We start from the raw sequence: 173,882 nt of genomic DNA on the forward strand, positions 1-173,882 counted from the left end.
CGACTTGTCGATTGCGGCGATCAGATCGGTTGTTTCCTCACCCGGAACACCGAATGCACAGGCCACGCCGTTGGCTTCCAGGCAGGCAACCAGCAATTCGGCGGCGGTTTGGGTATGGACGGCATCTTTCATAGAGCTTTGAACCTCGGGGTACTGTTTCAGGGAATGGGGATGCGCGGGGGCTCACCCACGGATCAGCCGCAAGATCAGCGAACCGATGAACAGGACCAGAAAGATCACGAAAAGGATCTGCGCAATACCGGCCGAGGCCGACGCGATGCCGCCAAACCCGAAGATGCCAGCAACGATAGCAAGTGCGAAAAAGATCAGCGCCCAGGACAACATGGGATTTCCTTTCATTTCTGTGGCTACTGACGGGTTAACGCTTGGAACCCCAGATTGGTTCCGGGTCATTTTGGTGGAACCTTTGACGAGCGCCCGCGTTGGGTCGATGAAAGGAGATCTGACATGACACAGAAAACGGCGAAAAAGGCCCCTCAGGACACTCCGCATGTGGAGATGGCGGCGCGGATCGAAGAAGTGGCCAAGGAGGCCAAATCAGCGTTGGAAGATGGCGTAACCGCAACGCGTGACACGTTGAAGACGGCGCGCGACGAGGCGCAAAAGCAGCTGACACTGACATCCGAGAAAAGTGCCGCATTCGTGCGCGAGAACCCGGGTCTGGCTATGGTCGGAGCGTTGGGCGTGGGTGTCCTGCTGGGCCTCGCGTTGCGCAAGGCGGACCGCGGTTAGAACACGCGATACTTCGCGACCGATATGGGCATCGAGTACGTATTGCCGGCCATGCTCGGATTGGGTTTGGCCGGTCTACTGATCTGGTTCTTCATCAGAAATCGCTGACAGCGCTATTCGTCACTGCCACGCCAACCAACCCGCCATCCCAAAGGCCCAAAGCACCTCAGGCGCGCTTTGGGTCTTCTTCTATTTCGGGTTTGATCTGGGCGTAGGCCAGCATCGTGAAGACAGCGGTTCCTCCGATGATGTTGCCGGCCAGAACGGGCAGGAAAAAGCTGAAAACGGCTGCGCCTGGTGGCAACTGCCCCTGAAGCATCAAAACCGCCATTTCCACCGATCCGGCAACGACGTGGGTATAGTCACCGGCCGCAATCATCCAAGTGAAGATTACGATGACCAGCACCTCGTTGTTCTGTGCCGAAGGCAGCATCCAAACGATCGCCGCAATCAGGATCCCCGCCGGTATTCCGCGCAGAAAGCCAACCCAGGCGCCCATGCCGGTGGCGTGGTGGCTCAGGTCGTTGATGACCGCGACGAGTTGGGGCGACAACACCGGCGTATGGATCAGGAAGGCAGATATCGCAAACGCCCCCAGCACATTGGAACCCAGAACGATTGCCCACAGCCTGGCGGTTTTGGTGAAGCACGCGACGGACGGATTTATCATGGCTGGAACGACGGTCGTTATCGTGTTCTCTGTGAACAACTGCATCCGCCCCAAAATGACCAGGACAAAGCCGAGGGAATAGCCCAGGTTCTCGACCAGGAAGCGCCCGCTGGTTTCGGGCAGATGTGCCCGCAAGATCGCTTCACCCAGCACCGAAAAGCTGATCAGCACTCCAGCGGCAATCCCGGACCAGAACAACGCTTTGGTCGGGCGGTCCAGTTCCTCCTCGCCGTTTTGGCGGATGGTCTCGAATATCAGGCGCGGAGACAGGCCGGACGCTTCTTCGACCGCTTCGCGCTCGCTCTCTTTCTCGACAAGATCTTTTCGCGGCGCGTTGTGTGTATTGGACATTTTGACCCCTTGTATCGACCTTCAAACCCAACGTTCTGCCGGTCGTTTTGGTTCCATTAGGTGCAAAAATCCTCAAGCCTCGTGCGAGAGCTGGGATTACACCCAGATCTTTGTCGGGAACTTTTGGCCACCTATCGCGTTGTGTCCTTGTAGGAACAACGACAAGTAACTCGAAAGGAACTTCGGTATGGTGGAAGTGTATGGCATTGGCGGTCTGATCGTCCTGGTTTTGTCGATCTGGGCCATTATCTCGATCATCGGCTCGTCTGCGACGACCGGTGCAAAAATCCTGTGGGTCCTTTTCGTTCTGTTGCTTCCGGTCGTCGGCTTCATCTGCTGGCTGATCTTTGGCCCGAAGGCAGCGCGCAGCGCGATCTGATCAGCGCGGAGATTGTCGGTACAAAAAAGCGCGGCATCGGCCGCGCTTTTTTTGGTTCAAGGATCTGGGGGGCACAATGCACCCTTCGCCGTCTCACCCAGGATCAGAACCGATCTTCAAGCCGTTCCCACTAAAATCCATGGCTGCGATCTTGCGGGCAAGATCTGCGGCCGTAAAAGGCCGTATCAGTGCCGCACATTCAAATTGCGCTTGCACCTCGGGGGACGGGTCCAACAGCAACAGCGCACTGCCGCGCTCGGCCAACAGCCGCGCGACGGCGTCAAATGACGTCTCACTTCTGCGATAGCTCAGAACGCTCAAGGCCGGGGCGAATTTGGGCTCCTGCCAGAAATGCCCGCCCGCGTGCAGCTCGCGGATATGGACAATGCGATCGGTTGGAACTCCGGGGATGGCGTCACTGATGTCCGCTGCTTCGATAAAGTTTTCCGTAACAATCAAAACATCTGCTACGCTGTGGGAAGAGGCTTCCATAAATACCATCCTGAAATCTGTTCGATGCCACCCTAGGGCAATCCCACAGCGCCGCAATAAACTATGACACAGCAACGAAAAAATTCTCTAATCGCATGTGCGGACTGTCCGCTGAGGCAGATGGACGTCTTCCTGCCGTTCTCGGAAGACGACCTGCGATTCATGCAGAGGTTCAAAACCGGCGAGATGCAGGCCGAACCCGGAACGCAACTGTTCATCGAGGGTGCGAAATCCGCGCATCTGTTCACGGTTCTGAGCGGGATGGGCGTTCGTTATAAAACGCTGGAAAATGGTCGCAGGCAGGTCATCGGCTTTGTGCTTCCAGGCGATCTCGTCGGGCTGCAGGCTGGGGTCATGGGCGAGATGCGGCACTCCGTCGAAGCGACAACCGCGATGCGGCTGTGCGTGTTCAATCGCTCGCGGCTGTTCGAATTATATCAGAACCAGCCTGATCGCGCCTTTGACCTGACATTCCTGGCCGCCGTCGAAGAGCATTTTCTGGGCGACGCCCTGACAACCGTTGGCCAGCGCGGCGCGATCGAGAAGATCGCGTGGAGCCTGCACCGGTTTTACACACGGTCGCAGGCCGTCGGATTGGCAAAAGGCTTGCGGTGTCCGCTGCCCTACCGGCAGCAGGATCTTGCGGATGCGTTGGGCTTGTCTCTGGTTCACACGAACAAGACCCTGCGCCGACTGAAGGATCTCGGCTTGGCCGAGTGGTCCAACAATGTGCTGCAGATTAACGACCTTGAGGGTCTGGCCGAGCTTGGCTTGGTCGAAATCACCGAAGCCGTTCCGCGCCCGCTGATCTAAACGTGGCGGATGGACAGGAATTGAAAAACCGCCGACCGAAAAATCGGCCGGCGGCTTGATCACGAGTTTTGCGATTGAAGAGCCGGTTTACGACCCTTCGTAGGCCGGCATATCCTTCAGCATCTCCTTGTCGGCATGAACGAAGGCATAGGTGGTGTCACCATCGATTTCACGCATCAGCGACACGCGCGAGAAATCGATCAGAACATCCTTTTCCCCCAAGCCGAGGAACCCGCCGACGCCAATCACGGCCCCATCAACCGATCCGTCCATGTCGACGACAACCTCTTCGATCTCACCGATCCACTCTTGCGAGACGTCATAGACGCGCATGCCGGTCAGATCTTTGGCCGGGATGGTGCCTTGGGCAACGGGGACATAGCCCGTGATGTCGATGGTGGTTGGATCAACTGCATCGGCCATCTGTCCGGCTTTTTCGCTGATGTACTCACCAGTTGCTTCGGCTGCCTGGTCGACGTCTTCCGCCGTGTTCCGGGCGGCGTTCTTGATGTCCTGCGCGGTATTGGACAGCGCATCACCGGCTGCCTCGGCTGCCTCTTCCAGGTTCTTGCCGACTTCTTCGACATTCGAGCTTTCTGCATAGGCCGATGCCGACATCACCAGAACGATCGAAGTTGTGGTCAGAAAACGTTTCATAGCTCACTCCTTTGGTCTGTTCTGACCGCATTTCCCGCGGTCTTATTGAACAAACGAATGACGCCGCGACTTGTTCCCAGAAAAGTGCAAAAATATCTGTTTTAAAAAGAAAAAAACCGCGCAACTGCGCGGTTTGACAAGCCGTGGTCAGACCTTCAGACCGGGTGCAGCGGATCGGAAGATGTGGACAGAACCATGTAGTGTTCGTCGTCGGGAATATTGCGTAACTCAGCGAACGGAAAACTCAGGATATCTGGTCGCCCGTCGATCAAGAGAAACCGCAGAACCTTGGTGTCAGGGTCGAACTCAATATCCTTTAATTTGCCCAACTCACCAGTAGCGTCAAACACGGGGTTGCCCCGCAACTTCGTAAACCATCGGAAGTTGCTACCAGGTGGCGTGGGTTGCGGGCGTTGGCGGAGAGCGTCATTCAGGACCGCCCCCATCACAACCGGCGCAATCGCGTTGCCGAACGGCCCTACGACCAGGGGCGGTAGGCCTTTGATGTCCACTGCAAGGGGATCTTCGTCTTCTTTGCGCTGGCGAAGGTGATGCAATTGCTGATGGGAAAACGCGCACTCTATCACGCTTGCACCAAGTTCGAGCGTATCGGCGGTGAAAGCCACCGGGTCATTCCCTCCGGCCACGCTCAAATTGACCAAGACGTACTCCAACTCGGTCTGCCCAGCGCTAATAGCGATATCGGAAACGCGACCAATCGCGTGGTCGGTCCCAGCTGGGACAACGGGCTTATTGATGAGGTCAGACAGTTTCATAGCGGTGGTGATTACCTTTGGGGTCTATCTTGGGAGTGCGTGGGGCGCCCCCGATTTGACGCCACCCCACACAATATGGGCATCCACCTTTGGGCTACATGTCCTTGATCAGGCGATCCACGATTTCCCGAACGTCTTCTTTCGAATCTCCGTATTTCTTTTGGATGATGCCTTCCAGTTGCTCGCGATCGCCGCGGGCTCGCTCGATCTCATCATCGGTCAAATCGCCGAAACGCTCGATCAGCTTGCCTTTGAATTCGGTCCAGCGCCCAAGAATTTGGTCCCAGTTCATCGTAAATTCCTTTCGATTGCTTCGTCGCTGCCAGTGAAACGCACCAAACTCGAACTGGTTCCGGGCACCGGCGATATTTCTGCGTTGGCCCGAAAAATGGGGGTTCGGGCAGATACCGAACTGTGTCCTCAGTGGTGTTCGAACTGGTCTTGGGAACAATCTCGCCTTCCATGCGTTGGGGGACCGAGACCTCAACACAGGAGATCGAACCATGCCACGTCAAACCGAGACCACGGAGAAAGCGAAAGCCCATGCCCAGGATCTGGCCGGCAAGGTCAAGGACACCGTGACCGCCGAGGCCTCGGCCCGGGCCGAATCACTGAAGGACAGCGCAGCGCAGGAGGTTGAGAGCGCCGCTCACGCAGCCGACGCCGCTGCCGATGCATTTCCCGACCAATCGGTGCAGCATCAGGTCTTGTCGAGGATTGCGGACAACATGGAAGCTGTGGCTGGGCAAGTCCGCTCTGCCGACTTGGCCAGTATGAGCCGAAAGGTGTCTGAATTCGCCCGCGAAAACCCGCTGTTGTTCGTCGGATCGGCTGCCTTGGCCGGGTTTGCTGCAGCCCGTTTCCTGAGCGCGCGCAATACGGGCGCGGCCCAATCCGCATCTTTTGGGGCAGATCCTTGGGATATTGATCCGTCGCTGCTGCATGGGGCCTCGGTCGATACGTCGGGCCACACCAGCGCGCTGGCGCGGATGAATGGTGGCCGCGATGCATAACCCCAACGATCTGCGATCTGCACCGAGGCTTGTGGCAAACGCGCTCAAACATCTGTCGGGTTTGCTTCAGGCTGAGGTAAAGCTTGCCAAGGAGGAGTTGTCCCGAAACCTGACGCGAGCGGGCTTAGGGCTGGCCTGCATTGGCATTGCTCTGATCCTGTTGATGATCGCGCTGAACCTCATGGCCACAGCCCTGGTCGCGTATGTCGCCGCCAATGGACTGTCGGTGGGTATGGCCTCGTTGCTCGTTGGCGCGGGTTTCGTTCTGGTTGCTGCGTGCCTGGCGCTTTTTGGCCGGTCCCGCCTGTCCGCCACCGCGCTGGTCCCCGAGCAAACCATGAAAAACCTGCAGCGCGACATCGAAGCGATGAAGGAGTCGACCCATGTCTGACCTGACACCTCTTGAAACGCAGATCGCATACGAACGCAGCGCTCTTGCACGCTCGCTGAATGCTCTGTCGGATACGCTGGCACCGCCACGCCTGGCAGACGAGGCGAAATCGACGCTCGAAGCCTTTGGCGGGCAGATCGGTGCGCAACTCTGGTCCGCGGCTCAAAAAAATCCGGCCGCCTTTGCTCTGCTCGGTGCAGGAGCAGCCCTTTTGGTTGCGGGTCCCGGGTCTGGCGCAAAAAGAACTCAATCCCCGCCCCAGGCCGTAACTCCGCAGCAGGCCTTCGACGGGTTTGACCGGCGTGTCGCCGACGCTGACAGCCGCATGAAACAGGAGATGACAGGAATGACTGAAAACAGCCAATCTGCCAGCGTGTTGTCCGCCGCCTTGGAACGTGGTCTGGACAAGCTCTCACCCCAAGCCCGTGCCCGTGTGATCGAAGCGCGCAAGGCCGCACTCGGTGCGCAGCAAGCGGTCGAGAAGCGTGCGCGGAAGGCGGCGAAGGCCTCGCAGACCTTCGTCCATGATCAGCCGCTGGCGGCCGGCGCATTGGCGCTGGGCGTAGGTATTCTGGCTGGCGCTCTGCTGCCCAACACTCGCAAAGAGGACGAGCTGCTGGGCCATCGGAGCGATCAGCTGATGCGTCACGCCCAAAAGGTTTTGAACGAAGAACTGGACAAGCTGCATGCCGCGGCCAATGTACGGCTGGATGACGCGGCAGATCGGGCCTCTGGCGCTTTGCGCAGTCAGTGAAGCGCGCCCATGCCAACTGCTTTCAGCTCTCCATCGGCCTTGCGTGCAATGCTGGCGATCCTGACCGGGATCGCCAGCATCACCGCTTTGTACCTGGCCCGGTCCATCGTCGCTCCGATCACATTCGCTTTGGTTTTGGGGGTCGTGGTCGCCCCGCTTGCCGACAAGCTTGAGAAGGTCGGTTGCCCGCGTGTGATATCCGCCTCGGCACTGCTGTTCGTGACCAGCACCGTCATTGTCGCGGCGTTCCTTCTGCTTGAACCGTTGCTGTCCACGCTGGTCGAACAGTTGCCCGCCATCAAACGCGAGTTGCGCTCTTGGGTCGCCGCGATGTCCGAGTTCATTCGGGGCATCGAAACGCTTGGACGCGAGATCGAGGAAACCGTCGGCGCCGATGGGGCAGCGGAAACGGAGTCCGCCCTTCCGTCAGTGATGGATGCCTTGTGGCTGGCGCCCAATTTCGGATCAAAGATCCTGATTTTCATCGGCACGCTGTTCTTTTTCGTTTTGACCCGGCCCGAGCTCTATGCCGCAGCCGGTCCCCTGAAAGAGCGGCTGTATCTGGCTGACCGCGCGGTCTATCGCTATTTCGCTGCCGTGACGTTGGTCAATATCGGCCTTGGGACTGTTACGGCTGTGGCCTTGGGGCTGATCGGCATCAATGACGCCGTAATCTGGGGGGTGGCCGCCGGCCTTCTGAATTTTGTGCTGTATCTCGGCCCGCTGATGATCCTGACCGGCCTTCTGATCGCCGGTTTAACCCAGTTCGGTGGAGCCGCGGCCCTGTTGCCTCCCCTGGTTTTCCTGGCAATCAATCTTTCTGAAGCACAATTCGTAACACCCGCCTTCGTCGGCCAACGTCTGCAGGTGAATCCGCTGGTCGTGTTCATCGCCATCATCTTTGGGCTTTGGCTTTGGGGGCCGGTCGGCGCCATCGTCGCGCTGCCGATCTTGCTGTGGTTCGGCGTGTTGATGAACCCCAAGGTCATGAGCCCGATCACAACCAGCTAGACGATGTTTTCAGTTACCCCGGGCAGCGGTTGCCGCATGTCGCGCGCAACGTCGGCGTCATGCGGGACGAGGAAGCCGCTGCGCGCTTCGGGGCGCCGCACACCGTTGGCCTGAACCTCTCGCCCCCACCACGCGAACATGGCATCGGGCTCGATCTGTTTGCTCAGATCATCCGAGAACCACCAATGGTCCACCAAGGCTTGCCGCAGAACCGCCACCCGCTGCCGGTCGGTGACCCGAAGGGCGACTTCTGTGTCCCACCGCAAAGACCGTCCGTTCAGGTTGGCGGACCCGACCAAGGCATGATTGTCATCCACCACCAGAACTTTGTTGTGAACGTGAATTATCGGAGACCCGCTCAGAACCTCGGCGCGGTCATCGGCCCCGCTTGCGGAAATCGGCTGGACCGGGGTCGAAAGCGATGCACGGTCTTGGAACCCCTGCTGGATGATCTCCAGGCATTTGGCTTGAAGGTCCAACCCGAATTGCGCGTCCAGTCCGTCATGCCCGCCAAAGGCCACTTCCTCGGGTAAAGCTGGCAGAACAAGCACCAGTTTCAGGTCCTGCTTGTTAAGGCCCGCCTCAGCCAGAGCCTCGGCCAATCGAGTCGATCTGAAATACTGGGTCTCGATGTGCAGAAGTTGCCGCGCGGCTTGAAAGGCGGCTATGTGCTCATCCTCGATCTCATGCGCGATGGTCTTTGGCGACAGCCGCCAGAACGCAAACCGGCTCGGGCTGGACAGGGTGCGGCGCAGGTGGGTTGCCTGAGGGTCCGGTTGTCCGGTTGCGATTTCATGTTCGAACCGGTCGATATGGCGCGCGGCCTCGGCGGCCTCGGGTCCGCGGACAAGCAACTGAACGTCTGACCAGGTGTTTTTGGCCAGACGATCGTGATCCGGTGTGTCAAAGCGCCTTTCGTTCAAGTCCAATCCGCCGAGGTAGCAGATCTCATTGTCGATCACGGCGACTTTCTGATGGTGCGACACGGTGTGAAGCCGGGGTAACGTGTCCGACCCCAGCCGAACTGCCTGCCGTTCGCGTCGTTCGCGGGACAGCTTCTGAATCCGCTGCGCCTTTTTCCGAAGAACCGCCGGCAACAGCGCGGCCCACGGCAATGCGCCAGCCTGCGCCGGGTGCATGGACACGCGAACGGTCAAGCGCGAGGCGATTTCTGGACCCAGGATTTCCGCCAGCGCAACCGCCTGCCGTTTCGTGCGCCAGCTCAGCTCGTGCAACTCGGTCGCGAAGATCGGATCGAAATCGCTGATGACCAAATGAAACGTTACACCCTTGCGAATGACATGCTCGATCAGGTCAAACCAGGTTTCCCCAATCTGGCGCGCCTCGTCGCTGCGCAGCCGTGTCATGAAATCGAATATCCGAAAACTTGCCTTGATCTGGTGCCGGGCCTCAAGAACCGCTTTTTCCAAGGCGGGCCAGGCTTGCTCGGCCGTGATCAGGACCTCAAAGTCATTCTGCTGCGGCACGGGCATCACCGCCTCTCTCATCCGCAATGGACTGTGGTTCGCTATCCGCTTCTACTTCGGAGATTTCGAACGTCACCTCATACACATAAAGCGATGACGTCTCGGTTATGTCTTCGGAACCGTCCAATTGGCGGAGGAAGGCCTGCATCAGCCGCTGACCGATCCCGCCGCTATGGAACATATCCGCACCGTCGTCCGACTGCCCGCGCGTGTTGGAGATTTTCAGGTGCAGGGTGTTCTCCTCGGGTCGGGTCAATTCCACCGAAATTGTCGGCGGTCCGTTCTGCGGAACGCCTACGTATTTGACCGCGTTCGTCAGTGCCTCGGCCACCAGCATCGACAGCGTGACTGCCTGATCCTGCCCCAGTTCGACAGGCGCGATCCGGCAGTCAACCTCGACCACCTGACCCAGAATTGGCGGTCGATGCGCCAGTTCGGCGACCAAATGTCCGATCAGTGCCTCGGTGTTGATCGTCGTCATCTGCGAGTTCTGGTTCAAGCTCTGGTGCACCATGGCCAGGCCGCGAACCCGACGCTGCAACTGTTCCAGCAAGCGCCGGGCCTCGGTGGTTTCGGCCTTGCGCAAATGCATGTTCATGATCGAAGCGATCAGTTGAAGATTGTTTTTGACGCGATGGTGTACCTCGCGCAACAAGAGCGTTTTTTCGACAAGGTCGCGTTCGTGCTGCGCCTCAGCCTCGCGGATCAACAAGACCATGCGGTTGAATGCAGTCTGTATTTGCTGAAACTCCTGCGGGGCGCCTGCGAGGCTTTCAATCGGGTCGCGCTCGCCCAACGCGAAACGACGCACGGCCGAACGCAAGCTGTCGAGATGCCGGATCACCAATCGATGCAGGCCCCACAAGGCAACTCCCAGACCGGTCACCCACATCAGGATCGGAAAAGCAATGGTCAGGGCAGTGCTGCCTGCACCGACAGAGGCCAGCGCCGCCTCGCGTGGCCAACTGCCAATCACGGCGACTTCGCCCGGAATGATGCTGGCAACTGCAAAAACCCGATCCTCTCCGTCGGCCGTTTTAGCCGAAAATGTTTTGCCGGAACTGGACAGAACCAACAGGTTTTCTTTCGCGGGCGGTAGGAATGGTTTGACCTCATCCAAGCCCACATTTGATGACAGCACTTCTCCGGTCGCGTCGAACAGGGCGATGACCACGTCACTACCAATGTTGCCAACATCCATGGGCGTGCGCGCCAGCGCATGAGGTATCGAGATGGAGACGAACCCCATAAGCTCGGTCCTGTTCATGACCGGCTGGGTTACGATGATCACTGATTGCCCTGTCGCCGCCCCGGCACGACTGACAGAAAAAGTAAGCTGCGGATTTTCCGAGATCTGCCCGAAACCGGGCGCGTCCGACAAATCGATGTCCTTCTCGACGGTCGAGCAGGCCATAATCCCATTTGGCTGGATGAATCCGGCAAATACGAACTCGGGCTGGCGTTCAACGAACCGGCGCATGAGGTCCGAACAAGCAGCATTGTCCAGGCTTCCCTCCGCAAGCGCGGCTGTAAGTCCCGAACTGGCACCAACAGCTTTCTGCAGAAGCTCCCGTTCGCGGGTGGCAGCTTCGATCGTGCGCGCCAAAACCGAGGCCCGAGATCTTTCGTCGGCCTCGGTAATCACAGCGCGTGTCTGCAATACCGCAATCAGCCCCAAAGGCAAAAGCGCCAGGGTGACCAGCGCGGCAAGATAGACGGTCAGGCTGCGCGGTTTCGCACCCATCGATGGTCAGGCCGCCGGTTGCGTCTGAACGATCGCCGCCGTCACCGCATCAGTCAATTCGATGGGTTCGTCATCTTCCAAACCCATCAGTTCGGCCAGTTGCGCGCGGGCCCGGTTCACCCGGCTTTTGATCGTTCCAAGGGCGACGCCACACATCTCGGCAGCTTCCTCATAGGAAAACCCTTGTGCACCGACCAGCACCAACGCTTCGCGCTGTTCATCCGTCAGTTGGTCAAATGCAACCGCAAAATCCTTCAACGCCAGCCGTCCGTCATGGTCGGGCTTTTGCGACAGGCTCTCGGCCATGGCGCCATCCACATCCTCGACTTCGCGCTTGCGCTTGCGGTGCAACGAAAAATAGGTGTTCCGGACGATGGTGAACAACCACGCCCGCATGTTGGTGCCTTCCTGGAACGAGTCGATATTGCTCCATGCCTTGATCAATGCGTCCTGCACGATGTCATCGGCAGTGGCCCCGTTTCGGCACAGGCTGATCGCAAAGGCACGCATCGCACCAATATGTTCGACAAGCTCTTCTCGCGGATCAACCATCCGAGCCTCCCGTGTCACCGCTTTTGGGAACACTGGTCTGATTGCGAAGTTTTTCAAGAAGATCGACGAATCGATCCGGAACCGGTTCGTTGGCTACCTCATCGAAAGCCCGCTTGAGGTTCTCGTCGATCCTTTGCTCTATTTCTTGCCGATGGCTTCGGCTTGGCTGTGGTTTTGTCATGGCATCATCAAAAATTTTTACTTTTGCTGGAACCATAACGCCCCAGTATGCGTTTGGTTCCCGAGTTTAGAGAAAAAAATGAGGAAATCATAGATGACCGAGCTGACCGGAGTTTCCGTCGCAGATAAAATTGGCCCGCTCTTGCCGTTTCTGCGCCGTTATGCCCGTGCCCTCACCGGCTCACAGGACAGTGGCGACGCCTACGCCGCTGCATCGCTTGAAGCGATCCTTGCAGATCCCGCCCAGTTCGATGCCGATCTCGCGCCGCGGGTCGCGCTGTTTCGTGTTTTTCACGGTATCTGGTCAACGTCGGGAATGCCCGTTGACGCCGATGGCGGCAGTTCTGACATTCAATCGCGCGCTCACGCCCAGTTGGCACGCCTGACGCCCAATACGCGCGAGGCCTTGCTGCTGCGCACGGTCGAAGAGTTCTCGGTCAGCGATATCGCCGCAATCATGCAGATAGAACCCGCCGAGGCTCAGAAGCTGATCGATATCGCCTACGAGGAAATGGCCCGCCACACTTCTGGGCGCATTTTGATCATCGAAGATGAAGCAATCATCGCGATGGATCTTGAAACGATGGTGACCGACCTGGGCCACCGGGTCACAGGGGTCGCACGCACCGAGACGGCCGCCATTGACTTGGCCGAGCGCGAGCCGTTCGACCTGATCCTGTCGGACATTCAACTGGCGGACAAGTCCAGCGGAATCGATGCCGTGAACCGCATCATTGCCCAGCACGGCGATTGCCCCGTCATTTTCATCACCGCCTTCCCCGAGCGCCTACTGACGGGCAAAGGGCCCGAACCGGCCTTTTTGATTTCCAAACCCTACACCGAAGAACAGGTCAAATCGGCCGTCAGCCAGGCCATGTTCTTTGCCTCTAGCGCCGTGATCGAGGTCTGACGCGGCAGGACCGCGCTGCAAGAAAAAAACTCAGGCGATGAAACACGAGGAACACCATGGAAAACGAGATTGCACAGACCGCAGAGACCGTGACGAACACCGTTTGGGCCAAACTGTCACAAGTTCTGAATACCGAGCTGTATGACGGGAAATCGCTGAGCGACCTGCTGACGCTCGAGGCCCTTCTTGGCCTCGTCGCGAACGCGATCGCGGCGCTGATTCTATTGGTTCTTGGGATTGTGATTTCAAGATATGTCGGCCGGAAGATCCGGGGCGTCGGTGAAAACTCGGAACGTCTGGACGACACGCTTTTCAACTTTCTTGGCAATCTGGCGCGCTATACGATCCTGGCGTTTACGGGGCTGTTCATTCTGAATACGTTTGGGGTGCAGACGACGTCGATCATCGCGCTGATCGGTGCCGCGGGTTTGGCCATTGGTCTTGCCCTGCAAGGCACATTGTCCAACGTTGCAGCCGGCGTGATGATCATCCTGTTCCGACCGCTCAAGATCGGCGATTTCGTTGACGTGAATGGCGTGCTCGGAACCGTAAAAGATATCACCCTGAACTACACCGAAATTGCGGATATGGGGAACGTCAAGGTTATCGTTCCCAACGCCGAGGTGTGGGGAAACACCATCAAGAACTATTCCGTCTACGAGACCCGTCGTGCCGAGTGGACGTTCGGCGTTGGATACGGCGTCAACTTGGCGGAGGCCGAGCGCGTCATTCGCGAGACGATCATGTCGGACGCCCGTTCGCTGGCTGATCCCGAACCGTTCATCCAGGTGAACAATCTTGGCAGCAGCAGCGTCGATTTTCTTGTCCGCGTGTGGTGCAAGTCTTCGGACTACTTCCAATACCAGGCGGACATGAAGCGCAAAGTCAAAGAGGCGCTGGACGAAGCCGATATCAATATTCCGTTCCCAACCCGCACGCTGCTGATCGAAGACGTCGAGAGACGGCAAGAGAAGGCGATCGCGGCAGAATAACCTTGACTGTTGAACCTGGGGTCTGAAGCCAGAGCTCATCGGACAGATGTAGCGTTTTGAGCAATTGAGATGCGGTCATCGGCTGGGACGCTGCAATGATTGCAGCGACTTAAACAACAAAATGGGATGGCCATGAACTTACTATGTGAGACTGGATGTATCTGGTGAAAAAACTGCTACTTGCGTGATCGACGAGACCAGGGTCGTTGAGAAGGAACTCTCGTCGCAAAGCCTGTCAATGAGCATTCAATACTGACCGGGTTTTGGAGCGCGCCCCTTTTTGCTCCGAAATTGAAACAGGCCGCTACAGTCATATCCGATTTCCTGGAAAGTTGAGAGGCAGAGCCTGCAGTAGAGCCGCAATGTGGCTTGCTGCAGGCAATCAAACGGGCCGTTTTGCAACTTTTTTGCGCAACGACCGCCAGGTGCCGGATACTCCGCAAAATCGCTGCTTTGGCTGTCCTTGGCAGCATGCGCAGCGAATGGCAGCGAGAATCACAGGTTCTTGGGTCGTGCAGCGAGCGGCGATTTGGGTCTGGCCCAGTTGTGTTTCAACGCCAACACGTCACGACAGCCGATAGAAAGACCGTGAGACATCGGTCTTGTCGGGTTTCAACGCGCTGCCAGTCTTTTTGTCTGCCGAACGTTTTCGCGCGGCACGGATCGCCGCATATCGGATTTCACACGCGACTTGCGCTTTTTGCGGCCCGGGATACTGGCGCATATCCCGTTGCCTATCAACGCGCCTGTAAACCAGAGACAGGCAAATTCTTTGGCCGAATTGTCCAGCGCAATTTTGGGGATTGCCGCCAAATGGTCACTGCACCCTATGGAAGGTGAGGTCGTTGCCTAGCCGGAGCCCAAAATCGCTTCAATCTTTGACAGGGTTGCGGAGTTCACTGCGACACCCGCTTCGCTTGACGAAAGCCGGCTCTTGCGGCGGCCATCGCCGGGCAGATGCGCGCCGTCCTGAGCTCTGATCGACTCAACCAGAGTTGCCATGGCATTTGAAAACAAACCTGCAGAGGACGCCACGGGATCAATCGCAATGAAGAACTGCCCTGTCTTCGGGGGGCCACCGGCCGTTCCGGAAAAAGGCGATGCGTTCAACCCAAGTGTCGATCCGGTAAGGGCAGCGGCCATGACTTCGGTCAGCAAAGCAACACCCACGCCCTTGTAGCCGCCCGAGGGGGCCATGCTGCCTTTCAAACCAACGTCAGGGTCGGTTGTCGGGTTGCCGTCAGCGTCCAGCGCCCATCCGACAGGAATGGCCTTGCCTTCTCTTGCATGCTTCATCACTTCGCTTTTGGCGATGGTGCTGGCGCTTTGATCTATCAGCAGCGCGGGTTGACCATCCGTACCCGGTGCAGCGATCGAGAACGGATTGGTCCCAACAACAGGTTTCGATCCGCCCGAGGGTGCGATGGATGCTGGCGCATTGGTGAACCCCAATCCGACCAGCCCTGCCTGGGCCAGCCGATACGTGTGATAGCCCAGCACACCGCAATTGTAGCTGTTTGTAATCGCCAATGCGGCGATGCCCTGTTCCCGTGCCGCAGGGATCAGCGCCTCGAAACCCAGATCGATGGCCGAATGTGCAAACCCGGTTTTGGCATCGACGCGGATGAGGCCCGGACGCGGGGTTTCAAGGGCCGGTTTTGCGTGACCGTTCACCTTGCCGCATTGAACATGCTCGCAATAGATCGGGATATACGCCAGCCCATGGCTGGCCACGCCGTCCGCTTCGGTCGCGGCTGTGGCAACAGCCAGAGGGCGCGCGTTTTCTTCGCTTGTGCCGGCGGCAACCAGCGCATTGAATGACAGCTCTTCGATTTCGGCAAGCGAGAGGGTTCTGGTTTCGGTCATCGGGTGGTCCTTCAATCGTTGTCTGACAAGCCTGCACCAGCGCCAAGCAGCCGGGATTCTTCAGTTGCGGGGGCATAGGTGCGATGCGCCACAGTGTTGAGGAATTGCCACGCCCCCGGATCCGGGTCAGCGCGGCTGTGCAAGGAACGGGTGGGTCTGATGTTGCCGGCTTCGGTTATCCCGACGCGGTTTGCCCTCTCCATTCCAAAATCTTCACAGCTGAGATGAACACCATCAGTGGTCGCGGAAACCCCGTCCAAAGTGATTTCCACAGTCGATTTCCGCTTTTTCGCCATGGTGGCGACAAAGGGCAGCAACAGAAGAGGTGCGGCAACATTGGAAATCAGAACTTTGCCTTGCGACAGGGCGTCCGGGCAATCTGATAGCGCCGATCCGGTCATAAGGGGGCACAGATCCCGGGCGCCGGCCCACATGCCGTCCCGGGCCTCTGGGATGTGATGTTCCAGGTGCGGCGCAAATTCTAGCTCAAGCAACTGGGACAGGATCGCAGGCCCGTCAAACCCCTGGACGCAAAGCCATCGGGTTGCTTTCGCGGCCTCCTCCGCCACACCCCAGGCATATCCAGCCCCACGGGTTGCGCGTTTGGCGGTGGCTTCCACTTCGTTCAACGAGAAGGTCATTGCACAACCTCCGGATAAACCCAAAGATCGGCGTTCGCGGTGTTCAGCTCTTCCGGGTAGGGCGCGCCCGCATACATGCAGATACGCACCCACCGATCCGAACGCGGGTCGAAATGCGTCGCCCCAAAGAAGGACAGTTTGGCGCGCAGCATATCAATGGGCATCACCTGCGCGCTGATCGTGTTGTCTCGAATTTCACCGTAGGGAGCGATACGGCTGATTTGCGCGCGGCGCACGCTGTGGCGGTGTTCCGGATGGCGCAACAGAAACTCTGCTATCGGAGCGTCATCAGGCCAGTTCTGCAACGCTTCGAAAGCCAAGGTTGCATCCCGCGCCGGTGCAAGAGGTTGTTCATAATCCGAGATCGGCTCCTCGAACCGCTCGCCCAGCCGGGGTTCCAGCTTTTCTTCGGATACGTACCAGGCCCGCGCGCAGTTTTCGGCGGCGGCCCAATCAAGGTTCAAAGCCCAGTCAAAACTGTTCCGGATCAAAGCGCGCACCGCTGATACCGGCATGGTCCCATCAATCACCTGTGCAGAGGCGTCGGTGTCTGCCATGCAGCTAGCAAGCCCGTCAACAAGCGCGCCATAAGGTTCAAGGATCAAAGAGGCCAGCAGCTCCTGACCTTCTTCGGTCAGCGCGGCTTCGGACCAAAGGATCAGTCGGTTCCAGGGGTGATCCTGTGTCAGATCATCCTTGGCCAGGTATTTCTCGATTTCTTGCAGATCCGAATTCAGCGCCGCCAGCTTTTCCATCTGCACCGGGTGTTCAGATCGCCACCAGGCGATTGACTGTTTGCAGCGTGCAAAGACATCGCAAAAGACACGTGCTTCATCTTCCGAAGCCGCATCAATGGACCGAACGCGCGAGATCGCCTCCTCGCGCACCATGATCCAGTTGTTGAACAGCACCGGGTGATTGACGATGAACGGCGCCATGCCCAGGCCGGTCGAATTCCCGATGCCCAGCCAGCGCGCGATGTCCGGATCAAGCTCTGCGGTCTGGTCTTGGCCTTTGACCCGCGCCATGTGCTGCACCAGATCGCGCACAAAGGCGCGGGTCAGATAGACCGACAGCATCTCGATCTGGAACGGACCGCTGACTTCGGCCCGGCCGGCTGTCTTTTCGCGGTCCGCCGCGCCGAATTTGCCCGAACCATAAACGGCCGTGGTCCGCATCAGATAGCCGACCTTGTAGATCTGTTCGAGGTCGGGTTGCCGCCCCGCAGCAAGCTGATCCACCACATGAGCCCAAAGCCGCACGGAACGGTTCGCCCGCGACAGGGACAGTTCGGCTTCGCTGACGCGTCCGGCTTCTTGCAACGGAACATTCTGCGACAGACGGTCGATATCCTCTGACGTTGGAATGCCGTCAAACAAGGTAAAGGTGGCATCCCAGGCCTCAGCAATCACCCGGTCCGATCGTTGATCGGGTGGCAGGTCATGGGCAAAAGCGACCAGCGAATAAGCCCGATCGGGGCCTTGCGCAGTATAGACCGCATGGCCCACACCCTTGTTGTCAATTTCGAACGCGGGGCGCGAAAAGCTCCAGTTTTCCTCGGCCATGCGACGCGTCAGCTGCCGCATAAAGCTGAGCCGACATTGGTGCAACGATCCCAAACGTGACAGCCGCATGACCGTGGATGGGTCACGTCTGGCGATCTCTGTCTGCGCGTGTGGTTCCATTTGGTTACCTTTGTGGGACGAAGTTCTCGGCAAAGAACCGATACCAGTTCCCGCCCATGATCCCGGCCACTTCGTCATCGTTCAGGCCGGTCGCGCGTAACCCTTCTTCGATGTTGCCAAAGTCTCGGTTGTCCTGAAACCAACCCGGCATCGGTGGGAATCCCGGAGCCGAGGCCGAGCCTTCGCCATAGTCGATCTCTTTTGTCCAACGCCCCACACGCATCCATTCCACGACGCTGTCGGGCTGATCCTGACACAAGTCAGTGCCAATCCCCAGATGTTCGGCCCCGTGTTTGTCAGCAGTGCGTGCGATCATTTCGCAAAAGCTTTCCAGCGTGCAATCGGACTTGTTTTTCAGATGGTGAGGGTAGACCGAAAAGCCCAGCATCCCACCTTTTTCCGTTACCGCACGGATGACGTCATCCCGCTTGTTGCGCAGGGCCGGGGACCATTCGTGCGGATTGGCGTGTGTAATCGCGATGGGCCGGTCCGAGATTTCAGCCGCCTCGATCGTGGAACGGTCTGCCGAATGGCTCATGTCTACCACAAGGCCCACGCGGTTCATCTCTTTGATGACCTGCTTGCCCATGCGGGTGATGCCGGTGTCTTCGGCCTCGTAGCAACCTGTCGCCAGCAGGGATTGGTTGTTGTAGGTCAGTTGCATGAACCGCGCGCCCAGATCGTGCAGGATTTCGACCAGCCCGATATCGTCTTCAATGGGCGACGGGTTCTGAAACCCGAAAAACACGGCGGTTCGGTCCGTATTACGGGCCGTGTCGATATCGCTGGCCCACCGGCCTTTCATGATCAGATCCGGGTATTGCTCAAACCAGCGGTTCCATTTCTCGAAATTCAGTACCGTTTCGCGGAAATTCTCATGATACGCGATGGTGACGTGGATCGCATCCACGCCCCCTTCGCGCAACTGGCGAAAGATCTTTTCCGACCAGTTGGCATATTGCAGGCCATCGATCCGCATCAGACGGGGCCTGCGCTGATATAGGCGGTTTTGACGGTCGTGTAGAATTCAGCCGCCGCCTTTCCCTGTTCGCGGGGTCCGTACGAGCTGTCGCCGCGGCCACCGAAAGGCACGTGGTAATCGGTGCCCGCGGTGGGCAGGTTCACCGTCACCACGCCGGTGCGCGCGTTGCGGCGGAAATGGGTGGCGCGGGCCAGCGATTTGGTCACGATGCCCGAGGTCAGGCCGAAATTGGTGTTGTTCACAACGCTTAGCGCCTCGTCATAGCTGCCGACCTTGATGACGCTGGTCAGGGGCGCAAACATTTCTTCGCGGTTGATGCGCATGTCGTTGGTGGTGTTCAGGAACACGCCCGGCGACATGTAGAACCCGTCATGGGGCATCTCCAGGCGCTGACCGCCACAGGCCAGCTCGGCCCCTTCGGATTTGCCCAGTTCGACATAGGCGAGGTTTTCATTCAACTGCTGCTGGCTGACGACGGGGCCCATCTGCACGCCCGCTTCCAGCGCGTGACCCACTTTCATTGCCTGCGCACCGGCAACCAGTTTCTCGACAAAGGCATCATGGATGCCCGCGTGAACCACCAGACGCGACGAAGCCGTGCACTTCTGACCGGTGCCGCCGAATGCCCCGCCCAGCGCCAGAGTTACCGCCAGATCCAGATCGGCGTCGTCCATCACGGCCAGCGCGTTTTTGGACCCCATTTCCATCTGCACCTTGGTCAGGTTCTGGATCGCGGCGGCGGCGATGCCTTTGCCCACGGGCACAGACCCGGTGAAGGAAATCGCATTGACCTTGGGGCTTTCCACCAGCCGCTGACCGATGGAACGGCCCGAGCCCATCACCAGGCTGAACAGACCTTTCGGGATGTCCTGCCGTTCGATGATTTCGGTTAGGGCCACGGCCGAGGCAGGGGTGATGTTGGCGGGCTTCCATACAACCGCGTTGCCATAGCACAGCGCCGGGGCAATCTTCCACGAGGCGGTTGCAGTGGGGAAGTTCCACGGGCTGATGATGGCAACCACGCCAACAGCTTCGCGGCGCACGTCCACCTCGATATCGGGGCGCACGGAATCGGCGTTCTCACCGATCTGTCGCAGGCATTCGGCCGCATAGTAAGTGAAGAACTGACCGGCGCGGTAAACCTCGCCCTTGCCCTCGGCCAGCGGCTTGCCTTCTTCACGGCTCAGCAAAGTACCCAGCTCTTCGGCGCGGGCCATCAACTCGTTGCCGATGGCGTTCAGGACGGCCTGTTTGCGCTCGAGCCCGTAGGCGGCCCATTCGGCCTGCGCGACGCGCGCCTGATCCAGGGTCGCCTCAAGCTGGTCGGCGCTGGCTTGTGTGAACATGCCGACCAGATCGCTCAGATCCGATGGGTTGCGGTTTTCGATTTCGCTTTCGCCAGCCAGCCATTCGCCGGCAATCAGATTCAGTTTGGTCACGTCAGGCCCCAAATTCGCAAATTTCAGTTTGCGAAAGAATGGAACTTGCTGACGACATCAGTCAAACTCAAATAACTTTAGAAAACTTCAGAAAGATTGAAGCATGGCCGTGAAAATAGAGATGCTGCGGTGCTTTTGCACCGTGGCCCAAACCGGAAATCTTGCCGAGGCAGCCAGCCGTTTGGGCCGCACGCAATCCGCGGTCTCAATGATGTTGAAACAATTCGAAGAGCATCTTGGCAAGAAACTGTTTGAAGGCGAACGGAAAAACCACCTTACTCCGCTCGGTCAGCAAGTTCTCGACCTTGCGCTCAAACAGGTGCGGGATTTCGATCAGGCTGTTCAGAATATTGAACTGGCGGCACAGGCCGAGCACGGGTTGATCCGGATCGTATCCGTGCCGTCCGTGGGGGCGCTGGTCTTTCCTGCCCTGCTGGGCCATATGACGTCTCGTTTTCCCGGCCTGAAGATCGAGCTGCGAGACGGAGATTCGCAGCAGGTTCTGGATGCGGTCGCCGGGGATACGTCTGATATCGGCATAGCATCCGGCCATTTTCCGCTGAACGGGGTCAGTGCAGAGCCGCTGTTTCAGGACCGTTTCGGCTTGGTTGCAGCGTCCGATCATCCGCTGATGACACGGGCGGAACCGCCAGCCATTTGCGATCTGGTGGCTCAGCCTTTCGTGCGAAACGCCCTGTGTGACTTTATCGAGTCCGCGCCTTTCCGAGAAATTCTGGACAGGGCCGAGGTTACCATCCACAACACGCATTCCCTGATCACGACTGTCAGGGCAGGCCAGTGGATCACGGTCCTGCCGCAGACCGTCGCGCAGTTCATCCCGGACGCAGTCGCCTTTCGTCCGATTTCGGATTTGCCGGACAGGCGCGAGGTGTATCTTTATGTGCGGGAAAGGTCGCGATTCCGAGAAATCTCGGAGGCCTGTCGTTCATTTGTCCTGTCGAGTGGGTTTGGAAATTCAAGCCTGTGAATGCATCAAAAGGGGATTAACCCTGCTCAAAATCACAAATTAATTTGGTTTTTGCAGACTCACGCCCGATGCCATGCTAGGTTCTCGCTTGAAGTGGGGGACTTCAGAGGGGCGATATGTCTCAAGATCTGAGGGGCTGGTTGAGCGCAAATGGATTAAACGAGTACGCGCAGGCCTTCATTGATAATAAGATCGACTTTTCCATTCTGCCTGATTTGACGGCCGAGGATCTGATCGAAATCGGTGTGACCGCTGTCGGCGATCGTCGGCGGCTTTTGCGTGCCATCGAGCAACTTGATTCCGCGCAGATCGCCGCAGAGCCTGAACCCGCAGCGCCGCACGAACCTGCGCGGCGGCAGGTCACGGTGATGTTTGCGGACCTGACCGGGTTCACGAAAATGTCCAGCAAGCTGGATGCCGAGGACCTGCACGCGCTGCTCAACCAGTTCTTCAGCAAAGTGGACAATGTGGTCGAAAAATACGGCGGCCGCATCGACAAGCATATCGGTGATGCGGTCATGGCCGTTTTCGGAGCGCCGATCTCACATACCAATGACACGGAAAGGGCAGCACGGGCGGCAGCTGAAATTCATGCGGTTCTTCCGACGTTATCACCGCCGCTGTCCTGTCATATCGGTATCTCTTCGGGTCAGGTCATCGCCAGTACGACAGGCAGCCAGTCGCATACGGAATATACGGTGACAGGGGATGGGGTGAACCTGGCGTCTCGGCTGACAGATATCTCAGGGGGCGGCGAGACTCTGGTCTCACATGACATTCAACGCGCGCTGGGCCCGTTGTTCGTGGGCGACTCCATCGGGGTCAAGGCGATCAAGGGGTTGAACGAGCCGGTTGAGGTCTGGCGTCTGGACCGGCTGGCCAGGAACATTCGGACGAGACGGCACAAATTCATCGGGCGCGAGCGTGAGATGTCGATTTTCTCGGCCACATTCGACCGATGCCAACGCCATGGAAAAGGTGAAGTGCACATCGTTCTGGGCGAACCCGGAATTGGAAAAACCCATCTGTCCGAGCAAGTGGCGGAATTGGCGACCAGCCTGTCCTACACGATCCACAACGGCGTTGTGATGGATTTCGGCGCGCGCGAAGGTCATTCAGCCATTCAGACCGTTGCACGCAGCATTCTGGGGCTTGAGGCGTCGGACGGGGCGGAAACCGGGGCGGCCGTTGCAAAAGAGGCCATTACCAAGGGCTGGGTCAGCCCTTCCAACGCTGCGCACCTCAATGCTTTGCTTGAACTCGAGCAGGATCCGGGCCTGTCCGAGGTCTATGCGGTGATGGACAACAAGACCCGTCTGCGGGGGCGGCGTCAGGTGCTGGAGGAGCTGCTTTCCGCCAGCAGTCGGGAATCGCCCCTGCTTATTCAGATTGAAGACATCCACTGGGCGACGCCCGACATCCTGGCGGCGTGTTCTCATATCGCCGCGGTGACGCGGAACACGCCCTGTGTTTTGATGATGACCAGCCGGGCCGAGGGCGATCCGATCGACAGGAACTGGCAGATGGCCACGGATGGCGCGCTGGTGTCAAAACTGGAACTGGCACCGATGGGAGAAGAGCACGTCAGGCAATTGGTCGAAGAGTTCCGGGCCATCGATCGCGACTTGCTGGAAACCTGCGTCCAGCGCGCCGGTGGAAATCCGTTGTTTCTGGAGCAGCTGTTGCGAAACACGGATGTGCTCAAACAGGAAACTGTGCCGGGCAGTATTCAGGGTATCGTTCAGTCGCGATTGGACGCGCTGGATCGCGCCAGCCGAACCGCCATTCAGGCCGCATCGGTTCTGGGTCAACGGTTCTCGCCCGAAGTTCTGAATTTCATTCTGGGTGAAGGGCATCTGGATACCAGCAACCTTATCCGCTCGGCGTTGATCCGAGAGGCAGGGCCCGATTTCATGTTTACCCACGCGCTGATCCGGGACGGGTCCTATGCAACACTGGTCAAATCCGAACGCGCCCGCCTGCACCGGCAGGCGGCTCAGTGGTTCGAAGACAAGGATGCAACCTTGCGCGCCCAGCATCTGGACCGGGCCGGGGCCAATAACGCGGCGCAAGCCTATCTGGAAGCAGCCGACAAATTGATACAAGCCTTCCGGTTCGACGATGCCAGCCCGCTGATCGAGCGTGCTTTGGAATTGCCGTCCCCGGCGGGTGTCCGATTTGACCTGCTGTGCGCGCGGGGCGAAACCCATCGGTTGCAGGGGTTGTCAAACGAAGCTTTGGACGAGTTCAAAGACGCCGCCGGTTTGGCTGAAACAGACGAACAAATCGCCCGGGCCCATATCGGGCTTGCGCAGGCGGCGCGGCAAGCAAGCTTGTATCAGGACGCGCTGGAAGCGCTCGACACGGCCGAGGCAGCAGCACAGCGCTGCGGGTCCGAGGAAGATGAGGCCCAGATAAGCTATGTGCGCGGCAACGTCTATTTCCCGCTGGGCCGGAACAAAGAAGCGCTGAAGGCCAACGAGCGGGCGCTCTCGCTTGCCCGCAAGCTGGAATCCCCGCGCCTTGAGGTTGGGGCGCTGAGTGGATTTGGCGACGCCAATTTCATGAAAGCCTCGATGAAGACGGCAACGGGGTTCTATACCCAAGCCGCTGAAAGGGCGCGCGAAAAAGGACTGGTTCGGGACCTTGCGGCCAATCTGCACAATCTCAGCGTGGCGCGCAGCTATACTGGCGATGTCGGGCAGGGCCGAGCAGATGCCAATGAGGCGATTGAAATCTCGCAGACCTATTTCGCCTTCGTTCCGGAATGTGTCGCGCAAACATGCCTTGGTGTGGCCGAGACCTTTCTGGGCAGTCTCGACCGTGCGCTGGAAGCCTTTGGCGTTTCGGCCGAAATCGCAGAGCGCGTGGGCGCAAAACGCCTTGAAGCGCAGGCGTTGGAACATTTGGCCAGAACGCAGGTTTATGCCGGCCAGGTCGGGCGCGCACGTGAAACCGGTCTGCGAGCAGTCGAAATCGCGCTTGAACATGGCCGGAACTTTGTTGGACCCAAGGCCCTGTCAGCCCTGGCGATGGCCGAAACGGACCCGGATGAGCAAACGCGCCTTTTGAAACTGGGTTCCGAGATCATCGCCGAGGGATGTGTTGGCCACAGCCATCTGCACTTCTTCCCCGATGCCAGCGCCGTCATGCTGGCGCGTGGTGATTGGGATGCCGCAATGGAGTATGCGGATGGCCTTGCCGCGTTCACTAGGAACGAGCCGTTGCCGATGGTGGACCTGTCCATTCGTCAAACACGGCTGTTGGCCGAGAGCGGAAGGCAGAATATTCCACCGTCAGAGCATAGCGGTTTTGCCGGTATGACCGAGCATTTTGCCGCGATGGGCATTACCCAATCCTTGCTGGGCCGCGCGGATTTTCTGACCAGTTAGGCGGCAAGGCAGGAGGCTGAATGAGCGTCGAAAAAAAGGTTTGGCTTATCTCTGGCCTGCTGACCTTTGGGTTGGCCGCCTTGTTGCTCAAGCTTTGGATCGAACTGAACCATTTCGAGGAAGACCTGACGCAGCTGCCCGATCAGGCTTCGGTAGATGCGTATCTGTGCAGAATGGACGTGGCGCCGGACTATCGTTTGAGAACGGGGATTTTCATAAAGTCGTTCAGCTTTCTGGGCGCCAGCGACGTGCGGCTTACCGGCTATATCTGGCAGCACTACAAGGCAAAGGAACATGATGCGATCCTTCCCGCCGAAGGTGAGGTTGGATTTCTTCTGCCCGAAGCGGTCGATACCGCAAGCGGCCTTGTTGAAGAGGCATACCGCTTGTCACAACCCGACGGCGTCTTGATTGGTTGGTATTTTGAACAAACCCTGCGCCAGAGCTTCGACTACACCAGTTATCCCTTCGATCACAAAACGGTTTGGGTGCGGTTCTCACCCGCTTCTTTCGAGGTCAATATCGCGCTGGTTCCTGACTTCGAGGCTTATCCGGCGACCGGATCGGATGACATTTTCGGGATCGACAACCGGATCGTGATGGGCACGTGGGAGCGAGAAAACACCTATTTCGACTACAAGCTGTCGAAACTGGATACGACGCTGGGCATCCGGCAGAACGCTTACCAGACCAACACGCCCGAGTTGCATTACAACTTCGTCATCAAACGCAATTTTGCAAACGCGTTCATCGTTCACATGATCCCGTTGCTCGTCGTGGTGATGCTGCTGTTCGGTGCAGTCATGACCGTCACGCGCCGCGAGGGGTTGGTCGAGCGGCATGACTTCAGCACGTCCAGCGTGATCGGCACCTGTTCGGTTTTGTTCTTCGTGATCCTGCTGGCCCATGTGCAACTGCGCGAAGGATTCGCCGGATCGCCCGTGATCTATATGGAGTCATTCTTTTTCCTTATGTATTTCATGCTGTTGGCGGTTTCGATCAATACGTACCTGTTCGCCTCAGAGGCGGTGCCGTCGCTGCGGATCATCCATTATCGGGACAACCTGATCCCAAAGGCCAGTTTCTGGCCCTTCGTGCTGCTGTGTATGGTGGCGATCACGGCCTATAACCTCGGCATCAAGGACAGCTCGGAACCGCCACCGATCAGCACGCGGGATTGTTAGGCCACGGGTTCAAACCCGGGTTTGGGTTCGCCCTGCGCCATGTCCAGCGTGTAATCGCTCACCACTTCGGATGTACCCTCGCGCCAGCTTTTCAGGTATTTTTCCGGATCAGCGATCACATAGGCATATGCGGGTTTCATCGCACCCTCGATGACGACGTTGATTTTCTTGCGCACATAGACATTCTCGGGTGAGCCGGGGCCGTAATACCCTTCCAGCCTGTCCAGTTCGCCGAGGCCGGATTCGGTGACACGGTAGACCTCTCCACCCACTTGCTTGCCCATCCCCTGCTGATCCACAAGGGTTGCCATGCGATGCAGATACCCACAGTTGGGATTGTCGCAGAATGGTTCCTTCGGGATGATCAGGGGCATTGGTTGCCGGGTGCGCGCCGTTCCCACGAATTCATTCAGGACCGCGCTGTGTGCGTCATGATTGGGGAACCCCTGCTTCAGTGATCCATAGGTGAAATACAGGTAAGAGGGTTCGTTCACCGCCACGAAGCTTTCGTCACGCCCCTGTTCGGGGTCTGCCATCCTCAGGTTGTGATCTTGCGCCCAGGCGTCCAGCATGGAACGGATTTCCGGTTCGATCTGCATGCTTTGAACGAATTCGATGCACGAGGTCGCATCCATGTCTTCGGCCCGCAGCAGGATTTCCACCATCTTCGGTGCCTTGTTCATCACCGCCACATGCAATGCGCTGAATCCGTGATCGTTGACAATGTTGACGTCGATACCCCTGTCGATCAGGTTCTGGGCGGCCTCATAATCCGGCTTGCCCAGATCATGGCCGCTTTCGCCCAGTTCGCCTTCACCGCCTGCTGCATAGTGCAACAGTGAATCTCCATGGGCCTCGTCCACGATGTTGACCCCGACAACCCCTTCGTCGATGGCGCGGAACACGCGCTTCCATTCGTTGATGTCATCGGCGGCAGCGGCCTCGCGCGCCCATTTGCAGACGCGATACTTCTGGTCGTCCAATTCCTCGAACGCATCCGCCAAAGCTTCCATGATCTGGTCCGGCGTTGCCATCATGCCGATGCCCATCCGGCCGTTCGACAGGCGACCTTCGCGCGGTCCGACGAAATCGACCCCAAGCGTCTTAAGCTTGTCGACGTTGTTCTGCGTGGTGATATTGTTCCACATATTCGTATTGCATGCGGGGCAGAGGATCACGGGTTTCTTCTGGTATTGCCATGCCACGAAGACCGAGGTCAAAAGATTGTCGGCAATGCCATTGGCAACCTTGCCCATCGTGTTGCAGGTGATGGGGGCCACTATGACGCAATCTGCCCAGTCACACAGTGCCAGATGCGAGGCGCGCACCGGCATGTCGAAATTCAAATAGCGGAAATTCCACTCGTCATCGTCGCGGTAATAGTCATTGTGGGTGATCTTGGCGTCGATCCGTTCGGCGCCGAAATCCCGAAAGAATTTCTCGGCCGAAACAGACGGGATCAGTTTCACGTTATGCCCCGCGTCGACAATGCGTTCGACAAGCTCGGGGATCTTGTCCGCCGCCGATGACCCGCAGGCGCAGAGCAATACGTTTCGCTTTCCGGCGTTTACTTGATTCATCACCCCCTTGGGATAGCCGAACGGGTTCTTCTCAAGGCTTGGGGTTTCATTCAGTTCGGATACCGGCAGCCCTTCCCTGCGCATTCTGGCTTGCAATTCACCGGCCTGGATCATGTCTACGATGTCTTCCAGCTTTTCACTTTTGCTGATGCATTTTCCTTTGAAAAACAAATACGGCACGTCCGGTCTTTCGCCCAGCGTCACCAGTTGCCGCCGCATCCTGATCATATTGGGATCGCGCCCGCCCACGTCGATCTGCTTGACGGTCGTTGCCCCGATATTCGAAAGAATGCTGCGCAACATATAGGACCACGGGTCCTCGTCCTCGTAGAACAGAACCATCGTATTGTGCTTGATGATGCTGGCAACATCGCTTGGGTTTTCGGGCGGCTCGACCTCTTCGATCACCAACAATGCAGGGTCTTCGAGATCCCGCAGACCGCGGAAGATGTTGCCCCGCGGCGCTTGCCAGACCTGCGAGGTTGCCGGACTCATATCGACTATGGTCACAACGTCTTCATCCTCGTCATAGTCTATGCACAGGCACCAGAACTCTTCGAGCAACGCAGTTTCCCGGAACACGTTGTCCGGCGGGCGGATCGCCTCGATCCCGGTGACGCGATTGAAGTCGATGTTGATCATCAGGTGACGGTTGCTGTCGGGGGTCAGGCTTTTCAACTGCGCCTTGAACCAGTCTTCGGGGGTTTGGATTGATTTGTCGTCGCGGGTCTCAAAGCTCTGGAACGAACTGCTCAGATGCAGGTTCTCGGATTGTCTGATATACTTTTCGACCATGTCGTGCATGTCTTTGGCGGTGGCGACCCGGCGGACAGTATCCGTGAACGACACCTGGGCCGCCCGCAGCAACTCGTCCTCGTCCACCCTGTAGTCGCCGTGAATGGCGAGGCTTTCCACCAAAACGCCGATCGAGTTCATGTTGGGCGTTGCCCGGCGGAACAGGTTGCGGCGTTTCTTGGGATCTTTCGCCAGATAACGTGTGCTGTCGACGTAATTGCACCGCTGCTTGAAGGTCTTCAGGTGCGTCTTGACCGCGGCACGTGCTGAAAACCGCAAAAGGCCGCGGGACCGCATCGAGGTTCCGTCACGATCCGACATGGCTTGCCACAACCGTTCGACGGTTGTCACCCAAAGCTTGCCGTATTTCTCAGGGTGCACATCCATCATATGCACCAGCCCCGTGCTTGGATTGCACTTGGCGATGACGGCAAAATGGCCGCCGGGCATAGTCTTGTTGCCATGGGCAAGACCGACCTGGAAATTAGCGACCAGAATGTCGTTGTCACCGCCCAGCCGGTTGGATTCGTCGATCGCCTCAAGCAGCAGCGGCACACTGGTTGTGTCTGCGTCCATGAAATAGGCCTGAACCTGAACCCTCTCGCGCAGCCCCTGCGTGTGAATGTAGGTGCAGGCGACGTCAAAAAGCTCGCCCAGCGAGATTCCGTCGTTCACGACAAAGGACGAGGGCAATGCGCATTCGCGGAAGATGTCATTCACTTCGCAGCTGAACCCCAGCGCCGACATGCTGAGAGCGGCCGCCGTGACACTGCAACAATTGATCGGCTGCTGAAAATTCTGCAACTGAACGCTGACCAGATCACCAAACATCGTTGCAAAACAGGGTTGCCGGACGCTCTCTGGTATCTGAAGCCAGTTCTGGCTGGACAGATACGCCAACCGGGTTCCATCCAGCGCAAGCGCTTCTAGGCTGACAGGGATATCCGAGATCTGAAGGTGTTCTTCATAGAAGTAATCGCCGACATCCGCGCTGGCCAATGGATTTCCGTTCTGGCGCAGCTGAACCACGCCACGCAGCACGATATACATGCCGTTCGCTGGCAGAACCGCGTTTCCGGTCACCTCGATACATTCGAATTGTGGGTTGATGACGGCTGGGTCGGCGATCTGAGCCTTGCCCGGAAGGACATCATATATCATCTTCCAGTCTGCGTCGCTTGGGGTGTAAGGTCTGGATTTGGAAATTTGATCTATGGTCACAACTGTGTCCCCCCGGAGTTGCGTTGCAATATTTCAATCTTCGGTCCGCCAGCGCCTCTGGTTCTTCGAAGCTCGGACAACGGTCATTCAGAATAAAAGACCTGCCTGTTTTCAGTGTTTGTTTCTGGCAAGGGCCGTGTTTCTGATGGAAAAAGTATGAACAAAATGGCCCAATTGGCTGCACAGTATCCGATAATTGAATAAAAATCACGAGTGCAGTTGCAGCGGCAGCGGCTGCCTTGCATGGCGGAACACTTGCCATCCGCGATTTGGATTGCGCGGGTCACGGGTGCCAGCCTTCGGGCAGACAATCTGTGAAGGGCTTTGGGGATCAGTCGAGGAAAAGGTAATCCAACTGCATGACGGCTTGGGCTTTGTCTTCACCAACCCCAAGAAACTTGGCAATAACCGCTTCATTGTCGGCGCGCGGGGCCGTTTCCCGCAGGCGCAGGTAATTGTCCAGCCGGGCAGCGCGGATCCGTTCGGATTCATAGCCCAGATCGTTGCGAAGGGTCGGCAGCAAGGAAGCAACGGTTTCCGTTGGGGTGTTGTCTCCGGCCAGCCCGACCCGACGCGCGTGGCCGATCAGATAGTCGTCCGAGTATTCGCATTCGATCTCAAGCACGTGGGTTTTGGCCTGGCCGCCGCAGAAATCCTCGAGCGCGTCAAGATTGGCCGGGTCAAGGCACAGCACCAGCTGATCCGACCCGAAACTGTCGAACAACAGGCGCAGAACGGCACGCCGGTGACGAGAGCGCTTGGTCAGTGTGGAGTCGATCCCGCCCAGATCCGGCAGCAACGTATTTTCTTCGTTGAACAGGTATTCAACGCAAGGAATATCCGTTTCAGATGCGATCTGATCGACAAGACGTTTGGCGACATGCCATTTCTTGCAGACGATCACGAACAGTTCCCGTTCCGGGCCGAGTACGCTCCCGGCTTCCCAGAAGCGTTGTCCGAACCGGCGGCCGATACGCCCGCGACCAGTGAGAAACGCGTACAGATTGCGCCCCTCGTTCGAGATCGGGAAATCGACGCCCTCACTGGCATAGAGCGAGCCGAGCCGGGCCTTCAACTCATGCGCCTCGGCGCTGATCTTGCGTGCGAACAGATAATCCTGGCCCAGCAACATGTCATAGTGGTCATTGTAGAACGTGACCGGCATTCCATAGTCCGAGAACATCAGGAATGTCGGCGTTCGGTTTTCAATCTCGTTTTTTGGGATCAGGTGACGCACCAGCGTCTGAAAAAAGGTTTCATCAGGAATCCACGTGGTCGAAAAAAAACGGATCACATCCCGGCGCTGATGCAGGAAATCCAGTATCATTTCGACAGTTCTGCGACGCAGGCACCACCATTGGCTGCCGATCATCATCTGAATGTCCTGGGGGATGTCCCGCGTCAGACCGAGGCGCTTTTGCAATTCATAGGCGGCATAGAACAGCTTGGACTGCGTGCGCTCGTTGAAGTAGTGGCGATAGATCAGCCGGTCTTCCTTCATGCCGGTCTTGATCCAGTTGCTTTCAAAGAAATCGTGGCTTTCGATGAAATCCTTGTCGTTATCGTCGAGGTAACGGTGCGTGTATTCAGCGGTTTTGATCGCCATGCAGTCACCAGACAGCATGTAGAAATGTGTGGCGCGGGGGAAATTTTCCACGGCGGCTTCCAGGGCGTTCAGCGTGGCCCGGACCAGCGACCATTCTCCCCAGCCGCATCTGACGCGTTTTTTTGCAAAGGTCACATTGGGGTTCTGATCCAGTGCGGAACGAATGCGCTCATAGGCTTTGGCGCTGGCGCTGGCGTCAAAATGGATGGCCATGCAATCGCCGACAGCGGTCAGTTGTTCGGCCTGTGCAATGATGGCTTCAGGGTCCTTGTGACACAGCAATATATAGGCGACTTTTGCCATTGAGATTACGCAATATCCGTTTTTGCCTGATTTCAACCGTGATACTGAGGATGAGCGATTGAATAAACAGAATAATTTTGGTTCTTTGTTACCAAAAGCTGGCGTATCGCATCGAGACCTGGCCAGCGCAGGAGGCACAGCAGATGGGGTTTCCCGGTACCTGGATGACCGAGAGCGAAAGCATGGTGTACCGCGTGGTGCCCAAATGTGCTTGCTCGACCATTGGTCAGATCATGTATTTCTCGGATCATGGTCAGTTCTTCGACGGTGATATCCATGATGCCAAGGACGGCATGCACAAATGGGCATTTGATCAGAGCCAGAAGCTGATCTCGAACAATGTGCGCAATCACGCGTCCTATTCTTTCACTTGCGTGCGCAATCCCTACACCCGCATCCTCAGCTCATTCTTTGACAAGATCTGCGGCATTCAGCGCAACGGCAAGAGATACCGCGGCAATCTGGTGCCGACGCTGATCTATAACTACGGGATCGAAGTGGGCGGCGACGACGGCAAGGGAGAGTTTGACCAGATCGCCAGCTTCCGCCGGTTTCTGCTGTTTGCGCGCGATACGATCCGGTGGCGGCGCCCGATGGACCCGGACATTCACTGGTCTGCGATGTCAGGCCACGTGTCTACTTTCATCGTGAACGGCGGTCACTATGACCGGATATTCTGGACAGAAGCGTTCAATGACGGGATGCAGGATGTTCTGGACAATGTCGAGCTGAAGCACCCGGTCAAATTGTCCGAGATTCCACGGTTCAATGAATCCGAAGGGCACGGGCCAAAACGTGCGCATCCGGTCGAGGACTACTTTGACGATCTGTCAATGCATCTGGTCTACGAGATCTACAAGCAGGATTTCGAGCTGTTCAAATACGACTTCGAAAACCCGGCGAACAAGATGCCGATCAGTGAAATCGATTTGGACGAAATCCACGCCAAGTTGGGCGACTGACGGTGGGGGTGCTCCCGCCTGTCGTCGATATTTCTTGCGAAACATCTCCTCCGGTTGGGCCCGGCGCCGCGCGCTGCGCGGCGCCGGGCCCAAGGTCGAACGTGGCATCGGCGAAGCCGATGGTACGGATCGGGCGCGGGATCTCTTGAGGACGGTTGATTACCCGGCTCGCCGCCTCGGCAAGCCGGTCGCGTATGTGCTTAGACTTGGCGAACAGCCCCTTTTGCTGCGCTGGTCGTCAGCTTGGCATAGGCCTTGAGCGCGGTGGACACTTTACGTTTGCGCGGCGCGGCGGGCTCCCACCCCTTTGCGTTCTGTTCAGTGCGGCGGGCGGCCAGCTCTTCATCCGAAACTGCCAGATGAATGGTGCGGTTTGGGATGTCGATCTCGATCGTGTCGCCATTCTGAACCAGACCGATCTCACCGCCTTCGGCCGCTTCGGGCGAAACATGGCCGATCGACAGGCCTGATGTGCCGCCCGAGAAGCGACCATCGGTCAGCAACGCGCAGGCTTTGCCCAGACCCTTGGACTTCAGATATGACGTCGGATACAGCATTTCCTGCATCCCCGGGCCACCGCGCGGGCCTTCATAGCGGATGACGACCACATCGCCTTCTTTCACCTTGCCGGTGAGAATGTCGTTGACCGCCTGATCCTGACTTTCGCACACGTAGGCCGAGCCGGTGAATTTCAGGATATTGGCGTCCACGCCAGCAGTTTTCACGATACAGCCGTCGCGAGCGATATTGCCGAACAGAACGGCCAGACCACCATCCTGGCTGAACGCGTGTTCTTTCGAGCGGATCACGCCGCCTTCGCGGTCGGTGTCCAGTTCCTTGTACCGGTTGGACTGGCTGAACGCCTGTGTGGTGCGCACACCACCGGGGGCGGCCTTGAACAGCTCCTGCGCCTTTGGATTGTTGGCGACCTTGATGTCCCAGTTGGCGATCGCTTCACCCATTGTGGCCGAATGTACCGTGTTGCATTCCTCGTGCAGCAGGCCTGCGCGGCTGAGCTCTCCGAGGATCGAGAAGATACCTCCGGCGCGGTGGACGTCTTCCATGTGCACATTTTCGGTGTTGGGCGCGACTTTGCACAGGCAGGGAACGCGGCGGCTCAGGCGGTCCATGTCGGACATGGTGAAATCAACGCCACCCTCATGCGCGATGGCCAACAGATGAAGCACCGTATTGGTGGACCCGCCCATGGCGATGTCGAGGCTCATGGCGTTTTCGAATGCTTCGAAGGTGGCAATCTCGCGTGGGAGAAAACCTTTTTCATCCAGATCATAATGGCGCTTGGTGATCTCAACGATGCGGCGGCCTGCCTCAAGGAACAGCTCTTTGCGGTCGGCATGTGTCGCCAGTGTCGAGCCGTTGCCCGGCAGGGCCAGGCCCAATGCTTCGGCCAGGCAGTTCATCGAGTTCGCAGTGAACATGCCAGAACAGGAGCCGCAGGTCGGGCAGGCATTCTCTTCGATGTGTTGAACCTGTTCGTCGGTGAATTTGTCGTCCGCCGCGGCGACCATGGCGTCGACGAGGTCGATTTTCTTGGCCTCCAGATCGGCGATATCGATCTTGCCGGCCTCCATCGGCCCGCCCGAGACAAATATGGCAGGGATGTTCAGGCGCATCGCGGCCATCAGCATGCCGGGGGTGATCTTGTCGCAATTCGAAATGCAGACCATCGCATCGGCGCAATGGGCGTTGACCATGTATTCGACCGAATCCGCGATCACTTCGCGCGAGGGCAGCGAATACAGCATCCCGTCATGGCCCATTGCGATGCCGTCATCCACCGCGATCGTGTTGAATTCTTTGGCCACACCGCCTGCAGCCTCGACCTCGCGCGCAACCATCTGGCCCAGATCCTTCAGATGCACGTGGCCCGGGACGAATTGGGTGAACGAGTTGACGATGGCAATGATCGGTTTGCCAAAATCATCGTCTCCCATGCCGGTGGCGCGCCAAAGGCCGCGTGCGCCAGCCATGTTGCGGCCATGGGTTGAGGTTCTGGATCGGTACAATGGCATGATGCTGTTTCCCTTTTGCCTCGGGTTGCATGTCTTGGGGTTCGTACGTTATAGCGCACGTACCACATGTGCGCTATAACGCACAAGAGGATTCGCGGGACGATGAGATGGACTCTGACGATATAACGCTGAAACTGCGAGACGTGCGTGCGGCATCGGGCCTGAGCCTGTCGAAAGTGGCCGAGATGACTGGCGTGAGCAAAGCCATGCTGGGGCAGATCGAGCGCGGTGAATCCAGCCCAACCATCGCAACGCTGTGGAAAATTGCCAAGGGGTTTCAACTGCCGCTCAGCGCGCTGATCGATACGATGAACGGGGACCCTTCGGTTTTTCAGACCGTAACTTTCCCCGGCACGATCGAGGTCAAGATCGTCTTTCCATTCGATCCCGCTCTGGGGGCCGAGACATTCCACGTCAACCTCAGGCCGAATCAAAGCCACGAGTCGCCAGCCCACGCGACAGGCGTGACCGAAGAGGTCTTTGTTCTGAGCGGCACGCTTGAGATCCTGCGCGGAGACGAGTGGGTTTCCCTACAAGCCGGGCAGGGGTTGCGTTTCGCGGCCGATCTTCCGCACGGGTATCGCGCCGGCCCCGAGGGGGCGGCCTTTCTGAACATGCATCATTACGCCCAACACACCGAATTTGTAGAGAACGGCAAGGCCCATTCATGACCGCATTTTTCGACAGCCTGACCATCGTCGACGCCATCGGCTCTTTCGGGGCTCTAATCGTGGTCGCCGCGTATTTCGCAACACAGATGCGGATGATGAACTCGGATGATCTGGCCTTTCCGGTGATCAACCTGCTGGGCTCGGTGCTGATCGTCTATTCCCTGCTCCAGAATTTCAATCTCGCATCAATGTTGATCGAGGGGTTTTGGATTCTGATCAGCCTCATTGGGATTATCCAACATTTCCGCCTGCGCAGCGCCAAGTGAGCGCTATCCAGCCTTGAACCCCTATGCCGCCGGGTATAGGGAAAAATCAAGCGCGCTTAGGGGAGGCTTTGATGCAGGACGATCCAAAAACCCTCGTATCCACCGAATGGCTGGCCGCGCATATGAAGGATCCGGATCTGCGGATTCTGGACGGGTCGTGGTACTTGCCCGCGCAAAATCGTGATGCACGGGCGGAATATGACGCAGGCCACATCCCCGGGGCGCGGTTCTTTGACATAGACGAGATATCAGATCGCCGTTCCGACTTGCCGCATATGGCGCCTCCGGTCGAGAAATTCATGTCGCGCCTGCGCGCGATGGGTGTGGGCGACGGTCATCAGGTCGTGGTTTACGATGGCGCTGGGCTGATGTCGGCTGCGCGCGTCTGGTGGCTGTTCCGTCTTATGGGGCAGGAAAACATCGCGGTTCTGGATGGTGGATTCCCCAAATGGCAGGCGGAAGGGCGCGAGGTCGAAGACCTGCCGCCGGTCATCCGTGATCGTCATATGACCGTCCGGGTGCAAAATCAGCTTGTCCGGGACGTCACGCAAGTTTCCGCCGCCGCCAAGCTGGGTGATCATGAGATCATCGACGCCCGCTCTGCCAGCCGGTTTTCCGGGGCCGAGGCCGAACCGCGCGAGGGTCTGCGCTCGGGGCATATTCCGGGTTCACGCAATGTCCCCTTTGGCCAGTTGCTGAACGCCAATGGTACCATGAAGTCGCCGGAAGAGTGCCGCGCCATATTCGAGGCCGCGGGCGTCGATCTGTCGAAACCGGCGATCACCTCGTGCGGGTCTGGCGTGACCGCCGCGATCCTCAGCCTTGCGCTTGAACGCATGGGCAAGAAAGACCACTCGCTTTATGACGGCTCATGGGCTGAATGGGGCGCCTTCCCGACCCTGCCCGTCGCAACCGGAGAGACCTGATGTTCGAGAACCTTAAACCGCAGCCTGCCGACAAGATCCTGGCGCTGATGCAGATGTATCGCGAAGACCCGCGTGATCAGAAGATCGATCTGGGCGTCGGCGTCTACAAAAACGCGGAAGGCATCACCCCGGTCATGCGCGCCGTCAAAGCGGCCGAGCAGCGCGTCTGGGAAGAGCAGGAAACCAAAGCCTATACCGGGCTGGCCGGCGATCCGGCCTATGCGGATGCGATGATCGGGCTGATCCTCGGCACCTCGGTTGAGCGCGGCAATATCGCCGCCGTGGCGACACCGGGCGGCACCGGCGCCTGCCGTCAGGCCTTCGAGATGATCCGTATGGCCAACCCGTCGACCCGCGTCTTCGTGTCGAACCCGACATGGCCGAACCACTTGTCGATCCTGAACTACCTGGGGATCGAGACGGTTCCATACCGCTATTTCGATGGCGACACACGTGGCGTCGATTTCGACGGCATGATCGAAGACCTGAAGACCGCAAAAGCGGGTGACGTGGTTCTGCTGCACGGTTGCTGCCACAACCCGACCGGTGCCAACCTCAACATGGTTCAATGGCAGGAGGTCGTGAACCTGATCAACGCGCTTGGCCTCGTTGCGATGATCGACATCGCCTATCAAGGCTTCGGCGACGGCCTGGAAGAGGATGCGCAAGCGACACGTCTGGTCGCGTCTTCGGTCAAGGAATGTCTGATAGCGGCGTCATGCTCGAAGAATTTCGGCGTGTATCGCGAACGCACCGGTTTGCTGATGGCCATCAGCGCCGATGCCGGGCAGACCGCTTTGAACCAGGGTACATTGGCATTCCTGAACCGCCAGAATTATTCCTTCCCGCCCGACCACGGCGCGCGTGTTGTGACCACGATCCTGATGGACGAAGCCCTGCGCGCCGACTGGATGGCCGAACTGGAAGAGGTGCGCCTGTCTATGCTGGGCCTGCGTCGCCAACTGGCCGACGAACTCCAGCGTCTGAGCGGCTCGGACCGCTTTGGTTTCATCGCCCAGCACCGCGGCATGTTCTCGCGCCTGGGTGCGGCCCCGGAACTGGTCGAGAAACTGCGCGTTGAACACGGCATCTACATGGTTGGCGATAGCCGCCTCAACATCGCCGGTCTGAACGCCAACACCGTTCCGATCCTTGCGCAGGCGATTGTCGACGTCGGCGTCTGATTTTCGGGCATTGCCAAACAAGAAACCCGGGCACGAATGCCCGGGTTTTTTTGTTTGGGTGGAAGTGGGATCAGCCTTTCGAGAATTCGGGATAGGCTTCCATGCCCAGTTCGCCCATGTCGAGGCCGTTGATCTCTTCTTCCTCGCCAACCCGCAGGCCGACGGTGGCCTTGAGGATCGAGAACAGGATGAAGCTGACTACGAAGACGAAGATCCCGATAGCCGCGAAGCCGATGATCTGGGTCACGAAGGACGCATCACCGTTGGTCCAGGCCACGATGAAGGTGCCCCAGAAGCCTGCGATCAGGTGAACCGGGATGGCGCCGACCACGTCATCAATCTTCATCTTGTCCAGCAGCGGCACGGTGTAGACCACGATCACGCCGCCGATGCCGCCGATGATCAGCGCCTGAAACAGCGACGGTGCCAGCGGTTCGGCGGTGATCGAGACCAGCCCGGCCAGCGCGCCGTTCAGAACCATGGTCAGGTCGACCTTGCCATACATCACCTGCGTCAGGATCAGGGCGGCAACGGCGCCGGCGGCGGCGGCCATGTTGGTGTTGGCGAAGATACGGCTGATATCGGCCATGTCACCGATCGTGCCCATGGCCAACTGCGAGCCGCCGTTGAAGCCGAACCAACCCAGCCACAGGATGAACGTCCCCAGGGTTGCCAGCGCCAGGTTCGAGCCGGGGATCGGCACAACTTTGCCTTCCTTGTTGTATTTACCGATGCGCGGGCCCAGTACGATGGCACCGGCCAGAGCTGCGAAGCCACCTGCGGCGTGCACCAGGGTCGAGCCGGCGAAGTCGCTGAAGCCCATCTCGGACAACCAGCCGCCGCCCCACTGCCAGGACGCTTCGATCGGGTAGATGATGCCTGTCAGAACGATCACGAAAAAGAAGAAGGGCCACAGTTTGACGCGCTCGGCCATGGTGCCCGATACAATGGACGCGGTGGTGGCGCAGAACATCAGCTGGAAGAAGAAGTCCGAACCGACCGACGCATAGGACAGATCGGTTTCGACGCCATCAAGGCCGACCGGTTCCAGCGAGGTGGGCGAGAAGGCACCCAGAATGCCGGTGATGGTCCAGCCGTCGCCCGGATACATCAGGTTGAAGCCGACCAACCAGTACATGATGGCGGCAAAGGAAAACAGGCCGATGTTCTTGACCAGCTGCATGGCCACGTTCTTGGAGCGCACCAGACCGGCCTCGAGCATGGCAAAGCCCGCGGCCATCCAGAACACCAGAAAGCCGCCCATCAGGAACAGCAGCGAGGTCAGGATGTATTGTGTATGCTGCGCGGTTTCGCCGGTTGCGGCGGCCTCCTGCGCCAGGCCCATCTGCGGCAGCGCGACGATCGCGGCGGCAGGGATGAGGGATTTCATCAGGTTCATGTTCAGTCCTCGAATGATTGTCGGTCGCGGCGCCTTACAGCGCCTCTTCGTTGGTTTCCCCGGTCCGCACGCGCAGGGCCTGCTCGACATCGAGGACGAAAATCTTGCCGTCGCCGATCTTGCCGGTCTTGGCGGTTTTGGTGATGGTCTCGACGATCTGGTCGGTCATCGCGGCAGGCACCACGATTTCCAGCTTGATCTTGGGCACGAAATTCACCGCGTATTCGGCCCCCCGATAGATTTCGGTGTGGCCGGATTGCGAGCCGAAGCCCTTGATCTCGGTCACCATCATGCCGCGCACGCCGGCCTCGGTCAGTGCCTCGCGCACCTCCTCCAGCTTGAACGGCTTGATTGTCGCAATGATCAGTTTCACGTCTTTCCCCTCTGGTTCTCCGGTGGAACCGGTTTGTTTGCACCTGCAGAAAAATGCGCGACGGATCGCGGTATGAAACGGCTCTTGGGGGTCAAAGGGCTGCCAAATGGCGGAAGATTGCACATTTTTTGCACAACTTGGTCGCGTTGATTAAATAATGGGCAGTGTTGTGAGGGGAATTTTAGGAAATTCGGACCTCTACATACTCGGATCACCGGGGTATGGTGGCGCAAAAGAAAACCCGGGCAGAGTTTGAGCATGACTGAGTCCAAGCGACGCAAGCCGAAATTGGTTGCGGACAAAAGGTACCCGTCAAAGGGTCGTAAACCGTCGGCATCCAAGCGCCCGGCGGGCAAGAAGGCGACGGCTCGCAAAACCACCGCACGCAAAACTGCGCGCAAAAAGACGCGCAAGAGATCGGGGGGCAAAGGCGGCGGCATCCTGCGTCGTTTTTTCCGCTGGGTCTGGCGCATGGTCTGGGGGCTGACCTGGCGGGTCGGAGCGGTCGTGGCCATCCTGATCGCCCTGGCGGTGGGTGTCGTCTATTCCTCGTTGCCGGACTTGGATGCCTTGTTGGACGGCCGTGCGCGCGGGTCTGTCACGCTGCTGGACCGCGACGGCAAAGTGTTTGCCTGGCGGGGCGACCAGTTTGGCGGGGTGATCACTGCCGATACGGTGTCGCCGCATCTGAAAAACGCCGTCATCGCGACCGAGGACAAACGGTTCTATCGCCATTTCGGGGTGAGCCCGCGCGGTGTGGCAAGCGCCGTTCGCATCAACCTGAGCGAAGGGCGCGGCCCGTTGTCCGGGCATGGCGGGTCAACCATAACGCAGCAAACGGCCAAATTGCTGTGTCTGGGCGTGCCTTATGATCCGACTGAATGGGAATCAGAGGCCGCCTATGAAGCCGATTGCCGACAGGGATCGCTGTTGCGCAAGGCCAAAGAGGCCATTTATGCAATGGCGATGGAGGTGAAATACTCCAAGGATGAGGTTCTGACGATCTACCTGAACCGGGCTTTCCTTGGTGCAGGCGCGCGCGGGTTCGAGGCCGCAAGCCAGCGGTACTTTGGCAAGTCCGCCGCCGAAGTCTCGCCGGCCGAGGCAGCGATGTTGGCCGGGCTGTTGGTTGCGCCCACACGTTATGCACCGACGAACAATCTGCAACGGTCGCAGGACCGGGCCCGCCTTGTGATCGGTCTGATGGAGGATCAGGGCTATCTGACCGCCGCGCAGGCCAGCGAAGCGCGGGCCCGCCCAGCCCAACTGTCCGAGGCGGCGGCTGCACGGGCCGGGGGATATTTTGCGGATTGGGTTATGGCCAGCGGGCCCGAGTTCTTTACCCGCAACACGACCGAAGATGTGGTGATCCGGACCACCCTGGATCAGCGCATTCAGACCTCTGCGGAAGAGGCGCTGAAATTCATCTTTCAGGAAAAAGTGCGCGAAGGATCAAAGGCGCAGGCGGCCATTGTGGTGATGTCGGCCGACGGTGCGGTGCGCGCGATGGTTGGTGGGCGCAAGACACGCGTGTCTGGCGCGTTCAACCGGGCGACGCAGGCGTTGCGACAGACGGGATCATCGTTCAAGCCATTCGTCTATGCCACCGCGCTGGAACTTGGGTATTCGCCGCTGGATACGGTGATGGATGAACCCTATTGCGTCGATATTCCGGGGTCAGGCCAGTGGTGCCCCAAGAACTACACCAACAAGTATTATGGGCGGGTGACCTTGGCGGATGCGCTGAAAAACTCGCTGAACATACCGGCGGTGAAAGTGGCCGAGATTTCCGGCCTGGACAATGTTCGGACGGTTGCCAGCGGCTTCGGGATTGCCAGCGACCTGGCACAGGGGCCTGCGCTGGCGCTTGGTGCATCGGAAAGCACGTTGATCGAGATGACCGGGGCTTATGCAGGCATCCTGAATGGCGGGTCGCAGGTTGAACCTTATGGGCTGACCGAACTGAAGCTGCTGGGCGACGAAACACCCGTCATGGTCACGACGACCGGTATTGGCGAGAGGGTCATCAATGAAAAGGCTGCCAAACAGCTGACCTGGATGATGGAGCGCGTGGTCTCTGAAGGGACCGGCGGGCGGGCCAAATTGCCCGGCTGGCAGGTGGCGGGCAAGACCGGAACGACCCAGGCCGCGCGCGACGCGTGGTTCATCGGGTTCACGGCGGATTATGTGACCGGGGTCTGGATGGGGTATGATGACAACACGCCCTTGTCCGGCGTGACCGGTGGTGGCTTACCGGCCGAGATCTGGAAAGAAACCATGCTGCGCGTGACCGAGGGGATGACGCCCACCCCGTTGCCGATGATGGCGCCGGAACCTCCGGTGCAAACGGCGCAGCCGCAGCAACAACGGCGAAAGAAACAAACCGGGTTGGACCGGGCTATAAACAACCTGTTGAACAATATCTTCGGGAATTGAGCAGGCAAAAAAAGGCGGTGCGCTGGGCACCGCCTTTTGTTTTTTCATTCTTTCGTTTCTTAGACGCTTGCGTCCAACGCTGAAAGGATCGCGTCGCCCATTTCGCTGGTCGAGACGGGCTGAACGCCCTGATCCGCAAGCAGGTCGCCGGTGCGAACGCCGTCGGCCAGAACTTTCTCGATCGCAGCTTCCAGCCGATCCGCTTCCTCGCCCTGATCAAAGCTGTAGCGCAGAGCCATCGCAAAGCTGAGGATGCAGGCGATCGGGTTGGCTTTGCCCTGACCCGCGATATCGGGGGCAGACCCGTGTACGGGCTCGTACATTGCTTTGGGGCGTCCATTGGCCATTGGCGCGCCCAGCGACGCCGACGGCAGCATGCCCAGAGAGCCGGTCAGCATCGCGGCGCAGTCGGACAGGATGTCACCGAACAGGTTGTCGGTCAGGATCACGTCGAACTGTTTCGGCGCGCGCACCAGCTGCATGGCACCGTTGTCGGCGTACATATGGCTCAGCTCAACTTCGGGGTAGTCAGCGGAAACGCGGTTGACCACTTCGCGCCACAGAATGCCCGATTCCATCACGTTGGCTTTTTCCATCGAGCACAGCTTTTTGTTCCGGCGCATCGCCAGTTCAAAGGCCGAACGCGCGGCGCGTTCAATCTCGGATTCGGTGTAACGCTGGGTGTTGATGCCGACGCGTTCATTGCCTTCCTCGAAGATACCGCGTGGTTCACCGAAATAAACGCCCGAGGTCAGTTCGCGCACGATCATGATATCCAGACCCGCAACGATGTCTTTCTTCAGCGACGAGAAATCAGCCAGCGCGTCAAAGCACTGGGCCGGGCGCAGGTTCGAATACAAGTCCATTTCCTTGCGCAGGCGTAGCAGGCCGCGCTCGGGCTTCAGGCTGAAATCCAGATCGTCGTATTTTGGGCCGCCGACAGCGCCCAATAGAACCGCGTCGACCTCTTGCGCCTTGGCCATCGTCTCATCGGACAGAGGCTTGCCGTGGGCATCATAGGCGGCACCGCCGACCAGATCCTCGCTCACGTCAAATTGAAGACCGCGATTGGCGCCGAACCAATCGATGATTCTGCGCACTTCGGCCATGACTTCCGGGCCAATTCCGTCTCCGGGCAGGATAAGGAGCGAAGGGTTGGACATGAAGGGTCTCCTTGCGTTTTGTTGCACAGGGCCTAGCGTCTGCGTTGCATCGGGTCAATGAGACGAACCTGCCAAAACAGAAGGAAAACACATGCTGACACCTGGAAATCCGGTTCCTGCGCTGAAAATCGAAACTGTTGCCCATGGCAGCTTCGATCTTGACGCGGACAAGGGCGAACACGGGACGCTGGTGATTCAATATCGCGGGCTGCATTGCCCGATCTGCATCAAGCAGATGACCGAGGTCGAAGCGGCGCTGGATGACTTTGCGGCGCTGGGCGTCGAGGTCATCATGATCACCACCGATACAGCCGAGCGCGCGGCGGAAGCCGCCGAAAAAGCCGGAGCGTCGCGCCTGCGTGTGGGCCACAGCCTTCCCCTGTCCGCTGCGCGGGATGATTGGGGCCTTAACATCTCGACCAAGCGCGAAGGCAGCGCCGAACCGGACCTGTTCGCAGAGCCGGGGCATTTCTACATCGCACCCGACCGGACGCTGTACTATGCATGGCAACAGACCACGCCTTTCGGTCGCCCGTCCATGTCGGATATTGCGGGTGGTTTGAAATTCACACTGGGCAACAACTATCCCGCGCGCGGAACTTATACCGGCCCGCTTTGACCCTCAAAGAGCGGCTTTGAGCCCTTCTGCCAACAAATCCCAGACCCTGCGGATGCGCGGGGTCTGGCGCATGGCCTGGGGTGCGGCCAGCCACACGGGTAGAATCGGGATGTCCACATCCAGCGGTAGGATTTCCACGTCGGGGTCGGCTTGGGCAACCTGTACCTGGCTGAAGCCTATGCCACAGCCCGCCCGGATCAGTTCCCAATAGGCGCTTTGCAGGTCACAGCGGGTGGCAAAACTGTCGCGGCTGGCTGGCCACCCCTTTTCACGCATGGCTTTGATGATCTCCTGGTTCGCGTCAAACCCTACCAGATCATGCGTAAACAGTTCTTCGGGTGTCTTGGGGCGCCCCTTCCGGTCCAGATAGGACTTTGCCGCACAAAAACACAGCGGCACATCCCCGAGATAGCGGGAAATGAGATCCACCTGCGCAGGGCGATACATCCGCACGGCGATATCCGCCTCGCGATAGAGCAGATTCTCGGTGGTGTCAGTGGCCACCAGTTCAAGCTGGATCGTGGGCTCTTGCCTGCGGATGGACGCCAGTATCGGTGGCAGCAGGTGATGCGAGGCAAAGACAGATGCGGTGATGCGCACCGAACCTTCAAGCTGTTGCGATTGCCCCGCGGCGGCAAGACTGAACGCGGTCATGGCGCTGTGCATCTGCTGGGCCAACGGCAAAAGCTGTGAACCCGCTTCGCTGAGCTTCAGACCACGCGCGTGGCGATCGAAAAGAGAGACACCCAGCTCGTCCTCGAGGTTTTGGACCTGCCGCCCCAAAGTGGGCTGGCTGCGATTCAGGTGTCGTGCGGCGGCGGACAACGATCCCGTCTCGGCCACGGCCAGAAAGCATTGGATCAGAGACCAATCTGCATGTGTCAGAGCTTTGTCCATTCAGAAATGAATACACGTTCTGCGAATTGCGGCAATTCCTTGCGCGAAGTGAATGGGTAGATTGACCTCAGACAGGAGGCAAACATGGCACAATCTGCACTGGTACTGGGCGCAACAGGTCGTTTTGGACGCAACGCAGCCCTGGCGTTCAGGCGCGCGGGCTGGGATGTGACGGAATTTGACCGCAGGTCTGATTCGCTGTCACAGGCGGCGCGCGGCGTGGACGTCATCGTGAACGGATGGAATCCGCCCTATCCCGATTGGGCACGCGATGTGCCGGTACTGACCAAACGGGTGATAGATGCGGCCTCAGATACGGGGGCGACCGTGATCGTACCGGGCAATGTCTACGTATTTGGTGGGAATACGCCGGGCCCATGGTCGGGCGGGACGCCGCATCGAGCCACCAACCCTTTGGGCCGGGTTCGGATCGAGATGGAAGAGGCCTATCGCGCGTCAACCGTGCGCACCATCCTTTTGCGCGCCGGGGATTTCATCGACACCAATGCATCCGGAAACTGGGTCGATCAGGTCATGATCAAGCGTCTTTCGCGCGGTCAGTTCGTTTATCCCGGTGATCCGGACGCACCGCACGCTTGGGCCTTTCTGCCTGATCTGGCCCGCGTCGCCGTCGCGCTGGCTGAGATGCGGCAAGACCTTCCCCGTTTCTGCGATGTTCCATTTGAAGGGTACACTTTGACCGGGACGCAGATCGCTCAATCGCTTTCGCAAGTCACCGGCCGGCCGGTTACAGTGCGGCGTATGAAATGGTGGCCTCTGCAATTGGCCCGCCCATTCTGGCGCATGGCCCCTCATTTGATCGAGATGCGGTACCTCTGGCACGTGCCGCATCAATTGGATGGCGGTTATATGAAAGAATTGCTGACCTCTTTTTCTGAAACGAAGCTGGAGGATGCCTTGCGTTCCGCCATTTCGTCCCAACGTGCCGCTTCATCGGCGACGGCCGGGAACAGGGGCGAGGTTCTAGGGTAGGATTATGTCAACCCAGACCAGTCGATGCCTGCTGGCGCGTCGGGCACTGTCGTACAGCGTGTCACCTTCCACGGGCCAGACAATGCCGGTTTCCGAGATTTGCAGATCACTGGACGGCAACACATAGTCAACGCGCATTTCCCCGGTGGCTTTCCATTCGACCGTTGCTGATGAACCCGATGGGTCCTTTGGCATCGGATCCTGCACATGGGGATCGGCCAAAAGCGCGCGAATGGCCTGCTTGTGGCCTTCTCCGCGGGTCGGGTCGAGATTGGCGTCCGCGGCCATCACGAAGGGGCCTTGAGGAACTGGCCCCAGGCCGCCATTCAGCAAAACCGACCACAGGCGAATCTCGTCCCTGTTGCGCAGACCGTTGCGATCCTCGGGTCCGTCAAAAACCGGTGGGGCAGCGTGAAAGGTCATCAGGCTAAATCGCCCCTGCGGGGTTTCGATCGGAAGCACCCAATGCACGGTCGAGGACAGGCGCTGAATGTCGTGCGCAGCTTCAGACGGGAAGGGGAGCCCATCCCTGAATGGCAAATCAGCCCCAGGCAGGTCTTTCCACCGCAGATTGGTGTAATCCTGAACGTCTTCGGTCATGATTTCGAAACGGGACAACACCGCCACCCCTCCGTGGCCGGTGAACTTCCCCCAGCCCTGCGCGTCGCCGGGGCCTTGCGTTTGGCCATCTCTGTCCAGATCCAGCGGCGTTTCCAACCCAGCATTTGGTTGGGCGGAAAAGTGATATGGGAAATCCAGGCCCGCCTCGCGCAGTTTCTCGGACAGGGCGCTCAGGGCCGCGCCGTCCAGATCCCAGTCGATGCCTTGCAGGGCAATGACATCAGGCCGCGCCGCAGCAATGACCTCGACAACGGCTTCAACCTGCGCATCATCCCGCTGGATGTCGCGCAGCAGCAGGCCGGGGCCGTTTCTGCTGAGTTCAGTGTTGTAGGTGGCGATGCGATAAACCTCTGCCTGTGCCGAGAAAGGCAACAGCAGCAGAGCAAGGGCACGGATCATGCGGCTTGCGTTGTCTCGTTTGTCGAATAGGCGCGGCGCTTTTCCACGATCAGACCCGCGATGCGAAGCGTCGCCATGCCGCGCATGATCATGCTGGCGGGCAGGAAGGCCCAGGCGCACATGGTCCAGATCAATGTTTGCGGATTGCTCAGCGAGATCGGGGCAACGACGCTGCTCATGAGCTTGATGACAGCCGGAATGAGGAAGGGGAGCAGAACGCCAATGCAGATATTCAGGCGACCATCACGTTGCAGGCGGGTGACAACATCGCCGCCCTTGGTGGGATCAAACAACGGCAGATTGGTCCATACGTTGAAGGCGCCATTGCCCGTGGGCCAGCCGCGCACTTTGACCGCATAGGCAAAGCTGGCGACGGTGACCAAGGCAGCCACATAGGCCACACTGGCTGCGATCCGAACCAATTCGATCAACGGCTGACCGGCATCCAAGGGTAGCATCAGCACGATCAACCGAACCGGGGAATAGGGAAAGTCCGCAACATTCGCGACGGCCAGACCTGCGGTGTAGGCGAACGCGGTCAGTTCAGTCGGCTCATAGGTGTTTTTGCAAACCAGTGTCAGAAAGGTGACCATCGACATCAGCCCGACAAACCGCAGACGGTTCACCGGCGGCGCATCGCGAAATTCAATAAAACTGGGAAAAGCAGAATTGTACTCGGCGAATGTCAGGATGAACGCGAGAATCGCGAGGAAGACCAGAATCTCGGTCCCGTTCGTCGATGATACAGGCAGGTACAACGCGGGTGTCAGCACCATCAGTGCCACAAGTATTCCGCGTATCGCCGCCCCTGTTGTGCGCGCAATCACTATCCGAACCCTTTTTCAAACCGGATAAGTCGATCTTCGCCGACTTACATTCCAACTTGTGCCCATCGTCTCGAGTTTTTGACGGATGCCTCTTTAGCGCCAACATGGACGATAAGCGGCATTTCGCTCAAGACAGGGTGCAGAAAACACGTGATTTCGGGCAAAATGATGGCGCAACTGGTGCGGGATTGCATCATTTTCGACGCAAATCCGACGTGTATCTCAATATGAGACCAAGATGTTGTGGTTTTGCGAAAATCAACCCCAAGAATGAGAACGGGGCCGCATTGGCGACCCCGTTAGGTTGAGTGTTCAAAGAATCGCTTGGGCCTTACACCCAGGGGCGGGCCTGGCTGGCGTGTTCCTCAAACTTGTCGATGTGGTGATCTTTCTCCATCGTCAGGCCGATATCGTCCAGACCGTTCAGCAGGCAGTGTTTGCGATGCGGGTCAATATCAAACTCGATCACGACACCATCCGAAGTGGTGATCTGCTGATCTTCCAGATGTACCGTCATGCGGGCATTCTCGCCTTTATGCGCGTCTTCCATCAGGATCGCGTGATGCTCTTCTTCGACCACGATCGGCAGGATGCCGTTCTTGAAGCAGTTGTTGAAGAAGATGTCGGCAAAGCTGGTCGAGATCACAACCTTGATGCCGAAATCCTTGATCGCCCAGGGTGCGTGTTCGCGCGACGAGCCGCAGCCGAAATTGTCTCCGGCGACCAGAATTTCGGCCTCGCGATAGGCGGGTTTGTTCAGGACGAACTCTTCGTTCTCGCGCCCGTCATCATGATAACGCATTTCGTCAAACAGCACGACGCCGAGGCCGGACCGTTTGATGGTTTTCAAATGCACTTTGGGAATGATCATATCGGTGTCGATATTGATCAATGGCATCGGGGCGGCCACTCCGTGGACTTTTTCAAACTTATCCATGTTCACACTCCTGCGGGAGAGGGCCGCGCCCAGGCCCCGCGTTAAGCTTGTTTCGTTTCTTTTGGTGCGTCCTTGACGAAGAACGCCATGAAGACAAGGCCGAGCCCGTTAAAGATCATCTCGATCCCCAGCAGGATGCCCAGCAATTGCAGCAGCACCGAAGGGTCCATTGCGGCAAAGCGCCAGATCAGGATCGCCAGTACAATCGACATGATGCCCGAGACCAGCGTCGCCCAGAAATATTGCGTTCCGCGCATCTGGAACGACAGGATCACGCGGGCAATGCCGCCAGCCATGAACAGGATCAGGCAGACAGTTGCCAGTGTCAGCGTTCCTTGCAGTGGGTGATCCAGAAAGGACCAGCCCAGAAACAGCATCACGACACCCATGATAAGTGACAGTATCTTGTTGCCGGCCCCATCGACGGTGAAGCCGCCAACAACCTGTAACGCGCCTGAAATCAGCAGCAATACACCTGTGACCACCGTCACGGTGATTGATGCCACGACCGGTGCGCCCAGCACAAAGATGCCGAACACTATGGACAGAAGTCCAAGCAATAGCCATTTGACCCAGTCACTCATTTGTTCAATCCCTCAAATATCTAGATATGAGGGCACCTTACAACAATTCACGGACGTCTGTCAGCCGTCCCGTGATTGCCGCTGCGGCAGCCATTGCCGGGCTCAGCAGATGTGTGCGCCCGCCCCGGCCCTGACGGCCTTCGAAGTTGCGGTTCGAGGTTGCGGCACAGCGTTCGCCCGGTTGCAACTGGTCGGGGTTCATCGCCAGGCACATCGAACAGCCTGCCAGACGCCATTCGAACCCGGCCTCTTTGAAGATGTCGGCCAGGCCTTCTTCTTCGGCCTGAGCGCGGACCAGCCCCGAACCCGGCACCACCATCGCGCGCATCCCGTCCTTGATCTTCTTGCCTTTCAGGATCTCGGCCGCGGCACGCAGGTCTTCGATACGTCCGTTGGTGCAGGACCCGATAAAGACGGTGTCAATCTCGACATCGCTCAGCTTCTGACCGGCTTTGAGACCCATATACTCGATTGACCGGCGGGCCGCTTCGACCTTGCCGCCTTCGAAATCCTCGGGGTGCGGCACGGTTGCCGTGATCGGCAGAACATCCTCGGGGCTGGTGCCCCAGGTGACGACAGGCGCGATGTCTTCGCCACGAATCGTGACAACCTTGTCGAAATGCGCGCCTTCGTCGGTGTAGAGTGTTTTCCACCAATTCATCGCGGCTTCCCACTGCGCACCTTTCGGCGCATGCGGACGGCCTTTGACATATTCGAACGTGGTCTCATCCGGTGCAATCAGCCCTGCGCGTGCACCGCCTTCGATGGCCATGTTGCAGACGGTCATGCGGCCTTCCATCGACAGGTTGCGGATGGCTTCACCGCAATACTCGATGACATAGCCGGTGCCGCCGGCGGTGCCGGTTTCGCCGATCACGGCCAAGGTGATGTCCTTGGCGGTCACGCCCGGCTGCAATTTGCCGGTGATTTCCACCTTCATGTTCTTGGATTTCTTCTGGATCAGGGTCTGCGTGGCCAGAACGTGTTCGACCTCGGACGTGCCGATGCCGTGGGCCAATGCGCCGAATGCGCCATGGGTGGCGGTATGGCTGTCGCCGCAGACGACGGTCATGCCCGGCAGGGTCCAGCCTTGTTCGGGGCCGACGATGTGCACGATGCCCTGACGGACGTCATTTACCGGGTAATAGTGAATGCCGAAGTCCCGGGCGTTCTTGTCCAGCGCTTCGACCTGAATGCGCGATTCCGGGTTTTCAATACCGTTCACCCGGTCAGGTGTGGTCGGAACGTTGTGGTCCGGCACGGCAATGGTCTTTTCCGGCGCGCGCACCTTGCGGCCCGCCATGCGCAGGCCTTCGAACGCCTGCGGGCTGGTGACCTCGTGGACCAGATGGCGGTCGATATACAGCAGGCAGGTGCCATCATCGGCTTCGTGCGCGACATGGGCATCCCAGATCTTGTCATAGAGTGTTTTGGGGGACATGTGTCCTCTCCCGTATGTAATGAGAAATAGCTGGCGAGTTGGCTCAGGCGACGGGTGGGCGCGCCAGGACCGTGCGGGCAGCCCCAAAGAACCGTTCGCGCAGACGCGCGCGGTCTTCCAGATTCTGTTCTTGGGCCACATTGAGTCTCATGCGGTTCAGATATACCGCGCGTTTGCTGCAATCAAGGTTCAAATCCGGTGTCAGGCTTGCATCGCCTGGCATTGCTGTCCAAGCTGCCGTGCAGGAGGCGCGTATGAACCAAGACCTGATCCCCAGCTCGCTGACAGACCTTTACAACAACATGGTCGCGGGGTTCTCTTCCGAGCTTCAAGAACTGGTCGAGTTGGTGGTTACGCCGGGCTGGCGGCAGTATCAGTTGGTCATCATCCTTTTCCTTTGGGCGCTGGCTTTCCTTCTGAAAGTTCTGACACAGCCACGATGGGATGCCTGGACGCGCGCACGCACCGGATGGCCGAAATGGCGGCTTCGCACCATGGTACAGCTGATGCAGCGGCTGACACTGGTCTATTTCGTGCTGCTGTCCTGGCTCTTGTATCAGGTTATGCAGCATGTTACCTGGCCGTCGCGCAGTTATCTCATTGGGATCATTGCAACTCTGGCAACTGCGTGGCTGGCGATTGCACTGGTCGCGAGGCTTGTCCGCAACCGGACGCTGCGACGGATATTCAAGTGGGCAATGTGGGTCTATGCAACGCTTGTTGCTTTGAATCTGACGGATGACGTGGCCAAATTCCTTGATGGGGTCGCGATTTCCGTCGGTGACCTGCATATTTCCTTGCTGGGCATTCTCAAGGCCATCCTGCTGATCGGGGTCCTGTTGACGCTGGCCCGCATCGGCACCCGCGCGGCCGAGCGTGGATTGCAGAGCAATGACGACATCACCCCATCCATGCAGGTGTTGTTGGCCAAGGGAATTCAGGTGCTGCTGTACGGCGCGGTCTTTCTGGCTGCGATCCGCACGCTGGGCTTCGATCTGACCGGCATTGCGCTGCTGTCGGGCGCAATCGGCGTCGGCATCGGGTTTGGCCTGCAAAAAGTGGTGTCAAACCTCATATCGGGGATCATCATCCTGATGGATCGGTCGATCAAGCCAGGCGATGTGATCTCGCTGGGCGATACGTTTGGTTGGATCAATGCGCTGGGCGCACGCTACGTCTCGGTTGTCACGCGGGACGGGCGGGAATACCTGATCCCGAACGAGGACCTGATTACCAACCAGGTGGTGAACTGGTCGCATTCCGACAAATTCGTGCGGTTGGATCTGGATTTCGGCACCAGCTATGAGGATGACCCCCACAAAGTGCGCGCAACGGCGATCCGGGCTGTAAAGGCAGTGACCCGCGTATTGAGTGGCGGAAAACATGAACCGGTATGCCATATCACCGGTTTTGGCGACAGCAGCGTGGATTACGTTCTGCGGTTCTGGATCAGCGATCCGACCAAAGGGCTGACCAATATCAGGGGAAATGTCTATCTTGCGCTGTGGGATGCGTTTCAGGACGAAGGCATCTCGATCCCCTTCCCGCAGCGCGAGGTTCGGCTTTTGTCGGAAAACGCAAACATGCAACAAATCGCAGAAGAGTGATCACCCCTGCGCGGAGCCGGACGCGCTTTCATTGAAATGTTGCATTCCCCTTGCTACCTTATTAATACCCTGGCGCCGGGGTTTCACGGCGCGCAGCAAAGGAGGACTATGTCCTGTCTCTACATACACAGGCGGGTTTGCCCGCCGAAGACGGGTCCCGTGTAATGGCCCACTCTCAGTCAATCAGCGACAAGCTGCTTGAGCGTATCCTTTCCTCACTTTCCGATGACAAGGCCGAAGACGTCGTGCAGATCAACCTGCAAGGCAAGTCGTCTGTCGCGGATCACATGGTCATTGCTTCGGGTCGGTCGACCCGTCAGGTCTCGGCCATGGCGGAAAAGCTGACGGATCGCATCAAGCAGGAATTCGGTTTCTCCTCGAAGGTCGAAGGCAAGGATGCCGGCGATTGGGTGCTGATCGATACGGGCGACGTGATCGTCCATATCTTCCGCCCCGAAGTGCGCGAATTCTACCAGCTGGAAAAGATGTGGCTGCCTCAGGGCGGCAGCGCCTCGGCGAACTGAGGCGCCATCCCGGCCCGTATTAAAGGGCCGGAGGCGAGAGAGATATGCGTATCAGCATAGTTGCGGTCGGGCGATTGCGCGCCGGACCGGAGAAGTCCCTGCTTGATGATTACCTGACCCGCTTTGACCGGACCGGACGTGCGCTGGGCCTTGGTCCCGCGCGGGTGATCGAGGTCGAGGACAAGAAAAACGCAGGCATGGGGGCCGAAGCCGCGTTGCTGCGCAAGGCGCTGCCCAAGGGCGCGGTGATCTGTACGCTGGACGAACGTGGGCGCGTGATGTCCTCGCCCGATTTTGCCAAGAAACTGGGTAGTTGGCGCGATGCCGGGCGGCAGGATCTGGCGCTGATCATCGGCGGAGCGGACGGAATAGACCCTGCTTTGCGGGCGGAAGCCGACTTTTCCCTCTCGTTGGGGTCGATGGTCTGGCCTCATATGCTGGTCCGTGTGATGCTGGCCGAGCAACTGTATCGGGCCGCGACCATTCTGTCAGGTGGCCCCTATCACCGGGTCTGACATGGCGAAGCTTCTGATCGTTTACCATTCGCGCACAGGTGGCGCCCGGCAGATGGCCGAAGCGGCGGCTGAATCGGCGCGGGCTGAGACCGAGGTTGAACTTGTGCCTGCGGATCAAGCGGGGCCGGAGGATGTGCTGGCCGCCGACGGCTACATTTTCTGCGCGCCAGAGAATCTGGCGGCGATCTCGGGCTTGATGAAGGAATTCTTCGATCGCTGCTATTATCCGGTTCTGGGACAGATCGAAGGTCGTCCATATGCGCAGATGATTTGCGCCGGATCAGACGGAGAGAATGCAGCCCGCCAGATCGCACGGATCGCCACTGGCTGGCGGTTGAAAAAGGTCCAGTCGCCGCTGATTGTCTGCACGCATGCGCAAACGCCCGAGGCCATTCTGGCCCGGAAAACCATTCCTGAAGATCAGCTGGATCGGTGTCGCGAGATCGGCGCCGCGCTGGGTGCGGGCCTGGCCATGGGGATTTTCTGAAGGTCAGTTCAGTTCGACCAATGTCGTGTCTTCGTTCCAGCCATCCACATTGCACCGGGCCTGAATCTGCACCTGTGACACGTTTTCCGGAATCACCACGCCACCAAGCGAGCGGGTAAAGGGTTGTTCTGTCTCGTGCGGGTGGTGCAGCACCCGCATTCCCAGTTCATTCCCGTCCATGTCCAAAACGCGCCAGCCGTCGGCGTAATGATCCCACCCTGTATCGGGATGCCGGATCGTCACATCGAACCGCCATGTGTCACCGGTGGCACTGGCGCGGACCTGTTCGATTGTCGGCGGGTCGGCAAGGGCAGGTGCAGCCAGAAGGGCGCTGAGAATCACATATCGCATGGTTCGAACCTAGGGTTTAATGTCGCGCTTGGGGATCACGTCTCTGTGTTCGACGTTTGGGCCATGAGGATCGCGCGGGAATGCGATGCAAATTCGCGGCGATACAGGACACCGAATGTGATCATTGTGCCCAACACCAATGCCATCGGCCCGAGAAACCACGCCAGCGAAGCAAGGGCGAAATATGTGGCGCGGAGACCGCGGTTGAAGCTTCGGGCAGCGGTCACGCAGATCTCGGCCGCCTGACCGGCCCGAGGATAGGCGTTTGGGTCTTCAGGATCGTTTGGAACCGAGGCCATCAAAACGGCGCAATACCCAAAAAGGCGATGTGCCCAGACGTATTTCAGAAAAGCATTGGCCAGCAGCAGGACAACCACAAGTATCTTGATTTCCCAGACCATCGCCGGTGCGCTGCCGATGGCAAGATCCGTCGCCACCCCGGCCAATCGCTCGGTATTGCCCAACAGGGCCAGACCGCCCCCGATGGCAATCATCGTGGTTGAGGCGAAAAAGGTGCTGCCTTGCCGCATGGCAGCCACGACCTGCGCATCGAACATCCGTGGCTGGCGCGTCACCATCTCGTGCATCCAGTCGCGGCGGTAGCCATCCATCACAAGGGCGACGGACGGTTTCTGTGGTGACGGGTGTTCGATCTTCCATCCGATCCATAGCCACGCACCCAGCAATATCGCCATGGCAGCATAATCCAGAAGGGAAAACAGGGCGGCACGTTCGATCCAGGTCATGGCGCGACAGTAAGACCGGACATCGCAACTTGCCAGAGTGGTAAATTGGTAATATTATTTTACCAAAGAGAGGAAGGGGAGGGATGCCATGGAAATGCCAAAGCCAAGCCCGGACGTACTGAACCGGAAAAGCACGATCGTTTCGCGGCTGTCGCGGGTTCTGCCAGATACGGCAATTATCCATGATCCGGCTGAAACCCGAGCCTATGAGTGCGATGCCCTGACGGCTTACAAATGCCCGCCGATGCTGGCCGTGCTGCCGTCGAGCACGCAGGAAGTCTCGGATGTTTTGCGCATTTGCCATGAAGAAGGCGTGCCGGTCGTGCCGCGCGGTGCGGGTACGTCGCTGGCCGGCGGGGCATTGCCAACGGCTGATTGCGTCATTCTGGGCGTTGCGCGGATGAATGAGGTTCTGGAAACGGACTATGACAACCGTTTCATTAGGGTGCAGACGGGCCGCACCAATCTGAGCGTGACCGACGCGGTCGAGGAAGAAGACTTCTTTTATGCGCCTGATCCTTCCTCGCAACTGGCCTGTGCCATTGCCGGCAATATCGCGATGAATTCAGGTGGCGCCCATTGCCTGAAATATGGCGTGACAACGAACAACCTTCTGGGCGTGACCATGGTGATGATGGATGGCAGTGTTGTCGAGATCGGCGGCGCGCATCTGGATGCACCCGGTCTGGACCTGTTGGGCGTCATTTGCGGCTCGGAAGGTCAGCTGGGCGTGGTGACCGAAGCAACACTGCGCATTCTGCGCAAACCCGAAGGCGCGCGGCCGGTTCTGATGGGGTTCGACGACAACGAAGTCGCGGGTCAGTGTGTTTCTGACATTATCAAATCGGGCATTCTGCCGGTCGCGATCGAGTTCATGGACACGCTGTGCATAAAAGCCTGCGAAAACTTTGCGCACGCTGGATACCCCGATTGCCATGCGCTGTTGATTGTCGAAGTGGAAGGGTCTGAATCCGAAATTGACCATCAATTGGCGAAAATCACCGAGATCGCCAAACGACACAACCCGGTCGAACTGCGAGAAAGCCAGTCAGCCGAAGAAAGTGCAAAAATATGGCTTGGTCGGAAATCCGCATTCGGCGCCATGGGGCAGTTGAACGACTATATGTGCCTTGACGGTACGATCCCGGTGTCGGCCCTGCCGACGGTGCTGCGCCGTATCGGCGAGTTGAGTGAAGAATTCGGTCTGCCTGTTGGCAACGTATTTCACGCAGGGGATGGGAACATGCATCCGCTGATCCTTTTCGATGCCAACAAACTGGGTGATCTGGAAAAATGCGAGGCATTCGGGGCCGAAATTCTGAAATTATGCGTGGACGAAGGCGGTTGTCTGACCGGTGAGCACGGCGTGGGTATCGAGAAGAGGGATCTCATGTCGCATCAATATGCGCCTGCCGATCTTGAGGCGCAGATGGCGGTCAAGGACGTTTTTGACCCCAAATGGCTGCTGAACCCTGCCAAGGTGTTTCCACTGAACGTTTCGGAAACCCGTCGCCACGCGCAGATTGCTGCCGAGTAACGGGCTCTAATAACGGATTTTGCCATGAAACCTGAATCAGAATCTGAACTGGCCGACATGGTGGCCGGATTGAAAGACCCTGTTTGCATCATCGGTGGCGGCACGCGCGCGATCACCGGTCCCGAAGCGAATATCGAAACCGGGGCTCTGCGTGGCATTTCGCTTTACGAACCCGGAGCACTTACTCTTGTGGCCAAGGCCGGGACACCATTGGCAGAGATCCAGGCCGTGCTGGAGGCGGAAGGTCAGCAGCTGGCGTTTGAGCCGATGGATCACCGAAGTTTGCTTGAAACTCAAGGTGAACCAACGATCGGCGGTGTCGTCGCGGCCAATATCTCGGGCCCGCGGCGGATTCAGGTCGGTGCCTGCCGGGATTTCCTGCTAGGTGTGCGTTTCGTCGACGGGCGCGGACAGGTGGTCAAGAACGGTGGGCGAGTTATGAAAAACGTCACCGGTTATGATCTCGTTAAATTGATGGGTGGGTCTTGGGGAACACTGGGAATTCTGACCGAAGTGTCGTTGAAGGTGCTGCCCAAGCCGGAAAAAGCGGCGACTTTGTCCGTCGCCGTTCGGGATGCCGGCAGAGCGGTGGAAGTTCTTTCCGCTGCGTTGAAATCACCTTTTGAAGTGACGGGTGCCGCCTATGACCCGGCGGGTGGCAATGCCCTGCTTAGGGTCGAGGGGTTTGCAGAATCGGTGACGTACAGGATCGGTCGTTTGACCGCCTTACTGGCAGATTTTGGTGAGGTGACAGACGAGGGAGACGCCGCAGCGCCTTGGACCGGGATCCGCGACGTTCACCCATTTCAGGGAAAGGACGGGGACGTCTGGCGGCTTTCGGTAAAACCGGGTGACGCGGCAGAGATTTCGGCGCGCGCCGAAGCGGATCAAGCGCTGTTTGACTGGGGCGGCGGTCTTGTCTGGCTGCTGGTCCCGGCTGGCACGGATGTGCGTGCCCGGCTTGGCGCGTTTTCAGGTCATGCCACTTTGGTACGATCTGACCACGACACGATCAGAAAACTGGGGCGATTTCATCCGGAGCCCACATCAATATCGGCACTGACAAAGGGCTTGCGTGCGAAATTTGATCCTCGGGGTTTGTTCAACCCGGGGCTGATGGGATAGGGCGATGCAGACAACATTCACTGATGAGCAATTGCAAGACCCGGCCATCCAGCGCTCGAACGAGATTCTGCGAAACTGCGTCCATTGCGGATTTTGCACGGCCACGTGCCCGACATATCAGGTGCTGGGAGACGAGCTGGACAGTCCGCGTGGGCGCATCTACCTGATCAAGGACATGCTGGAAAACGAGCGCGTGCCCGACGAAAAGACGGTCAAGCACATCGACCGCTGCCTGTCCTGTCTGGCCTGCATGACCACCTGCCCGTCAGGTGTGCATTATATGCATCTGGTCGATCATGCGCGCGAATATATCGAGGCCAACTACAAGCGCCCGCTGACGGATCGCGTGTTGCGCTGGGTTTTGGCGCAGATCCTGCCTTATCCGATGCGGTTCCGTTGGGCCCTGATCGGGGCCAGGCTGGGCCGTCCTTTCCGGTTCCTGATGCCTGATGCCCGGCTGCGCGCGATGTTGGAGATGGCGCCCAAGCATATCCCGTCTGTCAGCCGCAACGATGATCCGCAGAGTTTTGCGCCCGGCGGTGAACGAAAAATGCGGGTGGCGCTGATGACGGGCTGCGCACAAAAGGCGCTGAACACCGATATCAATGACGCCACGATCCGCCTGCTGACACGGTTGGGGTGCGAGGTCGTGATCGCTGACGGTGCCGGGTGTTGCGGAGCTTTGACCCATCACATGGGCAAAGTGCAAGACAGTCATATGGCGGCAACCGCCAATATCAGAGCCTGGAAACGGTTAATGGAAGGTGATGGGTTGGACGCCATCGTCATCAACACCTCTGGCTGTGGCACCACCGTGAAAGACTATGGGCATATGTTTCGCAATGACCCGCTTGCCGAAGATGCGGCGCGTGTGTCTGCAATCGCCATGGATGTCAGTGAACTTCTGATCCAGCTGGACTTGCCGGCGGGGGAAAACCAAAATCTGACCGTCGCCTATCATGCGGCCTGTTCATTGCAGCATGGGCAGAAGATCAAATCCTATCCCAAAGATTTGCTGAAACACGCGGGTTTCACGGTTGTCGAACCCGCCGACAGTCATTTGTGCTGCGGCAGCGCGGGAACGTACAACCTGATGCAGCCGGAAATATCAGGCCAGTTGAAACAGCGAAAAGTCAAAACTCTTGAGGCGAAACAGCCCGATATCATTGCTGCCGGCAATATCGGGTGCATGATGCAAATCGGTTCTGGTACGCAACTGCCGATCGTTCACACGGTAGAGTTGCTGGACTGGGCGACGGGCGGGCCAAAGCCACCGGCCTTACAGAGAACAGCGGATCCGGTTCCCGTCTTGCGGTAAATCATGCTGATGCCAGCGCGCATCATTTTCCAGGGAAATACCTTTGGTGCATGACCGCCCTATTTTCGCCCAACGCGGCACGTAGGACAAAAGCTTCAAAGTGAGTCTCGGAGAACCGCGTGCGTAACTGGATCAAGGCGATCGTGCTCTGTGTCTTGCCATTGGCGGCCACGGCGCAGGACACCAGGCTGGAAAGCCTGGATACGTCGGATTCCGGGCGCGAGTGGATGGCTGTCGGGCGGTTGGATATCGCCGGCGCAGGGTTTTGCACCGGAACGCTGGTGTCGCCGACGCTTGTACTGACAGCGGCGCATTGCCTGTTCGACAAAAGATCAGGACAACGGATCAACCCTGCGGATATCGAGTTTCTGGCTGGGTGGCGTTTGGGGCGTGCGTTGGCCTATCGGACCGCGCGCCAGGCTGTGATCCATCCGGACTACCAATATGGCGTCGATTCTACGGCCGACCGGGTAAGCGCGGACGTGGCTTTGATCGAGCTGTGGCAGCCGATCCGTAATACCGCCGTCATTCCATTTGAGTCGGGCGATCAGCCCAAACGTGGCGCTGAAGTGGGCGTTGTGTCTTATGCGCATGACCGGTCAGAAGCTCCGTCGCTGCAACAGGTCTGCTCGGTCATGAACCGGCAGGCCGGGGTTATGGTCATGTCCTGCGATGTTGATTTCGGGTCTTCGGGGGCACCCGTTTTTTCTTTCTCGGGCGCGCGCCCTCAGATCGTATCGGTGGTTGCGGCCAAGGCCAGTATGGACGGCCAGAGTGTTGCAATTGGAACCGCGGTTGAGCATTCGCTGCAATTGCTGCGTGACGAACTTTCTGCGGGGCGGGGATTTGGGCTTTCCTCGTCCGGATCGGGAACGAACAAGAACATAGGCGCAAGGTTCATTCGACCATGATGAGAGTCTTTTGGAGCTTGTTATTGGGCCTGAGCGTCTTGGCAACAGCGCCGCAAGCGCAATCCAACAAGCGCAAGCTGACCGACCGGGATGACCTTTATGGTTGGGAGGCTATCGGTCGACTGGATGTCCGCGATGCCTCGTATTGCACCGGCACGTTGATCGCGCAGGACATGGTACTGACCGCAGCCCATTGTGCGGTGGATCGTCGAACCGGGAAGACATATGTGCCCGAAGACATCACGTTTCGTGCAGGCCTCAGCAACGGCAACGCTTTGGCCGAACGTCAGGTCACGCAAATCGCCCTTCATCCCAGCTATGGGGTGCAGAACCCGCTGTCGCACGAAGGCGTCCAGTTGGACGTGGCCCTGATGCGGCTGAATGAGCCTATTCCGTATTCGGTCGCCGACCCTTTTGCGCTGCACAGCGGCCATGTTCCGGGCAACGAGATCAGCATTGCCTCGTATGGGCGGGGACGGTCCGAGGCGATCACCCGAGAACGGTCGTGCCGTATCATCGACCGCAGGCAGGGTCTGATCACCTTTGATTGCGACATTACTTTCGGGTCTTCCGGGTCTGCAATTCTGGCGAAAAACGGTGCGCGCTGGCAGATCCTGTCCGTGGTATCGGCGGTAGGCACGAACGGCCGTAGAAAGGTGGGGTTTGGCATGGAGCTTGACGGGATCGTCGCCGAGCTCAAGGCCATCATGCGGCGCGACGCACCTCAGCCCAAGGCTTCGATCCGCCGATTGCAGGTCGGGTCCGGTAAGTCAGGATCTGGTGCGAAATTCATCAGTTCTGGCGGGGGTTGAACTCGGCGAAATCGCTACCCATGTGATGTGTATCGGACCGCCACAACGGGGTCCGGTACCTGAAATCGCCCGTCCAGTCGGAGGGCGCTTATCGCAAATCGCTCAAGAATGAGGATATGACACATGCGTACGTTTGATTTTGCACCGCTGCACCGCGCCACCATTGGCTTTGACCAGATTGCCGACATGATGGATCGCGTTCTGACCAATGATGGGGCCCAGCCCAGCTATCCACCCTACAACATCGAAAAAACTGATGTCGACACCTACCGGATTTCGGTGGCCGTTGCCGGTTTTTCGGAAAACGACCTGACCGTGGAAGTGAAAGAGAATTCACTTGTCGTGGCAGGTAAGAAAGCCGCCGAAGACAAAGAGCGCACCTATCTGCACCGTGGCATCGCCACCCGCGCGTTCGAGCGTCGGTTTGCCTTGGCGGATCATGTCCGCGTCACCGGTGCGAGCCACGAAAACGGTATGCTGAACATCGAACTGAAGCGCGAGGTTCCTGAGGCCCTGAAACCGCGCCGGATCGAGATCACCTCGGCCAAAGCCATCGAGAAGGATGTGATGGACGCCAAAGCCGTGAACTGAGGCTTCTGAATATCCCGCGGCAGTTCACTCCTCCCGGACTGCCGCAACACACGCCCCGCGTTCCTCCAGACGCGGGGCGTTGTGTTTTGGGCGTTTGCGAAAACTGGTTCCCAGCAAATTATCCGCCTGATAGTCTTCGGTATTATGGAAAGCCGACCAAAACGTCGACTAGCAGCTATCCTGGCAGCCGACATCGCCGGCTACTCAAGATTGGTTGGTCTGGACGAAGAAGGTACCATCGCAAGGCTTCGCCTGATCCGCAGCGAAGTGATAGAGCCGGCGATCGCCCGGCATTCAGGGCGCATCGCGAACACTGCGGGAGACAGCTTTGTGATCGAATTTCGCAGCGCCGTCGATGCGGTTCACGCTGCCGTGGAAATTCAGGCCGACCTTGCAAAGAGAAACGCGGGCACCGATCAAGATAGCGTCTTCACGTTTCGGGTTGGCCTGAATGTCGGCGATGTGGTTTCGAACGGGGATGACATCCTTGGCGACGGGGTGAACGTTGCCGCGCGGCTTGAGGCACTGGCAGATCCAGGTGGTATCATTGTTTCACAATCCATAGTCGATTATGCGCGCAACAAAGTGCCCTATGGTTTTGCCCCGATCGGGCCACAGAACGTCAAGAACATCGCAGACCTGGTTCAGGCCTTCCGCGTAGAAGCGGAAATTTTGCCTTCCCCGCGAAAAAGCCGCACGCAGAGGACATCCCGCTGGCTGCCACTGGCGGCTCTGCTGGTGATGCTGGCAGCTGTTGGGCTTTTTCTGACGAAACCGTGGAAGACGGGCCAATTGCGCGCCTCAGAGGCGCAGATGGTTTACCCTTTACCGGATCTGCCTTCCATCGCCGTGTTGCCGATTGCGAATTACACCGATGACGCATCCAAGGAGATGCTGATCAACGGTATCTCTGAGGATTTGATCACGGACCTGTCCCGAATATCCGGATTGTTCGTCATCGCCGGGAATTCATCCTTCGCATACCGCGACAGAAACATAAATATCGCACGTTTCGCCGAAGAACTTGGGGTTCGCTACGTCGTTGACGGCAGCGTGCGACGTGCGGATGAAGATTTCCGGATCAACATTCGCCTGACCGACACATTGAGCGGGCGATTGATCTGGGCGAACAGGTTTGATGGCGCGATTGATGACGTCTTTGAAGTGCAGAAAACCATTGTTCTCGCAATTGCGCAGGAGCTGGATCTTCCGCTCGACCCTCAAAGCCGGCAAGCCATCGAAAGCGTGGAAACCCAGACCATTGCGGCACGCGAAGCCTTCCAACGCGGGTGGGAGTTGTATTCGCAGTTCAACGAACAGGACAACCTTGCGGCAATTCCCCATTTTGAAAAGGCCGTGGAACTGGACCCGGATTATGGGCGTGCCTGGGCGACGCTTGCCCTGGCGCATTTGCGGCCGCACATCTTTCATCATTGGAATGGGTTTGCAGAGTCAGGCGCGCAAATGCATATCGGCCTGTTTTACAGATATTACCGGGATGTGATGGAGCAGGATACCGCCCTGGTGCACGTTATCCGGGCTATTGTCAGTCTCAACCTTCCGGATTGGGACAGTAACCTACGGGTAGGTCGGGGGACGGAAGAAGCCAGACGAGAAGCAGCGAAAGCCATCGCGCTGCAACCCAGCGACCCCGAGGCGCATCTGACGATGGGATGGGCGCTGATTGCAGCCGGTGAGCCAGAGGAAGGATTGGCCTTTGTACAAGCTGCGACCCGGCTGGATCCCAATTCTCCCAGCCACTACGCGCTGTTCGAAGCGGCGGCTCTTTACGCATTGAATGACCTGACGGGCGCGGCAGATGTGATCGAGAAAGAGTTGAGCAGAAATCCGCAGGCAACCGAGCTGATGCCATTTGCAGCCTCGGTTCTGGCCCTGAATGGAGATCGCCGTGCGGGCAGGGCCATCATCGACCGATGGCAAAAGGGCAAGCATGCCGGTGTCATACAGGACGCTGTTCAGAATTACTTTTTCATCATTCGCTGGGTCGGTGAGAACCAGCAGTTGAACGCCCGGCTGAACGACGGGCTGCGTCTGGCGGCGTTGCCTCCGGAAAAAACCATAGCAAGTCTGAGGGCGGATCTGTCACGGGGGGATGCCAAAGATCAGAGGACGGCAGCTCAATCGCTGGCCCTGTTTGGTCCCGAGGCAGAGCCAGCGGTGCCGGAATTGATCGCGCTTCTTGAAAGCCCGTCGGTGTTTGTCCGCAAAGAGGCAGCTATTGCATTGGGGAAAATAGGTGGCGCGGCGTCCTCTGCATTGCCCGCGCTGGAAGCCATGGTGGACGGTTCGTTGCAGGGAAAGTTCGCGACCCGTGCAATCGAACAAATCCGCGACAAATCCGCAGAATAGCCGTGTCAGCGTCGACTGGGCCGCCGCCATGAACAGTCAATAGACGACGCGATTGCGTTTCCGGACGCGGGGTCTCTGCCCACCGCAATGGGACAGAGACCGTATTGGATCAGACCGACATGCAGACGTATTTCATTTCCAGATAGTCTTCCATGCCGTGATGGCTGCCTTCGCGGCCCAGACCGGATTGCTTGACGCCGCCGAACGGGCCCAGCTCGGTTGAGATGATGCCGGTGTTCACGCCGACGATACCGTATTCCAGCGCTTCGGCCACCTTGTAGACGCGGCTCAGGTCCTTGGCATAGAAATACGAGGCCAGACCAAAAATCGTGTCATTAGCCATGGCGATCACGTCGTCTTCGTCCTCGAATTTGAACAGCGGGGCCAGCGGGCCGAAGGTTTCGTCCTGCGCCACCAGCATGTCCTGCGTCACGCCGGTCACGATGGTTGGCTGGAAGAACGTGCCGCCCAGATCATGGGGCAGGCCGCCTGTCAGAACCGCGCCGCCCTTGTCGGTCACGTCCTTGATATGTTCTTCGACTTTGGCGACCGCGTCGGCATTGATCAGCGGGCCGGTGGTGGTGCCTTCGGTCAAACCGTCGCCGATTTTCAGCGCTTCCACTGCCGCTTTCAGTTTGGCCGCGAACGCGTCATAGACACCGGCCTGCACATAGATTCTGTTCGCGCAGACGCAGGTCTGACCGTTGTTGCGGAACTTGCACAGCATCGCGCCTTCGACGGCGGCATCCAGATCGGCATCGTCGAACACGATGAACGGCGCGTTGCCGCCCAGCTCCATCGAACACTTCATGACCTGATCTGCCGCCTGCCGCAGCAGAATGCGCCCCACTTCGGTCGAGCCGGTAAAGGTCAGCTTGCGCACGCCGGGGTTTTCGCAGAACTCCTTGCCAATCTCACTGGCCTGTGACGAGGGCACCACGTTGAACACGCCCGCGGGTACGCCGGCCTGTTCCGCCAGAAGCGCCAGTACCAGCGCCGACAGGGGCGTTTCAGTGGCCGGACGCGCCACAAAGGCGCAGCCGGCGGCCAAAGCCGGGCCTGCCTTGCGGGTAATCATCGCGTTGGGGAAATTCCAGGGCGTGATCGAGGCCGCAACGCCGATCGGCTGCTTCATCACCATGATCCGCTTGTCGCGCTGATGGCCGGGAATAGTCTCGCCATAGACGCGCTTGGCCTCTTCGCCGAAGAACTCAATGAAAGACGCGCCATAGCCGATCTCGCCGATGGCCTCTGCCAGGGGTTTGCCCTGTTCAGCGGTCAGGATCTTGCCCAGATCCTCGGCGTTTTCCATCATCAGATCGAACCAGCGCCGCAGGATGGCTGCACGTTCCTTGCCGGTCAGCTTGGCCCATTCTTTCTGCGCGGCTTCGGCCTGTGCGATTGCTCCGGCGACCTGAGCGCGGCTGACGTCTGCCACCTCGGCGACCACATCGCCCCGAGCGGGGTTTGTGACTTTGAACGTGCCATTGTCACCGTCCACCCACTGACCGCCGATATAAGCTTTGGTTACAAGCAATTCGGGGTTCTTCAGGATTGACTTCAGATCGGTCGTTGCGTCCAGCATGATAAGCCTCCGGCGTGAATTGGGTTGTGCGCACCCAAACAGGTGATGTCTCAATTGTCTATGGCCACTCTGGATGTGGAATCAATCCAGATTTGATCAAAAAATTACTTAACAAGTTAATTTAATCGAGTCACCCGAAATCTGCGCGTTTCATTGTCCGGTCTCGCCTTTCTTTTTGCCAAGGAGTTTGCCAAAGTCTGGGTGAATTTTGAGACCCAGGGGATGTAAATCAGTGTAACATTTCCTATCTTATTGGGTAATAGAAGAAAAAAGGGATAGAAGCGATGTCGAACCAGCAATTCGAAGCGTTGATAGACGAGACTCAAGCCAAAGTGCGCGAAAGCCAGTCTCAGATCGAAGGGCTGACCTCGCGCATTGAAGCGGCCCGCGCCAAGATCGGCACTGCCGAGGCCGATATCGACATCGAAAACGCCACGCTCGAAGATGTGCATGCCCATACCGAGGTGATGAATGCCAATATCGCCGAGCTGATCATGGGGCTGGACGACGTCACCAGCGCGTTTTCCAAGGATTTTGACGAGATGCGCTCGAAAACCGGGTGGGAGTCGTTTGTCGGCATCTTCTCGAAAGGTAAATCCGAGTCGATGCGGCAGGAGCGGATGCGCACCGCCAATATCGACGACAAGTTGCAAGACCTGATCGCCAAATCCGACGTGATCGTCAAACTGCTGCAAGGGCAGTTGGCCGTGCTGGAGGAACAACGCGTCAAGGTCGAGGACAACCTGACCGTCACGCTGGACGATCGCGAGGCGACCGTGGCGGAACTCGAGGCGCTGCGCGCCGAGATTCAGGGTATGGATCCGACGATCATCACGCTGGAAAACAAGATCAGCGTCGAACAGGACGCCGCCGCGCGGACCCAGTTAGAGACTGAATTGGCAGAGCTGAACAAGCAATACAACGCCAAGGTTCAGGAAGAGCAGGTCAAGCTGGCCAAATCACAAACGCTGGAGCGCTATATCGAAAAGGGCAAGACCTGGGTCGATTCACTCCAGAACCAGGCGGCGACGCAGATGGTGCTGATCAACAAGCTGCAGACAGACACGCAGCAGCGCGTGGTGCTGTATGACGCCCTGACCAAATCACTAAAAACCGCGCAGCAGCAGGACGTGGCCCACCGCATCAACGAGATCGGCGTGCAGACCGACCAAGAGGCGCAGACGGCCATGGCCGCCATCGGCACCGCGACCAACCAGAAAATGGCCGACATGCTTGAGGCGCATGAGGACCACATGGTCTTTGCCCGCGATGTGCTGGAGAAAAAAGCCAAGGCGGATGAGCGATTTGCCCGCCGGTTTGCCTCGATTGTCGAGAAGCATGATAAGAACTTGTATGGTGGGTGACAAAGCTAGCGAGATCTGTAGTGTTCAAAGCCGCGCTTTTAATACTCGCCAAAATGATGGCGGTTTGTTTGTGTCTACTCGGAGCAATGAATGTAACGTATTACATATCGCTTCGATTTCTGAGCGACCATGAGTTTTTGTTTGTTCTTGTGAACTTGTCTCTGGGGTTAGGTGGCCTCTTCATCCTCGCGTATTCTGGCGGTGTGTTCAAAGCAGATTACGAGAAAGCTGAAAGACGTTACCGACCATGGCTTTTTGACCAGTTCGGGAACCGCAAATGAACGATCCCACCCAAGACCATGTCGGCCTGACCGACACCTTCGTCTCGCGCCGCTATTTCCGCAAATTCGAGGTGATCACCGTCCACCTCCTGCGCGTGGCCGCGACGATGGAGGCGGAGGGCGCGATCTCAAAGCAAGAGGTGCGGATCGTGTCGCGCTACCTTTCGGGGCTGCTCTACACCTTCCGCGCGCTGTCCATGAAATACCTGCTGGTCGGGCGCGATACGGGGCGGTTCTTTGGCAGCCTCGCCATGGACAAGCGCGACAGCGGGTTTCCGGTGGCGGCCGAGTTGTTGACCATGGCCAATGACGCGCAGCAGGCGCAGGTGCATCTGGCGAACATGCCCTCGGAAGAGGATCTGAAAACCGACATGGTCCGGACCATCATTGGCGATCAGGACATCCCCACCAAGCTGCAATTCGCGCTGTCCCAAAGGCTCTATTACGAGGAATTGTTGAAAGGTCAGCTGTTCTGGGCCCGCAACGATCCCGAATGTCACTGGATCGGGAATGAGGGCGAGCGGCGCAAGTTCCTGATCCATTGGGCGGTCTATGACAGCCAGATCAACCTGCCGGTCATTTACCTGATGCAGTTGGAGGACAGCGGCAAAACTGCCCTGCCCAAGGACCAACGCCGCTGGCCCGAGGTGCAGGCGCATCTGATGGCGCAAAGCTTAGGCGGTCTGAAACTGGTGACGATTGCCAAGGGCTTCGATCAGGATTTCGACGACCTGCATCCCAAACACCTGCGCCGCATCCATGTGGGGCCGATGTATTCTTCGGCCTATACCGAGCAATCCGGCCCCCTGCGGCAGGTGTTGGAGGACGCACAGGCGCCCGAAGGTCAGGATTGGGCGCTGGCTTGGACCACTGAGGAGCTGGAAAGCGAAGAGGTGATCGAAGAACGCGCCGGTTGGTTTTCAACCGTCGAGCGCGAGGTTTTTGCGCTGGACCCGTTCGGCGGGCAGGGGGCCGAAACCGGGGCTACGCGCACCCAGCGGTCGATCATCCTGCCACAGCGGCCGTTTCAGGTGCTGGCCGAGCGCAACCCGCCAGGCTTTGCCGATGTGCGCAAATTCGTGGTCAGCAAGTCGGGGCAGGTGTTGCGGTATTAAAGCGGGTGGCGGGCTAAAGCCCGCCCTACGCGACAAAAGTAGGCCGGGCTTCAGCCCGGCATTGCGAGGAAGAAAATGAATTTGACGTCAGATCAGATGGAATTGCGCGAGGCGGATATTCGCAAGCACTATCCGGCAGCGACCGCCTTGCTGAACGGGTTCGAGCACGCGCCACGGATTGCCAAACCGGTTGAAGCTGCGGTTGAACGGTCGCCCGGCGTGTCAACGGGGCGGCGGTTTCGGTCCACCACGCCCGGGCTGGTCACGCGCCGGGTGGCGCGGGCAGATGGCGTACATCTGGTCGACCGGATTGAGGCCGCAGATGATGGCGATACGCTGGTCTCTCCGCCGCAAGCAACCACGCAGCAGGCGATCCGACGCGCCATTGCCATCGCTCTGGCCGTGGCCGAGGCCTATGCGGAACAGACCCCGCTGGCGGATCTGAAACGGGCCAATCTGGCCGGGGATCTGCCCGCCGCCCGCAAGACGGAATTCTCGGAATTGCTGACGGCTGAGGCCATGATTACGTCGCACGTGTTCGGCAATGCGCTGGCTTACCTGATGTCCTCGCATCTGGGCGAAACCACCGTCGATATTGGTGAGGTCGAAGAGGTCCTGACCGACAATGGCCAACTCGCCCTGCATGGTGCTTTGTGGGAGCTGGACCAGACGCTGGCCAAACACGCCCCCGACGATGCCCACCTGATCGCTGCCACCAGTGCCTATGCCGAGCAGTTGATGGACAAGGCCGCCCTGCGTGCCCAATCCGCAGGTCATCTGGCCCCGTTCCGGAACGCCGCCTGGCATATCGAGGCTGATGACCTGACGATCCGGGGGTTTGAACCGGCCTCAAAGGCCAAATCCACCACCCTGACCATGACGTTCAAGAAACCGAACGAGGTGGTGGGCAACCATATCGCCAAGTATCAGGCGATGAAGCTGGCCAAGATGGTGATGGCCTATGATTTCGACCGCCGCCTGAACCCGTTCGCGGAACTCGGCGGGTTCATCTTTACCTTCATGGGCGACGGCAAGCCGGGTACCGGCAAGACCACCCTGATCCAGATGATGGCCGGGCTGATCAACGATTATTGCCAGAACGCGGGCTATCCGTTCCGCTATCAGAACCTGAGTACCGACAATATCGACAGCTATCAGGGGAAATCCGGTCAGAACGCCAAGGCCTTTATCAACACGATCATCGACCCCTCGGTCATCGGCTTTGGCACTATCGACGATATCGACCAGCTGGCAGGCAAACGCGGCGACCGGCAATCGTCAGCCGGGCAGCTGGAAATCACCGCCGTACTGATGGAGAGCTTTGCCGGTGCCAACACAGTCGTGCGTGGCAACTGCACCTTTGGCATGTTCTCGAACTACCCTGAGAATGTGGACGACGCCCTGCGCCAGCGCGCAGGCGCGCGGTTTCTGGTGGACGGGCCGCAAACGCGAGAGGATTACATCGACATCCTGCACCTGCTGATGGGCCGCAACCACGACATCCCGCTGGGCGAGCACGACCCCTATGCCGCGCAGGAAATCAAAAAGGCCGTCGCCGCCAGTTTCGAAAGCCATTCCCGCCCGCATGAGGATGCGCTGCTGCAGGTCTATGACCGGGTGTCCGGCGATATCGGCCAGATGGACACGATCGCCAAGCTGGGCACCTACCTCAAGGCGATCCAACAGGCGGATGAGCGCTTTACCGGTCGCGCGATCAAGAACATCACCGACGCGGTCAAGGTCCGCGCGATGGATTTCGAACTGCCCGACGAATGGATGGAGAACCCCGACCTGTTCCTGTTCCGCGACTACGACACTAAGAAAGCGATGATCGAGGACCTTCGCCAGCCGATCACGGTTGAGATGGTGACGCAGGAAATCAACCGCTATGCCGACAGCGAGTTCCGCTATGCCGACAAGAGCGACGAGGTCGCCATCGAAAACGCGGTGCGAGAGATGGGCCGGATGGAAGAGGCCAAGCGACGGTATCTGGAGGGGAAAGGGTGAAGTCGACGCGAATTGAACCGAAATTTTGGAAAGAAGCCCCGTTCTTGGTTGGGTGCCTGTTAACCGCATTTGTCCTCGTTGCGTTCTTTTATTCGATGACATTTTTGCCGGTGTTTGTGGAAGGAAAACTGTATTCCTCAAAATGGGCATACTTAGGCTCAGCTGCGCCTAACGAGTTCGGCGATACATTGGCTGGGATCGCCGGTAGTTTGGCATTCGTATGGTTGGTTGTGACAGTAATTATACAGGCCACTGAGTTACGCGAGCAAAGACAAGAATTTGCGAAAATGTCAGAAGCTCAAACAGAACAAGTCAAGCTACTGGTTAAACAGGGAGAGATATTTGAAGACGAGCAAAGGCAGAGAAAAGAGCAATACCACAAAGAGTTAATCGACCAGTACCTGCTTGAAATAAGAAACATCTTGCTAGCCAACTCTGTTACCTGGAGTCTGGAACCAAACCCCGAAAGCGAGATGTTTATGTCTAGCCATTCGCTTTCCTTACTTGATAACTCAGCGGAAGAATTGAAGGGCTTGGATTCAGACGAGTTTGTCCGAGTAGCTACTTCTGAAATTGGGCTAAACTACGCGGAGCTTTGCAGCCAGATTAGCGACAAGAAGGTGCGGGGAGAGTATCCTTGCAACTATCCAATGCACAGACTTCTAAAACTGTTTGGAAGATTCAAAGAATTTGAAGAGCGTATTGGCGCGATTCAACAACAAAGATTGCATGCGATAGGTTTTTTTGATCTCCGGCACAATTTAGTAGCGTTGTCCATGCTGGATGTTTGGGATGAAACGGATTTTGGGCCAACATGATACGTCTCATCGAAAATGGCCTGATGTTTGGCAACCTCGTCCACATCTCCAGCCCGGCTCTGGTCGAGCGGTATAACCGCGCGTTGCAGCATCTTGCGGGCACGACCACGGCGCTGACGGATTTCCATGTCGATATCTCGGGCTATTCGCCGGAGGTGGGGATTGAGTTGGACGACCCGCTCTACCTCAACCCCAACGGGGTCAACCGGCAGTTCATTCTGCTAACGACCGAGCAGAAACGCGCGCCGCTGCTGAACGTCAAATTCTCGACCTCGCGCGATATCCTGCGGGAATTCATCGAGATGAACGAAGCGCAGTTGTTTGCCCTGACCGCCACCGATGCGGTGGCCGGAGAATTGGTGAACTCGGTCATCAAACTCAGCACGCCGCGCGATCTTCTGAACCTGCGCAAGATTGAGATTGAGGCTGACACCGCAGGCGGCACCCTGCGCAAGGCCGAACAACTGGCGGGCATGGTCGAGCGGTTCAAAACCGAAGAGGACGCCTGGTTCGACGATGTGCTGATCGCCAAGATGATCGAAACGGCCAGGGAAACCGGTGACGTGACCCGAAACCCCGTCCGCTTGCGCCATACCGCGTTCGAGCAGCGCAACTTCTGGACAGCGCATTTCGGTGGGCTTTATCTGTTCCCGGATCTGGATCACCCGGCCGCAATTTGTATGGAAGACGTACCAGACGATCTTCCGCTGAAACACGTCTTTCAAAAGGCGCAACGTAATCAGATCGCCAAATTCCTTGGGCTGAACAACCTTGTCGAAACGATCATCGAAGCGCGGGGCGTGAACTCGAGCGCGATCCTGCAACAGAAGATGGATTTTCTGACGGTTTCTGCTGCTGCGGATGCGGGCGTGGATATGGCGGGTCTGGATCGCAGCGATATGCGCCGGTTGGCGCGCAACCATGCCGACCGCCTGCCCGAAGCCTATCACGGCCTTGCGCAATTGCTGCGCTGGGCAAAGGATGGCGGACCTTGGCCGCGCATCACCTCGGATCACCCGGCCTACTTCTACACCTTGCGGGCGACCGATACACCGAACCGTGATCTGGTGAACATGCTGTTGTCCGAATTGGCCCCGCTGGACCCGCGCCAGATGTTCATCTGCCACAAAGAATTGTTCTACCGAACATATTCGGGCTGGCCCGAGAGCAAGAAGGCCTATGTGGCCGACTTCCTTGCGCGCGAATATCAGGTGGACAAGCAAGGCGCCCGCGCCGCCCTGTTCGGACATGAGCCGGATATGAGCGGCGACGATCGCGTCAGCGATGACATAATTGCCCGGGTTGGTCCGTGGGGTTCGGTGAGGAAAGGTTGAAATGATTGGATTATTGCGCCTTTTGCTGATCTTGCTGGTGATCCAGACGATTGCCTATGTCGGGCTGTCTTTCTATTCGCGCGGCATACGCCGGCGGAAACTGGAGAACTGGTGGGACGAAAAGGGCAAGACGGGCAACAAAGAAGCCTTTGTCGAACGCGGATTGCATGTGTATGACAACTCGTTTCGGCGTAAACTGATCCTGGGTGTCTATATTGTGCCGTGGGTGGCGATTGGCGCGCTGATCTACATCGTGAATTACATGTGAGGGTTTAGGCATGGCCTATGTGAAATGGGCGTTCATTATCATTTTCTGGGGTACGATTGCCGTGATCCTGCAATATTCTCTGCCCCAGCATGACATTGTGCGCATCGTCAACACCTATGAAGAACGGCAGGATCTGAACGACTGGACCCGGATCTTCTGGTCAGAGCCGGAAGATCAATCCACCAGCCTGTCCAACCGGGATGTGCAGTTCATTCAGGCAGTGCGGGCCAACGGAAAACCCATCGTGTACCGAAATGAGGATACCGGCTGGGGATGGCCCCCGTATTTCAAGTTCGACACTGCGAACCTGTACACCGAGGCCAATGATGCGAAATCCACCAAGGAAAACCCGAAATGGGTGGTCGTAACCCATTACGGGTGGCGCAACGAATTCATGTCGATCTTTCCCAACGCCATTTTCATCAAAGACGTTGAAGGGCCGGATGTTCGGATCATTCCCTGGTTCAATATCATCTTCCTGACGATCTTTGCGGCGTTCGTCTGGGCGATGTGGGTGCGTTGGCGCAGGTTCCGGCAAGCACGGATTGATCCGATGATCGAAAACGTGGAAGACGGCCTTTATGCGGCGGGTGACGCCATAGAAGAGCGACACAACAGATTTCGGCGCTGGCTGGACAGCTGGAAATCGAAATAGATACAAGCTTTGGCGGGCGTGCCAGCAGCACGCCCATCCAACTGGCGGTGCCCTTCACCTGACGATGAATTCCGCATGCAGCGCGCCTGCTGCCTTGATCGTTTTTAGAATGTCGATCATGTCCTGAGGCGAGACCCCAAGCGCGTTCAGACCTGCCACAACCTCGGACAGGGTGGTGGCTTCGGGGATTTCGGCGAGGCCGGTTCCCTCTTCTTCCTCGATCCCTGCGATTGTACGTGGCACGACCACTGTTTCACCTCTGGCGAACGGGTTGGGCTGCACCGCAATCGGTGCTTCCTGAACCGTCAGAGTCAGGTTGCCTTGAGACACCGCAACACGCGAAATTCGGACCTCCTGCCCCATGACAATGGTGCCAGAGCGCTGATCAACAACAACGCGCGCTTTCGATTCAGGTTCGACCAGAATGTTTTCGATACGCCCTATGGCGTGGGCTGTCGAAACCGCCTGCGTCGCCGCGACGTTGATCTCAACCGTGCCGGAATCTCGCATGATTGCCACGGTTCTGTTGAACTCGGTGTTTATCGCGGTTTCGATGCGCGCGGCTGTTGTGAAATCGGGCTCTCTGAGTGCAAGGCGCATCTGAGTGAGAGTTGACAAGTCGAAGTCAATTTCACGCTCGACCCTGGCACCGGATGGGATCACGCCCGAAGTTGGCACTCCACGCACGACCGAGGCTGCCTCTCCTTCAGCCGAAACGCCACCTGCAAGGATTGTGCCCTGCGCGACCGCATAAATTTGGCCATCGGCTGCGTTAAGCGGGGTCATGATCAATGTTCCACCCAACAGGTTGCTTGAATCGCCTATGGCTGAAACCGTTACATCGATTTGACCACCCACCCGTGCAAAGGGCGGCAGGCTGGCCGTGACCAATACCGCTGCCACGTTTTTGGGCCGGAAATCCTCACCTGTGACGTTAACGCCAAGACGTTCGAGGATATTGGACATGATTTCTTCGGTGAAAGGCGCGTTGCGTAACCCATCGCCAGTTCCGTTCAAGCCGACCACCAGGCCGTAACCCACCAGATCGTTGCCCCGTACACCGTCAAAATCCACGAGGTCCTTGAGACGGATTGTCCCTGCCCAAGCCATGCCGGGAAGGAGAAGCAGGAGAAATATCAGCGCCCTCATCTCAGAAAGTTCACCAGCGACAGGTTCGCATTGCGAACGGTTACGGAATACAGGCTTTCCAACTGAAATTGCACCGTTTGCAGTTTCGCTGCCGTCTCATAAGGATCGGCCGCGATCAGTTCGTTCCGGCTGAATTCCAGGCTGGTTCGGGCCGAGGAATTGCGTGTTGCCGCCTCTTCGATGCGGGCTTCGGCCGCCCCGACCTTTGCCCGGAGCTTGACGGTGGCATCCTGTGAGTTGGCCAGATCGACCCCTAACTGCGTGAACAAAGCGGTGCGTTGATCGGGCGAAAGTGCCAATGCGCTGTCGGTGGCCAGCGCCGCAACGGCGACGTCCCTGAGTGCGGCCTTGAATGCCGGGTCCGTTGCCGTGATCGGCAGCGTGACGCTTTCGTTTTCCGAAATCTGCATCGGAGACAGGGTGCCGTTTGACCCCTGATAAATCACGGCGTCGAAACCGGCTGGGTCATTGAACCAGTTTTCTGCCGCCAGCCTGATATCAGCGACCGTCGCAAGCCCCGTCAACTGCGATTTCAGCGCCGTCAAAAGATCGTTCGAAGATTGCAGGGGCGACACATCGGTGGCGGTACCGGAAAACAGGCTGCGCCCTCCTACTCGCGTGTTCAGTGCCGAGATCATCGTGTCCAGCTCATTCTTCGCCTGTTGGGACGCTTGTTCATGATTGACGGGCTGATTGGCGGTTCCGTAAGCCAGCAAAGACGCGGTCATGTCTCCGACCGAATCTCCGAAGGTTTTCAGGCTCAGTTGCATGGTATTGGTGAACAGGGCCGCTTCGGACGTTGCGATGCCAAAGGCGTCGAGTCTGGCGAGGCTGCGGTCGAGATCCAGAATTTGCGAATAATCCCCGCCAAGCCGCCCCGAGACGTCCTGTACCCGCCCGGTGGACATTTCATAAGACAGGGTTTCGATCTGGGTTTTGATATCTGTTGCGCGGGTTCGTAAGGTCATTCCTCGCGCCAAATCGCCGATAGAAGTGATATTCATGGTCACAACCTCAGAAGAGTTTCCATAAGCTCGTCAACAACCGAGATGACACGAGCGTTTGCGGCATAAGTCTGTTCGACCTGCATGAGCCGCTGTAGTTCCTGATCGGTATCCACGCCCTGCGCGGCCTCGATCTGCGCCATTTGCTGCTGGAAGCTGTTTGCAAAAGTCTTGCGTTGATCTGCGGCATGGGCGTGTGCGCCCGCTTTCGACAACAGGGCCTCGGTCAACTCGGCAGCTCGCATGTTTCCCGTGCCGAACAGCCCGCCAGGTACCGGACGTGCGTCGTTCAATATGTGCCCGAACGCGCGCAATTGAGCAGCCAGCCCAGGGTCACCCGGAGTTGCGGCGCCCAGACCCGCGCGCAGTTTCCAACTGTCCCCGCCATTGTCAGGGTCCACGGTTGAATTGAGTGAGATCCGTGATGCAAGTCCGACAACAGATGCAGGATCAAATCGGTTGCCATCGTCGGTGAACAGACCAGGATCTGTCACAAGAGCCGACGAATCCAAACCGGGCGTTTCAAATCGTTCAATCAGGTCCCTTGCAACCGTGTCGAGCTGAACCTGCGCCTCGACTGCCAAGTCGTCGCGGATGGTGAACTGCGCCATCAGTGCCCCGCCGCGGATTTGAGCGTTATCTCCGCTTGTCCGTACCGGGTTTCCGTTCATCTCCAGACTGGACAACAGACCATTTGCCACAGTCATATGAGGCTTTGTTTCGCCCGTCGTGGAAAAAGTGAACTCCGAGGCCGTGCCTTCCAACAGGATCAGCCCGCCCTCCGAGTACAGGGATACCTGATCATTGGCGCGAGGCACGACATTGACCGGGATCAGGGTATTGACTTGGTCGATCAGGACGTGCCGCTGATCCAGCAGGGCACCGATGTCACCGCCAGAGTTTTGAATGGCGGGAATCTTGGCGTTCAGGTCTTCGATATCTTTCAGAGTCTGATTCAGGGTATCGATCTGGGCGCCAATTTTTCGATCGGCATCCGAGCGTGCCTGGCGTACGCCTTCGGACGTCGCGTTCAGCTCGTTGGTCAGATCGCGGGCCGAGCGCGCAACCTGATCCAGCCGTTCGATCGAGTCAGGCAGACTGGCCGCCGTGATAAAGGCGTTTTCCAACGAGGACAGACGGGTAGACAGCGAAGGGCCGTCATCAGGAGACCCCACCAGTTGTTCGAACCGCGCGTGAAAATCTGAAACGTCCGACCGAAAGGCGAGTTCGGCATCAGACGAACGTCTGTTGGTGGTCAAAACCGGATCCTGATGCCGGATCACGCCAACGGTGCGTACGCCATTTCCGGATATAGGACTTGTCGCAAGTTCCAGGGACCGGCGCGCATAGCCGGGGGTTAGCGCATTCGCGATGTTCCCGGACACCACAGCGGCCCCGCGACTGGCCGCAGTCAGCCCGCCCAATGCGTTATTGAGTGCTGTCGACATGTTCATGAGGCCGCTCCTTTCTTTGGGTCAGAGCTGGATTAACGTTTCAGGTTTGTCGTTTCCTGCAACATCTCGTCCACTGTCTGGATCACCGTGGCGCTGGACGAGTAAGCACGTTGCGTCTGAATCAATGAGGTCAGCTCAGTCGCTACATCCGTGGTGGATTCCTCACGCGCGAAAGAAACAAGATCCCCTGTCGGGCCTTCGCCGGCATTCCAAAGAAAGAACGTACCGCTTTCTCGTGACGGCTCGTAGGTTTGGCTGTCCAGCGCGGTCAGGCCGTTAGGATTGGGAACGTCAGCAAGCGGGATTTGGAACATGCGGCGGTTGACACCTGTATCATAGCGCGCGTAGACATAGCCGTTTTCGTCCACCTGAACGCTGGTCATGGTTCCCACGGCAGAGCCATCGCGTGTGATTGAAACCGGCGCAAAGGTGTCGGATAGCTGGGTTATGCCGTCGGTATCCCCGATCTGGCCGATATTGATCTCCATCGGTCCGCCGGCGACGTTGACCATGACACTGCCCGTTGCTGGATCATAAGCACCACCTGAAATAGGTGTCACGCTTGCGAGGGTTCCCCCGGCCGTTCGGTTGTCGGTGAATGTCAGCCTGTATTCCCCCACGACGGCCCCGCCAGAGGCTGAATCGCGCAATACCATCCGCCATTCATTGCTGCTGCCGGTTGCGGGAACGGTCGGAATCAACTGGATATCGACGCTTTCAGACTTGCCGAGATTGTCGAAATACTTGACCGACAAAGGCTGAATGTCGCCCGGCGCGCCCGCATCTGTTGCCGTGGCCGGAAGGTTCATACGCAGTTTCATTTCCGTGGTTGGAGAACCCGACAGCTGATTCACGCTGAGCTGAATGGGTACAAGCGCGGAGGGTGTGTCGCGCGAAACCGGTGGAATAGTGCCATCAGATGCCGCGGGCCACCCCAGAAGAACGAGGCCGGATTCGGTAACCAAATACCCTTCTTCGTTGGTGCGGAACGACCCGGTTGTTGTCAGCAGCATCTCGTTCGAATTATTCCCGATCTGCGAACTGGGGCGCACAGGCAACATGCCGCGCCCGCGAACTGCCAGATCGGTTGAGTTGCTGGTCGTGACCAAGGGCCCGCGTTGGTCAATCATGCGCTGGCTTGTCGTCCGCACGCCGCCTGCCGAATAGCTGCCACCCTGGCCCGACGTGACCATTGAATGAAAATCCGTCTCGACCCGTTTATACCCGTAGGTTGAAGAATTCGCGATGTTGTCGGAAATCGTCGCCAACCTGTTGGCATTGGCTTTCAGCGCCGCCACACCGGCATTGAGCGAAGAGGAAATGGTCATGGGTGCGCCCTTCTGTTGCGTCCGTCTTTGATGCAACAGGTAACGCGCTGCCCCTTAACAGCGCGCTAACATGTAAAATACGCTCTATCATTTAGGGCTGGCGCAGAAAGATCACTTCGATCCTGTTGTTTCGCGCAGCCATGGGATTGTCGGCGAACAATTCTCGGTCTGCATGGCCCGTAACACGATCCATTCTTTGTGCCGCAACGCCCTTGTTCTGTAGCAACTGACGCAATTTTTGGGCCCTTGCCGTGGACAGTTCCCAGGCTGTGTTGCGCGCCTGCACAACCGGAGACGCGCTGACATGCCCTTCGACAGCGATCGAATTGACGACAAGATCCGAGGCTCGGGCGATGATCAGGGCCAGGGACCGCAGAAAGCTGGTTGGCTTGTCAGAGCCCGATTCGAACAATGCCTGATCGTCGGTGTCAAACAGTTCCACCACCAGTCCCTCATCCGTGACTCGTGTGACGATATGCTTGAGCAGTTTGTCCGAGATCTCGCTTTCACCCGTGCGCCCCAGCAGTTGCGCCTCCAACGTAGAGAAATCTTCCTTGTCTCCTTTGCCGCCGCCCTCGGCATTCACTCCGATCGAGCCACGGGCCTGATGCGATTCAGTCGGGTGAGTGGTCGTGGCACCCTGACCGTCCCGCAGCAGTACTTCTTCAGACAGCATGCTGTCGCCGCCAAACGCCCCGTCCCCGCCGCCGGATTCCGGGCTTAGCGGGATTGTCGGTGCGAAATAATCCGCCAACCCTTTTCGTTGCTGTTCCGTTGTTGCGTTCAGCAGCCACATCAACATGAAGAAGGCCATCATGGCCGTCACAAAGTCGGCATACGCGACTTTCCACGCGCCACCGTGATGGCCATCGCCACCCGATACACGCTTCTTCTTGATGATGATTGGCGCCGCATTGGTTTGCGCACCCATCTCCACCACCTTTTTATCACCCGGCTATCGGGATAGCAGCGTAGGTCTTAAGGCGGCCTTAATACTTAAAACTGTTCCGAGTTCACTAACGCGGCAGGCCGGCCGAGGCGCGGCGCAGAATCAGGGACAAGCGGTTGAAGCTGTTTTCAATCCCTTCGGAATCGGGTTTGCCGAAAAACGCGTCCAACTCCTCATGAACGCGCACGGCCTGATCCAAGAGCGGATCTGATCCTTCTGAATACAGCCCGGCCTTTATCATGACTTCGGATTGTTCGTAGCTGCCAACAAGTTTGCGGGTTTCGTTGATCATCTGGTTCTCGGCCTCTGACGCGGCCTCTGGAAGGCTGCGGGATACGGATTTGCTGAGGTCGATGGCCGGGAAGCGCCCGCGTTCGGCAATCTCGCGGCTGAGTACGATATGCCCGTCCAACACACCGCGCAGAATGTCGGCGATGGGTTCATCCATGTCGGACCCCGCAACCAGGACGCTGAACACGGCGGTGATATCACCCTGCTCCTGCGTGCCGGGGCCTGCGCGTTCACACAGGTTGGCAATCAGGGGGGTGACAGAGGGCGGATAGCCTCGGAGTGACGGGGCTTCGCCCATGGCAACGGCGATTTCACGGTGCGCTTCCGCGAAACGGGTTACCGAATCGGCCAGAAACAGGACGTTCAGCCCCAGATCCCGCAGGAATTCTGCCGCCGACATGGCCGACCACGCGCACCGTCTGCGCGCCAATGCAGACTGGTCGGACGTCGCGGCGACCACGATCGTGCGCCTCATGGCTTCCGGACCTATGGCGCGGGCAACAAACTCGTTCACTTCACGCCCACGTTCGCCGACAAGAGCCGCCACAACCACGTCAGCCTGCATGAAGCGCGCCAGCGTCGACAGCAGCGTCGATTTCCCTACACCTGATCCCGCAAACAACCCAACGCGTTGACCGCGTACAATCGGCAGCATGGTGTTGAGAACAGATAGTCCGGTGGCCATCCGCTTTCCCAATGGCTTGCGCGCCACCGCAGGCGGCGGGGCTTGCATGATGTCGCGATCCTGTGGCCCGTTCAGCAGAGGTTTTCCGTCCAGCGGTTTGCCAAACGGATCAATGACGCGTCCAAGCCAGTGCAATGCGGGCGCGAAACCCGGCGAGGGATCAAGGTACACACGATCCCCGAGGCTGACACCGTCAGGGGCGGAACCCGGTATCATGTGGATATGGTCTGCACCGACATGCAGCACTTCACCGGCCAGATCGGGCCCTGCGCGCCGCCGCAATGTAAGCAAGTCCCCGATTCGCGCATGTTCGTTCAGTCCACTGATCTCGATCAACCCTTGCGCGACGCCGCTGACCAGGCCCACGTGGCGGATTGAAGTCATCCGATCGAATTCATGTTTCAGAAGCATCGGGTCGAGATCAGACATCTTGGGTTCTCCAATTGGGTTCTGAAAACGGTTTCTAAAGGAATCGGGGTTAAGCCTTGATTGAAATTGATCGAGGGAGAAGCCCCGATGTTCTATGACTTGAAGGTCCTAAAGACCGCGTACGCAATGGCAACCCATGCCGGGCAACGGCAGGCAGTGATTGCGCGCAACATGGCCAATGCGGATACGCCGGGCTACCAGCCGCGCGATATCGAGCCCTTCCATAAAGCACTTGAAACCTCGGGACGCGAAGTGACCATGATGGCCACGCGGCAGGGTCATCTGCACGGCGGTACAGGTGCGCAGCCCTGGGCAGAGCACCAGGCCGCTTCGTCGGGTGATCCAAATGGCAACGGCGTATCGCTTGAAGAAGAAATGCTGAAATCGGTCGATGTCAAACGACAGCACGACCGCGCGTTGGCGATCTACAAATCCTCGATGAACATCCTTCGCACCAGTCTGGGGCGTGGATAAGGAGGCCGGGGATGAGCGATTTTTCCCACTCACTTGCTGCATCCGCCAGCGCCCTGCGTGCGCAGGCAGCCCGTCTGCGTCACGTGTCCGAAAACATATCGAATGCGGATACACCCGGGTACCGGCGCAAGACGGTGCCGTTTGAGACCATGGAAAAAGAGGGTCGGAACGTGGTGAAAGCTGGCCGCGTAAAGCTTGATCAACGCGACTTGACACGAATTTTCGACCCCGGTCACCCGTTGGCAGATGCCAGTGGTCACTATCTGGGATCGAATGTCGATCTGATGATCGAAATAGCCGACGCGCGTGAGGCGCAGCGGAGCTACGAAGCCAACCTCAAGATGTTCGATCAAACACGGCAAATGTCGTCGTCATTGATGGAACTGCTTAGAAAATAAAGGACAGCCAGAATGGACATCCGATCCTTGACCGCCGCGCAGAATTATGCCGGCGCCCGTCCTGCAACCCAGGCCGACCCAGATCACTCGGGCATGGTGCAGGGGCTGAAGGCAAGTTTTCAGGACTTTGCATCCACGTTGAAACACAGCGAGCAGATGTCGCAGACCGCGATGGTAGGGCAGGCCGACCCGCACGCGCTGGTGCAGGCGCTGGCACAGACCGAACTGGCCGTCGAGACAGCTGTGATCGTGCGCAACAAGGTGGTCGAGGCCTATCAGGAAATCCTTCGGATGCCGGTCTGATACCATGCTGAGCGAAGGTCTTTTCTATGACATCGTGCGTCAGGCTCTCTGGATCGCCGTCATCACATCGGTCCCGATTCTGGCAGTTGCTCTGGTGTCAGGCCTGATCGTTGGTCTGTTTCAGGCCCTGACGTCGATACAGGAAATGACACTGACCTTTGTTCCCAAACTGATCGCCATCGTCGTCGTGTTCTGGATCTCGATGGGGTTCATGACTCAGACCCTTGTTACGTTTTTTACCGGTACGCTTGTTCCATTGATCGCAGGAGGTCGCTGATGGACACCGCCTATGTCACCCTGTCCCGCCAGTCCGGGCTGATGAATGAAATGCGCCTGGTGGCGAATAACATCGCAAATGCCAACACGACCGGCTATCGCCAGCAGGGGCTGGTGTTCTCGGAATACATTCGAGATATGCCGAACAGCCCCTCCCTTTCCATGAGCAGGGCCGAGGCGCGAAATTCGTCAACGCAGCAGGGTGTGCTGAAGCAAACCGGCGGGCAATTTGATTTTGCCATCGAGGGCGACGGGTTCTTCATGGTCGAAACCGAGAACGGCAACCGGCTGACGCGGGCTGGTAGTTTTTCTCCCAATGCCGATGGCGATCTGGTTTCAATGGATGGTGCGCGCGTGCTCGATGCCAATGGCGCGCCTGTGTTCATCCCGCCTGATGCCGCGTCAATCGATGTCGGCAGCGACGGAACGCTGAGTGTCGATGGTCAACTTCTGGGTCAGCTGGGCGTTTTCAACGTCGCCGACACGAACGAACTTGTACGCGAAGGAAACACTCGTTTCCGCACCGACGGTGCAATCGAGCCGGTCGACGAGCCGGTGGTTTTGCATCGCTTTCTCGAAGGGTCAAACGTGAACGCGATTCAGCAAGTGACCCGTTTGGTGGAAATCCAGCGCGCCTATGAGCTGGGGCAAAGCTTTCTTGAGAGTGAAGATGAGCGCGTGCGTGGAGCACTCAAGGCGCTGATGCGCTGATTTGGATGAGGAGAGTTAGACATGCGGGCCCTTAAAATTGCCGCCACCGGGATGACAGCGCAACAGATGCGGGTCGAGACGATCTCGAACAACCTCGCGAATATGAACACCACCGGCTACAACGCCCGACGGGCCGAATTCGCCGACCTGCACTATCAGCAGATGGCGCGGGCCGGCACCGTGAACGCGTCGGACGGAACGGTTCTGCCCACGGGTATTCAACTGGGTCTCGGTGTGCGACCGGCAGCGGTAACAGTGCAATTGGAACAAGGAGCCTTGTCGGCCACCGGGAGCGATCTGGATGTTGCAATCGAAGGTCGCGGATATCTGGAGGTGACCTTGCCCAGCGGTCAGGCCGCTTATACGCGCGACGGCAGTTTGAAGCGGTCGGCAGAAGGTCTGATCGTCACCTCTGACGGGTTTGCGGTTTCGCCGGAAATCACCATCCCCGACGATGCGCGTTCTGTTTCGATCAATGCGTCGGGCGAGGTCTATGCATATTTTGACGATTCCCCCGAAGGTCAGTTGCTTGGGGAGTTTACGCTGGCCAGTTTTTCGAACGCAAAGGGCCTGGAAGCCGTCGGAAGCAATCTGTTCAAGGAAACCGAAGCTTCCGGCGCTCCGGTACTAGGTACGCCGGGCGAAGACGGTCTGGGAACTTTGCGGCAGGGTTATCTGGAAGACAGTTCGGTTGACGCCGTTCGCGAAGTTACCGAGCTGATCGAAGCGCAACGCGGCTATGAGATGAATGCCAAAGTCATCACGGCGGTGGACCAGATGATGAGCGCGACAACGCAGGTACGGTGATGCGACATCTGGTTCTTTCTCTGGTGCTGCTGGCGCCAATTGCCGCACAGGCTGACATTGTGGTGCCGACACGCACGATACGGGCCAAGGAAGTCATTTCTGCGGCCGATCTCGAGCTAAAGCCAACAGATGTTGCCGATGCAATTTCAGACCCTGATCTTCTGATCGGACAAGAGGCCCGGGTGGCGCTCTACCCCGGTCGGCCAATTCGCGGCTCTGATGTCGGGCCACCTGCCATCGTGGATCGAAACGATCTGGTCGTGCTGGTGTTCAGTAGCCAACCCTTGTCGATCACCACAGAGGGCCGGGCCTTGGGGCGCGGCGCGGCGGGGGATCGCATTCGGGTCATGAACCTTTCATCCCGAACAACCGTAACAGGCCGAATCCGTCCGGACGGTCAAATCGAGGTACAGTGATGCACGGATTGCCAAAAACCCTTATCCTGACGGCTTTTGCCTTGTCCGCATGTGGTCGAATGGATCATTTGGGCAAACCGCCAAGTTTCACACCCAACGAGGATTCCCCGGAACAGGTTGCAATGTTGTGGCCGGGTTTGCCATTGCACACCCAACCCCAGCGAAACGTCGACCGATCCTCTTTGTGGAGCGGCGGGCAGCATTCATTGCTGGGCGACCAGCGGGCGATCAAGAAAGGCGACATCCTGACCGTTGTCATCGAGCTGGACGAGAAGGCAGAAATTTCGAACAACACCAGACGATCCAGATCTGGTTCCGAGAATCTCGAAGTACCCAGCCTCTTCGGCCTGCCTCAGCGCGTGCAAAAGAACCTGCCCCAGGGCGCGTCACTGGATGAAGCCGTTTCGATTGAGGCGGATTCCTCGAGCTCTGGCCGGGGATCCGTCAGGAGAAACGAAAAACTGACTCTGCGTGTTGCCGCAACAGTGCTGGATGTGTTGCCGAACGGAGTTCTTTCAATATCGGGATCCCAGGAGTTGCGGGTCAACTTCGAACTGCGAGAGCTTCTTGTGACGGGATATGTCCGCCCGCAGGACATCTCGCGGCAAAACGAAATAACCTATGACAAAATCGCGTCAGCGCGCGTGTCATATGGCGGCAGAGGGCAGATAACGGATGTCCAGCAACCCCGCTATGGTCAGCAAGTTCTTGATTCCCTTTTGCCGTTCTGAGGTGAGATCGTGGTCGCGAAATTGATTCCCGTGATTTTTCTGATTGTTGGACTCGGTGCGGGTATTGGCGCGAGTCTGGTTCTTGCACCTGCAAAGAAACCTGAAACTGCCGTTGCCGAAAAAGAAGCAGTCAAAGAGGACAAGGCGGCCGGCAAAAAAACAGGGAAATCAAAGGAAAAAGGCGAGGGGGAGAGCTTTGGTTATCTGAAAATGACCAAACAATTTGTCGTCCCCGTTGTAAAAGATGACCAGATCGAAGCCATGGTAACGCTGTCGCTGAGCCTTGAGGCGAACCCGGCCATTACAGAAACCTATTATGCAATCGAACCTAAACTCAGGGATGGATTTCTTCAGGTTCTTTTTGACCATGCAAACACGGGTGGTTTTGACGGGGCTTTTACAGAATCCGGGAACCTGGATGTATTGCGGAATTCCTTGTTGGAAGTGGCGCGCAAAGAATTTGGCGACGACGTGTCCAAAGTGCTGATCCTGAGTGTAAACCGACAAGATAGCTGACACTAATCGGCCCGATACTCCGGGTCGGTCAAGCTATGGCCCGAAGTGTTTTCTGGTTTTTGCTTTTCGGTTTGCCTGCTGAACTTCCTTCCGCAATGTTTCCACCGCTTGTTTTCGCCCAAAGGCAGCACGTAAAGCTTCCATTCCGGCCAGTTTCTGCGCGCGCGTTCGTGCCAGTTGCAGGTTCAATTGTCTCCGGGTCGCGGACTCCCAACTATTCCAGAGAACGTCGGTCCCTGAAACCTGATAGCCTTCGACCTTGGTGCTGTCTTGGCGCGCCTGACGGAGTTGACCGTCCAATCTGGCAAGTTGCTGCTTGATCCGTGCCTCGGCCTCCAAGATCGGTCGCAGCGCTTGAAATTGCTTCTGAAACGCTGCGTTGGTCACTTTTTCCAGATCGGGTAATTGCGTATGAGTCATCGAACTTGCTCCTTCGCGCGTTTTCGCATCGCTTCGGCAAACCGGATCGCGGCGGCAACAGGACGATAGTGCTCTTCGTCGATCTCCTGACCTATGTCCACGGTCGCGTGAAGGGCGCGAGCTGTGGGAGGGTCTGAATGGATCGGAACGCCTGCTTCTCCTGCGGCGGATCGGATGGTGGCGGCGATTTCGTCCACCCCTTTGGCAACGCAAACCGGGGCGCTGCCCGCAACCCGTGTCCATTTAAGCGCCACAGCATAATGGGTGGGGTTTACGATCACGACATCCGCGCCTGGAACACCTGCCAACATTTGGTTGGTTGCGATTTCCTGTGCACGCTGGCGCCGGTGTTGTTTGACATGAGGGTCGCCCTCGGCATCCTTGGTTTCATCCATGATCTCCTTGCGCGACATACGGTTCTTGCGCATTTGTTCGGCATATTGCCAAAGGAAATCGACAACCCCGATGGCCAGTGCGATAGCGATCACGATGAACAGAAAGCGAAACAGCAGGTTCATCATCAGCAGAATGGATGACTTTGCCGGCGCCGCGCTGGCAGACAAAATTTCGGTTAGATTGGCTTTCAGAAAAAGCGCAAGGCAGGTGCTGTAGATCAACAGTTTGGTGGTGTTTTTGGCAAACTCGAACAGGCCGCCCCGCCCGAACTTGTTCTTAGCGTTCGAAATCAGAGAGATACGCGAAAGTTTTGGTTTCAATTTGCTTGGGGCAAAGATCAGCGCGCGCTGGGCGATCAAGTTCAGCAGAACAGCCGCGGCAGGAAGGCAGAACAGCAAAGCAACAGGCAGCAGGGCACTTTTTAAAACCCCTGCAACCGGAGCATGCGATGGCCCATCCGTCAGAAGCCGTGCAAAAGCGTCGGACTGATCGATCAGAACCATGAACCCGGTGCCCATGTGCTCGACGCTGTATTGACCGACTGTAAGCAGGGCGATCAGAAACCCGGTATATGCCGCCACGACCGACAAGTCGTTGGATTTTGGAACCTCACCCTTCTCGCGCGCCTTCAGCAGCTTTTGCGGTGTCGGCTCGTATGACTTGTCGCTGTCGTCATCACCTGCGCTCATCTTTGCGCTCCCATCGGGTTGGTGAAGAAGGCGACCAGCGCGTCCGCCCACACGGACAGGATCAGCGGTGTGCCGGCGAACAGCAGAAACAGCCCGGCGAAGGTAATTGCAGGAGCACCCACGAAGGCCACCATCAGCTGGGGCATTGCCCGGTTGATGACCCCAAGTGCCAGGTTGTAAATCAGAGAGGCAATGACGAACGGCGTTGCCAGTGCAAAAGCCAGCCCAAAGCTGTTGGCGACCTGATGCAATCCCCAACGCGACGCATCCGCGGCACCGGGTGCCAACCCTATTGGAAACAGGGCATAACTCTGGATCAGGAACTGCGCGGCCCGGATGTGCAGGTCCATGATCACGGCAAGTGTCAGCCCTGCCAGGGTCAGCAGGTATCCCATGGCGGGGACCGGATCGGCCGCCGCGCCACCCAACAGTTGCGACAATGACGTGGACTGAGCCGCAATAGACCCCGCGGTTTGCAGCGCGAGAACGAACAGGCGCAGGCCTATCCCCAGGACAAGCCCGATCAGGACTTCGGTGCCGACCAGTTGCACGGTCGCCCAAAGGCTGGGATCAATTCTGACGGGGGGCGCAGCGGGCAGTATGATCAGCGTGAAAGCAACGGAAGCACCAAGCTTTACCCGTGTCGGAATACTGCGCTCACCGAAAGCTGGAAGCAGCGAAACAAGAGCGGAGACGCGCAGAAACACGACAAAGGCGTGCCAGATTGCTTCGGCCAGCTGCGACAGCATTTCTGGCGGCAGGGCAATCACGCTGCAACAGTTCCGACCAAGGCAGGTTTGGCTTCCAGCCCGATTTCTTCGAAGGACAACACCGGGTTGGACACGCCGCGTGCCTGCATGACTGTGCGCAGCAACCGACGGCGCCGGGTCGAGGTCACGACGGCCGGAAACAGACCGTTGTCAGCGGAATTGGCGATGGTGCTCACAACTCCGTCGGCCAGTTTGTTGAACACGTTTGGGGGCAGCGCGACATCCATGCCGGTATTTGGGGCGTCGATCTGGTAAGAGGCAAAAGTGTCCTCCCATTCCGGGGCCAACTGTATCAGAGGGATCGAACCATCCTCGCGCTTCATGTCCGCGACCAGCTGAAAGCCAAGACGCTGACGCACAAGTTCACAGATGCCTTCGGGCTGGGTTGTGGTCAGCCGCGCCTCGGCGAGACTTTCAAGGATCAGCGCCATGTTGCGGATCGACACACGTTCGTCGAGCAACAGGCGCAGAACAGCGTGCAACGTGTCGATCGGCACTTTGTCGGGGATCAGTTCATCCAGCAGCTTGCGGTTGGCTTCGGCGCGTACCGGGTCGCTCAGGCGGGTCATTTCCGACAGCAGGCGCCGGAGGGATTTCAGTGTCAGCAGGCGCGAGAAGTTCTGTTTGATGATCTCCAGCAGATGGGTGGCAAGAATCTCAGGCGGTGAGACTATGGTGGCGCCGCTCAGCGCGGCGTCCTCCTGATCTTTCGGCAGGATCCAGCGCGCCGGAGCACCATAGACAGGCTCGGTCACGTCATTGCCCTCCGGCAGCAGGTCAAACCCGTCCTGCACGAGCGCCAGGACCAGATCGGGATGCAAGACACCGCGTGCCTGTTCGACGCCCTGAACCTTGATCACATACGTTCCGGTCGGCAGGTCGGCGCGGTCGGTCAGGCGGATCTCGGGCAGAATCAGGCCAAAGGTCGACGCCACATAGGTCCGCATATTGGCAATACGGGCGTCCAGCCCCGTGCCAGGGTTCAGAACCATGCTGACCAGATCCGGCGCGAACTCCAGATGGACATCATCCAGGTCCAGGATGTCGCCGATAGCCTGGTATGACGGCGCTTCGGTTTCGGTCGAGGGCAGGTTTGCCGATGCCGCCGCATCTTGCTGCTTTCGGTGAACATTGTAAGCCGCATATCCCAGAATGGCCGCGCCAAGGATGAACGGCAGAAAAGGGAGACCGGGCACCAGAGCGAACAGGACCATGAGCACCGCGACAGTCGACAATGCTGCGGGGTGGCGGCCAAGTTGAGAAAAGATGGCGTTGTCTGTGGCCCCTTGCGTGCCGCCCCGTGCCAGCAGAAGGGCAGACGCTATGGAAATGATGACGGCGGGAATTTGGGACACCAACCCGTCGCCGACGGTCAGAATCGCATAGGTTTCGAACGCCGAGGCCACGGGCATTCCATGTACGACGACGCCCATGACCAGGCCCATGACAAGGTTCAGCAACGTGATCAGAAGCCCGGCGACAGCGTCACCTTTCACGAATTTCGACGCGCCGTCGAGCGAACCGAAGAATGTCGTCTCCTGCTGTTCCAGCTCTCGCCGTTCCTTGGCCTGCTGATGATCGATTGCCCCGGCGGACATGTCGCTGTCGATCGCAAGTTGTTTGCCGGGCATCCCGTCCAACGCAAAGCGCGCGCCGACTTCGGCCATGCGGGCGGCGCCTTTGGTGATGACCATGAAATTCACGATCAGCAGCACGCCGAACACCACCAGGCCAAGAAAAATACTGCCGCCCATGACGAAACTGGCAAAACCTTCGATCACGTCTCCTGCCGCATTCGGGCCGGTGTGCCCCTGCCCGATGATCAGTTTCGTCGACGACACATTCAGCGACAGGCGCAACATCAAAGACGCCAGCAGAATCGTCGGGAAGGACGAAAAGTCCAGCGGGCGTTCAATGAACAGGGTCAGGGTGAAGATCAGGATGGCCAGGGCAAAGGAGGCCGCCAACCCCACGTCCAGAACCCAGGCTGGCATGGGCAGGATCATCATGACGATGACTGTCATCAGCGCAATCGCCAGCAGGACAGTAGGCGAAAACAGCGACTGGATGTTTACCTTGGGCACGCGAAACTCCTAGTTGAAGGCGATAAACGCGGTTGCGGCGCCTGCGGCCGGCACCAGAGACCCAAGCGCGCCGGTGCGGGGCGAGGCCGTCGGAATGGGGATCAAGGGGAGTCCGGCTCCGGTGAACGGATCCCGAGACGTGCCCGCAACCCGGGTTCGGGGGGCCCCTTCAAGCTGTGCCAGCACCTTTTGAAACCGCTCTTTGTAAGCTTCGGCAAGGGGTGTCGTGCGGGAATGATAAGCCCCCGCGGCTGCGGGCCACGATCCAAGCTCGGCATGGAGTTCATTCAGGAACCGGGCGGCGTAGGTCGCGTTCTCATCCGGATCGAACATCGCGTCGATCGAACGGAAGGCTCTGCCGTGCCAGCGATAATTGATCTGAAAACAGCCGACATCAAAGCTGCGGGCGCCCGATTTGAAGATTTTGAACGCATAGGCCTTGGCTTCGACCTCGGACTTGAACCAGTATCCCTGACCGCCGACGTTGATCGTCCAGGGCCAAGGCTGCAACCGGCCGTCCAGCCTGCGCCCGGTTTCAACGCGCGAGATGGCGCGCAGCACGTCCAGGGGCACGCCTTCGGACAAAGCGGCGCGGCGCGCGGCATGATCGCACAGGTCACCGGTTTTGGCATCTGGCATGGCAAACCCTGCCTGCGCCAAAAGCACATGCACCAATATGAGTAACAGCGGGAACTTCTGATTTGGCATTCTGCCGGTCCGGGATTCTGATCTCTCCCGGCCAAGCTAGCCAACGATCGGTTTACAGAGAGTTATCGCCGTTTCAGTTTCGATCTATCCTGCGCCCGAAAACAACGCTGGTATTGGTGCGCAAGACACCGGGAATTTTCGCCAGGTCATCGACCAGAATGTCCAGATCTTCCAGCCTTGGGGCCTCTGCCGACAGCATAAGGTCGAATTCTCCGTTGATCGACAGGCACAGTTTGACTTCGGGGTAGGCTTCGAGCCGCTTGATGATCCGGCTGGTTTCCTTTTGCTGCACTTCGAGCATGACGATGACCTGCACTTTCGGCGTGTCTTCGGTGGACCCGAGGCGCACGGAATATCCTTCGATCAGGCCGCGCTGTTCCATCCGGTTAATTCGCTCGTGCACGGTTGTCCGGGCCACACCCAGCGTGGTCGCAATCTGCGTGGTCGAGGCGCGTGCGTTGGCTTGCAGGGCGGCGATGATGCGACGGTCAAGCTGGTCCATTGGGGCTCTGATTCATGGTCATTCCGGGTTGAGATCAGGTCGAAGCGCCCGCTCGGGGTTCGCGCGGGATGCGTGGGTGCAGATCGTCGATGATGATCGGATGCGCGTGCGGGCCTGACCCGGCCAGATGCGGATGATCGGGCGGCAGGTCGGGGTGATCATGGGTGATCGGTTCCTGGTCGAGGCGCGGCCACAGGCCGATTGCACCGACGACGCCCGCCACGGACAGCGTCGCCATGCTGCTGAGTGTGACGGTCGGGCCGAACACGGTCATCAACCACCCCGCCAGCGGGTAAAGAACCAGCCAGCAACCATGCGACAGGGTAAACTGTGCGGCGAAGACGGCGGGGCGATCCTCGGGGTGGGCCGACCGGGTCAAAAGGCGGCCCGAAGGTGTCAGGGTGGTGGAATATCCGAAACCGGTGAATGCCCACAACGCGGTCAGCAACCCGAGCGACAGAGGAGCAATTGCGGCCAACATCGCAGCGACGGCCATGGAGCCAGTGGCGAATACGGCGCCCGCGACCATGACCCGACGGTCCTCGATCCGATCCAGAAGGCGGGGCAAGGTAAAGGCTGCAAGCATCGACCCGCCCCCGAACCCGGCCAGGGCAATGGCCACCGCGCTTTCCGACAGGCCCAGATTGGCGCGCACGATGACCACGGTGTTCACGATTACCATCGAGCTCAGGGCTGCTGCGCTCCAGCTGAGCGCAAGCAGTCCGCGCAACCTGGGTGTTTTCAAATAGATACGAATGCCGCGCGTGGTGCGGTCATAGATGCCGCGGGGGCGGCTTGGCTTGGGTGACGGAAGCACGACCGAGACAACCAGCATTGCCGATGCGACAAAACCCAACGCGGTACCCCAGAACAGGCTGTTGAAGCTGACCAGCAGCAGCAATGCGGCGGCGAACATGGGACTCAGCAGGCTTTCCATATCGTAGGCCAGGCGTGACAGCGACAAGGCACGCGTGTATTCAGCTTCGTCTGGCAGAACGTCCGGGATCGTGGCCTGAAAGGCGGGCGTAAAGCCCGCCGACGCCGATTGGAGCACGAAGATCAGCACGTAGATTTGCCAGATTTCGGTCACGAAAGGCAGGCACACTGCAACCGCAGCGCGGATCAGGTCCAGCACGACCAACATCTTGCGACGATCCAGACGCTCGGCAAAAGCAGCGGCGAGCGGTGCAACAGTGACGTAAGCCACCATCTTGATCGTCAGTGCCGTGCCTAGGACAAGGCCCGCAGCATTCCCGGCCAGATCAAAGGCGAGCAGCCCAAGGGCGACCGTGGCCAGCCCGGTTCCGGTCAGGGCGACGATCTGGGCGGCGAACAGGTGGCGGTAGGTGCGGTGTTTCAGAATACTCAGCATGGCTCAGAGGTACTTTGTAATCGCTTTGAAGTCTTCGATCCCGCCGCCATCGTCGTCAGCGGACAGGCAGTGTTCGATATGATCATGAATCAATGCGCGTTTGGCATTGGTGACGGCCTTCTCTACTGCAAACAACTGTTGGGCGATGTCGGAACAGGGGGCGTGCTCCTCGAGCATGGCAATGACCTTGGCCAGGTGCCCATGGGCCCGCTTCAGTCGGGCCGTGATTTGTGGATGTGACTGGTGGGCGTTGTCTGACATGACTTATCCATATCCCCCCGATGGGGATATGGTCAAGGATTCGGCATCGAACGGCCCGCGACTTTCGGACGGCGTTGAGTTTGGGGACCAAACCGCCTATCTCGGAGGCGATATCGCACAAAGGAATAGTCGGGTGGCGAACCATTTGTACAAAAACGATCTGCCGGATGGGCTGGATCTGGGCCCGGTTGTGGCCATTGACTGTGAAACCATGGGGCTGAACCCGCATCGCGATCGCCTGTGCGTGATCCAAATGTCAGGCGGCGACGGTAACAGCCATATCATCCAGGTGGACAAGGGCCAGACCGTAGCCCCGAACCTGAGTGCCATGCTGGAAAACCCCGATGTCCTGAAGCTGTTCCATTTCGGGCGGTTCGACATCGCCGCGATGTATCACACCTTTGGTGCCCTGGCCGCGCCGGTTTACTGCACCAAGATCGCCAGCCGGCTGGTGCGCACCTACACCGACCGTCACGGGCTGAAGAACCTGTGCCAGGAACTGATCGGCGTGGATATCTCGAAACAACAGCAGATGAGCGACTGGGGCGCTGAAACCCTGACCGATGCTCAGCTGGACTATGCGGCCTCGGACGTTCTTTATCTGCACCGCCTGCGCGACGAGTTGAACAAGCGGCTGGCGCGCGAGGGCCGGACCGAGATGGCGCAGGCCTGTTTTGATTTCCTGCCGATGCGTGCGAAGCTGGACCTCGCCGGTTGGCCCGAAACGGATATCTTTGCACACTCATGACCGACACCGAAGCATTTCTGAGAACCGCCCGCCAGGTCGTCACTGACGAGGCCCGCGCGCTGGATGTGCTGGCCGACAGCCTTGACGAGCATTTTGCCGAGGCCGTGCATCTGATCCTGAAAGCCGCCGGGCGCATCATCATCAGTGGCATCGGAAAATCGGGCCATATCGGCCACAAGATTGCCGCCACTCTGGCCAGTACCGGAACGCCCGCCTATTTCGTGCACCCGGCCGAGGCCAGCCATGGAGATCTGGGCATGGTTTCCAAAGGCGATGTGGTGCTGGCGATTTCGAATTCGGGCGAAGCGCCTGAGCTGGCCAACCTGCTTGCCTTTACGCGCCGCTTTGGCATTCCGCTGATCGGGCTATCCAGCAAGCCAGAAAGCACGTTGATGAAACAGGCTGATGTGCATCTGCTGATACCGTCGATGGGCGAGGCCTGCGGTTTCGGCATGGTGCCTTCGATCTCGACGACGCTGACCCTTGCAATGGGCGATGCGCTGGCCATTGCGCTGATGAAGTATCGCGACTTCCGCCCCGAGGATTTTCGCGCCTTCCACCCCGGCGGAAAGCTGGGTGCGCGGCTGAGTACGGTGCGCGACCTGATGCATACAGGCGACGCCCTGCCTCTGGTCGCGGCGAACACCGCGATGAGCGACGCTCTGATCGAAATTAGCCAAAAGGGCTTCGGCGTGGCCGGTGTAACGGATGCGCAGGGGCATTTGTCGGGCATCATTACGGACGGTGACTTGCGGCGACACATGGACGGTCTGCTGGACAAAACGACCGAGCAGGTCATGACCGCCAATCCGACCACCATAACACCGGACGCATTGGCCGAAGAGGCGGTGGCGATCATGAATGATCGCAAGATCACTTCGCTGTTTGTGGTCGACGAGGCTGCATCCGGACAGGCGCTGGGTCTTCTGCATATCCACGACTGCTTGCGCGTCGGTCTGGGCTGAGGGAGGTCGAATTGGACAGGTATTCCCGCATGGTACAGTTCCTGAAGGTTCTGTTGCCACTTGCGGCCATTCTGATGCTGTCCACAGTGTTCCTGCTGTCTCGCAGCATCGAAACCAACGTATCGGTGCCATTCGCCGAAAAAGACATTGACGAGCGATTGGCGCAACAGGTGGTCACACAGCCGAAATATCGAGGGACAACCCGCAAAGGCGAAGATGTCCAGATCGAAGCCATCCAGGCCAAGCAGGGCGGCGAAGACGAAACCCCGACCGCATCCGAATTTCGGGGCCGTCTGGGGCTTCTCAGCGGTGGAACGATATTTCTGGATTCCAATTCAGGTTTGATCCGCCCCGATGAGGGCACGGCAACTTTTGTCGGCGACGTCGTGATTACCACTGCCGACGGACTTCAGGTCACGACTGACCTGCTCAACACGTCGCTGGACGAAATCCGGGGCGACACGCCGGGGCGGGTGAACGGAACCGGGCCGATCGGCAATTTTTCCGCCGGACGCATGACCTTTGGCACTGAAAAAAAGGACGGACCGGTCCATATTGTTTTTACAGACGGCGTGAAGCTGGTATACGAGCCTGAAAAAGCAGAAAGATAACCTGTGTTCGATTTTCGTTTTGTTCCTTTGTGCCTTGCTCTGTTTGCAGGTGCCGTAACCGCGACAGCGCAGGAGGCGCAGGTGGCTTTTGGTTCTGCAAATGCCGACCCGAGTCTTCCGGTCGAGGTCACGTCCGAAACGTTGAACGTCAACCAGGAGGACGGTTCTGCCGAATTCCTCGGAAATGTCGTCGTCATTCAGGGCGAAATGCGGCTGACTGCTGAACGGGTTCTCGTGATCTATAACGAGGAACGCTCGGCGATTGAACGGATGGAAGCCACCGAGAATGTTGTTCTGGTCAGCCCGCCCGATGCGGCAGAGGGCGATTGGGCGGAATACACGATCGATTCCGGTGTGATCGTGATGAAAGGCAATGTCCTGCTGACGCAAGGCCCCAGCATCATCAGCGGCGACCAGATGAACGCCAATCTGACAACGGGCACAGCGACCATGACCGGGCGCGTCAAGACGATCCTTCAGCAGGGAAACAACTGATGGCGCGACCCGACCTGTCAGTGGCCGAAGGCAATTCCGGGCTGCGCATCGAGAAGCTGCGGAAATCCTACCGTAAGAAAACGGTGATCCGCGATGTCTCGATGACACTGGACCGGTCCGAAGTCGTTGCCCTGTTGGGACCCAACGGGTCGGGTAAGACCACGACCTTTTATTCCGTGGCGGGGCTTGTTTTCCCAGAGGCCGGCAAAGTCACGATTGACGGCCAGAATGTTACGACTTTGCCGATGTACCGGCGTGCGCGAATGGGCATCGGTTACCTGCCGCAGGAGATGTCGATCTTTCGCGGCATGAGCGTCGAGGACAATATCGCCGCGGTACTGGATATCACGGTTCCTCATGCTCACAGGCGGAAAGAACGGCTGGAAGAGCTGTTGTCGGATTTCTCGATCGAACATCTGCGTCGCGCGCCTGCTCTTGCCCTTTCCGGCGGTGAGCGCCGCCGCGTTGAGATAGCGCGATGTTTGGCCGCAGACCCGAAATATCTTTTGCTGGACGAACCATTTGCGGGTGTTGATCCGATCAGCGTCGGCGATATCCGGCATCTGGTTGCCGACCTTAAAAAACGGGGGATCGGTGTTCTGATCACCGACCATAACGTGCGGGAAACGCTGGAAATTGTCGACCGCGCCTATATCCTGCATGACGGGCAGGTTCTGATGTCCGGCACACCTGACGAAGTCGTCGAGAACGAGAATGTCCGCCGTGTCTATCTTGGCGAAAACTTCCGTATTTCATAGGCTTGTTATGGTCTGCGTCGGATGCATGGCGGAAATCGCGTATATACACACCTGTTTTGATTGACTCTTCCGTCGTCTCTTGCCTCAATTGTCCCATGGCATTTACCCGGTTCCAGTCTGGAGATCGTTGTCCCTTCGTTGAAGGGCTGGAGTTAAGACAACCGCGGAAAGTGTCTCGACCCCCCACCCGATAAAAACAAGTTCGTCGCGTAACGTGACGTCAGAATGGGTGTGAATTGTGAAGGAGATCACATGCGTTACCAAATCAGCGGAAAACAGATCGACATCGGTGCGGCGCTTCAGACTCACGTGCAGACCGAATTGGGCGAGGTTGTGGGCAAATATGCCCAGCGGCCTACCGACGCCAACGTCGTCTTTTCCCGTTCAGCGCATGAATATGTATGCGAAACAACAGTGCACCTGTCCACCGGGCTGACCGCTCAGGCCAAGGCGCATGCAACCGAAATTTATGCGGCGTTCGAGGCATGCTGCGACAAAATGGAAACACAACTGCGGCGCTACAAACGTCGTTTGAAGGACCACCACAAGGATCGGTCCGAGCCGGTTGAACTCTTTGGGGCGTCCTCTTATATCCTCGCCTCTGACGAATCGGACACGGCCGATGAACCCGAATCGCTACAGCCCATGATTGTGGCTGAGATGGAAACTAAAATCCCATCTTTGAGCGTTGGTGAAGCCGTGATGCAAATGGAACTTGCCGGTGCCCCGGTGCTGGTGTTCAGAAATGAGAACAAGGATGGATTGAACGTCGTGTATCGTCGCGAAGACGGTAATATCGGCTGGATTGATCCTTAACAGGCAAGGATACGGGGCGGCACCCGCCGAGGCGGGTGCGGTGCCCATGGAGCGTGATCATGGAGCTTTCGAGCATACTAAAGCCCGAAGCAGTACGTGTACTATCCGCCGCTTCCAGCAAGAAGCGGTTGTTTCAGGAAATAGGCGATGTAGCAGCCGCCAATCTGGGGCTCGACTCGCAGGCCGTCGTCGACTGTCTGCTCGAACGGGAAAGCCTGGGCCCGACCGGCGTGGGGCATGGCGTTGCGCTTCCGCACGCGCGTTTGCCCGAGCTGGATTCGGTTTCGGGCGTATTCGTCATGCTGGAAAAGCCCATCGACTTTGGATCGGTTGATCGTCAACCCGTGGACATCGCGTTTGCACTTTTTGCGCCGGAAGAGGCCGGCGTCGATCATCTCAAGGCGCTGGCCCTTGTGTCACGCACGCTGAGGGACACCTCGGTGTGCACCAAGCTTCGGGCGAACCCTGATCCGGTCAAGCTTTATGCTATCCTGACCGAAGCGCAGTCCATGCAAGCAGCGTAATCACAAAAAAAGCCCCCGGATTTCGGGGGCTTTTTTGTGTGTACGGTGATCGGGGTCAGCCGCCGGTTCCCATTTCCAGCGTCCACCAGATTTTCCCGCCTTTTTCCTGATGCCAGGCGAACCCCATCTGCGTGGCCTTGGGGTCCATGATCACGGCGCGCGGTCCGGGTTCCTGCATCCAGGCGGCAAGGGTTTCGGTTTCGGTTTCGTATGTCTCGGAAATGGCTTCACCGAGGAACGTGCCGAAATATCCGACCCGTGCAGCCCGATCGATCGGCGAGGAACCGTCGGACCCAAAGTGCCAGGGCCGGTTCTGTCTGGCCATGTCCTTGGAATGGATCGCCGCTGCTGCGTTCAGCTGCGCGTTCAGCTGGACAGGCTGCAATCCCTGGGCCTGGCGCAGGGCATTGACCGAATCAACCATACGGAACTGCAACTTTTCCGGGTTGCCGCGAATTTTGTAGACCGTGGGCAGCGGGCGACCGTCTGCACCAATGGTCGTGGTGCCGGTGTCTGTACATGCCGCCAGCGCGACAAAGCAAATCAAGAGTAAAGAAACGATACGCGTCATGATCGACCTGGTTATTGTGTCTTTACAGGGCATAGCGCGCCTGAAGGCTCTGAGCAAACGCGCAATGGCCCTAACTCGCATGATTCTGCCGGTTTGATTTGCGACTGAAGCATTCTGGCAATAGAATGTCATAGATTTCAGACCTCATCTAAACACAGGACCCGTTGTCATGGTCAAAAAGCGTATTCATTCGCCCACACGCAGGGGATTTCTGGCAGGGGCCACTGCGACGCTGGCAACCCCAGCACTGGCGCAATATATCCCGGGCGACCCGCTGCGCCCTGCACCCGAGACTGAACCGGCGGTTCGCCGCAACGTATCCGGGTTCCGGGCATTGGATTGGCAACCGTATTTCTCGAACACCAGAAATGGCGCCATTCTGGTCGATACCGTCTCAAGAGCGCTGCATTATTGGTCGGATGATCAAGCGGTGTACAAATTGTACCCGTCGTCGGTTCCGCTGACCGAAGAACTCACCCGGCGCGGGCGTACCAGCGTAATCCGCAAGGTTGAAGGGCCCAGCTGGTCTCCGACGCCGTCGATGAAAAAACGAAATCCGGAATGGCCGGACTATATTCCTCCGGGGCCAGATAACCCGCTGGGAACACACGCTTTATACCTGAGCTGGAAGTATTACCGCATTCACGGAACGCACGATACGCGAAAAATCGGACGTCGGTCGTCGAATGGCTGTATCGGTCTGTTCAACGAAGACATTGCCGAGCTGTTCTCGATGGCGAAGGTCGGCACGCAAGTGTTGCTAATTTGACGACATTTTCGTGTGGGAACCCGCTTAGCGGTCAAGTTGCAATTGCATTCCAGCGTCAATGCTGATTAGAAAAAACCACGAGGTAAGTCTTAGATGTGTGGTTCCGGGCATTGGAACTGCGCAAATTCTGGAGGTTAATATGAAGAAACTCGTTCTCGCTGCTGCACTGACTGCTGCCGCTTCGACCGCTTATGCTGGTAACCTGGAAGAGCCGGTTGTTGAAGCACCTGTTGTTGTAGAAGAAACTCAGGGTTCGTCGCAGGGCATCCTGCTGCCGCTGATCCTGCTGGTCGTTGTTGCTGCTGCTGTTGCTGCAAGCTAATCCGACACGGAATTCATGAAAAAGGCGGTGGAGCAATCCACCGCCTTTTTTGTTTTCCCAAGGCTGTGCCGGTCAGTCCAGCCAGCCGCGCAAGTTTTCTTCGATCACCGTGCCCAATGCAGCAATGTGCGCCGCATCGTCATTGAGGCATGGAATATAGGTGAAGGTTTCGCCGCCTGCTTCTTCGAAGCTTTCCTTGATCTCTTCGTTGATCTCTTCCAGCGTTTCGATGCAGTCGGCCGAGAATGCCGGTGCGATGACCGCTATGTTCTTTTTGCCCTGCCTGGCCAAATCCGCCACATGATCCACTGTATAGGGTTTCAGCCATTCCTCGGGGCCGAATCGCGACTGGAACGTCGAAACCAGTTGATCGTCAGACCACCCCAGCCGTTCCTTCAGCAGCCGTGTCGTCTTGGCGCACTGGCAATGATAGGGGTCACCCTGTTGCAGATACCGTTCCGGCATCCCGTGATACGAGCAGACCAGAATATCGGGTTTTGTCTCCGCCGCTGCATAGGCACGTTCAACGGATTGCGCCAGGGCGTCGATATAGGCCGGTTGGTCGAAATAGGCCGGTACGGTTCGCGAGGCGGGCTGCCAGGCCTCATCCATCAGTGCACGAAAGAACTGGTCATTGGCGGTGGCCGTGGTTGCGCCCGCGTATTGTGGGTAAAGCGGGAAGAACAGAATACGGTCACAACCCGCGGCAACCATCTCGCGCACTTTGGACTTTGTTGAGGGGTTGCCGTAGCGCATACAGAAATCGACCATCACCTGATCCCCGTACCGATCCTGCATTGCGCCGCGCAGCTTGGCAGTCTGGTCCTTGGTGATCGTCATCAGCGGGCTTTCGCCCTTCTCGTGATTCCAGATCGATTTGTAGGCTTCTCCCGAACTGAATGGCCGTTTGCTGAGGATGATCGCCTGAAGAATCGGTTGCCATTTCCATTTCGGATAGTCGATGACCCGTTGATCCGACAGAAACTCGTTCAGATAGCGACGCATCGGCCAATAGGTGTAATCGTCCGGGGTGCCCAGATTGGCCAGCAAAATGCCAACACGGCCCATCTTGACCTTGGGATGGTCGGCAGGAGCATGAGCGGGACGAGTGGCATCAAACATTTGAGCATTCCTGAGTTTTCGTGTTCCGACCTGAGATAAAGGGATTTGGTTGCGCGTCAATCCGGCAGTTTGCCCTCTTTCGTGCGCAGGGCATCTGCCAGGCGCATTTGGGCTGACCCCGGGCGCAGCGGCTTTGGTTGGCTGTCATCGGGGGACCAGCCGGTCAGGCAAATCAGTTCGAAGGTTGCGGCAAGGCGGCCTGTTTCCGTCGAAAAGTGATCCGAATAGACGCGCTGTGCGGCTTCGAACACTCTGCGTCGGGTTGGGCATTTCAACCGGGCAGCCAAAGCGTTGGTCTCACCCATGTCCCTCAGATCGTGCATCAGGTGCCAGATATCGCGGTATTCTGCCGTCAGCGGTACGGCATCGGCCACTGGCAATGCCAGACCGGCCCGCTGCAACAATCCACCGAGGTCGCGCAGTTCGGCCATGGGGGCGATTCGGGGGCTGAGCCCGCCCGTGACTTTGATTTCGGCCTGACCCAGCGCGGCGCGCAATTCGTGAAGGGTCTCACCCCCAAGGCATAGAACAAGAACCAGTCCATCCGGTTTCAAAGCCCTTTTGCATTGGATCAACTGGCCGACCGGGTCATTGGCGCAATGCAGCGCCATCGCATGAATTACCAGATCATGCGCACCGGGTTGAAGCGACAGCACATCGTCATCCGCGACAATGGCGGCATCCGGAAAAACGTCTGCCCAAAGCTGTGGAAAAGGGGTCACAACCGCAGGTGCCGTAAAGGTTCTGTTAACCATGGAGAGCCGATCCTGAACCTCATCAATGGCGGCGCGGTGCAAGAACAAGGCGTCGTCCTTCGCGCGGGCGCGATGATGCAGAATGGCGTTACGGTCGAAAAGAGAGGGTGCGGTGGGCTCGGGCAGTTTCATAGGTCGCAAGTATCGCATTGCGCAGCGGATTCAAACTGCCCTTGCTCTGATCTACCCGCCGCGTTGCATGGGCTGCGGAGAGCTGACGGAATCCGATTTCGGCCTGTGTGGGGCGTGTTGGCGGGATACGCCGTTCATCGGTCGCACGGTTTGCGAAAGCTGTGGTGTGCCCGTGATCGGAAGCGCAGACAGGTTCCGGACCGAGTGCGACGATTGTCTGAAAACCCCTCCGCCCTGGAACGCGGGCCGCGCTGCTCTGATGTATGATGGGAAGGCGCGGTCACTTGTTCTGGCTTTGAAACATGGTGACCGTACCGAACTGGCCCGCCCCGCTGCGCGTTGGATGGCGCAGGCCGGGCGCGAGCTGTTGCGTCCCGGTATGGTGATTGCTCCGGTGCCGTTGCATTGGTCACGCCTGCTGAAACGGCGATACAATCAGTCTGCGCTGCTGGCACGCAACCTAGGGCGAGAAACCGGGTTGGACTGCATGCCGGATCTGCTGGTGCGCAAACGGCGGACCCCGGCGCTGGACGGAAAGACCGCGCGGGAAAGGGACGAAGCCTTGGCAGGCGCAATTGACATCCACCCAAGGCGGGCACTGCATTTGAAGGGGCGCGATGTCCTGCTGGTGGATGACGTGATGACATCCGGCGCGACGTTGGCGGCGTGCACGCGTGCGTGTCAGGCCGCTGGGGCAAATCATATTTTCGTGTTGGCACTGGCGCGCGTTGCCAAGGATGCCTAATTCGCCCAAGATCGCACGAAACCCAAAGGGACCGGAACATGAAGCCCGTAGAAATCTATACCTCGCCGCTCTGTGGTTTTTGCCACGCGGCCAAACGTCTGCTGAAGCAGAAAGGCGTTGAGTTCAAGGAAGTTGACATTCTGATGCACCCCAAACGCAAGCCCGAGATGATCCAGCGCGCAGGCGGCAAACGCACCGTGCCTCAGATTTTCATCGGGACACAGCATGTGGGCGGCTGCGACGACCTTTACGAGCTGGAGCGGCAAGGCAAGCTTGACCGTCTGCTTGCGGCCTGATGAAGACCGCGCTGCTGCAAATCACCTCGTCGGATGATCCGGTCGAAAACCTGGACATGGTGCGCGCCATGGCGGCCGACGCGGCAGGGCAGGGTGCGCGGTTTATCCTGACACCAGAGGTCACGAATTGCGTATCAAACAGTACGACGCGGCAAAACGAGGTTCTTCAGCACGAAGAAGACGACATCACCTTGGCCGGCCTGCGGGAACAGGCCGCCCGACTGGGCGTGTGGGTGTTGATCGGGTCACTGGGGATAAAAACTCATGACGCTGACGGGCGGTTTTCCAACCGGTCTTTCATGATCGATCCGCAAGGTCAGATCGTGGCGCGTTACGACAAGATTCATATGTTCGACGTGCAAGTCACCGAGACCGAGACGTTTCGCGAATCAAAGAACTACCGCCCCGGCGAAAAGGCGGTCCTAGCCGAAACCGATTTTGGCAAGGTGGGTTTGACCATCTGTTATGACATCCGGTTTCCGTACCTGCATGCGGCTTTGGCGCAGGCAGGCGCGCGAATCCTGACCGTTCCGGCAGCGTTTTCACCTGTTACGGGCGCCGCGCATTGGGAATCGCTGTTGCGGGCCCGGGCGATCGAGACAGGCTGTTGGGTCTTGGCCCCCGCGCAAACGGGGGAACACCCATCAATGCGCGGAAAGACGCGTTTTACCCATGGGCACAGCATGGTTGTCGCCCCTTGGGGAGAGGTGCTGATCGACGCAGGTACCGATCCGGGCATTCACATTTTCGATTTGGATGATAGTTCTGTGTCAGAGGCACGCCGCCGCGTGCCGTCGTTGACACACACCCGGTCTTTCACTGGACCCTGACAGAATTGAACAATGACGGAAGACACCAACGCCCTTGCGGTCACGCTGTTCAGCGAGATCCTGACCGCGGATCAGTTGTTGCGCAACCGGCTCAGCCGGGTGCTACCCAAGGGTATGGAAATTTCGCATTTCTCTGTGCTGAATCATCTGGTTTTCGTCGGGGACGAGCGTAGCCCGGCGCAACTGGCCAACACGTTCCACGTGACCCGAGGAGCGATGACCAACACCTTGGCCAAGTTGGAATGGGCCGGGTACATCCACATCCGCCCCGACTGGGACGACGCCCGCCGCAAGATGGTCGCGATCAGCCCCGCCGGTCGCCGTGCGCGGGATCAGGCGATTTCGTCGATCGCGCCGCTGATCAACCGTGTCGTCGGAGAGCTGGGGCTGGAACGGGTGCGCGGCACGCTGCCGGTTCTAAGGGATTTGCGGTTGCAGTTGGAGGGGGAGTAACCCCCTACTGTGGCTTCACGCTCGCCGTCACGTAATTCACGCTCAAGTCCCGATCCGAGATGGACCAGCTCCACAGGATTGGGTTGAACACGAACCCTTTGCGGTCCACCGGGTCCAGCCCGGCCTGACGCAGCAGGTCGAACAGCTCGTCCGGCGTGATGAACTTGTTCCATTCATGGGTGCCGCGCGGCAGCCAGCGCATGACGACCTCGGCCCCGAAAATCGCCATGGCGTAAGACTTCGGGTTGCGGTTGATGGTGGAACAAATCTCCAACCCGCCAGGTTTGAGCAACTGACGCGTGGCGGTCAGATAGGACAAGGGATCAGCCACGTGTTCGACCACTTCCATGTTCAGCACAACATCGAATTGCTCACCGGCAGCGGCCATGTCCTCGGCTGTGGTATGGCGATAGTCGATCTTCAGCCCGGACTGTTCAGCGTGAATGCGCGCCACGGGCAGATTGCGTTCCGCGGCGTCGGCGCCCACAACGTCGGCACCAAGACGCGCCATCGGTTCGCTCAGCAGCCCGCCGCCGCAGCCGATATCCAGCAGGCGCAGGCCTTCGAACGGCACAGGCGACTTTAGGTCGCGATCGAATTCTCCGGCGATCTGCTGCGTTATATAGTCAAGCCGGCACGGGTTAAGCATGTGCAACGGTTTGAATTTCCCGTGCGGGTCCCACCATTCGGCGGCCATCGCCTCGAATTTTGCGATCTCGGACGGGTCCACCGTGTTCGGATGCGCTTGCATTCCTGTCTCCGTGTGCTCTTTTACGCTTAAGGACTATATAGGGCCATAATGGACAAGTACCCGGACCAAAAGCGCGCAGTTCAATATCTGTACCCGCCGATCGACCCTTTCGACCAGCGTATGGTCGATATGGGCGATGGGCACCGTATTTATGTGGAACAATGCGGAAATCCTGACGGCATACCCGTCGTGATCCTGCACGGGGGGCCGGGTGGGGGGTGCAGCCCGGCCATGAGGCGATACTTCGATCCTCAGGCCTACAGGGTGATTCTGTTTGACCAGCGCGGATGTGGCCGGTCGCGCCCCACCGCCTCGGTCGAGGACAACACGACGTGGCATCTGGTGGCCGACATAGAGCGGCTGCGCAAACTCTTCGAGATCGAAGAATGGATCGCTTTTGGCGGAAGCTGGGGGGCGACTCTGGCGTTGATCTATGCCCAGACCCATCCCGATCGCGTCACTCGACTGGTGTTGCGCGGGGTGTTCCTTGCGACTCAGGCCGAGCTTGACTGGTTTTACGGCGGTGGCGCCGGGCGGTTCTGGCCCGAGCAATGGAAGAAATTCACCTCGCTGCTGCCCGAGGTTGAACTGAACGACACCATTGCCGCCTATAACAAACGCCTGTTTTCGGGCGACCGCGCGACAGAGATACTGTATGCGCGGGCCTGGTCGCATTGGGAAAACGCGCTGGCCTCGATCCACACCAACGGATCGGTTGGCGAAAGCCCCGGCGAATACGCGCGCACCTTTGCGCGGCTCGAGAATCACTATTTCACCAACAAGGCGTTTCTGGAAACGGACGGGCAGATTCTGGATCAGATGGACCGGATCGCGCATATCCCCGGCCATATCGTGCAGGGGCGCTATGACATGATCTGCCCGCCGCAGGCCGCCTGGTCGCTGGCGGAACGCTGGCCGAATGCCGAACTGAAAATGGTTCGTCAGGCGGGGCACGCCCTGTCCGAGCCGGGCATCAGCGCGGAACTGGTGCGAATCATGGACCGTGTGGCGGAGGGTGTCGCATGACCCGCATCGATCGCCGTGCCCTCTTTGCCTCTGGTGCCGCTGCCGCATTGCTAGCGGCGACAGGAGCATCCCTTGCCGGTACGCCCAAGAAAGGCGGGACATTGCGTCTGGCTGTTCCGCGCGATGACAGCCTCGAGCAAGTGGCGCGTGGGGCCGTTTTCGACACAATGACCGAAATCGCCCCGGATGGTACGTTGCGCGGTGAGCTTGCGACCGGCTGGCAAACCGACGCCGACGCACGGGTCTGGAACTTTGATCTGCGTGATGACGCGGTCTTTCACGATGGCGAACCCTTGCAGATTGCCGATGTCCTGGCCGTTCTGGCCGAAATCGGAAGGCCCGAGGCGCTTGCCCCCAACCGCCTGCGGCTTGAACTTGCCGAGGCAAATCCCGGATTGCCATTCCTGTTGGCCGACAGCCGCTTTGTTGTTGCGCGCGCCGGTGAAACCGTATCCCCGTTGCGCAAAGCCTACGGCACCGGCTGCTATCGTGTCGAACGGGCAGAAGATGGCCGCCATTTTCTGGGCCGCCGTGTCGAGGGGCATTACAAAGATGGTCAGGCCGGATGGGCTGACGCGGTTGAAGTCATTGTAATCCCGGACCCAGCCGTGCGCGCCGAGGCGCTGCGGGACGGGTATGTCGATATCGCGGCGCTTCCGGATCGGGCCGGAATGCGAGGCACGCGCGGTGTCCGGTTCCACCCCTCCGAGGCCGACATGGCCCTTGCCGTATCGGATGCTGTCGGGATGCCGCGGCAGATTGCCGGGAACGGTGCGCTGGACGATGGCCGCATCGCCGAACGGTGGTGGATGGTGTAAATCCGAATGCGAATCCCTCAGGGGGTTGCAGACTCGGGCCATCCTGCGTATATGCAGTTTCAACAGCGGCGCGTTGGACTTCTGGTCCAAGGCTCCACCGGAAAATTCGACGGGCCGCGCGCCCGTTTTTTTGTGCCCGACTGACAGGGTAGAGTACCAGATGACAAACGACCTGATAGCAAAAGCTGCCATTGACCGGCGACTGGCCGAGATCATCACGCCCGTGATCGAAGATCTGGGGTATGAGCTGGTCCGTATCCGCCTGATGAGCGGCAAGCAGACTACGCTTCAGATCATGGCCGACAAGCCCGATGGCGGTATCGAAGTGGATGATTGCGCCGAGATTTCCAACGCGGTCAGCGCCACGCTGGATGTCGAGGACCCAATCCTTGATGCCTATACGCTTGAGGTGTCCAGCCCCGGTATCGACCGCCCTCTGACCCGTCTGAAGGATTTCGAGACCTTCGAAGGCTATGAGGCCAAGATCGAGACCGCCGAACTGATTGACGGCCGCCGACGCTTCAAGGGCGAATTGGCGGGGATCGAAGGGGACGAGGTTCTGATCAACATCCCCGAGGGGGATGAAACCATCACCATCGGTCTGCAATTCGACTGGCTGAGCGACGCCAAGCTGGTCCTGACCGATGACCTGATCAAGGAAATGCTGCGCCAGCGCAAAGACGCCGGTGCCCTGAACGAAAACGCTTTCGACGAGATTGAGACCGAAGGGTCCGAAGAGGAGACGAACTGATGGCAATCACCTCAGCCAACCAGCTGGAGCTGCTGCAGACCGCCGAGGCCGTGGCCCGCGAAAAGATGATCGACCCCGGTCTGGTTGTCGAAGCGATGGAGGAATCGCTCGCCCGTGCCGCCAAGAGCCGCTACGGCGCCGAGATGGACATCCGCGTGTCGATCGACCGCAAGACCGGCAAGGCGACCTTTACCCGCGTCCGTACCGTGGTCGAAGATGAGGAGCTTGAGAACTATCAGGCCGAAATGACCGTCGAGCAGGCCAAGCAGTATATGGAAGCGCCCGAGGTTGGTGACGTCTTCGTCGAAGAGGTCCCGCCGGTTGAGATGGGCCGGATCGCGGCTCAGTCCGCCAAGCAGGTGATTTTGCAGAAGGTGCGCGAAGCCGAGCGTGACCGTCAGTACGAAGAATTCAAGGATCGCGCCGGTACCATCATCAACGGTGCGGTCAAGCGCGAAGAGTTTGGCAATGTCATCGTCGATCTGGGCGGTGCCGAGGCGGTTCTGCGCCGCAACGACAAGATCGGCCGCGAAAGCTATCGCCCGAATGACCGGGTGCGCGCCTATATCAAAGAGGTTCGCCGCGAAGTGCGTGGCCATCAGATCTTCCTGTCGCGCACAGCGCCGGAATTCATGGCCGAGCTGTTCAAGATGGAAGTGCCGGAAATCTATGACGGCATCATCGAGGTCAAGGCCGTGGCCCGTGACCCCGGTTCGCGCGCCAAGATCGCCGTGATTTCCTATGATGGTTCGATCGACCCCGTGGGTGCCTGCGTTGGTATGCGCGGCAGCCGTGTGCAGGCGGTTGTGAACGAGCTTCAGGGTGAAAAGATCGACATCATCCCGTGGAACGAAGACCAGCCTACCTTCCTGGTGAACGCGTTGCAGCCTGCCGAGGTTTCCAAGGTGGTTCTGGACGAAGAAGCCGGCAAGATCGAGGTTGTCGTGCCAGAAGAACAACTGTCGCTGGCCATCGGTCGCCGCGGTCAGAACGTGCGTCTGGCCAGCCAGCTGACCGGCCTGGACATCGACATCATGACCGAGGCCGAAGAATCGGCCCGCCGCCAGAAGGAATTCGAAGCCCGTACCAAACTGTTCATGGACAGCCTGGATCTGGACGAATTCTTTGCTCAGCTGCTGGTCTCGGAAGGCTTCACCAACCTCGAAGAGGTTGCCTATGTCGAGATTGAGGAACTGCTGGTCATCGACGGCGTTGACGAAGGTACAGCGCAGGAACTGCAAACCCGCGCCCGCGAATTCCTGGAAGCACAGGCCAAGGCGGCACTGGATGCGGCGCGTGAATTGGGGGCCGAGGACAGTCTCATTGAATTCGAAGGTCTGACACCCCAGATGGTAGAGGCGCTGGCCAGGGACGACGTGAAGACTCTGGAAGACTTTGCAACTTGCGCCGACTGGGAACTGGCCGGTGGCTGGACGACCGTCGATGGTGAGCGTGTCAAGGATGACGGTGTATTGGAGCCTTTCGGCGTAACGCTGGAAGAGGCGCAAGATATGGTCATGACGGCGCGTATCCTGCTGGGTTGGGTTGATCCGGCCGAGCTGGAACAGGCGGAAGAAGACGTCGACGGCGATGCAGCAGACGAGGAGGTCGAGGCCTGATCTCGGGCTTCGGGTGGCGTGTATGAGTCGCGGTGGCGCCCATAAGGATCGGTCCGACGGACCCGAGCGCAAGTGCATCGCCACAGGCGAGGTGCAGCCCAAAAACGGGCTGATCCGCTTTGTGGCGGGGCCGGACGGTCAGGTTTTTCCGGATGTCGCGGCGAAACTGCCCGGGCGGGGGGTCTATGTGGCGGCGGATCGTGCCGCCCTGGACAAGGCCGTTGGCAAGAAACTGTTTGCGCGGGGGTTCAAGGCGCAGGTGTCTGTGCCCAAGGACCTGGCGGAAAAGGTTGAACAGCAGATCGCGCGCCGCGTTGTCGAGCTGCTCAGCCTGGCGCGCAAGTCCGGCGACGCGGTCGCGGGGTATGAAAAGGTCAAGACGTGGCTGGACCGGGAAGAGGCGCAGGTGCTGATTCAGGCCGCCGATGGATCGGGGCGCGGCAAGTCCAAACTGAGCACGCCGCACTTCGGGAAATACATAGGTTGGCTGACGGCAGACGAATTAGGACAGGCATTTGGGCGCCAAACGGTGATTCATGCGGCCTTGGCCTCTGGCGGACTCGCCAAACGTGTTGTAGAGGAAGCGCAGCGCCTGCGTGGCTTGCGCGAAACGGATGACGGCGGCAGGGGCCGCGCGGAAGGGTAAAGAGCTTTATGAGCGATAATGACGGCAAAAAGACATTGGGTCTTCGTGGCGGGGCACGCCCCGGAAATGTGAAACAGAGTTTCAGCCACGGACGCACCAAGAATGTCGTGGTGGAAACCAAACGCAAACGCGTGGTGGTTCCCAAGCCGGGCGCAGCAAAGCCGGGTGGCGGTGCTGCACCTTCGGGTGATCCGTCGCGTCGTCCTGCGGGCATTTCCGATGCGGAAATGGCGCGCCGCATGAAGGCGTTGCAAGCGGCCAAAGCGCGTGAGGCCGAAGAGGCCGCGGCGCGCGAGGCTGCTGAAAAGGCGCGCGAAGAAGAGCGCGCCCGCCGCCGTGCGGAACAGGAAGCCAAAGAACGCGAACAGCGCGAAGCCGAAGAGCGTGCGCGTCAGAAGGCTGAGGAAGAAGAGCGCAAGCGCAAAGAGGCGGAAGAAGCCGCCAAACGCGCCGCTGCCGCGCCCGCACCTGAAGAGCCCAAAGCGGCTCGCGCCCCGGCCAGCAAACCTGCGCCGGCAGCCACGCCGCGCAAACAGGATCGCGAACGTGAGCAGCGTGGTCGTGGCAAAGGACGCGACGACAACCGCCGTTCGGGCAAGCTGACTCTGGGTCAGGCGACCGGTGGCGAGGGCAACCGTCAGCGCTCGATGGCCGCGATGAAGCGCAAGCAGGAGCGTGCGCGTCAGAAAGCCATGGGCGGTGCCGTTGAACGGGAAAAGGTGATCCGCGACGTACAGCTGCCCGAGGCGATCATGGTCTCAGAACTGGCCAACCGTATGGCCGAACGTGTGGCTGACGTTGTCAAATCGCTGATGCAGATGGGCATGATGGTCACGCAGAACCAGACCATCGACGCCGACACCGCAGAACTGATCATCGAAGAGTTTGGCCACAAGGTCACTCGCGTATCCGATTCGGATGTTGAAGACGTCATCAAAGAGGTCGAAGACAGCGAAGACGATCTGCAGCCGCGTCCGCCGGTCATCACCATCATGGGTCACGTCGACCACGGCAAGACCTCGCTGTTGGACGCAATCCGCGACGCGCGCGTTGTGGCGGGTGAGGCCGGTGGCATCACCCAACATATCGGCGCGTATCAGGTGAAAACCGATGGCGGCACCACGCTGACCTTCCTGGATACTCCGGGCCACGCGGCGTTTACGTCAATGCGCTCGCGCGGTGCTCAGGTTACGGATATCGTGGTTCTGGTCGTCGCGGCTGACGACGCGGTGATGCCGCAGACGATCGAAGCGATCAACCACGCAAAAGCGGCCGAAGTACCGATGATCGTGGCGATCAACAAGGTCGACAAGCCGGATGCAAACCCGGACAAGGTCCGCACCGATCTGCTGCAACACGAAGTGATCGTCGAGAAAATGTCGGGTGAGGTTCAGGACGTCGAAGTCTCGGCCATCACGGGTCAGGGTCTGGACGAATTGCTGGAAGCCATCGCGCTTCAGGCCGAGATTCTGGAACTGAAGGCAAACCCGAACCGCGCCGCACAAGGTGCCGTGATCGAGGCGCAGCTGGACGTGGGTCGTGGCCCGGTCGCCACGGTTCTGGTTCAGAACGGCACACTGCGTCAGGGCGATATCTTCGTTGTGGGTGAGCAGTACGGTAAGGTTCGTGCGCTGATCAACGACAAGGGTGAACGCGTCAAGGAAGCTGGCCCCTCGGTTCCGGTCGAGGTTCTGGGCCTGAACGGTACGCCCGAAGCGGGCGACGTTCTGAACGTGACCGAGACCGAAGCGCAGGCCCGTGAGATCGCTGCCTATCGTGAGCAGGCCGCCAAGGACAAACGCGCCGCCGCTGGTGCCGCAACCACCCTTGAGCAGCTGATGCAGAAGGCAAAAGAAGACGAGAACGTGGCCGAGTTGCCGATCCTCGTCAAAGCCGATGTGCAGGGTTCTGCCGAAGCCATCGTTCAGGCGATGGAAAAGATCGGCAACGAAGAAGTGCGCGTGCGCGTTCTGCACTCGGGTGTGGGCGCGATCACCGAAACGGATGTCGGTCTGGCGGAGGCTTCCGGCGCGCCGGTCTTTGGCTTCAACGTCCGTGCCAACGCATCGGCGCGGAACACGGCGAACCAAAAGGGTGTCGAGATCCGCTACTACTCGGTGATCTATGACCTGGTCGACGACGTGAAAGCGGCCGCATCCGGCCTGCTGAGCGCCGAGATCCGAGAAAAGTTCATCGGCTATGCCGAGATCCGCGAAGTCTTCAAGGTTACCGGTGTCGGCAAGGTTGCCGGCTGTCTGGTTACCGAAGGTATTGCCCGCCGTTCCGCAGGCGTTCGCCTGCTGCGCGACAACGTGGTGATCCACGAAGGCACGCTGAAGACCCTGAAGCGCTTCAAAGACGAAGTGGCCGAGGTCCAGTCGGGTCAGGAATGTGGTATGGCGTTCGAGAACTACGACGATATCCGCCAGGGCGACGTGATCGAGATCTTCGAGCGCGAAGAAGTTACCCGTACCCTGGATTGATCCCAAGCGGGATGGACACAAAAAAACAGCGGCACCGATCGGGCCGCTGTTTTTGTTTGAAAAATGCCTCATTACGTGTCGGGCAGGAATGTTCCGGAATGCAGGATGATGTCGAAATGGTGCATTCCGTGTTTCAAGGCAAAGCTGACCGAGTGCCCGGCCTTGCGCAGCCGTTCCGCATAGTCGCGGCTTTGACGAATGAATTCGCCGGTGTCCCGTTCCCCCACTGAAACATGATAGCGGGGGCCCGGTGGGGGCAGGTTGCGGATCGGGGACAGATCGTTCACTTCGACTGGGGTCAGGTGCAGAGGATCATTCACGGACGTCAAACTGATGGGTTCCAGATCGTAGACGCCGCTGATCAGAAGCACGTCACGCACACGCAGCCCGGCGCGGGCCAATGCGCCGGCCGAGGTCGCCATGACCATGCTTGCCAGATGGGCGCCGGCACTGTGCCCTGACAAGGTGATCCGCGTCGGGTCGAATCCCAGTGTCCCGGCTTGTGACGCAAGCCACAGAAGGGCGTCGCGACATTCGTCGACCATTTGATCCAGCCGCGCATCCGGGGCGAGCGTGTAGTTCAAGGTGGCAAAGGATTGCTCGGCTTCGATCAGCGCCGGGGCCATCATGGCCGATTCGCGCTGGCTGAGATCCTGCCAATACCCACCGTGAATAAAGACATGCAACGGGGCGCCGGCCCCCTTCGCAGGAAAGAAATCCAGCACCTGGACCGGGGTGTCGCCATAGGCTAGGTTGGCCTGAACGGGCAGCTCGGCACGGGCTTGCACACTCAGCGTTTGATAGCTGGCCAGATAAGGGGTCAGGTCGCCACCGATCATCGAACTGGGAGAGTATTCCCGCTCCAGTTCGGCTTGTGAAAATCCGCGATACAGCATGGCTCAGCCCTGCCCGCTGTACATGAGTTCCGTCCGCACATCATAGAGGTCATGGAAGAACCGCAACTCAAGTGCTTTTCGCAAGAAAGCCACGCCGCTGGAACCTCCGGTACCGGGTTGCATTCCGATCACACGTTCAACCGCCGTGGCGTGGTCAAAGCGCCAGCGTTGAAACAGGCTTTCCACATCCATGAGCTTTTCTGCCAGCGCATACAGATCCCAATATTTGTCCGTGTTGCGGAACACGTCGACCCAGATCTGAACCACGCGCGGATCACCGGAATAGGGTTCGGAGTAGTCCCGCTCGATCAAGTCCTTTGGAACGTCGAACCCCTGTCGGGCCAGCATGTGCAACACTTCGTCATACAGGGACGGTTTGGTCAGGGCGGCGTTCAGCATCTCCATCACCTCGGGGTCATGCTCGTGCACTTTCAGAGTCGAGGCATCCTTATTGCCCAGAATGAACTCGATCTGCCTGTACCCATAGCTTTGAAACCCGGAAGAGTTGCCGAGGGCCTGCCGAAACGTCATATAGTCGGCCGGCGTCATGGTCAGCAGGGTTTCCCAGGCCGCAATCAATTGCCGTTGAATGGCCTTGATGCGGTCGAGGTTTTTCATGGCGGGCCCGAATTCGTCTTGTTGCAGGAACCGGCGGACCTCGACCAGTTGGTGATGCATCAGTTTCAGCCACAGCTCACTGACCTGATGAATGATGATGAACAGCATCTCGTCAGGTTGTGCGGGGTCCTGAAAGGTTTTTTGCAGGTTCAGCAGCGTCTTCAGTTGCAGGAAGTCGCCATAGCTTTTGCGGTGCGTTTCGGCGAAATCAGTGACTAGGGTGTCTTCGACCCCCCGTTGCAACAGACGATCGTCTTTGTTCTCGCCCATCTCATGCCTCCCTTGTGCAAGTTCTGCACCTGTCTAGGGGCTGAACTTGCAACTTTCCAGCGCGTTAGGCCCAGTCCAGAACAACCTTGCCGGACAGGCCTGATTTCATCGCGGAAAACCCTTTGGCGAAATCATCAACCGCAAAGCGATGCGTGATCACGCGGGACACATCCAGACCGTTTTGCAGCATGGCGATCATCTTGTACCACGTTTCGAACATCTCACGCCCATAGACCCCCTTGATCGTGATCGCCTTGAACACGATGCGCGACCAGTCGACCGGAGATTTGCCCGGTGGAATCCCCAGCAACGCGATCTTTCCACCCATCACCAAGGCTTCGACCATCTGGTCCAGGGCGGCTTGCGAGCCGGACATTTCAAGCCCGACATCGAACCCTTCCTTCATCCCAAGCTCGGCGATGACGTCCCGCAATTCCTCGGTGGAGACATCGACGGTCCGCACCGAAGGAACCACATGTTCGGCCAGTTTCAATCGGTCTGCGTTGATGTCGGTGATGACCACGTTGCGTGCACCCGCGTGACGAGCGACGGCAGCGGCCATGATACCGATGGGGCCCGCACCCGTGATCAGAACGTCCTCTCCCAGCAAATCAAAGCTGAGGGCAGTATGCACCGCATTGCCCAGCGGATCGAGGATGGCTCCGATCTCATCCGGTATGTCGTCGGGCAAGGGAACCACGTTGAAGGCAGGCAGTTTCAGGTATTCGGCAAATGCGCCCTGTTCGTTCACTCCAATGCCCCGGGTTCCCGGATCCAGGTGAAACTTTCCGGCGCGGCTCTGGCGGCTGTCGGTGGTGATCAGATGGCCCTCGCCCGAGCATCGCTGGCCGATTTCAAGCCCGGTCACGTTGCGCCCGATCTCGACGATCTCTCCGGCAAACTCATGGCCAGTGATCATCGGAACCGGCACGGTATGAGACGCCCACTCGTCCCAGTTCCAGATATGGATGTCGGTGCCGCAGATACCCGTCTTGTTGATACGGATCAGCACATCATCGGGGCCAATTTCGGGGATCGGGGCCTGCACCATCCACAACCCTTCTTCGGGTTTGGATTTTTCCAGAGCTTTCATTGTGTTGGGTCGCATATGTTTACTCCCACAAATCGGTCGACAGGTATTTCAGGCCGCTGTCACACATGACGATGGCGACACAGCCGCCTTCTTCGGGGCCGCGCAGCAGTTCAATCGCCGCGGCAAGATTCGCGCCTGCCGAATAGCCGGCGAATATCCCCTCGGTCCGGGCCAGAAGTCGGGCGCAATCCCGCGCGGCCTTCCCCGAAACAGCAAGATGTCCGGCCAATCGGCTATCCTTCAAATGCACCAGATCACCCATGGCGTAACCGCCTCCCTGAATGGGATGGTCCGGGGTCGAAACCGGCTCACCGGCCAAAGCGCGCGCGCCCGCAGGTTCCACGACATAGCACCGCACGCCGTGCCGGTTCAGATACTCTGCCGCTCCGGCAAGCGTTCCGCCCGATCCTGCAAAGTCGCAGAATGCCGTGACGGTGCCTTCGGATTGCGCCCAGATCTCGGGCCCGGTCCCGGTTTCGTGGGCCTTGGGGTTTCCCGAATGGCCAAACTGATCCGCACGAAACGCGTTGCGTGCGGCCGTGATGCGTTTCGCCTCGACATCGACCAGTTCAAGATCGGCCCCAGAGACTTCGCCGGGTTTGCTGCCGGGGGCCTGGGGCACGATGACAACTTCGGCCCCCAGGGCCCGCATCATACGCGCGCGTTCGATCGAGTTTCCGGCGCTCATGACAGCCACGAAAGGATGGCCCAGAATACCGCATACAATGGCCAGCCCGGTGCCCATATTGCCCGAGGTCAGCTCGACCACCGTTTGCCCCGGTGACAAAGTCCCGTCTGCGCGCGCCGTTTCGATGATGGACTTCGCCGCGCGGTCCTTTTTCGAAAACCCCGGCAGCAAATAGTCAAGCTTGGCGATGATCCGCCCGTTCAGCTTCTGATGGGCACACACGCGCGACAGTTCGACCATGGGGGTGTCGCCGATCACGTCGATGACCGATGGAAGGATCATTCGATGACCCCCAGCTCTTTGCCGACCTTGCCAAATGCGGACAAGGCGCGGTCCAGTTCATCCCTGGTCAGAGCCGCATTCATCTGCGTTCTGATCCGCGCTTGCCCGCGTGGGACGACCGGGAAGAAGAAGCCCGAAACATAGACGCCTTCGTCGAACAGCCGTGACGCCATGTCCTGTGCCAGCTGAGCCTCACCCAGCATCACCGGGATGATCGGGTGTTCCCCGGGCAGCAGGTCAAAGCCAAGCTTTTCCAGCCCGGCGCGCCAATATTTGGCGTTGCCGAAGAGTTGCGCGCGCAGCATGTCGCCTTCTTCGACCAGGCGGATCGCTTCCAACCCGGCGGCGACGATCGAGGGCGGCAGCGAGTTTGAGAACAGATAGGGCCGCGCCCGCTGCCGCAGCAGGTCGATCACTGGCTGCGGCCCGGCGATATAGCCGCCGATTGCCCCCCCAAGTGCCTTGCCCAAGGTTCCCGTCAGAATATCGACATCGACGCCGAAATGATCGGGTGTGCCGGCCCCGTTCGGCCCCATGAAACCGGTCGCATGGCAATCGTCCACCATGACAATTGCATCGTATTTATCGGCCAGTTCCCGGATTTTTGGCAGGTTGGCCAGATAGCCGTCCATCGAGAACACGCCATCGGTGGCGATCATGATATGCCGCGCCCCGTCTTCGCGCGCCTGTTTCAGCCAGGCTTCGAGGTCATTCATGTCGTTGTTCAGATAGCGATAGCGTTTGGCCTTGCACAGCCGCACGCCGTCGATGATCGAGGCGTGGTTCAGGCTGTCCGAAATGATGGCGTCTTCCGGTCCCAGCAGAGGTTCAAACAGCCCGCCATTGGCGTCGAAACAAGCGGCAAAGAGGATGGAGTCGTCCTTGTTCAGGAAATTGGCAAGACGTTGTTCCAGTTCGCGGTGAATGTCTTGCGTGCCACAGATGAACCGAACCGACGCCATGCCGAATCCTTTGGGCCCCATCGCTTGTGTCGCGGCCTCGATCAGCGCCGGGTGATCCGCCAGACCCAGATAGTTGTTGGCACAGAGGTTGATCACCTGCTTGCCGCCCACAGTGATCTCACCGCCCTGAGGTGAGGTGATCATTCGTTCGCGTTTGTAAAGACCCTCAGATTCGATCTGCGCAAGTGTGTCCGTGATATGGGACAGGAATATATCTGCCATGGCGACCTCCGTTCAACTGAGTCGCACATCTAACATAGCGGATGAAATTCCCAAATAGGGGAAATTCAATATGAAGGAAAAATATCCGTGAAGGCGGAATTTCGCGGATGTCAGGCGTTTTTTACGATCAGGAATACTCGGGCTGGCCCTTGGGCACAGATGGAATGCGCAATGTCGGCGGCATATCGGGCCGTGTCCCCCTGGTTCAACTCGGTCACCGCATTGCCTGAAGTGACTTTGACCGCGCCTTCCAGCACGGTGAGCTGTTCACGGGCACCGCGGGCGTGGGGTTGGCTGTTCAGGGCCCCGTCCTTGTCAAATTCGATATCATAGACTTCATGACCCCCGGCCTCTTCCGGCGGTGACAGGATGCGAATTCGGCAGTTCTGCCCCATATTGTCGATGCTGGGCACTTCGGAGTTTCTGAGCACCTCGATCTGGTCCGTGGTCTTTGTGCCCTCCAAGAGACCGGCGAAATCCACCTGCAGGGCGCGTGTCAGGTTCCACAAGGTCGAGATCGTCGGGCTGCTTTCGCCGCGTTCGATCTGACTGACCATGGACCGGGACACACCGCTGAGATTGGCGACCGCTTCCAGGGACAGGCCTTTGGCCCGGCGTGCCTCTTTCAGGCGGGCGGGCAGGAGGTTCAGGATATCGTCTGTGTCTTCCGTCATGACGGAATCCATGGGGGCTGCGCAACGCAATGTCAATTCCCGCCGTGACGGGACGTCTGGGGCGACAGTGCCATTCTGCGCATGCATAATGCAGCGAAATTCAGGAGGAGTAGCTCATGAGCGATATCGTTATTCTCGACGGTGCCCGCACCGCAATTGGCACCTTTGGTGGTGCGCTGGCTTCAACCGCGCCGATTGATCTGGCCACTGTCGCGACCGAAGCGGCGCTTGAGCGATCGGGGGTTGAGGGGGCACAGATCGGGCATGTGGTGTTCGGTCATGTGATCAACACTGAACCGCGTGACATGTATCTGTCGCGCGTCGCCGCCATGCAGGCGGGCATTCCCAATGGTACGCCGGCCATGAACGTGAACCGCCTGTGCGGATCCGGCGCGCAGGCGATCGTGTCAGCCATGCAGTCCCTGATGCTGGGCGATGCTGACTTTGCGGTGGCAGGCGGAGCAGAAAGCATGTCCCGAAGCCCCTATATCGTTCCGCAGGCGCGCTGGGGCGCAAAGATGGGCGACGTCACCGCGCTGGACATGATGCTGGGCGCGTTGAACTGCCCCTTTGGCACCGGACATATGGGGGTGACGGCCGAAAACGTGGCGGATGAGCATCAGATCAGCCGCGAACAGATGGATGCGTTCGCATTGGACAGCCAGACACGTGCGGCGGCGGCGATCGAGGCCGGTTACTTCGACAGCCAGATCACTCCGGTACAGGTCAAGGTCAAGCGGGACATGGTCGATTTCAAAGTCGACGAGCATCCAAAGGCGACGACCGCCGAAGCGTTGGCCGGTCTGCGCCCGGTATTCAAGAAGGACGGGCGTGTGACAGCCGGGAATGCCTCGGGCATCAATGACGGCGCGGCGGCGATGGTGCTGGCGACAGCGGATGCGGCCGAAAGGGCCGGGTTGAAACCGAAGGCGCGTGTGATTGGTTATGCGCATGCAGGCGTGCGGCCGGAAGTCATGGGCATCGGTCCGGTTCCGGCAGTGCAAAACCTGTTTGCGAAGACGGGTCTGTCAGCGGAAGATTTCGACGTGATCGAAAGCAATGAAGCCTTCGCCGCGCAGGCACTGGCTGTGAATCAGGAGCTTGGATTGGACGCGAGCAAGGTGAACCCCAACGGCGGTGCGATTGCGTTGGGGCATCCTGTGGGGGCCACGGGTGCGATCATCACGCTGAAAGCACTGTACGAGCTGGAACGTACCGGCGGATCCAAAGGGTTGATCACCATGTGCATCGGGGGCGGTCAGGGGATTGCCATCGCCATCGAGCGGCTCTGACCCGGAAGGGGTGCGGGGGGCTGTCTGCCCCCCATCGCGCCAGGGCGCGATTCCCCCCGACGATATTTGTGGCCAGATGAAGCAGGCGGATTGGTTCAGCTGAGCGCGTTGATCAGCAAGACCAGCGCCGCACCTGCTGCGGCGCCGATCGTGGCGGGCAGAGCAAAGGACCAAAAGGTGGGCGTCTGCGGTTCGTCCTTCTGTGTCTGCGCAATCAGTGCGTTTTCGACCAGGGCCGGCAGACGCGGGCCGAAGCGGGCCAGCACCATTGCGGTTTTCCCAAAATCACGCAGGGCCGCCCGAGGGCCGATGGATTGTTTGATGTAGTCTTCGACCACGGGGCGGGCGACTTCCCAGATGTTCATATGAGGGTCGAGTGAGCGCGCAACGCCTTCGACGACAACCATGGTGCGTTGCAGCAGGATCAGCTCGGTTCGTGTTTCCATCCCGAACCGTTCGGTCACTTCGAACAGATAGCTCAGCAACCGCCCCATGGAAATATGCGTGGCATCCATGCCGAAGATCGGCTCGCCCACGGCACGCAGGGCGCGGGCGAACTCGTCCACGTCCTGGTTGGCGGGAACATAGCCGGCTTCGAAATGCACCTCGGCCACACGTTTGTAGTCGCGGCGGATGAAGCCAAACAGGATTTCGGCATAGACCCGGCGCGTGTATTCATCGATATGCCCCATGATGCCATAGTCATAGGCAATGATGTCTCCGTTCGCGGCGACCTTGAGGTTGCCCTGGTGCATGTCGGCGTGGAAAAAGCCGTCGCGCAGCGCATGGAGGAGGAACAGGCGCAGGACACGTTCGGCCAGATCATTGCGGTTGTGACCTGCGGCATCCAGAGCATCATTGTCACCCAGCGCGATCCCGTCCGCCCAGCTGAGCGTCATGACGCGCCGCGCGGACAGTGACCACACAACGGGCGGCAGCCAGAAGCCGGTGTCGTCCTTGGTGTTGGCGGCATATTCGGAGGCCGCCGCGCTTTCCAGACGCAGATCCAGTTCGCCGCGCACGACACCGTCGAAATGCTCGATCACCTCCACCGGTCGCAGACGGCGCGCGCCGGGGGCGAAGAGCTGGACGATCCGGGCGGCGAAATAGAACGCATCGACATCTTTGCGGAACGCGCGTTCGATCCCCGGACGCAGGACTTTCACTGCGACATCCTCGCCCGTGCTGGTCAGCTTGGCCTTGTGAACCTGCGCAATCGAGGCTGCGGCAATCGGTTCGCTGAATTCGCTGAACATGTCCGAGATCGGCTGACCCAGTTCTTTCTCGACTTCGGCCATCGCGTCGGCTTTGGAGAAAGGGGGCAGCTTGTCTTGCAGAACGCGCAGTTGCTCGGCCAGTTCATTTCCAACGACGTCAGGGCGGGTCGAAAGCACTTGCCCGAATTTGATATAGGCGGGGCCAAGCGCCGTCAGGGCGCGCGTTGCCGGTGGCATACCGGGGTCGCCTTTGTAGCCAAGCCATTGAAAGGGTTTGCCCAATGCGTGGGCCAGGATGCGTACGGCGCGCGGGGCTTCGAACGCATCCAGTACCACGTTCATGGCGCCTGTGCGCTCGAGCGTGGCGCCTGTGCGGATCAGGCGGATGATGTTATGGGGACCACGCATGTGTCAGATCTTCCAGCCGGAATGCAGCGCGGCGATACCCATGCTCAGGTTCCGGTATTTGGCGTTTTCGAAACCTGCTGTGCGAACCATGTTCAGGAACGTTTCCTGATCGGGAAATTTTCGGATCGATTCGACTAGGTACTGATAGCTGTCATAGTCATTGGCGATCAGTTTTCCCATGCGCGGGATGACGTTGAAGCTGTAAAGGTCGTAGAGCTTCTGCAGCCCCTCATTGGGCAGCTGGCTGAATTCCAGCACCATCAGACGGCCGCCGGGTTTCAGCACGCGGTAAGCCTCGTTCAAAGCTTCTTGCGGGCGGGTGACGTTCCGAATGCCGAACGAGATCGTGTAAACATCGAATGTATTGTCTTCGAAGGGCAGGGCCATGGCATCGCCCACGACCCAGTTCAGGCTGCCCGACATCTGATCTGCCTCGGCACGTTGGCGCCCTTCGATCAGCATCGGCTCGGTCAGGTCCAGGACCGTGGCGTGGCCGTGACCCGCGCGCTTGAGGAACCTGAACGAGATGTCGCCCGTGCCACCGGCCACGTCCAGCAGCCGCTGGCCGGGGCGTGGCGCCAGCCAGTCCATCATCGCGTCCTTCCAGACCCGGTGGATGCCCATCGACATGACGTCGTTCATCACGTCATATTTCGAGGCAACCGAGTTGAACACGCCCTGTACGCGCCCGGCCTTGTCAGCCTCGCGCACGGTTTCGAACCCGAAATGAGTGGTCTTGTCGTTGGTGTCGGACATTTGCCTTGCCGTTCGTCGAATTTCGCCTCTGTTATAGGGCCATAAGAAGCGGGCACAATGCGGCCCTTTGGAATAGGAGCCATCTAATGCCCGAATTGCCCGAGGTCGAGACAGTAAGACGCGGCCTGAGCCCGGCAATGGAAGGGGTGGTGATCGAGCGCGCGGATGTGAATCGACCCGATCTGCGCTGGCCGTTCCCGGATCGGATGGTCGAACGGCTGACCGGGCAGCGGGTAGAGCGGTTGCGGCGGCGGTCGAAATACATTCTGGCCGATCTCAGCAGCGGTGAGACGTTGCTTATTCACTTGGGCATGTCCGGGCGGATGACGGTTTCGGGCGATCCGCTGGGGCAGTTTGTGCATGACCATCCTGCGGCGCAAAAACACGACCATGTTGTATTTCACATGGCCAACGGTGCGCGCGTCACCTTCAACGACCCGCGCCGGTTCGGGGCGATGGACCTGCTGCCGACGGCCACCGCTGAGGCACATAAGCTGCTGGCGGTTCTGGGGCCGGAACCGTTGGGCAATGACTTTCACGAACAGCACCTGATCGACGCGTTCAGGGGCAAGAACACACCTGTGAAATCCGCCCTGCTGGATCAGGGAATCGTTGCCGGGTTGGGGAATATTTACGTCTGCGAGGCTTTGTATCGCGGAAAGGTGTCGCCACGTCGCAAAGCGGGGCAAATTTCTTCGGCACGTGTCTCGGGTCTTGTGCCGATCATCCGGCAGGTGTTGCAGGACGCCATAGACGCAGGCGGATCCTCGCTGCGCGATTTCCGCCAAGCCGATGGAGAACTTGGATATTTTCAGCACAGCTTTGATGTCTACGGGCGCGAAGGCGAACCCTGCCGGACCGAAGGGTGTAGCGCCCGGATCAAGAGAATCACCCAGTCCGGTCGCTCAACTTTCTATTGCGCGCAATGCCAAAGATAACTTGATCCAGCTTTTGCGCGTGATAATGACTCGTATCTGAACGGAACAACCGGAAGCTTTCACCTCATGGCTTTTGAGACGATCATCGTCGAAATCGAAGACCACGTCGCACTTATCAAACTCAACCGACCGGATGCGTTGAACGCGTTGAACACCCAGTTGCTGGGTGAGCTCTGCACTGCACTGGAAGATGCGGACAGCAACGACAAGGTGCGCTGCATCGTGATAACCGGATCGGACAAGGCCTTCGCCGCCGGCGCGGACATCAAGGAAATGTCCGAGATGAGTTTTGTCGACGTCTACAACATCAACCTTTTTGCCGATGCGAATGATCGTGTGACCGCGATTCGCAAGCCGATCATCGCGGCCGTTGCGGGCTATGCGCTGGGCGGTGGCTGTGAACTTGCCATGCTGTGCGATTTCATCATCGCGGCGGACACTGCGAAATTCGGCCAGCCCGAGATCAATCTGGGCGTCATTGCCGGTCTGGGTGGAAGTCAGCGTCTGACGCGGTTCGTGGGTAAATCCAAATCGATGGACATGAACCTGACCGGGCGTTTCATGGATGCCGACGAAGCCGAGCGTGCGGGTCTCGTCAGCCGGGTGGTGCCGGCCAAGAAGCTGATCGAAGAAGCCGTGAGCGCAGCACAGAAGATTGCCGAGAAATCGCAATTGACTGCAATGGCCGCGAAAGAAGCGGTGAACCGCAGCTACGAGCTTCCGCTGAGTGAAGGTATGTTGTTCGAGCGTCGTGTCTTCCATTCGATGTTCGCGACCGAAGATCAGAAGGAAGGCATGGCCGCGTTCCTGGAAAAGCGCACGGCGCAATTCCGCGACAAGTAAAGCGCGGGACCTCTGAGGCGGGTGTTTTAAGCCCGCCCCATATTCTTGGCCATGGTTCCAAGAATCAACTTGGCAATCCCTTTGAACTTGGCTAAAGACCCCCGTTATACATGCGCGTGCGGCCCGCTTGGCCCGACTCACACTCGTGATTTCTGATCCGGTGCGGATATGTCCGTGGCGCGCAACCCTAGATTAACGTACCTAACGAAGGTCAGATTCACATGGCAAACTCGCCTCAGGCAAAAAAACGCGCGCGTCAGAACGAAAAGCGTTTCGCAATCAACAAAGCGCGTCGTTCGCGCATCCGCACCTATCTGCGTAAAGTCGAAGAAGCGATCGCATCCGGCGACAAGGACGCGGCGACTGCTGCTCTGTGTGCGGCTCAGCCCGAGCTGATGCGCGGCGTTACCAAGGGTGTTTTCCACAAGAACACCGCCGCCCGCAAAATGTCGCGCCTGTCCGCGCGCGTCAAAGCACTGGGCTAAGCTTTTGGGTGACCCAAGGTCACGTCAGAAAGGCTGAACCATTCTGAAAAGGCGTCGTGCATCACGGCGCCTTTTGTCGTGTTGCCAGAAAACCGCGCCTTCACAAAACCGAGAGATTCTTTCGCCCAAAGACCCGAGTCAATATCAGAGTTTCGTTGCCGCGCCCCTCTCTGAATTGCTACGACTGATGTCAGCGATTCACTCGCTTGGGGGGACAGGCTGTTTTCCCGATCGAACTGACGGGCATCAGAGCGATCTGGGGACAATTGTCGACGACTGGCTTGAGCCAGGCTGCCGATCTGCCATGGAAGCCGGAATAAACCCGGTGATCTTGGCCCTGTCTAAAAATTGAGGTTGCGACGTGCAACCCGATTTTCGGGACGTTCCGTTATTGCTGAGCGTCAGAATTGGGGGTTGCCGGGCTATTCGGGATGGTCCCGCCAAGCCGACTGGTTTGGCGATTGGATACCTATTGCGTGTGAATACAACACCGGGAAACCGGCTTCGTATGAATAAGGCTGACAGGCCAATAAGAATGGGATGCGTGAGGCGCTTAATGACACAAGAAAAATGGGGACTACTGCGTAACAAGTTGCTGAAGGCCATCGGTCGGAACAATTATACGACCTGGATCGAGCCTTTGGAATTCAAGGAGCTTCAGGACGGCGTGGCGGTTTTCTCGGTGCCGACCAATTTCATGGGCAATTACGTCAGCCAGAATTTTGCCGACCTCATTTTATACGAGCTGAACACCGCAGGTGAAACTGTGCAGCGTCTGGATTTCCGCGTCGCTGCAAACTCGCCTGCACGGCCTAAGCCAGCTGTCGATACGCCGCCGGTGGCAAAGCCTGAACCTGTCGCCGCGCCGAGCGAGGACCCGGCGCAGGATACATTGGAATCGCTTCAGGCTGCCCCGTTGGATTCCCGCTTTACCTTTGACAGTTTTGTCGTCGGCAAGCCCAATGAACTGGCCCATGCGGCCGCGCGCCGAGTATCCGAGGGTGGGCCGGTGACCTTCAATCCGCTGGTTCTGTACGGCGGCGTGGGGCTGGGTAAGACCCACTTGATGCACGCCATTGCATGGGAGCTGAAAACCAAACATCCGGAACTCAACGTTCTGTACCTGTCAGCGGAACAGTTCATGTACCGGTTCGTGCAGGCCCTGCGCGAGCGTCGGATGATGGATTTCAAACACCTGTTCCGTTCGGTTGACGTTTTGATGGTTGACGACGTGCAGTTCATCGCCGGCAAGGATTCCACTCAGGAAGAGTTTTTCCACACGTTCAACGCGCTGGTGGATCAGAACAAACAGATCATCATCTCGGCCGACCGCGCCCCGGGTGAGATCAAGGATCTGGAAGACCGGGTGAAATCCCGCCTGCAATGTGGTCTGGTGGTTGATCTGCACCCGACCGATTATGAACTGCGTCTGGGCATTTTGCAGAACAAGGTGCAGCAATACAGCTCATCCTATCCGGACCTGGCGATTGCCGATGGCGTTCTGGAATTCCTGGCGCATCGCATCTCGACCAATGTTCGGGTGCTGGAAGGTGCCCTGACCCGTCTGTTCGCTTTTGCCTCGCTGGTTGGCCGCGAGATCGACATGGAACTGACGCAGGATTGTCTGGCGGATGTGCTGCGCGCCTCGGAACGCAAGATCACCGTTGAAGAGATCCAGCGGAAGGTGTCCGAGTATTACAACATCCGGCTTTCTGACATCATCGGCCCGAAGCGCCTGCGCTCTTACGCGCGTCCGCGTCAGGTGGCGATGTATCTGTGCAAGCAGTTGACTAGCCGGTCGCTGCCCGAGATTGGCCGCCGTTTTGGCGGGCGCGATCACACGACGGTCATGCATGGCGTCAAGCGCATTGAAGAGTTGAAGCTGACCGACGGTCAGATCGCTGAAGACGTCGAAATGCTGCGCCGGTCGCTTGAAGCCTGATCCGCGCCTTTAATGCAGGAAACCGCCCCGGTTCCTTGGGTCCGGGGCGTTTCTTGTGCGCATTAGTCCACGGTTGGATCAGAACTGGTGCCTGTCAGGCACGCTGCCCTTGACGCTGGACGCAATCCAACCCAGAAATCCGTAAAAAATCCTTGTGCCTCAGGGTGGAACCGCTAACGTGCCAGTCCCGCCCATGTCGGTACGCAAGTCAGAGGAATTGAGGGTATGAAGATCAGCATCGAACGCGGCACCCTTCTCAAGGCCGTTTCGCAGGCTCAATCCGTAGTGGAACGCCGCAATACCATTCCCATACTTGCGAATGTCCTGATTGAGGCGGAAGGCGATCAGGCGCTGTTTCGCGCGACCGATCTGGATATCGAAGTGGTCGACAAAGCCCCGGCGCAGGTCGAGAAAGCCGGTGCCACCACCGTGGCCGCGACCACCTTGCACGAGATCGTGCGCAAACTGCCCGACGGAGCGTTGGTCACGCTGACCGCGGACAGCGCGGCAGGGCGTCTGACGGTTGAGGCGGGTCGGTCGAATTTCTCGCTGGCGACGCTGCCGAAAGAGGATTTCCCGGTCATGGCGTCGTCGGAGTATCAATCAAATTTCACGGCTTCGGCTGCCCTGCTGCGACGGTTGTTCGACAAGTCGAAATTCGCAATCTCAACAGAAGAGACCCGGTATTATCTGAACGGTGTCTATATGCATGTGGCCGACGGATTCGATGGCGGCAAGGTGCTGCGCTGCGTGGCCACCGACGGCCACCGGCTTGCTCGGATCGATGCCGATTTGCCGGATGGTGCAGAGGGTATGCCGGGCGTTATCGTCCCGCGCAAAACCGTGGGCGAGCTGCGCAAGCTGCTGGACGATGATGAAATGGATATCGCGGTTTCGGTCAGCGAAACCAAGGTGCGTTTCGCCACGCCGGATATCACGCTGACCTCGAAGGTCATCGACGGAACCTTTCCCGACTACACGCGCGTTATCCCGCAAGGAAATACGCGCAAGCTGGAAGTGGATGCTGCCGAGTTCGCACAGGCTGTGGACCGGGTGGCAACGGTGTCTTCCGAGCGTTCGCGTGCGGTGAAGCTGCAACTGGATGGCGACAAGCTGGTCCTGTCGGTGAACGCACCAGACAGTGGCGCGGCCGAGGAAGAACTGGCGGTCGCCTATGGTGATGAGCGTCTGGAGATCGGGTTCAATGCCAAATATCTGCTGGAGATCGCGTCTCAGGTGGATCGAGAGAATGCGGTGTTCATGTTCAATTCAGCTGGCGACCCGACCCTGATGCGCGAAGGCAATGACCAGAGCGCAGTTTACGTCGTCATGCCAATGCGCGTCTGATCGCGCGGACGTGCGATGCCTCCGGCGGGAGTATTTTTGAAAAAATGAAGGGAGGGGTCATGGGATTGGCCCTGACCGAGCTTACGGTCTCGCATTTTCGGTCTCACAAGCTGGCGCGGTTGTCTCTGGACGGGCGGCCGGTGGCTATTCACGGGTCGAACGGGGCGGGCAAGACCAATATTCTGGAAGCGGTATCCTTGTTTTCACCCGGTCGCGGAATGCGGCGGGCAAGCGCGGCCGAGATGACGCGGCGGCCCGAGGCGTTGGGCTGGAAACTGTCGGGACTGTTGCAATCGCAGGGTCAGAATTTCGAAATCGAAACCTGGTCTGAGGGGGGTTCAGCACGGCAGGTGAGGATTGATGGAAAATCCGCCACCCAGATTGATCTGGGTAAACTTGCGCGGGTGGTCTGGCTGGTTCCATCCATGGACCGCCTGTGGATTGAAGGGGCCGAAGGCCGGCGCCGGTTTCTTGATCGCATTGCGCTCAGTTTTGATCCGTTTCATGCAGAGGCCTCGCTGGCTTACGAAAAAGCGATGCGCGAACGGAACCGTTTGCTGAAAGAGCAGGTTCGGGACGCGCATTGGTATGCTGCGCTTGAGGGTCAGTTGGCCGAGATGGGGCATCGTATCCACACAGCGCGATTGGCGGCGTTGAGCCATCTGAGGGTGGCGCAGGATCAGGCGGAAACGGCTTTTCCGTCTGCCGAGTTGGAATTGGTGCAAACCGAAGGCGCGATGCCCGAAACGGCAGAGGATCTGCGCGAGGCTTTGAATGAAAGCCGGTTCAGGGACTTGGCTGCGGGTCGGACTTTGGTTGGGCCGCATCGGTCAGACTTGTATGGCGTCTTTGCTGCCAAGGGTGTTCCCGCCAAGGATTGTTCGACCGGTGAGCAGAAGGCGCTGCTGGTTTCATTGATCCTGTCCAATGCCCGAGCTTTGGCCGCAATGGTGGGTGCGCCACCGATCGTTTTGCTGGATGAGGTGGCCGCTCATCTGGACGCGGGTCGGCGCGCTTCACTTTATGACGAGATTTGTGCGTTGGGTGCTCAGGCCTGGATGACGGGCACCGGGCCTGAACTGTTTGCGGAGTTGAGTGACCGGGCCCAGACGCTGATCGTGACCGAAGGCGATGAGGGGTCGGTCGTGGCGGTTTAGGCCGGTTCGTTGACTTTGCGCTCCCACAGGAAACCGCGCATGACTTCATCGACCGGTGTTTTGGCCATGTGGTTGACGTAGTTTGACATGGTTTTTTGTGCAAGGCCCAGCACCACGTCCAGAACCGCACGATGGGAATAGCCCGCGTCGAAGAACGCCTGAAGCTGTTCCTCGGTCGGGTTGCCACGGGTTTCCATCACTTGCAGGGTGAAGCTGCGCAGCGCTTCGAGTTTGGGCGAAGGCAGTGGGGTTTCATTGCGCAGAGCCTGGGAGATTTCGTCTGATACCTTCATCATCTTTGCGATGCCGGTGTGCGCGGGCACGCAGTAATGGCATTCGTTTTCCACATTGATGGTCTGCCAGACGACGGTTTTCTCATCGTTGTCAAAATCGGTCTGCAAGAACAGGCTGTGCAGAACTTGATAGCCTTCAAGGTGCTCTGGGCTTTCTGCCATCACCTTGTGCAGGCCCGGCAAACGGCCAAAAGCGGCCTGGGACTTTTCCAACAGTGGTTTGGATGCTTCGGGTGCGGATTCTATGTCATGAGACGGGAAAGTGGCCATGTCGGAACTCCTGTTTCTGGCGCGATGGGTGGTGTTTAGGGTTTCTTGAGTGATCACTCAAGTATATATTTGAGCGAACGTTCAAGAATTGGTGATGCCGATGCCCCGCAAACCCGCATATGATCGCGACGCGTTGATCGAGAAGGCCCGTGACATCTTTTGGCGTCAGGGTTGGGCTGGTACGTCGCTGAAGGACCTTGAGCGGGAATTGAAGCTGAAACCCGGCAGTTTCTACGCGGCTTTCGGGTCGAAGGACGCGCTCTATGCGTTGACGCTGGAAAGCTACACGCAAGAAGGTGTGGCGCGCCTGAAAGCCCTTGCTGAAAGACTGGGGCCGAAGGAGGCGCTCAAGGCGCAACCACGGCTGGTCATCGAAGCGGTCGAGAACCCGGCAAAGGCCTGCATGCTGGCAAAGACATATGCCGAGTTGCAGGCGAAGGATCATGCGCTTGCGGATCAGGCCGCGCGTCACATGGCGGAAATGAAGGCGTGTTTCGCCGACCTGTTCCACAGCGCCCGGGCCGCCGGTGAAATCCGGCCTGAACATGACCCGGATCGGCTGGCGGCCCGGTATCAGTCGGACATTCTGGGGCTTCGGTTATCGGCCGAACGCAAGGATGTCGATGCGCTGGAAATCGCGGCGGATATCGCTTCTGACATCGACCGGTTATGAGGTGGATTCAGATGGGCAGAAAACGACTTGAGCACACACAAAATATTGGGGGATCGCGTGACAATCCCCACCAGAAAACGTATAAGGTACCAAAATAATATAGGTACTGACTGAATGTCCGAAGACGCACAGGCTCCTCAAGAATACGGCGCAGATTCCATCAAAGTTCTCAAGGGCTTAGAAGCCGTTCGCAAACGCCCCGGGATGTATATCGGGGACACGGATGATGGATCGGGCCTGCACCACATGGTGTATGAGGTTGTCGACAACGGAATTGACGAAGCGCTGGCGGGTCACGCCGACCATGTGACCGTGAAAATTCACGCGGATTCCAGCGTTTCGGTCAGCGACAACGGCCGCGGAATTCCGGTTGATATCCACCCGGAAGAAGGCGTTTCAGCGGCAGAGGTCATCATGACCCAGCTGCACGCGGGCGGCAAGTTCGACAGCAACTCTTACAAGGTGTCGGGCGGCCTGCATGGCGTGGGTGTTTCGGTGGTAAACGCCCTGTCGGACTGGCTGGAGCTGCGCATTTGGCGCGCGGGCAAAGAGCACGTGGCGCGATTTGAGGGCGGTGAAACAGCAGAGCATCTGAAGGTTGTCGGCGAATGCGGCGATCGTACGGGAACCGAAGTGCGGTTTCTGGCGTCGACCGACACGTTCTCGAATCTCGAATACTCGTTCGAGACGTTGGAAAAACGGCTGCGCGAACTGGCATTCCTGAACTCGGGCGTGCGGATCATCCTGATCGACGAACGCCCTGCCGAGCGGCTGGAGACCGAGCTGTTCTACGAAGGCGGCGTAAAGGAGTTCGTCAAATACCTCGACCGATCCAAAACGCCGGCCATGCCCGAGCCGATCTATATCAAGGGTGAGCGCGACGATATCGGTGTCGAGATCGCCATGTGGTGGAATGACAGCTACCACGAAACGGTACTGCCATTCACCAACAACATTCCGCAGCGCGACGGCGGGACCCATGTGGCTGGGTTCCGGGGGGCTTTGACCCGGACGATCAACAACTATGCGCAGTCCAGCGGGATCGCGAAAAAGGAAAAGGTCAGCTTCACCGGCGATGATGCGCGCGAAGGTTTGACCTGCGTATTGTCGGTGAAAGTGCCCGACCCGAAATTCTCGTCCCAGACCAAGGACAAGCTGGTTTCCTCCGAGGTCCGCCCGGCTGTCGAAGGTCTGATGAACGAAAAACTGGCCGAGTGGTTCGAAGAAAACCCCAACGAGGCCAAGAATATCGTCGGCAAGATCATCGAGGCTGCGTTGGCCCGGGAAGCTGCGCGGAAGGCACGCGAGCTGACCCGACGCAAGACGGCGATGGATGTGAACTATCTGGCGGGCAAGCTGAAGGATTGTTCCGAGAAGGATCCATCGAAAACCGAAGTCTTCCTGGTCGAGGGTGACTCGGCTGGTGGTTCTGCCCAGACCGGCCGGGACCGTCTGACGCAGGCGGTTCTGCCCTTGCGGGGGAAAATCCTGAACGTCGAACGCGCCCGGTTCGACCGGATGCTATCGTCTCAGGAAATTGGCAACCTCGTCATGGCGCTGGGTACGGGCATTGGCCGCGATGAGTTCAACATCGAAAAGCTGCGCTACCACAAGATCGTCATCATGACCGATGCGGATGTGGACGGCGCGCATATCCGGACCCTGTTGCTGACCTTCTTCTATCGGCAGATGCCTGAGCTGATCGAGGGCGGGTACCTCTATATCGCGCAACCGCCGCTGTACAAGGTTTCCCGCGGAAAGTCAGAGGTTTACCTGAAGGATCAGGCCGCTCTGGATGACTATCTGATCAATCAGGGCGTCGAAGGCGCGGTTCTGAAACTCGGCTCGGGTGAGGAAATCATCGGCCAGGACCTGACCCGCGTGGTGGATGAGGCGCGTCAGCTTAAACGTGTGCTGGATGCGTTTCCAACGCATTACCCGCGTCATATTCTGGAACAGGCCGCCGTTGCAGGAGCCTTTGTGCCTGGCGCTGTTGATGCTGACCTGCAAGGTGTGGCTGACAAAGTCGCCGCACGGCTGGATCTGATCGCGTTGGAATACGAACGCGGTTGGCAGGGTCGGATCACACAGGATCACGGCATCCGGCTGGCCCGTATCCTGCGCGGTGTCGAAGAGGTTCGCACGCTGGACGGCCCGATGCTGCGCTCGGGCGAGGCGCGCAAGACCGGCAGCTTTACGCAGAGCCTGCAAGAGATCTACAACTCTCCGGCCACTTTGAACCGTCGTGATCGCAGCCAGATGATCCACGGTCCGCTGGACTTGTTGCGCGCCATTCTGGAAGAGGGTGAAAAGGGCTTGTCCTTGCAGCGCTATAAAGGCTTGGGTGAGATGAACCCTGACCAGCTGTGGGAAACGACACTGGATCCGGATGCGCGGACGCTGCTGCAAGTGCGCGTGGATGACATGGTCGAGGCGGATGATCTGTTCACCAAGTTGATGGGTGACGTCGTGGAACCTCGTCGGGAGTTCATCCAGAAAAACGCCTTGAGTGTTGAGAATCTGGATTTCTGATCATGTGTAGGTTTGCGAATAACACTTCGCGCACCCCATAAGTTTGCATAGTTTGCCCATAGTTTTGCGCTGCGCGATTGTCTGCCTTAGCGATGAATTCAATCAGTTTTTGGCTTAGTCGTTGCGGTTATGGTCCTTTGCGTTGCTCGATCACGCAAAGGGCCTTCCTAAGGAACCTTGGGTTCCATGCGGCCTTTTTGCTTGGATTCTCGCGAACGTCTGCGACGCGCAGAAAGCAGACTTTGCAAAGTTTCGCGGACGGCCCTTTTCAAGTTTTATGAAGTCTACTTTGATGCCGCACTGGGGCGATTCGAAGCTGCCGTTCGTTGCATGCGCAAATACTAGTGCCTGAATTTTCTGCCTCCACGGCACTATGGACTATAAGTCTATCTCCATCTGTCAGGACGACTGAACGCCAGCAACGAAAAAACACCGCACTGCGCAATCGGGTACAAAGTCGCGGCAGAGCTGATGAAATTGCCAGACGCGTTCAGCCCGTCTCTGTGATCAAAGGGCGGAAAATCTAGGCGCGAGCGTGGACGCTCCCGAAAGCACAGCACAAACCCATGGACTTTCTTTGTGAACGAGCTGACCTCGGGGGAGAGGCCACCAAAACTCAGAAAATAGGATGCAATCCTACGGACGCAACCAACGCGACATAGCAATCACTATATCCTTAGTTGCCAGAAAGATTGGAGATTTCCGATTTGCGGTTAAACTGAATTATGAAAGCGATCACAGGGAAGCAAATGAGAACTTGGCTGTTTAGGATAATTGGACTCGTTGCGCTACTCGCTTTTGCAGCAATCGCTTTTGTTTGGTTGCTACTTGCTGCGCCGTTGTTCTCAGATATGCGACGCAACCTTGTGGAAAAGGCTCTTTCGGAACAAATTGGGCAGCCGCTTCTGGTCAACGACGATGTTAGCGTCGCACTAGGTCGCATTACCCACATCTATGTCGGCGGTGTGGTCATCCCGAGCGAGACACTGCCAGAGACCTCTCTTGCAGAATTGAAACTGCTTGAACTGGAACTGGACGTTGCCGCCTTGGCCAACGGACGTCTGCACTTTGACAACCTTTTGGTGGACGGTCTTCAGGCTAACTTTCTTACAGCCACGGATGGGACAACAAGCTGGCGAAAAAGCCGACCAATGCCAACGCCTCAAACCAACGGGTCGCTTGCAGAGGACAATCAGGACGCTGAGGCCGAACTCGAAACGTCCGAAGTTGGTGGCAAAGAAAACAGTGGGATTCTTACTTTTCTCAGCGACAAGAACGTCAATTTCACATCAATCGGGTTAAACATCGACGACAAGGTCTCGGGCTTCTCATTTGTGTTTGACCTTCAGTCGCTTGCGCTTGAACAAGTAGATAACGGAAAAAGAACAAAGGTCTCTGGTTCCGGCTCGGTCAACGGTCAAGGTTTTGAAATCAAGGGCGACTATCCCCATGACGCGCCGTTTACGACGAGAGCCAACTTTGGAGAAATGACTGTCCGCTACGATGGCGAGCCATTCGCGGAAGACGAAGGTGGCGGTTATCGGGCTGTCCTGGAGATGGATACTGGCGAATTCGGTGACTTTCTCGATGTCATGGGATTGGAACGCGTTCTGGAAGGTAATGGCCAGTTGCAAGCTGAGCTTGTGTCTCAGGACGCCCTAAAGATCGAAGCATTTACTACAACCGTAAGCCTTGAAGATGGGCAAAAACTCGAAGCTGAAGGTTCGATAGATGACCTCTATACAGCTAAAGGCGTCGATCTGCTTTTCAATGCGCGCCTTCACCCAGAGGGGCAGCCGCCTCAAGCAGCAAAGAGTATCCAAGATCTGAAGTTCACTGGCTTTGAAATGCATATGGTTGGATCCCTCGCCTCCTTCGAATTCGAGAAGCTACTGTTCGAAACCAACGCCTTTGACCAAGGGTTGGACGTGATCGGCCCAGCCTCTATCGAGAGCATTCGCCGCATGCCGGATGGCCGCCTCGCGATGTTGGGCATTACCTTGCAAGCCGGCCCAATTGAGGAGCCGGTGCTAAAAGCCCAAGGCGAAATACTCGACCTGCTTCAGCTTCAGGACGTGAGCTTCGATGGCATGCTGAATGGGCCTGCCAAGTTGATTTTGCCCAATCTCGACGAAGGTTTTGTCGACCAGTTTGGCGGTATTAAGGCGGACTTCAGCATATCCAATGCGGGAGGCCCGGTATCACTAAATAGGTTCAACGCGACCAGCTATGACACCGATCTTTGGGCGCTCGACCTTGCGTTGTCGGTCAATGAGCTCAAAGGGCTGGCCGGGCTTGATTTCGACGTGAACCTGGATGTGGGCGATGGTGCTCAGTTTCTGAACGCGCTCAACCTGCAACCTATCGACATTGGCGCACTCGGCATTGATGCTGAAACCTCAAAGCAGGGCGAGGACTTTAATGCTGCAATCGAGTTCGAAGCTGGCTCCTCGCAGCTTCTAGCGGCTTTCGATGCAAAATTTCCGGATGGCTCTTCTGTTGTTCGCGGCAACGTTACCAGCGAGAGGCTCGATCTCAACGACCTGAAGAACCTGACTGCCGTGCTGGACCAATTCAAAAGCCTGGTAGGGGAAACCCCAAAAGAACCTGAAGCCGAAGTTCAGCCTTTGGTTTTGTCGAAGGAGACAAACGTCCAGCCCTTGGTGTTGCCAAAGGAAAAAGGGAAGCCTGCCGATCTTCTGGATGTGCAACGCGTGCTGCGAGAAGCTGACGTCGAGGTACAGATCGAATTCGAAGAGATTGTAGGCCAGCAAGGCGTAACATCTGTTTCCAGCCAATTGTCTGCAAAAGACGGAACCGTGGATTTCGGACCTCTTCAGATGGCTTATGGCGGCGGAACCTTCAGCCTGCGGGCGGTCATGGATCTGATTGACTCACCTGATTGGCTTTCATTGTCGGGGTCGACCTCAGGGTGGGAGTTCGGTGAGATCCTTGATGAGTTAGGGATTGGAATTGATGCCTACGGGCGTTTGAGTGGTGAATTCAACGTTTCGGGTAGTACCGCCTCGGGCAAGGCCTTCATCAACTCCATGCGCGGCAAAGCGTCTTTGTCGATGTCGCAAGGTTACATTAGTACCAGTCTTCTTGAGTTGGCCGGGCTAGGTATTTTCCCTTGGCTGTTTTCAGAAGAGTTCAGACAAGGCTACACCGACATCACTTGCGTGGTTGCTCCGGTTGATATTCAGGCCGGGCGGGTCAGTTCAAACTCCATCGTCATTGAAACAGCATCTGTTCAGTTGGTGGCCAGGGGACAAGTGGACTGGCTGAACGATACGATTGCAATACGAGCGGAGCCACGGCGCGTGGGCAAACCCCTTTCCCGCAGCGCTTGGCCGTTTGATGTGACAGGTCAGCTTTCATCACCGAAGTTCAAGCTGGATGTGGGTGGGTCTAGGAACAAGGCTCCAGAGGGCGCTGATGCAATGCCAGTAAACAGGCAACCTTGCGTGCCAGACATCAACCAATTGCAGTAATCGGTCGCGACCTAATTCTTCAGCGGATCTGGCTGCTCCGCCTGACACGCCAGAACGGCCTCAATGGCTTTTGCGGATCCGCTTAAATCGAGTTCGACTTCGGCTCCGCTTTCGCCAATGATCGTAACGCTTTGGCGTTTTCCAAACTCGGTTACAAATGCCGGATTGTCGAAAAATGCGTAGCCACCGGGCACGCCATTCTTGTAGACACCTACGGCCTCACCTTCGAACTGCGCATCACCAAAATCAAATCTTACTATGCCTGTCGCACCGTCCTCGACTTGAACCCAGGCCGGATTGTAGGCGGCAAAAAAGCCGCCAGCCTGGTTTGGTGCAGCGCCAATTTCTACTGTCATATCGTCTTCAAAGGCTCTCCACGCGAGACAACCGTTGCCTTTTTCTGGATCGATGAGAATTGCCCAGTCGCCGGACTCACCCCACTGTTCCATCCCGGCTGCGTGAACAAACCCAGGCAGAAGCACTACAGTTGCGGAAAGTACCCACTTGATCATCCGGAGCCTCGCTGAGTTCTGAAGATTTCTTGTTTGATTCTAATCATTGCTCAATATCAATCAATCCAATCCGACGACGGCGGTGTTGCGTTTTTGAAGTTTCATAGATGACCCTGACGAGTTGTTAGTCAGATATGTGAGCAAGCTCACACTCAATCAGCTGAAGGTATTTTGGGTTCCGGTGGGTCAGCGATGTAAGACGGAGTCATTATTTGAGTTTCGTTTTCATTAAAAACATCGACAATGTTCTCGCGAAGATCCAACAAAATTTTGGTAAACTCGATCCACGAGAAGTGTACGCGTTCATTTCATAGTTGATCGCGTAATCTGCCAACTGGGTCCAAAGCACAAATGGCTCTGGGCTCTTTCTCAACCCTTGCGTTCGGTGTGCCGCCTCAATCAGCATCGCTTTGATTTTCTTGGGAGGCTCCTCGTAGCCAATCCCCACCGTCGTGTGCACCAATAGCCCCCGACCATCCACTTTTCGTGAGTAGTTCACAACTTCGGAATTGAGCAGCAGGGCATTTGGAATACATATCATCTCGTTTTTGATCGATTTGATGAGTGTTTCCTTCAGTTTGATCTCTGTTACGTCGCCGATCTTGTCACCGACCTTAAGCCACAGGAGCTGGTTTGTTCGATGGGTTCTCTGTGGCACGCAAACTTATGGGCAAATCGTGCAAAGTTATGCATAAACAAAGCGCAGAGTTATGGGCAATCTTCCAAGATTTTCTTCAATGAAATAAATGTTGGGAATGCAGCGTAATAAGCGGATTTACACATGCGTAGGTGCGCGCATAGCACTGCGGATACCCCATAGTTTTGCGGTATCCGCCCATAGTTCTGCGGGTTAGTTGGTTGGTTTTGAACGGGTGGCTCGGCGTTGGCGTGTCTTCATCGAATCGGCCATACTGTCATGCAGGCGGGCCTGCTCAAATCGAAAAGTGGCTACAGGGAAGCCACCCGATATCTACCTGATGGTACATCGCCCGCCGTTCTTCATGGGAAGCAAGCTCGGTGTGAAGCTGGAATGGCGCTTGAGGAAAACAAAGAACTCGCCCAAGGGCGAGGCACTGGCCAGGCATCTTCTGGCAGAGTGGGATCTGGAACTTGGTCGGTTGATCGTCTTGATGAAAGCCGGGTTCCATTGGATCGTGGGCTCTACTTCTCCTGCCGCCCCGGCGATCAAGACAGGGTCACGGTGAGAATTTTCATGAAATGGCTCAAATCGTTTTAAGCTCTGGTTCCGGCCCAAGCCTCGGGAATGCCGTTATTGGTCAATGCCTTGCGAAGGCCCGTCTGGTTTGCATATCGGAAATTGCAAGCCTGCTTGCGGGGCCTCTATGGGCTGCAATCGGTCACTGTGTCAAAACAGGCAGCTTAATCCTTTGGATCTTTCCAGATGGACCCTTTGGCAAGTCTTGCAACAAGTGCACCTTATCAGGTGATTTGAAGGCACCCAGCCGTTGGACGCATATCGCGATGAGTTGGTCGGATGAAACGCTTGACCCGGTTCGCAATTTGACGGCGGCCTCAACGCGTTCACCGTAGGTTTTGCAAGGGCGTGCAAATGCGGCAGCCTCGATCACGTCAGGGTGCGAATATAGAGCTTCGTCGATTTCACGAGGGGCGATGTTTTCTCCGCCCTTTATGATCAGCTCTTTCAAACGGCCGGTCACGAAGAAGTACCCGTCTTCGTCCATATGCCCTAGGTCTCCGGTGCGCAGCCAGCCATCGGGCGTGAATGTCGCGCGCGTGGCATCCGGGTTCTTCAGATATTCTCTCATCAAATTGGGGCCGCGTACGGCGATTTCGCCCTTGGTGTTTGGCGGCAGGGGGGTCAGATCTGCCGACAGGATACATGCCTCGTTGCCGTAAGCTTTGCCCGGCGACCCAATCTTGCGGACGCCCGGCGGCAGCGGGTTGGACAAGATCTGTGCGGCTGTTTCCGTCAGGCCCATTGTTTCGACGATGGGGACTTCAAAACGGGTTTCGAACGCGGTTTGTACATCTGGTGCAAGCGGCGAGGATGCCGAGCGGCCGAAACGAAGGCGTGCTCTGGTTTCCTGCGCGGGTGTCAATTCGGAATGCAGCAAGTGCGAAATGATGGTCGGCACCACCGAAAACCACGTGGTTTTGGCGCTCTGGCACTGGTCCCAGAATTTGCGCGTTGAAAACTTTTCGGCCACGGCCAGGGAACCGCCGGAAACAAGCGCGCTCAGCACGGTCACGCAGAGCCCGTTGATGTGATAGATCGGAAGCACGCAAAGACCACGATCCGCCGGTGTCAGCTTGTGCGCAACGGTAGGGGTCCATCCGCCTGCCAGCAGGCTGAAGTGACTGTGCACGACCCCCTTCGGGCGACCGGTTGTCCCTGAGGTATACATGAGCAGCGCGTCGTCATCGGGACCAAGCGCATGGAGATCAGGGGCCTTATCGAAACGAGAGGCTGAATACCGCGTCATCTCTTTGGGGCGAACTCTGTCGAACAGATCGGCCTGCGCGTCGCCGACAAACGCAATTCGTGCGTCGCAATGGCCCAGCGCATATCCAATGGCCTCGTCCCCGGCGACAAGGTTGATGACCGTTGCGCGGAACCCGCCATAGAGCACGCCGTAAAGGCATTCGATCGCCTCGCGCCCATTTGGTTGAAGGATGGCAACGCTGGCCCCCTTGTCCAATCCCTGCGCGGTCAGATTTTCGGCCAGTTTTCGTGCCCGATCCCTCAGGGATGACCAGGTTAGCGCAGCTTCTCCGTCGAAAAACAGATAAGCATCACGATCACCGATGGTGCTTGCGCGTTCGTCCAGCCAGCTGCGGATTGTCCCGCCTGGGGGCGTCTGATCGTCCATACTCATGTCCCCGCATCAGCCCAATAATCCGCGAAGATATCTTCGACGGAAGGTTCGATCGCCGGGATTTCACGGATGACTTTGGTGCTTTGGACAAAGTGTTTCCAATGCAGGTTCTCATCAATCGCATTGCCACCCCAGCTGCCACACCCCATCGAAAGCGAGAAAGGCATGCCGTTGTTGAATGACCCTCCGGTCGCAAAGGTGTGAGCCTGATTGACGATTACGCGGCAGGTGGGCATCGAGGCACCCAACGCCACCGCACGGGCATCATCGGCGGTGTGTATCCCGATGGAATGCCCCGCGCCCTGATACCGCAAGATTTGAGCGGCAATGGCTTGGGCGTCCTCGAAATCGTTTGCACGATAGAGCGCAGCCACGCGGCTTAGTTTCTCACCCGAAAGCGGATGATCCGGACCGATCCCCTTGGTTTCAACTGCAAGGAACCTTGTGTTTTCAGGCACCTGACCAACCATGCCCAGTGCCTTGATCATCTTGTCGGCGTCCTGTGCGATCACTTCGCGGCTCAGATGCCCATCCGGCCAAAGCTTTGAGACGATCTGGTTTTCGTCCTTCACCAATGCGCCTCCTTCATCGGCAAGGGCTGCGACGAAATCATCATAGATTGCGTCGACGGCGATGATTGCGTTCTCGGACGAACAGGAGGTCGCATTGTCGAAAGTCTTGGAGGCCGTGATCTTCCGGGCAGCGGCCTTCAGGTCAGCTGTCTCATCGACGATCACGGTGACATTGCCCGCACCGACGGCCACCGCAGGGGTGCCGCATGTCTGTGCGCGGTGCACATTGTTTTGACTGCCGGTGCAGATCACCCGGTCGCAGAGCTCCATCATCGCCTGAGTCTTGGCCTTGGAACCCGGCGGGGGAATCATCTGGACCAGATCGTGATCCAGCCCCAGTTTGTCGAACTCGGCATGAATGTAACGCAAAAGCAGCTCGCAGCTTGCAACGCCTTTGGGTGACGGGGCGACAACAACCGAGTTGCCGCATTTCAACGCGTTGATGATGTTGTTGGCGGGTGTGGCTGCCGGGTTCGTCGACGGCACCACGGCGCCAATCACCCCGATTGGGCGCGCAATCTCGGTGATGCCGGTACTTGCATCCTCATGGATGATCCCATGGGTTCTGACGTCTTTTATGTCGCGCATCAGGCCAAGGGTCTTGCGATGGTTCTTGATCACCTTGTCCGGCACGTTGCCCAGTCCTGTCGTCTTGACCGCAAGTTCGGCCAAAGCCCTGTTGCGTGAAGGCTCCATGATCGCCCAGGCGGCGGCAGCTGCTGCGCGGTCATAGCGCGTCTGGGTGGCGCCGGTTTCGTATTCTTTCTGAGCGGTGCGCGCACGGGTCATGATCAAACTGACTTGGGCGATGTCATCATGTGCATTCATCATTGAATTCCTATTGGTGGGGACAGGGCGGAAACCGCCCCATCCTGTGCCACTGCTCAAATCGTTACAGACCCGCCAGAAGCTCTTGCAGGGTTTCCTGACGTGCGGCCCACATCTGTTGAACCTCTTCGCGGGTCATGACGTGCATGGGTGATCCACCGGCTTTCATTTTTCCTGCCACCCGCGCGTTTTTGAACATTTCCGGGACTGTAGCGGCCAGTTTGTCGATGACCTCTGGCGGGGTGCCCTTGGGGACCATGACGCCGCGGAAATTCACGCTGGCATTGTCGATGTCAAAGCCTTGCTCTTTCAGTGTGGGGACGTCCGGCAGGAACGCGCTGCGTTCCAGATCGAACACGCCAAGGATTTTGACATTTCCGGCTTCCTGTGCGCGGAACGCATCGGACAGGTTGTTCACGCCGCCCATGACGTCGCCTGCAATCACGGCTTTCATGGCCGCCGCACCGCCGCCCTTGGTCGGGATGTACGCCATTTTGACCCCGGCTTCCTTCTCAAGCTGCAAAGCGGCGATGTGGTGCCCGACGAACAGGCCCGCACCCGAAAAGGTCAGCTTCCCCGGGTTTTCCTTGGCATAGTTCACCACCTCCTGCATGGAATTGAAGGGGCTGTCCTTGGCCACGACGAATACCGCAGGATCCGCCCCCCAGTTGGCGATGGGCTCAAAGCTGTCTGCCGAATATTCAACGCCGCCCTTGATCGACTGGGCGATGAAATGCGGGATGTTGTAAGCCGCCAGCGTATAGCCATCAGCCTCGGCCTGTGTCGCAAACCAGTTCCAGCCGACACGGCCACCGGCCCCCGGCTTGTTGATGATCGCGATGGGCATTCCAAGCGCGTCTTCATTTCCCGCAGTCATGGTGACGATGCGCGCCTGAAAGTCGGTGGCGCCACCCGCACCGTAACTGACCATCATCATGATCGGGCGTTCGGGGTAGTCCTGCGCGACGGCCGCGCCACCGGTCAGGGACATCAGCGCCAGTGCAGCGCCTGCCAGTAGATGTTTCATTTCAGATCCTCCCTTGGATTTGCGTAAGCCGCTTTTCGCGCGGTCTTTTTCAGAAAAATACTTCTCGTGGCGTGTAAACTTTGAGGAGCATGGCGAAGAGCCCATACATTACGGCCAAATACCCGATCGTGATGATCACACGCCTAGTCCAGGTTTTGATTTCGCCATGCGGTGCAGGGTCATAGAAGCTGAGCAGCAAGAAGAATGTGATCGTTCCGGCGGTGTAAAACCCAAGCGCCTTGGCGGCCCAAAAGATGTAGATGAGCGCGATAATCAGTCCTGGCAGAAGCCAAATGAAATCCTTGCGCGAGACGCCGTTGCCCACCTTGGTCCAGCCCAGAAGCGCCTTGGCAAACGTCCACAGGGCCAGAACGACAAACACAGTCGAAATCAGGCGTGGGAACAAGAAAGCTTCGGCCGGTTGCTGGGTATAGCTGACCCATGCCACCCAGATCCCGACGGCAGCAATGACGCCGGACGCCACAATATGTTGCGCGCGTGGAAGACTGACGGAACTCATGCCATGATCTCCTCTTTTGATGTGTAGCGACGATTGCGAAGCTCCATCCAGACCGAATAGGCGATCGAAGCGATGACGATTGCGATCAGAACGATATTCAGCGTTCCGGTCAGGAAATAGCTGGCCATCCCTTCGCTGGCCCCTGCAATCATCGAACCTTGAATGAAGTTCGCCTCGGCAATCGGGCCAAGGATCAGGCCAAGCACCAGTGGCGCAGCTGAAAAGCCAAAACGCTCAAGAAAGTACATCATGACGCCAAGTGCCGCCATGACATAGACGTCGCCCATGCTGGACTGTACCGAATAGCTTCCGAAGACAGCCAGGCCCAGAACAACTGCGGCCATGACGCTCTGCGGTACCTGCGCCACCCGGGCGGCAAGGCCCGCGACATAAAGACCGAAGATGCACATCAACACCTGCCCGATCAGCATCGAATTTATGAAGGTCCAGGCAACATCCGGGTGGTTGTCGAAAAGGTCCGTGCCGGGAAAAATCCCGTGGATCAACAGGCCGCCCAGCAGCACCGCCGCAGTCGGCGACCCCGGGATCGAGAGCGTCAAAAGCGGAACAAGGCTGGGGCCGACCATGGCGTTGTTCGCGCTTTCCGCTGCGATCACGCCTTCGCTGTGGCCCTTTCCGAATTTCTCGCGCTCGGGACTGAACTTCTTGGTCTGGTCATAGGCGACCAAACCCGCGATCTGTCCACCGACGCCCGGGATCAGCCCGATGACCGAGCCGGTAATGGTGCCGATGCTCAGTGCCCTCGGGCGGCGCAGAAGCTCACGCACCGCATCCATGATCGAGTGCTTTTCGACTTCGATCACTTCGGCATTTGCCGTGTTGCGGCCCTTGGCGAACATGGTCAGGACCTGAGGAATTGCAAAAAGCCCGATGAGCGCGGCGATGATGTTGATGCCGCCACCAAGCGCCGGGTGGAAGATGAACCGTTGCGCGCCCATGATGTCATCGAACCCAATGGTCGCAAGCCAAAGACCGATGCATCCCGACAGCAACCCTTTGACAACGGATGCACTATCCAGCGATCCGATGACGGTTACGCCCAGGATGGCGAGCCAGAACAGGTGGCTTGGTCCAAAGGCCAACGCCCATTGCGCAAGAACCGGTGTCAGGAAGATGAGCAGAAGCACTCCGATCACCCCCCCAACGGCAGACGCCAGAAAGCTCAGCTGCAACGCCTGTGCGCCCTTGCCCTGCTTGGCCATCGTATGCCCATCCAACGTCGTGGCGATGTTTGCGGGCGCTCCGGGAATTTTCAGAAGGATGGCGCTGACCGCGCCGCCGGCGACCGTCGAGGTATAGGCCGCGCCAAGAAGGATCAGCCCCTGAACGGGTGCCAGATGAAACGTGAATGGGATCAGCAGGGCCACGGCCATGGTGGGTGACAGTCCGGGGGTTGCCCCCAAAATCAGCCCGCCAATCGTTCCCAAGAGCAACAGCCCGAACGAGACCGGTGTGAAGACATCTCCGAAGTAATACAGAAATTCCACGTTGCATCCCTGTGTTTGTTTGCGCGTTGACATTTTAGGCTAAGAGATGAAAATAGTTTTGCAAATGTTTTCATAAATAGCCTCGATCGAACGAAAGTTATGAATAAAAAACATATGGATAAGCCGGATATTGTCGCTGTCGCAAAGGCTGCCGGTGTTTCCATCTCGACGGTTTCGAGAAGCTTCAATCACCCGGAATTGCTCAAGCCGGCGACTCGGAAAAAGATAGACCGGGCGGTGCAGAAGCTTGGATATATTCGCAACCGAGCCGCGCAAGTCATGCACGGCCGACGCAGCGGAACTGTCGGGCTGGTGGTGCCGACAATCGACAACGCCATCTTCGCTGAACTGATCCAATCCTTTTCGGATGGGCTGGACCAGCATGGTTTCACGATGTTGATTGCTTCGCACGGGTTCGATCTGGAGCGCGAATACAAGATGCTGCGCAAACTGATGGAGCATCGCGTTGACGGGCTTGCGCTTATCGGGCTTGAACACTCGGAATCGACGTATCAATTGATCGAACAACAGGGTGTTCCGACGATTGCAATCTGGAACTATGACGATGAAGCGCGATTGTCTTGCGTGGGTGTTCAGAATTCTGAAGCTGGCCGTTTGTCCGCACGCCACTTGCTGGATTTGGGACACCGCGACATAGGTTTGATCTTTCCCGACCCTGCCGGGAATGATCGCGCATATGACCGGTTGCACGGCGCCTTGGAAGAATTGGGATTGGAACGGATCGAGGTTCCCGAACAATGGCGCCTGGAAGCCCCCTATAGCATTTTGGAAGCCAAACGCGCTTGCATAAGCTTGTTGGATCATTCACCACGTCCTACCGCTATTTTATGCGGCAATGACATTATCGCTCAGGGCGTGCTGTACGCAGCAAAACACTGCGGTGTGCGTGTTCCTGAAGACCTGTCCGTCATGGGAATCGGAGATTTCAAAGGCTCAAGCGAAATCGAACCGTCCCTCTCGACCATTCGCATCCCAGCCAAGCGCATTGGCGCCCTGTCCGCAGAATTGATCACAAGCATTGTCGCAGAGCATTCCGAAAAGATCACGACGACCAAGTGCGACCTGAAAGTGCTGACCAGGGCATCGACGTCCACCCCATCAGGAGCGCCGTCCAGATAAATCTCGGGACTTCCTTAACCGAAACAAGTTCCGAGACCTGTATTTTGGACCGGGCGGTGTCGAAACATCAGCGCCGAAAGTCTGTTCTTCTGGTTTGTTGCCAATCAAATACCGATTTTGAGAAGGTCGGTATTCCGCGTCGACCGTGTTTTGCGCTTGTCGAAATACGCTCAAAGAAGTCCCTTGACCGAACATCTGGATCGCAGCATCGCCCATGACTCTTGAACGTTCGGCGCGGGGCTGTTCCGAGGCCACTTGATCTTTCTGAAGCGGCCAATCCATCAATCTTCAATCAGTGAAGAATCGTCGCCGTCGTTCGATGTTCTTTCGCGGCTTCCTGCCTTTCTGGATCGCCGTGGGCTCTTGGGAACATGGTCGTCGTTCAACGCTTTTTCGACCAGCCAAGTCGCGTGGTGATCCGGGAAACCATATGGGTTTCAATGCGCCCTTTCTGGATATGAAAAACCGTTGGCCGTCGTCCCACTTCTGACAAAAGTCTTCTTGGTCGTTGATCAGATATGAGGGGGCTGACCCAAAGGCTGACAAAGCTCGGATTACTTTGGCGTCGAACTTGAGATCAAGAAGAGTTTCGGCCGAAATCTCATAGTCGACAATCAAACTGTTGGTGGCGACAAGCAGCTTACCGTTGATCAGATGAACCCATTCCTCGACGAGATTCCCTTTTCGCTTCACAAAAAAAGGGAGCAAGAAGCTGAGGCCCTTGATCAAATCCGACGGCAAGGGAAACCTCTCTTCTCCCAGTCAAATCGACTGGACAGGCTGAGAGTACGGAATCGTGTTTTCCACCTACTGAGCAAAGATGCCCCCTGTACGGCGGAACGCTAAAGCCCTGATGTAGCGGGATTTTGGCGCACCCTGGAAATTTTTCACTGAGTCGCCGGCACGTTTAAACGACGGGGCAACGAAACCGCGAACGTTAGAAAAACGTTTGAAAATTCGAAACGCACATCGCCGGCGATGCGAAATTATTTGTTCATTTTCAATGATTTCAAATGGTGCCCCCACACGGACTCGAACCGCGGACCTACTGATTACAAATCAGTTGCTCTACCAGCTGAGCTATAGGGGCACTGGCTGTCGATTACTTCCTCTGGCAGTGGACTGCAAGCCTGAATTTTAGCCCAAACTTAGACATTGCCCGATTTCCTGAGAACGTGCAAAAAAACGCTGAATTCATCCGTTGCAAATATCTCGCGTGTGGTAACGGACGCGGCTATGCAGAAAAGCCAAGGGGTAAAGGAAAAAATGCAGGTTGCCATCCACGCCGGTGTTGCCTTTTCGGATGAAGGGCTGGTGATGTCCTCGCTTGGTGCGAACAGGAGCGTACTGGCCAAGTACCAAACTGCGGTTCTGGGGCCGCGTCGGTCCCGGCTATTCGTCAAAGTGATGTCTGAATCGATTCTGCAGGATGTATCTGATGCAGACGCACGGAACAGATTGTCCGAGCTTGTTGCCGGAAACCAGAATCTGGACCGCGTGGTTGTGTCGAGCGACAAGTTCTTTGGCCCCAGGCGCACCGCGCTGCAAGACGGCCAGATCTATCCGTTTGCGGGGAATAGAACGGCCCATGCGGACACTCTGCTGGACGGCGTGCAGGTTCAAGTGTTTGCAGGGCTGGTGAACCCCGGGGTTTTTATTCCAAAGATTCTGGCCTCGATCCATGAGGACCATCGGCGGGACATTCTGGCCAGCACCGATTTAAGCTGCCTCAGCTGGCTTGGCATGATCGAAGACCTGCGGGATCTTGCGCCTCAGGTTCAGCTCACCTTGTGGGAACACGAGAATTCGCCGCTTATCTGGGGCGATATCGTCCGCGCCATAGCGGGATTGCCTGATGAGGCTGTGCTTCATGAAGAGTTTGCATTCCTGTCCTCCCTTTTGACAGAAGCCGGACAACGTCATGTATTGGACATCGTGAGAAAAGGGGACGCCATCGATCCCGGCCGCCGACGTGAAGAGATGGCAAATATTCTGGACGAATACGCCCGACCGGAGCAGATCGAAGAAGAGCTCGACTTGCCGGGCTGGAATTCCGATATAGTTGAAGCGTTCACAGAGCTTTACGAGCAAGATCTGGCCACGATCCGGTCCATGCCGGACGTCCGTGTTTTGCAAATCTGATCGATTTGCGCAGTTTCGTTGGATTGGGTGCATAACTGCGCGAAGGAAACTTTTTCGACGATTCAAGCGTGAGGGCAGGAACGCATGCCAATTTGGGGCCCTGCCGAATATCAGGCCAGGAACTGGTGGTCTTGCGGCGACGCGTTGATATGTAAAATCCGGCCGATCAACGGATTAATCTGACGGACCATGGCGTTCGACCAAATCGATCATCCGGTTTGCCGCGGAATGGCAACATCTGACCGGTTCAATTGTTTGGCGCAATTCATCAGGCAGCAAAGTAGTCTCGCAATACCCCGTTGAACAGCTCGGCTTTTTCCAGATGCGCCGCATGTGCAGAGTTTGGTATCACCGCGAGGTTTGCATTCGGGATGGATTGCCACAACTGTTCCGTCTGACTCCATGGGTAGGTGCGATCACGATCCCCCCAGATAATCAGCGTCTTGGTCTTGATTGCCGGCAGGTTTTCAGCGCCGCTCCAGGAATGCATCGCATCCAAACCAGCGAGCATGGCCTTCAGGTTGCTTTTCTGGGCTATCGTGGCGCAAAGTTCATATTCCAAAGCATTTTCGCGTTCGAGAAACCAGGTTGCCGCAATCCGTCGCGCCGTCACTTTCGGCCCGTCTGCACAGGCACGGGTTTTCGAGGTGTCGATGGTCTCAAACCGCCCGGGCAGCACACCGACGGAGCCGGTGCCATAAAGAACCAAACGGTCAACACGCTCGGGCGCGCGCGCAACCATTTCCTGCGCGACCATTCCACCCATCGAGTGGCCAACCAGGTGGAATGTCTCGATGTCGCGCGCCTTCAGCTCATTCAGAGCCCAGTCCGCGAATCCCGAGATGCTGCAAAACGCGTCACGTTGCGCATTTTCGCCAAAACCCGGCAGATCCAGCGTGATGACATCGTAACCTTTCAGGGCCTCGACCTGCCGCTGCCATTGCCGACTGCCGCCCAGGAACCCGTGAATAAACACGATGGGTGTCATTTCCGGCCGCCCTGTACAATCCGATCGAGGATCATGGCACAGAACAGGATTGAGAACCCCGCAAGAATACCCTGGCCCACATTCGCGTATTGCAACGCTTCAAGAACATCCTCGCCCAGCCCTTTGGCACCGATCAGAGACGCAACAACAACCATTGCCAGTGACAACATGATTGTCTGATTGATCCCCGCCCGGATCGACGGGCTTGCCAGCGGCAAGTCGACTTTGGTGAGCAGGTACCATTTGTTGGCGCCGAAACTGATCGCCGCCTCGCGCACGCTTTCGGGCACGCCACGCAAGCCGAGAACGGTCAGGCGCACCACGGGCGTACCACCGAAAATCATCGTGACCACAACCGCCGCCGGCTTGCCGACACCAAAAAACGCGATCACGGGGACCATGAAAACAAAGGCGGGCATGGTTTGCATGAAATCCATGATCGGCTGGATGAAAGCGTAGAACCGAGGGCGACGCGCCGCGAACATGCCCAGTGGAATTCCGATGACAATCGACAGGCATGCCGCTGTCCCCAACAAGGCCAGCGTGGTCATTGCGCCCTCCCAAAAGCCCAACAGCCCCATATAGGCCAGAAACGCGCCCGAATAGATTGCCGTGCTGACACCCGCAGTCAGCCATGTCAGCAGAATGATGAGACTGGCGATCACGATCCAAGGCGTCTGCACCAAGATGACCTCAAGCGCGTCCAGCAGGGTACGGATGCCGAATGTCAGCCCGTCAAAGAACGCTTCGCTGTTGCGCACGCACCAGGCGATGAAATCTTCCACCCAGGTGATGCTGGTCAGGCGGATATTGGGGTCTGTCGGGAAATGGCTGAGCAACGAGAAACGCCCCGGAAAGCTGTAATGCATCATCGCCGCAGCAACGATCAGCGCCATGAAGATCGCGCTGAACACGATCTGCGATACCGGCATTGCAGATCGGATTGAACGATCTGACAGCCATTCCGAGAAACGCGACTCGAGCGCCCAATTTGCCACCTGAGACTGAACAAGCTTGACGATGATCAGAATGATCAGGCCGGTCAGAACAATGTAAGGCCCTTCAGCGGCCATTGCTTCGACTTCGGCGCGGATGCCGCCTATGTTTTCCTCGAGCGAGTCCACCGTTCGCTGATAGACATCGATCTTGTCCGAGTTGTTTTCGATGGCAGCGGCCAACTGCTGACGGCGCAGCTCAAGCGTCCCTTCAATTGACGCGATGCGTTCCATTGCCTCGGCCGCCAGGTCGCCGAACAACCCGCGCGCGATCTGCACATAGGCTATTGTTTCCAGGATCAGAAATGGCAACGCCCATGACCACAAGCCCCGCGCGCCGAACCAGACCGGGCCAAACAACCCGGCCATCAGATTGAAAGTCGGCGTAAAGCGGGACGACGCGCCGATCTTGTCGAAGTTGCGGATGTAATAGTCGGGGCTGGTGCGAACAAAGGCCCGGATGTTTTCGCGCCGCTCTTCGGCATATGCTTGGGCTGCTTCGCTCTCGGTATCTTCCAGCGGGTTCACATCTGAAGACCTCATGACACTTCGGTTCCTTCGATCACGGTGCGCAACAGATCGGCACGGGTTATGACGCCAACATCCTCGCCGCCGTCCTCCACAAGGATCGCGCTGTCGGTGTCGATTGCCAGATTGATCAGCGTGCTCAGGTTTTCGCCTTCATTCACACGCGGGGCATCCGAGGGCAGAGGACCGTGGGTCGCGACATGTTCCGGTATGGGCCGCATGACGGCGTGGGCACGCACCACCTTGAGCCTTGAGATACCCGCCACGAAATCGGCGACATAGTCGTCGGCGGGGTTCATGACGATGTCTTCGGCCGTCCCGATCTGCACCACCTTGCCGTCGCGCATGATTGCGATCCGGTTCCCGATACGGACGGCTTCATCCAAATCATGGGTGATGAAGATCGTCGACTTTTTCAGGATTTTACTCAGTCGAATGAACTCATCCTGCAATTGCCGCCGGATCAACGGGTCCAACGCCGAGAACGGTTCGTCCATCAACAACACATCCGGGTTCGCTGCCAGTGCCCGGGCAAGGCCCACACGTTGCTGCATACCCCCGGACAGCTCGTGTGCGAATTTCGATCCCCAGGCTCCGAGTTCGACGATATCCAGAATAGCAGCGGCCTGACGCATGCGTTCATTCTTGCTGACCTGCCGGATCTCCAGCGGCATTGCGACATTGTCCAGCACAGACCGATGCGGCATCAGCGCAAAGTTCTGAAACACCATGCCAATCTTGTTGTTGCGAAACTGCTGAAGCTCTTTCGGGCCCAGGGCCATCACGTCAGTGCCTTCGATTTCGATCTTGCCTGCGGTGGGTTCCAACAGCCGGTTGAAATGGCGAACCAGAGTGGACTTCCCGCTGCCTGACAGGCCCATGATGCAGAATATCTCGCCCCGGTTGACCGAAAGACTGACATCCGCGACGCCGACAACGCAGTTGTATTCCGCCAGCACCTGGGCCTTGTCCAATCCACGGTCGCGGATTGCCTGCAGCGCCACCTCGGGCCTGCCCCCGAAAATCTTCCAGACATTCGAGATTTCAATAACGGTATCGTCGCTCATAAGTCCCCCAGAGGTGCGCATTTGGGTGGCGCCGTCCATTGCCGCCACCCTGTTTTGGGACGAAAGATCAGAGACCCAGCCAGGCGTCGACTCGATCCGGGTTCGCTTCGACCCATTCACGGGCAACGTCCGCCGGGTCGCGGCCCTTGCCGCTGATCTCATAGGCGAACCCGCTGACATCATCCGCCGTCAATGCGAAATTCGCCAAGAAATCGGCAATCGCCGGAGAACGCTCTGGCAGCGTGTTGGACCACGCAATCTGCACGTTCTTGAGCGCGTCCTTGGTCGCAACATTGGATTTGTTGTACCAGTCCGGGTCATCAGACGGTTGGACCATCACGTATTTTGCCGGGTCGTATTGTGGCTCGGTCAACATCTGGACGTCGAACATGTACCAGACAGCATGCGGCTTGTAGCAATAAAAGGCGTAGCCTTCGCCCTTGGCGATGCTGTCCTTGATCCGCGCGGTTTTCACGCTTTCCTCGGCGCGTATCGGCTCAATGAAATCAAGCAGGCCGTAATCGCGGGTTTTGACTTCGTTCACGTTGGCCGAAGCCCAACCTGGCGCGCCAATCCACATTTCACCTTTGCCATTGCCGTCACTGTCCATCAATGCGGCCACATCCGGGCGGCCCAGATCGGCGATGTCGGTGATGTTGTTGGCTTCACCAAAGTCTTTGCTGACGCAGAAACCCTGATTACCCTCGTAGGGGTTCGATGACAGAGTGACGGTGCCCGCTTCGTCCACATATTTCTTGGTGAAGCTTTCCTGGTTGGGCAGCCAAACGTCGGGATGAACGTCGATATCGCCCTTGCCCTGATCCATCGCCTGAAAGATTGTGGCGTTGTTGCCGGGCACATATTCCACTTTGCCCCCGATGCGCATTTCCACGACCGCGCCCAGCACATGGGCAATCGCTTGTGCACCGGTCCAGGATGGCACGCCGATTTTCACCTCTTCGGCTGCGAATGCCGGTACAGCGCAGACGCTGACCACAGCAGCCATCCCCAGCTTTTTCAGATTGGTTCTCATGGTCTTCTCCTCTGTTGAAATGCGCCGTGGTTCGGCGTCGTTCTTTCCGTCGTTCGATTTTCCCGTCGCGCAATAGGGGGGCGCCAACATGCCTTTGGCGACACATTCGGACGGAAGGCTGAAACAAGACCAACCGCCAGACCCTGCCCGGAAGTCTAGAACAGGAGCTTTTCCGAGAGCCAATTCGAACATTTCATCAAACTATTCTTTTTCTGCATAATTTTCTGTATCCTTGCTGAAGATGCTCTTTCACAAGCGGGGATACGCATTGGATCTGAATTGGTTACGCGATTTTGAATGCCTCGCCCGGACCTTGAACTTCACCCGTGCGTCTGATGAACGTAACATCACGCAATCCGCATTCAGTCGCAGAATCAAAGCGTTGGAAAGCTGGGTGGGGCTGCCTTTGGTCAATCGGGCAACCTATCCGGTGCAATTGACCGAGGCCGGCAAACAATTCCTGCCTGTTGCCCAGGCGGCAATTTCACAGCTGTCTGAATCCCGCCAATCCCTGCGGGACGCCGACCGGGGCGACAGTCGGTTCATCCGGTTTTCGGTTCTGCACACCATTGCGGTTAATTTTTTGGCGACCCGCATAGAAGAGTTGCAGAAGCAGATCCCGGAATTGCGCACGCGCGTCCTGTCCGATTCTCTGAGCACCTGCTGTGATCTTTTGGTCGAAGGCGCGGTGGATATCCTGCTGTGCTACTATCACCATACTGTCTCGCCCATGATCGACGAAACCGCGTTCGAGCGTAAGGATCTGTTGAAGGACCGTCTGATACCGGTGGCTGCCGCACAGCCGGTTCGGACACTGGGTTGGGATTTGTCCCGGCAGGATGGCCCGCCGATCCCTTATCTGGCCTATGACCGATCGTCCTTCTTGGGCATGGTCGTTGAAAACACCGTTGACCGGAAACCCCAGAATACCGAAACGATATATGTCGATAGCCTCGTCGAAACGATCAAGCGAAGATTGATGACTGGCAGCGGATTTGCCTGGATGCCCGAAACGTCGATCTCGGCGGAGCTGGATCAGGGGTTGCTGGTGCCGATCGGTGACGATGCATGGTGTGCAACGTTGACGATTTCAGCCTTTTCCAATCCGGCCAGCTTGGATCAGATCGCGCACCAGCTTTGGCAGCGTTTGTGACCGGACGGATTCGTTTTGGCGCACCGACCGGCCGTTGAACGGAAAATGCGCCTTTACCTCGTATGCCGGCCCGTCTGAGAAAAATTGACGATCGCGCGGACCAGCAGATCGATCGTATCCACTGCATTGGCGTCATCCGCGACGCTGTCGGCAATGAGGGAGAATTCAGAGCAAGCGACAAACTGCAAGTCCGCCCCCGCCTTGACCAAGGCCCTTGAGGACGCTCGCAGCGTTTCGCGCGCCTTGTCGCTTTGGCCGTTGACCTTGATCGCGCGGATCGCCGCCAGCATTGCGTCGTCATCCGTTGGCCAAACGGTTGACAGCCCGCGCGCGTGCAGGGCTGTTTCGAAAAGACAAGTACGGCGCACCGCCGGAGAAGCGAGCACACCAACGCACCCACCCTTCCCGAGTGTCCCGACGGCGTGATCCGCGGCCAGTTCAACCATGTTCAACAGCGGAACGGTCACGGCATCGGTGATCGCCTTGGCATAGTGATGCGCCGTGTTGCAGGGCATTGCCAGCGCCATGGCGCCGGCATCCTGAAGACGTCGCGCCATCGCCGCCAGTGTCGGCCCCGGATATTCGCCCGCCCCTTCGATCAAATGCGCGATCCGTGACGGGACCTGAGTGTTCATGTCGATCAAAAGCGGAATGTGGTCCCGGTCGTCGCTCACCGGCACAGCCTCGACCAGCTTGCGCTGGAGGAGGATCGTTGCCTCAGGGCCCATGCCGCCAAGAATGCCGATGGGGCGCAGTGTCATTGCTCAGATATTCACCCAGCGGTCTTTGTGATCGAAGGCAAAGTCATACCCCGCCAAGGCCGCCGCGCCACCCGTGTGAAGGAAAACGACCCGCTGGTCTTTGAATTCGCCTTTGCGCGCCAGATCGATCAGGCCCGCCGCACCCTTGGCCGAGTAGCAGGGATCCAGAAGGATACCTTCCAATTCGGCAAACATCTGGATCGCTTCGATGCCGCTTTCAGTGGGCAGGCCATAGCCTTCGCCGACATAGTCGGTATTGGCCATGACATCTTCACGCTTTACCACGCCCGCGCACCCCAGCTTTTCGGCGGTCTTGCAGGCGAGGTCGTACACCATCTGTTCCTGCTTTGGCCGAGGTGCCCTTGTCCCGATGCCAAGCACCGGCACCTGCGCATTCATGGCGCACATTCCCGTCACCAAACCTGCCTGCGTACCGGACGACCCGGTTGCGTGTACCAGCCGGTCAATCCGCAATCCGCTGTCATTGGCCTGACCCAACAGTTCAAAGGCCGCGTTTACATAGCCCAGCGCCCCGGTCGGGTTCGAGCCGCCGCCGGGAATGACATAGACATTGCGGCCTTCTGCCCGTTTCTTCGCGGCAGCCTTTTCCATTTCGCCCGGCATATCGTGACCCCCGGGAAACTTCTGGGTGGTCGCGCCGTGCAAGTGGTCCAGCAGGACATTGCCGTTTGTATTGTAGTTGCCATCTTGATAGCCGGTGCGATCTTCCAGAAGAATATGGCAATCAAGGCCCAGCTTGGCGGCAAACGCTGCGGTTTGTCGACCGTGGTTGGTTTGAGTGGCACCTTGCGTCATCACCATGTCGGCGCCCTGCGCTTCCGCTTCGGCCATCAGAAATTCCAGCTTGCGGGTCTTGTTGCCGCCGGTTGACATGCCGGTGCAATCGTCGCGCTTGATCCAGATTTCCACCCCCAGTTCTTTGGAAAGCCGCTTCATCGGTTCAAGCGGTGTCGGAAGATGGGCGAGGTGAAGGCGGGGAAAGCGCGCAAGATGCATGTCACAATTCCTAATATTGATTTTCGTCAATTTACGCTGTGTGTTGCCGCTCTTCTAATTCGAAATTCAGTGAGTATGTTGCAAAAATTGCATATTAGTGAGGTCTGGGCTATCTGATTCACATGCGTTTGGAATGGATCGATGACATATTGGCCGTGCTGGACAGCGGATCGCTGACGCGCGCCGCGGAAAAACGACTGCTGACCCAATCTGCCTTTACCCGTCGGGTGCGGCTCATCGAAGGCAGTATCGGAGCGACCCTGTTTGATCGTCGCCGCAAACCCGTATCCCTAATGCCGGGCGTTCAGGCGTTGGAACCTGAACTGCGCGAGCTGAGCGCGCGTCTGCACAAACTGCGTCACAGTTTGAAAACAGAAAGCGATCAGGCCAGCCAGTCTTTGTCGCTCGTGTGCCAGCATGCGTTGACGACAACCGTCTCGCCGAAAGTGGTCCGGATGTTGACCGAAAACAGCGATATCTCGGTTCAGGTGCGATCGGGGAACCAGGACGAATGCCTGTTGCAACTGATCTCGAAAGAAGTCGATTTCGCGATCATGTACGCGGCATCGGACGGTGGGGTGCAGAACCTCGAAAGTGCGTTCGAGGCGAGGACGCTTGGTGCCGACACATTGATCCCGGTATGCGCACCGGCAATGCGCGGGGAATTGGATGGCAAGACCATTCCTGCGATTGTCTACCCGCCTGATGTTTTTCTTGGGCAAGTGTTTTCCCGATTGATTGCACCGCGTTTGCCCGACGAAACCAGACTCGTGGCCAAGGCCGAGACGGCCCTGACGCTGGCGATGCTGCAATATGCCGTGAATGAAATCGGCGTTGCCTGGTTGCCCTATTCTTTGGTCGCCACGCCGCTTGCTCAGGGGCAGCTTGTAAGCGTTGAAGAGGTTCTGCCTGCGCAGGCGCTGACAATAAGAATGGTCCGTTTGACCGAAGCGAAGCCAGAGTTCAGTGAACAGATTTGGCAACGTCTTGCCGGGCAATCGCAAAGCTTTTGGTTGTCGCCGGATCAAAGCGACGAGACGACTTAAGCAGTTCACCGAGAAAGGCGCCGAGTTTGCGATCAGCATCGGAAGAATACGCAACGGAATAGTGGCAAAACCGAGCTGGATGTATCTAACCTGTGCTGAAAAGACAGCAAAAGGGCAGGTCAGCGGATGTTCAGTAAGGTATTGAAAGCGGGTCTAGGTGTCGTGGTTCTGGGCATCGTGGGGCTGCTTGGTTATCTGCTGATCGCCCCGCCCGATTTGTTGAAAGTGGGCACGAATTACTCGGCCAAGATTGTCTGTTCAAACGTTTTCATTGCCGGACGTGATCCGGAAGAGGTCCTTGCGGTGGATGTGCAGGCCCCGGGGCATCCGCTGCTCAAACATGTTTCGATTGAGGTCGATCGAGAGGCGCAGACTGTTCATGCGCGGCTCTTTCGGTTCTTCGCGCCCGCCAGGTCGCAGTTCCGGCAGGGGCTTGGCTGCACCAACGTGCATGCTACATCCCTGAGTGCGCAAGGGCTTGAGGCTGCCAAGCCCGCGCCGACAGGGCTTTGGCCAAGCGGAAACGACGTTGCGCAGTCTCATGATTCCAAATTTCAGGCCGTCTTGTCGGATGATACGCTGCTTGGCGAAGGATACCGCGCCGTAGTGGTGGTTCAAGGCGGGCGTATCGTGGCCGAACGCTATGCGGAAGGGTTTGACGCCGACACACCGTTGCTGGGCTGGTCCATGACCAAGACGGTGACGGCCGGGCTGATCGGAACGTTGATCAAAGCGGGTCAGATGAATGTATCGGACACCCTCGTCGACAGTTTTCCCGAATGGGCAGAAGACGCAAGGCGAGACATTACTGTTGCGGACATGCTGGCAATGACAAGCGGTCTGCAATGGAATGAAGAATACGGAGACGTGTCAGACGTGACCAGGATGCTGTATCTCAGCAATGACATGGCCGGTTTCGCTGCCGACCGTGCACTGGAAGCCGGCATTGGAACCGACTTCAACTATTCTTCCGGCACGTCCACCGTGTTGTCCCGGGTGTGGCAGGACAAGCTGCCCGATGGCGGTTTGAGCTATCCTCGGGATGCGCTTTTTGAACCGCTTGGCATGGCTTCGGCGATCATCGAGACAGATGTCGCCGATACATTCATCGGATCCAGCTATATGTACGCCACGGCCCGAGACTGGGCGAGGTATGGCCAGTTTCTGCTGGAAAAAGGGGTTTGGGACGGCGCACAGATTTTGCCCACAGGTTTTGTGGACTGGATGTTCGGACCCGTTGCGGCGTCTGGCGGTGAATATGCCAAGGGTCATCTCTGGTTGAAATCGCCGGGCGACCTGCCACCGTTTGAAGACGCGGTTTGGTTGCAAGGGCATGACGGTCAGTCCATCGGAATTTTCCCGTCGCGTGACATGGTCGTCGTGCGGATGGGGCTTACACCTTCACGGGTGGGCTATTCTTCTTTGCCCTTGGCGAAAGCGCTTATTGCGGCTTTCGGGGGGTAGGGGATCGAACATTCCCATCGACGCACCGCCCGACATTGCGGCGGGCATCGCCCGTAGGGCAGGACACTGGGTCGCAGATCGGCATCTTGCACGTCGGTACGCTTTGGTATACCGCCGCATACAAATTCAAGGTGCCGGGCTTTCACATGGCCCGGTGCATCAGCTAAATGGTCGGAACCGTCATGAGCCTTTACACAGAATACCTGAACGAAATCGAGACGCGCAAAGAACAGGGTCTGCACCCCAAACCCATCGAAGACGGTGCCCTTTTGCAGGAAATCATCGGGCAGATCAAAGATACGGGTCACGCTCATCGCGCCGATTCACTGAACTACTTCATCTACAACACGCTTCCGGGCACAACCAGCGCCGCAGGTGAAAAGGCGCGCTTTCTGAAAGAGATCATCCTGGGAGAAGCGACGGTTGAAGAAATCTCGCAGGATTTCGCGTTTGAATTGCTGTCGCATATGAAGGGCGGCCCATCGGTAGAGGTTCTGCTTGATCTGGCGCTGGGCGATGACGCAGAGATTGCGCAGAAAGCGGCGGCAGTTCTGAAAACCCAGGTGTTCCTGTACGAAGCAGATACCAACCGTCTGAAAACAGCCTTTGAGGCCGGGAACGCCGTTGCCAGGGACATTCTGGAAAGCTATGCCAAGGCCGAGTTCTTTACCCGGCTTCCCGACATCGAAGAAGAAGTCAAGGTTGTGACCTATGTGGCGGCCGAAGGGGATATTTCGACCGATCTTCTGTCGCCCGGCAATCAGGCGCATTCGAGGTCAGACCGTGAATTGCACGGCAAGTGCATGATCTCACCCGAAGCACAGGCCGAGATTCAGGACTTGCAAAAACAGCACCCGGACAAGCGCGTCATGCTGGTTGCTGAAAAAGGGACGATGGGTGTTGGATCGTCGCGCATGTCCGGTGTCAACAACGTTGCATTGTGGACCGGAAAGCAAGCCAGCCCCTATGTTCCATTCGTGAACATCGCGCCGGTTGTTGCCGGTACAAACGGGATTTCACCGATCTTTCTGACCACCGTCGGCGTCACCGGCGGGATCGGCATCGATCTCAAGAACTGGGTCAAGAAAGTGGATGCCGACGGCAATCCTATCCTGAACAATGACGGCAATCCTATCCTCGAGCAGAAATATTCCGTCGAGACCGGAACGGTACTGACTATCAACACCAAGGACAAAAAGCTGTACAATGACGCAGGCGACAAAGAGCTGGTCGATCTGTCATCATCCTTCACGCCGCAAAAGACCGAGTTCATAAAGGCCGGAGGATCTTATGCCATTGTCTTTGGCAAAAAGCTTCAGACATTCGCGGCCGAGACGCTCGGTCTCGAGGTGAAATCTGCTTTCGCGCCGTCCAAGGAGATTTCGCATGAAGGGCAGGGCCTGACGGCGGTTGAAAAGATATTCAACAAAAACGCGGTTGGCGTGGCCGAAGGCAAAGTTCTGCATGCGGGCTCGGACGTTCGGGTGAAGGTCAACATCGTCGGTTCGCAGGACACCACCGGCCTGATGACGGCGCAGGAACTGGAAGCCATGGCGGCGACAGTGATATCGCCCACCGTTGACGGTGCCTATCAGTCTGGCTGTCATACTGCTTCGGTTTGGGATTCCAAGGCGCAGGCAAATATCCCAAAACTGATGAAATTCATGAACAACTTTGGCCTGATAACCGCGCGTGACCCCAAAGGTGTTTATCACTCGATGACAGACGTCATCCACAAGGTTCTGAACGACATCACCGTGGATGACTGGGCGATCATCATCGGTGGCGACTCGCATACACGTATGTCCAAAGGCGTCGCGTTTGGTGCAGACTCGGGTACTGTTGCACTGGCGCTGGCCACTGGCGAAGCTACCATGCCGATCCCGGAATCCGTCAAGGTGACGTTCAAGGGCCAGATGGCGGATCACATGGATTTCCGCGATGTGGTTCACGCCACCCAGGCGCAGATGCTGAAGAAATTCGGCGACAACGTGTTCCAGGGGCGGATCATCGAAGTTCACATCGGCACATTGCTGGCGGATCAGGCATTCACCTTTACTGACTGGACGGCCGAGATGAAGGCCAAGGCGTCGATCTGCATCTCAGCGGATGACACGTTGATCGAATCTCTGGAAATCGCGAAAAGCCGTATTCAGATCATGATCGACAAGGGAATGGATAACGAGGCCCGGACACTGCAAGGTCTGATCGACAAGGCCAACGCTCGGATCGCGGAAATCAAGTCGGGTGAAAAGCCGGCCCTGAAACCGGATGAAAACGCCAAGTATTTTGCCGAGTTGGTGGTTGACCTAGATGAAATCAGCGAACCCATGATCGCCGACCCGGATGTCAATAACGCCGATGTATCAAAACGTTACACCCACGATACGATCCGGCCGGTTTCCCACTACAAAGGGGAAAAGAAGGTCGATCTGGGATTTGTTGGATCGTGCATGGTGCACAAGGGCGATCTGGTCATCGTCTCGCAGATGCTGAAAAACATCGAGCAGGAGAAGGGCACAGTAGAATTCAAGGCCCCGCTGGTCGTTGCTGCGCCCACCTACAACATCATCGATGAGCTGAAAGAAGAAGGCGAGTGGAGCATTCTTCAGAAGTATTCAGGCTTTGAATTCGACGATCTGTTCCCAAAAAGCAAAGCGCGGACGGAATACGAGAACATCCTGTATCTAGAGCGTCCGGGATGTAACCTCTGCATGGGCAACCAGGAGAAAGCGGCAAAGGGTGACACTGTGCTGGCCACGTCCACACGACTGTTCCAAGGCCGTGTTGTTGAGGACGCGGCGGACAAGAAAGGCGAATCCCTGCTTGCATCGACTCCGGTGGTCGTGCTGTCGGCTGTTTTGGGCCGAATGCCGACCGCCGAGGAATACAAGTCGGCCGTGAAAGGTATCGACCTGACCAAATTTGCGCCTCCGATGGAAAAGCCCGCAGGCACGAAGTCAGCGCATTTCTAAACGCAAGGCACAAAGTTGATTGCCCGGGCATCCCTTCAGGTGGCCGGGCGATTGAGTTCCGCTGTGTTCAGGGCTGGTTGCAGCGCACGCCGCGAAAAAGCGCGGCATGGGAATGCCCCGGACCTTTCGCACGACTTCGCGTGGACTACTGGGGAAAATCCATGATCCACGGACATACGGTCGCTGTTTGGCGTCAGGCTGACAGCTCTTTATACATGTAAGTCGTGGGTTCCAGTCTGGTTTCGAACGGGTTCCGGCAATAGTTCGGAATTTCCCCGGCGATCTGAAACCCCAGGTCCAGATAAAGCAATCGAGAAGGATCGGTGCTGCGGGTATCAAGAACCAGCATCGTGCGCTCCAACTCTGTCGCTCGTTGAAAGAGGGCTTCCATCAAGGCGCGGCCAAAACCGCGCCGTCTGGCGTTCGGGTGCACCAGAAGTTTCGCGACATCAGCGCGGTGCGGTTGATTGGGCATGGTCGCGGGGATCAGTTGCACCGTGCCCTGAATGCGCCCGTTGTCGTGGAGGGCAAACAGCTCCAACGCACCGGATTTCAGCCCGGGACGAACATTTTGCAGCCAGTAATTTCGTGCGTCACTCTCGGTAAACGGAAGGACAAAGCCGATGCTGGCCCCGTCATGCACACAGGCGTGGAGGATTTCCGCCAGATCATCCACTGCCGCGCTGAAATCGAGATCGGTCAGACGCGAGATCATATCAGCACCAAGAGATAACGCGCACCGCGAGATTCCCCGGTTTCGAACCGGGTTGGGCCCGACAGGTGATAGCGCAGGCAATCTCCGGCGCTCAGCGCATGGGAGGTTCCGTCAACTGTCAGTGTCAGTGCGCCGTCGATCAGGATCAGATGGTGTTCCTGCCCGGATTTGGGCGGCGCCTCGTAAGTGATGACCGTATCGCGCGGCAGGTGGCATTCCACGACCTCGGCGTTCAAGCCGTTTGCAGGCGGTGAAACTGCACGGCGGGTAAAGCCGGTTTCGGGATCACGCCATTCGGTCTGGCGTTCAAACGCCACCTTGGGGTCAAAGCTGTCTTCGACCATCATCAAAAGCCGGGACATCGGAAGGTCATAAGCGGCACAGAGGCGGCCAAGATTCTCAGCGGTGGGGCTGACCTCTCCTTTCTCCATGCGGGACAGCGTGGCGCGGCTGATTCCGCTGTGGGCGGCCAGTTGATCCAGGGACCACCCGCGCCCGCGGCGGAGTTCGTTCAAACGGACGGCAAGGCGGCTTGAGAGGTTGTCGAGCATGGGCCACAAACGAGAGGAGTTTTCATTTGTGGGAAAATTACATAAAAATTATGTGTGTGTAAATGAAAAAAGGCGCAGAAACTCTGCGCCTTTCGCAAGCCTTTGACGAGGTGGTGGATTATTTCCAACCAACTTCGTTAAAGATTTTCTGTGCTTCCGGGATGTTCTTTGCGACTTCCGACAGGTTCACGTCGTCAGCTTTGAACTCACCCAGGGCCTTTACCGATTCCGCCAGCTCGACACTCTGTACTGCCGGGAATTCATCATTGCCCGCCGAGAAGTACTTCTGCGCCTGATCGCTTGCCAGATACTCGAGGAACAGGATTGCGTTTTCCTTGTTCGGCGCGTGTGCCGCGACGCCACCGCCCGACAGGTTCATATGCGCACCATAGCTGTCCTGATTGGGGAAGACCCAGCCGATCTTGTCGAGGTCAGAGGACAGGCCTTTGACGTCTTTGCGGATAGCCCGTGCATAGTAATAGGTGTTCGATACAGCGATGTCGCATTCACCCGAAACGATGCCACGCAGCTGGTCGGTGTCACCTCCCTGCGGGTCTCGGGCCATGTTGGCGACAACGCCTTCCGCCCAGGATTTTGCAGCTTCGGTACCTTCATGTGTGATGATCGAGGCGAGCAGGGTCTGGTTGTAGGTGTTGGTCGAGGACCGGATGCAGATCAGGCCCTTGTATTCCGGCTTGGCGAGGTCTGCGTAAGTGGCCGGCGGATTGGCAACGTTTTCTTTGTTGTAAAAGATGATCCGACCGCGCTGTGAGAAGCCGAACCACTGGTTGTCTTCGTCCTGAAGGTTGGCGGGGATGCGCTCCTCCAGGGTTTCGCTGTCGATGGCTTGCAGAATGCCCGCATCTTTGGCACGCGCCAGGCGAGACGTGTCGACCGTCAGCATGATATCCGCCGGAGAGTTCGCGCCTTCGGCTTCCATGCGCGCGATCAATTCATCCGCCTTGCCTTCGATCCGGTTGATCTTGATGCCGGTCGCTTCTTCGAAGTCCGTGTAAAGACGTTCGTCAGTGTCATAGTGGCGCGACGAATAAAGGTTCAGCTCGCCTTCAGCTGCGGCTGATGTTGCGATCAATGCCGACAGAGCGGCGGCCAGGCAGGTTGTGGATTTCAGCATAGTTTGCCCCAACAATTGAATTTCGCGTCGGTTGATAACCCGACTGATTTGCTCAATTATACGATTCTCAGCGAGATGCAAGAAAATCCGACAGATTTACTTGGTCAAATGAGCGCAGGCACCCTTGCGAGCCTTGTTGGGGGCGGGCGCGAGTTGTGTTGAACGGAAAGATCCGCGTCACACGGCAGTGTCTGGATCACTCACGATCAAGCACCTCAACTGCAAGGATCGTGGGTAAATGGCGGGCGACTTCCGTCCATGTGTCCCCTTCATCAACACTGGCAAAAACCGAGCCGCTGTTGGTCCCGAAATAGATACCGGCGGGGTCTCGGCGGTCTCCGGCCATGGCCTGTCGCAGAACAGTGAAAAAACAGCTTTCTTGCGGCAAGCCACGTCGCTGGTCTTGCCATGTTGCGCCTCCGTTTGTGGATTTCCAAACTGCCGCGGCGGCATCCGGTGGATAGCGCCCGATGCTGTCTCCGTTCAAAGGCAATGTCCAGATCGTGTCCGGATCACGTGGGTGCACATGAATCGGAAATCCAAAGGTGGATGGCAGGCCTTCGGTGATGTCATCCCAACTGCGCCCTCCGTCGGCCGAGCGCCAAACACCGTGATGGTTTTGCTGGTACAGAAAATCCGCGGTTCCCGGAGCTTGAACCATGTTGTGGACGCAATGACCCGTTTCACCATCCCTGGGGGCAGCGGGATGATCATGATGCGTGCAAGATTCGGCGTTGGACAATCTGTTTCGCCGCTCCCAGCTTGCGCCACCATCCTCGGTTGCAAACACACCCGCAGCGGAAATGCCGACCCAGAGCTTTTTCGAATCATTTGGGTCAGTCACGATTGTATGCAGGACCAGCCCCGCACCGCCGGGATTCCAATCGGGTGCCGAGGGGTGGTTTGTCAGGCCCTCAAGCGTGTCCCATGTCCGACCATTATCGTGGCTGGCTAGCAGGCGGGCCGGTTTTGTGCCTGCGTACAACGTTCCATGTTGATAACGCAAAGACCAGACCTGCGAAAACTCATCGGCGAATGGTGCGGGTTCCCCGGTCCAGCCGATCATCTGGGCAAAATCCTGGTCGTTGGCGGCCCACTCGTCCATTTGGCCCTTGGTGAGTTTTGCGACCTGCCAAGTCACACCGCCGTCTTCGGAACACCAGACTCCGGCGCCATGCCAGTCACCACCGCCCCCGGCCCAAAGCGTGCCCGTTTCTTTGTCGCCGATGACGTGGTTGATCGGCCATCCTTCGCAATGCGGGCCCGTCACTTTCCAATCTGACCTGTTCTGATCACCAGAGATAATGAACGTTCCCTTGGTCGTTCCCACCAGTACGTCGATGCCGTGTTCGCGCATGGGTTTCACACTCCGCAATGTCGAAGCAAGGGTAGCACGTCAGGCCCACAGGTGCAGAACACAAAAAAAACCGCGCTCAAGAGCGCGGTTTTCTAATACGGTGTTTTGCCGTTCTCAGCCCTGGCGAGCTTTGAACTTGCGCTGCGTCTTGTTGATAACGTAGACGCGGCCTTTGCGACGCACAACACGGCAGTCGCGGTGCCGATTCTTGAGCGAGCGGAGCGAGTTCTTGACCTTCATGGTCTGTCTCCAATCTGCGGCGCCTTCATCAAGGACGTGGCCAGCGCCTGGGTTACTCGGGTGTCCCGGATCTCCGGAACAGTGAAATCATGGTGGGCGGTACAAGGATCGAACTTGTGACCCCTTCGATGTCAACGAAGTGCTCTACCGCTGAGCTAACCGCCCACTTTCCCTTTGCGTGCCCAGCCCCATAACGAAATGGGGCGCGGAACCCCGCGCCGGTAGCGGGGTCTATAAAAGGAGTCGCAAAGGGGTTCAAGGGGTTTGGTAGAACTATTTTCCGGTCTATGTTGATTGCGAACATGGAGGGATCATGCAGAACGCAGCCTTTGTATTGGATATGCCGGAAAACCGCAGTTCATGCGTGGTTTTTTCATCTCCTCATAGCGGGCGGAATTATCCCGAAGCGTTTTTGAAGCGGTCCGTTCTGAATCAAAGCGTGATTCGATCCTCGGAAGACGCCTTCGTGGATCAATTGTTTGCTGCCGCGGCCGAGAATGGCGCGCCTTTGATCAAAGCGACCATGCCACGCGCCTATCTGGACCTGAATCGCAGTCTGGACGAACTGGACCCGGCGCTGATCAGCGGTGCCCGCAGGCATGGGCACAACCCCAGGGTCGCATCAGGGTTGGGTGTGATTCCCCGCGTTGTGGCCAATGGACGGGCAATCTACAGCGGCAAGCTGACCATGGACGAGGCGCGGCTGCGCATCGACACCTATTGGCGCCCCTATCATGCACGTTTGAAATCCCTGCTGGCCGAATCACACGAGAAATTCGGCCAGGCCATACTGGTGGATTGCCACTCCATGCCGCATGAGGCGGTGGCCATGGCTGGTACGACCCGAAACAAACGGCCCGAGATCGTGCTGGGTGATCGGTTCGGTGCGTCGGCCTCGTCTGAAATCGTGGACCTCATCGAATCGGCGTTTGCTGCGGCAGGTCTGAATGTGGTGCGCAACGCCCCGTTTGCCGGGGCCTATGTGACACAGACTTACGGCCGCCCCACCCGCCAGCAACACGCGATCCAGATTGAAATCGACCGGGCCTTGTATATGGACGAAGAAAAGATTGCGCCGAACGCCAATTTCATGACGTTTTCGAAACTCCTTCGGCAGGTGGTGCGCGACATATCCAGAATCGGTTCAAAACCTCTCCGTCTGGCGGCGGAATGAAACTAGCGCAAAGCGCGGCCCTTCACGATTGCTTCCGGGCCGAATCTCTGGCGGATCTGGTCGGTGGCCCGCTCGGCCTGTGATCTGCGGACGGCGCCGGGATCAAGCAGGTCGCCGGAGATGTCAGCCTGATCCGCCGGGCACAGGTCAGACAGGCCACACCCCAACAGGCGGTATGGCCCCTGATCCCCCACCTGATCGAAAAGCCCTTTTGCGGTGCGATAGATTTTGTCCGCGATCTGCGTTGCGTCCCGCAATGACACGCGCCGTGTCAGAATCTTGTGATTGGCTTTCTTCAGCTTCAGCGTAACGACCCGGCCAGCCAGATCCTTGGCCTTGGCCCGGTCCGAGACCTTCAGGGCCATGCGCCACAAATGTCCGTCCAGAATATCAATATTGGCGGTGTCCTCGAAAAACGTGGTCTCATTGCTGATGGATTTCATCGGTTCATGGGCTGAAACGCGTCGTTTGTCCTGACCCCGTGCCAAATGCCACAGGCGATACCCCATCGAGCCGAAACGCACAGTCAAAGCCTCCTGATCCCAACGCAGCAGGTCGTTGAAGGTTCGAATCCCTGCCCGGTCCAGTGATTCCTGCGCAGCGGGGCCAATACCCCAGATCAATCGTACGGGTTTGTCATTCAGAAACTCAGCCGTCTCGGCCTTGCCGATCACCGAAAACCCGCGGGGCTTGTCGAGGTCCGAGGCAACCTTGGCCAGAAACTTGTTGTGACTCAGCCCGATGGATCCTGTCACACCCAGTTCATCCTTCATGCGTTTGACCAGGCGTGCCAGCATGACGGCTGGGGGGGCTCCGTGCAGGCGTTCGGTGCCGGACAGGTCCATGAAAGCTTCGTCCAGGGACAGGGGTTCGACCACTGGTGTCAGTTCGTCCATCATGGCGCGGATGTCCCGTGACACCTGGGCATACACGGACATGCGTGGTTTGATCACGACGGCATCGGGGCACAGTTGCAGCGCTTTGAACATGGGCATGGCGGATCGCACACCGCGAATTCGGGCCACGTAGCATGCCGTGGATACAACACCGCGTTTGCCGCCGCCGATGATGACAGGCTTGTCTGCCAGTTCCGGATTGTCCCGCTTTTCCACCGAAGCATAGAAGGCATCGCAATCCATATGTGCGATGGACAGATCAAACAGTTCGGGATGAGACTTTACCCTGGGACTGCCGCAGGCCGTGCAGCGCCGTTCGTTCGTCAAAGGGGTCAGGCAATCTCGGCAAAGACCGGGCATCTGCGTCCTCGTGTGTTCCGCAGTTGTCTTGGGGGTCCTTTATATCATCCCGTGATATCGATCAAAGATCATTCAGAGAAAAGAACCCCCCGCGCTTCGCGGGGGGGAAGTAACGAACCTCAGGAAGAGTAGGTTCGTTGGGGAGTAAATCCCCTTGAGAATCGCTAAGATTTTCCGGTTGAGATAGGGTTTGGCGCGCTTTTCAGAAACTCGCTTTTTGAATGTGTGTTTTCTGGCACAGGGACGATTTGGCGCGGATTCGCGAAAAACTGACGTACGGTCAACCTGTTGCGGCGGTTTTTTCAGCGTGAATCCCTGTTGAAACGATGATCCTGCTCATCACGTTTTCAGAGAATTTAACTCGGTCAAAACGGCCGCGGCCGCGGATTTTGGATCTTCGGCCTGATAAATGGGGCGGCCAACTACGATATGATCCGCCCCGTCCTGGATGGCGCTGGCAGGTGTGGCCACACGTTTTTGATCGCCCAGTGCCGCGCCTGCCGGACGCACGCCGGGGGTTACGATCAGCCGGCCCTTCGCCTGGGGCAGGGCGCGGATCAGGGCGGCCTCCTGCGGGCTGGCGATCACGCCGTCGGCCCCGGCCTCGAAGGCGTGGGCGGCGCGTTCCACCACCATGTCCTGAACGTCACCGGCCTTCATCATGCCGGCATCCAGGTCGTCGCGGTTCAGCGAGGTCAGGATGGTCACCGCCAGGATTTTCAGATCCTTGCCCGCCGCGCCTTCCTTGGCGGCGCGCACCACATGCGGGTCGCCATGCACGGTCAGGAAATCCAGATCGAACTGCGCCAGCCCCCGCACCGCGTTTTCCACCGTGTTGCCGATGTCGAACAGCTTCATGTCCAGGAAGATGCGCTTGCCGTGTTCCTGCTTGAGCTCATTGGCCAGTGCCAGCCCGCCGCCTGTCAGCATGCCCAGGCCGATCTTGTAGAACGAAACGGCGTCGCCTAGCGTCTCGGCCAGCTTCAGCCCTTCCAGCGCGTTGGGGACGTCGAGGGCGACGATCAGGCGGTCATCGGCGGTTTGGAGCATTGTATCGACCTTTCAAGCTTGACGGGATCGGCGCTTCTGTAGAGCGTGTGACGCATTGAGACAAGAAAAGACGCAGGAAAATACGGGATGATACGGTTGGGTGTGGTGGCCTCGGCGGCTGTTCTGGTCGGGGCGGGCGCGGTCTGGGCCGATGAAACGGATTGCGGCGAGGCCCGACTGGTCTGGGCGGACGTCAAGGACAGCGGGTCGGCGACGGCGATCGAGAGTTTTTCACGGATCTACGCCGATTGCCCGATCTATTCGCAGCTGGCGCGCGATCTGCTGGTCGGGCTGACCGGCGAGGCCTCTGCGCCGGCAAAGGCCGACGACCCCAAGGAACCGCAACGGCGCTTGCGGGTTTCCGACCTGCGCCCTCGGCCGGAACCCAACCCCGACGATCCACCGCAGGACCCCGACTATTCGGACGGAGAGTATGACTGCCTGATGGCCGCTGCCGCTCCGGGGCAGTCGCCCTATTTCGACGGGGTGAAATGGGCCGACATGGACGCCGAGAATGCGATGGCGATCTGCGCCGATCTGCTGTTGAAAGATCAGGATGTGGATGCCGAGGTCGTGGCCGCCTTTGGCCGGGCGCTCATGAAGGGCGGCAAGCTGGAAATGGCGCTCGAGTTTTCGGAACTGGCCGCGATGGAGGGCAGCGGGCTGGCGATGAACACGCTCGCTTCGCTCTATAGTGATGGCGAGATCGTTCCCGAGGACCACGAGACCGCGTTTGCCTGGTACATGGCGGCTGCAGAAAGCGCTCTGCCGATGGGCATGCACAACGTCGCGTATGGCTTCGAGAACGGGAAAGGTGTTGCGCCCGACATCGACAAGGCGCTGTACTATTATGAAAGGGCTGCGTTCTTCGGATATGAGCCGTCTCTGCTGCACCTCGGCGTAATCTATCGCGAAGGAACGCATGTCCCGCGCGATATGCAGCGCGCGGTCGACTATCTGAAGATGGCGGCCCGAAACGGCAGCGCCGATGCCGCGGCGCGATTGGGCTACATCTACGAGATCGGCGAGAACGGCTACTCCAAAGACATCGAACAGGCGCTGGATTATTATTTCCAGGCCGCCAAGCAGGACAATGTCGTGGCGCTGCACAATCTCGGGTCTTTGACCTATCACGGGCGGGACGGTGTGCCTCAGGACACGGAAGCGACCCTGTTGTTCTGGGGCAGGGCCGCAAAGCTTGGCGATGTGAAATCGCAGCGCAAATTCGGCCGGTTGCTCTATGAAATCGGCGATGTCGAAGAGGCGCTGAGGTTTCTTCGCCTCGCGGCCGAGCAGGGCGATGACGAGGCGCAAAAGCTGATCCGGCAGATCGAAGGCGGTTGACGCCCACAGCTGACAAAGGAGCCAGCGGTGTCCTCGCTTTGTCCCAACTGTGCTATGGTGCTGCCACTCTGAAACGAAAATTGCATCAAAGGGACAGACCATGAAGCACCTTGTTCCGCTGGCCGTCGTCGCCACGCTGGCCGCCTGCGACGACACGCCGCCACAGACCGAAACCGGCGCCGCGCCGCCCCCGACCAATGATGATTTGTATCTTGTTCGGGGCTATCGGTCCGAAGATGACTGGTGCCAGTTGACCGGAGAAACCACCTTTACCGGCAATTTCCTCGACCACACCGCCGATCTTGTATCCTGCCCCACGGGCAGCGCCGCCGCGCAGTCGCTGGTCGAGACGAACGATGCCCAGCAGGTGGCCGAAACCGGGGGCTACACTGTCTATACGATTCCGCGTGGTTGAGGCGTTTTTTCACTCTCTAGCCTCTTGAACCGGCAAAGGTATTTCCCAGATTGAATGTGAGGCTTCGACCGACGCGTGCCGCCAGGCGGGCGCATCAAAACGGGGCGCTTGGAAAAGGAGAATATCATGGACTTGAACAAGTTCACTGAACGGGCACGGGGGTTCGTGCAGGCGGCGCAGACCATTGCGCTGCGCGAGGGGCACCAGAGGCTGGAGCCCACACATATACTCAAAGCATTGATGGATGACGATCAGGGGCTGGCAAGCAATCTGATCACACGCGCGGGCGGCGCGCCGAACCGCGTGGTCGAGGCGCTTGACGCTGCCATGGGCAAGATCCCGAAAGTCAGCGGTGATGCCGGCCAGATTTACATGGACGGTCAGACGGCCAAGGTTCTGGACGAGGCCGAAAAGATCGCCACCAAGGCGGGCGACAGCTTTGTGCCCGTTGAACGCGTTTTGATGGCGCTGTGCATGGTGAAATCCAAAGCCAAGGAGGCTTTGGAGGCCGGTGCGGTATCTGCCCAGAAGCTGAATGAAGCGATCAATGACATCCGCAAGGGTCGCACTGCTGACACAGCGTCGGCGGAAGAGGGCTATGACGCGCTCAAGAAATATGCGCGCGATCTGACTGAAGCTGCGGCTGAAGGCAAGATTGACCCGATCATCGGGCGGGATGAGGAAATCCGCCGCTCAATGCAGGTTCTGTCGCGCCGTACCAAGAACAACCCGGTTCTGATAGGGGAACCTGGCGTCGGTAAAACCGCGATTGCCGAGGGCATGGCGTTGCGCATCGTCAACGGCGACGTACCGGAATCGCTGAGGGACAAGAAGCTGCTTGCGCTCGACATGGGTGCGCTGATTGCCGGTGCGAAATACCGTGGTGAATTCGAAGAACGCCTCAAGGCTGTTCTGACCGAGGTGACCGAGGCCGCGGGTGAGATCATCCTGTTCATCGACGAGATGCACACGCTGGTTGGCGCGGGCAAATCGGATGGTGCGATGGATGCCGCCAACCTGATCAAGCCCGCGCTCGCCCGGGGTGAGCTGCATTGTATCGGTGCGACCACACTGGACGAGTATCGCAAATACGTCGAAAAAGACGCGGCCCTTGCGCGCCGGTTCCAGCCGGTGATGGTTCAGGAACCGACGGTCGAAGACACGATCAGCATTCTGCGCGGCATCAAGGAAAAGTACGAGCTGCACCACGGCGTGCGCATCTCGGATTCGGCGTTGGTGTCGGCGGCGACCCTGTCGCATCGCTATATCACCGACCGGTTCCTGCCCGACAAAGCCATCGACTTGGTCGATGAAGCCGCGTCGCGGTTGCGGATGGAGGTGGATTCCAAGCCTGAGGAACTCGATCAGCTGGATCGCCAGATTCTGCAAATGCAGATCGAGGAAGAGGCGCTGAAGCTGGAAGACGATGCGGCATCGAAGGATCGCCTGGAAACCTTGCAGAAGGATCTAGCAGAACTTCAGGAAAAATCCGCCGAGATGACTGCGCAGTGGCAGGCCGAACGCGACAAGCTGGCTGGCGCGCGGGATTTGAAGGAACAGCTCGACAAGGCGCGGGCCGATCTGGAAATCGCCAAGCGCGAAGGCAACCTCGCCAAGGCGGGTGAGCTGTCCTATGGCATCATCCCCGAGCTTGAGAAAAAGCTGTCCGAGGCCGAGAATGCCGAAAGCAACGCCATGATGGCCGAGGAAACGGTGCGTCCGGAACAGATAGCCAGCGTTGTCGAACGCTGGACGGGCATCCCGACCGCCAAAATGCTGGAAGGCGAACGCGAGAAACTGCTGCGGATGGAAGAAGAACTGCATTCCCGCGTGATCGGGCAGGATGCGGCGGTCACCGCCGTGGCCAATGCCGTACGCCGCGCGCGCGCGGGCCTGAACGACGAAGGCCGCCCGCTGGGCTCGTTCCTGTTCCTCGGGCCCACCGGTGTGGGTAAGACCGAACTGACCAAGGCCGTGGCGAACTTCCTGTTTGACGACGACAACGCGATGGTACGCATCGATATGTCCGAGTTCATGGAGAAACACGCGGTCGCCCGTCTGATCGGTGCCCCTCCGGGCTATGTCGGTTATGACGAAGGCGGTGTGCTGACCGAAGCCGTGCGGCGCAGGCCCTATCAGGTCGTGCTGTTCGACGAGGTCGAAAAGGCGCACCCGGATGTTTTCAACGTGCTGTTGCAGGTTCTGGACGATGGCGTTCTGACCGATGGTCAGGGCCGCACCGTGGACTTCAAACAGACGCTGATCATCCTGACGTCGAACCTTGGGTCTCAGGCGCTCAGCCAGCTGCCCGAAGGTGCGGACAGTTCACAGGCCAAGCGCGACGTGATGGATGCAGTCCGGGCACATTTCCGGCCCGAGTTCCTGAACCGTTTGGACGAAACGATCATCTTTGACCGCCTCAAGCGGGCCGATATGGATGGCATCGTCGATATTCAGATGGCACGTCTGCAAAAACGTCTGGCCGCCCGCAAGATCGAGCTGGCCCTGGATGACAGCGCCAAGGAATGGCTGGCCAATGAAGGCTATGACCCGGTCTTCGGTGCCCGCCCGCTGAAACGCGTCATCCAGCGCGCCTTGCAGAACCCGTTGGCCGAAGCTCTGCTGGCCGGGGAAATCAAGGATGGTGACGTCGTTCCGGTCACCGCCGGGCAAGATGGTTTGATCATCGGTGATCGTTTGGGAACTTCCGAGCGACCGCGCCCGGACGATGCCGTGGTGCATTGATCTGACACCGTGAACTGAAAGGCCCGCTTTTTTGGCGGGCCTTTTTCATGTCGGTTTTCCATAGCCTTTGTTCAGATAATCACTGAGGACCTTCATCCAGACCTGCGCTTTCTCCATTGGAAACTGGGCCGTGAACCTCAGCTTCACAATACAATTGTCCACGACGCCGACTGCCAGAAGTTCGGACAGGCCATCTGATGCTTTGGCCTCGGCCCGATACGGCAACACCTGCGACGGATCACGCAACTGATAGGCGTTGATTTCACCAAGCTCGGCACCGCGCCGCGCAGCTATTGCAGCGATATCGCGTGCAGCTTGTTTAAAGCTTTCAAGGGCCATTTCAGATGAGACGTCCCTTTGTTGATGGTCATAGAAGAAAACCGTGATCTTGGAAGATGGGTCTGCAAAAGTGGCGGAATAGCCGAGGCCCGGATGGCTGTCTTCATAAACTTCAGACCCGATCTGATTCAGATCGCTCAGGACCTGCGGCGCGCGCTCAAACAGCTTTTTGCACGATTGCACATCAGCCAATGCCGATCCGCACAGCAAAGACAAAAAAACAACAAGGGGTCTAAGCAACATGAAGGCAGGTGTCCCGAACAGATCAAGAATGCACGACGTCTTGGTCTGCAACTGTGGCAGAACTTTGGCCCTACCGGAAAGATGGCCGGGCGGGCGCTGGTCGGCCGCCCGGGCATTTGTCAGATCAATGCAAAGATCCGCGCCGGCCCGCCGGTGCCGCCTTGGTGCTTGGGTGCGCCGATCACCAGCGTTGCACCCGACGCAGGCACGCGATCCAGCCCAGCCAGACATTCGATCCCGAACCGGCCTGACGGCAACCACGCGTAATGTGTCGCGAAATCTGCGGACATGCCGTGATCCAAGGACAGGGTATCAACGGCAATTGATCGTGCTCCGGTCTCCTCCATCAGCATCTCCGCGGCTTCAACGTGGAAGCCCGGGTAATGCTGCGCTTCGCCGTCGAAATTGCGGAACTCATCCGTGGCGGTTTTGCCTGCCCATCCGGAATGCATCGCCACGCAGGCACCATCAGGAATATCACCATTGGCCGCAATCCAGGCTTTCAGATCGTCCGGGGTGACGCGCGTGTCAGCGTCCTCGGCCGCTCGGGCGGCGATGTCCACGACGCATAAGGGGGCGACCAGATCCGTGACGGGGATTTCATCAACCGACGTCCCATCCGCCGAAAAGTGAAGCGGCGCATCGATATGCGTGCCCGTATGTTCGTTGATTGACAGGTTGAACAGATTGAAGCCGTGATCAGCAAAGTTGAAAGCCTGCTCGGCCGAAATGCCGGGTTCGCCGCCCCATGTCGGGAAATCCGGGCTCAGCGTGTGGGTCATATCTTCGACACCGCCATGCCCGGCCGCCAGTGCTGCCGGCGCGACGGCTCCGGTTGCGGCTGCTGCAACACCCGAAGCTGCGGCAGCTTTGAAGAACCCGCGACGAGACAGCATCTTGTCTTTGACGGCATTCATTACGCAGATATCACACATTTTTCTTCCTCCCATTGCGGCCAAAAGGCTGCAGTTGCAGCCTTGCCTCGCGTTCGGCTTGGCGTGGCACCCATCTGACAGAGTGCAGCCTTGCGCCCGCAGTTGTAAAGTTTTGTGCCCGAGTTCTGACGGTAATCCACGAAAACCGCAGTTTTCCGCCGGGCTCCAAAAGTTCTCGAGTCTATGGTTTTCGGTGCTGAAAACGTTACTCGAATGCCCTGTTACAATGGAACGTTACAATCACTTCGCTCAATCGTTACGCCTGTTTCCATGGCTCTGTGCTATCAGCACACTACGTCAATAGCGACCACTGAAGATGACGGAGACCCATATGGCGCATCGCTGGACCAATACTTTGACACATGCAGACGTCACCCCCCGGGCGGCGTTCCTCAACCGGCGGCAGGTTATGGCCGGGCTGGCTGGTGTCGGCCTGACTGCGATGGCCAAACCGGCGGCAGCACAGGATGGGTTGGAGCCGAACACGTGGGAAGAGATCACCACCTACAACAACTACTATGAGTTCGGGACCGGAAAAGATGATCCGGCGAAATATGCTCATACGCTGGTGACCGAACCCTGGAGCGTCACGATTGATGGTCTGGTCGACCACCCCGGCGACTATGATTTTCAGGCCATCCTGTCCGAGATGACGATAGAGGAGCGGATCTACCGCTTTCGCTGTGTGGAAGCCTGGTCGATGGTAATTCCGTGGAACGGATTTGAGCTGGCCGACCTTCTCAATATGGCGGGCGTGCAAGACGGCGCGAAATATGTGGCTTTTGAGACGGCCTATCGCCCGGATGAAATGCCGGGAACGCGGTTTCCCGTTCTCGATTGGCCGTACCGAGAGGGATTGCGCCTGGATGAGGCGATGCACCCCCTGACAATCATGGCAACCGGAATTTACGACCGCCCGATTCCCAACCAGAACGGTGCGCCCTTGCGTCTGGTCGTTCCTTGGAAATACGGCTTCAAATCGATCAAGTCGATTGTTCGGATCACGCTCACAAAGGATGAACCGCCCACCAGCTGGAACATGTCCAATCCACGCGAATACGGGTTCTACAGTAATGTGAACCCCAACGTGGACCATCCACGCTGGTCTCAGGCTTCAGAGCGCGAGATCGGGGGCGGGCTTTTCGCGTCACGTAAGCCGACCCTGATGTTCAACGGCTATGAACAAGAGGTCGCCAGCCTTTATGAAGGCATGGATCTGGCCAAGAATTATTAAAACCATGTCGGCGATGAACCAGACACTCCGCCGTATTCCGGTATGGGTCGTTTATCTGCTGGGGGCGTTGCCCGCCCCCTGGCTGTTTTATCTTGGCCTGACCGGTGGTTTGGGGGTCGAACCGATTGAGGCGTTGGAGCACAGATATGGGGAACTGGCCCTTCAGTTGCTGATTGCCGGTCTGGCGGTCACACCCCTGCGCCGGCATGTCGGCCTCAACCTGATGAAGTTTCGGCGCGCGATCGGGGTGCTCACGTTTGTATACGTCGCGTTGCATCTTCTTGTGTGGCTGGTTCTGGATGTGCAGCTTCCCAGCCAGATCTGGGCGGATATCCTCAAACGCCCGTACGTAACAGTCGGCATGGCGGGGTTTCTTCTTCTGCTTCCGCTGGCGTTGACCTCCAACGACTGGTCTGTGCGCCGACTGGGACCGCGCTGGCGCAAGCTGCACCACCTCGTTTACGCGGCCGCATTGTTGGGGGCGATGCATTACCTCTTGCTGGCAAAAGGATTTCAGATCGAGCCGCTTGCTTACCTGGCTGCCATTATCGCCCTGCTTGTCCTGCGCCTGCCGATTCCCAACCTGTCTTTCCGGTCCAACAGGGCCGATTCCGCCTGACTCGGACGTGAGGCTGTGGGTAATCATGTGCATAACGCGCTGAACCGGGAATTCTGACCTGCCTTTACATAGTTATCGGCGGCAGTGTGCTTGGTTGATCTGAATTAACTATCTGTAATTATTGGATAAATTAACTTTTCAAGAATTTCTTCTGTTTTTGTGTATTTTCCGCTTGCGGGATTTGTTTGTTATACTTAGAACCCCCTTCACCGGCGCTGCTGAGGCGCTGGGACGCGGCGGAAGCGGCGGTTACGCT

General features: G+C 58.1%; 170 protein-coding genes and 2 tRNA genes (1 of these 172 running past the window's edge). 89 read left to right on the top strand and 83 right to left on the bottom strand.

Annotation, left to right across the window (positions count from 1 at the left end; translation table 11 throughout):
* On the bottom strand, positions 1-132 hold the 5' end (the start) of the coding sequence (locus GS611_RS10790) for an acetolactate synthase large subunit (RefSeq protein WP_171635496.1). 1,494 nt of this gene lie to the left of the window's left edge; 132 of the gene's 1,626 nt are visible here — the first part of the coding sequence; the start codon lies at positions 130-132; the stop codon falls past the left edge of the window.
* Positions 133-183: 51 nt separating this feature from the next.
* Positions 184-345 (bottom strand): DUF1328 domain-containing protein, encoded by a 162-nt coding sequence (locus GS611_RS10795; RefSeq protein WP_093961673.1) that lies wholly within the window; start codon positions 343-345, stop codon positions 184-186.
* Positions 346-468: 123 nt separating this feature from the next.
* On the opposite strand from GS611_RS10795, the gene GS611_RS10800 reads away from it, so the two are divergent.
* Complete coding sequence (locus GS611_RS10800; RefSeq protein ID WP_171635497.1) at positions 469-753, top strand: hypothetical protein; 285 nt, start codon at positions 469-471, stop codon at positions 751-753.
* A 166-nt stretch (positions 754-919) separates the two neighbouring features.
* Here the strand turns inward: GS611_RS10800 and GS611_RS10805 are convergent, their stop codons facing one another.
* Entirely contained in the window at positions 920-1,774 is an 855-nt protein-coding gene (locus GS611_RS10805) for a formate/nitrite transporter family protein (protein ID WP_171635498.1), read from the bottom strand.
* Between the two features lie 187 nt (positions 1,775-1,961).
* On the opposite strand from GS611_RS10805, the gene GS611_RS10810 reads away from it, so the two are divergent.
* Entirely contained in the window at positions 1,962-2,153 is a 192-nt protein-coding gene (locus GS611_RS10810; protein ID WP_171172676.1) for a PLDc N-terminal domain-containing protein, read from the top strand.
* A gap of 93 nt (positions 2,154-2,246) precedes the next feature.
* On the opposite strand, the gene GS611_RS10815 is transcribed toward GS611_RS10810, so the two are convergent.
* Entirely contained in the window at positions 2,247-2,645 is a 399-nt protein-coding gene (locus tag GS611_RS10815; RefSeq protein WP_171635499.1) for a hypothetical protein, read from the bottom strand.
* Positions 2,646-2,708: 63 nt separating this feature from the next.
* On the opposite strand from GS611_RS10815, the gene GS611_RS10820 reads away from it, so the two are divergent.
* Positions 2,709-3,458, top strand: a complete 750-nt coding sequence (locus GS611_RS10820) for a Crp/Fnr family transcriptional regulator (protein WP_171635504.1) — start codon at positions 2,709-2,711, stop codon at positions 3,456-3,458.
* A gap of 87 nt (positions 3,459-3,545) precedes the next feature.
* Here GS611_RS10820 and GS611_RS10825 read toward each other — a convergent pair whose 3' ends face one another.
* From GS611_RS10825 to GS611_RS10835, 3 genes are all read right to left on the bottom strand, one after another.
* Positions 3,546-4,115: a PRC-barrel domain-containing protein gene (locus GS611_RS10825; RefSeq protein ID WP_171635506.1), complete on the bottom strand. Its 570-nt coding sequence runs from the start codon at positions 4,113-4,115 to the stop codon at positions 3,546-3,548.
* A gap of 155 nt (positions 4,116-4,270) precedes the next feature.
* The gene (locus GS611_RS10830) at positions 4,271-4,891 is read right to left on the bottom strand and encodes a PRC-barrel domain-containing protein (RefSeq protein ID WP_171635508.1); all 621 of its coding nucleotides are present in this window, start codon (positions 4,889-4,891) and stop codon (positions 4,271-4,273) included.
* 94 nt (positions 4,892-4,985) lie between these two features.
* Positions 4,986-5,183: a CsbD family protein gene (locus tag GS611_RS10835; RefSeq protein ID WP_171635510.1), complete on the bottom strand. Its 198-nt coding sequence runs from the start codon at positions 5,181-5,183 to the stop codon at positions 4,986-4,988.
* Between the two features lie 211 nt (positions 5,184-5,394).
* Between GS611_RS10835 and GS611_RS10840 the strand changes: the two genes are divergently transcribed.
* The 4 genes from GS611_RS10840 to GS611_RS10855 are packed head-to-tail and all read left to right on the top strand — an operon-like array spanning position 5,395 to position 8,060.
* On the top strand, positions 5,395-5,904 hold the full coding sequence (locus GS611_RS10840) for a hypothetical protein (protein WP_171635512.1): 510 nt from the start codon (positions 5,395-5,397) through the stop codon (positions 5,902-5,904).
* Positions 5,897-6,295, top strand: coding sequence for a phage holin family protein (locus GS611_RS10845; protein ID WP_171635514.1), 399 nt, complete (start codon positions 5,897-5,899; stop codon positions 6,293-6,295). Before GS611_RS10840 ends, GS611_RS10845 begins: the two co-directional genes overlap by 8 nt.
* Positions 6,288-7,049 (top strand): DUF883 family protein, encoded by a 762-nt coding sequence (locus GS611_RS10850; protein ID WP_171635516.1) that lies wholly within the window; start codon positions 6,288-6,290, stop codon positions 7,047-7,049. Before GS611_RS10845 ends, GS611_RS10850 begins: the two co-directional genes overlap by 8 nt.
* Before the next feature lie 9 nt (positions 7,050-7,058).
* On the top strand, positions 7,059-8,060 hold the full coding sequence (locus tag GS611_RS10855; protein ID WP_171635518.1) for an AI-2E family transporter: 1,002 nt from the start codon (positions 7,059-7,061) through the stop codon (positions 8,058-8,060).
* On the opposite strand, the gene GS611_RS10860 is transcribed toward GS611_RS10855, so the two are convergent.
* From GS611_RS10860 to GS611_RS10875, 4 genes are read right to left on the bottom strand one after another with little or no spacing between them, the layout of a single operon-like run.
* Positions 8,057-9,553: a phospholipase D family protein gene (locus GS611_RS10860; protein ID WP_171635520.1), complete on the bottom strand. Its 1,497-nt coding sequence runs from the start codon at positions 9,551-9,553 to the stop codon at positions 8,057-8,059. The two genes, GS611_RS10855 and GS611_RS10860, sit on opposite strands and share 4 nt — an antisense overlap.
* Complete coding sequence (locus GS611_RS10865; RefSeq protein ID WP_171635522.1) at positions 9,531-11,291, bottom strand: sensor histidine kinase; 1,761 nt, start codon at positions 11,289-11,291, stop codon at positions 9,531-9,533. The genes GS611_RS10860 and GS611_RS10865 overlap by 23 nt, the downstream gene beginning before the upstream one ends.
* Before the next feature lie 6 nt (positions 11,292-11,297).
* Entirely contained in the window at positions 11,298-11,843 is a 546-nt protein-coding gene (locus GS611_RS10870; RefSeq protein WP_171635524.1) for an RNA polymerase sigma factor, read from the bottom strand.
* Positions 11,836-12,060: a NepR family anti-sigma factor gene (locus GS611_RS10875; protein ID WP_245218085.1), complete on the bottom strand. Its 225-nt coding sequence runs from the start codon at positions 12,058-12,060 to the stop codon at positions 11,836-11,838. Before GS611_RS10875 ends, GS611_RS10870 begins: the two co-directional genes overlap by 8 nt.
* 57 nt (positions 12,061-12,117) lie before the next feature.
* On the opposite strand from GS611_RS10875, the gene GS611_RS10880 reads away from it, so the two are divergent.
* Together GS611_RS10880 and GS611_RS10885 are read left to right on the top strand one after the other, a co-directional pair.
* Positions 12,118-12,933 carry a response regulator gene (locus tag GS611_RS10880; protein ID WP_171635526.1) on the top strand — a complete coding sequence of 272 codons (816 nt, stop codon included), beginning with the start codon at positions 12,118-12,120 and terminating at the stop codon, positions 12,931-12,933.
* Between the two features lie 56 nt (positions 12,934-12,989).
* Complete coding sequence (locus tag GS611_RS10885) at positions 12,990-13,925, top strand: mechanosensitive ion channel family protein (protein ID WP_171635528.1); 936 nt, start codon at positions 12,990-12,992, stop codon at positions 13,923-13,925.
* An 849-nt stretch (positions 13,926-14,774) separates the two neighbouring features.
* Here the strand turns inward: GS611_RS10885 and GS611_RS10890 are convergent.
* Genes GS611_RS10890 through GS611_RS10910 form a run of 5 tightly spaced genes read right to left on the bottom strand, consistent with a single transcriptional unit; the run spans position 14,775 to position 20,538 of the window.
* Positions 14,775-15,791 carry an Ldh family oxidoreductase gene (locus tag GS611_RS10890; RefSeq protein ID WP_171635530.1) on the bottom strand — a complete coding sequence of 339 codons (1,017 nt, stop codon included), beginning with the start codon at positions 15,789-15,791 and terminating at the stop codon, positions 14,775-14,777.
* A gap of 11 nt (positions 15,792-15,802) precedes the next feature.
* Complete coding sequence (locus tag GS611_RS10895; RefSeq protein WP_171635532.1) at positions 15,803-16,432, bottom strand: DUF3726 domain-containing protein; 630 nt, start codon at positions 16,430-16,432, stop codon at positions 15,803-15,805.
* Positions 16,429-18,117: a hypothetical protein gene (locus GS611_RS10900; protein ID WP_171635534.1), complete on the bottom strand. Its 1,689-nt coding sequence runs from the start codon at positions 18,115-18,117 to the stop codon at positions 16,429-16,431. The genes GS611_RS10895 and GS611_RS10900 overlap by 4 nt, the downstream gene beginning before the upstream one ends.
* A gap of 4 nt (positions 18,118-18,121) precedes the next feature.
* Positions 18,122-19,096 carry a membrane dipeptidase gene (locus GS611_RS10905; RefSeq protein WP_171635536.1) on the bottom strand — a complete coding sequence of 325 codons (975 nt, stop codon included), beginning with the start codon at positions 19,094-19,096 and terminating at the stop codon, positions 18,122-18,124.
* A complete protein-coding gene (locus GS611_RS10910; RefSeq protein ID WP_171635538.1) occupies positions 19,096-20,538 on the bottom strand; it encodes an aldehyde dehydrogenase family protein in 1,443 nt (480 codons plus the stop codon). Before GS611_RS10910 ends, GS611_RS10905 begins: the two co-directional genes overlap by 1 nt.
* Positions 20,539-20,641: 103 nt before the next feature.
* Between GS611_RS10910 and GS611_RS10915 the strand changes: the two genes are divergently transcribed.
* The 3 genes from GS611_RS10915 (at position 20,642) to GS611_RS10925 (ending at position 26,102) form a co-directional block, all read left to right on the top strand.
* Positions 20,642-21,526 (top strand): LysR family transcriptional regulator, encoded by an 885-nt coding sequence (locus GS611_RS10915; RefSeq protein WP_171635540.1) that lies wholly within the window; start codon positions 20,642-20,644, stop codon positions 21,524-21,526.
* Positions 21,527-21,642: 116 nt separating this feature from the next.
* A complete protein-coding gene (locus GS611_RS10920) occupies positions 21,643-24,918 on the top strand; it encodes an adenylate/guanylate cyclase domain-containing protein (protein ID WP_171635542.1) in 3,276 nt (1,091 codons plus the stop codon).
* 20 nt (positions 24,919-24,938) lie between these two features.
* The gene (locus GS611_RS10925) at positions 24,939-26,102 is read left to right on the top strand and encodes a hypothetical protein (protein ID WP_171635544.1); all 1,164 of its coding nucleotides are present in this window, start codon (positions 24,939-24,941) and stop codon (positions 26,100-26,102) included.
* Here GS611_RS10925 and GS611_RS10930 read toward each other — a convergent pair.
* Together GS611_RS10930 and GS611_RS10935 are read right to left on the bottom strand one after the other, a co-directional pair.
* The gene (locus tag GS611_RS10930; RefSeq protein WP_171635547.1) at positions 26,099-29,698 is read right to left on the bottom strand and encodes a flavoprotein; all 3,600 of its coding nucleotides are present in this window, start codon (positions 29,696-29,698) and stop codon (positions 26,099-26,101) included. The genes GS611_RS10925 and GS611_RS10930 overlap by 4 nt on opposite strands.
* A 331-nt stretch (positions 29,699-30,029) precedes the next feature.
* The gene (locus GS611_RS10935) at positions 30,030-31,607 is read right to left on the bottom strand and encodes a DUF5928 domain-containing protein (protein ID WP_171635549.1); all 1,578 of its coding nucleotides are present in this window, start codon (positions 31,605-31,607) and stop codon (positions 30,030-30,032) included.
* 143 nt (positions 31,608-31,750) lie between these two features.
* On the opposite strand from GS611_RS10935, the gene GS611_RS10940 reads away from it, so the two are divergent.
* Entirely contained in the window at positions 31,751-32,569 is an 819-nt protein-coding gene (locus GS611_RS10940) for a sulfotransferase family protein (protein ID WP_171635551.1), read from the top strand.
* A 200-nt stretch (positions 32,570-32,769) separates the two neighbouring features.
* Here the strand turns inward: GS611_RS10940 and ilvD are convergent, their stop codons facing one another.
* Positions 32,770-34,602 carry a dihydroxy-acid dehydratase gene (gene ilvD, locus GS611_RS10945; RefSeq protein ID WP_171635553.1) on the bottom strand — a complete coding sequence of 611 codons (1,833 nt, stop codon included), beginning with the start codon at positions 34,600-34,602 and terminating at the stop codon, positions 32,770-32,772.
* 107 nt (positions 34,603-34,709) lie between these two features.
* On the opposite strand from ilvD, the gene GS611_RS10950 reads away from it, so the two are divergent.
* From GS611_RS10950 to GS611_RS10965, 4 genes are all read left to right on the top strand, one after another.
* Complete coding sequence (locus GS611_RS10950) at positions 34,710-35,273, top strand: helix-turn-helix domain-containing protein (protein ID WP_171635555.1); 564 nt, start codon at positions 34,710-34,712, stop codon at positions 35,271-35,273.
* The gene (locus GS611_RS10955; RefSeq protein ID WP_152459709.1) at positions 35,270-35,539 is read left to right on the top strand and encodes a hypothetical protein; all 270 of its coding nucleotides are present in this window, start codon (positions 35,270-35,272) and stop codon (positions 35,537-35,539) included. The genes GS611_RS10950 and GS611_RS10955 overlap by 4 nt, the downstream gene beginning before the upstream one ends.
* 71 nt (positions 35,540-35,610) lie before the next feature.
* Positions 35,611-36,465, top strand: coding sequence for a 3-mercaptopyruvate sulfurtransferase (gene sseA, locus GS611_RS10960; RefSeq protein ID WP_171635557.1), 855 nt, complete (start codon positions 35,611-35,613; stop codon positions 36,463-36,465).
* Complete coding sequence (locus tag GS611_RS10965; protein WP_171635559.1) at positions 36,465-37,649, top strand: amino acid aminotransferase; 1,185 nt, start codon at positions 36,465-36,467, stop codon at positions 37,647-37,649. Before sseA ends, GS611_RS10965 begins: the two co-directional genes overlap by 1 nt.
* Before the next feature lie 70 nt (positions 37,650-37,719).
* Here the strand turns inward: GS611_RS10965 and GS611_RS10970 are convergent, their stop codons facing one another.
* The gene (locus GS611_RS10970) at positions 37,720-39,048 is read right to left on the bottom strand and encodes an ammonium transporter (RefSeq protein ID WP_171635561.1); all 1,329 of its coding nucleotides are present in this window, start codon (positions 39,046-39,048) and stop codon (positions 37,720-37,722) included.
* A 34-nt stretch (positions 39,049-39,082) separates the two neighbouring features.
* A complete protein-coding gene (locus GS611_RS10975; protein ID WP_152459713.1) occupies positions 39,083-39,421 on the bottom strand; it encodes a P-II family nitrogen regulator in 339 nt (112 codons plus the stop codon).
* A 258-nt stretch (positions 39,422-39,679) separates the two neighbouring features.
* Here GS611_RS10975 and GS611_RS10980 point away from each other — a divergent pair, with 258 nt between their 5' ends.
* The gene (locus tag GS611_RS10980) at positions 39,680-41,857 is read left to right on the top strand and encodes a transglycosylase domain-containing protein (RefSeq protein WP_171635564.1); all 2,178 of its coding nucleotides are present in this window, start codon (positions 39,680-39,682) and stop codon (positions 41,855-41,857) included.
* A 59-nt stretch (positions 41,858-41,916) separates the two neighbouring features.
* On the opposite strand, the gene leuB is transcribed toward GS611_RS10980, so the two are convergent.
* A complete protein-coding gene (gene leuB / locus GS611_RS10985) occupies positions 41,917-43,020 on the bottom strand; it encodes a 3-isopropylmalate dehydrogenase (RefSeq protein WP_171635566.1) in 1,104 nt (367 codons plus the stop codon).
* Between the two features lie 91 nt (positions 43,021-43,111).
* Here leuB and GS611_RS10990 point away from each other — a divergent pair, with 91 nt between their 5' ends.
* Positions 43,112-43,639, top strand: coding sequence for a redoxin domain-containing protein (locus tag GS611_RS10990; protein ID WP_171635568.1), 528 nt, complete (start codon positions 43,112-43,114; stop codon positions 43,637-43,639).
* Between the two features lie 3 nt (positions 43,640-43,642).
* On the opposite strand, the gene GS611_RS10995 is transcribed toward GS611_RS10990, so the two are convergent.
* On the bottom strand, positions 43,643-44,536 hold the full coding sequence (locus tag GS611_RS10995) for a LysR family transcriptional regulator (RefSeq protein ID WP_171635570.1): 894 nt from the start codon (positions 44,534-44,536) through the stop codon (positions 43,643-43,645).
* An 84-nt stretch (positions 44,537-44,620) separates the two neighbouring features.
* Between GS611_RS10995 and GS611_RS11000 the strand changes: the two genes are divergently transcribed.
* Positions 44,621-45,529 (top strand): sugar nucleotide-binding protein, encoded by a 909-nt coding sequence (locus GS611_RS11000; protein ID WP_171635572.1) that lies wholly within the window; start codon positions 44,621-44,623, stop codon positions 45,527-45,529.
* On the opposite strand, the gene GS611_RS11005 is transcribed toward GS611_RS11000, so the two are convergent.
* The 6 genes from GS611_RS11005 to GS611_RS11030 form a co-directional block, all read right to left on the bottom strand.
* Positions 45,521-46,549 (bottom strand): endonuclease/exonuclease/phosphatase family protein, encoded by a 1,029-nt coding sequence (locus GS611_RS11005; protein ID WP_171635574.1) that lies wholly within the window; start codon positions 46,547-46,549, stop codon positions 45,521-45,523. The two genes, GS611_RS11000 and GS611_RS11005, sit on opposite strands and share 9 nt — an antisense overlap.
* The gene (locus tag GS611_RS11010) at positions 46,546-47,376 is read right to left on the bottom strand and encodes a hypothetical protein (protein WP_171635576.1); all 831 of its coding nucleotides are present in this window, start codon (positions 47,374-47,376) and stop codon (positions 46,546-46,548) included. Before GS611_RS11010 ends, GS611_RS11005 begins: the two co-directional genes overlap by 4 nt.
* 331 nt (positions 47,377-47,707) lie before the next feature.
* Complete coding sequence (gene leuD / locus GS611_RS11015) at positions 47,708-48,313, bottom strand: 3-isopropylmalate dehydratase small subunit (RefSeq protein WP_171635578.1); 606 nt, start codon at positions 48,311-48,313, stop codon at positions 47,708-47,710.
* A 41-nt stretch (positions 48,314-48,354) separates the two neighbouring features.
* A complete protein-coding gene (locus tag GS611_RS11020) occupies positions 48,355-48,897 on the bottom strand; it encodes an HdeD family acid-resistance protein (RefSeq protein WP_171635581.1) in 543 nt (180 codons plus the stop codon).
* A gap of 37 nt (positions 48,898-48,934) precedes the next feature.
* The gene (leuC, locus tag GS611_RS11025) at positions 48,935-50,338 is read right to left on the bottom strand and encodes a 3-isopropylmalate dehydratase large subunit (RefSeq protein ID WP_171635583.1); all 1,404 of its coding nucleotides are present in this window, start codon (positions 50,336-50,338) and stop codon (positions 48,935-48,937) included.
* A gap of 43 nt (positions 50,339-50,381) precedes the next feature.
* Entirely contained in the window at positions 50,382-50,477 is a 96-nt protein-coding gene (locus tag GS611_RS11030) for an isopropylmalate isomerase (protein ID WP_253285003.1), read from the bottom strand.
* Positions 50,478-50,592: 115 nt separating this feature from the next.
* Between GS611_RS11030 and GS611_RS11035 the strand changes: the two genes are divergently transcribed.
* The 4 genes from GS611_RS11035 (at position 50,593) to GS611_RS11050 (ending at position 53,471) form a co-directional block, all read left to right on the top strand.
* On the top strand, positions 50,593-51,945 hold the full coding sequence (locus GS611_RS11035) for a mechanosensitive ion channel family protein (protein WP_171635588.1): 1,353 nt from the start codon (positions 50,593-50,595) through the stop codon (positions 51,943-51,945).
* 164 nt (positions 51,946-52,109) lie between these two features.
* Positions 52,110-52,469 (top strand): ribosome silencing factor, encoded by a 360-nt coding sequence (gene rsfS / locus GS611_RS11040; RefSeq protein ID WP_171635591.1) that lies wholly within the window; start codon positions 52,110-52,112, stop codon positions 52,467-52,469.
* Positions 52,470-52,513: 44 nt separating this feature from the next.
* Complete coding sequence (gene rlmH / locus GS611_RS11045; protein ID WP_171635594.1) at positions 52,514-52,984, top strand: 23S rRNA (pseudouridine(1915)-N(3))-methyltransferase RlmH; 471 nt, start codon at positions 52,514-52,516, stop codon at positions 52,982-52,984.
* A gap of 1 nt (position 52,985) precedes the next feature.
* Entirely contained in the window at positions 52,986-53,471 is a 486-nt protein-coding gene (locus tag GS611_RS11050) for a flavodoxin family protein (protein ID WP_171635596.1), read from the top strand.
* 3 nt (positions 53,472-53,474) lie between these two features.
* Here the strand turns inward: GS611_RS11050 and GS611_RS11055 are convergent, their stop codons facing one another.
* Positions 53,475-53,822, bottom strand: coding sequence for a hypothetical protein (locus tag GS611_RS11055; protein ID WP_171230254.1), 348 nt, complete (start codon positions 53,820-53,822; stop codon positions 53,475-53,477).
* 35 nt (positions 53,823-53,857) lie between these two features.
* Complete coding sequence (locus tag GS611_RS11060; protein WP_171635598.1) at positions 53,858-54,568, bottom strand: DUF599 domain-containing protein; 711 nt, start codon at positions 54,566-54,568, stop codon at positions 53,858-53,860.
* Positions 54,569-54,656: 88 nt separating this feature from the next.
* Between GS611_RS11060 and GS611_RS11065 the strand changes: the two genes are divergently transcribed.
* The 7 genes from GS611_RS11065 (at position 54,657) to GS611_RS11095 (ending at position 63,232) form a co-directional block, all read left to right on the top strand.
* Complete coding sequence (locus GS611_RS11065; RefSeq protein WP_171635600.1) at positions 54,657-56,105, top strand: FAD-linked oxidase C-terminal domain-containing protein; 1,449 nt, start codon at positions 54,657-54,659, stop codon at positions 56,103-56,105.
* A 24-nt stretch (positions 56,106-56,129) separates the two neighbouring features.
* Positions 56,130-57,230 (top strand): FAD-binding protein, encoded by a 1,101-nt coding sequence (locus GS611_RS11070; RefSeq protein WP_171635602.1) that lies wholly within the window; start codon positions 56,130-56,132, stop codon positions 57,228-57,230.
* A 4-nt stretch (positions 57,231-57,234) separates the two neighbouring features.
* Positions 57,235-58,548, top strand: a complete 1,314-nt coding sequence (gene glcF, locus GS611_RS11075) for a glycolate oxidase subunit GlcF (protein ID WP_171635604.1) — start codon at positions 57,235-57,237, stop codon at positions 58,546-58,548.
* A 119-nt stretch (positions 58,549-58,667) separates the two neighbouring features.
* On the top strand, positions 58,668-59,459 hold the full coding sequence (locus GS611_RS11080; protein WP_171635605.1) for a trypsin-like peptidase domain-containing protein: 792 nt from the start codon (positions 58,668-58,670) through the stop codon (positions 59,457-59,459).
* Complete coding sequence (locus GS611_RS11085; RefSeq protein ID WP_171635606.1) at positions 59,456-60,271, top strand: serine protease; 816 nt, start codon at positions 59,456-59,458, stop codon at positions 60,269-60,271. The genes GS611_RS11080 and GS611_RS11085 overlap by 4 nt, the downstream gene beginning before the upstream one ends.
* 123 nt (positions 60,272-60,394) lie before the next feature.
* A complete protein-coding gene (locus tag GS611_RS11090) occupies positions 60,395-60,862 on the top strand; it encodes an Hsp20 family protein (RefSeq protein ID WP_171635607.1) in 468 nt (155 codons plus the stop codon).
* A 144-nt stretch (positions 60,863-61,006) separates the two neighbouring features.
* Positions 61,007-63,232: a tetratricopeptide repeat protein gene (locus GS611_RS11095; RefSeq protein ID WP_171635608.1), complete on the top strand. Its 2,226-nt coding sequence runs from the start codon at positions 61,007-61,009 to the stop codon at positions 63,230-63,232.
* Positions 63,233-63,341: 109 nt separating this feature from the next.
* On the opposite strand, the gene GS611_RS11100 is transcribed toward GS611_RS11095, so the two are convergent.
* The gene (locus tag GS611_RS11100; RefSeq protein WP_171635609.1) at positions 63,342-64,817 is read right to left on the bottom strand and encodes an NAD-dependent succinate-semialdehyde dehydrogenase; all 1,476 of its coding nucleotides are present in this window, start codon (positions 64,815-64,817) and stop codon (positions 63,342-63,344) included.
* Between the two features lie 284 nt (positions 64,818-65,101).
* Here GS611_RS11100 and GS611_RS11105 point away from each other — a divergent pair, with 284 nt between their 5' ends.
* The 7 genes from GS611_RS11105 (at position 65,102) to GS611_RS11135 (ending at position 72,659) form a co-directional block, all read left to right on the top strand.
* The gene (locus tag GS611_RS11105) at positions 65,102-66,181 is read left to right on the top strand and encodes a hypothetical protein (RefSeq protein WP_171635611.1); all 1,080 of its coding nucleotides are present in this window, start codon (positions 65,102-65,104) and stop codon (positions 66,179-66,181) included.
* Between the two features lie 277 nt (positions 66,182-66,458).
* The gene (locus tag GS611_RS11110; RefSeq protein WP_171635613.1) at positions 66,459-67,577 is read left to right on the top strand and encodes a hypothetical protein; all 1,119 of its coding nucleotides are present in this window, start codon (positions 66,459-66,461) and stop codon (positions 67,575-67,577) included.
* Positions 67,578-67,652: 75 nt separating this feature from the next.
* Positions 67,653-69,584, top strand: a complete 1,932-nt coding sequence (locus GS611_RS11115; protein ID WP_171635616.1) for an ATP-binding protein — start codon at positions 67,653-67,655, stop codon at positions 69,582-69,584.
* Positions 69,581-70,402 carry a hypothetical protein gene (locus GS611_RS11120; RefSeq protein WP_171635619.1) on the top strand — a complete coding sequence of 274 codons (822 nt, stop codon included), beginning with the start codon at positions 69,581-69,583 and terminating at the stop codon, positions 70,400-70,402. Before GS611_RS11115 ends, GS611_RS11120 begins: the two co-directional genes overlap by 4 nt.
* Positions 70,399-71,736 (top strand): DUF6638 family protein, encoded by a 1,338-nt coding sequence (locus GS611_RS11125; RefSeq protein ID WP_171635621.1) that lies wholly within the window; start codon positions 70,399-70,401, stop codon positions 71,734-71,736. The genes GS611_RS11120 and GS611_RS11125 overlap by 4 nt, the downstream gene beginning before the upstream one ends.
* A gap of 1 nt (position 71,737) precedes the next feature.
* Positions 71,738-72,004: a hypothetical protein gene (locus tag GS611_RS11130; protein WP_171120117.1), complete on the top strand. Its 267-nt coding sequence runs from the start codon at positions 71,738-71,740 to the stop codon at positions 72,002-72,004.
* 10 nt (positions 72,005-72,014) lie between these two features.
* A complete protein-coding gene (locus tag GS611_RS11135) occupies positions 72,015-72,659 on the top strand; it encodes a DUF1523 family protein (protein WP_171635623.1) in 645 nt (214 codons plus the stop codon).
* Between the two features lie 54 nt (positions 72,660-72,713).
* Here GS611_RS11135 and GS611_RS11140 read toward each other — a convergent pair whose 3' ends face one another.
* From GS611_RS11140 to GS611_RS11165, 6 genes are all read right to left on the bottom strand, one after another.
* The gene (locus GS611_RS11140) at positions 72,714-73,808 is read right to left on the bottom strand and encodes a flagellar basal body P-ring protein FlgI (RefSeq protein ID WP_171635626.1); all 1,095 of its coding nucleotides are present in this window, start codon (positions 73,806-73,808) and stop codon (positions 72,714-72,716) included.
* Positions 73,805-74,812, bottom strand: coding sequence for a flagellin (locus GS611_RS11145; RefSeq protein ID WP_171635628.1), 1,008 nt, complete (start codon positions 74,810-74,812; stop codon positions 73,805-73,807). The genes GS611_RS11140 and GS611_RS11145 overlap by 4 nt, the downstream gene beginning before the upstream one ends.
* Positions 74,813-74,814: 2 nt before the next feature.
* On the bottom strand, positions 74,815-76,266 hold the full coding sequence (flgK, locus tag GS611_RS11150) for a flagellar hook-associated protein FlgK (protein ID WP_171635630.1): 1,452 nt from the start codon (positions 76,264-76,266) through the stop codon (positions 74,815-74,817).
* 32 nt (positions 76,267-76,298) lie between these two features.
* The gene (locus GS611_RS11155; RefSeq protein WP_171635632.1) at positions 76,299-77,594 is read right to left on the bottom strand and encodes a flagellar hook protein FlgE; all 1,296 of its coding nucleotides are present in this window, start codon (positions 77,592-77,594) and stop codon (positions 76,299-76,301) included.
* A gap of 91 nt (positions 77,595-77,685) precedes the next feature.
* Complete coding sequence (locus tag GS611_RS11160) at positions 77,686-78,525, bottom strand: flagellar motor protein MotB (protein WP_171635634.1); 840 nt, start codon at positions 78,523-78,525, stop codon at positions 77,686-77,688.
* 85 nt (positions 78,526-78,610) lie between these two features.
* Positions 78,611-79,930 (bottom strand): FliI/YscN family ATPase, encoded by a 1,320-nt coding sequence (locus GS611_RS11165; protein ID WP_253285000.1) that lies wholly within the window; start codon positions 79,928-79,930, stop codon positions 78,611-78,613.
* 105 nt (positions 79,931-80,035) lie between these two features.
* On the opposite strand from GS611_RS11165, the gene GS611_RS11170 reads away from it, so the two are divergent.
* From GS611_RS11170 to GS611_RS11210, 9 genes are read left to right on the top strand one after another with little or no spacing between them, the layout of a single operon-like run.
* Entirely contained in the window at positions 80,036-80,422 is a 387-nt protein-coding gene (locus tag GS611_RS11170; protein ID WP_171635639.1) for a FlgB family protein, read from the top strand.
* A gap of 11 nt (positions 80,423-80,433) precedes the next feature.
* Positions 80,434-80,820, top strand: coding sequence for a flagellar basal body rod protein FlgC (gene flgC, locus GS611_RS11175; protein WP_171635641.1), 387 nt, complete (start codon positions 80,434-80,436; stop codon positions 80,818-80,820).
* 12 nt (positions 80,821-80,832) lie between these two features.
* Positions 80,833-81,123 carry a flagellar hook-basal body complex protein FliE gene (gene fliE / locus GS611_RS11180; protein WP_171230273.1) on the top strand — a complete coding sequence of 97 codons (291 nt, stop codon included), beginning with the start codon at positions 80,833-80,835 and terminating at the stop codon, positions 81,121-81,123.
* 4 nt (positions 81,124-81,127) lie between these two features.
* Entirely contained in the window at positions 81,128-81,400 is a 273-nt protein-coding gene (locus GS611_RS11185) for a flagellar biosynthetic protein FliQ (protein WP_152459750.1), read from the top strand.
* Complete coding sequence (locus GS611_RS11190; protein ID WP_171635644.1) at positions 81,400-82,110, top strand: flagellar hook-basal body complex protein; 711 nt, start codon at positions 81,400-81,402, stop codon at positions 82,108-82,110. Before GS611_RS11185 ends, GS611_RS11190 begins: the two co-directional genes overlap by 1 nt.
* Before the next feature lie 21 nt (positions 82,111-82,131).
* Positions 82,132-82,917 (top strand): flagellar basal-body rod protein FlgG, encoded by a 786-nt coding sequence (gene flgG / locus GS611_RS11195; RefSeq protein WP_170345694.1) that lies wholly within the window; start codon positions 82,132-82,134, stop codon positions 82,915-82,917.
* Entirely contained in the window at positions 82,917-83,333 is a 417-nt protein-coding gene (gene flgA / locus GS611_RS11200) for a flagellar basal body P-ring formation chaperone FlgA (protein WP_171635646.1), read from the top strand. Before flgG ends, flgA begins: the two co-directional genes overlap by 1 nt.
* Positions 83,333-84,064: a flagellar basal body L-ring protein FlgH gene (flgH, locus tag GS611_RS11205; protein WP_171635648.1), complete on the top strand. Its 732-nt coding sequence runs from the start codon at positions 83,333-83,335 to the stop codon at positions 84,062-84,064. Before flgA ends, flgH begins: the two co-directional genes overlap by 1 nt.
* 9 nt (positions 84,065-84,073) lie before the next feature.
* Positions 84,074-84,580 (top strand): flagellar basal body-associated protein FliL, encoded by a 507-nt coding sequence (locus GS611_RS11210; RefSeq protein ID WP_171635650.1) that lies wholly within the window; start codon positions 84,074-84,076, stop codon positions 84,578-84,580.
* Positions 84,581-84,613: 33 nt separating this feature from the next.
* Here GS611_RS11210 and GS611_RS11215 read toward each other — a convergent pair whose 3' ends face one another.
* The 8 genes from GS611_RS11215 to GS611_RS11250 all read right to left on the bottom strand — a co-directional run bounded on the left by GS611_RS11215 (position 84,614) and on the right by GS611_RS11250 (position 91,782).
* Positions 84,614-85,000: a hypothetical protein gene (locus GS611_RS11215; RefSeq protein ID WP_171635652.1), complete on the bottom strand. Its 387-nt coding sequence runs from the start codon at positions 84,998-85,000 to the stop codon at positions 84,614-84,616.
* Positions 84,997-86,085, bottom strand: coding sequence for a flagellar type III secretion system protein FlhB (gene flhB, locus GS611_RS11220; protein ID WP_171635654.1), 1,089 nt, complete (start codon positions 86,083-86,085; stop codon positions 84,997-84,999). The genes GS611_RS11215 and flhB overlap by 4 nt, the downstream gene beginning before the upstream one ends.
* Positions 86,082-86,855 (bottom strand): flagellar biosynthetic protein FliR, encoded by a 774-nt coding sequence (locus GS611_RS11225; RefSeq protein ID WP_371732245.1) that lies wholly within the window; start codon positions 86,853-86,855, stop codon positions 86,082-86,084. Before GS611_RS11225 ends, flhB begins: the two co-directional genes overlap by 4 nt.
* Entirely contained in the window at positions 86,852-88,879 is a 2,028-nt protein-coding gene (flhA, locus tag GS611_RS11230) for a flagellar biosynthesis protein FlhA (protein ID WP_216598261.1), read from the bottom strand. Before flhA ends, GS611_RS11225 begins: the two co-directional genes overlap by 4 nt.
* Before the next feature lie 69 nt (positions 88,880-88,948).
* Entirely contained in the window at positions 88,949-89,647 is a 699-nt protein-coding gene (locus GS611_RS11235) for a transglycosylase SLT domain-containing protein (RefSeq protein ID WP_371732246.1), read from the bottom strand.
* A 73-nt stretch (positions 89,648-89,720) separates the two neighbouring features.
* On the bottom strand, positions 89,721-90,149 hold the full coding sequence (locus tag GS611_RS11240; RefSeq protein ID WP_152459759.1) for an Lrp/AsnC family transcriptional regulator: 429 nt from the start codon (positions 90,147-90,149) through the stop codon (positions 89,721-89,723).
* 34 nt (positions 90,150-90,183) lie between these two features.
* A complete protein-coding gene (locus GS611_RS11245; protein ID WP_171635659.1) occupies positions 90,184-91,521 on the bottom strand; it encodes an MFS transporter in 1,338 nt (445 codons plus the stop codon).
* A gap of 3 nt (positions 91,522-91,524) precedes the next feature.
* A complete protein-coding gene (locus GS611_RS11250; RefSeq protein WP_171635661.1) occupies positions 91,525-91,782 on the bottom strand; it encodes a metal-sensing transcriptional repressor in 258 nt (85 codons plus the stop codon).
* A gap of 133 nt (positions 91,783-91,915) precedes the next feature.
* On the opposite strand from GS611_RS11250, the gene GS611_RS11255 reads away from it, so the two are divergent.
* From GS611_RS11255 to ptsN, 7 genes are all read left to right on the top strand, one after another.
* Positions 91,916-92,530 (top strand): ribonuclease D, encoded by a 615-nt coding sequence (locus GS611_RS11255; RefSeq protein WP_171635664.1) that lies wholly within the window; start codon positions 91,916-91,918, stop codon positions 92,528-92,530.
* A complete protein-coding gene (locus GS611_RS11260; RefSeq protein WP_171635666.1) occupies positions 92,527-93,495 on the top strand; it encodes an SIS domain-containing protein in 969 nt (322 codons plus the stop codon). The genes GS611_RS11255 and GS611_RS11260 overlap by 4 nt, the downstream gene beginning before the upstream one ends.
* 29 nt (positions 93,496-93,524) lie before the next feature.
* Complete coding sequence (lptC, locus tag GS611_RS11265) at positions 93,525-94,106, top strand: LPS export ABC transporter periplasmic protein LptC (RefSeq protein ID WP_245218082.1); 582 nt, start codon at positions 93,525-93,527, stop codon at positions 94,104-94,106.
* Between the two features lie 3 nt (positions 94,107-94,109).
* Complete coding sequence (locus GS611_RS11270) at positions 94,110-94,601, top strand: LptA/OstA family protein (RefSeq protein WP_371732247.1); 492 nt, start codon at positions 94,110-94,112, stop codon at positions 94,599-94,601.
* Positions 94,601-95,359, top strand: coding sequence for an LPS export ABC transporter ATP-binding protein (gene lptB / locus GS611_RS11275; protein WP_152459766.1), 759 nt, complete (start codon positions 94,601-94,603; stop codon positions 95,357-95,359). The genes GS611_RS11270 and lptB overlap by 1 nt, the downstream gene beginning before the upstream one ends.
* Positions 95,360-95,611: 252 nt before the next feature.
* The gene (gene hpf, locus GS611_RS11280) at positions 95,612-96,175 is read left to right on the top strand and encodes a ribosome hibernation-promoting factor, HPF/YfiA family (RefSeq protein WP_117870967.1); all 564 of its coding nucleotides are present in this window, start codon (positions 95,612-95,614) and stop codon (positions 96,173-96,175) included.
* 59 nt (positions 96,176-96,234) lie between these two features.
* Positions 96,235-96,699: a PTS IIA-like nitrogen regulatory protein PtsN gene (gene ptsN, locus GS611_RS11285; protein ID WP_117872900.1), complete on the top strand. Its 465-nt coding sequence runs from the start codon at positions 96,235-96,237 to the stop codon at positions 96,697-96,699.
* A 55-nt stretch (positions 96,700-96,754) separates the two neighbouring features.
* On the opposite strand, the gene GS611_RS11290 is transcribed toward ptsN, so the two are convergent.
* Entirely contained in the window at positions 96,755-97,270 is a 516-nt protein-coding gene (locus GS611_RS11290) for a CAP domain-containing protein (RefSeq protein ID WP_171635669.1), read from the bottom strand.
* Positions 97,271-97,439: 169 nt separating this feature from the next.
* Between GS611_RS11290 and GS611_RS11295 the strand changes: the two genes are divergently transcribed.
* Entirely contained in the window at positions 97,440-98,039 is a 600-nt protein-coding gene (locus GS611_RS11295) for a L,D-transpeptidase (protein ID WP_171635671.1), read from the top strand.
* A 139-nt stretch (positions 98,040-98,178) separates the two neighbouring features.
* On the top strand, positions 98,179-98,361 hold the full coding sequence (locus GS611_RS11300) for a hypothetical protein (RefSeq protein ID WP_117870963.1): 183 nt from the start codon (positions 98,179-98,181) through the stop codon (positions 98,359-98,361).
* A gap of 72 nt (positions 98,362-98,433) precedes the next feature.
* Here the strand turns inward: GS611_RS11300 and hemH are convergent, their stop codons facing one another.
* The gene (hemH, locus tag GS611_RS11305; RefSeq protein WP_171635674.1) at positions 98,434-99,483 is read right to left on the bottom strand and encodes a ferrochelatase; all 1,050 of its coding nucleotides are present in this window, start codon (positions 99,481-99,483) and stop codon (positions 98,434-98,436) included.
* Between the two features lie 56 nt (positions 99,484-99,539).
* Complete coding sequence (locus GS611_RS11310; protein ID WP_171635676.1) at positions 99,540-100,370, bottom strand: methyltransferase domain-containing protein; 831 nt, start codon at positions 100,368-100,370, stop codon at positions 99,540-99,542.
* On the opposite strand from GS611_RS11310, the gene GS611_RS11315 reads away from it, so the two are divergent.
* Genes GS611_RS11315 through GS611_RS11330 form a run of 4 tightly spaced genes read left to right on the top strand, consistent with a single transcriptional unit; the run spans position 100,321 to position 102,694 of the window.
* Positions 100,321-101,115, top strand: coding sequence for a ComF family protein (locus tag GS611_RS11315; protein WP_171635678.1), 795 nt, complete (start codon positions 100,321-100,323; stop codon positions 101,113-101,115). The two genes, GS611_RS11310 and GS611_RS11315, sit on opposite strands and share 50 nt — an antisense overlap.
* A gap of 38 nt (positions 101,116-101,153) precedes the next feature.
* Positions 101,154-101,411, top strand: a complete 258-nt coding sequence (grxC, locus tag GS611_RS11320; RefSeq protein WP_152459773.1) for a glutaredoxin 3 — start codon at positions 101,154-101,156, stop codon at positions 101,409-101,411.
* Positions 101,411-102,241, top strand: a complete 831-nt coding sequence (locus GS611_RS11325; RefSeq protein WP_171635680.1) for a carbon-nitrogen hydrolase family protein — start codon at positions 101,411-101,413, stop codon at positions 102,239-102,241. Before grxC ends, GS611_RS11325 begins: the two co-directional genes overlap by 1 nt.
* Positions 102,242-102,253: 12 nt before the next feature.
* Entirely contained in the window at positions 102,254-102,694 is a 441-nt protein-coding gene (locus GS611_RS11330) for a MarR family winged helix-turn-helix transcriptional regulator (RefSeq protein WP_171635682.1), read from the top strand.
* Positions 102,695-102,698: 4 nt separating this feature from the next.
* Here GS611_RS11330 and ubiG read toward each other — a convergent pair whose 3' ends face one another.
* Positions 102,699-103,445, bottom strand: a complete 747-nt coding sequence (gene ubiG, locus GS611_RS11335) for a bifunctional 2-polyprenyl-6-hydroxyphenol methylase/3-demethylubiquinol 3-O-methyltransferase UbiG (RefSeq protein WP_171120175.1) — start codon at positions 103,443-103,445, stop codon at positions 102,699-102,701.
* A gap of 48 nt (positions 103,446-103,493) precedes the next feature.
* Between ubiG and pip the strand changes: the two genes are divergently transcribed.
* From pip to infB, 6 genes are all read left to right on the top strand, one after another.
* Positions 103,494-104,471 carry a prolyl aminopeptidase gene (gene pip / locus GS611_RS11340; RefSeq protein WP_171635684.1) on the top strand — a complete coding sequence of 326 codons (978 nt, stop codon included), beginning with the start codon at positions 103,494-103,496 and terminating at the stop codon, positions 104,469-104,471.
* Entirely contained in the window at positions 104,468-105,289 is an 822-nt protein-coding gene (locus GS611_RS11345) for an ABC transporter substrate-binding protein (RefSeq protein ID WP_171635686.1), read from the top strand. Before pip ends, GS611_RS11345 begins: the two co-directional genes overlap by 4 nt.
* A gap of 160 nt (positions 105,290-105,449) precedes the next feature.
* Positions 105,450-106,040: a ribosome maturation factor RimP gene (gene rimP / locus GS611_RS11350; protein WP_152459779.1), complete on the top strand. Its 591-nt coding sequence runs from the start codon at positions 105,450-105,452 to the stop codon at positions 106,038-106,040.
* Positions 106,040-107,659, top strand: a complete 1,620-nt coding sequence (gene nusA / locus GS611_RS11355) for a transcription termination factor NusA (protein WP_171120181.1) — start codon at positions 106,040-106,042, stop codon at positions 107,657-107,659. Before rimP ends, nusA begins: the two co-directional genes overlap by 1 nt.
* 22 nt (positions 107,660-107,681) lie before the next feature.
* Positions 107,682-108,305, top strand: coding sequence for an RNA-binding protein (locus GS611_RS11360; RefSeq protein ID WP_171635687.1), 624 nt, complete (start codon positions 107,682-107,684; stop codon positions 108,303-108,305).
* An 8-nt stretch (positions 108,306-108,313) separates the two neighbouring features.
* Positions 108,314-110,788: a translation initiation factor IF-2 gene (infB, locus tag GS611_RS11365; RefSeq protein WP_171635688.1), complete on the top strand. Its 2,475-nt coding sequence runs from the start codon at positions 108,314-108,316 to the stop codon at positions 110,786-110,788.
* A gap of 71 nt (positions 110,789-110,859) precedes the next feature.
* Here the strand turns inward: infB and GS611_RS11370 are convergent, their stop codons facing one another.
* From GS611_RS11370 to GS611_RS11395, 6 genes are all read right to left on the bottom strand, one after another.
* Positions 110,860-111,684, bottom strand: coding sequence for an alpha/beta hydrolase (locus GS611_RS11370; protein ID WP_171635689.1), 825 nt, complete (start codon positions 111,682-111,684; stop codon positions 110,860-110,862).
* 3 nt (positions 111,685-111,687) lie between these two features.
* Positions 111,688-112,572 carry a tryptophan 2,3-dioxygenase gene (locus GS611_RS11375; RefSeq protein WP_171233639.1) on the bottom strand — a complete coding sequence of 295 codons (885 nt, stop codon included), beginning with the start codon at positions 112,570-112,572 and terminating at the stop codon, positions 111,688-111,690.
* A 64-nt stretch (positions 112,573-112,636) separates the two neighbouring features.
* Positions 112,637-113,665, bottom strand: a complete 1,029-nt coding sequence (gene tdh / locus GS611_RS11380) for an L-threonine 3-dehydrogenase (protein ID WP_171635800.1) — start codon at positions 113,663-113,665, stop codon at positions 112,637-112,639.
* Between the two features lie 19 nt (positions 113,666-113,684).
* On the bottom strand, positions 113,685-114,635 hold the full coding sequence (locus GS611_RS11385) for a PLP-dependent cysteine synthase family protein (protein WP_171635690.1): 951 nt from the start codon (positions 114,633-114,635) through the stop codon (positions 113,685-113,687).
* Entirely contained in the window at positions 114,632-115,819 is a 1,188-nt protein-coding gene (locus GS611_RS11390) for a glycine C-acetyltransferase (protein WP_171635691.1), read from the bottom strand. Before GS611_RS11390 ends, GS611_RS11385 begins: the two co-directional genes overlap by 4 nt.
* 110 nt (positions 115,820-115,929) lie before the next feature.
* Entirely contained in the window at positions 115,930-116,493 is a 564-nt protein-coding gene (locus GS611_RS11395) for a helix-turn-helix domain-containing protein (RefSeq protein ID WP_171635692.1), read from the bottom strand.
* A gap of 116 nt (positions 116,494-116,609) precedes the next feature.
* On the opposite strand from GS611_RS11395, the gene GS611_RS11400 reads away from it, so the two are divergent.
* On the top strand, positions 116,610-117,785 hold the full coding sequence (locus tag GS611_RS11400; protein WP_171635693.1) for an acetyl-CoA C-acyltransferase family protein: 1,176 nt from the start codon (positions 116,610-116,612) through the stop codon (positions 117,783-117,785).
* 95 nt (positions 117,786-117,880) lie between these two features.
* On the opposite strand, the gene ubiB is transcribed toward GS611_RS11400, so the two are convergent.
* Positions 117,881-119,410 (bottom strand): 2-polyprenylphenol 6-hydroxylase, encoded by a 1,530-nt coding sequence (ubiB, locus tag GS611_RS11405; RefSeq protein WP_152459789.1) that lies wholly within the window; start codon positions 119,408-119,410, stop codon positions 117,881-117,883.
* A 3-nt stretch (positions 119,411-119,413) separates the two neighbouring features.
* Positions 119,414-120,166, bottom strand: a complete 753-nt coding sequence (gene ubiE, locus GS611_RS11410; RefSeq protein WP_171635694.1) for a bifunctional demethylmenaquinone methyltransferase/2-methoxy-6-polyprenyl-1,4-benzoquinol methylase UbiE — start codon at positions 120,164-120,166, stop codon at positions 119,414-119,416.
* A gap of 86 nt (positions 120,167-120,252) precedes the next feature.
* Here ubiE and mutM point away from each other — a divergent pair, with 86 nt between their 5' ends.
* From mutM to recF, 6 genes are all read left to right on the top strand, one after another.
* Entirely contained in the window at positions 120,253-121,104 is an 852-nt protein-coding gene (mutM, locus tag GS611_RS11415; RefSeq protein ID WP_171635695.1) for a bifunctional DNA-formamidopyrimidine glycosylase/DNA-(apurinic or apyrimidinic site) lyase, read from the top strand.
* A 66-nt stretch (positions 121,105-121,170) separates the two neighbouring features.
* Complete coding sequence (locus GS611_RS11420; protein WP_117870917.1) at positions 121,171-121,947, top strand: enoyl-CoA hydratase; 777 nt, start codon at positions 121,171-121,173, stop codon at positions 121,945-121,947.
* Positions 121,948-122,168: 221 nt separating this feature from the next.
* Positions 122,169-122,432, top strand: coding sequence for a 30S ribosomal protein S20 (gene rpsT / locus GS611_RS11425; RefSeq protein WP_171635696.1), 264 nt, complete (start codon positions 122,169-122,171; stop codon positions 122,430-122,432).
* Positions 122,433-122,988: 556 nt separating this feature from the next.
* Complete coding sequence (gene dnaA / locus GS611_RS11430; RefSeq protein WP_170345655.1) at positions 122,989-124,374, top strand: chromosomal replication initiator protein DnaA; 1,386 nt, start codon at positions 122,989-122,991, stop codon at positions 124,372-124,374.
* 225 nt (positions 124,375-124,599) lie between these two features.
* The gene (gene dnaN / locus GS611_RS11435; protein ID WP_171635697.1) at positions 124,600-125,721 is read left to right on the top strand and encodes a DNA polymerase III subunit beta; all 1,122 of its coding nucleotides are present in this window, start codon (positions 124,600-124,602) and stop codon (positions 125,719-125,721) included.
* Positions 125,722-125,780: 59 nt separating this feature from the next.
* Positions 125,781-126,878 carry a DNA replication/repair protein RecF gene (gene recF, locus GS611_RS11440; protein ID WP_171635699.1) on the top strand — a complete coding sequence of 366 codons (1,098 nt, stop codon included), beginning with the start codon at positions 125,781-125,783 and terminating at the stop codon, positions 126,876-126,878.
* Here the strand turns inward: recF and GS611_RS11445 are convergent.
* Positions 126,875-127,441 carry a carboxymuconolactone decarboxylase family protein gene (locus tag GS611_RS11445; protein WP_171635701.1) on the bottom strand — a complete coding sequence of 189 codons (567 nt, stop codon included), beginning with the start codon at positions 127,439-127,441 and terminating at the stop codon, positions 126,875-126,877. The genes recF and GS611_RS11445 overlap by 4 nt on opposite strands.
* 100 nt (positions 127,442-127,541) lie before the next feature.
* On the opposite strand from GS611_RS11445, the gene GS611_RS11450 reads away from it, so the two are divergent.
* From GS611_RS11450 to GS611_RS11460, 3 genes are all read left to right on the top strand, one after another.
* Positions 127,542-128,114 carry a TetR/AcrR family transcriptional regulator gene (locus GS611_RS11450; protein ID WP_171635704.1) on the top strand — a complete coding sequence of 191 codons (573 nt, stop codon included), beginning with the start codon at positions 127,542-127,544 and terminating at the stop codon, positions 128,112-128,114.
* A 114-nt stretch (positions 128,115-128,228) separates the two neighbouring features.
* Entirely contained in the window at positions 128,229-130,646 is a 2,418-nt protein-coding gene (gene gyrB, locus GS611_RS11455) for a DNA topoisomerase (ATP-hydrolyzing) subunit B (RefSeq protein ID WP_152456615.1), read from the top strand.
* Between the two features lie 725 nt (positions 130,647-131,371).
* Positions 131,372-134,140 (top strand): AsmA family protein, encoded by a 2,769-nt coding sequence (locus GS611_RS11460; protein WP_253284994.1) that lies wholly within the window; start codon positions 131,372-131,374, stop codon positions 134,138-134,140.
* Positions 134,141-134,151: 11 nt separating this feature from the next.
* Here the strand turns inward: GS611_RS11460 and GS611_RS11465 are convergent, their stop codons facing one another.
* Together GS611_RS11465 and GS611_RS11470 are read right to left on the bottom strand one after the other, a co-directional pair.
* Positions 134,152-134,652, bottom strand: coding sequence for a hypothetical protein (locus tag GS611_RS11465; protein WP_171635706.1), 501 nt, complete (start codon positions 134,650-134,652; stop codon positions 134,152-134,154).
* 208 nt (positions 134,653-134,860) lie between these two features.
* Positions 134,861-135,310 (bottom strand): mechanosensitive ion channel domain-containing protein, encoded by a 450-nt coding sequence (locus GS611_RS11470; RefSeq protein WP_371732248.1) that lies wholly within the window; start codon positions 135,308-135,310, stop codon positions 134,861-134,863.
* Between the two features lie 319 nt (positions 135,311-135,629).
* Here GS611_RS11470 and GS611_RS21130 point away from each other — a divergent pair, with 319 nt between their 5' ends.
* Positions 135,630-135,857, top strand: coding sequence for a hypothetical protein (locus GS611_RS21130; RefSeq protein ID WP_245218079.1), 228 nt, complete (start codon positions 135,630-135,632; stop codon positions 135,855-135,857).
* A 153-nt stretch (positions 135,858-136,010) separates the two neighbouring features.
* On the opposite strand, the gene GS611_RS11480 is transcribed toward GS611_RS21130, so the two are convergent.
* The 5 genes from GS611_RS11480 to GS611_RS11500 all read right to left on the bottom strand — a co-directional run bounded on the left by GS611_RS11480 (position 136,011) and on the right by GS611_RS11500 (position 141,965).
* Positions 136,011-137,510, bottom strand: coding sequence for an AMP-binding protein (locus GS611_RS11480; protein ID WP_171635708.1), 1,500 nt, complete (start codon positions 137,508-137,510; stop codon positions 136,011-136,013).
* Positions 137,507-138,910: an aldehyde dehydrogenase family protein gene (locus GS611_RS11485; protein ID WP_171635711.1), complete on the bottom strand. Its 1,404-nt coding sequence runs from the start codon at positions 138,908-138,910 to the stop codon at positions 137,507-137,509. The genes GS611_RS11480 and GS611_RS11485 overlap by 4 nt, the downstream gene beginning before the upstream one ends.
* A 64-nt stretch (positions 138,911-138,974) precedes the next feature.
* Positions 138,975-139,937, bottom strand: a complete 963-nt coding sequence (locus tag GS611_RS11490) for a tripartite tricarboxylate transporter substrate binding protein (protein WP_171635713.1) — start codon at positions 139,935-139,937, stop codon at positions 138,975-138,977.
* A 49-nt stretch (positions 139,938-139,986) separates the two neighbouring features.
* Complete coding sequence (locus GS611_RS11495; RefSeq protein ID WP_171635715.1) at positions 139,987-140,457, bottom strand: tripartite tricarboxylate transporter TctB family protein; 471 nt, start codon at positions 140,455-140,457, stop codon at positions 139,987-139,989.
* Positions 140,454-141,965, bottom strand: a complete 1,512-nt coding sequence (locus GS611_RS11500) for a tripartite tricarboxylate transporter permease (protein ID WP_171635718.1) — start codon at positions 141,963-141,965, stop codon at positions 140,454-140,456. The genes GS611_RS11495 and GS611_RS11500 overlap by 4 nt, the downstream gene beginning before the upstream one ends.
* 99 nt (positions 141,966-142,064) lie before the next feature.
* Between GS611_RS11500 and GS611_RS11505 the strand changes: the two genes are divergently transcribed.
* Entirely contained in the window at positions 142,065-143,105 is a 1,041-nt protein-coding gene (locus GS611_RS11505; RefSeq protein WP_171635720.1) for a LacI family DNA-binding transcriptional regulator, read from the top strand.
* Between the two features lie 1,014 nt (positions 143,106-144,119).
* On the opposite strand, the gene GS611_RS11510 is transcribed toward GS611_RS11505, so the two are convergent.
* A tRNA-Thr gene (locus GS611_RS11510) sits at positions 144,120-144,195 on the bottom strand.
* Positions 144,196-144,341: 146 nt separating this feature from the next.
* Between GS611_RS11510 and GS611_RS11515 the strand changes: the two genes are divergently transcribed.
* Positions 144,342-145,247 carry a hypothetical protein gene (locus GS611_RS11515; protein WP_171635722.1) on the top strand — a complete coding sequence of 302 codons (906 nt, stop codon included), beginning with the start codon at positions 144,342-144,344 and terminating at the stop codon, positions 145,245-145,247.
* Between the two features lie 268 nt (positions 145,248-145,515).
* On the opposite strand, the gene GS611_RS11520 is transcribed toward GS611_RS11515, so the two are convergent.
* The 4 genes from GS611_RS11520 to GS611_RS11535 form a co-directional block, all read right to left on the bottom strand.
* Complete coding sequence (locus GS611_RS11520) at positions 145,516-146,235, bottom strand: alpha/beta fold hydrolase (protein ID WP_171635724.1); 720 nt, start codon at positions 146,233-146,235, stop codon at positions 145,516-145,518.
* Positions 146,232-147,773 carry an ABC transporter permease subunit gene (locus GS611_RS11525; protein WP_171635727.1) on the bottom strand — a complete coding sequence of 514 codons (1,542 nt, stop codon included), beginning with the start codon at positions 147,771-147,773 and terminating at the stop codon, positions 146,232-146,234. The genes GS611_RS11520 and GS611_RS11525 overlap by 4 nt, the downstream gene beginning before the upstream one ends.
* A complete protein-coding gene (locus tag GS611_RS11530; RefSeq protein ID WP_171635729.1) occupies positions 147,770-148,825 on the bottom strand; it encodes a glycine betaine/L-proline ABC transporter ATP-binding protein in 1,056 nt (351 codons plus the stop codon). Before GS611_RS11530 ends, GS611_RS11525 begins: the two co-directional genes overlap by 4 nt.
* A 67-nt stretch (positions 148,826-148,892) precedes the next feature.
* Positions 148,893-149,858, bottom strand: a complete 966-nt coding sequence (locus GS611_RS11535) for a glycine betaine ABC transporter substrate-binding protein (protein WP_171635731.1) — start codon at positions 149,856-149,858, stop codon at positions 148,893-148,895.
* 268 nt (positions 149,859-150,126) lie between these two features.
* Between GS611_RS11535 and GS611_RS11540 the strand changes: the two genes are divergently transcribed.
* On the top strand, positions 150,127-151,011 hold the full coding sequence (locus tag GS611_RS11540; RefSeq protein WP_171635733.1) for a LysR family transcriptional regulator: 885 nt from the start codon (positions 150,127-150,129) through the stop codon (positions 151,009-151,011).
* Positions 151,012-151,064: 53 nt separating this feature from the next.
* On the opposite strand, the gene GS611_RS11545 is transcribed toward GS611_RS11540, so the two are convergent.
* Together GS611_RS11545 and GS611_RS11550 are read right to left on the bottom strand one after the other, a co-directional pair.
* Entirely contained in the window at positions 151,065-151,772 is a 708-nt protein-coding gene (locus tag GS611_RS11545; RefSeq protein WP_171635735.1) for an aspartate/glutamate racemase family protein, read from the bottom strand.
* Between the two features lie 3 nt (positions 151,773-151,775).
* Positions 151,776-152,789 (bottom strand): D-cysteine desulfhydrase, encoded by a 1,014-nt coding sequence (locus GS611_RS11550; RefSeq protein WP_171635738.1) that lies wholly within the window; start codon positions 152,787-152,789, stop codon positions 151,776-151,778.
* 122 nt (positions 152,790-152,911) lie between these two features.
* Between GS611_RS11550 and GS611_RS11555 the strand changes: the two genes are divergently transcribed.
* The 3 genes from GS611_RS11555 (at position 152,912) to GS611_RS11565 (ending at position 158,274) form a co-directional block, all read left to right on the top strand.
* Positions 152,912-153,835 (top strand): LysR family transcriptional regulator, encoded by a 924-nt coding sequence (locus tag GS611_RS11555; protein ID WP_171635740.1) that lies wholly within the window; start codon positions 152,912-152,914, stop codon positions 153,833-153,835.
* A gap of 126 nt (positions 153,836-153,961) precedes the next feature.
* Positions 153,962-155,299: a serine hydrolase gene (locus GS611_RS11560; RefSeq protein ID WP_171635742.1), complete on the top strand. Its 1,338-nt coding sequence runs from the start codon at positions 153,962-153,964 to the stop codon at positions 155,297-155,299.
* A gap of 182 nt (positions 155,300-155,481) precedes the next feature.
* Complete coding sequence (locus GS611_RS11565) at positions 155,482-158,274, top strand: bifunctional aconitate hydratase 2/2-methylisocitrate dehydratase (protein WP_171635745.1); 2,793 nt, start codon at positions 155,482-155,484, stop codon at positions 158,272-158,274.
* A 193-nt stretch (positions 158,275-158,467) separates the two neighbouring features.
* On the opposite strand, the gene GS611_RS11570 is transcribed toward GS611_RS11565, so the two are convergent.
* The 6 genes from GS611_RS11570 to GS611_RS11595 form a co-directional block, all read right to left on the bottom strand.
* Positions 158,468-158,989, bottom strand: a complete 522-nt coding sequence (locus GS611_RS11570; protein WP_171635747.1) for a GNAT family N-acetyltransferase — start codon at positions 158,987-158,989, stop codon at positions 158,468-158,470.
* Positions 158,986-159,540, bottom strand: a complete 555-nt coding sequence (locus tag GS611_RS11575; RefSeq protein WP_171635749.1) for a helix-turn-helix domain-containing protein — start codon at positions 159,538-159,540, stop codon at positions 158,986-158,988. The genes GS611_RS11570 and GS611_RS11575 overlap by 4 nt, the downstream gene beginning before the upstream one ends.
* A 118-nt stretch (positions 159,541-159,658) precedes the next feature.
* Entirely contained in the window at positions 159,659-160,675 is a 1,017-nt protein-coding gene (locus tag GS611_RS11580) for a Fe(3+) ABC transporter substrate-binding protein (protein ID WP_171120613.1), read from the bottom strand.
* 196 nt (positions 160,676-160,871) lie between these two features.
* Entirely contained in the window at positions 160,872-162,032 is a 1,161-nt protein-coding gene (locus GS611_RS11585) for a sialidase family protein (RefSeq protein WP_171635751.1), read from the bottom strand.
* A 114-nt stretch (positions 162,033-162,146) separates the two neighbouring features.
* Positions 162,147-162,272 carry a type B 50S ribosomal protein L36 gene (gene ykgO / locus GS611_RS11590; RefSeq protein ID WP_005648635.1) on the bottom strand — a complete coding sequence of 42 codons (126 nt, stop codon included), beginning with the start codon at positions 162,270-162,272 and terminating at the stop codon, positions 162,147-162,149.
* Between the two features lie 90 nt (positions 162,273-162,362).
* A tRNA-Val gene (locus tag GS611_RS11595) sits at positions 162,363-162,437 on the bottom strand.
* Positions 162,438-162,585: 148 nt separating this feature from the next.
* On the opposite strand from GS611_RS11595, the gene GS611_RS11600 reads away from it, so the two are divergent.
* A complete protein-coding gene (locus GS611_RS11600; protein WP_171635753.1) occupies positions 162,586-163,446 on the top strand; it encodes an N-formylglutamate amidohydrolase in 861 nt (286 codons plus the stop codon).
* A gap of 2 nt (positions 163,447-163,448) precedes the next feature.
* Here GS611_RS11600 and GS611_RS11605 read toward each other — a convergent pair whose 3' ends face one another.
* Together GS611_RS11605 and pyrF are read right to left on the bottom strand one after the other, a co-directional pair.
* Entirely contained in the window at positions 163,449-164,702 is a 1,254-nt protein-coding gene (locus GS611_RS11605) for a DNA polymerase IV (protein ID WP_171635755.1), read from the bottom strand.
* Positions 164,703-165,041: 339 nt separating this feature from the next.
* Complete coding sequence (pyrF, locus tag GS611_RS11610) at positions 165,042-165,752, bottom strand: orotidine-5'-phosphate decarboxylase (RefSeq protein ID WP_171635758.1); 711 nt, start codon at positions 165,750-165,752, stop codon at positions 165,042-165,044.
* Positions 165,753-165,839: 87 nt separating this feature from the next.
* On the opposite strand from pyrF, the gene GS611_RS11615 reads away from it, so the two are divergent.
* From GS611_RS11615 to clpB, 3 genes are all read left to right on the top strand, one after another.
* A complete protein-coding gene (locus GS611_RS11615; protein ID WP_171635760.1) occupies positions 165,840-167,096 on the top strand; it encodes a tetratricopeptide repeat protein in 1,257 nt (418 codons plus the stop codon).
* Between the two features lie 100 nt (positions 167,097-167,196).
* The gene (locus GS611_RS11620; RefSeq protein ID WP_171635763.1) at positions 167,197-167,511 is read left to right on the top strand and encodes a hypothetical protein; all 315 of its coding nucleotides are present in this window, start codon (positions 167,197-167,199) and stop codon (positions 167,509-167,511) included.
* Positions 167,512-167,637: 126 nt separating this feature from the next.
* Positions 167,638-170,256 (top strand): ATP-dependent chaperone ClpB, encoded by a 2,619-nt coding sequence (gene clpB / locus GS611_RS11625; protein ID WP_171635765.1) that lies wholly within the window; start codon positions 167,638-167,640, stop codon positions 170,254-170,256.
* A 45-nt stretch (positions 170,257-170,301) separates the two neighbouring features.
* On the opposite strand, the gene GS611_RS11630 is transcribed toward clpB, so the two are convergent.
* Both GS611_RS11630 and GS611_RS11635 read right to left on the bottom strand, forming a co-directional pair.
* Positions 170,302-170,838 carry a hypothetical protein gene (locus tag GS611_RS11630; protein ID WP_171635767.1) on the bottom strand — a complete coding sequence of 179 codons (537 nt, stop codon included), beginning with the start codon at positions 170,836-170,838 and terminating at the stop codon, positions 170,302-170,304.
* Between the two features lie 119 nt (positions 170,839-170,957).
* Positions 170,958-171,773, bottom strand: a complete 816-nt coding sequence (locus tag GS611_RS11635; protein WP_171635769.1) for a cyclase family protein — start codon at positions 171,771-171,773, stop codon at positions 170,958-170,960.
* A 331-nt stretch (positions 171,774-172,104) separates the two neighbouring features.
* Here GS611_RS11635 and msrP point away from each other — a divergent pair, with 331 nt between their 5' ends.
* Positions 172,105-173,007 carry a protein-methionine-sulfoxide reductase catalytic subunit MsrP gene (gene msrP, locus GS611_RS11640; protein WP_171635771.1) on the top strand — a complete coding sequence of 301 codons (903 nt, stop codon included), beginning with the start codon at positions 172,105-172,107 and terminating at the stop codon, positions 173,005-173,007.
* Between the two features lie 4 nt (positions 173,008-173,011).
* Positions 173,012-173,626 carry a protein-methionine-sulfoxide reductase heme-binding subunit MsrQ gene (gene msrQ, locus GS611_RS11645; protein WP_171635774.1) on the top strand — a complete coding sequence of 205 codons (615 nt, stop codon included), beginning with the start codon at positions 173,012-173,014 and terminating at the stop codon, positions 173,624-173,626.
* Positions 173,627-173,882: the final 256 nt, after the last annotated feature.

Origin of the sequence: Ruegeria sp. HKCCD6119, from assembly GCF_013110585.1 — a bacterium.
In the GTDB taxonomy this organism is placed as follows: domain Bacteria; phylum Pseudomonadota; class Alphaproteobacteria; order Rhodobacterales; family Rhodobacteraceae; genus Ruegeria.

Coding starts and splice junctions, on each gene's coding strand:
- GS611_RS10795 (WP_093961673.1), bottom strand. CDS start 345: ATGTTGTCCTGGGCGCTGATCTTTTTCGCACTTGCTATCGTTGCTGGC.
- GS611_RS10800 (WP_171635497.1), top strand. CDS start 469: ATGACACAGAAAACGGCGAAAAAGGCCCCTCAGGACACTCCGCATGTG.
- GS611_RS10805 (WP_171635498.1), bottom strand. CDS start 1,774: ATGTCCAATACACACAACGCGCCGCGAAAAGATCTTGTCGAGAAAGAG.
- GS611_RS10810 (WP_171172676.1), top strand. CDS start 1,962: ATGGTGGAAGTGTATGGCATTGGCGGTCTGATCGTCCTGGTTTTGTCG.
- GS611_RS10815 (WP_171635499.1), bottom strand. CDS start 2,645: ATGGAAGCCTCTTCCCACAGCGTAGCAGATGTTTTGATTGTTACGGAA.
- GS611_RS10820 (WP_171635504.1), top strand. CDS start 2,709: ATGACACAGCAACGAAAAAATTCTCTAATCGCATGTGCGGACTGTCCG.
- GS611_RS10825 (WP_171635506.1), bottom strand. CDS start 4,115: ATGAAACGTTTTCTGACCACAACTTCGATCGTTCTGGTGATGTCGGCA.
- GS611_RS10830 (WP_171635508.1), bottom strand. CDS start 4,891: ATGAAACTGTCTGACCTCATCAATAAGCCCGTTGTCCCAGCTGGGACC.
- GS611_RS10835 (WP_171635510.1), bottom strand. CDS start 5,183: ATGAACTGGGACCAAATTCTTGGGCGCTGGACCGAATTCAAAGGCAAG.
- GS611_RS10840 (WP_171635512.1), top strand. CDS start 5,395: ATGCCACGTCAAACCGAGACCACGGAGAAAGCGAAAGCCCATGCCCAG.
- GS611_RS10845 (WP_171635514.1), top strand. CDS start 5,897: ATGCATAACCCCAACGATCTGCGATCTGCACCGAGGCTTGTGGCAAAC.
- GS611_RS10850 (WP_171635516.1), top strand. CDS start 6,288: ATGTCTGACCTGACACCTCTTGAAACGCAGATCGCATACGAACGCAGC.
- GS611_RS10855 (WP_171635518.1), top strand. CDS start 7,059: ATGCCAACTGCTTTCAGCTCTCCATCGGCCTTGCGTGCAATGCTGGCG.
- GS611_RS10860 (WP_171635520.1), bottom strand. CDS start 9,553: ATGCCCGTGCCGCAGCAGAATGACTTTGAGGTCCTGATCACGGCCGAG.
- GS611_RS10865 (WP_171635522.1), bottom strand. CDS start 11,291: ATGGGTGCGAAACCGCGCAGCCTGACCGTCTATCTTGCCGCGCTGGTC.
- GS611_RS10870 (WP_171635524.1), bottom strand. CDS start 11,843: ATGGTTGATCCGCGAGAAGAGCTTGTCGAACATATTGGTGCGATGCGT.
- GS611_RS10875 (WP_245218085.1), bottom strand. CDS start 12,060: ATGGTTCCAGCAAAAGTAAAAATTTTTGATGATGCCATGACAAAACCA.
- GS611_RS10880 (WP_171635526.1), top strand. CDS start 12,118: ATGACCGAGCTGACCGGAGTTTCCGTCGCAGATAAAATTGGCCCGCTC.
- GS611_RS10885 (WP_171635528.1), top strand. CDS start 12,990: ATGGAAAACGAGATTGCACAGACCGCAGAGACCGTGACGAACACCGTT.
- GS611_RS10890 (WP_171635530.1), bottom strand. CDS start 15,791: ATGACCGAAACCAGAACCCTCTCGCTTGCCGAAATCGAAGAGCTGTCA.
- GS611_RS10895 (WP_171635532.1), bottom strand. CDS start 16,432: ATGACCTTCTCGTTGAACGAAGTGGAAGCCACCGCCAAACGCGCAACC.
- GS611_RS10900 (WP_171635534.1), bottom strand. CDS start 18,117: ATGGAACCACACGCGCAGACAGAGATCGCCAGACGTGACCCATCCACG.
- GS611_RS10905 (WP_171635536.1), bottom strand. CDS start 19,096: ATGCGGATCGATGGCCTGCAATATGCCAACTGGTCGGAAAAGATCTTT.
- GS611_RS10915 (WP_171635540.1), top strand. CDS start 20,642: ATGGCCGTGAAAATAGAGATGCTGCGGTGCTTTTGCACCGTGGCCCAA.
- GS611_RS10920 (WP_171635542.1), top strand. CDS start 21,643: ATGTCTCAAGATCTGAGGGGCTGGTTGAGCGCAAATGGATTAAACGAG.
- GS611_RS10925 (WP_171635544.1), top strand. CDS start 24,939: ATGAGCGTCGAAAAAAAGGTTTGGCTTATCTCTGGCCTGCTGACCTTT.
- GS611_RS10935 (WP_171635549.1), bottom strand. CDS start 31,607: ATGGCAAAAGTCGCCTATATATTGCTGTGTCACAAGGACCCTGAAGCC.
- GS611_RS10940 (WP_171635551.1), top strand. CDS start 31,751: ATGGGGTTTCCCGGTACCTGGATGACCGAGAGCGAAAGCATGGTGTAC.
- ilvD (WP_171635553.1), bottom strand. CDS start 34,602: ATGCCATTGTACCGATCCAGAACCTCAACCCATGGCCGCAACATGGCT.
- GS611_RS10950 (WP_171635555.1), top strand. CDS start 34,710: ATGGACTCTGACGATATAACGCTGAAACTGCGAGACGTGCGTGCGGCA.
- GS611_RS10955 (WP_152459709.1), top strand. CDS start 35,270: ATGACCGCATTTTTCGACAGCCTGACCATCGTCGACGCCATCGGCTCT.
- sseA (WP_171635557.1), top strand. CDS start 35,611: ATGCAGGACGATCCAAAAACCCTCGTATCCACCGAATGGCTGGCCGCG.
- GS611_RS10965 (WP_171635559.1), top strand. CDS start 36,465: ATGTTCGAGAACCTTAAACCGCAGCCTGCCGACAAGATCCTGGCGCTG.
- GS611_RS10970 (WP_171635561.1), bottom strand. CDS start 39,048: ATGAACCTGATGAAATCCCTCATCCCTGCCGCCGCGATCGTCGCGCTG.
- GS611_RS10980 (WP_171635564.1), top strand. CDS start 39,680: ATGACTGAGTCCAAGCGACGCAAGCCGAAATTGGTTGCGGACAAAAGG.
- leuB (WP_171635566.1), bottom strand. CDS start 43,020: ATGTCCAACCCTTCGCTCCTTATCCTGCCCGGAGACGGAATTGGCCCG.
- GS611_RS10990 (WP_171635568.1), top strand. CDS start 43,112: ATGCTGACACCTGGAAATCCGGTTCCTGCGCTGAAAATCGAAACTGTT.
- GS611_RS10995 (WP_171635570.1), bottom strand. CDS start 44,536: ATGGACAAAGCTCTGACACATGCAGATTGGTCTCTGATCCAATGCTTT.
- GS611_RS11000 (WP_171635572.1), top strand. CDS start 44,621: ATGGCACAATCTGCACTGGTACTGGGCGCAACAGGTCGTTTTGGACGC.
- GS611_RS11005 (WP_171635574.1), bottom strand. CDS start 46,549: ATGATCCGTGCCCTTGCTCTGCTGCTGTTGCCTTTCTCGGCACAGGCA.
- leuD (WP_171635578.1), bottom strand. CDS start 48,313: ATGGATAAGTTTGAAAAAGTCCACGGAGTGGCCGCCCCGATGCCATTG.
- GS611_RS11020 (WP_171635581.1), bottom strand. CDS start 48,897: ATGAGTGACTGGGTCAAATGGCTATTGCTTGGACTTCTGTCCATAGTG.
- leuC (WP_171635583.1), bottom strand. CDS start 50,338: ATGTCCCCCAAAACACTCTATGACAAGATCTGGGATGCCCATGTCGCG.
- GS611_RS11035 (WP_171635588.1), top strand. CDS start 50,593: ATGAACCAAGACCTGATCCCCAGCTCGCTGACAGACCTTTACAACAAC.
- rsfS (WP_171635591.1), top strand. CDS start 52,110: ATGGCCCACTCTCAGTCAATCAGCGACAAGCTGCTTGAGCGTATCCTT.
- rlmH (WP_171635594.1), top strand. CDS start 52,514: ATGCGTATCAGCATAGTTGCGGTCGGGCGATTGCGCGCCGGACCGGAG.
- GS611_RS11050 (WP_171635596.1), top strand. CDS start 52,986: ATGGCGAAGCTTCTGATCGTTTACCATTCGCGCACAGGTGGCGCCCGG.
- GS611_RS11055 (WP_171230254.1), bottom strand. CDS start 53,822: ATGCGATATGTGATTCTCAGCGCCCTTCTGGCTGCACCTGCCCTTGCC.
- GS611_RS11060 (WP_171635598.1), bottom strand. CDS start 54,568: ATGACCTGGATCGAACGTGCCGCCCTGTTTTCCCTTCTGGATTATGCT.
- GS611_RS11065 (WP_171635600.1), top strand. CDS start 54,657: ATGGAAATGCCAAAGCCAAGCCCGGACGTACTGAACCGGAAAAGCACG.
- GS611_RS11070 (WP_171635602.1), top strand. CDS start 56,130: ATGAAACCTGAATCAGAATCTGAACTGGCCGACATGGTGGCCGGATTG.
- glcF (WP_171635604.1), top strand. CDS start 57,235: ATGCAGACAACATTCACTGATGAGCAATTGCAAGACCCGGCCATCCAG.
- GS611_RS11085 (WP_171635606.1), top strand. CDS start 59,456: ATGATGAGAGTCTTTTGGAGCTTGTTATTGGGCCTGAGCGTCTTGGCA.
- GS611_RS11090 (WP_171635607.1), top strand. CDS start 60,395: ATGCGTACGTTTGATTTTGCACCGCTGCACCGCGCCACCATTGGCTTT.
- GS611_RS11095 (WP_171635608.1), top strand. CDS start 61,007: ATGGAAAGCCGACCAAAACGTCGACTAGCAGCTATCCTGGCAGCCGAC.
- GS611_RS11100 (WP_171635609.1), bottom strand. CDS start 64,817: ATGCTGGACGCAACGACCGATCTGAAGTCAATCCTGAAGAACCCCGAA.
- GS611_RS11105 (WP_171635611.1), top strand. CDS start 65,102: ATGTCGAACCAGCAATTCGAAGCGTTGATAGACGAGACTCAAGCCAAA.
- GS611_RS11110 (WP_171635613.1), top strand. CDS start 66,459: ATGAACGATCCCACCCAAGACCATGTCGGCCTGACCGACACCTTCGTC.
- GS611_RS11115 (WP_171635616.1), top strand. CDS start 67,653: ATGAATTTGACGTCAGATCAGATGGAATTGCGCGAGGCGGATATTCGC.
- GS611_RS11125 (WP_171635621.1), top strand. CDS start 70,399: ATGATACGTCTCATCGAAAATGGCCTGATGTTTGGCAACCTCGTCCAC.
- GS611_RS11130 (WP_171120117.1), top strand. CDS start 71,738: ATGATTGGATTATTGCGCCTTTTGCTGATCTTGCTGGTGATCCAGACG.
- GS611_RS11135 (WP_171635623.1), top strand. CDS start 72,015: ATGGCCTATGTGAAATGGGCGTTCATTATCATTTTCTGGGGTACGATT.
- GS611_RS11140 (WP_171635626.1), bottom strand. CDS start 73,808: ATGAGGGCGCTGATATTTCTCCTGCTTCTCCTTCCCGGCATGGCTTGG.
- GS611_RS11145 (WP_171635628.1), bottom strand. CDS start 74,812: ATGAATATCACTTCTATCGGCGATTTGGCGCGAGGAATGACCTTACGA.
- flgK (WP_171635630.1), bottom strand. CDS start 76,266: ATGAACATGTCGACAGCACTCAATAACGCATTGGGCGGGCTGACTGCG.
- GS611_RS11155 (WP_171635632.1), bottom strand. CDS start 77,594: ATGACCATTTCCTCTTCGCTCAATGCCGGTGTGGCGGCGCTGAAAGCC.
- GS611_RS11160 (WP_171635634.1), bottom strand. CDS start 78,525: ATGGGTGCGCAAACCAATGCGGCGCCAATCATCATCAAGAAGAAGCGT.
- GS611_RS11165 (WP_253285000.1), bottom strand. CDS start 79,930: ATGCTTCTGAAACATGAATTCGATCGGATGACTTCAATCCGCCACGTG.
- GS611_RS11170 (WP_171635639.1), top strand. CDS start 80,036: ATGTTCTATGACTTGAAGGTCCTAAAGACCGCGTACGCAATGGCAACC.
- flgC (WP_171635641.1), top strand. CDS start 80,434: ATGAGCGATTTTTCCCACTCACTTGCTGCATCCGCCAGCGCCCTGCGT.
- fliE (WP_171230273.1), top strand. CDS start 80,833: ATGGACATCCGATCCTTGACCGCCGCGCAGAATTATGCCGGCGCCCGT.
- GS611_RS11185 (WP_152459750.1), top strand. CDS start 81,128: ATGCTGAGCGAAGGTCTTTTCTATGACATCGTGCGTCAGGCTCTCTGG.
- GS611_RS11190 (WP_171635644.1), top strand. CDS start 81,400: ATGGACACCGCCTATGTCACCCTGTCCCGCCAGTCCGGGCTGATGAAT.
- flgG (WP_170345694.1), top strand. CDS start 82,132: ATGCGGGCCCTTAAAATTGCCGCCACCGGGATGACAGCGCAACAGATG.
- flgA (WP_171635646.1), top strand. CDS start 82,917: ATGCGACATCTGGTTCTTTCTCTGGTGCTGCTGGCGCCAATTGCCGCA.
- flgH (WP_171635648.1), top strand. CDS start 83,333: ATGCACGGATTGCCAAAAACCCTTATCCTGACGGCTTTTGCCTTGTCC.
- GS611_RS11215 (WP_171635652.1), bottom strand. CDS start 85,000: ATGACTCATACGCAATTACCCGATCTGGAAAAAGTGACCAACGCAGCG.
- flhB (WP_171635654.1), bottom strand. CDS start 86,085: ATGAGCGCAGGTGATGACGACAGCGACAAGTCATACGAGCCGACACCG.
- flhA (WP_216598261.1), bottom strand. CDS start 88,879: ATGACAGTCATCGTCATGATGATCCTGCCCATGCCAGCCTGGGTTCTG.
- GS611_RS11235 (WP_371732246.1), bottom strand. CDS start 89,647: ATGCCAAATCAGAAGTTCCCGCTGTTACTCATATTGGTGCATGTGCTT.
- GS611_RS11240 (WP_152459759.1), bottom strand. CDS start 90,149: ATGGACCAGCTTGACCGTCGCATCATCGCCGCCCTGCAAGCCAACGCA.
- GS611_RS11245 (WP_171635659.1), bottom strand. CDS start 91,521: ATGCTGAGTATTCTGAAACACCGCACCTACCGCCACCTGTTCGCCGCC.
- GS611_RS11250 (WP_171635661.1), bottom strand. CDS start 91,782: ATGTCAGACAACGCCCACCAGTCACATCCACAAATCACGGCCCGACTG.
- GS611_RS11260 (WP_171635666.1), top strand. CDS start 92,527: ATGACCGACACCGAAGCATTTCTGAGAACCGCCCGCCAGGTCGTCACT.
- lptC (WP_245218082.1), top strand. CDS start 93,525: ATGGTACAGTTCCTGAAGGTTCTGTTGCCACTTGCGGCCATTCTGATG.
- lptB (WP_152459766.1), top strand. CDS start 94,601: ATGGCGCGACCCGACCTGTCAGTGGCCGAAGGCAATTCCGGGCTGCGC.
- hpf (WP_117870967.1), top strand. CDS start 95,612: ATGCGTTACCAAATCAGCGGAAAACAGATCGACATCGGTGCGGCGCTT.
- ptsN (WP_117872900.1), top strand. CDS start 96,235: ATGGAGCTTTCGAGCATACTAAAGCCCGAAGCAGTACGTGTACTATCC.
- GS611_RS11290 (WP_171635669.1), bottom strand. CDS start 97,270: ATGACGCGTATCGTTTCTTTACTCTTGATTTGCTTTGTCGCGCTGGCG.
- GS611_RS11295 (WP_171635671.1), top strand. CDS start 97,440: ATGGTCAAAAAGCGTATTCATTCGCCCACACGCAGGGGATTTCTGGCA.
- GS611_RS11300 (WP_117870963.1), top strand. CDS start 98,179: ATGAAGAAACTCGTTCTCGCTGCTGCACTGACTGCTGCCGCTTCGACC.
- hemH (WP_171635674.1), bottom strand. CDS start 99,483: ATGTTTGATGCCACTCGTCCCGCTCATGCTCCTGCCGACCATCCCAAG.
- GS611_RS11315 (WP_171635678.1), top strand. CDS start 100,321: ATGGCGTTACGGTCGAAAAGAGAGGGTGCGGTGGGCTCGGGCAGTTTC.
- GS611_RS11310 (WP_171635676.1), bottom strand. CDS start 100,370: ATGAAACTGCCCGAGCCCACCGCACCCTCTCTTTTCGACCGTAACGCC.
- grxC (WP_152459773.1), top strand. CDS start 101,154: ATGAAGCCCGTAGAAATCTATACCTCGCCGCTCTGTGGTTTTTGCCAC.
- GS611_RS11325 (WP_171635680.1), top strand. CDS start 101,411: ATGAAGACCGCGCTGCTGCAAATCACCTCGTCGGATGATCCGGTCGAA.
- GS611_RS11330 (WP_171635682.1), top strand. CDS start 102,254: ATGACGGAAGACACCAACGCCCTTGCGGTCACGCTGTTCAGCGAGATC.
- ubiG (WP_171120175.1), bottom strand. CDS start 103,445: ATGCAAGCGCATCCGAACACGGTGGACCCGTCCGAGATCGCAAAATTC.
- pip (WP_171635684.1), top strand. CDS start 103,494: ATGGACAAGTACCCGGACCAAAAGCGCGCAGTTCAATATCTGTACCCG.
- GS611_RS11345 (WP_171635686.1), top strand. CDS start 104,468: ATGACCCGCATCGATCGCCGTGCCCTCTTTGCCTCTGGTGCCGCTGCC.
- rimP (WP_152459779.1), top strand. CDS start 105,450: ATGACAAACGACCTGATAGCAAAAGCTGCCATTGACCGGCGACTGGCC.
- nusA (WP_171120181.1), top strand. CDS start 106,040: ATGGCAATCACCTCAGCCAACCAGCTGGAGCTGCTGCAGACCGCCGAG.
- GS611_RS11360 (WP_171635687.1), top strand. CDS start 107,682: ATGAGTCGCGGTGGCGCCCATAAGGATCGGTCCGACGGACCCGAGCGC.
- infB (WP_171635688.1), top strand. CDS start 108,314: ATGAGCGATAATGACGGCAAAAAGACATTGGGTCTTCGTGGCGGGGCA.
- GS611_RS11370 (WP_171635689.1), bottom strand. CDS start 111,684: ATGCTGTATCGCGGATTTTCACAAGCCGAACTGGAGCGGGAATACTCT.
- GS611_RS11375 (WP_171233639.1), bottom strand. CDS start 112,572: ATGGGCGAGAACAAAGACGATCGTCTGTTGCAACGGGGGGTCGAAGAC.
- tdh (WP_171635800.1), bottom strand. CDS start 113,665: ATGAAAGCTCTGGAAAAATCCAAACCCGAAGAAGGGTTGTGGATGGTG.
- GS611_RS11385 (WP_171635690.1), bottom strand. CDS start 114,635: ATGATCCTTCCATCGGTCATCGACGTGATCGGCGACACCCCCATGGTC.
- GS611_RS11390 (WP_171635691.1), bottom strand. CDS start 115,819: ATGGCAGATATATTCCTGTCCCATATCACGGACACACTTGCGCAGATC.
- GS611_RS11395 (WP_171635692.1), bottom strand. CDS start 116,493: ATGACGGAAGACACAGACGATATCCTGAACCTCCTGCCCGCCCGCCTG.
- GS611_RS11400 (WP_171635693.1), top strand. CDS start 116,610: ATGAGCGATATCGTTATTCTCGACGGTGCCCGCACCGCAATTGGCACC.
- ubiB (WP_152459789.1), bottom strand. CDS start 119,410: ATGCGTGGTCCCCATAACATCATCCGCCTGATCCGCACAGGCGCCACG.
- ubiE (WP_171635694.1), bottom strand. CDS start 120,166: ATGTCCGACACCAACGACAAGACCACTCATTTCGGGTTCGAAACCGTG.
- mutM (WP_171635695.1), top strand. CDS start 120,253: ATGCCCGAATTGCCCGAGGTCGAGACAGTAAGACGCGGCCTGAGCCCG.
- GS611_RS11420 (WP_117870917.1), top strand. CDS start 121,171: ATGGCTTTTGAGACGATCATCGTCGAAATCGAAGACCACGTCGCACTT.
- rpsT (WP_171635696.1), top strand. CDS start 122,169: ATGGCAAACTCGCCTCAGGCAAAAAAACGCGCGCGTCAGAACGAAAAG.
- dnaA (WP_170345655.1), top strand. CDS start 122,989: ATGACACAAGAAAAATGGGGACTACTGCGTAACAAGTTGCTGAAGGCC.
- dnaN (WP_171635697.1), top strand. CDS start 124,600: ATGAAGATCAGCATCGAACGCGGCACCCTTCTCAAGGCCGTTTCGCAG.
- recF (WP_171635699.1), top strand. CDS start 125,781: ATGGGATTGGCCCTGACCGAGCTTACGGTCTCGCATTTTCGGTCTCAC.
- GS611_RS11445 (WP_171635701.1), bottom strand. CDS start 127,441: ATGGCCACTTTCCCGTCTCATGACATAGAATCCGCACCCGAAGCATCC.
- GS611_RS11450 (WP_171635704.1), top strand. CDS start 127,542: ATGCCCCGCAAACCCGCATATGATCGCGACGCGTTGATCGAGAAGGCC.
- gyrB (WP_152456615.1), top strand. CDS start 128,229: ATGTCCGAAGACGCACAGGCTCCTCAAGAATACGGCGCAGATTCCATC.
- GS611_RS11460 (WP_253284994.1), top strand. CDS start 131,372: ATGAAAGCGATCACAGGGAAGCAAATGAGAACTTGGCTGTTTAGGATA.
- GS611_RS11465 (WP_171635706.1), bottom strand. CDS start 134,652: ATGATCAAGTGGGTACTTTCCGCAACTGTAGTGCTTCTGCCTGGGTTT.
- GS611_RS21130 (WP_245218079.1), top strand. CDS start 135,630: ATGGTACATCGCCCGCCGTTCTTCATGGGAAGCAAGCTCGGTGTGAAG.
- GS611_RS11480 (WP_171635708.1), bottom strand. CDS start 137,510: ATGAGTATGGACGATCAGACGCCCCCAGGCGGGACAATCCGCAGCTGG.
- GS611_RS11485 (WP_171635711.1), bottom strand. CDS start 138,910: ATGAATGCACATGATGACATCGCCCAAGTCAGTTTGATCATGACCCGT.
- GS611_RS11490 (WP_171635713.1), bottom strand. CDS start 139,937: ATGAAACATCTACTGGCAGGCGCTGCACTGGCGCTGATGTCCCTGACC.
- GS611_RS11495 (WP_171635715.1), bottom strand. CDS start 140,457: ATGAGTTCCGTCAGTCTTCCACGCGCGCAACATATTGTGGCGTCCGGC.
- GS611_RS11505 (WP_171635720.1), top strand. CDS start 142,065: ATGAATAAAAAACATATGGATAAGCCGGATATTGTCGCTGTCGCAAAG.
- GS611_RS11515 (WP_171635722.1), top strand. CDS start 144,342: ATGCAGAAAAGCCAAGGGGTAAAGGAAAAAATGCAGGTTGCCATCCAC.
- GS611_RS11520 (WP_171635724.1), bottom strand. CDS start 146,235: ATGACACCCATCGTGTTTATTCACGGGTTCCTGGGCGGCAGTCGGCAA.
- GS611_RS11525 (WP_171635727.1), bottom strand. CDS start 147,773: ATGAGGTCTTCAGATGTGAACCCGCTGGAAGATACCGAGAGCGAAGCA.
- GS611_RS11530 (WP_171635729.1), bottom strand. CDS start 148,825: ATGAGCGACGATACCGTTATTGAAATCTCGAATGTCTGGAAGATTTTC.
- GS611_RS11535 (WP_171635731.1), bottom strand. CDS start 149,858: ATGAGAACCAATCTGAAAAAGCTGGGGATGGCTGCTGTGGTCAGCGTC.
- GS611_RS11545 (WP_171635735.1), bottom strand. CDS start 151,772: ATGACACTGCGCCCCATCGGCATTCTTGGCGGCATGGGCCCTGAGGCA.
- GS611_RS11550 (WP_171635738.1), bottom strand. CDS start 152,789: ATGCATCTTGCGCGCTTTCCCCGCCTTCACCTCGCCCATCTTCCGACA.
- GS611_RS11555 (WP_171635740.1), top strand. CDS start 152,912: ATGCGTTTGGAATGGATCGATGACATATTGGCCGTGCTGGACAGCGGA.
- GS611_RS11560 (WP_171635742.1), top strand. CDS start 153,962: ATGTTCAGTAAGGTATTGAAAGCGGGTCTAGGTGTCGTGGTTCTGGGC.
- GS611_RS11565 (WP_171635745.1), top strand. CDS start 155,482: ATGAGCCTTTACACAGAATACCTGAACGAAATCGAGACGCGCAAAGAA.
- GS611_RS11570 (WP_171635747.1), bottom strand. CDS start 158,989: ATGATCTCGCGTCTGACCGATCTCGATTTCAGCGCGGCAGTGGATGAT.
- GS611_RS11575 (WP_171635749.1), bottom strand. CDS start 159,540: ATGCTCGACAACCTCTCAAGCCGCCTTGCCGTCCGTTTGAACGAACTC.
- GS611_RS11580 (WP_171120613.1), bottom strand. CDS start 160,675: ATGCTGAAATCCACAACCTGCCTGGCCGCCGCTCTGTCGGCATTGATC.
- GS611_RS11585 (WP_171635751.1), bottom strand. CDS start 162,032: ATGCGCGAACACGGCATCGACGTACTGGTGGGAACGACCAAGGGAACG.
- ykgO (WP_005648635.1), bottom strand. CDS start 162,272: ATGAAGGTCAAGAACTCGCTCCGCTCGCTCAAGAATCGGCACCGCGAC.
- GS611_RS11600 (WP_171635753.1), top strand. CDS start 162,586: ATGCAGAACGCAGCCTTTGTATTGGATATGCCGGAAAACCGCAGTTCA.
- GS611_RS11605 (WP_171635755.1), bottom strand. CDS start 164,702: ATGCCCGGTCTTTGCCGAGATTGCCTGACCCCTTTGACGAACGAACGG.
- pyrF (WP_171635758.1), bottom strand. CDS start 165,752: ATGCTCCAAACCGCCGATGACCGCCTGATCGTCGCCCTCGACGTCCCC.
- GS611_RS11615 (WP_171635760.1), top strand. CDS start 165,840: ATGATACGGTTGGGTGTGGTGGCCTCGGCGGCTGTTCTGGTCGGGGCG.
- GS611_RS11620 (WP_171635763.1), top strand. CDS start 167,197: ATGAAGCACCTTGTTCCGCTGGCCGTCGTCGCCACGCTGGCCGCCTGC.
- clpB (WP_171635765.1), top strand. CDS start 167,638: ATGGACTTGAACAAGTTCACTGAACGGGCACGGGGGTTCGTGCAGGCG.
- GS611_RS11630 (WP_171635767.1), bottom strand. CDS start 170,838: ATGTTGCTTAGACCCCTTGTTGTTTTTTTGTCTTTGCTGTGCGGATCG.
- GS611_RS11635 (WP_171635769.1), bottom strand. CDS start 171,773: ATGTGTGATATCTGCGTAATGAATGCCGTCAAAGACAAGATGCTGTCT.
- msrP (WP_171635771.1), top strand. CDS start 172,105: ATGGCGCATCGCTGGACCAATACTTTGACACATGCAGACGTCACCCCC.
- msrQ (WP_171635774.1), top strand. CDS start 173,012: ATGTCGGCGATGAACCAGACACTCCGCCGTATTCCGGTATGGGTCGTT.